Origin of the sequence: Salmonella sp. JXY0409-18, assembly GCF_020268625.1 — a bacterium.
Taxonomy (GTDB): Bacteria; Pseudomonadota; Gammaproteobacteria; order Enterobacterales; family Enterobacteriaceae; genus Salmonella; species Salmonella enterica.
In genome coordinates this window covers 1,786,651-2,012,606 of the sequence record NZ_CP084216.1, presented here as the reverse complement: position 1 = coordinate 2,012,606, position 225,956 = coordinate 1,786,651, and the positions used below count along the sequence as shown (strand labels likewise).

Sequence of the window (225,956 nt, the reverse complement as noted above, 5' to 3'; positions counted from 1 at the left end):
CCGGACACCCGTACGTTACGTTTTCGCCTGTTTGATCTTTCCCTGGGCGGCATGGGCGCGCTACTGGAATCCGCCATCCCCGACGGACTAATCGAAGGCGCACGCTTTTCGCAGGTTGAACTGAACATGGGGCCATGGGGGATTTTTCACGTTGACGCCCAGCTTATCGCCATCAGCGAGCGTAAGGTGATTGATGGGAAAAATGAAACGATCACCACTCCCCGCCTGAGCTTTCGTTTCCTTAACGTTAGCCCGGCGGTGGAGCGGGAGTTGCAGCGGATTATTTTTTCGCTTGAGCGCGACGCCCGAGAAAGAGCGAATAAAGTGCGAGAATAATCTTCACGCTAAACTACATGGCGTCCAGCGCCTGCTGAAGCTTCCAGATATAGCGCGGCGCCTGCGGCGCGGGATGATTATCAACAACATGTTCAAAAAACTCGTCCGCATCCAGATCGTTAATTTTTTCTATCGCCTTCTTCCTGTCGGATGAAAAAGTACGCAATAACGCGCCTGCGCCGTTAGCATAAGAGACGACCAGCGCATATTGCATCACCTGCGGATCTTTGATGCCGGCCAGCGGCCCATTTTCCAGAATGCTCAGATACGCCGCGCCCATTGAGATGTTACGCTCAGGGTTTTTCAGCTCGCTGGTGGTCGGTTCGCCACGCCAGCCCATGCGACGGTAAACGTCGCGCCCGGAGGTCGACGCCTTTAACTGCATCAGGCCAATCGCATTGGACTTACTGACCGCGTTAGGGTTGCCGCCGGATTCAATGGCGATAATCGCGGTGATTAAATGCGGATCAACCCCCCATGCCGCCCCGGCTTTTTCACTGATGGGCATCCACTGCATCGCACGCTTTACAGGCACTTCGGCATTCCACGGCGGATTCCTGTAATCCTGTTTTGAGCTACAGCCAGCGAGTATTACTACCAAAAAAGCAAACCATCTTAATTTCACGTCATCTATCCTTATAGCCGTAACTTATCTGCCGAAGAGGTCATACCGCCCCGGCCAGGTACTTAGGTTGCCTCCCTGGTGCGCATCCAGAAACGTCGCACAACGAGGGACATCGCCTAATATATGCGGCATGATATACATTTGCATTCTATTGTCAGCAAGGAATTACCATGTCTCTGTTTCATTTAATCGCCCCCTCGGGCTACTGTATTAACCAACAGGCCGCGTTACGCGGCGTTCAGCGCCTGACTGACGCGGGCCATCAGGTGGAGAATGACGAGGTGATTCGTCGCCGCTATCAGCGTTTTGCCGGTACGGACGCGGAACGGCTGGCCGATGTTAATTCGCTGGCCTCGCTAACTTCGCCGGATACGATCGTCATGCCGGTTCGCGGCGGCTATGGCGCCAGCCGCTTGCTGGATCGTATCGACTGGCAGGCGCTCGCCTCCCGGCAACAGCGCGATCCCTTACTGATTTGCGGTCATAGCGATTTTACGGCGATTCAGGCTGGACTCCTGGCGCAGGCCAATGTCATCACCTTTAGCGGTCCTATGCTGGCGGCAAATTTTGGCGCCGAAACGCTGAATACGTTCACCGAGCAACATTTCTGGCTGGCGCTACGTAAGGCGCAATTTACCGTAGAGTGGCAAGGCGACGGCCCTCAGTGCGACGTACAAGGCACCTTATGGGGCGGAAATCTGGCGATGTTGATTTCCCTTATCGATACGCCCTGGATGCCGACTATCGATAAAGGAATTTTAGTGCTGGAAGATGTCAATGAGCATCCTTTCCGGGTGGAGCGTATGCTTTTGCAACTGGAGTACGCCGGAATTTTAAACCGTCAGAGCGCCATCGTTCTCGGCAGCTTTAGCGGCGCGGCGCCCAACGAGTATGACGCTGGCTATTCTCTGGAGAGCGTCTACGCGTTTTTACGTTCCCGTCTGTCCGTTCCGCTGATTACCGGTCTCGACTTCGGGCATGAACAGCGTACGGTGACGCTCCCTATCGGGGCAAACGCGACGCTTAAAAATACGCGCCAGGGGACTCAACTCACTTTATCTGGTCATCCTACGCTGCAATTGTAAAAAAAGTCCCCGACAGGCTAAGTAAAACGCTGCCCTGGCCGTTATTATGTTAATGTTAAATAATACGAAGTCGTGTGAGTCAGGAGATATAAAACGTTGGATGCTGCAACAATTATTAGTCTATTTATTTTAGGTTCCATCCTTGTAACCAGCAGTATCCTGTTAAGTTCATTCTCATCGCGACTGGGCATCCCGATTCTGGTCATTTTCCTCGCCATTGGGATGTTAGCGGGTGTGGATGGCATTGGCGGTATTCCTTTCGATAATTATCCTTTCGCTTATATGGTCAGTAACCTGGCGCTGGCGATTATTTTACTCGATGGCGGCATGCGCACCCAGGCCAGCTCTTTCCGGGTAGCGCTGGGCCCCGCGCTGTCGCTGGCGACGCTCGGCGTACTGATCACGTCGGGGTTAACAGGTATGATGGCCGCCTGGCTGTTTCATCTGGATCTTATTGAAGGTCTGCTCATTGGCGCGATAGTCGGTTCCACTGACGCCGCAGCGGTCTTTTCTCTGCTTGGCGGCAAAGGGCTAAACGAACGTGTAGGCTCCACGCTGGAGATCGAATCGGGAAGTAACGACCCGATGGCCGTTTTTCTGACCATTACATTAATTGAGATGATCCAGAAACATGAAACCGGTCTGGACTGGATGTTTGCCGTCCATATTATCCAGCAGTTCGGTCTCGGTATTGTTTTTGGTCTCGGCGGCGGTTACCTGCTACAGCAGATGATCAACCGCATTTCTCTGCCCAGCGGCCTGTATCCGATGTTGGCGCTCAGCGGCGGTATTCTGATTTTTGCTTTGACGACCGCGCTTGAAGGCAGCGGTATTCTCGCGGTCTATCTGTGCGGATTCCTGTTAGGAAACCGCCCGATTCGCAACCGTTACGGCATCCTGCAAAACTTTGACGGACTGGCCTGGCTGGCGCAGATCGCGATGTTCCTGGTCCTGGGGCTGTTGGTGACGCCTTCCGATCTGTGGCCGATTGCCGTCCCTGCGCTCATTCTCTCTATCTGGATGATTTTCTTCGCCCGCCCACTGTCGGTGTTTACCGGCCTGCTGCCATTTCGCGGCTTTAATCTTCGGGAGCGCATTTTCATCAGTTGGGTCGGACTGCGCGGCGCGGTGCCGATTATTCTCGCCGTTTTCCCGATGATGGCCGGGCTTGAAAACGCTCGCCTGTTCTTTAATGTCGCTTTCTTTGTGGTACTGGTGTCACTGCTCCTGCAGGGAACATCGCTGTCATGGGCGGCGAAAAGAGCCAAAGTGGTCGTGCCTCCGGTTGGCTGGCCAGTATCGCGCGTGGGGCTTGACATCCATCCTGATAATCCGTGGGAGCAATTCATCTATCAGTTGAGCGCCGACAAATGGTGCGTCGGCGCGGCGTTGCGCGACCTGCATATGCCGAACGAAACCCGCATTGCCGCGCTATTTCGCAATAATGAACTGTTTCACCCCACGGGCAGTACTCGCCTGCAGGAAGGCGACGTACTCTGCGTGATTGGCCGGGAGCGCGATCTGCCAGCGCTAGGCAAATTGTTTAGCCAGTCGCCGCCGGTTTCGTTAGATCAGCGTTTCTTTGGCGATTTTATCCTCGAAGCGAATGCGAAATTCGCCGACGTGGCGCTTATCTACGGGCTGGAAGAAGGAACGGAATACCGGGATAAACAACAAACCCTCGGTGAAATCATACAGCAACTGCTGGGCGCTGCGCCGGTCGTCGGCGATCAGGTGGAGTTTGGCGGCATGATTTGGACGGTAGCTGAAAAAGAAGATAACGTGGTACGCAAGATTGGGGTACGCGTCGCCGAAGACGAAGCAGAATAAGGTCGTCGGACAACGTCGACCCGCCCCCAAGTGGACCGGTCGACGCCTTAGCCTGAATTAGGTTACGTTGTCACAAACGGCACACGCGGCGCTACGGCGCACAGTAGCTCATAGCCCAGCGTGCCTGCCGCAGAGGCGACATCATCGACCTTAATTTCTTTGCCCCATAATTCAACCGGCGTGCCGATTCCCGCCTGCGGACACGGCGTCAAATCCACCGCCAGCATATCCATTGAAACGGTGCCTACTGTTCTGGTACGGATACCGTCCACCAGCACGGGCGTCCCGGTCGGCGCATGGCGTGGATAGCCATCGGCATAACCCGCCGCGACGATGCCAATGCGTTGTTCCTGAGTCACAGAATACCCTCCGCCATAGCCTACCCTTTCACCCGCGCTCAGCGTCTGCACGCCAATAATTTCGCTACTCAGCGTCATCACGGGTTTTAGCCCGGTATCGGCAATATCCCGCCACTGTCCTGACGGCGACGCGCCGTACAAAATAATGCCTGGCCTGACCCAGTCATAATGCGCCTGGGGATGCCACAGCGTCGCTGCCGAATTTGATAACGAGTATGCACACTGCAGGCCTTCTGTCGCCAGCGCAATACGTCTCATCGCCTCCCCGATACCTTCCGGATGATCGGCCTGAGCAAAATGTGACATCAGGGTCATTTCACCGACATTGCGCATTGTCCGCAATTGCTGCCAGACGGTCTGCGCCCGCTCAGGCTGAAAACCGAGTCGGTTCATGCCGCTGTTGACTTTGACATAGATATCCAGCGGCGCGTTAAGCCGCGCATTTTGCAGCGCTTTCAACTGCCAGTTACTGTGGATGCAGGTGGTCAGCCGATAAGTGTCATACGCCTCCAGGTCTTGCGCATGGAAAAACCCCTCCAGCATCAATATCGCCCCTTTCCACCCGCGCTCACGCAGGGTAATCGCCTCTTCAAGGTTGAGCATAGCGAAACCATCTGTGGCGCCCAGCGCGCTCCAGACGCGTTCAATACCGTGGCCGTAGGCGTTGGCTTTCACTACCGACCAGACGCGCGCCTCTGGGGCCGCCCGGCGCACAATAGCCAAATTTTGTTTCATTACCTGTAAATCAAGGCTGGCCTGTATAGGGCGGGTCATTTCACTTCCTTTATCAGTTATGCGCGCTATGCAAACGTTGCGGGCGGGTGGGCGTAAAATCGGAACGGTATCGCGCCACGCTCAGATCGTCGTAGGGTATCGCTGGCGTACGACCCGACAAGATATCGCTTAACAACTGGCCTGAACCGCAGGCCATCGTCCAGCCTAAGGTGCCGTGTCCAGTATTAAGCCACAGATTTTTATAACGGGTGCGTCCTACTACCGGCGTGCCGTCCGGCGTCATGGGGCGCAGGCCGGTCCAGAATGTGGCCTGCTCAATATGACCGCCGCGCGGAAAGAGATCGCGCACAACCATCTCCAGCGTCTCGCGGCGTGGTTGCAGTAAGTCGGTATTAAAGCCCACGATTTCCGCCATTCCCCCCACGCGAATACGCTTATCAAAACGCGTAATAGCGATTTTGTAGGTTTCATCAAGAATCGTCGATACCGGCGCGCCGTCTGGCTCGACGATTGGGATGGTTAATGAATAGCCTTTCAGCGGATACACCGGGATATCAACAATGCCTTTAAGCATCGCCGTCGAATACGATCCAAACGCCATGACATACGCATCGGCTTTAATGATCTCATCGGCGCATTTCACGCCGTAAATCTGATCATTTTCGTACAGTAATTTTTCCACGGGAGTATTAAAGCGAAAGGTTACGCCCGCCTGCTCCGCCATGCGCGCCAGACGCTGGGTAAAGAGCTGACAGTCCCCGGTTTCATCATTCGGTAAGCGCAGTCCGCCGGTTAATTTATGCGCAACCTCAGCCAGAGCGGGTTCAACTTCCGCCAGTCGGCTGGCTTCCAGGAGCTGATACGGCACCCCGGCATCTTCCAGTACGGCGATATCACGGGTGGCGTTCTCATACTGTTGCGCGGTGCGGAAGAGTTGCAGCGTTCCCCCCTGGCGGCCTTCATATTCGATACCGGTCGCGGCGCGTAGCGTTTTCAGACAGTCGCGACTATATTCCGCCAGACGCACCATGCGGCCTTTATTTTCCATATAATGCCGGGTATCGCAGTTACGCAGCATTTGCCACATCCACTTCAGTTGAAACGGGGTGCCATCCAGACGCACCGCCAGCGGCGCATGGCGCTGGAACATCCATTTTATCGCCTTCAGCGGTACGCCAGGGGCCGCCCAGGGCGCCGCATATCCCGGTGAAATTTGTCCGGCATTCGCCGCGCTGGTTTCTTGCGCCGGGCCGGATTCGCGATCGATGACGGTGACATCATGCCCCGCCTGACTCAAGTACCAGGCGCTGGTCACGCCAACTACGCCACTCCCCAGGATGACAACTCGCATAGCCACTCCGTTAATAGTAAAAGAACAATCTTCTGATTACATCTTGATAACCCAGATGAAAATATTATTCAACATATGACTTTTTTATGGTGACGTGCTTCACATATACCCTAAAGACAAGCGATCCCACTGGTTTGGGATCTCCTGCTACGCGGCATGGCTATACAACATAAAATGATGCCAATACCCGATTTTTTGCCGTTCAATGTGGAGGAAATCGCAAAGAAAAGTTTTCACGATCAAGTCGTTTTTTAACATGGTGTTCTATGCTTGAAAGGAGGCGCTCCATACAGAGAGCGTCGCCAACAATGAGGGTGCGCGAATGGCAACGATTGATTCCATGAACAAGGACACCACACGTTTGAGCGATGGACCCGACTGGACATTTGATCTGCTGGATGTCTATCTGGCAGAGATAGACCGCGTGGCGAAACTCTACCAACTGGATACTTACCCGCACCAAATTGAAGTCATCACTTCCGAACAGATGATGGACGCCTACTCCAGCGTCGGGATGCCGATCAACTATCCGCATTGGTCGTTTGGCAAAAAGTTCATTGAGACGGAACGTCTGTATAAGCATGGTCAACAAGGACTGGCTTATGAAATTGTGATCAACTCTAATCCCTGCATTGCCTACCTGATGGAAGAGAACACCATCACCATGCAAGCGCTGGTCATGGCGCACGCCTGTTACGGACACAACTCCTTTTTTAAAAATAATTATCTCTTCCGGAGCTGGACGGATGCCAGCTCTATCGTCGATTACCTGATTTTCGCCCGAAATTACATTACCCGCTGTGAAGAACGCTACGGAGTGGATGAAGTAGAAAAACTGCTCGACTCCTGCCACGCGCTGATGAATTACGGCGTCGATCGTTATAAGCGCCCGCAGAAAATCTCGTTGCAGGAAGAGAAAGCGCGACAAAAAAGCCGGGAAGAGTATCTACAAAGCCAGGTGAATATGCTGTGGCGCACGCTGCCAAAACGCGAGGAAGAAAAAACTGTCGCCGAAGCACGCCGCTTTCCCGCTGAACCGCAGGAAAACCTGCTCTATTTTATGGAGAAAAACGCCCCGTTGCTCGAGCCGTGGCAGCGCGAAATTCTGCGCATCGTGCGTAAAGTCAGCCAGTATTTTTATCCGCAGAAACAGACGCAGGTCATGAACGAGGGCTGGGCGACCTTCTGGCACTACACCATCCTGAACCATCTCTATGATGAAGGCAAAGTGACGGAACGCTTTATGCTGGAGTTTTTACACAGCCATACCAATGTCGTATTCCAGCCGCCCTATAATAGCCCTTGGTATAGCGGAATTAACCCCTATGCGCTCGGCTTTGCCATGTTCCAGGATATCAAACGTATTTGTCAGTCGCCCACGGATGAAGATAAATACTGGTTTCCGGATATTGCCGGTTCCGACTGGCTGGAAACGCTGCACTTCGCCATGCGCGATTTTAAAGATGAAAGCTTTATCAGTCAGTTCCTGTCGCCAAAAGTGATGCGTGATTTCCGTTTCTTCACGGTACTTGATGATGACAGGCATAATTATCTGGAGATCTCCGCCATTCATAACGAAGAAGGTTATCGGGAGATTCGATCAAAACTGTCGTCACAGTATAACCTGAGCAACCTGGAGCCGAATATTCAGGTCTGGAATGTGGATTTACGTGGCGACAGATCGCTAACGTTGCGTTATATCCCGCATAACCGCGCGCCGCTGGATAAAGGCCGCAAAGAGGTGCTGAAACATGTGCATCGGTTATGGGGCTTTGATGTGATGCTGGAGCAACAAAATGAGGATGGCAGCGTAGAACTGCTGGAGCGTTGTCCGCCGCGCATGAACATGCTGTAATCGAGATGCTGCCCGGTAGTGTTTGCGCTTACCGGGCATCGCGGGATTATCGTCCCTGAATCGCTAAATCGCCGGGCAGATTTTTCTGCATCCGATGCCAAATCTCGCCGCTGTCATGCCCGTAACGCCGCACCGTTTCATACACCTGGTCGTGCGCGCCCTGCTCGCATAACGACGATAATTTATGATAGAAACCCAGTGCCAGACTGCGCGCTTCCGGATTGGCGAAATAGTGGCGACCAATGCGGGTGTATAACCCTTTCATGCCGTTCAGGATCAAGCCGTAAATAGGATTGCCGGAGGCGAATGCCAGACCACGAAAGATGTTATAGTCCAGATCGGCGAATGCATCGGCATGGTCGGCCACTTCGTGGGCTGTGGCCAGCACTTCCTGCGCCTTATCCGGGTGTTGACGCAACGCGGTACGAATAAAGATAGTAGAAATATTGGTACGCACCGACAACAAATTGTCGATCAGTTGCGGAACGCTTTCATGATCAAGGCGGGCCAGCGTTTCAAGGATATTCAGCCCTGACGTTTCCCAAAAATTATTAACCTTTGTCGGTTTGCCATGCTGAATGGTCAGCCAGCCATCTCGCGCCAACCGCTGTAACACCTCGCGTAATGTCGTGCGCGTCACGCCGATCAGTTCGGAGAGTTCTCGTTCTGCCGGTAAGATAGTGCCAGGAGGAAAGCGGTTATTCCAGATACTTTCAATAATATACTCTTCCGCGAAACCCGCCGGGCTCTGCGCCTTAATGACCATAGTGAGATTTCCATTACACAGCAAAACATAGTTGCACTCATCATACCAGACGGGCGTAACACCTGATAGCGGACGCAATGAAGAAAAAGGGGATCAAGGCACCATTTCTGATATCGCCTGCCAATATCGTTAAGGACTTGCTTGCATTCGTCGCGCTCGCTACTCTCTGTGTTTAAACATAAAAACGCTATTTCATTTTTCTAGGTAAGGAAAAATTTCATGGAGATCTCATGGGGTCGCGCCATGTGGCGCAACTTTTTAGGCCAGTCGCCCGACTGGTACAAACTGGCACTACTTGTCTTTTTAATTATTAACCCATTCATTTTCTTAGCTAATCCCTTTATTGCCGGTTGGCTGCTGGTGGCAGAGTTTATCTTCACCCTGGCGATGGCGTTAAAGTGTTACCCCCTGCTGCCCGGCGGGTTACTGGCCATTGAAGCCGTCATCATCGGCATGACCAGCGCCGCCCATGTACGTGAAGAGGTTGCCGCCAACCTGGAAGTCTTGCTGCTGCTGATGTTTATGGTGGCAGGCATCTACTTTATGAAGCAGTTATTGCTGTTTATTTTTACCCGTCTGTTACTCAGTATCCGCTCGAAGATGGTTCTGTCGCTGGCCTTTTGCGTCGCCGCCGCGTTCTTGTCGGCTTTTCTTGACGCGCTTACCGTCGTTGCGGTGGTGATCAGCGTCGCCGTCGGTTTTTACGGGATTTACCATCGTGTGGCCTCATCGCGCGGCGAAGAGAACGATATGCTGGACGATAGCCATATCGATCCGCATTACAAAACGGTGCTGGAGCAATTCCGCGGATTCTTGCGTAGTCTGATGATGCATGCAGGCGTGGGGACGGCGCTGGGCGGCGTCATGACCATGGTCGGGGAGCCGCAAAACCTGATCATCGCTAAAGCGGCTGGCTGGCATTTCGGCGACTTCTTTTTACGGATGTCGCCTGTCACCGTCCCGGTACTGATATGTGGACTGTTAACCTGTATGCTGGTCGAGAAAATGCGCTGGTTTGGCTATGGCGAAACGTTGCCCGAAAAAGTCCGCGACGTCTTGCAGCAATTCGACGATCAAAGCCGTAAGAAGCGCACCCGCCAGGATAAACTTAAACTAATAGTCCAGGCAATTATTGGCGTCTGGCTGGTTACCGCCCTCGCCCTCCATCTCGCGGAGGTGGGGCTGATTGGTCTGTCGGTTATTATTCTGGCCACCGCGTTAACGGGTGTAACCGATGAACACGCCATCGGCAAAGCGTTTACCGAGTCGCTGCCGTTTACTGCGCTGTTAACCGTTTTCTTCTCCATTGTGGCGGTTATTATCGATCAACATCTTTTCGCGCCGATTATTCAGTTTGTCTTGCAAGCCTCTGAACACGCGCAGCTAACGCTGTTCTATCTCTTTAACGGCCTGTTGTCTTCCATCTCGGATAACGTCTTTGTCGGCACCATTTATATCAACGAAGCGAAGGCGGCAATGGAAAACGGCGCTATCAGCTTAAAACAGTTTGAGCTGTTAGCCGTGGCCATCAATACCGGTACTAACCTGCCATCGGTAGCGACGCCAAATGGTCAGGCGGCATTCTTATTCCTGCTGACCTCCGCGCTGGCGCCGTTAATCCGTCTCTCTTATGGCCGTATGGTCTGGATGGCGTTACCGTACACTATCGTACTGACCCTGATAGGGCTACTGTGCGTCGAATTCACTCTTGCGCCGGTCACCGAATGGATGACTCAGGCAGGATGGTTAGCAACGCTTTCGTAACGTTTGGCCGGGCAATACACCGCCCGGCTCCGATTTTTGCCTGATAATTATCCAATTACACATTATTTCATTTCCCGCTAGTGGCGCACGAATTGAATTGGTTTACACTGCGGTCTCTACGCATGTTGCAGGGAAATTATTATGTTGCGATTTTTAAACCAGTGCTCACGGGGTCGGGGCGCATGGTTACTGATGGCGTTTACCGCCCTGGCGCTGGAAATGGTGGCGCTGTGGTTCCAGCACGTCATGTTACTTAAACCTTGCGTGCTATGTATTTACGAACGTTGCGCCCTGTTTGGCGTGATGGGCGCGGGTCTGATCGGCGCTATAGCGCCGAAAACGCCGTTGCGATACGTGGCGATGGTTATCTGGATTTACAGCGCCTGGCGGGGTCTACAACTGGCGTATGAACATACGATGATTCAGTTGCATCCCTCGCCGTTCATGACCTGTGACTTTATGGCGCGCTTTCCAGACTGGTTGCCGTTGGGTAAATGGCTGCCGCAGGTGTTTGTGGCATCCGGTGATTGCGCCGAACGCCAGTGGTCGTTTTTAACGATGGAGATGCCACAATGGCTGTTGGGGATCTTTGCCGCTTACCTTGTGGTGGCGATAGCCGTCGTCATAGCCCAGGCATTTAAGCCTAAAAAACGCGACCTGTTCGGTCGTTGATACACACGCTCCTTCGGGAGCGTTTTTTTTGCCCGAAGCGTTGTTTGCCAGCGATTAAAAGGTATATATTAAATACATCTTTTAATCACCACATCAGGGAGATGTCTTATGTCCCACTTACGCATCCCGGCAAACTGGAAAGTTAAACGCTCTACCCCCTTTTTCACCAAAGAAAATGTTCCGGCGGCACTGCTCTCTCATCACAACACAGCGGCAGGCGTTTTCGGACAACTCTGCGTGATGGAAGGCACCGTGACCTACTATGGCTTTGCGAATGAAACCGCGACAGAACCCGAAGTGAAAGTGGTGATTAATGCCGGGCAATTCGCCACCAGTCCGCCGCAATACTGGCATCGGGTAGAGCTGAGCGATGATGCGCGGTTCAACATTCATTTTTGGGTAGAGGAAGACCATCAGGGCGAGGAAATGTATCAACAGAAAAAAGCCTGACATCGGTAAACCAGTCACCACTGGGCGGCGTCCCGTCCAGTAGCCAGGTAATTGATGGCGCTAATTAAACGCTAGAGTAGTTTAATTTTAACGTGGTATCCCTCAAGCCCTTTCATCGTTTCTCGCGGCGCGAACTCTATTTCGGAAACCTCTTGCCCGGTTTTCTTCCGTAGTTCGGCAACCTTTTTGCTAATGAGTGCCGCGATTTCCTCTTCTGCTTTATGTGTCAACTCTTCGCTGTTCATTGATTTCCTCCTTTGAGCTCGCAAACGGCTAAGCGCAAATAAGACAGTGTCGTCATGGACGCGCTACTATTTTAACGTACAAAAAATTATAGGCTATCTTTCTGAGGATTATCAGGATGTTTCGCTTTAGAAGATGCAAAAAACCGCCTGGCACAGACGGTGCATCAGGCGGTTGGTTAATAGCACAAGACGCTATCTACGAGGATCTTCAACCTCATTCTGGGTATCCGGGTCGAGAGGATCGTCTCCCTCTGGTGTATCCGGAATATTTTCACCAGGAAGCGGCTCATCCTCTGGTAATGGATCGACTAAATCAGGACGTTCAGACATAAAGCCTCCAACGAACCATAGTTATTAAAGATACCCTACAGCACTACTTTTGGTTTTTCTTTGGATTTTTTCCTTCGTCTTCGGGTGTCTTATCAGGCTTCCTGGGCTGATCCTTTGAAACGCGCAACGGTTGGTTATTCATGGGGTAACTCCTCAGGATAGGCAGCGATATACTGCTTTGAAAGTATAGAGTCGCCGCCATACGTGCGCGAGCGCAGCGACAAGGCGCGTCAGGGAAGAATAGAAGGCAGTGATAACGCCAGGTGACGGAATTTGCACGCAATTCCTGATTTCAGGGGCCGCCCGGCGTAAATTAAAGAATTGTAAACAATCAGCCGTTTTGCCGAAGACTTATTCTGCCCACGACGGTTTATTTAAAATATGATCCTGCCAGTCCCGTACTTCGGATTCTTTAACCGCGATATGACGGACAGAAATTCGCTCGCCATGCATAGCGGCTTTCGATCCAGTCAGCAGCGGATGCCACGTCGGCAAGGGCTTACCTTCCGCCAACAAACGGTAGGCGCAGGTCATCGGCAACCATTCAAAGTCTGGCAAGTTTTCGCGAGTGAGTTTGATACAGTCGGGTTCAAATTCAAAACGGCGTTCATAATGACGGCACTGGCACGTTTTGATATTTAATTGCCTGCACGCCACGTTGGTGAAGTAGATTTCATCTGTATCTTCATCCATCAGCTTATGCAGGCAGCATTGACCGCAGCCATCGCACAGCGACTCCCACTCGGCATCGGTCATTTCATCCAGGGTTTTACGTTGCCAGAAAGGTGTATCGCTCATTAAAGTATCCGCCATTGCACTAAAGCTGCACCTTATAACCAGTCTGGCCTGCAGATGCAAGTTTTACCGCCGCTGAAGGCGGCAAGCAGATTTTACAGAACGCGGGTAGACAACGTTTCGCCATTAAAACGAATGTCCAGCTCATCGCCGCTTAATAATGGCCCCACGCCTGCCGGCGTGCCGGTTAGCACCACGTCCCCGGCTTTGAGCGTAAAATAGCGGCTCATATAGGCGATAAGGGGCACAATAGGATGAATCATATCCGCGGTCGACCCTTGCTGGCGAACCTCGCCATTAACGTTAAGTCCGATAACCGTATTTTGCGGATCGCCGCAGAAGGCCGCGACAGGGATGAAGCCTGAAATCGGACATGCGTTATCAAAACCTTTGGCTTTTTCCCAGGGCTGTCCGGCCTTTTTCATTTTCCCTTGAATATCGCGCAGGGTTAAATCAAGCGCCACGCCATAACCAGCTATCGCTTTACGTACATGATCTTCGGTCGCCTGGCGGAGCGTTGCGCCAATCAGCACAGCAAGCTCAACTTCATGATGAACAGCGCCCATATCCGCCGGAATCGCCAGCGGCTGGCGAATATCACACAATGCGGTTTCCGGCTTGATAAAAAGCACGGGTTCTTCCGGCGTCGCGCTGCCCATCTCCTTGATGTGATTTGCGTAATTACTGCCCACGCAGACCACTTTACTTACCGGGTAATCAAGCAAGGCACCTTGCCAGTTACGATGTTGATACATATTTTCCCCTAAGATCATGATGGAATTCAGGCGCGGCGCCGAATACCGTTTAACGGTCAGCGTGCGACGTATTTTGTCCCACCGAAGAAAGATGTTGTTTCAGCAAATCTTCCGGCGGCGGCGGCAATTGTAAATAATAGCCCTGCTCGCTTAACGCCTGTTTTACTTTTTCGAGCTCGGCATTGACTAATTTTTTACGTCCATCAAGCGGCAGCATCATCGCTAACTGCGGCTGACCGAATCCTTTCATCAACGCTTCAGGCACCCGCGAAAAATCGTCTTTTTTTTCGACATACAAATAGGTTTGATCGCGCTTGCTACTTCTATAGATCACACAAAACATACTTTTACTCTGAATTAACGGGATGGTGACTTGCCTCAATATAATACTGACTATAACATGCCTTCTGGACTTCGGAATATCACTCCGTATCGGAGATGATAAATAGCAAATTGAGTAAGGCCAGGATGTCAAACACGCCAATCGAGCTTAAAGGCAGTAGCTTCACCTTATCAGTGGTTCATTTGCATGAAGCGGAACCAGAGGTTATTCGTCAGGCGTTAGAAGACAAAATAGCGCAGGCTCCTGCGTTTTTAAAACACGCCCCTGTCGTTATTAACGTTAGCGGTCTTGAAAGCCCGGTAAACTGGCCGGAACTGCATAAGATCGTGACCTCAACCGGCTTACGCATTATCGGCGTGAGCGGCTGTAAAGACGCCAGCCTGAAAGTAGAAATCGATCGGATGGGTCTTCCTTTACTGACTGAAGGTAAAGAGAAAGCGGTTCGGCCTGCGCCCGTTGAGCCGGCAACGCCCAGCGAACCGCCGCAAAACGCTAATCCCATCACAAAAACGCGATTAATTGATGTTCCGGTTCGTTCCGGTCAGCGCATTTATGCTCCACAATGTGATCTGATTGTTACAAGTCACGTCAGCGCTGGCGCAGAGCTTATCGCTGACGGCAATATCCATGTCTATGGCATGATGAGAGGTCGCGCGCTGGCAGGAGCGAGCGGCGATCGGGAAGCGCAAATTTTTTGTACCCATCTGACGGCAGAACTGGTCTCTATCGCAGGTGTTTACTGGCTGAGTGATAAAATCCCGGCAGAATTTTATGGCAAAGCGGCGCGCCTGCGTTTAGCAGACAACGCTTTGACAGTTCAACCGTTGAATTGATCCCTTTTTAACAAGGAATTTTTATGGCACGCATTATTGTTGTTACTTCGGGTAAAGGGGGCGTTGGCAAGACCACCTCCAGCGCGGCCATCGCTACAGGTTTGGCCCAGAAGGGAAAGAAAACTGTCGTCATTGATTTTGATATCGGACTGCGTAACCTCGATCTGATTATGGGGTGCGAACGTCGTGTCGTTTACGATTTTGTAAACGTCATTCAGGGCGATGCGACACTGAATCAGGCGCTGATCAAAGATAAGCGTACTGAAAATCTCTTCATTCTTCCGGCGTCGCAGACCCGGGATAAAGACGCGCTAACGCGCGAAGGCGTCGCTAAGGTACTGGACTCACTGAAAGCAATGGACTTTGAGTTCATTGTTTGCGACTCGCCGGCGGGTATCGAAACCGGGGCGCTGATGGCGCTCTATTTTGCCGATGAAGCGATCATCACGACCAACCCGGAAGTCTCTTCTGTCCGTGACTCGGACCGTATTCTGGGTATTCTGGCATCGAAATCTCGTCGCGCAGAAAATGGCGAAGAACCGATTAAAGAACATCTCCTGTTGACGCGCTACAATCCAGGCCGCGTCAATAAAGGCGACATGCTCAGCATGGAAGATGTACTGGAGATTCTGCGTATTAAACTCGTCGGTGTGATCCCGGAAGATCAATCCGTACTGCGCGCATCGAACCAGGGCGAACCGGTGATTCTTGACGCCACTGCGGATGCGGGTAAAGCCTATGCAGATACCGTAGATCGTCTGTTGGGAGAAGAACGTCCTTTCCGCTTCATTGAAGAAGAGAAGAAAGGTTTCCTCAAACGCCTGTTCGGAGGATAAATTATGGCATTACTGGATTTTTTTCTCTCGCGGAAAAAGAGTACCGCTAATATTGCAAAAGAGCGGTTGCAAATCATTGTCGCGGAACGTCGCCGTAGCGATGCCGAACCGCATTATTTACCGCAGTTACGTAAAGATATTCTTGAGGTCATTTGTAAATACGTACAAATCGATCCGGAAATGGTTACCGTCCAGCTTGAGCAAAAAGATGGTGATATCTCCATCCTTGAACTTAACGTAACGCTGCCGGAAGCCGAAGAGTCAAAATAAGCTCTTTTATGGGAAAATTCCTGGATTAAAAAAGGCAGAAGAATCTGCCTTTTTTATTTTTTTACATTATTCCGAATACGGACATTTATTTCACTGGCCGTTTTCCCGGCAATTACCGTCGTTAACGCGGATACTCCTGCAACAGAAGAGTTAACTTCTCCGCCATCAGTTCGGCGCGCCAGCCGGAAATCAATTCCGGTTGCCCATTTTGCGGTTTTAATTTCCAGTGCCAGTTAAGCAACTGATTAATCTGCCGACGCGATGCCAGTAGCTCGCCGCTGACGTGATGCGACGCGCTCACCTCCGCCACCAGCGCTTTGATGGCCTTAAACGCTTTGCGATAGCCCGGCATGTCCATCAGATTCAACAGGGGCTCCGGCAATGCCTCTTCCGGTAACGCCTGTGCTTTCGCCACCAGCGATATCAACGTCTTGCCGTGAAAACGAATCTCGCTGCCGGAAAGCCCCAGGCTATCCAGCTCACCGAGACTGCCCGGCATATAACGCGCGACCGCCCACAGGTTTTCTTCACGCACAACAAAGTTCACCGCCATATCGCGCTCACGCGCCTTACGCAGCCGCCAGTCAGCTAAAAGTTGCAGACAGGCTAACTGGCGGGTACGCAGTTGCCAGGCATTAGTGATATCCCGCCATGCCTCTTCCGGCGCCTGAATCTCCTGACGACGCTGCTGCATCAATCGGCATTCATCAAGCGCGGCAGGCAGCCATCCTGCGGCTTCAGTTTCAATCATCAGCTTTTTGGCGATCGGTAACAGATACCAGACATCCGCCGCCGCGTATTCACACTGACGTTCGCTTAAAGGCCGGGCTAGCCAGTCGGTACGAGACTCGCTTTTATCCAGCGCCACGCCCGTATACTCTTCTACCATCGCCGCAAACCCCCACGACAGCGGGCGCCCGCAAAACGCCGCCAGGATTTGCGTATCAATCAGGGGTTCCGGCAGTTCGCCAAACGCATTCAGAAATACTTCCAGATCTTCGCTACCCGCGTGCAGAAATTTGGTGATTCCCGTATCGCGCAACACCGCTTTTAACGGCGACCAGTCGCTGATGCCGAGCGGATCGATCAGGGCGACATTTGCCCCGTCAAATAACTGGATCAATCCTAACTGCGGGTAATAGGTGCGGGTACGGACAAATTCCGTATCTAAAGCAATAGCCGGACATGCGCGGACAGCCTCACACAGGCTCGCCAGCGCATCGTCCGTTTCAATCATTTGGTAATTCAAATCGTGTTCTCTTTGGTTCGCGCCAAAAAAAACGCCGGCTTAACCGGCGTCTCTCGTTAGCTGACTTAACGCTCAGGCTTTATTGTCTACTTTGCCACGGGCTTCGTCACGCAGTTCTCGTCGTAAAATTTTCCCAACGTTAGATTTTGGTAATTCCTCGCGAAACTCGACCTGTTTGGGCACCTTATATCCGGTCAGATGGCGACGGCAGAAGGTGATCAACGCATCGTCAGTCAATGCCGGATCTTTCTTAACCACAAAAAGCTTCACCGCTTCGCCGCTACTACCGGAAGGCACGCCAACCGCCGCGACTTCCTGCACGCCAGAATGCTGCATCACCACATCTTCAATTTCGTTTGGATAAACGTTGAAACCAGAAACCAGAATCATATCTTTCTTACGATCGACAATCCGCAGAAAGCCGTCTTCATCCATAACCGCAATATCGCCCGTATGCAGCCAGCCATCTTTAATGATTTCATCCGTCGCGTCAGGACGCTGCCAGTATCCCAGCATAACCTGCGGGCCTTTCACGCAAAGCTCTCCGGCCTCACCCGGCGCGACTTCGTTGTCATCGTCATCCACCAGTTTGGCTTCTGTTGACGGTACTGGCAGGCCGATACTGCCGCTGTGATAATCAATATCATGCGGGTTGACGCTCACCAGCGGGGCGCACTCGGTCAGCCCGTAGCCTTCCAGCAGGTATTGCCCGGTCAGCTTTACCCAACGTTCCGCAACGACATTTTGTACCGGCATCCCGCCGCCGGCTGACAGATGCAGCGAAGAAAAATCCAGCTGTTGAAACTCTTTATTATTGAGCAGAGCGTTGAATAGCGTATTAACGCCAGTCATCGCCGTAAATGGATATTTCGCCAGCTCCTTGACCAGGCCGGGGATATCACGCGGATTGGTAATCAGCAGGTTTTGCCCACCCAGCTCGATAAAAAGCAGACAGTTCATGGTTAAGGCAAAAATGTGATACAGCGGCAGCGCGGTCACTACCAGCTCTTTCCCCGGGTGCAGCAGCGGCCCATAGGTCGCTTTCACCTGCTCCAGATTCGCCAGCATATTGCGGTGGGTCAACATCGCGCCTTTCGCCACGCCCGTCGTACCGCCGGTATATTGCAGGAAAGCCAGATCTTCAGCGACAACCTCGGGTTTGACATACTGCATACGGTAGCCATGCTGTAGCGCGCTGCGAAACGAGATCGCATCTGGCAAGTGGTATTTTGGCACCAGACGCTTGATGTATTTCACGACAAAGTTGACAACCGTACCTTTGGCGGTAGAAAGCTGGTCGCCCATCCGCGTCAGAATAACGTGCTGTACTGACGTTTTCTCGACCACTTTTTCCAGCGTATGGGCAAAGTTAGAAACAATAATAATTGCCGCCGCGCCGCTATCGTTAAGCTGATGCTCAAGTTCGCGCGGCGTGTAAAGCGGGTTAACGTTCACCACAATCATGCCGGCGCGTAAAATACCAAATAGCGCGACAGGATATTGCAACAGGTTTGGCATCATCAGCGCCACACGGTCGCCTTTTTTGAGTCCCAGCCCTTGTTGTAAATAAGCCGCAAATGCCCGACTACGTTCTTCTAATTTGCGGAAGGTCATTACCTCCCCCATATTGACGAACGCAGGCTGATCGGCATAGCGCGTCGCCGCATGTTCAAACAGTTCAACCAGGGATTGATAACGGTCAGGGTTGATCTCCGCCGGAACATCAGCAGGATAACGGTTAAGCCAAACCTTCTTCAATGCATCACCTCTAAAATGAGTGTTCGTCGTCATCACAACCCCAGTTAATAAACAAGTCGTTAACATTATATTAACTCAGCGTACCAGTTTATTAATTACGCAACTGAAAGGTTGCGAAGCGCGTCACTATTTATTTTTATTATGTCTCTATGAATGCAGAAACAGCGGACCAGCCGCTGTTTCTTTTATTGATAAAACAAAGGGTTACTCTGTTACTATCGTCTGAACCTCTGCGGGTCCAGGGTTATACCATCCCCAACCGCCATAGCCATAAGGCCAGGCGCGTCCGCCATAAAACCACGGATCGATCGGCTGTGGAGGCATGACGACCTGCTGAACAAGATGCCAGCGTTTATAGCCGGTAACCTGCATCAGCATAAATTTATACGGCGTATTGCCGATTTTACCGTCAACCGTGCCGGTTATCGGGCCGACAACGGTAACTAACTGGCCACGGAAGTCCACCGGGTCCAGAAAACCGTTCACATCGGCAAAAATTCTGCCGCGCGAGGCTTCGCCCAGAACAGGACGCGCGCCGCTATCGAGCGGTACGGTCGCGATTTCAAGCCGGGTTTTTCCCTGCTGATTTTGTACCGCCACAACTTTACCGCCGAAACGCGCCTCTTGCCCGATATAGAGCTGTGGCGCATTCATCACCCGCACCAAATCCTGCTGCGGCGTCGGACTCGAACCTTTAATGGCATCCGGGATAGTCACGCAACCACTCAGCATAAGCGCAAAAGCGCACGCCAGCGCCCCTTTTATTAACCGTTTTTGAACCGCCATGATGCGACTCCTTTTTCTCGACCTCTATTCCACCCCACAGCATAAAGTATGGGGGGTAATAGTAGTGAGAGTCATTCTTTGCCGGGAAGTTTCTTCCACGCCACTTCGTTACGCAAATAAACCGGCTCGGCATGTTCCACGGCAACGGTCTCTCCTGCCGCCAGCTTTTGACTGGCGATGGGCAACATATCTTCCGCTGCCGGGAGCGACACCTCCCCATCATGAAGCGTCAGGCCGCACTCCTTCGCCAGATCGGGCCATGCGGACCAACCCGTTCCTACGGTCGCCCACTCGCCGGAAAGCTGTTTCAACCGCTCACCGACCCGTTCCGGTTTCAGCACCGCTTCCGTCTCTTCGCCCTGCCAGACGCCCTGCGCATCACGCTGGTATTCCGCCCAGTACACTTCGCCCATCCGCGCGTCAATCGCGGCGAGTACGCGGGTCGCGCCGGTTTTACGCCACGCGCCCTGCGCCATCGTGGCAAGCGTCGAAACACCGATCATCGGCAGATTTGCCCCTAACGCCAGCCCTTGCGCAATACCAATGCCGATACGCACGCCGGTAAAGCTGCCCGGGCCGCGCCCAAACGCCAGCGCATCTATCTCATTGAGCGAGACGCCGCTGGCGGCCAGAATCTCCTGCACCATGGGCAGGATACGTTGAGTGTGTTCTCGTGGACAAAGCTCAAAGTGAGCATTGATAGTACCGTTGTTCCACAGGGCGACAGAACAGGCCTCTGTGGCGGTATCGATAGCCAGAATTCGCATGAGGTTTCGTGCTTAGATCAATAAAATAGCGCGCATCTTACCATACTCCGTAACAAATTACTCGGCGGATGGAATCGCAAGAAAGCGAACGGCACGGGCGATATCACGCGTGCGCGGCGCAGGAGGCAGGCTGGCGAGAAACGTGGCGCCATAGGGCCGCATCACCAGCCGGTTATCACAAATCACTAACACCCCGCGATCGTCCGCATCGCGAATCAGCCGCCCCACCCCCTGCTTCAGTGTAATCACCGCGTCGGGCAGTTGAACCTCATCAAACGGATCGCCGCCGCGCAAACGACAGTCTTCCATTCGCGCTTTTAACAGCGGGTCGTCCGGGGAGGTAAACGGCAATTTGTCGATAATCACCAACGATAACGTATCGCCGCGCACGTCCACCCCTTCCCAGAAGCTGCTGGTGGCGACGAGCAGCGCGTTGCCGGCGCTAACAAATTGCTGTAACAGTTGGCCTTTACTGGTTTCCCCTTGCAACAACACTGGCAGCGTCATGGTGGCGCGAAACTGCTCCGCCAGATCGCGCATCATGGCGTGTGAGGTGCACAGCATAAAACATCGCCCGTTATTGGCTTCGATAATCGGCCTGAGCATAGCCGCCAACTGTCGCGCCGCGCCGGGCTGGTTGGTTTGCGGTAGGTTACGCGGTACGCAGAGTAACGCCTGGCGCGTATAGTCGAATGGGCTGGGCAGCAGCATGGATTCTGCCTGTTCAATTCCCAGACGGGCGGTAAAGTGGTGAAGATCATCATTTACCGACAACGTGGCCGAGGTAAAAATCCAGCTACCGGGCTTCTGTTCCATCACCTCTTTGAATTTATCCGCCACGGTGAGCGGCGTCAGCGCCAGGGTGAAATGGCGCGAGGTGCACTCATACCAGTAGCTGTATCCCGGCTGATTGATCTCTTTTAAGCGTTTCAGCCGTGAACGGTATAGCGTGGCGCGTTCAAAAGCCGCATCCAGCAGCGCCGAACGGCCCAGCGACAGCTTTGCCACGTCGTAACAAAGCTCCAGCGTATCATCCAGCAGTAAAAATGCCCGTTGGATACGTGAGTCGGCTAACAATTCACGCAAATTTCCCCGGTAGCCGGGCTCCCCCAGTTGCAGACGAAAATCCTGGGCGCTCTGGGCAAGGCGATCGGCGCATTTTTGCAACTGTTGAGTGTCTTTCAGTTCCGTCCGGTAGGCGATGGTGATGTCTTTTGCTAAATCCAGCAACTGACGGCTGGAGAGCGATTGTCCGAAATACTGGCTGGCGATGTCAGGCAGTTGGTGGGCTTCATCGAAGATCATTACTTCAGCCTGAGGGATAAGTTCGCCAAACCCGCTCTCTTTAACCACCATATCCGCAAGAAAAAGGTGGTGGTTTACAATCACCACATCCGCGTCCATCGCCTTTTTACGCGCTTTCACCACAAAGCACTCTTTATAGAGCGGGCAATCGCTGCCAAGGCAGTTGTCGTTGGTACTGGTGACCAGCGGCCAGGCCTGGGAATCTTCCGCCACGCTGACGCAGGTGCTGATATCGCCATCCCGCGTCTGATTTGACCAGGAGCGCAGCAATATCACGTCGCTTAACGTTTGTACCGGTAAATCGCCGCCCGCCAGCGCTTGTTGTTCCAGACGCTCCAGGCAGAGGTAGTTTGAACGTCCTTTCAACAGGGCCGTCTTACCGGTAAACGCCAACGCTTTTGCTACCGTCGGCAGATCGCGGCTGTAGAGTTGATCCTGCAACGCTTTCGACCCGGTCGAAATAATAACTTTTTTCCCGGCGCGCAACGCCGGAGCGAGGTAAGCATAGGTCTTCCCGGTTCCGGTGCCGGCTTCAACAACCAGAGGCTGCGCATTTTCAATCGCTTGTGTTACGGCAACCGCCATTTGTCGCTGTGGTTCGCGCGGTTTAAAACCGGTTATCGCTTTGGCCAGTTGGCCATCTGCTGCAAAATCGTCCGTCACACTGCCCCCTGTTAATTTGCACAGGGGATTATGTCAGGGTAGAAAGGCTTACGCCAGTTACAGAGGTGACGGCGGCGCCACATTGTGGCAGTCTTGAGCCATTCAAATGGAAAGCAAATGAGGAATAAGTAATGTCTATCGTGCGTATTGATGCCGAAGATCGTTGGTCAGACGTGGTGATCTACAATAATACGCTGTGGTATACCGGCGTGCCGGAAAACCTGGACGCCGATGCTTTTGAGCAAACGGCGAATACTCTGGCGCAAATTGATGCGGTGCTGGAAAAACAGGGCTCCAGTAAGTCACGTATTCTGGATGCCACTATTTTCCTGAGCGATAAAGCGGATTTTGCCGCCATGAATAAGGCGTGGGATGCGTGGGTCGTCGCAGGCCATGCGCCGGTACGCTGTACCGTACAGGCCGGGTTGATGAACCCGAAATATAAAGTTGAGATTAAGATTGTCGCGGCGGTATAAGCCGGTTATTCGTCTTCATCCTCAAAACGCGCCACTATCCGTTCGCCGGTATGGTTGGCGCGAAGTTCGCCCGCCACCTGGGCAATCGCTTCTCCGCTGCTCATACCTTGCGACATCAATTCCTGGATACGTTCTACGGCTTTTTGCTGTTGTTCATGACTGAGTGAAGGTAAACCTGCAAACATGATTAACTCCTGCTAAATTATTAGCGCTAATTATTTCACGCTACCCGGCGGTAAGCCAGTAGTGTTGTAACGAGTCAGGAATGATGAAGACGTTATCTCCCACTGTTATCACCTTACCCTGGCGTCCGGACGCCGCTGAACACTATTTTGCGCCCGTAAACCATTTGCCCTGGGCGATGCTGCTGCATTCAGGTGATGCTATTCATCCCTATAACCGCTTTGATATTCTGGTCGCCGATCCTGTCACCACACTGACCACGCGCGCCCAGGAAACCACGGTATGTACTGCGCGCACGACTACCGTCACTCTCGACGATCCGTTACACGTTTTGCAGACTCAACTGGAGGCGCTGCCTTTTCATCCTCAGCCTGACCCTGACTTACCCTTTCAGGGCGGCGCGCTGGGTCTGTTTGGTTATGATTTAGGGCGGCGTTTCGAAATTCTGCCCGATACTGCTGCGCGCGATATCGTTTTACCCGATATGGCGATTGGCCTTTACGACTGGGCGCTGATTGTCGATCACCATAAACAGGTAGTGTCGCTGATAAGCTATCACGATGCAGACGCCCGATATCGCTGGCTCACCAGCCAGCTCGCGCCGACCCGCACGCCCTTCAGGCTTACCTCGGCCTGGCAATCCAATATGACGCGTTGCGAGTATGGCGAAAAGTTTCGTCAGGTGCAGGCCTGGCTGCACAGCGGGGACTGCTATCAGGTCAATCTTTCCCAGCGTTTTCAGGCGAGCTACGAGGGTGATGAATGGCAGGCTTTCGAACGCCTTAACCGCGCCAATCGCGCCCCGTTTAGCGCCTTTCTTCGTTTACATGACGGCGCCATATTGAGCCTTTCTCCCGAGCGTTTTATCCAACTGGAGAATGGTCATATCCAGACGCGCCCGATCAAAGGTACGCTTCCACGGCTTAACGATCCGCAGGCGGATCGTCAGCAGGCGCAGAAACTGGCCAACTCAATAAAAGATCGCGCTGAAAATTTGATGATCGTCGATTTGATGCGTAACGATATTGGCCGGGTCGCCGTACCGGGTTCGGTGAAAGTGCCAGAACTGTTCGTCGTCGAACCATTTCCTGCCGTTCACCATCTGGTTAGCACCATTACCGCCCGTTTACCGGACTCGCTTCATGCTACCGACCTGCTGCGCGCGGCTTTCCCCGGCGGCTCTATTACCGGCGCGCCTAAAGTGCGGGCGATGGAAATTATCGACGAACTGGAGCCGCAGCGACGCAACGCCTGGTGCGGTAGCATCGGTTATCTGAGTTTCTGCGGCAAGATGGATACCAGTATTACTATCCGCACCGTCACGGCAACGCAGGGCCAACTCTATTGCTCAGCCGGCGGCGGTATCGTGGCCGATAGCAACGAAGAAGCGGAATATCAGGAAACTTTTGATAAAGTTAATCGTATCCTGCACCCACTGGAGAACTAATACGTGGATACCAGCCGTCTGACGCTCGATCATTTCTTATCGCGCTTTCAGCTTTTGCGCCCGCAGATGACTCATGAAACGTTGAATCAACGTCAGGCCGCCGTACTGATCCCTGTGGTTCGCCGCCCCCAGCCGGGGCTGCTGTTGACCCAGCGGGCTATTCATTTGCGCAAACACGCCGGACAGGTCGCCTTTCCCGGCGGGGCCGTGGACAGTACCGATGCTTCGCTTATCGCCGCAGCGCTTCGCGAAGCGCAGGAGGAAGTCGCCATCCCGCCGCAAGCCGTGGAAGTGATTGGCGTTTTACCGCCGGTAGACAGCGTGACCGGTTTTCAGGTCACCCCGGTGGTCGGCATTATTCCGCCAAATCTCCCCTGGCGCGCCAGTGAAGACGAAGTGTCTGCGGTGTTTGAAATGCCGCTGGCGCAAGCGTTGCAACTGGGTCGATATCATCCGCTTGATGTTTACCGTCGCGGCAATTCGCACCGCGTATGGCTCTCCTGGTATGAGCATTATTTCGTCTGGGGCATGACCGCAAACATTCTTCGTGAGCTGGCGCTGCAAATCGGAGTGAAGCCCTGACTGTACACAACGCCATTCACGTTGCCTCAAGGCGGTAACAATCGCCTCCCCCAAAGAGGCAGCCTGAAGGGCAACGTGTATATACTTAACTTTACGTGCGCAAGACACGACTTGAGATTACTGTCGCAATATTAGTAAAAACGCGGTTATTCATTAGTTTAATTCATGTGAATAGTTAAGCTGATGCCAGCGTTCCCTCTTACACTATGCGCAGTTATAACATCGTAACCGGAAGCCCCGGTTGCCCTGTCAGGAGTATTATCGTGATTAGCCTATTCGACATGTTTAAGGTAGGGATTGGCCCCTCCTCTTCCCACACTGTTGGCCCGATGAAGGCCGGTAAACAGTTCGTCGATGACCTGGTCGAAAAAGGATTACTGGATAACGTTACCCGCGTCGCTGTCGATGTCTACGGCTCGCTGTCGCTGACGGGGAAAGGTCACCATACCGATATCGCCATTATTATGGGTCTGGCGGGTAATGAACCCGCTACCGTGGATATTGATAGTATCCCCGGTTTTATTCGCGACGTCGAAACGCGCGGGCGTCTGTTACTGGCCCAGGGACGTCACGAAGTCGACTTCCCGAAAGATGACGGAATGCGTTTTCACAACGGCAATTTGCCGCTGCATGAAAACGGGATGCAGATCCACGCCTGGCATAACGACACGGTCATTTATAGCAAGACGTACTATTCCATCGGCGGCGGCTTTATCGTTGATGAAGCGCATTTCGGCCAGGAAGCGACGAATGAGGTTACTGTACCTTATCCGTTTAAATCGGCGAAAGAAATGCTGGAGTATTGCAACAGCACCGGCCTTTCACTCTCCGGCATGGTGATGCAAAACGAACTGGCGCTACATAGCAAGAAAGAGATTGAAGAGTATTTCGGTCACGTCTGGCAGACCATGCAGGCCTGTATTGATCGCGGTATGAATACCGAAGGCGTTCTGCCGGGGCCGCTGCGCGTACCGCGTCGCGCCTCTGCGCTGCGTCGTATGCTGGTTTCCAGCGATAAGCTTTCCAACGATCCGATGAACGTCATTGACTGGGTGAACATGTTTGCTCTGGCGGTGAACGAAGAGAACGCCGCAGGCGGTCGCGTCGTGACGGCGCCAACCAACGGCGCATGCGGCATCGTTCCTGCGGTACTGGCTTACTACGACCATTTTATTGAGTCTGTCAGCCCGGATATTTACACCCGCTACTTCCTGGCGGCAGGCGCTATTGGCGCGCTGTATAAGATGAACGCGTCTATTTCCGGCGCGGAAGTCGGCTGTCAGGGTGAAGTCGGGGTCGCCTGTTCGATGGCGGCGGCAGGCCTTGCTGAACTGTTGGGCGCCAGCCCGGAACAGGTTTGCGTTGCCGCTGAAATCGGCATGGAGCATAACCTGGGGCTGACCTGCGACCCGGTTGCCGGTCAGGTGCAGGTACCGTGTATCGAGCGTAACGCCATTGCTTCAGTTAAAGCGATCAATGCTGCGCGTATGGCTATGCGTCGAACCAGCGCGCCGCGCGTCTCGCTGGATAAAGTCATCGAAACGATGTACGAGACCGGAAAAGACATGAACGCAAAATACCGCGAAACATCGCGCGGCGGGTTGGCCATTAAAGTCCAGTGTGATTAAACGCCGTTTCCCCTCCCTTCGCCCATCTGCTACGGATGGGCGAAATTTTTATCTCTTCCTCGTCGACTCCACGTTTCCCCACTACACTTGCTGTGTCGCGGTTGGCTTTTGTCGCCAACGCTTATTGGGCGGCCCGCATGCAAACAGCACAACGGATCATCAATCATTATCGCCGTAATCGTTTCATTGTTTGCACGATTTGTGCACTGGTCACGCTCATTCTTACGCTGAGCATCCGATTTATTTCGGAGCGGAACTTAAATCACCATCGCACGGTTGCATTCGCGAATCATGCCGTTGATGCGCTGGATAATGTGCTGCATCCTCTCCTGGTCGGACGAAACATACTGCTACCCTTACTTGAGCTTCCGTGCGCGACCGCGCATTTGCCGTTGCGTAAGCAAGCCGCCCGCCTGCAAACCATTCGTTCTATCGGGCTGGTAAAAGAGGGAATTCTCTACTGCTCAAGCATTTTTGGCGCCCGTAACACTCCCATACGCCAGCTTCAGCCCGATCTTCCCGCAGCTGGCGATCTGCTGCTACTTTCCACGGACCAATCGTTACTCAAGAGAAGCCCGATCCTCATTCAGTGGTATCCCGCCTCTGCCGATGGCCAGGATGGCGTGATGGAAATTGTGAATATTGACTTGCTGGCGACTATGCTACTTGAGCCGCAGCAGCCGCAAATTACCAGCGCCAGCCTGACGGTCGGCAAACGGCACCTGTTATATGGTCGGGGCGTGGTCGATACTCTTCCGGAATTAAAAAAAGATGAAGAGCGTTACCAGCTTTCATCGCGGCATTTCCCTTTTACTATCAGCGTCAGCGGGCCGTCGGCAGGCGTACTGGCGTTCAAACATCTCCCGACGCAGTTACCGCTGGCCGTATTGCTTAGCCTGTTGATCGGTTATATCGCCTGGCTGGCAACGGCCAGCAGAATGAGCTTTTCCTGGGAGATTAATCTGGCCCTTGCCGAACGGGAGTTTGAGCTATTTTGTCAGCCGTTGCTTAATGCCCGCACGCAGCAGTGTACCGGCGTTGAGATCCTGTTACGCTGGAATAACCCGCGCCAGGGCTGGATCTCACCGGATGTTTTTATTCCTATCGCCGAGGAGCATAACCTGATAGCGCCGCTGACCCGCTATGTGATTGCGGAAACCATTCGGCAGCGGCACTACTTCCCCATCAACCATCAGTTTCATATCGGCATCAATGTGGCGGCAAGCCATTTCCGACACGGCGTGCTTCTCAAGGATCTTAATCAGTACTGGTTTAGTGCGGAACCTGTTCAGCAACTGGTGCTGGAGCTCACGGAACGCGACGCGTTGCTTGACGTTGATTACCGCCTGATGCGCGAACTGCATCGTAAAGGCGTGAAGTTAGCCATCGATGATTTTGGCACAGGAAACAGCTCGCTCTCCTGGCTGGAAAAACTGCGGCCGGATATTTTGAAAATCGATAAATCCTTCACCGCGGCCATCGGTACCGATGCGGTCAATTCAACGGTGACCGATATTATTATCGCGCTAGGGCAGAGACTGAATATTGAACTGGTGGCGGAAGGGGTCGAAAACCAGACGCAGGCACAGCATTTGCGCCAGCATGGCGTGCAAATGTTACAGGGCTATCTCTATGCGAAGCCGATGCCCATTAGCGAATTTCCACAGTGGCTGGCGGGCAGCGCGCCGCCGCCCGCCCGGCATAACGGACAGATTATGTCCGCGATGCCGCATCTATAGACTTGGTTCCTGCGTGTGACGTTATTCCTCTTCGTCGTGGGCAGGCTGTTCTTTAACAATCCGAACCAGATCGACACGATAGTCGTTGGCCTCGACAATGGTGATCCGCAGGGGCGGAACATCAATGACATCGCCAACACGAGGAATATGGCCATTAGCGGCGATCACTAACCCCGCGACCGTCGCAATATCGCCCTCTTCGTTCACCAGATGGTCAACTTCCAGCGCCTGCTGTAGCGCATGGAGATCGGTGCCGCCCTTCACTATCCAGCCCTCGGCATCGGCAACGATTTCCGGCGTTTCATCGGCATCCGGGAACTCACCGGCAATCGCTTCCAGCACATCCAGCGGCGTAACCAGCCCCTGCACCACGCCGAACTCGTTAGTGACGATAACGAAACTGCCGCGCGCACGACGCAAAACGCCTAACAGATTGATAGGATCAAGCGTTTCCGGCACCACTATCGCCGGGGAAGACGCGGCGATAGCCGCAACGTCCGCGCCCTCTTCCAGCGCCACCAGCAACTCTTTCGCGCGAACGATACCGATAATTTCATCCAGCTCGCCCCGACATACCGGGAACAGGCTATGCGGAGAAGAGAGTAACTGCTGACGGATTTCAGCTACGCTGAGATTCGCATCCACCCAACTAATTTCGCCTCGCGGCGTCATAATGCCGCGCAGGGAGCGCGACGCCAGAGTCAGTACGCCGTTAATCATGTAGCGTTCTTCTTCGGCGAAGGCGCCTTCCGACACCGATATCGCGGCCGGGCTATCCGTCTCATGTTGTGTACTCGCCTGACGTTTACCGCCCATCAGACGCAGGATAGCGTCCGCAGTACGCGCGCGCAGCGGCAACGTGGACTGATGACGAATAAAGTTGCGGCGCGCAATCTGGTTAAACACCTCGATAACGATCGAGAAACCAATTGCCGCGTACAGGTAGCCTTTCGGAATATGGAAACCAAACCCTTCCGCCACCAGGCTCAGGCCGATCATCAGCAGGAAGCTCAGACAGAGCACCACCACCGTCGGATGCTGGTTGACAAAACGGGTCAGCGGTTTTGACGCCAGTAGCATCACCGCCATCGCAATCACCACCGCCGCCATCATAACCGGCAGATGGTTTACCATACCTACCGCCGTAATCACGGCGTCCAGCGAGAAGACCGCATCCAGGATGACAATCTGCGTGACTACCACCCAGAAGCTCGCATAGCCTTTACCGTGTCCGGTGTCATGCTCGCGGTTTTCCAGACGTTCATGCAGCTCGGTGGTCGCTTTAAACAGCAGGAATATACCGCCCAGCAGCATAATTAAATCGCGGCCGGAGAAGGTAAAATCCCAGACGGTAAAGAGTGGCTTTGTTAAGGTCACCAGCCACGAAATAATGGACAGCAGCGCCAGACGCATAATCAGCGCCAGCGAGAGCCCGATAAGACGCGCTTTGTCACGCTGCTTTGGCGGCAATTTATCGGCGAGGATCGCGATAAAGACCAGGTTATCGATACCCAGGACAATTTCCAGGACGACGAGCGTGAGTAAACCCACCCAAATTGAGGGATCCATTAATAATTCCATGACAAGCTCCTGCTTAAGGAATGACTAAACGGCGCCCACAACATCTCAAAGGATGCAGGCGGTAACGCAATAAACAAAGTAAGGCTATGGCAAGATATGCCAGATTGACAGGCGCAAAACGGCCAAAGAGTGAAATGACGTCGGTGACGATCCATACAACGGGCTGCTGCCCTATACCCCATTCTAATTAAACGGAAGCTAAACATAACAGAGACAACTGGTTTTTGGCAAAGATTTACCTTCCTTTGCAAAGAGATGTAACCAGGATATTTTACACTTCGAAATTTCTCATTATCGAAAACAAAATTACGGATCTCCATCACACAAAATATTTTTTTCGATATCTAAAATAATTCACGAAAATCATGCGTTTTTCGTTGTAACCCTCATCTGAATCGATTCGCTTGCGGACGGCGATTCAAAAAATACATCTGTCAAGTTGATGTGTTGACAATAATAAAGGAGGTAGCAAGTGACCATTGCTATTGTTATAGGCACACATGGTTGGGCTGCAGAGCAGTTACTTAAAACAGCCGAAATGCTGTTAGGCGAGCAGGAAAACGTCGGCTGGATCGATTTCGTTCCAGGCGAAAATGCCGAAACGCTGATCGAAAAGTACAACGCTCAGTTGGCTAAACTCGATACCAGTAAAGGCGTGCTATTTCTCGTTGATACATGGGGAGGCAGTCCGTTTAATGCTGCCAGCCGCATTGTCGTCGATAAAGAGCGCTATGAAGTTATTGCCGGCGTCAACATCCCGATGCTGGTCGAAACGTTTATGGCTCGTGACGACGATCCGAGCTTTGACGAGCTGGTCGCACTGGCGGTAGAAACCGGTCGTGAAGGCGTAAAAGCGCTGAAAGCGAAACCGGTAGAAAAAGCCGCGCCAGCGCCAGTCGCCGCCGCGCCAAAAGCGGCCACGCCGGCAAAACCGATGGGCCCGAATGATTATATGGTTATCGGGCTTGCCCGTATTGATGACCGCCTCATTCACGGTCAGGTCGCTACCCGCTGGACCAAAGAGACCAATGTCAGCCGTATTATTGTTGTGAGCGATGAAGTCGCGGCGGATACCGTACGTAAAACGCTGCTGACGCAAGTTGCGCCGCCGGGCGTTACGGCGCATGTGGTTGACGTCGCGAAGATGATTCGCGTCTACAATAACCCGAAATACGCCGGTGAACGCGTGATGCTTCTGTTTACCAATCCTACCGACGTCGAGCGCATCGTTGAGGGCGGCGTGAAAGTCACTTCCGTGAACATTGGCGGTATGGCCTATCGTCAAGGTAAAACGCAGGTGAACAACGCCGTTTCCGTCGATGAAAAGGATATCGAAGCCTTTAAAAAGCTCAACGAGCGCGGCATCGAGCTTGAGGTGCGTAAAGTTTCCACCGATCCGAAACTGAAAATGATGGATTTAATTGCCAAAGTGGCGAAATAACCGCCGGCATTTAATTAGCTTTCACACTTAAGATAGCAATAGGAGAAGTACAATGGAGATTACCACTCTTCAGATTGTGCTGGTGTTCATCGTCGCATGTATCGCAGGTATGGAGTCGGTACTTGATGAATTTCAGTTCCACCGTCCGCTGATCGCCTGTACCTTAATCGGCGCCGTTCTGGGGGACATGAAAACCGGTATTATCATCGGCGGTACTCTGGAAATGATCGCTCTGGGCTGGATGAACATCGGTGCTGCCGTTGCGCCTGATGCCGCACTGGCGTCCATCATCTCTACCGTTCTGGTCATCGCCGGGCATCAAAGCATTGGCGCCGGTATCGCGCTGGCGATTCCGCTGGCGGCGGCAGGCCAGGTACTGACCATTATCGTTCGTACCATCACCGTGGCATTCCAGCACGCGGCGGACAAGGCGGCTGAAAACGGCAACCTGACGGCGCTCTCCTGGCTGCACGTTTCTTCTCTGTTCCTGCAGGCAATGCGTATCGCTATCCCGGCGGTTATCGTTGCCATCTCCGTAGGCACCAGCGAAGTACAGGGAATGCTGAATGCGATTCCTGAAGTCGTCACAGGCGGTCTGAACATCGCTGGCGGCATGATCGTCGTGGTTGGTTATGCGATGGTTATCAACATGATGCGCGCAGGCTACCTGATGCCGTTCTTCTACCTCGGTTTCGTCACCGCGGCTTTCACAAACTTCAACCTGGTCGCACTGGGTGTCATCGGCGCAGTGATGGCTATTCTTTACATCCAGCTGAGCCCGAAATACAACCGTGTAGCAGGCGCGCCTGCAGCGGCTGCTGGCAATAACGATCTCGACAACGAACTGGACTAACAGGTGAGCGAAATGGTTGATATGACTAAAACTACCACCGAGAAAAAACTCACTCCGAGCGATATTCGCGGCGTATTTCTTCGTTCTAACCTGTTCCAGGGGTCATGGAACTTCGAACGTATGCAAGCGCTGGGCTTCTGCTTCTCTATGGTGCCGGCGATTCGTCGCCTGTATCCGGAGAATAATGACGCGCGTAAACAGGCGATTAAACGTCACCTGGAGTTCTTTAACACTCATCCTTACGTTGCGGCGCCGGTACTGGGCGTGACCCTGGCAATGGAAGAAAAGCGTGCGAACGGCGCAGAGATTGACGATGGCGCTATCAACGGTATCAAAGTCGGTCTGATGGGACCGCTGGCAGGCGTCGGCGACCCTATCTTCTGGGGTACCGTCCGTCCGGTATTCGCGGCGCTGGGCGCAGGTATTGCGATGAGCGGCAGCCTGCTTGGTCCGCTGCTGTTTTTCATCCTGTTTAACCTGGTGCGTCTGGCGACCCGTTATTATGGCGTGGCTTATGGCTACCGCAAAGGCGTCGATATCGTTAAAGACATGGGCGGCGGCTTCCTGCAAAAACTGACTGAGGGGGCGTCAATCCTCGGCCTGTTTGTCATGGGGGCATTGGTTAACAAGTGGACGCATGTGAATATCCCGCTGGTGGTCTCCACCATCACCGGTCAGGATGGTCAGACACGCGTTACCACCGTGCAAACCATTCTCGACCAGCTGATGCCGGGGCTGGTTCCGCTACTGTTGACCTTTGCCTGTATGTGGCTGCTGCGTAAGAAAGTTAACCCGCTGTGGATTATCGTGGGCTTCTTCGTCATCGGTATCGCCGGCTACTCCGTAGGACTGCTGGGCCAATAAGGCTGTTGTACACTACCGGGGCCAAACGGCCCCGTTTTTTTATTTCTCTGGAGGATAAATGACTATCACGGACCTGGTGCTGATTCTCTTTATTGCCGCATTATTGGCTTACGCTCTCTACGATCAGTTCATCATGCCCCGTCGCAATGGCCCCACTCTGCTTTCTATAGCCCTGCTTCGCCGTGGTCGCGTAGACAGCGTTATCTTCGTTGGGCTGGTCGCCATCCTTATTTATAACAACGTAACCAGCCACGGAGCGCAGATGACCACATGGTTATTAAGTGCGCTGGCGTTAATGGGGTTTTATATATTCTGGATCCGCACGCCACGGATCATCTTTAAACAACGTGGCTTTTTCTTCGCCAATGTCTGGATAGAATATAACCGTATTAAAGAGATGAATTTATCGGAGGACGGCGTACTGGTGATGCAATTAGAACAACGACGCTTGCTTATCCGTGTACGCAATATCGACGATCTGGAAAAAATATATAAGCTTCTTATTGAAAATCAATAACCTAAGATATAGCCTCAACTATGTTTTTCGAATTTTATTTCGAATCATAATATAGCTAAGGCTATATTTTCTATTGACCAATTGTTATTTAATTTAACGTTTTATTGATGAATAAATCTAAATGAAAATCGTTTTCAATTAGAAGACAAATAATATTTTATCGCTGTTGTTTTATATTCTAAAAATATGTTAATGTTGCGCCGTCAATTGGGGAGTAGCCGATTTCCAGACTCCGGAAATGTACGCGTCAACATACTCGTTGCAAAACGTGGCGCGTACGGACCAGCCGCCGCTGGTCAGGCGAGACCATAGGCGCATCAACTGCTGTGTATTTCGTCACAGAATGGCGACATGCATGTTTGCTGGGGGCAGTGATGTGTTTAATGGATACCCCGGTCAGGACGTTGTCATGCACTTTACTGCTACTGTTCTTCTCGCTTTCGGCATGTCGATGGATGCTTTCGCGGCATCAATTGGCAAAGGCGCCACCCTACATAAACCCAAATTCTCAGAAGCGTTGCGTACCGGCCTTATCTTTGGCGCGGTTGAAACGCTGACCCCGTTAATCGGCTGGGGGCTGGGGATATTGGCGAGTAAATTCGTTCTGGAGTGGAACCACTGGATAGCCTTTGTTCTGCTGATCTTTCTGGGCGGACGCATGATCATCGAAGGTATCCGCGGCGGTAGTGATGAAGACGAAACACCGTTACGCCGCCACAGCTTTTGGCTATTAGTCACGACGGCTATCGCGACCAGCCTCGATGCGATGGCGGTTGGCGTCGGTCTGGCGTTTTTGCAGGTAAACATCATCGCTACCGCATTAGCTATCGGTTGCGCCACGCTTATCATGTCCACCCTCGGAATGATGATCGGTCGCTTTATCGGCCCAATGCTGGGTAAGCGTGCTGAAATTCTCGGCGGGGTCGTACTGATAGGAATTGGCGTCCAGATCCTCTGGACGCATTTTCACGGTTAACGGTTACGCTGCCAGAGATGAAGGTTGAAATCCGTCTGGCAGCTAAGTCCGGTGCTGGCGGCCAGTTGTTCCCACACTTCTGGCCTGGCGCGCCAGGCAAATGGCGTCATTTGCAACAGTGCTACAGCCGCTTCGGCGGTGAGCTGCATGTGATAAGCAAGGCGGGTACTCTGCTGCAATGTGAATCCGTCGAGCTGCTCGGTATACGGCGCATGTAAACGCACCTCATCATAAATGAGCCCTTTTAGTTCCATCAGATGATGCGGCCCCGGCGTGGCGGTAACGACCCAACCACCAGGTTTCACCACACGCGCCAATTCCTGCGCCTTACACGGGGCATAGATTCTGATCACCGCATCCATTGACGCATCGGCAAAGGGCAGTCGATGGCTTGACGCCACACAAAACTTCACCTGCGAATAGCGTTTCGCCGCCGCTTTGATCGCCGTTTTAGCAACGTCCAGTCCAAACGTGGTGACTTCCGGCAACGCCTCGGCAAAAGCGTGAGTGTAATACCCCTCGCCGCAGCCAATATCCAGAATCGCCGTGGCCGACTGATCCAGCCGCTCGCGCAACAGGTTAATCACGGCATCGCGCAGCGGCTGATAATGGCCCGCATCAAGAAACGCTCTCCGCGCCTGCATCATTTCGGCACTGTCGCCCGGATCGCGCGAACGTTTATGCTGTACCGGCAGCAGATTGATGTAGCCCTCTTTCGCCACATCAAACTGATGGCGCTGTGGACATATAACGCTGTTATTAATCTGCGTAAGCGGCTGATGGCAAAGCGGACAGGTAAACGACATGACAACTCCGGACTGGGGCGCTAAAGGGCGCAAGTGTAACGCGAATTGCGCCCCGGGAAAATCCTTTACGAGCCCGGAACCGCAACGTGGCTGCCATGCATCACCAGAAGGTGATCTGAATCGGCTGGCATACCGTCTGGCTCAACATTTTCCAGCCGCAGCACATCGCCCATGATCTGGCTGAATACGGGCGCAGATACCGCGCCGCCATAATAAGCCCCGTTTTGCGGATTATTAATCACCACCACCAGCGCAAATCTGGGGTTACTTGCCGGCGCGACGCCTGCGGTATATGCCACATACTTATCGACGTATTTACCATCATCGCCAATTTTTTTCGCCGTCCCGGTTTTGACCGCAATACGGTAGTCTCTTACTGCGGCTTTTGTTCCGCCGCCGCCAGGCAACGCGACGCTCTCCATCATATGTTCCACCTCGTGCACCAGTTCTTCCGGCATTACCCGCGTGCCGATCACGGGCGGATCAACTTTGGTGATCGATAACGGACGGTAGATACCAAAGCTGCCAATCGTGGCATAAACATGCGCCAGTTGCAGCGGCGTCACCATTAATCCATAGCCAAAAGCGAAGGTAGCGCGATCTAAATCACTCCAGTAACGGCGTTTCGGTAATAACCCGCTGCTCTCTCCGGTGAGACCCAGTCCGGTAGGCACGCCGAAACCAAAGCTTTTATAAGTATCCATTAATTTCTGCACCGGCATCGCCAGAGAAAGGTGAGAAACGCCGGTATCGCTGGATTTTTGCAAAATGCCGGTTAATGTCAGTTCCGGATAGTAACCGACGTCGCGGATACGGTGTCCATCGAGAGTAAAAGGATGGGTATCGATAACGCTGTCCGGCTGCACGATGCCCTGCTGTAACGCAGTCATAATGACCAATGGCTTCACAGTAGAACCGGGTTCGAAAGTGTCGCTAATCGCGCGGTTACGAAAATCGTCCAACTGCGCGCCTTCACGATTGTTCGGGTTGAAATCCGGGTAGCTCGCCATCGAGAGAATTTCACCCGTTGGGATGTTAATCAATACGGCAGCGCCGGATTCCGCTTTGTTCCAGATGACGGCGTTATCCAGCGCATCTTCGGTAACCGTTTGCAGACGTTCATCAATGCTAAGCTGAAGTTCATGAGCAGGAACCGGATTCACTTCCGTAATGTTCTCAATAACGTGACCAAATTTATCTTTACGCACCAGCCGGGAGCCCGGTTTTCCCGTCAGTTGCGCATTAAAGCTCTTTTCAATACCTTCTATTCCCTGCCCGTCGATATTGGTAAAGCCGATCAAATTGGCCGCTACGTGTCCGGCAGGGTAAAAACGGCGCGACTCTTCCCGCAGGTTAATACCCGGTAGATTCAGTTTATCTATCCATTCGGCTTGCTGGGGTGAAACCTGGCGCGCGAGGTAGATAAAACGGCCTGCCGGGTTACTGTTTACCCGTTCCGCAAGCGTACTGAGCGACAGATGCAGGGCGCTGGCCAGCGCCTGCCAGCGCTCATTGTAGCCAACGCCGCCTTTGCTTATGATAGTCTTCGGATCGGCCCAGACAGCATTAACCGGAACGCTCACCGCTAAGGGCCGCCCTTCTCTGTCGGTGATCATGCCGCGTGGAGAGGCCGTGGTCACTTCACGAAGCGAGCGCATATCTTCTTGTTTCACCAGTTTCGACGGCGTAACAATTTGCAGCCATGCCACCCGCCCTAACAACAATGCCATACTGAGCAGAATGGCAGTGCAAAGTAGTGCAAAACGTATGGGCGTAAAATTACGGGTATCGCCGTCGCTTTTCTTTTTCACCTGATCTCCAGCCGAATCATTTTTCAGGTGATTGATTTAACGGGAAACGGACGGAAAAACCAGAAAAAACAATGCTAATAATATCGCGCCTTTGCAACAAATCGCTAACGAGAGCGCGTCCAGACACATTTTGAAGGATATTGAATTAAAAAGCCCCGCTTTTAGCGAGGCTTTATATCTGAGGCTGACGCGACAAACGCATCAAATCAGTGGTGTCGATCAGATAGCTGTTACGTTAACAGCAGCCGGACCTTTCTGGCCGTCCTGAATTTCGAACTCAACGTTCTGGCCTTCAGCCAGAGTTTTGAAACCATTGCCCTGGATAGCGGAGAAGTGTACGAACACATCTTTGCTGCCGTCAGCCGGAGTAATGAAGCCAAAACCTTTGGATTCGTTGAACCACTTAACTTGACCTTTAATCTTTGCCATTTGCAAAATTCCTTAGAGTGTTTTCTTTGCCCGTAGGCATAACATAGATAAAACTGAGACATTACTGCTTGAGGCACTAATATAAGGTTCGGCAGAGAAGCGGTATTCAACGTCAACGTGTTTACTCAGGACTTCTTTACTGAAAATGCCACACATAAACAGAACTGTACCTCGTTTAACCCAAAGCCTGTTATCACATACAACGTTAATTATGGCAAGCCATTTTTAAACGTGTCTCGATCCGTCGCACAAATTACGAGAACCTTCACAAATTGACAGCACGTTTATGCAACAAAGTTGCGAAAGATATATCCTCACGCGCTGACGGACTCCTGACAACGTCACTGCTGAAAAGCCATTTTTCTACCATAGCTCAATAACTTCGCTTCTTCCAGTGCATCAAATCACATTTAAAAGCTGTATTTTTCATATCACTTTTTATGCTGAGTTATGCATAAATTGTCACAATGATAAAAAACACCTTTTAATCAAAATAATAGAAAAGAAAAGCGATTTTCGACACCGCTTTTTGTGATGTTCTGCGTCTTTACAGAATGCCTTAAAATAATGAACAAACAATGACAATCCATAAAGAGAGAGAAACGTTTCGCTTTTAATAGAGAATGAGCGGTATCACAAAAATGCCATATGTCCTTTTGTTATACATATAAAACTATGTTGCATATAAAGCCATACATTATGTAAGGCGTTGATGCCGTAGTATCAGTTGCAAACGGCAACGCGGAGTGATCCGACGGGGAAATGGGGCGTATGGCACTGGCGCCATTTGCGCCCCGGTAAGCATTATCGTTCAGCAACCAGACGAATGATGTCCTCATCCTCTTTTGGTTCGCTTGCCGCTGTTGCGGGTTCCGCTTCTTTTTCTGGTTCGTTTGCTTCGCAAAGGCGGCGTAACAACGCGTTTTGCCGCTTCTGTTGATCCAATAACGCTTCGAGCAGTTCTATCTGCTCGTTGGCACGGGAACTTGCCCGGTTGACAAAGAACCAGAGCGCCAGCCCCACCACCAGAACCACCATTGATACTATTAAAGATGCAAGAGAAAACGCACCAGAGTTTAAAACGTCGTTCATTTCACCACCTCGATGTAGAGACGTCATTCTACCACTGCTACACGGGAAGGAAATCTCTGGTGTAAAACGTTTACCAGGGAATAAATTTATTGATGGCGCAAATACCGCTGAAAAATTGTACATCCTGATCGCACATGATATTAAACACCTGCGCCCACAGCAACAGGCATACTACCACCACGATGCCGAGAACGACCCATCGAAATTTTTTCACTCCACTCTCCGATCTTACATCTTATGTCGCTAAATTATCATGAGTTACTTAAACCAGGAGTAACTGTAGCGGCATTATATGTTTTTAGGAATGATTCACTTGTTTCAATCAATGTACACGCTACTCTTATTCTAACTAAAAAAGAAAAGAGGTAGTAATGCGTTTGATCATTCGCGCAATTGTATTGTTTGCCCTGGTGTGGATAGGCCTGCTGATGAGCGGCTATGGCATCCTGGTGGGAAGTAAAGTGAACGCTGCGGGGCTGGGTTTACAGTGCCATTACCTGACCGCACGCGGCACCAGCACGGCGCAATATCTCCATACCAACAGCGGCATTATTGGCTTTTCCGACTGTCCCATTTTTAGAAAAAGCGCCACCGTGGTGGATAATGGCTAAGCGGCAATAAATAATTTCACAGTGAAACTATCACCAATAATTCCGCTATATTGGCTGTTGTTCATAAGTACTGTTAAATAATATTTTAATAACCGTTAAATAAGCCGACAGACATTATCTTCTTTTACGATTTCATCCCACCCGATGTTATAAAAAAAGCAGCTACATTTTTCGCAGCTGCTTTTTTTTAACGTCATGCTAATAACGTTGCTTAGAAGGGATAATCGTTGTAACCCATTTGCTCAGAAATTTTACGCGCGGCGGCGTGTAACATAGCCACATATTCCTGTAGGCGTTCTTCTGAAAAACGCAGCGTCGGGAACGAAATGCTTAACCCTGCGATGACTACGCCAAAACGGTCAAATACCGGTACGCCGATACAACGTAACCCTTCTTCCTGTTCTTCGTTATCTTCACCGTAGCCTTGCGCACGCACTTCATCCAACAGCGGCAGCAACGCTTCAGTGCTGGTAATCGTGCGTCCAGTGCTTTGCTTATACTCTACGCCGTCGAGAATCTGCTTAACCTCATCACGGTCGCGCCAGGCCAGAAGCACTTTACCGATGGCCGTACTGTACAGCGGATTACGACGCCCAATACGTGAGTACATCCGCAGATTGTACATAGAGTCAATTTTATGGATATAGACAATGCTGTCTTCATCCAGCGCGCCAAGATGGATAGTTTCTTTTGTCAGACGAGACAGTTCGCGCATCTGAACGTCCGCACTGCGGATGAGATCAACATTTTGCAAAGCTCGTGCGCCCAGCTCAAACAGCTTTAGCGTCAGAGAGTATTTTTCAGACTCCCCCTCCTGAGCCACGTAGCCCAGCGTTTTCATGGTTTGCAAAAAGCGATAAACGGTACTTTTCGACATCATGACGCGCTGCGATAGCTCGGTAATCCCTATTTCACGCTCTTCACCCAGCGCCTGCAGAATGCCGAAAACTTTCAGCACAGAAGATACAGAATCAGGCTGCTTATCCAGATCTGCGTTTGCCATTTATCACCTCATTACGAGCGTTTTATAAAATTCAGAACGAGTTTTTATTATAATTTCACGCCAGGTCGCCCGCAATCCATCTTTGCTTACTTCGTTACAAATCTGCGACATAACAACTCAGTATTAATGCTAACATTATTATTCAGCTCATAATTCCCCTTATTACAAAATACTTATGGAAAAAACACGGGCCGATGGCCTGCCCCTCCCGCAGAGATACGGCGCTATCCTGACGATTATTATCGGTATTTCGATGGCGGTTCTGGATGGCGCAATCGCTAATGTCGCGCTGCCAACCATTGCGACTGATTTACATGCCTCCCCTGCCAGCTCTATCTGGATTGTCAATGCATACCAAATCGCCATTGTCGTCTCACTACTTTCCCTGTCTTTTTTAGGCGACATGTTTAGTTATCGCCGGATCTATAAATGTGGTTTAGTGGTATTTCTGCTTTCATCATTGTTTTGCGCGCTTTCAGACTCGCTGCAGATGCTGACGCTGGCGCGCATCGCGCAGGGATTTGGCGGCGCGGCGCTAATGAGCGTAAACACGGCGCTGATTCGTCTTATCTACCCCCAGCGTCATCTGGGACGAGGCATGGGAATTAACTCTTTTATCGTCGCAGTCTCTTCCGCCGCGGGTCCGACGATCGCCGCGGCGATCCTGTCCATCTCATCATGGAAATGGCTGTTTCTGATTAATGTCCCGTTAGGTATCATCGCGTTAATTCTGGCCATCCGCTTTTTACCAGCAAACATCGCCCATGACACTAAGCCACGCTTTGACTTACCGAGCGCGGTAATGAATGCGCTCACATTTGGCCTGCTGATTACCGCATTGAGCGGCTTTGCCCAGGGACAGTCGCTAACGTTGATTGGCGCAGAGCTGCTCGTTCTGGTCGTGGTCGGGTTTTTCTTCGTGCGCCGCCAGCTTTCTTTGCCCGTCCCCTTGTTACCCATCGACTTGTTACGCATTCCGCTTTTTTCACTCTCGATCGGCACGTCAATTTGCTCGTTCTGCGCGCAAATGTTAGCCATGGTCTCGCTACCTTTTTATCTGCAAACCGTGCTGGGCCGTAGCGAAGTAGAAACCGGCCTGTTATTGACGCCCTGGCCACTGGCAACGATGGTGATGGCACCGCTGGCGGGATACCTGATAGAACGTCTTCATGCCGGTTTGCTGGGGGCGCTGGGAATGGTGATAATGGCAGCCGGGTTGTTTGCGCTGGTCATGTTGCCAGCCTCCCCCTCCGATCTGAATATTATCTGGCCGATGATCCTTTGCGGCGCAGGGTTTGGCCTGTTCCAGTCGCCGAATAATCACACCATTATCACTTCCGCGCCGCGTGAGCGCAGCGGTGGCGCCAGCGGGATGCTGGGCACGGCGCGACTGTTAGGCCAAAGTACTGGCGCCGCGCTGGTAGCGCTGATGTTGAACCAGTTTGGCGATAGCGGTACGCATCTTTCGCTGCTCGCAGCGGCGATCCTGGCGACTCTCGCGGCGGTAGTGAGCGGTTTACGTATTACGCAACCACGCGTTCAGGCGTAAAAAAAGCGCGTCATTCGACGCGCTTTTCATACTTGCCAGTGGGCTTATTATTTCAGGTACTCGCCGCTACGCAGCGCTTCAATGCGTTTATCAAGCGGTGGGTGCGTCATAAACAGCTCGCTTAACGATTTCGATTTACCGTTAATACAAAACGCCATCATGCTGGTCGCTTCTTGCGGCTCGTAGCTGGTTTTCAGGCGCTGCAACGCGGCAATCATTTTTTCACGGCCAACCAGCTTCGCCGATCCCGCATCGGCATGAAACTCACGGTAACGGGAGAACCACATGGTGATGATGCTCGCCAGAATACCGAAGACCAGTTCCAGCACCGTCGCAACGGCGAAATAGATTAGCGGATTACCGTTACTTCCTTCGCCTTCATCACGGTTGCCGCCCAGAAAACCAGCGGCAATTTGCGCGATAATGCGCGAAATAAAGATAACGAAGGTGTTAACCACCCCCTGAATCAACGTCATCGTCACCATATCGCCATTGGCAATATGGCTGATTTCATGCGCAATGACGGCTTCCGCTTCGTCAGGGCTCATGTTTTGCAACAAACCGGTGCTCACAGCGACCAATGAGGCGTCACGGCGTGCGCCCGTCGCAAACGCGTTAATGTCCGGCGCATGGTAGATAGCAACCTGCGGCATGGCGATACCGGCCTGGCGCGCTTGCGTTGCTACGGTGTTCATCAACCAGCGTTCTCTTTCATTGCGAGGCTGTTCAATAACTTCCCCTCCTACGGATTTTAACGCCATCCATTTGGACATCAGCAATGAAATAAAAGAACCGCCAAAACCAAACAGCAGCGCCATGATCAGCAAGCCTTGCACGCTGCTCGACTGTATCCCTGTCAGGCTCAGAACCAGCCCGAAAACGACCATCACGGCCAGGTTCGTCAGCAGGAAGAGCGCGATTCGCATCATAATTTTCTTTTAACCTCAATTTAACAAAGCGCACTATGCGATTACCCACATCGTATGGGTCTTATGGCTATTTTCAAGCATCACCAGGCGGTAAGTCACGAGAAAAACACAACTTTACATTTTGTAGCATTATCCTGACGACTTCTGCGCTTGTTAAAAAAAACAGGCACAATTTTTTGTGCCTGTTTAGCGTTACTTATTGGCAGCCGCCTGCTCCGCTGGTTTTTCTTTTTCAAGATGCGCCAGATCCAGAGCAATCTTCACCGTTTCATCAAGGTACGGGTCCGGCTCCTGGTAATCCTTTGGCAGATCGTCCAGTTTCTTCAGCAACGGTTTACCCTCACGTTTAAACCGATCGTTAATACGCGCCAGACGCAGAGCGTCTTCTTCATTGTTCTCTTTCTCACGCTGCGCATAATTCAGAGAGACAATGTTGCGCTTATCCTTCATGGCATTGAAACGTGCGATATCCTTCATGATGTACTGGAACTCAGGATCTTTGGCGATACGCGCGTTGTGTTCTTTCAATAATTCCGGGCCAAACGGGGCCAAATCATCCGATTTCACGTACTTCGCCGCATCAATGCTATCCCACGGCAAGGCGTTATCTTCAAATTTTTCTCCGGTTTCCGTCTCTTCATTGCCAGTCGGCATGATGATATCCGGCGTGACCCCTTTACGCTGCGTACTACCGCCGTTGACACGGTAAAACTTCTGAATGGTGTACTGCACCGAACCCAGCGCAGGCCATTCCGGGCGAAGCATCTGATCGTAAATTCGGTTTAGCGAACGATATTGTTGTACCGTCCCTTTACCGAAGGTCGGCTCACCGACAATCAGCGCGCGCCCATAATCCTGCATCGCGGCAGCAAAGATTTCCGATGCCGAGGCACTGAAACGATCGACCAGCACCACCAGCGGGCCTTTGTAGTAGACCACGCCGTCGGTGTCGCTATCCTCACGCACTTTGCCGCTATTGTCGCGCACCTGAACTATCGGACCAGAAGGGATAAACAGACCGGAAAGCGAAACGGCTTCCGTCAGCGCCCCGCCGCCGTTTGAACGCAGATCGATAACGATGCTGCTAACGTTCTGTTTTTCCAGCTTCTGAAGCTGAACTTTGACATCATCGGTCAAGCCAACATAGAAGCCTGGAATATCCAGTACGCCAACTTTTTCCTTGCCGACGGTTTTCACCGACATTTTAACCGCGCGATCTTCAAGACGAATCCGTTCACGCGTCAGCGTGATAATACGCGTTTTCGTCCCTTTACCAGCCGGCAGTATTTCCAGTCGGACCTTGCTGCCTTTTGGCCCTTTGATCAGCGCCACCACATCGTCAAGACGCCAGCCAATGACGTCGACCATCGGTTTTCCGGCCTGCCCTACGCCAACGATACGATCGCCGACGCTAATTGACTTACTCTTCGCTGCCGGGCCGCCGGCGACCAATGAGTTAATGACAGTATAATCGTCATCCATTTGCAGCACCGCGCCGATACCTTCCAGAGACAGGCTCATTTCGGTATTAAACTGCTCGGTATTGCGGGGAGAAAGATAATTCGTATGCGGGTCGATTTCACGCGCAAAAGCGGTCATCGCCAGCGAGAACACATCTTCACTGTTGGTCTGCGCCAGGCGACGAATAGCGAATTTGTAGCGACGCGTCAGCGTTTCGCGAATTTCTTTGTCGCTCTTGCCGGTGAGTTTCAGACTGAGCTCATCGAATTTCACTTTACCATCCCACAGCGCATTTAGCTCAGCCTCATCTTTCGGCCAGGGCGCTTTACTGCGGTCCAGGTTAAACGTATCGTTTCCGGTGAAATCCATTGGCCGCTCCAGCACTTTTAGCGCGTACTGGTAACGTTCAAACCGGCGCTTTTGCGCCAGGTTATAAAGATCGTAAAAAACATCCAGCTTACCCGTGCGCAGCTCATCGCCCAACACGGTTTTCTTTTTCGCAAACTGCTCGACATCGCTCGCCAACAAAACGTTGTGGCTATAGTCGAGAAGATTCAGATAGCGATCCAAAATCTTTGCCGAAAATGCCTCATCCAGATCGAACTGGCGATAGTGGGAGCGGGTAAAACGCGACGTTACTCGCTCGCTCACCGTCGCATGTTGCGTCTCTTCCTTTAGTACGGGAATTTGATCGGCACGCGTAATATCTTCCACGGCGAAGGACTGGCCTGCTAATGCAAGCAGGCCAGCTAACGCGGTAAGCCTAAAAAAAGTGTTCATGCCAGGCCTGGCCTCCGTTTCAGAACACCAGGTGTTCTGCGCGTACAATCAAAGACATACCCGAATTCAGCTGTACACGGACACCATCTTTGGTGATTTCTAATACGGTGGCATCCATCGCATTATTACCCGCTTTCACCTTGAGGGACTGCCCTACGGTCAATACTGAAATATCAGAAACCGGCGTGTGCTTCTCTTCGCGAGGCGCACGCGGCGCTTTCGTCGTCGGTTTATCAGCGCGAGGTTTACGTTCAGCGCCTTCTTTACGACGCGCTACCGGGCGAGGTTTACGCTCGCGTCGCGGCGCGTCTTCTTTTTCGCCAGCCGCCGCGGCAGCTTCGCGTTTTTTCGCTTGCTGCTCTGCGCGCTGCGCCTGAACACGGGCTTTGGCTTCTTCAAGCTGCTTACGCGCATGTTCGACATGCTGTTCTTCCAGCTCGCCGCACGGATTGCCATCAAGGTCGACGCGCGTTGCGCCCGGCTTAACGCCGTACAGGTAACGCCAGCTTGAAGTATAAAGACGTAAAGCGGAACGAAGTTGCGTTTTGCTGAGGTTCATTTCGCCCCCAACTCGCTCTACCAGATCCTGAAAAATACCAATTTTCAGCGGGCGAGCTTCGCCTTCCGCACTAAAACAGTGAGGAAAACGCTCGGCCAGAAACGCGATAACTTCTTTACTGCTATTCAACTTAGGTTGATTTTCCATGAAATTTCCTGATTACAACGGACGTAGCCAACAAGCAGCAGGCATGAACAGGCGTCATTATAATGACGCCATCAGTAATTGCTACGTTATCCGTTGATTATCCTGCGACGCTCGCAAAGAATTTTTTGTAATCCGTCGTTGCAAGCACGGTTTCAAGCTGTGCGACCAGCGTACGCAGGCCGTGTTCATCTTCTTCGGTAAAACGGCCAAACGCCGTGCTATCTATATCCAGCACACCGATAATCCGTTCACCAACCGTGACAGGCAGCACAATTTCGGCGTTGCTGGCGGCATCACAGGCAATATGGCCGTCAAACGCATGAACATCATCAATACGTTGAACCTTATTCTGCGCTACCGCTGCGCCGCACACGCCGCGACCAACCGGAATCCGCACACAGGCGATTCGCCCCTGAAACGGCCCCAACACCAGCGTATCGCCTTCGAGGAGATAAAATCCTGCCCAGTTCACCTCGGTAAGACGTTCGAACAGTAACGCGCTGGTATTCGCCAGCGTGGCCAGAAAGCTGGTTTCACCTGCCATTAACGACTGAAAATCGCGGTTTAACGCCGCGTATAGTTCTGTTTTGCTCATTATATAATCACTTCGTGGTCTTACTCCTAAACACAGGCTATTAAAATAAGCATTAAATGCGTTCTTGCTCAAGATTATTCCTGTCATGAGTTAAGATTACATTATTCTAACACTTTGATTCACGATACATGGCTCTGAACACCTCACACGTCACGCCAACAAAAAAGCTAACGATCAGGTCAATTAGCGAAGCGCTGCCGCGCAGCCACTATCAGCGCTGCCCTGAATGCGACATGCTGTTCAGCTTGCCGGAGATGAGCGCTCATCAAAGCGCTTATTGTCCTCGTTGCCAGGCCAAAATTCGCGATGGGCGCGACTGGTCGCTGACGCGGCTGACCGCGATGGCGGTAACCATGCTGCTATTGATGCCGTTTGCCTGGAGCGAACCGCTACTCCATATCTACCTGTTGGGCGTACGCATTGATGCCAATGTGATGCACGGCATCTGGCAAATGACGCAACAGGGCGATCCGTTAACCGCCGCAATGGTGCTCTTTTGCGTGGTGGGCGCGCCGCTTATTCTGGTTTTTTCAATTGCTTATCTGTGGTTTGGCAGCCTCCTCGGCATGAATCTGCGTCCAGTCCTGCTGATGCTGGAAAAACTGAAAGAGTGGGTGATGCTGGACATCTATCTGGTCGGTATTGGCGTTGCCTCTATCAAAGTGCAGGACTATGCCTTTCTGCAGCCGGGCATCGGGCTTTTAGCATTCGTCTCGTTGGTGGTTCTTAGCATTCTGACTATGATTCATCTGAATGTGGAGCAACTATGGGAACGATTTTATCCGCAGCGCCCTGCTCAACGTGCGGACGAAAGATTGCGCGTCTGTCTTGGCTGCCACTTTAGTGGCTATCCGGATGCGAAAGGACGATGCCCGCGTTGTCATATTCCGCTACGGTTACGCAGAAAACAGAGCATACAGAAGTGTTGGGCGGCCTTGCTGGCGTCTATTGTCTTTTTGCTGCCGGCAAACCTGCTGCCTATCTCGGTAATCTACATTAATGGCGGGCGTCAGGAAGATACTATCCTGTCTGGCATTATGTCGCTTGCCAGCAGCAATATCGCCGTCGCCGCCGTCGTTTTTATCGCCAGTATTTTGGTGCCGTTTACCAAAGTCATCGTGATGTTTACGCTACTGTTGAGTATCCATTTTAAATGCGAACAGGGACTACGGACGCGAATTCTGTTGCTGCGTCTGGTGACATGGATAGGCCGCTGGTCGATGCTGGATCTTTTCGTTATCTCGTTAACCATGTCTCTGATTAATCGCGATCAGATTCTGGCTTTTACTATGGGACCGGCTGCGTTTTATTTCGGCGCAGCGGTAATTTTGACTATTCTTGCAGTGGAATGGCTGGATAGCCGCTTACTTTGGGATGCACATGAGTCAGGAAACGCCCGCTTCGAAGACTGAAGCGCAAATTAAAACCAAACGCCGTATTTCACCTTTCTGGCTGCTACCGCTTATCGCGCTAATGATCGCAGGGTGGCTAGTATGGGATAGCTACCAGGATCGCGGTAATAGCGTGACTATCGATTTTATGTCGGCGGACGGTATCGTACCAGGCCGGACTCCCGTTCGCTATCAGGGAGTAGAAGTCGGCACCGTGGAAGATGTCAGCCTGAGCAAAGATCTGCGCAAAATTGAAGTTCGCGTCAGTATCAAATCAGATATGGAAGATGCGTTGCGCGAAGAGACGCAATTCTGGCTGGTGACGCCCAAAGCCTCGCTGGCGGGCGTTTCCGGCCTGGATGCGTTGGTCGGCGGGAATTACATCGGTATGATGCCAGGTAAAGGCAAGCCCAGAGATCATTTCGTCGCCCTGGATACACAGCCTAAATACCGGCTTAGCAACGGCGATCTGATGATTCATCTCAATGCGCCGGATCTCGGTTCGCTTAATAGCGGTTCACTGGTCTATTTCCGTAAAATCCCTGTCGGACGGGTGTATGACTATTCGATTAACCCTAACAAACAAGGCGTGACGATTGACGTTCTAATTGAGCGACGGTTTACCGATCTGGTGAAAAAAGGCAGCCGTTTCTGGAATGTCTCCGGCATTGACGCCGATCTAAGCCTGAGCGGCGCGAAGGTGAAACTGGAGAGCCTCGCGGCCCTGGTCAATGGCGCGATTGCGTTTGACTCGCCGGACAATTCCAAACCCGCCGCCCAGGATGACACGTTCGGCTTATATAAAGATTTAGCCCACAGCCAACGAGGGGTAATCGTTAAACTTGAGCTGCCCAGCGGAGACGGTCTGAAGGCGGAATCTACGCCGCTCATGTACCAGGGACTGGAGGTGGGTGAGCTTTCTAAACTGACGCTCAACCCTGGCGGTAAAGTCACTGGAGAGATGACCGTCGATCCCAGCGTTGTTCCGCTGATGCGGGAAAATACGCGCATTGAGTTACGCAATCCCAAACTGTCGCTAAGTGACGCGAATATCAGTTCGTTGTTAACCGGAAAAACCTTCGAGCTGGTGCCGGGCGACGGAGAACCGCGCAGTGAATTTGTGGTGGTGCCGGGTGAAAAAGCCCTGCTGCATGAGGCGAATGCCTTAACCCTGACGCTGACGGCCCCGGAGAGTTACGGCATCGAACCGGGCCAGCCGTTAATTTTACATGGCGTAAAAATTGGCCAGGTCATTGAGCGCAACTTATCCAGTAAAGGCGTGTCATTCATCGTCGCGATTGAACCGCAGCACCGGGATTTGGTACAGGGCGACAGTAAATTCGTGGTCAACAGCCGGGTGGATGTCAAAGTCGGCCTTGACGGCGTAGAGTTCCTCGGCGCCAGCGCCAGCGAGTGGATTGACGGCGGAATTCGTATTTTACCCGGTACGAGCGGGAAGATGAAATCCACCTACCCGCTCTATGCTAACCTGGAAAAAGCGCTGGAAAATAGCCTCAGTGACTTACCGACTACCACCTTAACGCTGACGGCCGAAACGTTGCCGGATGTCCAGGCAGGTTCCGTCGTGCTGTATCGAAAATTTGAGGTAGGCGAAGTCATCACCGTTCGCCCACGCGCCAATACCTTTGACATCGACTTGCATATTAAGCCGGAATATCGCCACCTGTTAACCAGCAATAGCGTGTTCTGGGCGGAAGGCGGCGCGAAGGTGCAACTTAACGGCAGCGGCCTAACGGTACAGGCCTCGCCACTCTCCCGCGCGCTGAAAGGGGCCATTAGTTTTGATAACCTGAGCGGCGCCAGCGCCAGCCGGCACAAAGGCGATAAACGCATTCTTTATGCTTCAGAAACCTCCGCTCGCGCGGTAGGCGGACAAATTACGCTGCACGCGTTCGACGCCGGAAAACTGGCGGAAGGGATGCCAATTCGTTACCTCGGTATTGATATCGGCCAGATCCAGACGCTGGAATTGATCACCGCACGTAATGAAGTGCAGGCAAAAGCCGTACTTTATCCGGAGTACGTACAGACATTTGCCCGCGCCGGGACACGTTTTTCCGTTATTACGCCACAAATTTCCGCGGCGGGCGTCGAGCATCTGGATACGATTCTCCAGCCCTATATTAACGTTGAGCCAGGACGCGGCGCGGCGCGGCGCGACTTTGAACTGCAGGAAGCCACGATTACCGACTCACGCTATCTGGATGGGTTAAGCATCGTCGTAGAGGCGCCAGAAGCAGGCTCGCTTAATATTGGCACCCCCGTCCTGTTCCGCGGTATCGAAGTGGGAACCGTCACCGGAATGTCCCTGGGGTCGCTCTCCGATCGCGTGATGATCACCTTGCGCATCAGTAAGCGTTACCAATATCTGGTGCGTAATAACTCCGTATTCTGGCTCGCCTCCGGCTATAGTCTCGACTTTGGTCTGACCGGCGGCGTGGTGAAAACGGGGACATTTAATCAGTTCATCCGTGGCGGTATCGCCTTCGCTACTCCACCAGGTACGCCGCTGGCGCCAAAAGCGCAAGCCGGTAAGCATTTCCTGTTACAAGAGAGCGAACCGAAAGAGTGGCGTGAATGGGGCACCGCTCTGCCACGTTAAACACCAGGCTCCGGCGTACTCGCGCCGGAGCGTTTTATGCTACACTGCGCGCCTGTTTTTTTGCCGGCGATACACCTGTGGCTCAACACGCTGTCTATTTTCCTGACGCTTTTCTGACGCAAATGCGTGAAGCAATGCCTTCCACGCTCTCTTTTGATGAATTTATTTCGGCCTGCCAACGCCCGTTGCGCCGTAGTATACGCATCAATACGCTTAAAATATCCGTGGCTGATTTCCTTGCCCTAATCGCGCCCTACGGCTGGTCGCTCACGCCAATTCCGTGGTGTCATGAAGGATTCTGGATCGAGCGCGATGATGAAGAGGCATTGCCGCTTGGCAGTACCGCTGAGCATTTAAGCGGCCTGTTTTACATTCAGGAGGCCAGTTCGATGCTGCCGGTCGCGGCCCTGTTCGCCGATGATAATCATCCGCAGCGGGTCATGGATATGGCAGCGGCGCCTGGCTCCAAAACCACGCAGATCGCTGCCCGCATGGGGAACCGCGGCGCCATTCTGGCCAACGAATTTTCGGCCAGCCGCGTCAAAGTTCTGCACGCTAATATCAGCCGATGTGGAATCGCCAATACCGCACTGACGCATTTCGATGGCCGCGTATTTGGCGCTGCGTTACCGGAGATGTTTGACGCTATCCTGCTGGATGCGCCCTGCTCTGGCGAAGGCGTAGTACGTAAAGATCCTGATGCGCTAAAAAACTGGTCGCCAGAAAGCAATCTGGATATCGCGGCGACACAGCGGGAACTGCTCGACAGCGCTTTTCATGCTTTACGACCCGGCGGCACGCTGGTCTACTCCACCTGCACGTTAAATCGCCAGGAAAACGAAGCGGTCTGCCTCTGGCTGAAAGAGACCTACGCCGACGCCGTTGAATTTTTGCCGCTGGGTGATCTGTTTCCTGACGCTGACCGCGCCCTCACCCCGGAAGGCTTCCTGCACGTCTTCCCGCAAATTTACGACTGCGAAGGATTCTTTGTCGCACGTCTGCGTAAAATGTCATCCCTTCCAGCCATGCCCGCGCCGGGGTATAAAGTGGGGGCATTTCCTTTTACCCCCCTCAAAGGCCGCGAAGCATTACACGTTACCCAGGCGGCCAACGCCGTCGGACTGCTGTGGGATGAAAATCTCCATCTTTGGCAGCGTGATAAAGAGGTCTGGCTGTTCCCGGCAGAGATTGAATCACTGATCGGAAAAGTCCGTTTTTCCCGGCTCGGTATTAAGCTGGCTGAAAGTCATAATAAAGGCTATCGCTGGCAGCATGAGGCGACGATAGCCCTTGCCTGCCCGACTCATGCTCACGCGTTCGAGCTTTCTGCGCAAGAGGCGGAGGAGTGGTATCGCGGTCGGGATATTTATCCGCAAACACCCCCTGCCGCTGATGATGTCCTGGTGACATTCCAGCATCAGCCGCTTGGTCTGGCAAAACGTATCGGCGCCAGAATAAAGAACAGTTACCCGCGTGAACTGGTACGTGATGGCAAACTCTTTACTGGTAATAGCTAAAAGCGCACAAAAAAACCGCACTTTTTGACTGGCGCTTTTGCGTACGTTGACTACGCTGAAAAATGGACGGCTAAACTGGTCGTACCACAATTAGCGTATTAACGGAGAGCACGATGATGAAAACCAGTGTGCGCATTGGCGCTTTTGAAATCGACGATGCCGAATTACATGGCGAATCGCCGGGGGAGCGAACGTTAACAATCCCCTGTAAATCCGATCCGGATTTATGTATGCAACTGGACGCCTGGGATGCCGAAACCAGCGTTCCCGCCATTCTCAACGGGGAACATTCCGTTTTGTTCCGTAATCATTACGATCCTAAATCTGATGCCTGGGTCATGCGTCTTGCCTGACTCAAAAAGAACCCGTCGCCAGGCGGGTTATTTATTCTTCCTTTTCTCATTTCCCCCCTGCGCTAACCTCTCCTACACTATCGTGTAAAGTAGTTAACATTGAGGATGTAATGTTCGCGCTGGTACTTTTTGTATGTTACCTGGATGGAGGATGCGAGGATATTGTCGTGGACATCTACGATACCGAGCAGCAATGTCTTTATTCGATGGACGATCAACGGATTCGCCATGGCGGCTGTTTTCCGGTAGAGGATTTTATCGACGGCTTCTGGCGACCTGCGCAGCAATATAGCGATTTTTAACCCTGGTCGCTGATACCGCTATTGTATCCGCGCTAACGTCAATTGCCCGCCAAATACCGCGCCTGTATCAATATAGTGTACGTTGGCAAAATCCATGCGCCGGCGCAACGGCGTATGGCCAAACCAAAAATGATCGGCTCCGCTAATCCCGCCACGCTTATTTATGAGCCGTTCGCGGCTCCAGAGAACCTGATGTAAGTCGACCTTTTTTTGCCATTGATAGGTTGACGCTGGATAATCTGCATGAGCGATCACATGCGTGCTATGGCGGCAGCGAACTTCCAGTATCCAGGGCAGCCGCTGACAAAGGATAAAAAGCGCTTCAGCTTGCGCAGCGTGTTCAGCCGTCAGGCGGGTAAACCAGTCGCCACCATTCATCAACCACAGCGTCGACTGCGATGAGGCCCGCGCATCCAGCGCCATTTGTTCATGATTGCCGCGAACCGCCATCATCCAGGACTCACGCAGTAAAGCCAGGCAACCCAGGCTGTCCGGGCCTCTATCAATGAGATCGCCCACAGAAACTAACAAGTCTTGTTGCGGATCAAATCGACACTCACGTAACTTTTTCATTAACATTGAAAAACAGCCGTGGATATCGCCGACCACCCAGACATGCCGCCAATTCTTTGCCTCTATTCGCTGATAAATCTCTTCAGGCCGCATCATGTTTTTCCTGTCGTTCATTACCCAGGACAGATATAAAAAGATAGCGTGTGCAGATTTTTTTTGCTTAGTAAACGTGCTCTGTTGTAAATAGCGAATTTCATCAGTAGCGAGTAAATGCTTTGTTATCATCGCAATAAAATATAACTGGCTGCGCCAGGGGAGTGTTATCCCCTGGCGCAGCGAGCTACTCACTATCGCCTGTTCACGTTCAATATTCTTCCTCCTTAAAAACATATCGGAAACATAAACCACATATCGACACCACAGGCTTCAGCACACTCTTCAGCTGAGTGAGTTGCAAGGCAAACCAGCGCCAATGCAGGTGTCGTTACCGTGGCGACCATCGCCCCCACAAACAGGAGCAGCATAATTTTTTTTAAAGGCGGCATAACCTCTCCTGACAGTTAACAGACCATTAATCCTTATCGAGACATCATCCGTGCGCGGGTATCATAGACTTAACAACACGCAGCGTTACAAAAAAAGCTGTCTGGTTATACTGGTATTTAGAGTAATAACAATTATTTTAAGTTTTAAGGGTATCCATTTGATTTTTATATTAAAATAAATATGACGACGTTTTGTTAAAAGCGTCGCCATAAAAATGAATATATAGTTTCAGAAAATCTGCTATTAATTCATACGGTTAATAGCGGTATTGTGTTTGCTATCTTCAGGAGGCATTCTGAAGATACTTATTCGCAATATTTTCTATAGTTAACTGAAATTGTTGTGGCGTTGGCATCGTCCCCTTATTAAACAGCGGCGTAACTTCTTTCATAACGATTTTCTCAGCATGCGCTTTAAAAGACACCTGCTGATTATGATTTATAAACATATGCGGATATTTAATGCTCGCTGCAGCAATGAGGGGGACGACAAAAGGATTCGCCCCTGCCCCACCTGGAGTAAATACGCCGTTTTTCATCTCTCCAGGTAGCCCCGCATTCTGCGCAGCCTCTCCTATCTCTTTCAGAAATGGGGTAATACTGATCCCTTTACTGATGAGTAATTTACAACATTGATCTTTATTATTACTGTACACGGCTGCTAATATGGCTTCGCATGTCTGACGAGCATAGGCCGGATCTTTACTCGCATTACCTTTGATATCCAGGCTATTGAGCTTTTGCAGCATAAAATCTTTAACAGTTTTACTGGTTAATACTGCCCTCCCCTCAGAGGCGCTCCCACGATGAAAATGGGTAGTCGGTATGTCTGTTTGCAGATGCAGGCTAAAGCGATCTGACAAACTCGTCGACAGGCTGATAAAGCTATTTCTAACGGCAGTAATACTTTTTGCAAAAATGTCCTTCTCCGTTGTTTTTTCTTTTACTGGTTCAACGTCACTTCTATGGATTCTGTAGTGCTGGGTGGATAGTGTTATGTTAGTCACGGTAGTTCTCCTTTTAGATAACTATGCATAGCTACACTTTATTTATATTTCTTGCTTTCAAAAAATAGCCACCTTCTCCACAACCATTTTTACTCATTGATCTTTATAAATTTTATTTTCCTGATGGATTTTGTTCTTCTGTCACTTAGCCTGTTTTTTTTCGGCGCAAGGTGATCGACTTTTATCGAGGAACATTTTTATCGGGACAATCCTGAACAGGCAAAACATCACTTCAATTCAACTGCTGCGTCACACAAAACATTCATGAATATTATTATTTATGCTGATGTTGTTACGATTTTGCCCCCATTCACAGGCTGGCGACCAATTATCCTGCCAGCGAGTTAGCCGCTTTTTCAAAACCTATAAAGTCGCCATGCCAAACCTCTCCGCCACTGTAACCCTTATCTAAATATCAATTAATTAACTGATTTTTATATATTATGACTTTTCATGGCGTTCAGAAAAACTACAAATGAAATGGATTGACTCATCTATTAGTGGTCAAAAAAACGCGCTACGAGAAATAATCAGTAACAATTGCAACACTATTCCAATCATAACGTAAACTATATGATACCAGACGATTATTATTGCTTTTAGGTAACATCTTTGTATGGCTGCTTTTAAGCAACAATACTCTAACACAACATATAACATTATAACTTACAATAGGTTAACAAATGGAATTACAGCTTATGCTTAACCACTTTTTCGAGCGCGTCAGAAAGGATGCAAATTTCAACGCATTTCTAATCGATCTGGAATATAATAATATCGCTTATTACATCTATTTTGTTGCTACCGGTAATGTGAAAATTATCACTCATGCAGGCCACTTCATTTCTATTAAAAGCAATAGAAAGCTGATTAAAGTCAATTCGACACCAAATACGCAATTAATAAAATTGACTTCAGCCAAACACTTTTCGGGGGAACATTCCTATGAAAAATACTGTGCCGATCTGGCAACAGCAGGCGTTTTTAAATGGATTGTTGAATTAAACCAAAAAACTCGACAATACTGGTCGAAAGACAACCAATTATTATATATAGAAAATGTGGTCATGCCGCTTTAACAAGCCAGGGTAATAATAGCGTCAGTCGTGACATTCGGCGTGTTACGACTGCGGATTATCCATTTGAGACCATAATGAGAGTCTGACTACGAGAGTTACCCTGTGCAGTCCGACCGGCGCAGCAACGTTTGACACGATTCCCGACAACAGCATCTCCTGGTGCAGGAGAAATGATTTTCAAAGCGATATCGACTAAAAGCTCAAAATATTTGCCTGCTATTTATATTCTATCTAATTAATACCCTCCAGGAAGTGTGGCATAATTGCAGAATCTGTCAGGATTCCGGGAGCATACCGGAGCGTAATCGAAAAACCATCTGGAGATGTATGAGCACGGATGAAATCAGTTATCAAATTCTTTACCGGTACTATCTGGAAAAGCTATACAGTACCCTTACCAGAAGAGTAGATAACGTGCTGTCATTTGCCCTCGTTTTTCTCGGGGTCGGCGTCACCATAAACGTCGGGAGTCCCTTTATTCTGGGGCCAGGCATTGTGGGTATCACCATACTAAAAAGAGTACTCCGCTTCGGCACGCGATCAGCACAGGCCGATCGGCAGTCCCGCGCCTGGCTGAAACTTTTTAATACTCAGCACCGCTTTCCTTCAGATAAGACACTGTTCCTTGCCTTCACATCGCTTGAGCAAGACACGAGCATAGTATGGTCCATGCTTATTGGTCCTGCCATCGTCATGACTGAGACCGCCCTCGGAAAAACGCCCATTGAGCCATTGACGGTGGGTGAAAAACTCTGTGCATTTTTGAGCGGCGCGACGAAATCCCAGCCAGCAGATCGCAATTGAACTGTCTTCTAAACGCCTGTGCCATACCACAGAGATTTAGTATAAAATTAATTAATGGAGTACTAACGCTGTCAGCAGGTTTCTCTGAGTGAAAGATTCGTATTATACGCACAGCCCAGTTTACAGTTTATATAACAGCGCAATATGTTTTTGTATCCGGACCATGCCGCCTACAAGCGACTGTCTGAGTACCTCTAGCCGTGCCATGGGGTATTAGCTCAAATGTGAGCTGACATATCTATGGCACAGCGCCAAACCTAATCTGACTGTCCGCCCTGTGCCAGAAGCGGACGCTGATCATGGTGTGTTAAGGCCAACAATACGATATATTTTAAAGTCACCTGATTGCAGCTTTCATAAAACTATGGGTATTCAAATGCAGCAAAGCTATAAACCAGGCTTAATTAAATAATGCCTTTGCGAACCTACTTTAGGAAAGTCCGGTAGCGACATTTGAAGTATATAACCCTGTTTTTCATAAAAAGGGAGAGCCTGGAAGCTAAAGGTATCTACAAGTCCATGAACACAGCCTTTCCGCAAACCTTCTTTTTCGGCCATCTCCATAAGTTTGCTCCCCAGACCGTTGCTCCTTGCAGATTCACTTACCCAAAGATAGTCGATGCAGAGCCACGGACCTTTTCTGTCAGCAATTAATCCGCCTACCATTTCGCCGCTTTCGTTTCTGCAGTAGACCCCAAGCTGCCCATTTTTACTAAAATCGACGAACTGAGCATTGTAGCGTCTTAATCCGGTTAATAGTTCTTCTTTATCAAATTCAGTAACTTGATGTGTAATTTGAATGTCCATACATATCCAATTGAACAAGTTTGCATTTGGAATATAACGTTATAAGTAAGTTAATTAAATGTATCAATAGAAAGTTTATTTTTACTTCTGGGGGCAGGTCACGTCCGCTACTCGCTTCAAGCAGACTGTCAGTTGGAGTCTGAGCTGGTACAATTAATGTGCCACTGGTTAGAAATCAGTAATACGATTTTATCAGGCTGATGCTCTGGCCTGTCAGGATTTGAGGTATCCACCCGGTTTACCAGCACCCTGTATTTGGCACCGGTGGAACCCACTTCCCGATCCAGGATATCCAGTACCCACCACCGAACCTTTTCCCCAAAAGACATGAACAACCTCAAGCGCCTTGTCTGGATGATAACCACGGTATGAAGTTTGATAACGCGTGGAATCAGGGCGTTTGGTACGCTCTCCGTTCAGCAACTGGACGCCCTTCTCCCCAGCCTTTCAGCGTTGAATATTTGCCAGCGCTGGGTGAAGAGTGTAGGCGAATTATGAAAATCACTTCTGCCGTTTATACTTCGAAAAAGACGTTATCAAAAAGGTGGTTCGCAAGCGCGGAGTTATTAAATCTTTACTTAACGAAATACGGTTTAAGTTGCTTGAATTGCAGCAGAAAGAAAACGACGGCTTGCTGATGCTGGACAAATTAAACAAGCATGGCATCAATGGACTGATACGCCGTCAATAGAAGAAAGGGAGCATGGACGATCCCGTCACATCACCAATCACAACGGAAGAGCACAAAACAGCATTTCACAGCGTAAAGGATAAAACACGATGCCATTTTCAATCAAAAACATATGTTCAGGTCCACAAGGACACTATCCAGAAATCTCCAGACCTATACAGGACAAGCCAGTACCGAGGAATTGCACACTGACCTCAACAACATGCAAAATACAGGACTATACAGTATTCAGCAGATGTTCCTGCAGTTTTGAAATGCGCCCACCCGGTGCAGAAGAAAGAACCCCACGACTAAAATTCTCAGCAACGGAGCTCTCATGGCTATCTAAAACAATAGAAACAGAGATGCGCAACACAAAAGAATGAGCCTGTCAGTAATTCTGTGTAACTGCCCAGTTATTAAAGGTGATCGCTCAGGTGGTCACCTAACTTGAGAATAAAACGACTCACTACCAGTTCTGGATCGGCATACTCCATTTTTTCGACGCATCCTTGATCGCCAGATAAATAACCTTTCGTACCGAGTCATCCGTTGGGAACACCTTGCGTTTCTTAATCGCGGCACGGATCACGCTGTTCAGGGATTCGATTGCGTTTGTCTTGTAGATGGCCTTGCGGATATCCGGCGGATAACTGAAGAGCGTATTGAGGTTTTCCCGGTGCGCACGCCAGCTTTTGCTGATTTGCGGATATTTATCGTCCCGGACTTTCGCGAACGTATCTAGCGCCATCAGAGCCGCCTCTTCGGTCGGGCCTGAGGCCGCTGTTACATATTAATTAAGTGATTTTAACGATTAGAATACGTTATTTTTGATTCTAATAGATTCAATTAGCTATCACTTTCCCTTCCCGTCTTTTGCGTTAAGATGGTCCAGTGCTTCCATCAACTTCGCACTACCGGCGCGCGGCGCGTTATGTAAAATCACAGATTATCCTGCGATCGTGAAAATTCCCCCTGTCGCCGTCGGCGTATTAGCCGCCGGGGGGAGTAGCCAGGTACCTTTCCACGTCAGCCTCGAATGTGAGTCCGGCGCCGTATCCAGCCCCCGTCCAACCATTAGTGCCGCCAATGTCGCAATGGGGTTTGTCGTTAATCAACCCACCGCCGTGGCGGTGGCTCGTCGCCTGGGGATAACCGCATCCGCAGGCGGTCTGTCGTGGCTACTGGACGCCCATTATGGCGACCCCGGCGTAGCTTCCGGAGTGGGAATTCGCATCTATAACGATGCCGGTACGCCGATTAATCTGTTGCCCGATCGTATCAGGACGGGCATCGGCAACGCCCGAGGCTGGTATGGCTATAAAGATTTAACCACACGGGTATCATCCGGTTCAGTAGAAACCTACAGCGGTGATTTTACTGCCTCACTTGAGGCGATCGGCGGACAAACAGTAACAGCAGGAAGCGTTAATGCGCAATTACAGGCATCGCGTCGTAGTGTGTCTGGCATCTATATTACGTTATAAACTGTTTTGCTCTGGTAACCCATTATGTTCTGCGGCTACGTAATGGTTTTTACAAGCTCTGGTGATGAATCTGACTCAGAACAAATTCTTCCAGGTAGCCGTACGGCCAGGAGAAGTAATTTAGAAGCGGATCACAATTTTGTTAATTGATTAGATTTTATCCCAAATGGCGCCAGTATTAAGGTCGCCATATAAAAACATTCTATTACAACGAGTTATCTCCTCCTGCCTCCGCCCCGGCGCAAAGCTATAGTTTTTTCTATCTCCTTGTGAAACAAACAATTATTCTTGCTATGGCGCTGATTAACAATCGTTCGCGGGCAACGTACATTCAGCGAGTTTCAGAGCTTCCTGACGGAATTCAGCCGGTGCTGTTTCCGGGGCTTCTTACTGGTTGATACAGATCCTACCTCTTACTTGAGAATTTACTCATTTAGCCGTATGTCCATTATGGGTGGATAAGATCATTTATCATCGTAAGGGTTGAAAGCGATAAGTTAAACCTGTCCTGGCTCAACAAGGGACCCGACTAATGATGAGCTCTTCATCTTCAAGGCGTTTTATGCCTTCCAGCAAGAATAGACATTAAATCGACAACTGCTGCCAGGTCTTACAGGCGCAGTGGACAATCGTGTGGTAACAGCCTGAGTCATTTATTATTTTTCTCATTCAGCATAACTGCGTCTTCTGATAGAGAAATTTTTATCTAAACATATAAAAAACACAGTGAAGAAAACGCTACTTTTTTCTAGCTAAAAAGCTAAATTAATTTTTTTACGGAGAGGATCTTATGCGCAAGGTGTCGATATCTATATTATTCATGCTAGTTTCACTGACCTGGGGGACTACATGGTTGGCCATGCGAATTGCCGTTGAAACTATCCCTCCAGTGTTTGCAACCGGAATGAGGTTTATGTTTGCAGCACCTTTTTTAATCATCATTGCATGGTTAAGAAAAAAAACACTGTTGTTTCCTCCCGGACAACGATTATTCCAGTTTGTGATATGCATCTTTTATTTTTGCATTCCTTTCTCACTAATGATTTATGGTGAAACCTATGTCAACTCTGGGCTTGCCGCCATTATCTTTGCGAATATGCCTGTGGCCGTTTTGATAGCATCGGTTTTGTTTCTAAATGAAAAAGCGAAACTAATGCAGATCGCGGGATTAACTATCGCAATCACTGCATTGACGGGGATACTTCTTGAAGAAACGAATACAAGTACAGAGAGTCACTGGCAGGGTATCACTGCACTTATTTCTGCTGTGTTAATCCATGCCATAATATATACACAATGTAAGAAAAGAAGTTGTACTGTCTCTGTTATCACATTTAATGCACTCCCGTGCCTTTTAGCTGGGTTGATACTTTCTGCGACAGGATGGTTTTTTGAAAGACCACAAGTATCAACCTTCTCAGTACACTCAATATTAGCTACCCTGTATCTCGGGGCTTTTGCTGGAGTTTTTGGTATCCTGTGCTACTTTGCGCTTCAGCAAAAGGCTAATGCCTTCCAGGCTTCGCTTGTATTTCTTATCTTTCCGCTGATTGCGGTAAGTCTGGAAGACTATATTTATGGATATGCTATTTCAACACACTCAATGCTGCTTATTATACCATTAGCTATCGGGATATTTCTTACTCTTGTCGCCAGAAATATCCCTGTAACCAGCCGATGCCGGGATAATTCATCACAGAAATAATCGATTTATAATAACGCAAATAATTCCTGATGCCTTACTGAGCTCCAGCTAATGCGGGGTGGATAAGCTGGAATACAGACCCGGTAATACACAGCGATTATATTAACAAGCAATGTAATAAAGGAGTTTTTTATGTTCATGTTTCTGCCATTCTTGCTTGCACTGAGCGTGGCAATGGGAGCCATAAACAGAAAGGATAAAGTCAGCTACATTCTGTGGGCCGTTTTACTCATCGTCACTATTTTATCATTCATCCATCATATGACCAATTCGCTGACTTTGTCATTTTAAGGAGTGTGTATGAAAACGCATCATCATCCAACAACATTTGTTCATCTGATTAATCAGATGGGACTCCTTGGGATATGCGTTGCTCTGGTTGTAGCCTTTTATTATCAACTCGTTAGGCATGAGCTGCCTTGTCCAATTTGCTTATTACAGCGGGCTGGCCTCATCATCGCCGGTTTTGGCTTTTTATTTAACCTCTGCTTTGGTCTACGAGGTATACATTACGGGATGGTAATTATTGGCAGTATCCTGACCGGAGTTATGGCATCCCGGCAAATATGTTTGCATATCATGCCCGGTGACACAGGATATGGTTCTGCATTTTTTGGATTACACTTTTATACCTGGACTCTGATTACGTCAATTCTGATTATTATTGCTGTTGCGGTAATTCTGGCAATCAGTAGCATGAATGTTGCATTTCGTTCATTGAATATTAATCCGGACCTGTTCAGTATTGTCGGTTGGGTATTTCTGTTACTGATTACTGCCAACCTTATTTCAACTGTACTGGAATGTGGCGGAGGGGAATGTGCTGCTAACCCGGTCACATATAAGCTACTGTCGAAACAGGATATTGCCTTTCTGAAAACAGGCCTCCTGACGAGGACAGTTCTCCGGTTATGACGCACTTTTAAAATGACTGATTGGTAAATATATAGCAAGCACCTGTCTTGTAGAAATTGGAATGGTTATGGGCTAACACGGAAGTTACAGTAACATTGAAATGTTGCAATAACAGGAATCAAACTTACAACCTTCGCATTACGAATTAGTAGAATCACATTTAACTAACTCTTTCAAATACACATTTCCGCATTCACATTGCTCAACTCAATGGCACATGATGTTAGAAATAGAATGATGCTTCACCATGTTTGACACAAAAATGGCACACCCTATAAAGCATCCACAGCACATATTTGGGTGGCACGCACCGTGGAAATACTGCATTACCCTAACACAGGGAATTTTCTGTACAGCGTCGACAGCCCCGCATCATAAATAATCGCTACCTGCTGTCGCGGTACTCCTGCCCTAATAAGGCCCCCTGCCTGCGCCCATTGCTCCGGCGTCAGTTTTGGCCTACGGCCACCAATGTAGTGGCACTGTAGTGGCACACTGGGTACTGAAGCAATGGCCACAACTGGCGCTTGATGCTATCAGCCAGATAACCTTCCAGATGGATAACAAACATAGCAGCTATCCTGTCTGTATCGGAATTGTAAAACCAGACGTTGACCATCTTCATCAAGGTTAAAGGAACAAAGAGCTCTTTAAAGTAACTCTTTGTTCCATTACGATAGTTTAAATATGATGTTCTGAATGGGCCTTCACTACATGAACAGGAAAGGCTCAGGATAACCACTTCTCAGACATTAAAAGCAAATGAGAAAACCAAGGGGGCCTAAACCTGCCGCCAGGGAACAAACCTTTGCACAGTCTGCAGTGCTACCACCGTCCCCTATGCACCCCAGGGCGAACGCTGGCTGGGCAGCAGACGACAACAGCAGAAGAGTTGTTATGAATAAAACTTTACGTGATTTAATAAGAGAAAACATATTATTACCCTCATAGTAAGCAGTATTAAATAAGCCGGTATATATCTGATGTTCAATCAGTCCCTCATATAGGGTTAGCACCATAGCGAGTCGTTTTCACAAAAAACACAGACTGTTGAAACTTTATTTATCACTTTGACATTTGCAATACATGACACATGATTAGCTTCAGCCGCCATTATAGGGAAAGCTCCATTTCCATACTCATTTACTCACTTCTCCCTGCGGAAAAAGAAATGCAGTATAGCCAGCGTGGTGCTTTTGCTGAAACCAGGCGCGAGCAACACGGCAATGATGATCGGCGTCAGAATGAGTTCGGAATCGGCATTGGCAAACAAGGCGCACAGTCGTTAATACCCACCAGCAGTTCCGCCAAGACTGCGACAATGTCGTAAGAGAGGCCTTCAGCCAGGCAAAACAGCGCTACGGTGCGCCCCGGCTTGCTGAGGAAGTGAACCTGGGGCCTGAGGTACAATGTAAAAACGATAGCGTCCAGCCTGCGCCATCAGGGTCTGCGGCGATCTCAGTCCGGAACAATTTGAAAACCAGAACCTCGCTTAAGGCTGTGTCCACAATACGCGGACAGGATCAAAACTGTTAGTGTGGCTGGCTTACAAGAATGAAGTGAAGTTGATTGATATAACAAACACTCCTGATAATGTTAACTGGCCTGTTCCTCCGGGGGAGCGAGCCAGCCATGATTTGAAAAGCACATGAAATCACTTTCACATGAATTAATTTACATTGGAAATAAAATATAATAGTGCTTATCATTTTTATTTAAGTTAAATATTTTATAAATGGTTTTTATTTACTCACCTGATGGTAATGAATAACGTTTAACATCTATAGTAAAGGATGCTGTAACCGTAAGGATAGTGTGCCACAATTTAACAGGTAACATATTATGAAACACGTTAAGAGCGTATTTTTAGCAATGGTTTTAATATTACCATCTTCACTATATTCTGCTCTTACAATAGCGGCAGACTCTCAAGATCATAAAAAAGAAGAAACAATTAAGCCAATACCTCAAAAGTGGTGTAATCTTTGGCCTACTGGCATGCCCTTCCCTGAAGATTGGTTTAAAATGTGTAGAGGTTATTGAGTATAAATTTAATATACTAACCAGTAACCATATCAGTTATGACAGACAGGCCTTCTTCATATTTGCTATAAATAAGGCCTGAGTTTTCCTGACAAATTATAAACTACTGGCTGGTTTCTCCGGCCAGACAGGCTTTAAAGTATCAACACGGTTTACCTGTACCCGGTACTTTCTCCATGCCAGAAGAGAAGCTTTTTCTTTATCGGTTGCTCCGTCCAGATCCACTGCATCCTGTAACGGCGCGATTTTTTCAGACGCTATTTGCAGGCGTCTGTTTTTCGTTCCTTCAGCTTCACGAAGTCTGGCTGCGGCCTCCGCAGCTTCATCATTCACCCAGACCTGAGCCTTACTATCCCATTTTTTGTATCCACCACCTGGTGAAACTGATGTGACGTTTTCAGGTAGCGGACCAAGATCGGAGATATAAACCTGATTGCCGGTTGTTTTTGTCCCTAAGTCGGTATCCTGCGCCCGCGCGGTGTGCGAGTGCGATTTGTTGCCGTCCATCTCCTGAGAAAGTACAGCTCGCCCACTGGTGGGTTTACCTTTGATTGTCCAGCCTCGCATGTCAGGGATAATGCCGGACGGATACGCTATAGCCAGTAACGGGTAAGCAGATTTATCAAACAATTGCCCCTGCATCAGAGCGTAACCTGCCGGAGTAGCATCAGACGTCCATGCTATCGCCACACCTACTGGATACGAATCCGGTGGCGGATTTAGTGAGGTGTAGAACATCGCCCATTCTGACCACTCAGCGTCGGCGGTATCTCGATGGCTGCGAATATATGCAGACGCAGGAGCACCATTAACCCCACGCCATCCGATTAATATTTCTCCATCACCGATTCCGGTCAGACACAAAATATTCCCGTATTGCGTTGGATAACCGTTATTGTAAACCTCGCCCATTATCAGGCCGCTATCACTGCCTCTTGTCGTACCAGTCAGTGCCGGAAGCGCGCCGCGTGATGCCAGTCTGTTCGCTGCAACAGCCGTACCTGATGCAGGGAGCGCTCCGATATTTTGTACAAACAGCGGCTTTTCCGGAATATCGCCACCATTCTGTGATTTTTGTAACGCATCGGCGGCGTGATTTATCGTTTCCCGTAAACCAACATATTCGATAAGACCATCAGCGCTTTTTCCTGACAGCGCCGTCAGGGTTTCGTCCAGCGGCTGCTTGCCCGCCAGTTTATTCAGTACCGTGATGGCAAAGTTCGGATCGTTTCCCAACGCGTCAGCCAGTTCCTGCAGGGTGTCCAGCGCTTCCGGCGCAGAACCAACCAACTGCGCCACTTTCGCAGCCACAAACGCTGCCGTGGCAATTTCAATACCTGCAGCTGTGGTTTCCGGCATTGGTGCCGTTGGCGTACCGGTCAGTGCTGGACTGTCCAGCGGGGCTTTGGTCTGTACCTCACCCATACCCCACCATGTTTTCCATCGCGGACTGGAACCAGTCGCCGCAGTGTGGACAGGGCCAGTACCACCGACGGCGATCGCCCCGGTTATAAAGAGAAAGAATGCCTGTCGTGGGTGGGGCCTCGTGCGGCGAAGAACGCCGCCATTTCACATCGGTGATTTCCCGACCAGGCGAACTCTCTGCCAGTGTCATCCCCGCAGACATAAAGGTGGTGGTACGTTTGGATGCCAGGGAAAAACCATCTCCCTCGCCATCAATATCTTCAGGGAAACGGTCATAGTCGGTCAGCGCCACCCGCTTGTAATCCGACGAAGAAAAAACGGTTATGGACGGCCAGCCAATTTGCAGGAATGAACCATCACGAAACATTTTATCGTGGACGTTGTTGTCATTTCGGGAAGGACTGAGACGCTAACGTGTCATCCCAAGGAACCGCCGTATTGGCACCGCGGGGAACAAACATAAATTGTTTTATTCCTTCCGCTACCGGCATTCTGCGTGGAGGCCTGAGATATTCAGCAACCTCCCGGCGTACTGCCGCTGCGGAGCCATATTTATTCCCCGTCATCGTCTGCGGTCTCCTGTATTGCCTTAACTAATAGTATTCTGACCTCATCCACCACATCCTGGGCCTCGTTTAGCTGATCCGCAGACCATCCCTTATCCCTTTCCAGTTTATCCGGCCAGACTTCAAGTACCTGCGTAATGGCCTTGACTATCGCCGCCATTTGTTGACGGACTTCCGGCAACGGGACGACCTGCTTCATCTCTTTTTCCAGCCAGAAACGCCCCTTTTCGGAGTCAAACCAGTTCTTACGCTCTTTTGGAGTCATTTTATTCGGGTCCTGATGTTCAGCAGCCTGGGAAACGGGCGTTTCCATCAGTACGCGGATCACATCCGTCAGGAGATACAGCTTGTTTTTTTCATTGCTTCCCAGTGCCAGGGGAACGCCCGAGAGGCGACTGACAACCGTCTGTCGATGTAACCCTGTAATAGCGGCAAGCTGACTGATATTGCATTTGAGGTTCTTCAGTTCGCCGTCCATTTTTACCTCTGGGGCTGTTTCTTAGCGCGCCTTCCCCCGGAAAAACAAAATATGATGAACAAAAAACATACAAATCATCACCTTTTAAAAAAATGACATTAAAACAGAGAGTTACAACATGATGATGCATGAAAAATCAAAAATGCGCCAAATCCCGCGCCGCTGCCGCCCCGTGGCAGGCCGCCCCGCCGGGAGTATCTTTTTAAAATGCGAACAATTATCAACAACTACCACTTAATGATTATTTATTTCATTTTGAGATATTGATTATCATTTTCAATAACAACACACAGAGAACATAAATGAAAAACATCATCACTATTATCGTAGCCATTATCATCGTTTTTTATGCAGGTATGTGGTCGCAGAAATTCCTGATGGAAGATGAGTGCCTTGATTCAGGTGGTTCATACAATGAAAATGGAATTTGCAATATTGCAGGCAGTCATCAGGATGTTCCCCCTAAGTAAGCAGAATGCTTTTTAAATTCGTTACCCACCTCTACAGATAAAGAGGCGAATGGTCACTAAAAGTAAAATCCATTGCAGAAGAATTTCCGGAAAGTTGTTATTCCAGCACCCCGACAGGTTATTCAGACAGATTTCAGCTATATCAAAACTGAGTGAGTACTTATCAGTTTCATCTGGTGAAAAACCTGTTCTTATTCATCTGGTTCCATCTGATGATATGTAGTCACTTTTTTACAGCAATATTACAGGGGGAGTTTCAATGCCTCCTGTAATTATTTGACTCTCTCACCGAATCATATACTCGTTCACACGTCATTCCTGCCCGGTAGCGCTCGTCAGCGATTCCAGCATAATGTTTAGCTTCTTCTGCAATATCTCCGAGCATGTTGGCAAGCATTCTGGCGTCGGCGTTGGTTGTTTTGCTTCTGACGGCAGCGGCAAGATTTGCGGTGTGCTTTGCGGCGTCCAGGCGGGTGGCAAGTTTTTTTGCTTCGGTACGCAGCTGGCTAACAGTGGCAGACAGGCCAGCAGCAGTGGCAGCAGATTTAGCGGCTTGCGCTTGTGCATCTTTCACAGCCTCATCACGGGCAATAACGCGGCCCTGTTCAATAATACGGGCGGCGGTCTGGGCGTTGACTTCCTGAGAGGATTCAGCGCTGTCGCGATCTGCCCATTTTTTTGCCAGCCCCTGTCACTCCAGACATTACCGACGATAAACGCACCAGCCATCAGCAAAATAAACACCAGCTGCAACCAGTATCTTTTCAGAAGAGCAGATAACAGATTCATACCAGCACCGATTTTGCTTTCTCAAAGCGCTCCCGCTGATCACCGATGCCGTTCTGCCCTCCGTTGATGATCTGCGTAACACGTACCAGGTCGCCGGAATATTTCAGACACCCTTTAGTCACAAAAAACCACGCTGCGGATCGGGCGGCATGACGTTCCAGCTCAAGCTGTCCCGGATTCGCCACCAGATCCAGTTTCAGGGCAACGCCACATCTGGTGTAATTCTCCAGCCCAGTAATCCTGATCTTCGCCGGACGTGGTGCGAAAGCTTTGTTGCCGTTCATGGCGTTCGCGATCCGGACTGGTACGAATATGTGCCTGATAACACCCCAACAACCCATGAAGAAAATGCAGCAAGGCTTCGTCAGGCGGGCAAATGTCTGCGGGATATTGAGGCAGGGAGATTTCAGTGTGATGAAGAAAAACCGCAACCGACAGGCGAACTGGCAGATGAACCAGCAACGCCTGAAGCAGTGGAACAGGACACAACTGAACATCATCCGGATCCACAGCCGCTGGAGAATGAGCCACCTGTAAGCCAGACAGAAGCAGGCTACCAGAAAATACGGGCAGAACTGCACGAAGCACGTAAAAACATTCCACCCAAAAACCCGGTTGATGTTGGTAAACAACTGGCAGCCGTGCGCGGTGAATATGCCGAAGACATCAGCGACCCGAACGATCCGAAGTGGGTTCCTAACAATTACAGCGCCTCAAATCAGGGTGAAAAAGAAGAAGTGGTGCCGGAGGAAAAACAACCAGCAGCAGAGCCGGAGGCTGTCACCAGAAACGCGGACGGGACTTTCGATGTATCAGCGCTATTCCCGCCCCCCTCAAACCAGACCGAAAAAACGGAAGCCAGAACAGAAAGAGATGGAGAAACGCCGAAAGAGAGCAACCAGCAGGAAACGGCTGGCGATACAGGGCAGGAAATAACAACGGACGGTGGATCAGGTACTGGCGGTGATGAAGCTGGCGAAGCGGCAGATCCCGTAGAAAACGGAAATTTCACTGTCCCTGATGATATACAGCCAGGTATTTACTATGACATCCCTAACGAGGCGTATCACGCTGGCCCCGGCGTCAGTAAATCACAGCTTGACGATATCGCAGACACACCAGCAATTTATCTGTGGCGTAAAAATGCCCCCGTGGACACGGAGAAAACAAAGACTCTCGATACAGGAACGGCTTTTCACTGCCGGATACTGGAACCAGAGGAGTTCAGTAAACGCTTCATCATCGCTCCGGAATTTAACCGCCGTACCAGCGCAGGAAAAGAAGAAGAGAAAACCTTTCTGGAAGAGTGCGCCCGGACAGGAAGAACCGTGCTTACGGCAGAAGAAGGCCGGAAAATCGAACTTATGTACCAGAGTGTGATGGCGTTACCGCTGGGGCAGTGGCTGGTTGAAAGCGCCGGATATGCTGAATCATCAGTCTACTGGGAAGATCCGGAAACAGGAATTTTGTGTCGGTGCCGTCCGGACAAAATCATCCCTGAATTTCACTGGATCATGGATGTGAAAACCACTGCTGATATCCAGCGGTTCAGGACAGCTTATTACGATTATCGCTACCACGTACAGGACGCTTTCTATAGCGACAGTTATCGGGCGCAGTTCGGTGAGATACCCACCTTCGTCTTCCTTGTTGCCAGTACAACCGCCGAATGTGGGCGTTACCCGGTTGAGATTTTCATGATGGGTGAAGACGCAAAACTGGCAGGTCAGCGGGAATATCGTCGCAATCTGCAAACCCTGGCCGAATGCCTTAATAACGATGAATGGCCTGCTATTAAAACTTTATCACTGCCCCGCTGGGCGAAGGAGAATGCAAATGCCTAAACAGCCACCTATTGCAAAAGCCGACCTGCAAAAAACACAGGGAACACGCACCCCGACGGCAGTGAAAAATAACAACGATGTGATCAGCTTTATCAACCAGCCCTCCATGAAAGAACAACTGGCGGCGGCCCTGCCCCGCCACATGACAGCGGAACGCATGATCCGGATAGCCACAACGGAAATCCGAAAAGTTCCGGCGCTGGGTGACTGTGACACCATGAGTTTTGTCAGCGCCATCGTTCAGTGTTCCCAGCTTGGGCTGGAGCCCGGCGGCGCGCTCGGTCATGCCTATCTGCTGCCGTTCGGAAACAAAAACGAAAAGTCAGGCAAAAAAAACGTTCAGTTAATTATTGGATACCGGGGAATGATCGACCTTGCCCGCCGTTCCGGACAGATTGCAAGTCTTTCCGCGCGCGTCGTCCGCGAAGGTGACGATTTCAGCTTCGAGTTTGGTCTGGAAGAAAAGCTGGTACACCGTCCGGGTGAGAACGAAGATGCACCAGTTACTCATGTCTATGCCGTTGCCCGCCTTAAAGATGGTGGCACACAGTTTGAGGTAATGACCCGTAAACAGATAGAGCTGGTACGGGCACAGAGCAAAGCCGGTAACAACGGCCCGTGGGTTACTCACTGGGAGGAAATGGCAAAAAAAACCGCCATACGCCGCCTGTTCAAATACCTGCCTGTATCCATTGAGATCCAGCGCGCGGTATCAATGGACGAAAAGGAAACGCTGACTATCGATCCGGCTGATGCATCTGTCATCACAGGTGAGTACAGCGTCGTCGAAAGCGCTGGCGTGGAAGAGAACGTGACCGCATAACGGAGACTGGCGGTCGCTGACCGCCTGAAGTGAAGGTGCTTTATTAATGTACAAATATAGAATAACCGCCATCGTCAAAAAGCCAGGTAATTCCCCGACAAACTGGGTTCGTTTTTCTGACAAAAAAATGAATAAAGCCGAGTGTGAAAAAATGCTGGCCGGCAGAACTGAAGCCGGGAAATCACGCGAAGAGAAAGTCACGCTGGAAGAGTTTAAATGTATTAAGGAATAAAGATCGCCTGCTGAATAATTAATTAACCGTAAAAATGCTTTTAAACACCGCTCACGCGGCGGGATTCGTACAGACTGAATGAGGGAGGTAATTGCAGCATGAAGAAGCCTGTCTGTATGTTCTGCGGCGCCCCGGCCACCCTGCTTTGTGACGGGATCATCGGCTGGGATGCCGATGAGGATGAACACGGGCACATGACAAAATGTCGAGCCATGTTCACCTGCGATGCGCCCGTGTGCCGGAACTGCGCTACATGGCATGGCAACATATTTTTCGATGGGAAGATCCGGATGATGGATACACGCGACCTTTGCCCCCTGTGCCAGAAGTTACACGAAGCCGGCGAATTCATACGCGTTGCAGACTACCGGAAAAACTCCGCCCTGCCGCAACCCTGCCTGACTGAAGAGCAGGCTGACAGGATACGCGCCGCGCATTGGGCAGGATTTACAGGACGGCGCGCCGGAGATGTAAAAGTTTTACCGGGCGGCGGTCAGCAGTCCTTTAAATTTTACCCTGATCATTGATGTTCAACCCTGACCGACCGCCACACCGTATAGTTGGCGGCGGTCATGAAGTAAAGAGACATGACTATGAGCTTTGTGAGACTTGAAACCTGGGGTGAATTAAATTATCCCGATGATCCACCACCTCTCACAACACTAAGACGATGGGCGCGAAACGGAAATATTTACCCGACTCCAGTATTACATGGCAGGACGTATCGGGTTGATCCGGACGCGTTTTATATCAAGCCGAATAAAGTGGGACTTGTGCTTGAACAGCACCACCCAAACGGGCGCACCGGAAAACCGAGTGCATTGCTGGAGAAGTTGATCAGTGAGTCGAAAAAAGTACGATGCTAACCTTCCGAGGAACCTCACCTACCGTAAGGCCAGTAAATCTTTTTTCTGGCGTAACCCGGTAACTGACAAGGAATTTCCGCTCGGTCAGATCGCCCGCAGGGACGCTATCACACAGGCCATAGAGGCAAACAACTTCATAGCGCAAAACCACACACCAGTGGCGCTTATTGAAAAGCTAAAAGGAACTGACTCATTCACTGTGTCCGCATGGATTGATCGCTATGAGGTTTTATTACAGCGCCGGAGTCTGTCGGTTAATACCTACAAGATTCGCGGTAATCAATTAGCGACCGTACGCGAAAAAATGGGGGAAATAATACTGGCAGAAGTAACAACCAGGCACATTGCCAAGTTTCTTGAGTCGTGGATAACCGAGGGAAAAAACACTATGGCGGGAGCAATGAGATCAGTTCTATCTGACATGTTCAGAGAGGCTATTGTCGAAGGGCATATTGTGAAAAACCCGGTGGAAGCAACCCGGATACCAGAGATTAAGGTGGCCAGGGAACGCCTGCAACTGGAAACGTATAACGCCACACGAGCGGCAGCAGAGCATATGCCTGCATGGTTCCCTCTCGCGATGGATTTAGCGCTCGTTACTGGTCAACGTAGGGAGGATATCGTAAATATGAAATTTAGTGATGTTTTTGACAACCGCTTATACGTAACTCAGATTAAAACCGGAATGAAAATAGCCATTCCCCTCTCCCTGACACTTCGGGCGACGGGGTTACGTCTGGGAACGGTAATCGATCGCTGCCGACTGGTAAGCCGCACTGATTTCATGATCAGTGCCGGAATCAGGAAAAATAGCCCGACCGGGAATATTCACCCGGATGGGCTGACAAAGACATTTGTAAAAGCAAGAAAAGCCTCCGGCGTTAACTTCAGCAATAATCCACCGACATTTCACGAGATCCGAAGTCTGGCCGGGCGGCTGTACAAAAACGAGCACGGCGAGGTGTTCGCCCAAAAACTCCTGGGCCACACATCAGCGAACACCACGAAACTCTATCTCGATGAGCGTGATGATAAAGCTTATATGATGCTCTAATACTCCAATTTTCGTTGTGAAATAAATGTTAAATTTAATTTGATTGTGATATAACCAAAAAGACCGGAATACAGAAATTCGGAAAAATTTCGGAAAATTTCGGATCATTGATCATAAGTAACTGTTTTATAAGAAAAATAAAAAGAGACCGAATACGATTCCTGTATTCGGTCCAGGGAAATGGCTCTTGGGAGAGAGCCGTGCGCTAAAAGTTGGCATTAATGCAGGCTAAATCGCCTTGCCCTTTAAGAATAGATGACGACGCCAGGTTTTCCAGTTTGTGACGAAGGTGATTGAAAAAACCTGGCGTTTTGTCTGTCATCAGAGATAAAAAAACCGTAAGCCTTTTCGTGAAGGTTTACGGTTTTTTTATTAAAAATCAATCAGTTATTGGATGAATCACAAAGCTTTTGCGCACGTTCGATAAACGGTGCCAGACTCATTTTCTCACCGGGCTTCGCCGGGTTATCGATTTGAATGACGGCGATAGGCTGAGCGCGCGTTTTACCCTCCGCTACTTGCTGTTCGGCAATGGCATTCAAGGGATACTGCACCAGAGTACTGGGGTTGATCACATAGAGCGCCTGGCCAAGCCGACAGGTCAACATGACCTCTTCCCGATTAAACGCCCACTTGTCTTTTCCTACTTCAAAACGACTTACGGTAATCACCTGCGGCGCCGCCAACACTACGCCCGAAGTGGCCAGCAGAAGCGCCGGAAGGAGTATTTTTTTCATTCGTTATGCCAGTCCATCAGAAAGGTTCGAGGGTTGCAAACAGGCTGACGATCGCCAGAACTATGCCTCCAACTCCCCATTCAATTTGCGTCATCCTGACAAACCATAGGTCAGTCCGGGGATTTTCCTGTCGCATACGTGGTACGAGAACATACCGATTCGTCAGCGCAATTGCTACCATAAGCACCACCAGCGCACATTTTAACAAAAGCAACTGTCCATAGGTGGTCTGCCAGATAGCGGTAAATCCCGTGATAAATAGCGTGTTGCCAATGCCTGTGAGCAATACGCCCGCCACAAAAAAGTGACCATAACGAGAAAAACGCATCATGGCGCTAATGGCATGTTGACGCCAGCGTCCCTGAGCCATGCGCATACAATAAGCCACTGGCAACAGCCCGCCAAACCAGGCTGCGGCACAGAGTAAATGCAGAGCATGGTTAATCTGCTGTAATGTTCCCGCTACACCATCGCGCATCGTCGCATGTCCAACGCCTGCCAGCAGGATAAACTGAGCAACGGTTAGAATAAGAAGCCGTCGTTGCATTTTTACCGGCGCAATGACTACCACCACCAGCGTGACCAGCGCGAGGATAATTTGCCATATCCAGACCGCGCCAAAGCGGGTTTGCAGTACCGCGCCCCACACCGAGACGGAAAAAACATCGGGCCAGCCGCCGCCCATCAGTCCGCCCTGAATCGCCAGCATGAAAGCCGCGCTGATAACGCTCCAGGCGGCGGCATGTCGTTGCAGATGTAAAAATCGACGCGTCATCAAACGACGAATTGATGCAGGTGCCAGCCAGGCGCCGTAAAGCGCGCAGCCGTAGACCAGCATCAAACTAGCAAAATGAATAAATCGGAGAGTTATCCAGACGAATGTCAGCATCATTTATTTCACGCTGAAGGTGTATTTCCCTTTTGTTTTATGTCCATCCACCGACACAACGTGCCAGTCTACCGTGTAAGCGCCAGATTTTAACGGCTGCTCAAGCGGGATAATCAACTGCGTTTTATCCTGTTCATTTCGCTTTGCCGGGCGCGTTTTGATGAGCTCTTGCTGAGGGCCAGTAATGGTTGCGCCGCTGAACCCTGGCTCAATCCCTTCAGAAAAATTCAGAGTCAGCGCCTGTGGCGAGGCCGTAACGGCAGCATTCGCCGCTGGATACTGATGCGTCAGGTGCGCATGTGCCCAGGCCGCTGGCGTCGCAAATGTCGATGCCAGCAGCAGTAAAGCTAAACGTCGCGATGGTGCAGAAGAAGCCATATTCACTATTCCTTTTTGTTATACCTACGTTACAAAGAATAACCTTCAACAATCAATGAGTCGAGGATCATCATTTCCATCTTGCCATTACCGCGGACTCTTAGTACCTTCTGGCGGCAACAAAAAAGGAGACGCGTATGAAAACGAATCTGGCTCAGCTTGAACAAGCGGAAATGGATAAAGTCAATGTGGACCTGGCGGCAGCCGGGGTGGCATTTAAAGAGCGCTACAATATGCCAGTTGTCGCGGAGGCGGTCGAACGTGAGCAGCCAGAGCATCTACGCGCCTGGTTTCGCGAGCGGCTGATTGCCCATCGTCTGGCTTCCGTATCACTATCCCGACTCCCTTACGAACCCAAAGTTAAATAAAAATTATATAACGTTACACTTCCTTACATGCAGACGACTACATTATAAGGCGATTCTTAACCTATGCTTTTTAGAATGGCTGTAGAGACTATGAAAAGGAAGTCATTATGTCCTCCTGGAAAATTGCTGCTGCGCAGTATGCGCCCCTGAACGCCTCGCCGGCGGAGCATGTCGCCCATCATCTGGAATATATTGAGCTTGCGGCTCGTCAACAGTGCGAACTGCTGGTCTTTCCGTCGCTGTCGCTATTAGGCTGCGACGAAAGAAATAAATCGTTGCCCGCCCCGCCTGACGAGGCGCTTTTACAGCCGCTCACTCATGCGGCCGATACCCACCATATGACTATCATTGTGGGTATGCCTGTTGAGCATAACTGCCGCTTCGTAAAAGGCATCGCTATTTTTGCCCCATGGCTAACGTCGCCGCTCATGTTTCACAAAAGTCATGGCGCCTGTATTGCCAGGCAGCGAAGCGCTATCAACGTGGTGGATGAGCAGCCAGAAGGTGGTGATATAGATCCCTCATTTACGTTATTCACAACCAGTCAATGTCTTAACGAACCTGAACTCCATGCTTCTACCTCACGCTTACAACGTTTTTCGCATAAATATGCGCTGGCCGTACTGATGGCCAATGCCTGTGGCAGTAGCGCGCTGTGGGATGAAAGCGGGCAACTTATTGTTCGTGCCGATTGCGGTTCGCTATTACTGACGGGCCTGCGCACAACGGAGGGTTGGCAAGGCGATATCATTCCATTACGCTAAGGTCTTTCGGTGAGGAATGAATCATGTTGCGGATTATAGACACGGAAACCTGCGGGCTGCAGGGCGGGATCGTAGAGATAGCCTCTGTTGATGTCATTGATGGCAACATTGTCAATCCCATGAGTCACCTGATACGCCCCGATCGCCCTATTACGCCGCAGGCGATGGCGATACACCGTATTACCGAAGCCATGGTCGCCGATAAGCCGTGGATTGAAGATGTCATACCGCTTTATTACGGTAGTGAGTGGTATGTCGCTCACAATGCCAGTTTCGACAGACGCGTATTACCTGAATTGCCGGGTGAGTGGATCTGTACCATGAAGTTGTCGCGACGCCTGTGGCCGGGAATAAAATACAGCAATATGGCGCTCTATAAATCGCGCAAACTAAGCGTACAAACGCCGCCGGGGCTGCATCATCACCGGGCGCTTTATGATTGCTATATCACCGCCGCCTTGCTGATTGATATTATGCGAACCACCGGCTGGACCGCGGAAGAAATGGTCAATATCACGGGCCGTCCTGCGCTGTTAACCACTTTCCCGTTCGGTAAATACCGCGGTAAGGCGGTATCTGAAGTCGCAAAACGCGATCCGGGCTATTTACGCTGGCTTTTTAATAACCTTGATAATATGAGCCCGGAACTTCGCCTGACGCTTAAACACTACCTGGAAGATGTTCAGGCTGACGAGCAACGCAGCAATGGAACACCACAATAACCCGAGACGCTCACAAGCCGTTGCGGGCGCGCGCGTCTATGCGCTATGTAAGGTTCCCTGCGCCAGGCCGATTAAAAAGGCGAACTCCAGCGCGACGCCTTCGTAGGATTTAAACCGCCCCGACTTACCACCGTGCCCGGAGTCCATATCCGTACATAACAGCAGCAGACGTTGGTCCGTTTTTAGCTCGCGTAATTTTGCCACCCACTTCGCCGGTTCCCAGTATTGCACCTGGGAATCGTGCAATCCTGTCGTCACCAGCAGGTGCGGATAGTCCTGCGCTTTGACATTGTCATAAGGACTATAGCTTTTCATATAGTCATAATACTCAATATCCTGCGGGTTCCCCCACTCTTCAAACTCTCCTGTCGTTAGTGGGATCGACTCATCCAGCATCGTGGTTAATACATCAACAAAGGGTACCTGGGCAATAACGCCGTGGAAAAGCTCGGGGCGTTCGTTGATAGCGACGCCCATTAACATTCCGCCCGCGCTCCCGCCCATCCCGTAACACAGCGACGGCGAACCGTAACCCAGTTTTAATAAGGCATCGCAGGCATCAAGATAATCATTAAAAGTATTCCGCTTTTTGAGGAACTTGCCATCTTCATACCACTGCTGCCCCAGCTCACCGCCGCCGCGAACGTGTACGATTGCGTAAACAAAGCCACGATCCAGCAAGCTCAGTCGGCTGCTGCTGAAGTCGGCGTCAATACTGGAACCGTAAGATCCGTAGCCGTAAACCAGAAGCGGATTTTGCCCTTTACGAAAATACTTCTGATGATAAACCAGCGATACCGGCACTTCGACGCCGTCGCGCGCGGTGATCCACAGGTGTTCGCTCTGATAACAGCCAGAATCAAACCCAGGCACTTCCGTCTGTTTAAGTACCCGTCGTTCTCCGGTATCCATATCCAGTTCAAACAAGGTATCTGGCGTCGTCATTGAAGAATAGCCGTAACGCAGCCGGGAGGTCTCAGGTTCGGGATTATAGGCAAGCCACGTCACGTAAGCCGGATCGTCAAAGGCAATGCCTATCACTTCACGGGTTTTACGGTTAATTTGCCGCAGGCTGGTAAGCCCCCGTTGACGCTCTTCGACCACTAACCAGTCGGTAAACAGGGTAAACCCTTCCAGCATAATATGCTCGCGCGGAGGGATCAGCTCTTCCCAGGCGTTTTCATTGCGCACGCGGGTACGGTACAACCCAAAGTTTTTACCGTTCCGGTTAGAACGCAGGTAAAACTTATGTTGATAGTGATCGAGACTATATTCGTGGTCTTTGCGGCGCGGTAAGAATGAAAACGGCTCGGCATCGGCCAGTTCCGCGTCAAGTAACAGCACTTCGCTAGTGGTGGCGCTGGCAAGATGAATCACCACATAATGCTGCGAAGTGGTTTTATGCAGGCTGACATAAAAGGTATCGTCTTTCTCTTCATATACCAGTTCATCTTGCGATGACGGAGTGCCAATCGTGTGCCGCCAAACCTGATAGGGCAGCAGCGTCTTCTTATGCTTACGCACATAGTAAAGGGTCAGGGAATCATTGGCCCAGACAAATTCAGGCGCAACGTTATCCAGCAGTTCCGGATACCAGTTACCGCTTTCGAGGTTACGAAAACGCAACCCATACTGACGACGGGATAAATAATCTTCTGCCAGCGCCATAATGGTATTATCCGGCGTAATGGCAAGTCCACCGAGCGTATAAAATTCGCTGTGCGCGGCCCGCTGGTTCGCATCGAGCAAGGTTTCCCACACATCCCACTCTTCGCTTAACGCCGATTGTCGTTGATAGATGGCATATTCGCAGCCGGGTTCATAGATATAACGGTAGCGATAGCCGTTTTTCACATACGGAGCGGAAACTTCTCTGGGCGGGATACGATCGATAATTTCTTTTAGAATGCGGTCCTGTAACGCCTGCTGAGAGGACATGACCTTCCGGCCATACTCATTTTCCTGATGCAGGTAATCAAGGACTTCCGGCTGCGAGCGAGTGTCATCTCGCAGCCAGTAATAATTATCAATGCGCGTATCGCCATGTACGGTCATGGCATAGGGAATTCGATTGGCTTTTGGCAACATGTCGTTTTTTCTTTTGCGTTAATATTTGTTATATATCACGCGGCAAACACAGCGGCGTAGCATGGTAGTCCCGGTCGCTCACCTCGGTAAGCGCCTGAGATGTCACTGCTTCGCCGCTATCCTGCAACATGAATGACGTAAACTATCCATCCTATAAGGGTGGCAAAAGACACGCATGATGCAAGCGAAACATGTTACTTAATGGCAGGTTATCAGCCTGGTAGCGCCTGTTTTTGCTGCTGCAAGTCCTGCTCGATACCGTCCCGAACCTCCTGAGGAATTTTTAGTGCGTCTCCTAACGCATTCAGATAGCTACGTTCCATAAAGTGGTCAATATCAATGGCGGCGCAGCTCAGGAAGTAGATTTCCAGAGCTTCTTCTTCATTGCGAATGCCCTGTGCCAGACGTTGTGGATCAAGCGGCTGCTCAATAGCTTTCTCGATAAACACACGCCCTTGCTCTTCCACGCCTGATTCTCGCAGTTGGTGCTCAATCGCCGCGCGTTCTTTGGCATCAATATGCCCGTCGCTTTTTGCAGCAAAAACCAGTGCCAGGATCAGTCGCTCAGTGCGAACATCCAGCGGCGTACTTTGGCTGCCGAATTGCGGCTCCCCCTGATGCGCAGCGCGTACTTTATCTTTGTACTTATTCCACAATACGGAACCCGCTACCGCGCCGCCGCCCACCAGCAAAGCGCCAGTACCGTATTTAGTTAATAATTTGCGCGAAGACTTATTGGCGACCAACAGTCCAGCCAGACCGCCCAGCGCGCCGGGAACCAGCAGTTTATTTAACCCCTGTTCACCGGAAGGCGATGCGGAAGCGCCTTTTTGCCCAAGAAGTGATTGTAATTGGTTCAACCAGTTAGCCATAGTACCCCTCAAATACAGACCAATAATGGTCAAGCGTACCTGAGGGGATGTCAGGAATTGTCTGTTCCAGCAAAAGAAGCGCAAATTACGCTGCTAGCGGGGCTTATATTCCGCCTTGCCGGCTTTGCAATCAACGATGACCTGATAATGAATATCGGCGCTTTTACCGCGAACGGTTAGCGGAACTGTCCATTTATCATTTTGACCCACAACGTCCTGCACATTAACCCACGCGACCGGGTCAGCCTGCCCGACCTTTTTTTGGTCGTCTGCCCACCGCACGATACGATTTTGCTGGTAGTCGCGCTTCACGCTTGCCGCAATCCCCGCGGCATCCAGCCCTTCGCACTGCGGAAACTTAACCGATTTACTCTCGGTGGATGCCGCAAATGCCGATACGCTGGCGGATAACAACAGCAGGCTCAACAACGCTCCTCTTTTATTCATACTTTTCTCCTTAGCACAATGATTCAGGAAAAGCATGGTACAAAACGCCGGGAGCGCAAGTACGGGTTCAGGCGGCTTGCTTTTTCGTTTTACTCGCGGCGTCCTTTTCAACCGCCTGCGGAGAAGGCAACTTACCGGTTTTGAGGATAGTGCTTAACACCTCTTTATGTTCCGCCAGCCACAGCGACAACGCCTCGCGCTGTCCATCTTCCAGCACGACTGGCGACTGCTCAAGCCAGGTATCAAGAAGATCGGCAGTATCGAGCATTTTGTCCCAGGCGTCGGCTTCCTTTTTACTGGTAAATGACATCTTCTCCTCACCCTCGCGAATGACTACGTATTTAACTTCAACCGCCATTTTGCAGCCCCTTATTTACCTGTGTTTATATACAGTATATTGCAAGGCAGCAAGAAAAGCAATCTATTCGAAAAGACATACGCAAACGTTTTCGTATATACTGCGCGCAGGTAAATAAGGGGACAGAAATATGACGCTATTAGGCACTGCGCTGCGTCCGGCAGCAACGCGGGTGATGTTATTAGGGGCAGGTGAATTGGGAAAAGAGGTGGCGATTGAATGCCAACGCCTGGGGATCGAGGTTATCGCCGTCGATCGCTATCCTGATGCGCCTGCCATGCATGTGGCTCACCGTTCACACGTCATTAATATGCTGGACAGCGAGGCGCTACGTCATGTGATAACAGAGGAAAAACCGCATTATATCGTGCCGGAAATAGAAGCGATCGCCACGGATACGCTGCGCGAGCTGGAGGGCGAAGGACTGAATGTCGTGCCTTGCGCCCGTGCAACGCAGCTCACGATGAACCGCGAAGGGATCCGTCGCCTGGCCGCAGAAGAATTAGGTCTGCCGACATCGACGTATCGCTTTGCCGACAGTGAGGCCAGTTTTCATGATGCGGTAGCCGCAGTGGGTTTTCCTTGCATCGTCAAACCGGTCATGAGCTCTTCCGGCAAAGGCCAGAGCTTTATCCGCTCGGCCGAACAGCTCGCGCAGGCATGGGAGTATGCTCAACAAGGCGGACGCGCTGGCGCGGGTCGCGTGATTGTGGAAGGCGTGGTTAAATTTGATTTTGAAATTACGCTGCTCACCGTTAGCGCCGTCGATGGCGTGCATTTCTGCGCGCCGGTCGGTCATCGTCAGCAAGATGGCGACTATCGCGAATCCTGGCAGCCACAGCAAATGAGCGAACTGGCGCTGAAGCGGGCGCAAGAGATTGCCCGCCATGTGGTACTGGCGTTAGGCGGTCATGGACTGTTCGGCGTTGAACTCTTCGTCTGTGGCGATGAAGTCATTTTCAGCGAAGTCTCCCCTCGCCCGCACGATACCGGAATGGTCACGTTGATTTCTCAGGATCTTTCTGAGTTTGCGCTGCATGTGCGCGCCTTTCTGGGAATGCCCGTAGGCGCTATTCGCCAGTATGGTCCCGCTGCCTCGGCCGTGATTCTGCCGCAGCTTACCAGTCAAAATGTGACGTTTGATAATGTTCACGCGGCGGTAGGGGCCGGAGTGCAGGTACGGCTGTTTGGTAAGCCTGAGATCGACGGCACCCGTCGTCTTGGTGTAGCGTTAGCGACAGGTGAAAACGTTGAAGAAGCGGTGATAAGAGCGAAAAAGGCCGCCAGCCGCGTGACGGTAAAAGGCTAATGCGCCATCGCCTGATGGCGACGTTAGCGCATTTTTATCAAACCTGCCTGATCGCCACTCGTAAGCCCGATAAGCAAGCGCCATCGGGCATTTAACGGCTTACTGCTTCGCGCCTTCTACCGCTTCGCGCGCCAGTTTGGTGATGCGATCGTAATCCCCCGCTTCCAGCGCGTCGGCCGGCACCAGCCAGGAACCGCCGATGCACAATACGCTTTTCAGCGCCAGATAGTCACGATAGTTTGCCGGAGAGATGCCGCCAGTTGGGCAGAAACGCACCTGAGAGAACGGACCGGCAATCGCCTGCAACGCTTTAGTGCCGCCATTCGCTTCCGCCGGGAAGAATTTGAACTCTTTCAGACCATAGTCCATGCCCAACATCAGTTCAGAAACGGTGCTAATACCGGGAATCAATGGGATAGTGCCTGCCGTCGCGGCTTTCAGCAGTGGCTCAGTCAGTCCCGGGCTAATCGCAAACTGCGCGCCCGCTTCCGTCACCTCCGCCAACTGCTGCGGATTGAGAACGGTTCCGGCGCCGACAATCGCTTCCGGCACGTCTTTAGCGATAGCGCGAATAGCATCCATCGCGCAGGCCGTACGTAAAGTCACTTCCAGAACGCGAACGCCCCCGGCCACCAGCGCTTTAGCCATCGGCACCGCGTGCTCCAGTTTATTGACTACAATGACCGGGACAACCGGGCCGGTGGTCAGGATTGCTTCTGCACTTGTTTTCCAGTTTTTCATCGGAATTCTTCTCTCGCCTGATTACTAGTGTGTCATCTTAAAAAGTGATACAGGTTGCGCCCTGCTCCGCACCCGACAGCTTTTCGCGCAGCGCGCCAAACAACTCACGCCCCGTTCCGACGCGCGACGCGCTCAGGTCCGGAATATGAGGCTGACGAGCGGCAAGTTCCGCCTCGTCGACCAGCAGAGTTAACTCACCTGTCTGCCCATTCACGCGAATGATGTCGCCATCGCGCACTTTTGCCAGTAAGCCGCCATCGTAGGCTTCCGGCGTTACGTGGATAGCTGAAGGCACTTTACCCGAAGCGCCTGAAAGTCGTCCATCAGTAACTAACGCGATTTTGAAACGGCGGTCCAATAATACACCAAGTGGCGGCATGAGTTTATGTAATTCTGGCATTCCATTCGCTTTTGGTCCCTGATGACGCACGACAACGACACAATCCCGGTCAAGCAGGCCCGCGTCAAACGCAGGCAGCACATCATGCTGACTTTCAAATACCATGGCAGGCGCTTCAATGATCTGGTTTTCAACCGGTACCGCAGACGTCTTCATTACTGCGCGCCCCAGATTACCGCTTAGCACCTTAGTACCGCCGTGAGGAGAGAACGGCTTATCAAAAGAGGCAATGACATCGTTATCCAGTGACCTTTCCGCGCCTTCACGCCAGTCCAGCTCGCCGTTGTTGAGCCAGGGCTCCAGCGTATAGCGTTTCAGGCCGAAGCCTGCGACAGTGTTAACGTCTTCGTGCAACAATCCGGCATTGAGCAGCTCACGCATCAATACCGGTACGCCGCCCGCCGCCTGGAAGTGGTTAATGTCCGCCGGACCGTTCGGGTACAGACGCGCCATCAACGGAACCACTTCCGACAAATCCGAGAAGTCATCCCAGTTGATCAGAATGCCCGCCGCGCGCGCCATTGCAACCAGATGCATGGTGTGGTTGGTGGAGCCGCCGGTAGCCAGCAGCGCGACAATGCCGTTCACCACAACTTTTTCGTCGATCATTTTACCGAGCGGCATCCACGTATTGCCGTTGCCGGTAAGACGTGTTACCTGACGTGCGGCAGCGGCAGTCAATGCCTCGCGCAGCGGCGCATCCGGATGCACAAACGAGGAACCCGGCAACTGCATTCCCATAAACTCCACCACCATCTGGTTGGTGTTGGCGGTGCCGTAAAATGTACAGGTGCCCGGCGCATGGTAAGAGGCGGCCTCTGACTCCAGCAGCGCCATTCTGTCTACTTTTCCTTCCGCATATAGCTGACGAATACGGACTTTTTCTTTATTCGGCAGGCCGCTCGCCATCGGGCCTGACGGAACAAAAATCGCGGGTAAATGACCAAAAGAGAGCGCGGCCATCGCCAGCCCCGGAACGATTTTGTCGCATACGCCGAGGAATAACGCGCCGTCAAACATATTGTGAGAGAGGCCTACTGCTGCCGACATCGCTATCACTTCGCGGCTGAGTAATGACAACTCCATGCCATCCTGCCCTTGCGTAACGCCATCGCACATTGCCGGTACGCCGCCTGCGACCTGACCTACCGCATTCACGGAATGCAGGGCCTGACGAATAATTTCCGGATAATGTTCATACGGTTGATGCGCAGAGAGCATGTCATTGTAGGAGGTAATGATGGCGATATTATTGCGCAACATACTTTTCAGCGAGGCTTTGTCCTCTGGCTGACAGGCGGCGAAGCCATGCGCCAGGTTGCCGCAGGCCAGTTGAGATCGGTGGACCGTGGCGGTTTTCGCCTGCTCAATGCGGGCAAGATAGGCTTTTCGGGTCTGCTGCGAGCGTTCGACAATGCGCTGTGTTACGCGTAACAAATTAGGATTCATAGAGGCTCCTGAAATTTATCTGTCCGGCTACCGGGTTTACCATGCGTTTCATCAATGTGGAAAGACAGTGAAATACATGATGTCCGGGGATAATGGGGCAAAATCGTTTCAGGCAGTGTAATAAAAAAAGCCTCGCAGGTGAATCCACACGAGGCTTAAAAGTGCAAAAATGATTCTACAATCTGTGTTAGATCATGTTACCGGTAAAATACCACCTAAGAGTGAGTGGCAAATTTACTCAAACTCATTCCACGAACGACCGTCACGGGTAATCATCGCCACGGACGCTACCGGTCCCCAGGTGCCCGCCTGATACGGCTTCGGCGCGTCGTTGTCCATCGCCCATGCTTCGGTAATGGAGTCCACCCACTTCCAGGCTTCTTCCACTTCGTCACGGCGGACAAATAGCGCCTGAATGCCACGCATCGTTTCCAGCAGCAGGCGCTCATATGCATCCGCCAGGTGCGTCTGATTAAAGGTCTCGGAGTAGCTCAGATCAAGCTTCGTGATCTGCAGATTATGCTTATGATCCAGCCCCGGTACTTTGTTAAGCACCTGAATATCTACGCCTTCATCCGGCTGCAGGCGAATCGTCAATTTGTTCTGCGGCAGGTCTTGCCAGGACTCTTTAAAGAGGTTCAGTTCAGGCGTCTTGAAATAAACCACGACTTCAGAGCACTTGGTTGGCAGACGCTTGCCGGTGCGCAGATAGAATGGCACGCCCGCCCAACGCCAGTTATCGATGTCGACGCGGATCGCGACGAAAGTTTCGGTGTTGCTGCTTTTATTCGCGCCCTCTTCTTCCAGATAGCCCGGCACCTTTTGACCCTGCGCAAAGCCAGCGGTGTATTGACCACGAACCGTTTTTTCACGCACGTTGGAGCGATCAATACGGCGCAGCGATTTCAACACTTTGACTTTTTCATCGCGAATACTGTCGGCGCTCAGGTCAGACGGCGGTGACATGGCAATCATGCAGAGAATTTGCAGCAAGTGGTTCTGGATCATATCGCGCATCTGACCGGCCTGGTCAAAATATCCCCAGCGCCCTTCAATCCCCACCTCTTCCGCTACGGTAATCTCAACGTGATCGATAGTGCGGTTATCCCAGTTATTAACGAATAACGAGTTGGCAAAACGCAGCGCCAGCAGGTTGAGAACCGTTTCTTTGCCCAGATAGTGGTCGATACGATACACCTGGCACTCTTCAAAGTATTCGCCGACCCGATCGTTAATCTCACGCGAGGTCGCCAGCGAAGTACCCAACGGTTTCTCCATCACGACGCGCGCTGGTTTGGCGTTGAGTTTAGCCTCCCCTAACCCTTTGCAAATAGCGCCAAACGTGCTGGGCGGCATCGCAAAATAGTTAATGGTGGTGCGGTTTTTTTGATCCAGCATATCGCCCAGGCGACTAAACGCAGGCGTATCGTTCACGTCAAGATTACAAAAATCCAGACGGCCGCTCAGCGTATCCCACAAGCCTTCATCAATTTTTTCCTTCATGAAGGTTTCCAGCGCCTCACGCACGACGTGGGTATAAGCTTCTTTATCCCAGTCCGCACGCCCCACCCCAATGATCCGGGTATCCGGATGGATCTGGCCGGCTTTCTCAAGCTGATACAGGGAAGGCAGCAGTTTCCGGCGCGCCAGGTCGCCTTTCGCGCCGAAAATGACCAGGTCACATGCCTGGGCTGTTTGCGTTACCGCCATGTCATTCTCCTCAGTTAATCTCCTGGTACTTTAGCCAGGATATCGTTGTAATTTTATTACACAGCACTGTACTGCTTTTACGAGATTACGGAAACCGTAAACGCCTTTTCATAGGTGAACCGGCGTTTGATTGGCAATATAATCGGCAAAACGCCTAATAAAATTGTCGCTTTTCCACACAAGCTGGAACTTAAAATCCGACGTCGGTCATGTAATGAAAAAAAACGACACCTTTTTTAGCCATTTTGCCCCCTTTGACAGCCGCCAGGAGTAATATCTAACAAAACGCGCTCGGTTTCGCGCATCATTGAAATCGCTAATACCCATGAGCCTTGCTAATCATGAATATGCTGGAAAAAGTCCAGTCTCAACTGGAACATTTAAGCAAATCTGAACGAAAAGTCGCCGATGTTATTCTGGCCGCCCCAGGCAGATCGATTCACTTAAGCATTGCCATGCTGGCCCAGGAAGCTAACGTTAGCGAGCCAACGGTGAACCGTTTCTGTCGCAGCATGAATACCCGCGGCTTTCCTGATTTTAAACTGCATCTGGCGCAAAGTCTGGCAAATGGCACCCCCTATGTTAATCGCAATGTGGATGAAGATGACAGCGTTGAGGCCTATACAGGAAAAATCTTCGAGTCCGCCATGGCCAGTCTCGACCATGTTCGTCAGTCGCTGGATAAATCGGCCGTCAACCGCGCCGTCGATTTACTGACCCAGGCAAAAAAAATCGCCTTTTTTGGCCTTGGTTCCTCCGCCGCGGTCGCGCATGACGCCATGAATAAGTTTTTTCGCTTCAATGTGCCGGTGATTTACTCCGACGATATCGTGCTGCAACGGATGAGCTGTATGAATTGTAACGATGATGACGTCGTCGTGCTCATTTCGCATACTGGCAGAACCAAGAGCCTGGTGGAACTGGCGCAGTTGGCGCGGGAAAACGATGCGATGGTGATCGCCCTGACCTCCGCTGGAACGCCGCTGGCGCGCGAAGCCACGCTGGCCATTACCCTCGACGTACCGGAAGATACAGACATTTATATGCCCATGGTCTCTCGACTTGCTCAGCTGACCGTGATAGATGTGCTGGCAACGGGATTTACTTTGCGTCGCGGGGCAAAATTCAGAGATAACTTGAAGCGTGTCAAGGAAGCGCTCAAGGAATCGCGTTTTGATAAAGAATTACTCATCAGGAGTGATGACCGCTAAAAGCAATAACAATGTTCTACCCTTTTCGTCATCCGGGGACGTTCATTTTATACCGTTAAGGTTTCAGAACGACCGGATCAATGTTCACGCAACACCAAGTTGTTTTAGTCAACGGAGTATTACATGTCCAGAAGGCTTCGCAGAACCAAAATCGTTACCACGTTAGGCCCGGCAACTGACCGCGATAACAACCTTGAGAAGGTTATCGCCGCGGGCGCAAACGTAGTACGTATGAACTTCTCTCACGGCTCGCCGGAAGATCATAAAATGCGTGCTGATAAAGTCCGTGAGATTGCCGCCAAACTGGGGCGTCATGTGGCTATTTTAGGCGACCTGCAAGGGCCAAAAATTCGCGTTTCCACTTTTAAAGAAGGCAAAGTGTTCCTCAACATCGGGGACAAATTTCTGTTAGACGCTAACCTGGGTAAAGGCGAAGGCGATAAAGAAAAAGTCGGCATTGATTACAAAGGGTTGCCGGCAGACGTCGTTCCTGGCGATATCCTGCTGCTTGACGATGGTCGAGTGCAGTTGAAAGTGCTTGAAGTCCAGGGCATGAAAGTCTTTACCGAGGTCACCGTCGGCGGCCCGCTGTCTAACAATAAAGGCATTAACAAGCTCGGCGGCGGGCTTTCTGCTGAAGCGCTGACCGAAAAAGACAAAGCCGATATTCAAACCGCTGCGCTGATAGGCGTTGACTATCTGGCTGTCTCCTTCCCGCGCTGCGGCGAAGATCTGAACTATGCACGCCGCCTGGCGCGCGACGCCGGCTGCGACGCGAAAATTGTGGCTAAGGTCGAACGCGCCGAAGCGGTATGCGATCAAAACGCCATGGACGATATCATTCTGGCCTCTGACGTTGTGATGGTCGCACGTGGCGACCTGGGCGTTGAAATCGGCGATCCGGAGCTGGTTGGTATCCAGAAGGCGCTGATTCGCCGTGCGCGTCAGCTAAACCGCGCAGTCATCACCGCAACGCAGATGATGGAGTCGATGATCACCAACCCGATGCCGACCCGTGCGGAAGTGATGGACGTGGCGAACGCCGTCCTGGATGGCACGGATGCGGTTATGCTGTCTGCCGAAACCGCAGCCGGTCAGTATCCTTCTGAAACCGTTGCCGCAATGGCGCGCGTCTGCCTGGGCGCAGAAAAAATCCCCAGCATCAATGTGTCTAAACACCGTCTCGACGTGCAGTTTGACAACGTTGAAGAAGCCATTGCCATGTCTGCGATGTATGCGGCAAACCATCTGAAAGGCGTTACCGCGATCATCACCATGACGGAATCCGGTCGTACCGCGCTAATGACTTCCCGTATCAGCTCCGGCCTGCCGATTTTCGCCATGTCGCGCCATGAACGCACGCTGAACCTGACCGCGCTCTACCGCGGAGTAACGCCGGTGCATTTTGATAGCGCGGCTGATGGCGTTGTCGCGGCGCATGAAGCTGTTAATCTGCTGCGCGATAAAGGGTATCTGGTTTCCGGCGACCTGGTGATCGTGACTCAGGGCGATGTCATGAGCACCGTCGGTTCAACCAATACCACGCGTATTTTGACCGTTGAGTAAAACTCCCCCACGCCTGTTCATCAGGTAGTACAGGGTTTGTCAGCATAAAGCCTCTCTTACGAGAGGCTTTATTTATTTGATGGGATAAAGATCTTTACGCTTATACGGCTGAATCTCGCCTGGCTTGCGGGTTTTGAGCAGCTTCAGGATCCAGGTGTACTGTTCCGGATGCGGGCCGACAAAAATTTCGACCTCTTCGTTCATCCGTCTGGCGATAGTGTGGTCGTCAGCCGTGAGCAGATCGTCCATGGGCGGGCGAATCTGGATAGTCAGGCGATGCGTTTTACCATTATACACCGGGAAAAGCGGTATCACGCGTGCGCGGCACACTTTCATCAGCCGACCAATCGCAGGCAGCGTTGCTTTGTATGTCGCAAAGAAATCAACGAATTCACTATGCTCCGGGCCGTGATCCTGGTCCGGCAGGTAGTAACCCCAGTAGCCCTGACGAACAGACTGAATAAAGGGTTTAATCCCGTCATTTCGCGCATGCAAACGTCCGCCAAAACGCCGACGCACTGTGTTCCAGATATAGTCAAAAACCGGATTACCCTGATTATGAAACATCGCCGCCATTTTTTGCCCCTGAGAGGCCATCAGCATGGCCGGAATGTCGACGCCCCAGCCATGCGGTACGAGAAAAATGACTTTTTCGTCGTTACGACGCATCTCCTCAATGATTTCCAGACCTTCCCAGTCAACACGCTGTTGGATTTTTTTCGGACCGCGCATCGCCAACTCAGCCATCATCGCCATTGCCTGCGGCGCGGTGGCGAACATCTCATCGACAATCGCTTCGCGCTCAGCTTCGCTACGCTGCGGAAAGCACAACGACAGATTAATTAGCGCCCGGCGACGAGAACTCTTCCCCAGCCGTCCGGCAAAACGCCCCAGCGTCGCCAGCAAAGGGTCGCGGAATGATGCCGGTGTTAATGCGATCCCCGCCATTGCTGCCGCGCCCAACCAGGCGCCCCAATACTGCGGATAGCGAAAGGATTTTTCGAATTCAGGGATATACTCACTATTATTTTTTTTGGTTTCCATGCTTTTCCAGGGTCTGCTGACGCGAAAAGGAATTGTGAATAGTGTAGCGACGTCTGCGTCTCACACAAAACAAAAAAGCCGGCACACATCGCGTACCGGCTCTGTCAGCGCATTTGTTAATCGAAGCGCAGTTGCGGCAGAACCTCTTTCACCTGTGCCAGGTATTCACGACGATCTGACCCCGTCAGACCTTCCGTGCGCGGCAATTTTGCTGTCAGAGGGTTAACGGCTTGCTGGTTGATCCATACCTCATAATGCAGATGCGGCCCTGTGGAGCGCCCGGTGTTACCAGAAAGCGCAATACGATCGCCACGTTTCACTTTTTGCCCCGGTTTCACCAGCAGCTTACGCAAGTGCATATAACGTGTGGTGTAGGTGCGTCCATGACGAATCGCAATGTAGTAACCGGCAGCGCCGCTACGTTTAGCGACCACGACCTCGCCATCCCCCACCGACAGCACCGGCGTACCCTGCGGCATCGCAAAGTCAACGCCACGATGCGGCGCAACGCGTCCGGTAACCGGGTTCAGACGGCGCGGATTGAAGTTGGAGGAGATGCGGAACTGTTTGGCGGTCGGGAAGCGTAAAAAGCCTTTCGCCAGGCCAACCCCGTTACGGTCATAGAATTTACCGTCAGCGGCGCGAATGGCGTAGTAATCTTTACCATCGGAACGCATCCGCACGCCCAACAACTGACTCTGTTCACGCTTGCCATCCAGCATCTCGCGCGACATCAGAACCGAAAATTCATCGCCCTTTTTCAGCTTGCGAAAATCCATCTGCCACTGCATGGCTTTTATCACTGCGCTGATTTCGCTGCTGGTTAAACCGGCCTCTTTCGCGCTGGCGACAAAGCTACCCCCTACCGTGCCTTTCAGCAGACTGTTGACCCAGTCCCCCTGCTGCATTTCACTGCTCATTTTAAAACCGTTGGCAGTGCGATCGTAGGTACGCGTTTCACGGCGGGAGACTTCCCATGTCAGACGCTGTAAATCGCCATCGGCGGTCAGTGTCCAGGAAAGCTGTTGGCCAATTTTCAGATTGCGCAGCTCCTTATCAGAAGCGGCAAGTCGGCTAATATCGCTCATATCGATGCCGTACTGATTCAGAATGCTGCTTAACGTATCGCCTGTGGAGACGACGTATTCATGGACGCCGACTTCGCCTGCGGTTTTATCGTCCAGCTCATCCTGAGGAATAGCTTCATCTTCCTGCGCGGCCTGATCGATGGGTTCGCTGGCCTCCGGTAAGAGGGAACGAGTCTCGCTTTTCTCCAGTTCAATAGTTTTAACGATTGGTGCGGATTCTGGGTGGTAAACATAGGGCCGCCATACGGCGACGGCCAGTGTCAGAACGGTAAGTGACCCCAGCATAACGCGGTGGGGTCGGGGCAGATTATTAAATGCCAGGGCGACAGAGCGGGCTATCTGTTGCACGTATTCACTTCCTCGTTAATCTCCTTTCAGGCAGCTCGCATACTGGTTGGCTAATTGGCTTAAAAACGCTGAATAGCTTGTTTTACCCAGTTTAATGTTCGTCCCGAGGGGGTCCAGTGTTCCCATTCGAACGGATGTCCCTCTCGCCACGGCTTCCACGACCGCTGGCCTGAATTGTGGCTCAGCAAAAACGCAGGTTGCTTTTTGCTCAACCAACTGTGTTCTTATTTCATGTAAACGCTGCGCGCCAGGTTGTATCTCAGGGTTCACGGTAAAGTGACCGAGCGGGGTGAGTCCGTAGTGTTTTTCGTAGTAACCGTAGGCGTCATGAAAAACGAAATACCCTTTCCCCTTGAGCGGCGCGAGCTCGTTACCGACCTGTTTATCGGTTGCGGCTAATTGTGCCTCAAAATCCTTCAGGTTGGCGTCGAGTTTGGCTCGACTTTGCGGCATAAGTTCCACTAATTTTTCATGGATTGCAACCGCTGTAGCCCGCGCTATCTCTGGGGAGAGCCAAAGATGCATGTTATATTCGCCGTGATGGTGATGTACGTCACCTTTTTCCTCATCGGCGCCCGTATGCGCATGTTCATCCTCATCATCATCCGCGCCCTTCATGAGTAACGGTTTTACATCGGCAAGTTGCGCAATGGTAACCTGCTTATTATCAGGGATATTCCTGACCGACTTCTCCATAAAGGCTTCCATTTCCGGGCCAACCCAGACGACTAAGTCCGCGCCCTGTAAGCGTTTTACGTCTGATGGACGCAATGAATAATCATGCTCGGATGCCCCATCCGGAAGTAATACTTGCGTATCCGTAACGCCATCAGCAATGGCGGAAGCGATAAACCCAAGTGGTTTAAGCGAAGCGACAACGGCGGCGTCGGCAGCCTGGGTTGCACTCCCCCAAAGCGCGGCGGATAATGCTGCGAAAAGAAGCGTATTTTTCTGTAACATAATGCGACTAATCATCGTAATGAATGTGTGAAATGTGATACTATAACATTCTATCACTTCTGCAAGCCTAAAATTAACATGACAAGTTTAGTTTCACTGGAAAACGTCTCGGTCTCATTTGGTCAACGCCGCGTCCTCTCTGACGTGTCGCTTGAATTGAGCCCCGGAAAAATTTTAACGCTTCTCGGCCCTAACGGCGCGGGGAAGTCAACGCTTGTACGCGTGGTTTTAGGACTGGTAGCCCCTGATGATGGGGTGATCAAGCGCAACGGGCAACTCCGTATCGGCTATGTCCCGCAAAAGCTCTATCTCGATACCACGCTTCCGCTGACGGTAAACCGGTTTTTACGTTTACGTCCCGGCACGCAAAAAACGGATATTCTCCCGGCGCTTAAACGCGTTCAGGCCGGACATTTGATTGACGCGCCCATGCAAAAACTCTCCGGCGGTGAGACACAGCGCGTACTGCTGGCGCGTGCTCTGCTTAACAGGCCGCAGTTGCTGGTACTTGATGAGCCGACGCAAGGCGTGGATGTCAACGGCCAGGTCGCGTTATACGACCTTATCGATCAGCTGCGTCGCGAACTCGATTGCGCCGTGCTGATGGTGTCACATGATCTACATCTGGTCATGGCAAAGACGGATGAAGTGTTATGCCTGAACCATCATATTTGCTGTTCCGGCGCGCCGGAAGTGGTGTCTATGCATCCGGAGTTTATCTCTATGTTTGGCCCGCGAGGCGCGGAGCAATTAGGGATTTATCGCCATCATCATAATCATCGCCACGATTTACAGGGTCGTATTGTACTGCGCCGGGGAAATGGTCACTCATGATTGAATTATTACTGCCCGGCTGGCTGGCCGGGATGATGCTGGCCTGCGCCGCTGGTCCTTTGGGCTCATTTGTGGTCTGGCGTCGGATGTCCTATTTTGGCGATACGCTGGCTCACGCGTCGCTTCTGGGCGTGGCGTTTGGCCTGTTGCTGGACGTTAATCCCTTCTATGCGGTAATCGCCGTTACGCTGCTGCTGGCCGCCGGTCTGGTATGGCTGGAGAAACGCCCTCACCTCGCGATTGATACCTTACTGGGCATTATGGCGCACAGCGCCTTATCTTTAGGACTGGTCGTGGTCAGCCTGATGTCCAACGTCCGCGTTGATTTAATGGCTTATCTGTTTGGCGATTTGCTGGCCGTCACGCCGGAAGATCTTATCTCGATCGCTATTGGGGTCGTTATTGTGCTGGCCATTCTCTTCTGGCAGTGGCGCAACTTGCTGTCAATGACTATCAGTCCGGATCTTGCCTTTGTCGATGGCGTGAAGTTACAGCGCGTGAAGCTGCTATTGATGCTGGTAACGGCGTTAACTATCGGCGTAGCGATGAAGTTTGTCGGAGCGCTGATCATTACGTCGCTACTGATTATCCCCGCCGCAACCGCGCGTCGCTTTGCCCGTACGCCAGAGCAGATGGCGGGCGTCGCCGTTGGTGTAGGTATGATAGCGGTTACAGGTGGACTGACCTTCTCAGCCTTTTATGATACCCCGGCAGGGCCATCCGTAGTGCTGTGTGCCGCGCTGCTGTTTATCTTCAGTATGATGAAAAAGCAGGCAAGCTAAGCGTGTGTTGCCCGGTGGCGCTGCGCTTACCGGGCCTACAAAATCGCCCAGGTCTGATGAGCGCAGCGACTTCAGGCGCTAAGGCATCTCTGGCGGCGTGATCCCGAAATGGTTCCAGGCGCGCACCGTTGCCATACGCCCACGCGGCGTGCGCTGCAAAAAGCCTTGCTGAATCAGATACGGCTCCAGCACATCCTCAATGGTTTCACGCTCTTCGCCAATCGCCGCTGCCAGGTTATCCAGTCCCACCGGACCACCGAAGAATTTATCAATAACCGCCAGCAGCAGCTTGCGATCCATATAATCAAACCCTTCCGCATCGACGTTCAGCATATCCAGCGCCTGCGCGGCAATTTCCGCTGAAATAGCCCCGTCATGCTTCACCTCGGCGAAATCACGCACACGTCTGAGCAGACGGTTGGCTATACGCGGCGTACCGCGCGCCCGACGCGCCACTTCCAGCGCGCCGTCATCGCTCATCTCAAGCCCCATGTGCCTTGCGCTGCGCCCGACGATGTGCTGCAGATCGGGCACCTGGTAGAACTCCAGGCGCTGCACAATACCAAAACGGTCGCGTAGCGGGGACGTTAACGACCCGGCGCGCGTCGTCGCGCCAATGAGCGTAAACGGCGGCAGATCGATTTTAATTGAACGTGCAGCAGGCCCTTCGCCAATCATAATATCCAACTGGTAATCTTCCATCGCCGGATAGAGTACTTCTTCCACCACCGGTGAAAGCCGGTGAATCTCATCAATAAACAGCACATCATGCGGTTCAAGATTGGTGAGCATAGCCGCCAGATCGCCTGCTTTTTCCAGCACCGGGCCGGACGTGGTGCGGAGATTGACGCCCATTTCATTGGCAACGATATTCGCCAGAGTCGTTTTACCTAACCCTGGCGGGCCGAAAATCAGCAAGTGATCTAATGCGTCGCCACGCCGTTTTGCCGCCTGAATAAAAATCTCCATCTGGGAGCGCACCTGCGGTTGGCCGACATATTCCGCCAATAACTTCGGGCGAATGGCGCGATCGGCGACGTCTTCTGCGATCGTGGCGCCTGCTGAAATCAGGCGATCTGCTTCTATCATCCTTTACCTCATAACGCGGCGCGTAACGCGTCGCGAATCAGTGTTTCACTGCTTGCATCCGGACGGGCGATCTTGCTTACCATCCGACTGGCTTCTTGCGGTTTATAACCCAGCGCCACCAGCGCAGCAACTGCTTCTTGTTCTGCATCTTCCGAGCCTGGGCTGGCCGGCGATGTCAATACCAGATCGACCGCTGGCGTAAAGAGATCGCCATGTAGCCCTTTAAAGCGGTCTTTCATTTCGACAATCAGCCTTTCGGCGGTTTTCTTGCCGATACCCGGCAGCTTCACCAGTGCGCCAAGCTCTTCGCGCTCAACCGCATTCACAAACTGCTGCGCCGACATGCCGGAGAGAATCGCCAGCGCCAGCTTAGGCCCGACGCCATTCGTTTTAATTAGCTCTTTAAACAGCGTGCGCTCTTGCTTATTGTTGAATCCGTACAACAACTGCGCATCTTCACGCACCACAAAGTGGGTGAAGACGATTGCCTCCTGCCCGGCCTCCGGCAGCTCGTAAAAGCAGGTCATAGGCATATGTACTTCATAGCCTACGCCCCCTGTCTCCAGCAGCACGATCGGGGGTTGTTTTTCGAGAATAATGCCTCTGAGTCTGCCTATCACATGACGCTCCTGCGTAAAGGGCTGAAAAGATAATGCACTATCATAAAAAAAGACTGGATGTTTATCCAGATGAAAAACACGTATCCCGATATTTCTCTACTCCGACAACCCGCGATAGCTAACGACGGGTACGCTCCCCGCTGCGTACAAAATAAGTCGTACACTCATTGACAATTTTTTGCGTCCTACGCGAATAACTTTTTGCCAACATGCCGTGGCACACGTTCGGTAGTCTTCAATAATGAGTATCCTGATAACACTAATACTGTATCCAGTACGAATGCCAACAGCGGAACATCGGGCCTCCCAAAAACAGACCCGAGAATAGATGTAATAATATTAACCACTAGCGCTGAATTTAATCGCATGTTGTTTTATCATCGCGCATAACAGATTTTAATTCACCATGACACAATAAATATTGTGCAAACTCATTTTTCATGCCATCGAAATTCACGGCTGGCGTCCCTTCTGAATAATTATAATAAATATTCACATACTCTTCGCTACTAAAAAGTGCCTGTCGTTTTGCTGCTAACCCACGACCTTTTGCTGCAATATACTGGAAGCAGTGGCCGCTGGCGCCACAGCTCCGCCCACCATCAACAATATATATATCGGCAGCGTTAAACAACTGTTCCAGCCAGCACTGGCGAATCGTTCCGGCCGCACAAACCAAAAATAATGATGCGCTAATCATCCACCCGGATTTTTTTACCGATGTCATAGCCAGGAAAGCCATAAAGCACGCTGCCTGCAGGCACAAAACCAGTTCTTTATTCCCGGCAACCAAATGCCACTGGTTAAATACTAAGGTAATGAAAACTGAACTCAATGTTGCCAACAGTCGGGTTCTGAACCGCCTGGCAGGGAGAAGTAAAAATAATAATGAAATCGTCCCTGGCTTTAATAAAAAAACAACGGTATTAGCCTCTGCCATATCAATACTCAAACAATAACAAAAACTAATAAACAGATGAAAGATAATAGCAACAAAAATATAAGAAAAATAAAACATCCAACCTATTCTCATTGGTCTATCATCAACCACGTCATACTCCCTGTCAATATGAGAGATCAGATGATGAGAAATTTACCACCTTAATTCCCCTCAGATATATTTGCGACATTAATTCCAATAAATGAAATATTCACCATGCATATTTCGATGACACTAAGGCTTGTCATTTATCTGGTATAATGCTAACTACCCTGTAGAATAAATAAAAGGAATTTATTTCAAATAATGGAATGCAGAGATGAAAAAACATTATTCTGTCCAATATGAAACCGGGGATATCGTCTTTACCTGTATAGGTGCCGCGCTTTTCGGCCAGATATCCACCGCTTCACAGTGCTGGAGCAACCATGTTGGGATTATTATTGGTCATAATGGTGATGACTATCTGGTGGCGGAAAGTCGCGTCCCCCTCTCAACCGTCACCACGCTGTCACTGTTTATACAACGTTCAGCCGGACAACGTTACGCGGTTCGTCGCCTGTGCGGCGGCCTGACGGTCGAGCAGAAACTCGCCATCATGGAGCAGGTTCCCGCCCGGCTGAATAAGTTTTATCACACGGGGTTTAAATACGAGTCATCGCGCCAGTTCTGCTCGAAATTTGTGTTTGATATCTATAAAGAAGCATTGTGTATTCCGGTAGGCGATATTGAGACATTCGAAGAATTACTTCACAGCAATCCTGATGCGAAACTCGCCTTCTGGAAGTTCTGGTTTTTAGGTTCAATCCCGTGGGATCGTAAGACGGTGACGCCCGCCAGCCTGTGGCAACATCCCAATTTAGAATTAATTAGCGCCTGTGGAATTGAAACCCCTCAACGCGAGGCTGAGGGAGAATGATTTAGCGCAACCTTCCCCGCGCCAGATTGAGTCGGCTCTCGCTCATTTGCATCGCGTTCTGGCTAACGTGGCAATGCGTAATGGCGATAGCCAGCGCATCTGCGGCGTCTGCCTGCGGGTTAGCGGGAAGCTTCAGCAACGTACGAACCATATGCTGAACCTGGCTTTTCTCCGCGCTACCAATACCGACGACGGTTTGCTTCACCTGACGCGCCGCGTATTCAAACACGGGCAGTTCCTGATTGACCGCGGCGACAATCGCGACGCCGCGCGCCTGTCCCAGCTTGAGGGCTGAGTCGGCATTTTTCGCCATAAACACCTGTTCGATAGCAAAATAGTCCGGCTGGAACTGCGTGATGATTTCCGTCACGCCTGCGTATATAAGCTTCAAACGAGACGGCAAATCATCGACTTTGGTGCGAATACATCCGCTGCCCAGATAGGTCAGTTGTCTGCCTACCTGGCGGATAACGCCATAACCGGTAATGCGCGAGCCGGGGTCAATACCGAGAATAATCGACACGCTATACCCCCTGCCCGCCGGCGTTTAACAGCACCATTACAGGGTCGCCGCCACCTCATCAGAGATCTCACCGTTATGGTAGACTTCCTGAACATCGTCACAGTCTTCCAGCATATCGATCAGACGTAGCAGTTTCGGCGCGGTTTCCGCATCCATATCCGCTTTAGTTGACGGGATCATGGACACTTCGGCGCTGTCTGCTTTCAGACCCGCCGCTTCCAGCGCGTCACGCACTTTGCCCATCTCTTCCCAGGCAGTGTAAACATCAATCGCGCCATCATCATAGGTCACAACATCTTCCGCGCCGGCTTCCAGAGCGGCTTCCATGATGGTGTCTTCATCGCCTTTCTCAAAGGAGATGACCCCTTTCTTACTGAACAGGTACGCCACTGAGCCATCGGTACCCAGATTACCGCCGCACTTGCTGAAAGCATGACGCACTTCCGCTACGGTACGGTTACGGTTGTCGCTCAGACACTCAATCATAATGGCCGTGCCGCCAGGACCATAACCTTCATAGATGATGGTTTCCATGTTCGAGTCTTCATCACCACCCACACCGCGAGCGATGGCACGGTTCAGAGTGTCGCGGGTCATGTTGTTGGCCAGCGCTTTATCTACAGCCGCGCGCAGACGCGGGTTGGCATCCGGATCGCCGCCGCCCAATTTAGCTGCCGTTACCAGTTCACGAATAATTTTAGTGAAGATTTTACCGCGCTTGGCATCCTGCGCAGCTTTACGATGTCTGGTGTTGGCCCATTTACTATGACCTGCCATAAATATTTCCTCAAAAAAAGCGCGCCTTTTCAGGCGACGTTAATGACAAACTCTTCAATCGCTTGCCGGTTACTCCAGGACTTGGTAAGCGCCGCCGCGTCAGGCGCATCAAGCCACTGGTACGTCAGATGTTCAGTGAATATCACCTGCCGCTCATGCGGTAACGCAAGGCAGAACCAGAATTCTGTATTGTGCATGACGCCCGGCGCATAGCGATGACGTAAATGTGAAAAAATTTCAAACTCCACCGTACGTTGGCAGTCGATTAAGGTCAGTTGCTCTGCCGCAACATCAATCGTGACCTCCTCTTTGACTTCACGTACGGCGGCCTGCAACGCGGTCTCCCCTTCTTCTATGCTGCCAGTCACTGACTGCCAAAAATCCGGGTCATCGCGTCGCTGCAACATTAGCACCCGTTTCGTATCCTGCGCGAAAATAACCACCAGGACCGAAACGGGGCGCTTGTACACTTTATCCTTCACGCGACCTCGTTGTTGGCTGTTGGGTGACGCCGCGCATTGATGAGACTCCCCCTTGCGGGCCGCCGCGATATCACGCGAATGATGTCGTGTACATTGTTCATATCAGTTATTCTCGGCTTTCTTCACAACCTGAATCCCTAACTCCGTCAACGCTGCCTGGTTGGCGAAACTCGGCGCTTCGGTCATCAGACACGCGGCGGCGGTCGTTTTCGGGAAGGCGATAACATCACGAATATTGTCGGTGCCGGTCAACAGCATGGTCAGACGGTCCAGACCAAACGCCAGGCCCGCATGCGGCGGCGTACCGTATTTCAACGCATCCAACAGGAAGCCGAACTTTTCGCGCTGCTCCTGCTCATTGATACCGAGAATACCAAATACGGTTTGCTGCATTTCACCGTTGTGAATACGCACCGAACCGCCGCCCACTTCATAGCCGTTAATCACCATATCGTAAGCGTTAGCGACGGCTTCTTCCGGCGCAGTTTTCAGTTCAGACGCCGTCATGTCACGCGGGGCGGTGAACGGATGGTGCATCGCGGTCAGACCGCCTTCGCCGTCGTCTTCGAACATCGGGAAGTCAATCACCCACAGCGGCGCCCATTTGTCTTCGTCGGTCAGGCTCAGGTCTTTGCCCAGTTTCAGACGCAGCGCGCCCAGCGCATCGGCAACCACTTTTTTGTTATCTGCGCCGAAGAAGATCATGTCGCCGTCCTGCGCGCCGGTACGTTCAAGGATAGCCTCGACGATGTCGGCGGTCAGGAACTTGGCCACCGGACTGTTAATCCCGTCCAGACCTTTCGCGCGCTCGTTAACTTTGATATATGCCAGTCCTTTCGCGCCGTAGATCTTAACAAAGTTACCGTAATCGTCGATCTGCTTACGGCTAAGCTGTGCGCCGCCAGGCACACGCAGCGCTGCCACGCGGCCTTTCGGATCGTTAGCCGGGCCCGCGAAGACCGCGAACTCTACCGATTTCAGCAGGTCAGCGACATCTACCAGCTCCATCGGGTTACGCAGGTCTGGCTTGTCGGAACCGTAACGACGTTCCGCTTCGGCAAACGTCATTACCGGGAAATCCCCCAGATCCACGCCTTTCACTTCCAGCCACAAATGGCGCACCAGCGCTTCCATCACTTCGCGCACCTGTGGCGCGGTCATGAAGGAGGTCTCGACGTCGATCTGAGTAAACTCCGGCTGACGGTCAGCACGTAAGTCTTCATCACGGAAGCATTTGACTATCTGATAGTAACGGTCGAAACCGGACATCATCAGGAGCTGTTTGAACAGCTGCGGCGACTGCGGCAGCGCGTAGAATTTACCTTTGTGCACGCGCGAAGGCACCAGATAGTCGCGCGCGCCTTCCGGCGTGGCTTTGGTCAGCATCGGCGTTTCAATATCAAGGAAACCGTGATCGTCCATAAAACGACGCACCAGGCTGGTAATTTTGGCGCGAGTTTTCAGGCGCTGCGCCATTTCCGGACGACGCAAATCCAGATAGCGGTACTTGAGACGCGCCTCTTCGGTATTAACGTGGTTAGCGTCAAGCGGCAGTGAGTCTGCGCGGTTGATGATAGTGAGAGAGGACGCCAGCACTTCAATTTCGCCGGTCGCCATATCCGCATTGACGTTTTTCGCGTCACGCGCACGCACGGTGCCCGTAACCTGAATGCAGAACTCATTACGCAGTTCAGAGGCCAGCTTTAACGCGTCCGCACGATCCGGATCGAAGAACACCTGCACAATACCTTCGCGGTCGCGCATATCGATAAAGATCAGGCTGCCAAGATCACGACGACGGTTGACCCAACCACACAGAGTCACCTGCTGCCCCACGTGGGACAGACGTAGCTGTCCGCAATATTCTGTACGCATGAGATATCCCTTAACTTAGCCGCAGGCGGATTGTTGCCTGCCATGCAGGCGACGAAGTCGCAGCTTTAGCTGTATGTCACAACTGGATGAAAAAAGGCGGCTATTATACTGGAAATTCTGCCGCACGATAAGAGTCAATCCAGCATGGGAGCGATAACTTGCCCGTTTCATGCGGTATCGACACTTGGTTCATACTGACTGTACCCGGGTTTTTCACGCGGGTATTGCGTATGCTCACAAAAATTAACAATATTTGTCGCCGCTTTCCTCTTTAATCGCGCTTAAGGTGTAGTGAAATCCGCTATTTTTAGGAGAGTGATTATCATGCTGAAACTCAACGCGACCACAACCGCCCTGGTGGTTATTGATTTACAGGAAGGAATTCTTCCGTTTGCCGGCGGCCCGTATACGGCAAATGAGGTGGTCGCCCGCGCCGCGCGGCTGGCGGAAAAGTGTCGCGCCAACGGCTCACCCGTGGTTATGGTACGCGTCGGATGGTCTGATGATTATGCCGAAGCGTTAAAACAGCCGGTGGATGCCGCAACGCCTGCGCACGCATTGCCGGAAAACTGGTGGACCTGGCCTACGGCATTGGGTAAAAAGGACAGCGATCTGGAAGTGACTAAACGCCAGTGGGGCGCGTTTTACGGCACCGACCTGGAATTACAGCTTCGCCGCCGGGGTATCGACACCATCATATTGTGCGGGATCTCAACCAATATCGGCGTCGAATCCACAGCGCGTAACGCCTGGGAGTTGGGGTTTAACCTTATTATTGCCGAAGATGCCTGTAGCGCCGCCAGCAGTGAGCAGCATCAGAGCAGTATGACGCATATTTTCCCGCGCATTGGCCGGGTACGCAGCGTAGAGGATATTTTAAACGCCTTATGATCTACATTGGCTTGCCGCAATGGTCGCACCCGAAATGGGCGCGGCTCGGCATCACCAGTCTGGAAGAGTATGCCCGCCACTTTAATTGCGTGGAGGGCAACACCACGCTTTACGCGCTGCCGAAAGCGGAAATTGTCGATCGCTGGTATGCGCAAACTACGGACGATTTCCGTTTTTGCTTTAAATTTCCCGCGACCATTTCTCACCAGGCCGCTCTGCGCCATTGCGACGATCTGGTACAGGCGTTTTTTACCCGCCTGGCGCCGCTGGAAACACGTATTGGCCAATACTGGCTGCAGTTGCCCGCCGCTTTTGGACCGCGCGATCTCCCCGCCTTATGGCAGTTTCTTGATGCGCTCCCCGCCACGTTTACCTATGGCGTAGAAGTTCGTCATCCGTGTTTTTTTGACAAAGGAGAGGATGAACAGCGGCTCAATCGCGGGTTACACGCGCGCGGCGTAAACCGCGTGATCCTGGATAGTCGTCCGGTACATGCCGCCCATCCCCACAGCGAGGCCGTCCGCGACGCGCAGCGAAAAAAACCCAAAGTCCCGGTACATGCGGTCGTGACGGCCAGCCATCCGATGGTGCGTTTTATCGGTAGCGACAATATGGCGCAAAACCGTGAATTTTTCGCCGCCTGGTTGCAGAAACTCCCGCAGTGGCGGCAGACCACCACGCCTTTTCTGTTTTTACATACTCCGGATATCGCGCAGGCGCCGGAACTGGTGAATACGCTTTGGCATGATTTACGCAGCGTCTTACCGGAAATCGGCACTGCTCCGTCCATTCCACAGCAATCTTCTCTTTTCTGAAAATGCCCCCTATCATAGACAGTGCCATCAGCCATTTTAAAAGGGAGTTTGTATGGTAAGCGCGCTGTATGCCGTTTTGGGTGCGTTATTATTAATGAAGTTCTCTTTTAATGTCGTTCGCTTGCGAATGCAGTACCGTGTCGCCTATGGCGACGGCGGTTTTAGCGAATTGCAAAGCGCCATCCGTATTCATGGCAACGCGGTGGAATATATTCCTGTCGCGCTGGTGCTGCTGCTGTTTATGGAAATGAACGGCGCCGAAACGTGGATGGTGCATATCTGCGGCATCATTTTAATCGCCGGTCGGCTGATGCATTATTACGGTTTTCACCACCGTCTGTTCCGCTGGCGGCGGGCGGGGATGAGCGCTACCTGGTGCGCATTGTTGCTGATGGTGCTGGCAAACCTGTGGTATATGCCCTGGGAGTTGGTTTTCTCCCTGTATTAGCGCACAATATGCGCCTTTATTTTTCCCGGATGTATACGTTATGTCTCACCGCGACACGCTTTTTTCTGCGCCTATCGCCCGTCTCGGCGACTGGACTTTTGATGAACGAGTAGCCGAAGTTTTCCCCGACATGATTCAGCGTTCGGTACCAGGCTACTCCAACATCATCTCCATGATTGGCATGTTGGCTGAACGCTTTGTGCAGCCGAACACGCAGGTCTACGATCTGGGCTGCTCGCTGGGTGCCGCGACGCTGTCTGTTCGGCGTAATATCCGCCATGAGCATTGTCGCATTATCGCCGTCGATAACTCCCCGGCCATGATTGAACGCTGCCGCCGTCATATTGATGCGTATAAAGCGCCTACGCCGGTTGAAGTCGTTGAAGGCGATATCCGCGATATCACTATTGAAAACGCCTCGATGGTGGTGCTGAATTTTACCCTGCAATTCCTTGAACCTGCCGAACGCCAGGCATTGCTGGATAAGATTTACCTGGGGTTGAATCCCGGCGGCGCGCTGGTACTGTCGGAAAAATTTAGCTTTGAAGACGCGAAAGTGGGCGAGCTGTTATTCAACATGCACCACGATTTTAAACGCGCTAATGGGTACAGCGAACTGGAGATCAGCCAGAAGCGCAGTATGCTGGAAAACGTGATGCTCACCGACTCGGTGGAAACACATAAAGCGCGCCTGCGTAAGGCGGGTTTCGAACACAGCGAACTGTGGTTCCAGTGCTTTAATTTCGGGTCGCTTGTCGCGTTAAAAGCCGGAGTTGCCGCATGATCGAGTTTGGTAACTTTTATCAGCTCATTGCTAAAAATCACCTCTCCCACTGGCTGGAAACATTGCCCGCGCAGATTGCCGCCTGGCAACGCGAGCAGCAGCATGGCTTGTTTAAACAGTGGTCGAACGCGGTAGAATTTTTACCGGAAATTACGCCCTGGCGGCTGGATTTACTGCACAGCGTCACGGCGGAAAGCGAAACGCCGCTCAGCGAAGGTCAGCTAAAGCGTATTGATACATTGCTGCGTAATCTGATGCCGTGGCGTAAAGGCCCGTTCTCGCTTTATGGCGTAGATATTGATACCGAATGGCGCTCCGACTGGAAGTGGGATCGCGTACTGCCGCATCTGTCAGATTTAACTGGCCGGACGATCCTTGATGTCGGCTGCGGCAGCGGCTATCACCTGTGGCGGATGATTGGCGCAGGCGCACATCTGGCGGTCGGCATCGATCCTACGCAGCTTTTCCTCTGCCAGTTTGAGGCGGTGCGTAAACTGTTGGGTAACGATCAGCGCGCGCATCTGCTGCCGTTGGGCATTGAACAACTCCCGGCGCTGAAAGCATTTGATACCGTCTTCTCGATGGGGGTGCTTTATCACCGTCGCTCGCCGCTGGAGCATCTGTGGCAGTTAAAAGATCAGTTGGTCAACGAGGGTGAACTGGTACTGGAAACGCTGGTCGTCGACGGCGACGAAAATACCGTTTTGGTGCCCGGGGATCGCTACGCGCAGATGCGTAATGTCTATTTTATTCCTTCCGCGCCGGCATTAAAAAAATGGCTGGAAAAATGCGGCTTTATTGATGTGCGTATCGCTGACGTTTGCGTCACTACCACCGAAGAGCAGCGCCGTACCGAGTGGATGGTTACCGAGTCGCTGGCCGATTTCCTTAACCCGAACGATCGCAGCAAGACGGTGGAAGGCTATCCCGCCCCGCAGCGCGCGGTGCTGATTGCGCGTAAACCGTGATGGATTGCCGAATGACCGTTACGTATAGCACCGTTTCTCCAAAATAGTTCAAGTTGCAGCAAGGCGGCAACGCAGCAAATCCCCGGGAACGTAGGTAGCTACGTGACCGGGGTGCGCGAGGCGGCCAACGCTGCTGCGGCTTGAAATATGAAGGAGAAAAAAAGGCCCCTGTTGAATTGGCAGGGGCCTGGTACGAGCAAGCATCATATTGGGCGACATGATGCAACGGTAAAAATCATTTGGCCTGATGGCGAACAATGATTCCTTTCATTTCAGCGACCGCCGCACCCTCTACCCTATAGCGAGAATACTCGTCCGCCTGTATATCGGCAGACATCGATAACCCCTGATTGCGATAGCGCATCGGCGAAGGCAGTAAGACTCCGGCGGAACTGTGTACTTCCCGTACTCCGGCATCGAGGAAATTCTGCAGGTTATTTGCACGAACCCCCGCACCAGCCATAATGATTGGAGCATCCCCCTGGGCAATAAGTTCCATAATTATTGATAAACCTTGCGCCGCATCGGCTTTTTGCCCGGAAGTCAGTACTCTTGATACGCCTGCGTCAGCCAGATTCTTTAGCGCATTGAAGGGATTAGCGCACATATCGAAGGCGCGGTGGAATGTCACTGCCAGCGGTCCGGCCGCCGCCATTATTTTTTCCATTCGCGACATATCGACATCCCCATCAACGGTCAACACGCCAGTAACCAGCCCAGGAAACCCCAACTCTCTGACGAGGCGGATATCTTCCAGCATGGCGGCAAATTCGCCGTCAGTGTAGTAAAAATCCCCGCCACGAGGACGAATAATCGGATGTACGGGAATCGTAATATGCTCGCGCACGCTGCGTAAGACGCCCAGCGAAGGCGTAAGCCCGCCTTCTTTCGGCGCGGCGCACAGTTCGATACGATCCGCGCCGTTTCGCTGCGCGGTGAGCGCGCATTCCATGCTGTAACAACAGATCTCAAGTAACGCCATATTCACTCCGCTCGGCAGGTTAATGGGCCGCCTGTTCGCTGGCGACAATCGCTTCAATCGACCATGGATGAAATTTTACCGTGATGCGGCCATCGGTCACGGCCAGCGTAGGGTTTGGCAAACGTTCATGCTCGCCCTGTGGCGAACTGGTTTTAACCACGATCCCCGGCTGACTAAGCCCCTCATCCGACAACAACGCCAGCGCCCGCGCGTTCAAGGTCTCCGGCTCGCCGGGCAGCACGATTTCAATATGCTCCCACCCTTCGTGTGGATAGCGTTTTTCTCCCGGCCACGGTAATTCAATAACAGAAAACCGCCAGTGTTCCACACATACCGGTTCATGCAGTTTAAACAGACAAATCGGCCTGCCGTTGATGATATTTTCCGACAGTAGCTCGCCGCATTGTTCAAAACCGCGACGCCAACGCTCCGCCGTCGTATTCTGGTGACAGCGCAATGAAATGTGATCGGCCTCAAGGGCGCTAATCTGCAGACCAAGGCGAGTGGAAAGTTCTCTGAACGCCAGAGTGAATCGCGGTAAATCTGCGGAAATATCATGCAGTTCATCAATGTGTTGCCAGTTCGCCATATCAGGACGCTCTTCTTGCTGTGAAAACCGCTAATTTACGCTGTTGCGCCCCGGCAACCAACCTTTGATTTGGTTGGGCGTTTATTGAATGCTTATGCAGATTATTGTTGCGTATATTTCAGGCGACGCGCCGCGCGCGCAATGCTGACGCCAACGGGCATTTGCAGTATACTCCCGCCCTAATTCTTAAACTGGCGCGGGCAATACAGTCCGCTTCATAAACGTAAGGTATTCCGGTGAATATTCAGGCTCTTCTCTCAGAAAAAGTTAGTCAGGCCATGATTGCTGCAGGCGCGCCTGCAGATTGCGAGCCCCAGGTTCGTCAGTCAGCCAAAGTTCAGTTCGGCGACTATCAGGCCAACGGCATGATGGCAGTTGCGAAAAAACTGGGTATGGCCCCCCGACAACTTGCAGAGCAGGTGCTGACTCATCTGGATCTCAGCGGCATCGCCAGCAAGGTTGAAATCGCCGGCCCTGGCTTTATCAATATTTTCCTCGAACCGGCTTTTCTCGCTGAACAGGTGCAACAGGCGCTGGCCTCCGAACGTCTGGGCGTTTCTCAGCCGACTCGTCAGACGATTGTCGTCGACTACTCCGCGCCCAACGTCGCGAAAGAGATGCACGTCGGTCATCTACGCTCCACGATTATCGGCGATGCGGCAGTACGCACGCTGGAGTTTCTGGGCCATCATGTTATTCGCGCTAACCACGTCGGCGACTGGGGCACCCAGTTCGGTATGCTTATCGCCTGGCTGGAAAAACAGCAGCAGGAAAACGCGGGCGACATGGCGCTGGCGGATCTCGAAGGATTCTACCGCGATGCGAAAAAGCATTATGACGAAGATGAAGCGTTTGCCGAGCGCGCGCGTAACTACGTCGTCAAATTGCAGAGCGGTGATACCTATTTCCGTGAGATGTGGCGTAAGCTGGTTGATATCACGATGACGCAAAACCAGATCACCTATGATCGTCTGAACGTCACTCTGACGCGTGACGATGTGATGGGCGAAAGTCTGTATAATCCGATGCTGCCGGGCATCGTCGCCGATCTGAAAGCCAAAGGCCTGGCGGTTGAAAGCGAAGGCGCAACGGTGGTTTTCCTTGATGAGTTTAAAAACAAGGAAGGCGACCCGATGGGCGTCATTATTCAGAAGAAAGATGGCGGTTATCTGTATACCACTACCGATATCGCCTGCGCCAAATACCGTTACGAAACGCTGCACGCCGACCGCGTGCTCTACTACATTGACTCCCGTCAGCACCAGCACCTGATGCAAGCCTGGACCATTGTGCGCAAAGCCGGTTATGTGCCGGATTCCGTTCCGCTGGAACACCACATGTTCGGCATGATGTTGGGTAAAGACGGTAAACCGTTTAAAACTCGCGCGGGCGGTACGGTGAAACTGGCGGACCTGCTGGATGAGGCGCTGGAGCGCGCGCGTCGTCTGGTGGCGGAGAAGAACCCGGATATGCCGGCTGACGAGCTGGAAAAACTGGCTAACGCCGTCGGTATTGGCGCGGTGAAATACGCCGATCTGTCAAAAAACCGCACCACTGACTATATCTTCGACTGGGATAATATGTTGGCTTTCGAAGGCAATACCGCTCCTTATATGCAGTATGCCTATACGCGTGTGCTGTCTGTTTTCCGTAAAGCGGACATCGACGAGCAGGCGCTGGCGAGCGCGCCGGTTATCATTAGCGAAGATCGCGAAGCGCAGCTCGCTGCCCGTCTGCTGCAGTTTGAAGAAACCCTGACGGTGGTCGCGCGTGAAGGTACGCCGCACGTCATGTGCGCGTATCTGTATGACGTCGCCGGGCTGTTCTCCGGCTTCTACGAGCACTGCCCTATTCTCAGCGCCGAGAATGACGCGGTTCGCAATAGCCGCCTAAAACTGGCGCAACTGACGGCGAAAACGCTGAAACTGGGTCTGGATACGTTGGGTATCGAAACCGTAGAACGCATGTAAACGCGCCGTCGTTAACATCATCAGGCCTGACTCCGGGTAACGGACTCAGGCCTTTTTATTGCCACAGCGGTATATCTGTAACAAATCACAAGGAATGACACATTTCTATAGAGAGATGGAACATCTTTTACCTGTGCTGGCGCTGACCGCCCCGTATCATTAGGCGGCGGATTGTTCAGGTACAGGTAATGACTTTTAAAGACTTTGATGCGGAAGAGAAACTCTTCCTGAGACGTGTGATTGTGGCGTTTGGTGTAGTGGTTGTCTGCTTTGGTATCCTGATCTTCAACCTCTATAACTTGCAAATCCGCCAGCACCACTACTACACCACCCGTTCGAATGAGAACGATATCAAGATGCTACCCGTTGCGCCCACGCGCGGCATCATTTACGATCGCAACGGCATTCCGCTGGTGCGTAACGTAACCTGGTATGATATCGCGGTTACGCCCTATAAAATTGCCGATATGGATGCGCTGCTAAAACAGCTCACCCCTATTGTTGATCTCTCCCCCGATGATATTGCCGACTTTCGCCATGCGCTAAAATCCAGTAGCCGCTATCGTCCGGTGGTGCTCAAAAACGCGCTAACGGATGTTGAAATCGCACGCTTTGCGGTCAATCAGTTTCATTTCAACGGCGTCACGATCAATAGCTATCAGGATCGGCAGTATCCTTACGGCGCGGAGCTGGCGCATGTTCTCGGTTACGTGTCAAAGATAAACGATAACGACCTTAAAGCGCTGGATAAAAAAGGGCTGGCAGAGAATTACGCGGCGGACCATAACATCGGTAAACAGGGGATTGAGCGTTACTACGAAAACGATCTTCATGGCAAAACCGGTTATCAGGAGGTCGAGGTGGATAATCACGGGCGTATTGTCCGCCTGCTGAAAGACGTTCCTCCCATCGCGGGTAAGAATATTCACCTGACGCTGGATCTCCATTTACAAGAGTACATTGAAAGTTTGCTGGCCGGGCAGCGTGCTGCCGTACTGGTTGAAGATCCGCACGATGGTTCAGTGCTGGCGATGGTATCTATGCCCAGCTACGACCCGAACCCCTTTGTAAAAGGCATTAGCTATCAGGATTACGGCAAACTGCTGCACGATAAAAATCTGCCGCTGATCAACCGCGTGACGCAAGGGCTTTATCCCCCGGCGTCAACGGTTAAACCCTATATGGCGATGTCCGCGCTGTTATGCGGGATTATTACGCCGCAAACCACCTTCTTTGGCGCGCCAACCTGGACGCTTCCCGGCACGCAGCGGCATTACCGGGACTGGAAAAAAACCGGACACGGTATGCTGGATGTCACTAAAGCGATTGAGGAATCTGCGGATACCTTTTTCTATCAGGTTGCTTATATGATGGGTATTGACCGTATCGACACGATGTTGTCTCAGTTCGGCTATGGCAAACCGACGGGGATCGACCTTAATGAAGAGTATGACGGGCTGCTTCCCAGCCGCGCATGGAAACAGCGGGTCCATAAAAAAGCCTGGTATCAGGGCGATACCATCTCTGTCGGCATCGGCCAGGGCTACTGGATTGCCACCCCCATCCAGATGGTAAAAGCGATGGTGGCGCTCATCAACAACGGTAAGGTGATTGCCCCTCACCTGTTACTCAATGAAGAGAGCGGCAAAACGGTGGTTCCGTATCGCCCTTCAGGAACACCGGCACAGATAGCCGATCCGGCGTCGCCATACTGGGGACTGGTGCGTCAGGCGATGTACGGCATGGCGAATGCACCCAACGGAACGGGCTATAAGTTCTTTCACACCGCGCCCTACGGCATTGCGGCCAAAAGCGGCACGTCGCAGGTGTTTAGCCTGAAAGAAAATCAGACCTACAATGCGAAAATGATCCCCATTCGCCTGCGCGATCATGTGTTTTATACCGCTTTTGCACCGTATAAAAACCCTAAGGTCGCTATTGCCTTGATTCTGGAAAACGGCGGAAGCGACGGCGTTACCGCCGCGCCCATCATGCGAAAAATCCTTGACCACCTGTTTGATCCACAGGCTGATACCACACAGTCGGGTCAGGCGCCATAGTCAAATAAGCAAAGCGCCATCAGACAAGGATACGACCGGAATATCCGCATACATCAGAAATAGTTACGCAGATATTCCGTCAAACACAGCATAGCCATCGCCTGCCCGTAAGGCATAGAGGTCAACGGAATATGACGGTAAAAATCGAGATCGTGGCCCATGCCAGTGCCAAATGACGTTTGCAGCAGTTCACCTTCCGGCGAGATATGTTTCACTATCCCCCGAATAGCTTTTTCCGCCACCTGCGCATAGTGCCGCCCGACATAGCGTTTGCGCACCGCTTTAAGAATACCGTAGGCAAAACCCGCCGTCGCCGACGCCTCAAGATAAGAGTGCGGATCGTCAAGCAGCGTATGCCACAAACCGCTTTCATCCTGACATTTCGCCAGCGCGGCGATCTGCGCATTCAGTACCTGGACCAGGTAACGGCGCACGGCATTATTTTCCGGCAAGTCCAGCAGTTCAAGAAAATCCGGGATCACAATGGTCAGCCAACTGTTGCCGCGCGCCCAGCGAGCGTTAGCGAAGTTATGATGACCGTCATAGCTCCAGCCGTGGAACCACAGCCCCGTCTCTTTATCCATCAAATTCTGCACGTGTAGCAGGAACTGATAGGTTGCCTCTTCCACATATTCCGGCCGGTTCAGCAGCTTACCGATTTTCGCCAGCGGCAGCACCGTCATCATTAGCGTGTCGTCCCACATCTGCTGATGATTTTCCTCCGCCAGCGTGATGTGCTGCATTCCACCGTGATCGGTTCGGGGCATTTCATTCATCGCCCATTCGGCCCACGTTTCCAGCCACGGTAAATACGCTGGATTACGCGTCTCTTCATAGCGATACGCCAGCGTTAAAAATGGCGCCATCGTATTAACGTTTTTCGTCGTCGCGCCTTCCGCAAAACGATCGGCAAACCAGTCATCAATGATCTTACGCATCGTCTGGTCGCCGGTCTGTTGGTAATAGTGATACATTCCGTACAGGCCCACGCCGTGCGTCCACTCCCATCCGGCCCAGCCTTTAGTATCGATCACGCGTCCGTCGTCCAGTCGCAATAAAAATTCGCCTGTCTCATCTTTAATATTGACCAGGTTATGCGTCACCTTTTGCACCAGGGCTTTTAGTTCATCTCTGGCGATAAAATGCTCAGGCTGACGCAATAGCGGACTGTGTTTGACTGGATAAACCATCATTTGCTTAACCTCTGTGTAATGTCGAATTCAGTGCTGCGTGCAGTTTTACCGCCGACGCAGTCGATTCGCTACAGTAAAAGCTAAGCTGGGCGGAAACCTTTTTGTTTCTGCCATTGCCAGAGCGTAAATGGCAAAAACGCAAAGAGTTCGGCAACCTACCTCACCATTTTATAAAACGGTGTTTCTATTTATTCAAAAAGAGAGTCAGGTCTGTTACCTGGTAAAGAAAGGGGCGGTTAGCGGTAGTTCACAATCACCTGATTGCTCCGCACTTTTAACGCCGGGATAAGTCGGCCGCCGCCGGGGACTTCCCAGACAAAGCGGAGCGGCTCGACTGCGGGAACATGAGCAAAACCGTGGGTCGTGCCACTCTGACCATCAAGTTCTACGCAACGGGACTGGGAACATAAACGTACCCGTAAGCCCGCGGGGGTCGGGCCATTCAGTTCATAACGCCAGGCGACCAACGTCATCACACCGGAAACCGGCTGACGCGCCGACAATGGCGAAGACGATGCGGAAACGCCCCGGTAATTTAAGGTTACGCCCATACCGCTATCCTGCCACGCGCCTTCGCCTGCGGCCTGAACCGTCAGGGGAAAGAGCAACAACGCCAGCCATTTACGCATTATTTTCCTCCAATGGTCGCCGTCATGCGGATATGACGGTTATCGGAAAGCTCAAGGTTCGACAACACCACCAGCTGCGGTAAACTGCGCCGCAAAAAGCGGGACAATAATGGACGTAGCGCATGGTTAACCAGTAATACCGGCGGCGCGCCAAGCATCTCCTGGCGAGAAAGCGCCTCTTGCGTCTGCGCCAGCAGGCGATCCGCCAACCCCGGCTCAAGTCCACCGCCGCCCTGCAATGCCTGAAGCAGCAAACGCTCCAGCGCGGTATCCAGGCCAATCACCTGCACTTCTTCATTACCGGGGAACCACTGTTGCGTAATCGCTCGTCCTAATGCCACGCGTACCACGGCGGTTAATTCATGCGGATCGCTTTGTAACGGCGCATGTTCCGCCAGCGTTTCCAGAATGGTGCGCATATCGCGAATCGGGACTTTTTCCGCCAGTAAGTTTTGCAGGACTTTATGTAAAGTCGTGAGGGTCACGACGCCGGGGACCAGATCTTCCGTGAGTTTAGGCATCTCCTGAGAGACACGATCCAACAGTTGCTGCGCTTCCTGGCGGCCAAACAGTTCGGCGGAGAATTGGCCAATCAAGTGGTTAAGGTGCGTCGCCACAACGGTACTGGCTTCAACAACGGTAAAGCCCTGAATTTGCGCCTGCTCTTTCAGGGCGCTTTCAATCCAGATGGCATCAAGGCCAAAAGCTGGATCGACGGTTTTCTCACCCGGTAGCGTTCCCGCCGCCGTGCCGGGGTTAATAGCCAGCCAGCGTCCCGGATAGGCGTCCCCGCTGCCAATCTCTACCCCTTTCATCAAAATACGGTAGCGCGCAGGCTGTAAATCCATATTGTCGCGAATATGGACAACCGGCGGCAGGAACCCCATATCCTGAGCGAATTTTTTACGAATACTGCGAATACGTCCGAGCAATTCGCCATCCTGTTGAAAATCCACCATCGGGATCAGGCGGTAGCCCACTTCCATCCCCAGTGAATCCTCAAGCTGTACGTCATTCCAGGTGGCTTCGACCACCGAGTTATTTTCCGGCATTTTTACCGGCTGCGGCTCCTCCGGCGCTTTTTCTTCACGCCCGCGCAGCCACCATGCCAGGCCGAGCAAAGCGGCGGTAAAGAGTAAAAATACCAGGTTAGGCATTCCTGGCACCATGCCAAGCAGCCCCAGCACCGCCGCCGCCAGCAGCATCACCCTTGGATTACTGAACAGTTGGCCAACCATCTGCTCGCCTACATCCTGATCGGTACTGACGCGGGTCACAATGACGCCCGCCGCCGTGGAGATAACCAGCGCCGGGATCTGGGCGACCAGGCCGTCGCCAATGGTCAGCAGGGTGTAGCTTTCCGCCGCGCTGCCTATGCTCATTCCGTGCTGCAATACGCCGACCAGCAGCCCGCCTACCACGTTAATGACCATGATGAGAATACCGGCGATGGCGTCGCCGCGCACAAATTTACTTGCCCCGTCCATCGAGCCGTAGAAATCGGCTTCCTGAGTGACTTCCGAACGCCGTTTTTTGGCCTCGTCTTCACCAATCAGACCGGCATTAAGATCGGCGTCAATCGCCATTTGCTTGCCGGGCATACCGTCCAGCACAAAGCGCGCGCCGACTTCGGCAATACGTCCGGCGCCTTTGGTGATGACCATGAAGTTGATAATGACGAGGATGATAAAAACCACAATCCCGATCGCGAAGTTACCGCCGACCAGGAAATGACCAAACGCCTCCACCACCTTTCCCGCCGCCGCCGCGCCGGTATGCCCTTCCATCAAAATAATGCGCGTTGAGGCTACGTTAAGCGCCAGACGCAGTAGCGTGGTAAACAGCAGAATGGTCGGAAACGCGGCAAAATCCAGAGTACGCTGGGTAAACATCGCCACCAGCAGCACCATAATCGATAGCGCAATATTAAAGGTAAACAATAAGTCGAGGATAAAAGCAGGTAGCGGCAGCACCATCATCGACAAAATCAGCAGAATGAGGATCGGCCCGGCAAGAATTTGCCATTGCGTCGATTTCAGGTTGCTGGGCAGGCGCAGCATCGCGACCAGATTAGCCATCAGTATTCTTCTCGTTCATAAAATCCAGCGCTTCTGGCACCGGAAGGTTCTCAGGTTGTGGAGGACGTTGCCCGCCCGCAAGCCGCCAGCGTTTAAGCTGCCAGACCCAGGCCAACACTTCCGCAACGGCAGCATATAACTGCCCGGGAATTTGCTGACCGATTTCGGCGTGGCGATATAATGCCCGCGCCAGCGGCGGCGCTTCTAAAGTGGGAACCCGATGTTCAGCGCCGATCTCGCGAATGCGCAGCGCTATTAATCCAGCCCCCTTCGCGACCACTTTCGGCGCGCTCATTTTGTTTTCGTCATACTGCAGCGCCACGGAATAGTGCGTCGGGTTAGTGACAATGACGTCCGCTTTCGGCACATCTTCCATCATGCGGCGCTGCGCGGCGGCGCGTTGCATCTGGCGAATTTTGCCCTTAACATGCGGATCGCCTTCGCTCTCTTTAAATTCGTCGCGAATGTCCTGTCGCGACATGCGTAATTTTTTCAGGTGGCTAAAGATCTGGAAAAACACGTCAAATCCCACCATCGGAATCACGCCCAGTACCACCAGTAACGCGCAGAGTCCAACCAGATCCAGCGCATTCCCCATTGCGACGATCGGCGACTCCGCCATCAGACGCATCATTTGCGGCCAGTTATGCCAGAGATAAAAGCCGGTAACGCAGCCGACCAGCGTGGATTTCAACACCGCTTTTAGCAGTTCCGCGCCGGTCTGCGCCGAAAACATGCGCTTAATTCCCGGCAGCGGGTTTAATTTAGAAAATTTTGGCTGTAGCGACTTACCGCTAAAAATCAGGCCGCCAAGCATAACCGGCGAGATAAGCGCCACCAGCACCACGCCCGCGATGAGCGGTAGCAGTGCCATCATCGCCGCTTTAATCAGCAAAATTATCTGCCCCAGGATCAGGTTAGGATCGTTTACCATACGGTGATCGAAGTGCAGGCCTGCTGAGAGCATTCCCGCCAGCTGCCGCGCTAACGACTCGCCGCCGAACCAAATAATACAAACGCCCACCAGCAATATCAGCAGTGAGGTCAGTTCTCTGGAACGGGGGATCTGCCCTTCTTCCCGCGCTTTTTCAAGTCGGTGGGGTGTGGGGGCTTCTGTTTTGTCGTCGTCGCTCTCTTCTGCCACGCAGCAAACCCTGGATAGATTGATAAGCGAGAATGATGCCAGAACCGCTTTACGCCAATGGGCAGAGTAAGCGGTAAAAAAGGCGGGGTTTATGGCGTTAATAGAGATAGCCGGATACGATAAGAAAGTCTCGTATCCGACCTGGTTGACGGATTCGGACCCGATAAGCGCAGCGCCATCAGGTCAAAAAAACTTAAAAGCCAAGACTGTCCAGCAGGTCGTCCACCTGATCCTGACTGGCGACGACGCCAGCTTTCGAGGTATCTACCTGCGGGCCGTTAAGTAAGCTTTCGTTCTCGCGTTTTGGTCGCGCGCTCTGTTCCGGGATGTTTTCCAGCAGCACCATTAACAACTGGCGTTCAATCTCCTGAATCACGTCCATCATGCGTTTGATCACCTGACCCGTCAGATCCTGGAAATCCTGCGCCATCATGATGTCCAGCAGTTGCGCGTTAGTAAAGCTGGTATGACCCGGGACATCCCTGAGAAACTGGCGCGTATCCGTCACCAGTTCACGGGCGTCGGAAAGCTCGATCGGATTGTCAAACCACTCGTCCCAACGTTGGGTTAGCGCTTTCGCCTCTTTTTCCATCGCATCCTGATGCGGCTGCGAGGCTTCGACACTGTTTAGCGCGCGTTCCGCCGCCTGCGCCGTCATCTGGACGACGTAATCCAGACGGTCGCGCGCATCAGGGATCGCCTCCGCCGCTTCGGCAATCGCCTGGTCCAGTCCCAGTTCACGCAGGCTGTCGCGCAGCATTCGGGTCAGACTACCGATGCGCGCAATGATGTCTCCTGCTGAGCCTTCATCAGCAGGCTTGATAGATGGTTGCATCATCATCGCATCCTCACATGCCCAGTTTCTCAAAGATTTTGTTGAGCTTCTCTTCCAGAGTCGCTGCGGTGAACGGTTTTACGACATAACCGCTGGCGCCAGCCTGTGCGGCGGCGATAATATTCTCTTTCTTGGCTTCCGCCGTGACCATCAACACGGGTAACGCCGACATGGCGCTATCGGCGCGAATGGTTTTCAGCAGCTCCAGGCCATCCATATTCGGCATGTTCCAGTCGGAGATAATAAAACCAAAGCCGCCCGCCTGGAGCTTGTTCAGCGCATCGACGCCGTCTTCGGCCTCTTCCACATTGTTAAATCCAAGCTCTTTTAAGAGGTTGCGCACGATACGACGCATAGTCGAAAAGTCATCCACAACCAAAAATTTAAGCTCTTTATCCGCCATAAAATACTACTCCTGGTTCAAATACGTATCGCCTGTCCGGCACTGATTTTCGCCAGCATCTGCTGGCTTACCTGGCTAAGATCGACCACTTCGCTTACGCCACCCATATTGATGGCCTCGCGCGGCATGCCGAACACCACACAACTTGCTTCGTTTTGCGCAATGGTCCAGGCGCCAGCCTGGTACATCGCTAACATTCCAGCGGCGCCATCGTTGCCCATCCCCGTAAGAATGACGCCTACGGCGTTGCGCCCCGCGTGTTTCGCCACCGAATGAAACAGCACATCCACGGAAGGCCGATGCCGGTTTACCGGCGGGCCATCATGAATTTTGATTTGATAATTCGCCCCGCTACGCGCCAGCTCCATATGCTTGTCGCCGGGCGCAATGTAGGCATGACCTGGCAATACGCGTTCGCCGTCCTCCGCCTCCTTCACGCTGATTTGACAGAGTTTATTCAGACGCTCGGCAAACGAGCGGGTAAAGCCAGGCGGCATATGCTGCGTAATAATCACTGCCGGACTGGAAAGCGGCAGCGGTTGCAGCACATGTCGGATAGCTTCAGTACCGCCCGTTGAAGCACCGATAGCAATCAGTTTCTCCGAACTGAGGAGCGGACCGGCTTTTAAGGTTGCCGGGGCCGCCATCGGTTTATGTGCGGCGATGCGGGCCCGCGCGGCGGTACGCACTTTTTCGGCGATCATCTCGCTATACGACAGCATACCTTCACGAATGCCAAGCTGCGGTTTAGTGACAAAATCGATGGCCCCCAACTCCAGCGCCCGTAGCGTCACTTCGGAACCTTTACCGGTCAGCGAAGAGACCATCACCACCGGCATCGGTCGCAGGCGCATCAGTTTTTCCAGAAAATCGAGGCCGTCCATACGCGGCATCTCAACGTCCAGGGTCAATACGTCCGGATTAAATTTTTTGATGAGATCCCTGGCGACCAACGGGTCCGGCGCAGTCGCCACCATCTCCATGTCGCTATGGCTATTAATAATTTCAGTCATGATTTGGCGCATTAGCGCAGAATCATCAACTGACAATACCCTGATTTTACTCATGCTTTATCCTTACTTAGCGCATACACCGTCTGTCCGCGCAGGCTAAACTCGCGCACGAGGTTGCTAAAGTTTTCTGAGTGACCGGCAAACAACAGTCCGTCAGGTTTAAGGAGTGGAACAAAACGGCGCAGAATGTCCTCCTGAGTCGTTTTATCAAAATAGATCATGACGTTACGGCAAAAAATCGCGTCAAAGGGACCGGGTACGTTGTACTGCTTTTCCAACAAATTAACGGAGGAAAATTCAACATAATTGGCCAGTTCCTGACGCACGCGCACCAGTCCTTCATGCGGCCCCGTACCGCGCATGAAGTAACGTTGTAGCTGCTGCGGCGATAACGTTTTCAGTTCGCTGAGGCGATAAATACCGCTTCTCGCTTTTTCCAGCACTTCAGTATCAATATCGCTGGCGAATACTTTCCAGCGACCGGGGGCCATCCCCAACGCATCCGCCAGCGTAATGGCGATACTGTAAGGTTCTTCTCCTGTCGATGCCGCCGCACTCCAGACGCGGTACTCGCCGTGGCGGCGACGCGCATGTTCCGCAAGGATGGGAAAATGGTGCGCCTCGCGAAAAAAAGCGGTCAGGTTGGTAGTCAGAGCGTTGATAAAAGCCTGCCACTCAGCGCTGTTTTGATTAGCCTCCAGCATACTGAGATAACGGCCAAAATCATCCAGTCCCAGGGCACGCAGCCGACGGACCAGGCGGTTATAAACCATATCCCGCTTATGGTCGGCCAGCACGATCCCTGCGCGCTGGTAGATTAATTGACATATCCGACGAAAATGCGCGTCGGACAGCGCGAGGCGCTGTGTCATCTGTAACAATACTGACGTTTGCCCGGGGGGCAGAGATGATGTCATAGCGCCTTCTTAATCACATTCAAAGTACAACGGGCGCGCCCTGCGGCAGCGCCATGCTTCCCGTATTACACATTTTTTGCTTTTATCTATGCGAACCAGACGAAAGGGATCGGCGGGTTCGCAAATTAATCGATAACCGACAGCACACAGCGCACGTCGATCAGAAGGTTTCCCAGTTCGCATCATCCCCGGCGGCTAAGGGCCGCGGCGTATTGCCGGACTGAGCGTCCACTGATAAACGCATCTCAGGTTTATTTACCGCCAGCGGTCGCGATGCCAGGCGGAAAGCCGATACCGCCTGGGTCAGACGGCTGGCCTGCTCTTCCAGCGCGGCGGCGGCCGCTGCGGATTCCTGAACCAGCGAGGCGTTCTGTTGCGTTACGCGATCCATTTCGGAAACGGCCAAAGCGACCTGATCGATACCCCGGCTTTGCTCATCCGAGGCGGAGGCGATTTCGCCCATGATATCCGTGACGCGTGTAACGGCATTGACGATGTCAGTCATGGTTTCCCCGGCGCTTTCCACCAGCACTGAACCGGTATCGACACGCGAGACGGAATCTTCAATCAACGCTTTTATTTCTTTCGCCGCCTGGGCGCTGCGGCTGGCCAGATTACGCACCTCGCCTGCCACGACCGCAAAACCGCGCCCCTGCTCTCCCGCGCGCGCCGCTTCTACCGCCGCGTTCAGCGCCAGAATGTTAGTTTGGAAGGCAATACCGTCGATAACGCTGATAATGTCAGCGATTTTTTTCGAACTGTCGGCAATTTCGTGCATAGTGTTTACTACGCCGTCGACCACTTTGCCGCCATGACGCGCGGTCTCGGAGGCGCTTTGCGCCAGTTGCGAAGCCTGACGGGCGTTATCGGCGTTTTGCTTCACGGTGGCCGTCAGTTGTTCCATGCTGGCCGCCGTCTCCTCCAGAGCGGAGGCTTGCTGTTCGGTACGGGAAGAGAGGTCGGTATTACCGGCGGCAATTTCACTGGTGCCGGAATAAATCGCATCCGAACCTTCACGAACCTGCGTCACGGTGTCAATCAGCGAGCGTTGCATATGTTCAACCGTTCCCGCCAGTTCGCCAATTTCATTACGTCCTGAGACGGTGAGCGTTTTCGTCAGATCGCCGCTGGCAATTTCACGGATATGAGTAATCACTCGCGCTAATGGGTTAAGCAGGGCATGACGAATGCCGAACCAAACCACCATCAAAATCAGCACCAGCACGACCGCAAGAACCCCCAGTTGCCATTGCGCAAAACGGTAGTCATGAGCGCTTTGATCAAATGTCTGGCGGTACAGGTTTTCGCTCACCCGGGCGTAATTGCCCAGCGCCTCGCCCAACGCGTTTTGCATTCCCTGGGTTGGCTGGGCGAAGTAGGCATCCATATTGCCATTGTCCAGAAACTGAATAAGTTCGGTTAATGCGGCCTGATAGCGCTGATATTTTTCATCGACGTTCGCGCTGGCCTCCGCCATCGCTGGCAATGGCGTCATGTTTTTGAAATTGGCGTAGTGCGCCGCCGCCTGTGCGAGGGTCGTTTTTGCATTCTGGAGTAAATCCGTTTTGGCGCTGCTCTGCTGGTTAGAAGCGTCCATCATCATGCGTGCGGCGGAGCGGCTCAGGTTAATGCGCGTTTGCAGCATTAAGTCCCATGTCGACGTGAGTTCGCTTTGTTGCTGGCGTAATTCGTTAGAAATAACAAAACCTTGCTGGTTATGCTGTAATGAAGAAAACAGCAAACCACCGGAAACAAGCTGTAGCAGTGCGAAAACCCCCAGCACCATCATCAGCATTGTGACAACGCGGATACGGTTAAACATAAGGCACCTTCCTGATAACGAGTTATCAACGTTATCGGCACCTGCGGTGATAACTTTACTTTTGCAAAAAGGAAATACGCTGTTCCGGAAGACGACATTGACAATAACAGTGTCGCAGCGGCGATGCCGACGCAAAATGCAGGGGCTGGGCGCGGGCGATGAAGAGGCACTCTCACCGCTGGCGGAAGCATAACGGTGAATATTGCCGGATGGCGCGACGCCATCCGGCAACGTTATTACGCGACGTGTGATGCTGCGATATCCAGCAGCGCCATCTCTTCGCTGTTAAGCAGTTTTTCGATATTCACCAGAATCAGCATACGCTCGCCGAGCGCGCCCAATCCCGTCAAATATTCTGTTGACAAGGTCACGGCAAATTCTGGCGCCGGACGGATTTGTTCCGCCGTTAACGACAGTACGTCAGACACACCGTCTACCACTATCCCGACGACGCGTTGCCCCAGATTCAGTACGATCACTACCGTATTGTCATCATACTCAACGTCGCCTTCACAGAATTTCACGCGCAGATCGACAATGGGTACAATCACGCCGCGCAGGTTAGTCACCCCTTTTATAAAGGCCGGTGTATTGGCGATACGCGTCACCTGGTCATAGCCACGGATCTCCTGCACTTTCAGGATATCGATGCCGTACTCTTCATTTCCCAGTGTAAACACCAGGAATTCCTGACCTGACGGCTCGCCGGCCAGTTTGCTTACATTACTCATACCGGTCATATTATTCCCTTCTCACTCAATCAGGCGGCTGTGATCGCCATACGTTGTTCGCGGTTTAAACCCTGCAATGCGGAAACATCAACAATCAGCGCGACGCTGCCGTCGCCCAGGATCGTCGCGGCGGAAATCCCCGGTACCTTGCGATAATTGCTTTCCAGATTTTTGACCACCACCTGGTGCTGACCGATGAGCTGATCGACCAGCAGCGCGTAACGGCGTCCCGCGCTTTGCAGGATCACAACAATGCCCTGCGTGGCTTCGGTTTTCGCCCCGTCCACGTCAAACACTTTCCACAATTCGACCAGCGGCAAATACTCGCCGCGAACTTCCAGAACCCGTTCGCCGCCCGCCAGCGGATGAAGATCCTCTTCACGCGGTTGCAGCGACTCCATCACCGCATTCAACGGCAGGATAAAAACTTCCCCCGCCACGCGAACCGACATCCCATCGAGGATGGCCAGCGTCAGCGGCAGCAGAATACGAATCGTGGTGCCGGAGCCTTGTTTTGACTGGATCTCAACGTGACCGCCCATCTCCTGAATGTTACGTTTCACCACATCCATGCCAACGCCGCGACCGGAGACATCCGTGACCTGTTCCGCAGTTGAGAATCCCGGCGCGAAGATCAACATGCCTACTTCATCGTCGGTCATGTTTTCATTCACCGCCATCCCCTGCGACATGGCCTTCGCCAGGATACGCTCACGGTTAAGCCCCGCGCCGTCATCGGTCACTTCAATACAAATATTCCCGCCCTGATGTTCTGCGGAAAGAATCAGATTGCCGACAACATTTTTCCCCGCCTCAAGGCGTTTTTCCGGCATTTCAATCCCGTGGTCGAGACTGTTGCGCACCAGGTGCGTCAGCGGGTCGATAATGCGTTCGATCAGGCTTTTATCAAGTTCAGTGGAGCTCCCCACCAGCGTCAGCTCTACCTGCTTGCCCAGTTTACCCGCTAAATCGCGTACCAGACGCGGGAAACGGCTGAAGACGTACTCCATAGGCATCATGCGAATCGACATCACCGACTCTTGTAAGTCGCGGGCGTTACGTTGTAACTGACCCATACTGGTAATGAGATCGCCGTGGTTTACCGGGTCCAGCTCATTAGAACGCTGGGCCAACATTGACTGGGTAATCACTAACTCGCCGACCAGGTTTATGAGCTGATCTACTTTCTCTACCGCCACGCGAATGCTGGTGGACTCGCGTTCACGCGCAGGTTTTTCACGCCCCGCATGATGTTCATGCGCCGCGCTTTTGGCGGCTGGCGCAACGACTGCCGGAGGCGCTACCGGCGTTACCTCGGTTTTCTCTTGCGCTTTTTCCACGGGCGCGGCGACTACTTTTTCAAAAGCGATCTGATCGGCCTCGATGACAAAACAGAGCACCGCGACAATGTCATCTTCCGCGACGCTGCCATCCAGAGTTGCCGACAGTGAATCCGCTCCCTTAACGACATCCGTCAGAGTAGCCAGATTGCCCAACTCTTCTTCAAGCAGATCGACCTCATTGGCTTTCAACCGTGAAAGTACAATGCGCAGTTTACTCTCGTCACGAGGCGATTCAGTTTCGGCTACGCTCTCTTCCTGGATCGCCGCGCTTAGTGCCGCGGTTTCTACGACCGCCGGCGTGGTTTCGCCTTTCGCCTCCAGCGCCAACTGGCGTAGCGCATTGCAGATATATTCGAAGCTTGCGGCATCCGGCTCTTCGGAGTTTTTATAGGCGTCGAGCTGTTCCTGCATAATATCTTTCGTTTCCAAAAACAGGTTGATAATGTCGGTATTGAGCTGCATTTCACCGCGTCGGGCTTCATCCAGCAGGTTTTCCATTAAATGTGTGGTTTCCTGCAGAATAGTGAAGCCGAATGTGCCCGCGCCGCCTTTAATGGAGTGCGCCGCGCGAAAAATGGCGTTCAGTTGTTCAGCGTCCGGGGATTCCGGCACCAAATCCAGCAGATGCTGCTCCATATCAGCCAACAGCTCGTCAGCTTCATCAAAAAATGTCTGATAAAAATCGCTAATATCCATGCTCACGCTATCACCTCGGTTCCGCTTTTGGCGATGTGGGTACGCTTGCCGGCGGGGCTGCCGCAGGCTGTTGTAATACACTTACCGGCTCATTCTGGCTTTCAGCGTTTTCATGCAAAATGGCCTGTTCCGCCTGTTTGTTTAACACCAGCAGACTTATACGGCGGTTGATGGCGTCATCAGGACCGCGATCGCTCAGCCGCATCGTGGCGGCCATGCCAACCACCCGTAATACTTTTCCGTTATCCAGCCCGCCAGCGACCAGTTCGCGACGCGAGGCATTGGCGCGATCGGCGGATAACTCCCAGTTGCTATAGCCTTTTTCGCCGTTCGCGTAGGGAAAGTCATCGGTATGGCCGGCCAGGCTAATGCGATTAGGTATACCGTTTAACACTGGCGCAATCGCACGCAGGATATCGCGCATATACGGCTCAACTTCGGCGCTGCCGGTTTTAAACATCGGGCGGTTCTGGCTGTCGATAATCTGGATGCGCAACCCCTCCTGAACTAAATCAATTTTCAGATGCGGACGTAACGCGCGCAGTTTGGGATCGGATTCGATCAGCTGATCCAGATCGCCGCGCAGTTTGTTTAACCGACTCTGCTCCATCCGTTTTTTCAGCTCGTCGATATTCGGCTGCTTTTCCACTTCACCCTGCTGTTGGGTGTAATCATCGCCGCCGCCTGGTATCGGGCTCTCGCTATTGGCAATCCGGTTCCCCCCCGTTACCGCGGTGGCCAACGGCGTACGAAAATATTCGGCAATCTGAATTAATTCTTTAGGGCTGGAGATGGAAATCAGCCACATCACCAGAAAAAAAGCCATCATCGCCGTCATAAAATCGGCGTAGGCAATTTTCCAGGAACCGTGCGCCCCGCCGCCGTGCGGTTTGTGCCTGCGGCGTTTTACGACGACAATGGGATGAGCCTGATTTTTCATGCTTCCTCAGTCGTCTGCTGCTGGTTTGGGTTTCTCACTGCGCGAACGTGTTCTTCCAACTCAATAAATGATGGACGCTCACTGGAATAAAGCGTTTTACGACCAAATTCCACGGCAATCGGCGGCGCATAGCCGTTCAGATTAGACAGCAGTGTAATTTTTACGCACTGCATCATCTTGGTGGTTTCGGCGCTCTTCTGGCGCAAAACGGTCGCTAACGGTGAAATGAATCCATAAGCCAGTAAAATACCGAGGAACGTACCTACCATGGCATGGGCAATCAGCGCCCCCAACTCCGCTGCCGGGCGATCGGCTGAAGCCAGAGCGTGAACCACCCCCATTACCGCCGCGACGATACCAAAGGCAGGCAGCGAATCCCCCACCATCGCCAGACTGTTGGCCGGGACTTCCGCCTCGCTTTCATGGGTTTCAATCTCTTCATCCATCAACGCTTCAATTTCGAACGTATTCATGTTGCCGCTGATGATCAGGCGCAGATAATCGACAATAAAATCAAGCATTACCGCATCGGCCAGAATACGCGGATAACTGGCGAAGATTTCACTCTCTTTCGGATTTTCAATATCGCGTTCAAGGGAGAACATCCCCTGCTGGCGTGATTTGGCCATCAGGCGATAGAGCAACGCCAGCAAATCCATGTACATAGATTTCGTGTATTTCGAACGACGAAATAACAACGGGATCGCTTTCATCGTGCCTTTGATGGCCTTCCCGTTGTTGCCGACAATGAACGCCCCTATCCCCGCGCCGCCAATGATGACCAGTTCAGCAGGTTGATAGAGTGCCCCAAGGTGTCCGCCGGTCATGACATAACCGCCGAAAACTGTACCGATAACCACCAGGTAACCTAATAAGATAAGCACGACATCATCCTTCCGCTGTTGACTATGACAGGATGCGCAGTCGGGCGATTAACGCGAAGGCAAGGCAAAAAAAAGCAGCGGTAATGACTTACCGCTGCTGGAGTGTTTGTCCACACCGTTTCGGTTAAACAGCCTGTTCGATCTGTTCATCCAGCAGTTGTGGAATAATATCGGCAGCATCTCGGGAAAGTTTACGTCTTTTTACTGCGCGGGATGGCGGCTGGCATAAACTACACGCAAAGCTGCCCACGGGCTGATGCGCATGGGTAATAAAGTTCCCACCGCAGCAGTTACAGCTCGACAATTCAAGCAACCCACTTTCAACAAAACGCACCAGCGTCCATGCGCGAGTCAGCGCCAACAACGGCCCTTCAGGCGGTTGCGGACACTGCTCAAGATAAAGCCGATAAGCTTTAATCACCGCATCCACACCGCTGCATAAGCCGGTCTTCAGTAAAAATTGCCAGGCGTTGCAGAACATGGAGGCATGAATATTTTGCTCCCAGGTCATAAACCAGTCTGTCGAAAATGGCAGCATCCCTTTAGGCGGCGGGCTACCGCGTAATTCTTTGTACAGCCTGATGAGGCGACCACGGCTGAGCTGTGTTTCGCTTTCCAGCATTTGTAGACGAGCGCCAAGATTAATCAACTCCATCGCCAACTGGATATCGCGAGCTTCCTGAACAATGCTTTTTTCACTCATTATCATGCCCTTTTCTTACGCGCCGTATCGTCCACTTCATTGAGCAGACGCGTTGAAAGCATGATACCTGTGTGAATCTGCTGTAAATCATCGACGCGCGAATCCTGAGTCAAACGGGTGATCGTCTGATGATCGTCAAACCGGAAATGACAAACTAACTGGTTCGTCTCCGCCAGTTTGACCATCTGCGGCAAGGTCAACGCGCCCAGTGTGTTTGCCATCTCTTCGTTGATACCGAGGCGGAACATCGCAGATGCTTTGTCCTGGACGATCAAACGCTGTGCAAGGAGTAAATATGACAAATTGATGTCATAAATGTGTTTTAGCAACTCGGATGTATGCATTGTTCCCATCCAGAATAACCAACTTTATTTTTGTGCGACGTAGCCGCACCCCGTGATGTCGCCGGGAAGGCCCGGTAAAAGAAGCAAAAAGGTCAAATGCATAGCAGCGCTCAGACATTGTGGACATTGTGACGTATAACGCAGCTTCCCACTGAGATTCGCCTTACACGTTTACATCAATTTTTACAAATGCCTAAGATTTTTCCTAATTCGACGCAACTCTACTCGTCAGCTTCGTGACATACAACGGAGCGGGACGGCGATTTTAGAAAATATGTGATGTAGATCACATAATTTAACAGAATACTTACTATAAAACCATCAGCATGGCTTTTACTTTGTTTAATTAATAACCTAATGTTCACTTTTTCTATTCCACACTGCTGAATAGGGGGACGTCAACACCAAATTCTTTTTTGTTTCTCTCTGTTAAAATAACGCCAGGATAATAGATAACAGGCTATTATTTCTATTTTAGAAACGATTCTATTTTACCTTTAGTAAACAGTGGCTTAAATATTAAACGTTATTAATTAATCTCGTCACAGCATACGCCCTCCTCTGTTAAAAATAAGCTCATTTGATTTAACTTTTAGCTTTCCTTGTTCACCCGTTTAAATAAAGCATCCTGGTGGTGTGTAAAAAGTGTCTTATGCCACGATTCTTTACATAAGAATAATTAATGATTAATTATGATGTCCTTCACATTAATGTGGCATTAGCGCATTGCAGAAATGCGCTAAACAGAGTAAAGCTAAAGCACAATCTCATATTCTTGCAATCAAGGAGCGAGTTATGAGCTACACCCATATTCTTGTCGCCGTTGCCGTCACCCCGGAAAGTCACCAGCTACTGGCTAAAGCGGTCTCTATCGCCCGCCCTGTTCAGGCGAAAGTAAGCCTGATTACTCTCGCTTCCGATCCCGAACTGTATAACCAGTTCGCCGCGCCCATGATGGAGGATTTACGCGCGGTTATGCATGAGGAAACTGAGAATTTTCTTAAGATGCTGGGGGAAAAGGCGGATTATCCGATTGAACAAACTTTCATCGCATCAGGTGAGTTAAGCCAGCATATTTTGGCTGTGTGCCGCAAACACCATGTTGATCTGGTCATTTGCGGCAACCATAACCACAGTTTCTTTTCGCGCGCGTCCTGCTCGGCAAAAAGTGTCGTCAGCGCCAGCCAGGTAGATGTGTTGCTGGTGCCGTTAGCGGGCGACTAGTCGCCGCTCGCAATATTTCAGGCCAGCTTAGGGAACGTCGCCACGTTGTTCTGCTGCTGACGCTCAGGGCTACGCGGCGTGACCTCCTTTAGGTCATGAATAAAACGCTCCTGCCAGCGGTTAATGTCATTTTTAACGATCACGTCCAGCATTTCCGCATGGCGCGAAATACGCTCGGCAAGGGGCATCGTTAACGCACGATTGAGCGCCGCCGCCACGTCATCCCGATCGTAAGGATTGACGATTAACGCCGACGTCAGTTCATTCGCCGCGCCGGCAAACTGTGACAGTACCAGTACGCCAGGATTAGCGGGGTCCTGCGCGGCGACAAACTCTTTCGCCACCAGGTTCATCCCGTCACGCAACGGGGTGACGAGCCCGACGTCTGAATAACGGAATATCTTCATTAACAGTTTACGGTCAAAATGCTGATTCAGATAATAGAGCGGCGTCCAGCCCAATTGTCCATATTTCCCATTAATCCGGCCTGCTTCCGTCTCAAGCTGGTGGCGAATATCCTGATATGCCTGTACTTCGCCGCGTGACGTAGGCGCAATTTGGGTATAACGAATTTTTCCCCGATGCTGCGGGTAGTTTTCCAGTAGCGCTTCATACGCCAGAAAGCGTTCCGGCAGCCCTTTCGAATAATCCAGCCGCTCAACGGAAAAAATATTCTTCACATTTTTCAGTTCCGCCTTGAGCTGCGCCAGTTTAGGCGGCAACGGCCCGGCTGCCTGCAGAGCAATCTCATCGGGCTCAATACCGATAGGATACACTTCTGTCTGGAAGTCTTTACCCCACGCCATATGCTGCTTGCCGCTGCGAGTCGTGACTCGCGTTTGACTCGAAAGGCTATCCAGAAAAGCCAGGCGATCATTTTCGGTCTGGAACCCGAGCAGATCAAAGTCACACAACTGCTCCAGCAGTTCATCATGCGGCGGTAAAGCGTTAAAAATCTCCGGGGTCGGGAATGGAATATGCAGGAAAAAACCAATTCGGTTGTTCACGCCGCGTTTACGCAGCTCGCTGGCGAACGGTAACAGGTGGTAGTCATGCACCCAAATGATGTCGTTCTCTTTAATGAGGGGCAATAACTTATCCGCTAATAACGCATTCACCCGCATATAGCCTTCCCATGCAGGACGCTGAAACTGTACCAGGTCCAGACGATAATGGAACGCAGGCCAGAGAACCGCATTGGAAAATTGACAGTAATAATCTTCGTAATCTTGTTCACTCAGGTTAAACGATGCCCAGGTAATATTACCTTTTGTCACCTTTTTTAATGGCTCATCCTCGTTACCTGTCTCGCCACTCCAGCCGAACCACAACCCGCCAGCCGCTTTTAGCGCGCCAAGCACGCCAACGGCGAGGCCGCCGGCGCCGCCTTTATTATCCGGGGGGGCAATTCGATTAGATACTACGACTAAACGACTCATAGCCATCTCTCCTGTTATTCATTACTTGTTGTTCTTGTTGTGGATAATTGATTTGCTCCAGCCAGCGCCAGACATCGGGTACGCTTTCCAGCCGCCATGCCGCCTGGGTTGCCCCGACGCCCACTTTTACGGAAATTCCGCCAGCGTGATTCACCACGCCAAAGCCAGTCTCATCGGTCAAATCGTCGCCCACAAAAACGGGAATCCGTCCCGCAAAGGGCGCCTCCTGCATAAAGGCGGCAATCGCTTCGCCTTTATTGGTTCCCTTAGGTTTGATTTCCACAACACATTTACCAGGCTGCAACGCCAGTTGCGGCCAGTGCTGCGTAACGTGTTGCGCAAGCGCCAATAGCGCCGCTTCATGTTCCGGAGCCTGACGGTAGTGCAGCGCAAACGCCATCCCCTTCGTCTCCAGCTCCGTTCCGGGCAGCGCTACAAGCGTCGAACGTAATAACGCCTCCACCTCACGGACTACCGCTTCAGGAAGGCGCACGATATGGGTTTTACCATTGATGTCACGACGCTCTGCACCGTGAACGCCAGCGAGCGGAAAGCGAAAAGGCTTCGCCAAAGCATCCAGCTCAGTCATTGAACGCCCTGAAATCAATGCCAGTGCCCCTGCGTTGTGCGCCGCGAGACGGTCTAACAACTGAAGGATTTTATGCGGTACCACTACCTGATCGGGATGAGGCTTTATCTCTGCCAATGTGCCATCAAGGTCAAAAAAATACGCATAGTTCGCAGTGAGTTCGGGGGATACGGTTAACGGTTCTGCCACCCTTGTCTCCTCCTTATCATCATATTGAGACTCACAAACGGTCTCATTAGTCATGTAAGTATAGACAGTGTGACGCTGCTCGCCATTTAGAAAGACCATCGCCAGCCGGGGTAGCGGCTGGCGATGACGTGAAGCTATACTGTTTAGTTGAGTGTTAATTCATCAAATCGTACGCTTCGCTTTTTGCTTATAATGGTCGAAGATAACTGCTGCCAGAAGGATTCAGCCGCGAACCACGTATTGTGCAAAAGGTAAAATGTTGAACAGGTTCATCGCGTTCTCCACCGTTCCTGATATCAGTACGCTCGCCACCACATATGAGACTTTTCCGAGGCCGCCTTTCAGGAATCTCCCCTAAGACACACGCAGAAATAACGATTAACTCATAACCCAGGGAAGTCATTGACCAGCTTTAGCGTTTTTTATGTAGGGTAAAGTCAAACGATTCTTGTTAGAGAAGACGTAAAACGGTGCGCTATCTTTCATTCATTAGATAAATGCTGATGGCAGGAATAGTTTTAGCGAAAAATGACATAACCCAGAGCGAATTCATCAGCCAAAAGGCAGAAAAGCCAGCACATTAATCCATAACATCAGCCAGCTAATCCTTACGGCCCTGGGTGAATAACGATTACCAGGAATAATAGATATGTTCAGCCTGTTCGCGAACCGGCACATCGTCTCCCAGCAGTCTGGCGGAAAGGGTTAGCGCGAAATCAAAGACATGCCCCAAGCCTTTGCCGCTAATTAAATTACCATCTTCAACAACGGGCGCATCCACATAGACACCTTCCGGAACCGCTTTCCACAGGTCGCCGGAACAGACATAACGACGCCCCTTCAGCAATCCGTGAGCACCCAGCACCCTTGCCGCCGCGGAACAGATAGGACAAATTAATTTGCCTGCCGCATCATGACGCGCAACGAAAGCGATCACCGCCGGATTAGCCGCCAGATTAGCGCTCCCCTGCGGACCGCCCGGCAGCACTACCGCATCGAAAAGCGCCTGCTGGCGCCACTCAGCGTGCTGTCCGCAACCATAGGAATATCATGGTAACTCACCACCGCCCGTGATTCAGCACACGCCAGCGTTTCGACGTCGATATGCAAACGTCGCAGAATATCAAGAGTAACAATGGCCTCTGCTTCTTCAAATCCTGGTGCCAACAGCACCGCGACCTTTTTCATTGACTGCTCCTTGTTAACGAGTCACCCATCAAAACTGCGCTCAACCGAATAACGTGCTCGTATGATTAATGACATTAAAAATGATCTACCGCAAAATCGGCTAGTTTATAAAAACAGGCATATTTGCTCTCAACCGTTTATGCGTGTGATATCCAGACTGGCTAATGTTTATTTTATTGAAATTACCATACTTGAAAGGCTCACCCCATGATCTAAAACAATGTTTCATAAATTATGAATCTATATAATATCATTTAACTTTCAAACAGTTGCAACTACTCCACACCAAAAATCATTACACCTAAAAAAATCACACCGCTGAAAATGTAAAAAAAGATAAACAATTGCATTTAAGGATTTTCTTATTTTTATTGACGCGCTATTCTCATTACCGATCGATAAACAGGAAATGAGATCGCATAAGGGACTGGCGGAACGGAGTTCTTCTGCTAAGAGTATTTATTGTGCATAGATGATAGATGTAAGAAAGTGACAACGGCCCGTTGCATTCTCGTCTGTCATGCACATCAACACTTTCTGGAAATAAGGATATTGTTATGGCAGCTGTAGGAATGGTTCAAAAGCTCAACACGCCAATGAACCTTGAGTTTTACGCATCAAATCTTTACCTCCATCTAAGCGAATGGTGTTCTGAACACAGTTTAACAGGCACCGCCACCTTTCTTCGTACCCAGGCGCAAGGCAACGTGACGCAAATGATGCGCATGTTTAATTTTATGAAAAACGCCGGTGCCACCCCTATCGTTAAAGCCATTGATGTTCCGGGTGAAGAGCTCTGCTCTCTGGAAGAATTGTTCCAGAAAACCCTGGAGGATTATCAGCAACGCGCCAGCACGCTGTCGCGTCTGGCAGATGAAGCGAAAGCGCTGAATGATGCCTCAACGCTCGATTTTCTCCATACCCTGGAAAAAGAGCAGCAGCAGGATGGCGTACTTTTACAAACTATTCTCGAAGAAGTTCGCAGCGCTAAACGAGCAGGGTTATGCCTGGCGCAAACCGATCAGCATCTCCTTAACGTCGTGACCTATCAGCATCACTGATAGCGGCTCCCCGAGCGACAATATTGAGACGTTATTAGCCGGATAGCAACGCGAAGCAGCTTATCCGGCCTACACCGTTTCTGGTCTGTTTGCCAGAGGTGGCGCCTGTCGCTACTGGCGTATTATCGGCACATCATGCCAGCCGACAGGCACGAAACGTCTCTGGCTTGTCCGGGCATTACCCCAGCATCTCACGTACAAACGCTTCTATTTCTTTATTCTGTCCGTTTTCAAACAAACATTGCTGGAAACGCGGCCCTGAAACCGCCGTTTTAACCAGTTCAGGACCGATAGCCCGCAGTGTATCCAGATAATTCTCTTTGACGACCGCGGCCTTAACCTGGTTCAAAATGCCCGCATTGCGTACCTGCGGCGCTTTGCGCTCAGGCGGATACCCCTCGCCTTTACGCCCGGTAAACGCTTTTTCAAAGATGAAACGCACGTTCAGCTCAGCGCCCCAGCCAAAGCCTTTCGCAAATGGCAGGGACAACGCATTGCCGTTGTTGATCTGCGCAAACAGAAAAGCATCTGCCGGATCGATGCAATAGCCACAAATGACACCAGGATGAATATTTAACGACATCAGCGCGCCCTGCCCGGTGCCACAGCCAGTAACCACAAAATCAACCGCGTTTGCATTAAGCAGAATACTCGCCATGATGCCTAAATGAATGTACGTCAGGTGATGGTCATTTTCGTCGCACATGCCGACGTTAAAAACGGGAAATCCCTTTTCATTGGCGACGGCGCTAAGTTCGTTATAAATGATGGCATTTTTGCTGGCCTGGCTATTTTCCATCATCAGTGCAATTTTCATCCTGTTCCTCCTGAATGCAGACGGTCTTGCCTGCGTAAATCATGACGTTTTGCCCACACTACACATTTGAAGACGCTCACACATTTTCTGTTCCCGCTGTAAATCTCCTGCCGTTACCTTTAATCAAGGCGAATCCGTAAGTTATTCCAGCCATTGACGGTGCAAGACACGAGGTAGCATGGTCTGATACCGAATTGTCGGAGCGATTTTATGAAGCCTCTTATTTTTACTCTTTCACTGCTAGCCCTGACGGGATGCACCATTACTCGACAAGCGCAGGTCAGCGAAGCCAGCCCGATAAGCGGCATCGTGCGCCTGACGTATAACCAGCCGCTATTTTTTACTTCACGGACAGATGACTATGTATCTCACGGGACCGCAACACGCGAATGCCAGCAGATGGGCTATGCCGATGCCGTTTCGTTTGGTCAGCCGGTAGGAACCTGTAGCATTTATGCGGGCTCGTTGTGTCTGAACACCCGATTTACCCTCTCCTGGCAGTGCCGGGGCGTTGCCGTCCCGCAAATCATGCCGCTTTATTATTAAGGCGGCTGGCTTAACGCCGACACCATCTACAATGGAGGAGAGTGCAAGGTCGCTATTGCCAGCATGAAGGTGCTGGCTTTCCTTTATTTTTATACACTATACACTGGCGTTAATGCGTTTTATTCCCATTCGTATTTTTAATAATTAAATTTAATATTTTACCTTTTGCAAATAATAAAATAACAAATTATAGTGGCGCCACATTACTGTATATCTTTTGCTATTTGTGGAGCGGAACCATGCTGAAAACAGAAATGATCGACAAACTGAATGAGCAAATGAATCTGGAGTTGTACTCCTCCCTGCTCTATCAACAAATGAGCGCGTGGTGCAGCTATCACAGTTTTGAAGGCGCGGCCGCATTTCTTCGTCGCCATGCGCAAGAAGAGATGACGCATATGCAGCGCCTGTTTGACTACCTTACCGATACCGGAAGCCTGCCGCGCATTAATACCGTTTCTTCGCCCTTCGCTGAGTACACCTCACTGGATGAGCTGTTCCGCGCGACCTATGAGCATGAGCAGCTTATTACGCAAAAAATTAATGAACTGGCTCATGCCGCAATGACCAGCCAGGATTATCCGACATTTAATTTCTTGCAGTGGTATGTGGCCGAGCAGCATGAAGAAGAAAAATTGTTCAAATCTATTATTGATAAATTAACGCTGGCGGGAAAAAGCGGCGAAGGGCTTTATTTTATTGATAAAGAACTCTCCACACTGGATACGCAAAATTAATCCAGCACGTCCTTACACGGTGAGACGAGCTCTCACCGTGGCGTATTAATGGCGGCAGATTTTACTCTCATGCGTTGAAAAACCGCCCTCCACAGCAATAAACTTTCCTTTCGCCGCCAGAAACGCGACCAGTTCCGCCGCCGTCATATCTGACGCTGAACAGGTGTGAAATCGTGCCCGCTCGCCAAAGCGCGCTTTTATTGCCGCCTCCAGCGAGGTATGCGTGTACTGCTCGCCAGACTCAATCATCATATTGAGTACTTCGTGACCGTGAATGGAATCCATAACCCCTCCTGAATAAAACTCGTAGCCTAATGTGTCCGTGTGCGAGCGACTTTGCGCTAGCGCAGGTTTGCGGCGGTTGTCCGCGTCTCTTCCCATATTCGCTTTTATGCCCGGAACTGTAAATTTTACAGTACACCCATTGTAACGACCATTTGACGAAAATAGCGTAATGCCTTACCCTGCGCCGCGGATATCACCGTTCTTTGTTACCGGGGTAGTAGAAAGCGTGAAAAACAGAACTCTGGGCAGTATTTTTATCGTGGCAGGCACCACTATCGGCGCCGGGATGCTGGCAATGCCGCTGGCAGCGGCTGGCGTTGGTTTCAGCGTCACGCTGGGATTGTTGATTGGCCTGTGGGCGCTGATGTGTTATACCGCGCTACTATTACTGGAGGTATATCAACACGTTCCGGCAGATACCGGGCTGGGCTCGTTGGCAAAACGCTATCTTGGACGTTACGGACAGTGGCTTACGGGATTCAGTATGATGTTCTTACTGTATGCGCTCACCGCCGCCTACATTTCCGGAGCCGGAGAATTACTGGCATCCAGTATTAATAACTGGCTTGGCGCCACGCTCTCGCCCGCTGCCGGGGTGCTGCTGTTCACCTTTGTTGCCGGTGGGGTGGTGTGTGTGGGCACCTCGCTGGTCGACCTTTTTAACCGCTTCCTGTTTAGCGCAAAGATCATTTTTCTGGTCATCATGCTTGCGTTGCTCACGCCACATATTCATAAAGTAAATCTTCTTACGCTTCCTTTACAGCAGGGGCTGGCGTTATCCGCCATACCGGTCATTTTCACCTCGTTTGGTTTTCACGGAAGCGTACCGAGTATTGTGAGTTATATGAACGGCAACATTCGCCGGCTGCGTTGGGTCTTTATGACGGGTAGTGCCATTCCGTTAGTGGCCTATATTTTTTGGCAGCTCGCCACGCTGGGAAGTATCGACTCGCCGACATTCAGAGGGCTACTGGCCAGCCATGCCGGGTTAAATGGCCTGCTGCAGGCACTCAGAGAAGTGGTCGCTTCGCCACATGTCGAACTGGCGGTCCACCTGTTCGCCGATCTGGCGCTGGCGACCTCTTTTCTGGGCGTAGCGCTAGGATTATTTGATTACCTGGCCGATCTATTCCAGCGCCGCAGTACGGTGTCCGGACGTCTGCAAACCGGGCTGATTACCTTTCTGCCGCCGCTGGCGTTTGCGCTTTTCTACCCACGTGGATTTGTGATGGCATTAGGCTATGCCGGCGTAGCGCTGGCAGTGCTGGCACTGCTCATCCCTGCCATGCTGGTCTGGCAATGCCGTAAACAGAGCCCTCAGGCGGGATATCGTGTGGCAGGCGGCACGCCAGCGCTGGTGCTGGTGTTTATCTGCGGCATTGTCGTGATTGGCGTCCAGTTTTCGATCGCACTGGGGTTCCTGCCCGATCCAGGTTAATGCCAGGCAAAGATTACCGGGCCCGGACGCCGTCCAGGCTCGATAATCATCACGCTATGGCCGTTTACGAGCCATTAATGCAGGCAGCACTGCTTAAATTTTTTGCCACTCCCGCATGGACAAGGATCGTTACGCCCCACTTTCACCTCTGCTTTTATCGGCATCTGTAGCGGCGTCGTGTGCGGATGCGCCATCCACCAGGCATGAAGCTCAAGCGCCGCGATACGGATAGCGTCAACGCTTTTATCGAACGCTTCCGGGCTCATTTTATCCAACAGCGCAAAGTTTTCTTCAGTGCCGTGTAAGGCAATCGCTTCCAGCGCCGGTTTTAGCGTATCCGGCAAGTCAGACCAGTCGGACAGCGACACTCCGCGCATGTAACCAAAGCACCATTCTTCAACAATCGTTAATTCATGGCCATCAACTTCTCGCAGGCCAAACAGCGGCTCGAACTGTTCTGGATAGTCTTCAAGCCGGGCGGCTGTGTCCGCCATGTGCTGGAACACCAGATCCATAAATCGCGTCATTTCTTTTTCAGATGTCCAGCGCGGTACGTACGCGGGTCCCCCCCATATCGCGACCAGCCACTGTTCCGGCTCGATGGGACGCGGAGAACTTAGTACCGCAGTAATCAGACCGTCCAGCTCCGCGACATCCAAAATGGCCTGATCGGTATTGTATTTCGTCAGCACATCATCCAGCCATTCCAGCTCGTTCTCGTTTAATGGTTCCATTTTCATAACGCTTTTCCTCAGTGATGACTTCCGCCTGTAGGCCTCTTACATTGCAGCGGATAAAAATAATTTTTTTGCAGGCAGTTTGGATGGCAACCATCAGGGGCCAGATTAACACGAAATGAGGAGGATTCCGGAAGTTAACGCACAAAAGGAGGATCAGGGCGCAGATTTTCCGCCAGGAAACGCTCGCCCCACACAAAAGCGAGAGATGGGTTTCTCGCTATATTATACTCATGCTAACTTATACCACCGCCGCGGACAGATAAAACCGCCCTCTCAAATAGAGCTTATTTTCAGTAAAAAAGTGTTTAATGAGTTCGTCTACCGCTTCTCTGTCAGCAGAAAAGGTTATTTCCATAAACAGCGTATCGTACCCTATTTTGATATTTTTTTTCTTACAGTAAACACGGATCTCATCCTGCACACTCAGCAACGGCAGGCTAAATGTGTATAGCGGTTGCGGTTCTTTTTTCGCCGCTTTCTCAAAAACTTTAGTGACCAGATCCCCAAGATCGCGCTCTGACCGGGCACCGTTATTAAAATGCAATAAATTACGTCTTTTTACCACCCAGCCTCCAGCCAGATACCGCCAACAATAACTCTCACTTCAATGTGTGAGGCACATAATCACATCCAGAATCAGCTCCAGATAGTATTTCAAATAAACAGCCCGCACTATAGCGCATACTTTTTTCAGACACAGTTTACAGGGATACTCTCTTTATATCCACGCGCACGGTTGCCTTAATCATGTCTTCCGCGATAACACAGTTTGTCAACCTATTCTATATAACCAAGCTTAAACAGAACCTTACCAGCCAGCGATATCAGCTCAGGATTTTCAGGATAAAAACGCAGTAACGGCAAAAATACCGCCTCACCGATAATGCTCCGGCTATTAGCATGGTTTGGGCGCAATCCCCAGATATTCTGATAAGTCATCGGCACGACCTGCCCATTCATGGTTGTGTTACCGATATACAGCATAATATGCCCTGGAATATAGACCAACGTAGTAAACGGTTTTCCGTATCTGGTGAGATAATCGATCCGCATTTGGGGATTTTTATGACTAAGATCGACCACCCGTCCAGCAGACTCTACCTGCGCGGATGAATGTCTGGGCAGGTATATGCCAAACGGCATTAACAGGCTGCGGACTTCGGCTGAACAATCATTATAAAAGTTAAAATTTCCCCAACCGTAGGGGGCGCCGTGCATTGCTTTCATTAGCACGGCGATATTTTCCGGCGTCATTTTCCACGGCATAGCCGTAAACTCGTTACCGCTTAGCCAGACCCAATGGATAAACGCACGACCATTGCTATCGCGAACTGGCGCCGCAATCAGGAACTGGCCCGCCCGTTGATGTCGGAACGGTAAAATAGTGCCCGGTCGCCCGGTGAAATAATAGACGCCTGCGGCATGGACAGAAACCGGCGCGTTGATAAATGCCCCCAGTTGCTTATGAGCAAGCAAAACCCACTGTGTTATAAATTTCTGATCCGCACTGGCAATATCTTCACTATGAACCCAGCCAGTTACCGCTGGTGAAACGACATATTGCCAGCGTTGGTCTTTGCTCTTCGTCAGCGTATAGACCGGCGTACCGGGACGCAGCGAAGACATTTGTAAATTATCAAACGGGTACCCCTCGCCCGCCTGACGGGGATCGTTAAAGAGCGGGTCGTCCGTTGGCAGCGCTCTGACTAAACTTTCCCTGACCATAATGCCTCGCCGGGAGGCATGATAGATATTGTCAATCTGCGTATCCGTATTCCCTCTAACCCCCTCTTTCCAGCGAGAGGTATAAAGTCTGAAGTTTTCCCCCCAATAAGCACTGCCGTCGCTAAGAAACTGCTTAATACTGGCATCCCGCGCCTGTGCTGCGTTTTTTTTCAGCAATGCGGTAATATAAAAACCATTCCACGGCGAGTGCGCTTCACTGTCCATTCCGAAATAATGAGATTTTAGTGCGTTAAAGTAGCGTTGTTGGGTAGCACTATCAATAACCGGAATAGTGTAATCAGCCGAGTCCGGAGGTATCCATTTATCAACCGACTGTGAATAATCCGCTAACGGAAAGCGTGTTTTTGTCGGGTCAATATAGCTCCCTGTGAGAATTTCATCTTTGGCTGTTGATCGATAGGTCGTCTGGTGGCAAGCGGTGAGGTACAATGGTATCAATAAAACGGCCCAGGTTTTCTTTTGCATCATCATCTCCGTAAAGCGGGGAAAGCATAATATAGAGACTGACCAAAACCTCCATTCACGAAAACCCGAAATTATCTGTAGTTGACCTGTTATTAAGACAATATTGCAAAACGTGATTAAAGCATGAAGCGGATCACATTACCTTGTGATGAATATTAGTTCGCTATCTACCTTTAATTAAATTGTGCAGAAAATACCCCTGAACAGTTATATACTCGTTTAATTTGCATAAATACTCCACTGACCCGCCCCTGTTTTTTTCAGACAATACATACTGTAGCGCGTCAGTTCTACTTTTTTTATATACTCTGCAAAGTCGTTTTCATCGACGTAGCCAATAAAATTACGCGCATCACATGTCGAAGAGGAAAACTCACCGGGAAGAGAGTAGGTTACGATTGCACTCTCAGGCTCATACAAAATAAAAAAAAGTAGCAAAGCGCAACCTACAATCCCAATATTAATGAAGCTAATAAATAATTTTGCATTATCGGTATATTTCACTGGCAGACCTACTCACTTTATAAAGCAGGCATAAAACATATCAGCATTTTTTATAGAGATTAATGGATTTTATCGGCTGATTTACCCGACGTTTAGTATTTACCAGGCATAAGTTCTTGCGGGTCGGTAGCACATAACTGTTGTACTGGCAGAAATGCCGCTACCGGTGTTTTTTTACCGTGTATCGCGCTGGAAAGTTCACGCTCGCGGTCGGCATACAAATTGAAGACACAAAAAAACCACCCGTAGGTGGTTTCACGACACTGCTTATTGCTTTGATTATTCTTGTCTTTCCCATGGTACCCGGAGCGGGACTTGAACCCGCACAGCGCGAACGCCGAGGGATTTTAAATCCCTTGTGTCTACCGATTCCACCATCCGGGCTCGGGAAAAATTGGAGGCGCGTTCCGGAGTCGAACCGGACTAGACGGATTTGCAATCCGCTACATAACCGCTTTGTTAACGCGCCAAATTTTTTTGCTTTTCAGCCAGCATCCGCTTTACGCCAATGCTTTTAAACTGGAGCGGGAAACGAGACTCGAACTCGCGACCCCGACCTTGGCAAGGTCGTGCTCTACCAACTGAGCTATTCCCGCAGTATCAAGCAACTTTGTTAATCACTTGATTTTGTTATCGTCTGGCAATCAGTGCTGCCGTTCGATGCGTTGCATTCTACTTACCTGACGCACTGAGTCAACGATATTTTTCGTCACTCACGATCGTTTGCTGAAATTTGCGGCGAAACGATCACTGATCAAGCAAATCTCCGCGTGCAGCGCTCAAATATTGCAACATGGACCACAATGTTAGCACCGCTGCAACAAAGAAAAGCGCGATCCCGGCATACTCTACCCAGATATTCGGACGCCACAAGAGCCACGCCAGCGCCACCATCTGCGCGGTAGTTTTGACTTTACCGATCCAGGAGACCGCTACACTACTGCGTTTGCCCAGCTCAGCCATCCATTCACGCAGAGCAGAGATAATAATTTCGCGGGCTATCATCGTCGCCGCAGGTAACGTCACCCACCAGCTATGATAATGCTCGGTGACCAGCACCATGGCGATCGCCACCAGCACCTTGTCGGCGACGGGGTCGAGGAAAGCGCCGAAACGCGTACTCTGGTTCCAGCGTCGCGCCAGAAAGCCGTCAAACCAGTCGGTAATAGCGGCAATACAGAAAATCAGCGCGCTGACCATCGGCGCCCAGGCGAACGGCAAATAAAACACCACGACAAAGAATGGAATCAGGATGACGCGAAACAGCGTGAGCAACGTAGGGATATTAAATTGCATAGTGACGGGTAACTATCTGTTGTCAGTGAAATTACCCCTATGTTGCTACAGTGGCCTCAATGTTTCAACGACCAGAAGATCTTTTCTGCCAGACCTTGCGAAATACCCGGCACTTTTGCAATTTCTTCTACGCTGGCGTTACGTAGTCCTTGCAAACCGCCCATATATTTCAGCAGCATCTGGCGACGTTTAGGCCCAACGCCTTCAATAGTTTCCAGCGTACTGGTATTTTTAACCTTTGCGCGTTTTTTACGGTGTCCGCCGATCGCGTGATCGTGCGACTCATCGCGAATATGCTGAATAACATGCAGCGCCGGCGAGTCCGGCGGCAGGCTAAACCCCTCTCCTTCCGGTTCAAAAAAGAGTGTTTCCAGACCGGCCTTTCTGTCTGCGCCTTTGGCGACGCCGAGCAACAAAGGGCGATGCTTATCCCAGGGGACATCCAGCTCAGCGAAAACGGCTTTCGCCTGGGCGAGCTGCCCTTTTCCGCCGTCGATCAGAATAACGTCCGGAATCTTACTTTCTTCTATGGCCTTGCCATAACGCCGACGTAGCACCTGATTCATCGCCGCGTAGTCATCACCCGGCGTGATGCCCGCGATATTATAACGACGATACTCGGCGCGTAACGGCCCGTTAGCGTCAAATACCACACAGGATGCGACCGTTTGCTCCCCCATGGTATGGCTGATGTCAAAACACTCCATCCGCTTGATAGCAGGAAGTTTTAATACCGCCGCCAGCGCAGTCAAACGCTGCGTGATGGTGGACTGCTGCGAAAGTTTTGTAATTAAGGCCGTTGCCGCGTTGGTCCGCGCCAGCTTGAGATAACGGGCGCGATCGCCGCGCGGTTTTGTCTGGACATGAATACGCCGTCCGGCAAGCTCCGACAACGAGTCGGCGAGCAGCGTTTTATCGCTAAGATTAAAATCGAGCAGTATCTCGCCCGGTAGCGTGCGCATCTGGCTACCCTGCAGGTAAAACTGCCCGACAAAGGTTTCCACCACTTCGCCCAGTTCCGTACCGCCAGGCACTTTTGGAAAATAGCTGCGGCTGCCCAGCACCTTACCCTGGCGAATAAACAGCACATGCACACAGGCCATACCCGCATCGAAAGCCACGCCGATAACGTCGAGATCGTCGCCCGCATTGGAGACAAACTGTCTCTCCGTGACCCGGCGTACCGCCTGGATCTGATCGCGAATACGCGCCGCCTCTTCAAATGCCAAATCCTGGCTGGCCTTTTCCATCCGGGCAATCAGCTGTGTTAAGACCTGGTCGTCCTTGCCGGACAAAAACAACCGGACATACTCCACCTGTTGCGTGTACTCCTCCTCGCTGACCAGTCCTGCAACGCAGGGGCCTAAGCAGCGGCCAATCTGGTATTGCAGGCAAGGACGCGAGCGGTTGCGATACACGCTGTTTTCGCACTGGCGGATAGGGAAAATTTTCTGTAACAGCGCCAGCGTTTCCCGCACGGCATAGCCGTTAGGAAATGGGCCGAAGTACTCGCCTTTCGCATGTTTAGCGCCACGGTGCATCGCCAGACGCGGATGGGTATCGCCGCTCAGAAAAATAAAAGGATAGGATTTATCATCACGCAACAACACGTTGTAACGCGGTTGATACAACTTGATGTAATTATGCTCAAGCAGCAGCGCTTCCGTTTCGGTATGCGTTACCGTGACATCAATGTGTTGAATTTGCGCAACTAGCGCTTCGGTTTTACGCGAAGCCAGGTTGCTGCGAAAGTAGCTGGAAAGACGCTTTTTCAGGTCTTTTGCTTTACCAACATAGATAACCGTACCGCCGGCGTCATACATACGATAGACACCGGGTTGGCTGGTAACGGTTTTCAAAAACGCCTTTGCGTCAAATATTTCACTCACTGGCTTGTTAACGTCTCCGCATTACACAGGCCATGGCGGATTGCCAGGTGAGTCAGCTCAACATCACCATGAATGTTTAATTTACTGAACATACGATAGCGATAGCTGTTCACCGTTTTAGGACTGAGATTCAGCTGTTCTGAAATCTCATTGACCTTCTGACCCTTGGTGATCATCAGCATAATCTGCAACTCGCGTTCAGACAAACTGGCGAACGGCGTTTCCGTTTTTGCAGGCTCGATCTGACTGAGCGCCATCTGCTGAGCGATATCGGAGGCGATATAACGTTGTCCGGAATACACCGAACGAATAGCGCTCACCACCTCCTGAGGCGCAGCGCCTTTGCTGAGATAGCCAGCTGCGCCAGCCTGCATCACTTTGGCGGGCAACGGGTTCTCCGTATGGACGGTCAGCATGATCACTTTGATATCCGCTGTCGATCGGGCAATTTTACGCGTTGCCTCAAGGCCGCCAATACCGGGCATGTTCATATCCATCAGCACGACGTCAACGGCGTTAGTACGGCACCATTTTACCGCATCCTCTCCGCAGCACGCTTCACCGACAACTTTAATGCCCTTTATATCTTCAAGAATGCGTCGTATCCCTGCGCGCACCAGTTCGTGGTCATCAACAAGAAGAACGTTGATCAAAGGAATATCTCCAGAATAGGGATAACGCTACTGATAGTTAATCGTCCTTATATTAGCTGGTTTTATCTCAACTTTGAAACGTAAAAAAACACCGGGTATTCGATTTTGCTCTCGTTTTTGGAAATTATGTTGTACGTCATGTGGCAACTGCCAACGTTGTAGCCCCTTCTGGCGGCGCTGTCCCGCGCTGCTATTTCATAATGGTGACAAAAATTTCACGTTCCGCTGTCTAAACACTAATTAGAGAATCAACTTTGTAACAATAATTAACGAGTGAAATACGCGTAATAAACAAAGAATGAAGAAAATATATGCATCACGCGGCAACGTTTATTTTGTGGGTAAACCTTCCCCTTTTTGATCAAAAAACAACCACTGCTATTTTTAGCGTAGCTTATGGTATACTCCGCCGCCTTAACATCTGCTATCGCACATTTTCACTGAAACATAACGAGGAAAATAAATGAGTACGCCTGATTTTTCCACCGCTGAGAATAATCAAGAACTGGCTACTGAAGTCAACTGCCTGAAAGCCATGTTAACGCTGATGCTGCAGGCGATGGGCCAGGCCGATGCAGGGCGCGTGATTCTTAAAATGGAAAAACAGATCGCGCAGATGGATGATGAAGCACAAGCGGCGGTATTTTCCAGTACGGTTAAGCAAATTAAACAAGCTTACCGCCAGTAGTAAAAAACCGGCTGTTAGCATCGCTTTCAGCCGGTTTCGCGTCTGGCGCGAAGCATCGTCAGCACGTCATATCAGACCTGTCGCCGCAGCGTAGCAGGCAATCTGTGTTTTATTTGGCGCATTGAATTTCTTCTGCATGTTTTTCTGATGGAAGTTAACGGTATTTTCAGAAATCGACAGAATAATGGCGATCTCCGATGAGGTCTTCCCTTCCGCCGTCCACTTCAGAATCTCTTTCTCACGTTTACTGAAACGCATCTCAGGCGCCATCACCATGTCGTCTTCAAATCTTGTCAGCGCCGAAAGACTCTCCCGCGCCAGCAGTTGCAACCTCAGCTCCACTTCATCGTAGGTAAACGAGGAGCAGCGTAAACTGCTTCGGGAGAAAGATAAAAAGCCCAGCGCCCGGTTCGGCAACATCACACACTGGGTTACGCCTCTGCGTAATCCGAAACGCTGGGCGGCATCCCACATCGCCTGCGCTTCATGAAATAGCATGTCATCCCAATGTAAATGACCCTGCCTGAAATTTTCCGGCTTTAATACCGGATCGATCGCAAAATAGTTTTCGGACTGATAATGCGTTACCCACGCCGGAGGATAAGTGGTACGAAGCGATATTTTAGGCCGGGTAAAGGGAACGGGATGACGAACACACAGGGCATAATAATCAAATTCCAGCCGCTGTGTCTGATATTGCAATTCAGTATAAACATCCTCTGCTGCCGCCATCTCCTGAAAGCGTAACAACATTGCGCGTCGCCAGGTGAAGAAATCATTTTCCTGCATATTTTATGGTCACGCCTTTGATATTGATAATCATTATTATGAATGACTTAAATTAACACATAAATAGTGTTTATATATAAGAAATATCGGACGAATCGTAGAATACTTGAGCGGCATTACAGTTTTTTGGCTTCCGCCTGAGAGCGAGGTTAATAATCTGGCAGAATGACTTCATAATTATTCATTGCGCTCGCCCGAGGCGCGGCTAATTCGGGCGAGCGTTGAAAAGGTATTATTTCACTAAAAATTTCTCAAGGAACTGGCGGGTACGCGGATGCTGAGGATCGGCGAACAAGGTTTTCGCCGGCCCCTGCTCAACGATTTGCCCCTGATCCATAAATATTGCCCGGTCAGCCACGTCACGCGCAAAGCCCATTTCGTGAGTGACGATCACCATCGTGCGCTTTTCCTGCGCCAGCTGGCGAATTGTATTAAGCACCTCGCCGACTAATTCAGGATCAAGCGCCGACGTGGGCTCATCAAACAGAATCACTTCCGGGCGCATCGCCAGCGCACGCGCAATCGCCACGCGCTGCTGTTGCCCGCCCGACAGGCAGCGCGGATAACGGGTCTCTTTACCAGCCAACCCGACTTTGGCTAACAGTTCCCGCGCCAGCGCCGTCGCCTCGGCTTTCGGCTCTCCCTTTACAATCACCGGACCTTCAATGATATTTTCCAGCACGGTACGATGCGGGAACAGGTTAAAACTCTGAAAGACAAAGCCGACATGCTGACGTAGCTGGCGAATCAACCCTTTTTGCTGGCTGAATGGGCGGGCGGTATCGATGATAATATCGCCCACTTTAATGGTGCCCGCTTCCGGTTGTTCCAGCAGGTTAATGCAGCGTAATAACGTTGTTTTCCCTGAGCCGCTCGGGCCGATAATGGCGACGACTTCTCCGGGCTTCACCTCAAGGTCGATACCGTGCAGCACCGTTTGACCATGAAATTTTTTGACCAGGTTGGTGACTTCGATCGCACTCATTTTGGCTCTCTCTCCTGGCGGTTAAGCTGGTTTTCAAAATAGTTTTGCAGTGCCGATAAGACGGTCGCCATTACCCAGTAGATTAACGACGCGGCCAGATACATGGTAAACACCTCCAGCGTTCGCGAGGTAATTAACTGCGCCTGGCGGAACAACTCCGGCACCTGAATCGTCGCGGCGAGCGACGTATCTTTCACCAGGCTGATAAAGCTGTTGCTCAACGGCGGAAGCGCGACACGAGCCGCCTGCGGCAAAATAGCGCGACGTAGCGTTTGCCACGGCGTCATGCCAATGCTCGCCGCCGCTTCCCATTGTCCCTTGTCGATAGCCGAGATCGCCGCGCGCAGCGTCTCGGACGTGTAAGCCGCGGTATTGAGCGATAAACCAATCATCGCCGCCGGGATAGGGTCCAGCTCAATCCCAAATTGCGGCAGGCCGTAATAGATCATAAATAACTGGGCGATAAGCGGCGTACCGCGAAAAATCGAGATATAAAAGCGCGCCAGCCAGCGAACCGGCCATAGCGGAGACATCCGCATCAGCGCCAGCACAAATCCCAGCAGCAGACCAAAAAACATACCGCCAATACTCAGTTGCAGGGTAAAGACGGCGCCTTTAAGCAAATACGGCAGCGATTCAATAACCAGTTGGATACTTTCTTGCATTCGCGTTGATTACCTGGAGGTTATACATGAGGATGGTAGGCAAACAGCGCAGGCGCCCCACCGGTGTGAATAAAGAGAATCGGCCCGTCATCGTTAAAGCGTTTCTGGCTGATGCCGTCTATCAGACCCGCCATCGCTTTACCGGTATATACCGGATCCAGCAGCACTCCCTCCAGGCTCGCCAGCAGTTTCACCGCCTCCATCCCCGCGTCATTTGGCACGCCGTAACCCGGGGCAAAATAGTCATCCCATAAATGAATATCCGCCGTCGCCGTCAGCGCCAGCTGACCGGCAATAGCCTGCTGCAAGGCAATTACTTTGGGTTTCTGCTCGGCGACAGCACGTGAAACGGTCACGCCAATTAGTTCGACATCCGGCATCAGATGTTCCAGCCCGACAGCTAACCCGGCGTGCGTTCCGGCGCTGCCGGAGGCCACCACCACCGAAGAGAGCCCGACGACCTCTTCACACTGCTGGGCGATTTCCAGGGCGCTCTCTACGTATCCCATTGCGCCCAGCGCGCTGGAGCCGCCGACCGGAATCACATAGGGCCTGAACCCTTGCGCTTCAATGCGCGTCGCCAGCGTTTGCAGCTGCGCATCCGGATCGGTCAGCGCATCGCACATCTCAATTTGCGTATTAAATAAATCCAGTAACAGGCGATTACCATTCGTCAGGTAATTTTCCGCAGTGGTACCGATTGGATTTTCCAGCAAGGCGACGCAATGCAGCCCCAATTTGGCCGCGACCGCCGCCGTCTGACGGACATGGTTCGACTGAATCGCCCCTGCGGTTATCAGCGTATCCGCCCCTTCTCGCAGCGCGTCGGCCACCAGAAACTCCAGCTTGCGCAGTTTATTGCCGCCCATTGCAATGGGCGTAACGTCATCGCGCTTAATGTAAATCTCACGGCCAAGATAATCAGACAATCGCGGCAGGTATTCGAGCGGGGTCGGCGCGCCGATAAGCTCCAGGCGAGGGAAGCGCGTTAAGTGATGTAGTGGCATTGAGCCTCCAGTAACGTTGTGGTGTGTTCTTTTTATTATGCACGTTGATCTAACGGAAATAAAAAAGGCGCCGATTCACGCGCCTCCGTTTGCTAACATAGTATGAGGTTGATATTGCCCGGCGGCGCACTGCCTGCCGGGCAACGTAGAACATTATTGGGTCACGTCAGCGCCAAACCATTTTTCAGAGAGCGCTTTTAAGGTGCCATCTTTTTGCATTTCCGCAATGGCGTTATCTACCGCCTTCAGCAAGTCTTCGTTGCCTTTACGTAACGCAACGCCGGACTCCTGACGCGAAAACGCATCACCGGTGACGGCCAGCGTACCTTTGGTTTTTTTCACCAGATCCAGCGCCGCCAGACGATCGACTAAAATCGCGTCAATACGGCCTACGCGCAGATCCTGGTATTTTGTAGGATCATCGTCATAAGTACGGATATCCACACCCTGAACATGTTGACGTAGCCACTCTTCATAGTTAGTCCCCAGCCCAACGCCAACTTTTTTGCCCTGCAGATCGGCCGCCGTTTTGATCGTGCCTTCATTGCCTTTTTTCACCAGCGCCTGAACGCCGGAGATAGTGTAAGGCGTAGAGAAATCATATTTTTTCTTGCGGACGTCTGAAATCGTGACCTGGTTTATCACTACATCAATGCGTTTAGCGTCCAGCGACGCCAGTATTCCGTCCCATTTGGTCGGCTTCAGCGACGCTTTAACGCCCAGATGTTTTGCCAACGCCTCGGCGAAATCGACTTCAAAACCGGTTAATTTGCCGTCTTCGCCCTGAAAGCTAAACGGCGGATAGGTACCTTCCAGCCCTACCAGCAGCGTGCCGCGTTCTTTAACTTTGTTCAGCAAACCCTCATCGGCAAAGCTCTTCGCGCTCATTCCCGCCACCAGCGCTACAGCCATTACTCCCATCAGTGCCTGACGTCCCAGCAGTGCTAATTTCATAGTAACCCCGAATATTGCCGTTAATGACCATAGACTGTGTCCCGCCATGGCGCATCGTCACGTCTCGCGAACCTTTGGGGGACTCAGCCTAATGTAGAAGGTTTGCCACGTTTCACCAACACGACTCTGCTACATCTTATGCTTTTTTAATATATATCAGAACTGGCGGTAAAGGGGGATTTCTGTCTGGGCGCAATCTGCTGATGCGCTTTATATTGCTGGTATTTACGCAGTGCGATACGGTAATTATTGGTGCTGGTTTCCGGCAACCATGGCGCCAGGCTTTCATCGAGAAAACCGTCCTGCAGCAGATCGTGGGAAATGTTTTGCTCGCTGAGGTAATTGCCAAGACGTCGTAAACGCACGACATATTCCCGCACCGTGCCATGGCTCATCTCGGTTTGTTCAAACAAATACTGCTTGAAACCGATAATATCGAAAAAATCACTCTGCTTTTTGCAGTGCAAATCGCCGCAAAAGCGACACAGCGCCACCCACTCCTTCTGCTCCCGCTGCCAGGCAGCGTCGTCAAGTAGCATATCCAGCTGTGAAATAGCGATTTTATTAACGATCTTGCCACGGCGAACCAGCGTAATGCGGTCGAGCAGTTTGTGACAATGCGCGCAATGCGTCTGGCTGTGTTTAAAGTCTTTAAGATAGCGGCTCAAGGGCCGCCTTTTAGGTTGCTGCACCGTCATGAGAACTCCTGGTAGTCTATACGTTGTGCGGCACTTTTCGGGTGCGACCATGCGCGACCTATAACTTACCCAGTTTGGTGCGTAATCGTTTGATGGCCTGACTATGCAACTGGCTGACCCGCGATTCGCCGACTTCCAGTACCGCGCCAATCTCTTTGAGATTGAGCTCTTCCTGGTAATACAGCGTTAACACCAGTTGCTCGCGTTCCGGCAGCGATTCAATCGCATCCATTACCCGCTGTCGCAGGTCGCCCTCCAGCAGTTGATGTAACGGGTTTTCCTGTTGATGTTCTTCAGTCACCAGTTCGATGCTATCGCCATGCTCTTCCCGCCACTCATCGTAAGAGAAAAGTTGGCTGTTGTTGGTATCGAGCAACATCTGACGATACTCCGCAACAGGGATGCCAAGACGTTCCGCCACTTCGGTTTCCGTCGCATTACGCCCCAGTTCCTGCTCCAGTTGTCCCATCGCCTGCGCCACTTCGCGGGCATTACGCCGGACGCTACGCGGCACCCAATCGCGGCTGCGTAATTCATCCAGCATCGCCCCACGAATACGCTGCACTGCGTAAGTGGTAAATGCCGTTCCTTGCAAAGCGTCATATCGGTCGACCGCATTTAATAACCCGATGCCGCCCGCTTGTAGCAGATCGTCCAGTTCCACGCTCGCCGGCAATCGCACCTGCAGGCGCAATGCTTCGTGACGCACCAGCGGTACATAACGCTGCCACAGCGAGTGTTTATCCATTACACCTTCAGCGGTATACAGTGAATTCACGATAAACAGCCCTGCGTTAAATGAGTTATCGGCATGATTATCCGTTTCTACAGAGGGTTCTATCGAAGGAATAAGGCTATAAAAGAAGGGTTATTTCACTTATGTAACCTGTAGCGCCTTTTTAGCGGCTCAAAGAGCAGAATAAAATCAGCCAGATAGGATAAACGGGATGCGCAAAAGCCCACCCCGAACAAAACTATGTCAGAAGATGAATCATCGACAGATCGTCGCCAGTACGCACCTTTTCTATATGGCGATGAAAATTCGCCGCCACCTCGCTGTTATGCTGGCTGCGGGAGTGAAAACTATACACAATATTGGTAACGTCATCCCACTCAAGCCGCCCGCGCTCATACACGCTGGCTGCCGTTAATAGCTTAATAAACGCATATTCCGCCACGATAATATACAGCGCGCGTAACGGGTCGACATTCGGCTGGTTGGGGAAATTATTTTCCCAAATTTTATAGAGAATTAAATTTCTGAAAGCCCAGTTCTTCTGCTGCTCATCCGCCTGTAAACAGCGCGCTAATGAGGACTCAATATCGCTAACCTTCTGCTCCATTGAAACGCCCTCTTCCGCCGTCAGCACCCGCAGAAGACACTGGATATAGTGATCGAGGATAACACTGCCACGACTAAGCGGGAGCGAGCGGAAATAGTCCTGCATCTGCAATACCAGCGAGGTTTTTACCTTGCTGTCCGGCGCGATATTCATTAACTCCTGCGCCAGCACGCCGGTCTGCAACTGTTCAAGTAACGCGGCATACACCTGTTCCAGTTCGCCCAGCGCGGCATCATCTATTTTGGCAAATTTCTGCGTATACATGACAAATTTAATCAACGCATAGAGCGCGGCTTCCGTACTGCTGTTGGCATGGTTGATCAGACTCAGGCAAAACAGATTGAGTAACTTTTGCTGCGCTGGGAATAACGGCGCAGTATTGAATGTCTGCTGAATGATAGTTTTTTCGCCGAGCGCCATCGCGTCAGGATCGTTTAAAATGCGGGACGTCACCTCCGGGCAGGCAAGACTCAGGGAGTTACGTACCTCATTTTTATAGGTATGGTGCGCCCGCGGGAAAGAGGAACAGGTATGACTTAATGCCTTTGCGCCTAACGTTTTTTGTACCCGGCACAGACGGTCCTCATCCAGATAGGGACAATTCCCCAGCGCCGAAGGCAGCTTAATTTCGCCCCAGTGGCTGTTGTTCTTTTTCAGCAGAATAATATTATCTTGCGCGATGGTACGAATCGTCGCGTCTTTACTGGCGAGATACTTTTTAACCGTCGTCTTATCCAGCGTGATTTTCCAGCCCTTACAACAGTGGTCGCGGCAGGCCGAGCCAGAACAGGAAAAGCGGGTGACAAAGGCAGGTTCAGTGACGGTGATTTCTTTCATTACACAGGCTCCGGAATTAAAAAAGGCAGCTTTCGCTGCCTTGATTGTGTACCACGTGTCGGTGAATCAATCGCCGGATTAACGCAGTAAAGAGAGGACGTTTTGCGGAACCTGGTTCGCCTGCGCCAGAACGGAAGTACCAGCCTGCTGCAGAATCTGCGCGCGAGACATGTTGGAGACTTCGGTCGCGTAGTCGGAATCTTCGATACGGCTACGGGCAGAAGACAGGTTATTTACGGTATTGCCCAGGTTGGTGATAGCGGAGTTGAAACGGTTCTGTACCGCACCCAGGTCAGAACGAAGTGTATCAACCTGTGCCAAGGCAGCATCAATTTTCTGCAGTGGGTTTTCAGTCTTATCTGTATTAACCTCTTTAAGCTCACCGCCTGTTCTGAAGTTATGTTTGTCAAGGTCGCTTGCTAAGTAAGTTTTACCATCGGTAGCAGTAACAACTTCAGATTTACCATTTGCGCCACCAAATTTCACAGCTCCAGTTTGAGCAACGCCAGCACCATCTGTATAAGTGGTTGTTTTAGCAGTAATTGTACCTGTTTTCTCATCATATGTAGCGGCATAGAAATCGTCGCCCATTTTCACTGCATAGCCACCATCAATAACCTTACCGTTTTTATCCTCAAACGATAGTTTTACAAGGCTAGTATTGTCCTTATCGGCACCAGTAACCCCTGCAGCAGCAAGTTGAGCCGCAACTGTGGTCGTATCAACACCCTCTTTTGTTACTTCAGCAATTTGGTTGTGGGTTATAGTGGCCGTTCCCCGAATAGCTGTAGCTTCCGCAGTTGCTAACGGAGTTTTATCAGTCGTATCAATATTAACTTTCTTTGTAGTTTCATCATAAGTGGCTTTATAAACACCAGCAGAAGCACCGCCTTTAACATCTAAATAGTATTGACCATCTTTAAATTTGATATCAGCCCCAGTAACCCCCGTTGCACCACCGCCAATTGCAGTTTCGATATCAGTATTGCTCTGGGCTGTAACAGTATCTGTACCATTTTTATAGGTAGTTTTATCAACGGTTACAGCAGTTTCTTTCGGGGTGTAGGCATCTTGGACATTAAGCTTATCAAGTCCCAGTGTTTTAGAGCTAATTTCTTTTAAATCAATATCAATAGTTTCACCGTCGTTGGCACCAACCTGGATGGTCAGGGTGTTGTCCTGCGCCAGGACTTTCACGCCGTTGAACTGAGTCTGACCGGATACACGGTCGATTTCGTTCAGACGCTGGGTGATTTCAGCCTGGATAGAGTCAAGGTCAGACTGGGAGTTAGTACCGTTAGCAGACTGAACCGCCAGTTCACGCACACGCTGCAGGTTGTTGTTGATTTCGTTCAGCGCTCCTTCAGTGGTCTGCGCAATAGAAATACCGTCGTTAGCGTTACGGGAAGCCTGAGTCAGACCTTTGATGTTCGCGGTAAAACGGTTAGCAATCGCCTGACCTGCCGCATCGTCTTTCGCGCTGTTGATACGCAGACCGGAAGACAGACGCTCGATAGCGGTGCCCAGAGCGGACTGGGATTTGTTCAGGTTATTCTGGGTCAACAGCGACAGGCTGTTTGTATTAATGACTTGTGCCATGATCTTTTCCTTATCAATTACAACTTGATGTTATTGGGCTGTTGCCCACGGTTTCTCACCGTAACCCTTGTATCGGCACCTGAATTTCGAACTTTAGAAAATTTTTCACTTCCCCCGATCTTTTTCTTAGGCGGCGAAATAGCCGCTTTATGCATCATTATTCCGCGCATTATTTTTGCAAAATTATCATTAAACTTTGCCTCCAGATTGCCGATAACGCGCTTAACTACTGTTTGCAATCAAAAAGGAAGAAGGCATGGCTTCAATTTCATCATTAGGTGTGGGATCAAACTTACCGTTAGACCAGTTGTTGACAGACCTGACAAAGAACGAAAAAGGACGCTTAACGCCAATTACCAAACAGCAGAGCGCGAATTCGGCAAAGCTAACCGCCTATGGCACATTGAAAAGCGCATTAGAAAAATTCCAGACGGCAAATACCGCGTTAAATAAAGCGGATTTATTTAAGTCTACCGTGGCGTCCAGCACGACGGAGGATCTCAAAGTCAGTACTACCGCTGGCGCTGCCGCAGGGACTTATAAGATTAGCGTAACCCAGCTTGCCGCCGCACAGTCGCTGGCGACAAAAACCACCTTCGCAACCACCAAAGAGCAGTTGGGCGATACGTCGGTCACGTCCCGAACGATTAAAATTGAACAGCCGGGACGTAAAGAGCCGCTGGAAATTAAGCTGGATAAAGGCGACACCTCCATGGAGGCGATCCGTGACGCCATCAATGACGCCGACAGCGGTATCGCCGCCAGTATCGTTAAGGTCAAAGAGAACGAATTCCAGTTGGTGCTTACCGCCAATAGCGGTACTGACAATACGATGAAGATCACGGTGGAAGGCGATACAAAACTTAACGATCTACTCGCTTATGACAGCACCACCAATACCGGCAATATGCAAGAGCTGGTGAAAGCAGAAAACGCGAAGCTGAACGTAAACGGCATCGACATTGAGCGTCAGAGCAATACCGTAACCGACGCCCCTCAGGGGCTTACGCTCACCCTGACGAAGAAAGTGACCGACGCGACCGTGACGGTAACGAAAGATGATACCAAGGCGAAAGAGGCGATTAAATCCTGGGTGGATGCCTATAACTCGCTGGTGGATACCTTTAGCTCGTTAACCAAATATACCGCCGTTGAGCCGGGCGAAGAAGCCAGCGATAAAAACGGCGCGCTGTTAGGCGATAGTGTGGTTCGTACTATCCAGACCGGGATTCGGGCACAATTTGCCAATAGCGGCAGTAATTCTGCGTTCAAAACAATGGCGGAAATTGGCATCACCCAGGATGGGACTTCCGGCAAACTGAAGATTGATGATGATAAGCTGACCAAAGTACTGAAAGATAACACAGCCGCAGCGCGTGAGCTGTTGGTAGGCGATGGTAAAGAAACGGGGATCACCACCAAAATTGCCACCGAAGTGAAAAGTTATCTGGCGGATGACGGCATTATTGATAATGCGCAGGACAACGTTAACGCCACGCTGAAAAGCCTGACAAAACAGTACCTGTCCGTTAGCAACAGCATCGATGAAACCGTTGCCCGTTACAAGGCCCAGTTTACCCAACTGGATACCATGATGAGTAAACTGAATAACACCAGTAGTTATTTGACCCAGCAATTTACAGCTATGAACAAGTCCTGATAACAGAGGTCACCATGTACACCGCGAGCGGTATCAAAGCTTATGCGCAAGTCAGCGTGGAAAGCGCCGTGATGAGCGCCAGCCCGCATCAGTTGATTGAAATGTTGTTTGATGGCGCGAATAGCGCTCTGGTGCGCGCTCGCCTGTTTTTAGAACAAGGCGATGTTGTCGCGAAAGGTGAAGCGTTAAGCAAAGCCATTAATATTATCGATAACGGGCTGAAAGCCGGCCTCGATCAGGAAAAAGGCGGTGAGATTGCGACGAATCTTTCCGAGCTATACGACTATATGATTCGCCGTTTACTGCAGGCTAATTTGCGTAACGACGCTCAGGCCATCGAAGAAGTGGAAGGGTTACTCAGCAATATTGCAGAAGCCTGGAAACAGATTTCACCGAAAGCATCTTTCCAGGAGTCTCGTTAATGACCTCAACCGTGGAGTTTATCAACCGTTGGCAGCGTATTGCGCTGCTCAGTCAATCGCTGCTTGAACTTGCGCAGCGAGGTGAATGGGATCTCTTATTGCAACAAGAGGTCTCCTATCTGCAAAGTATTGAAACGGTGATGGAAAAGCAAACTCCACCGGGCATTACGCGAAGTATTCAGGATATGGTCGCCGGATACATCAAACAAACGCTGGATAATGAGCAGCTCCTGAAAGGGCTGCTGCAACAGCGACTGGATGAACTCAGTAGTTTGATCGGACAATCCACCCGCCAAAAATCACTCAACAACGCTTATGGGCGTCTTTCCGGTATGTTACTCGTGCCAGATGCGCCTGGCGCCTCATAATATTTTCCCGTCTCGTATGAAAATTCTTCCATACTCCAGAGGTCGGCTAAACGACTTCTGGAGCACGGAAGATGAAAAACCCCACGTTATTGCAGTACTTCCACTGGTATTATCCCGACGGCGGTAAACTCTGGCCTGAGCTGGCGGAACGTGCTGATGGGCTGAATGATATCGGTATCAATATGGTCTGGCTACCGCCCGCCTGTAAAGGCGCCTCCGGCGGCTATTCCGTAGGCTATGATAGCTACGACCTGTTTGACCTCGGCGAATTTGACCAAAAAGGAACTATCGCGACAAAGTACGGCGATAAACGCCAGTTACTGACGGCGATAGACGCGCTCAAAAAAAATAATATTGCGGTGCTGCTCGACGTCGTCGTGAATCACAAAATGGGGGGCAGACGAAAAAGAACGTATTCGCGTTCAGCGCGTGAATCAGGATGACCGCACGCAAATCGATGACAACATCATTGAATGCGAAGGCTGGACGCGCTACACCTTCCCTGCCCGCGCGGGCCAGTATTCCAACTTTATTTGGGACTATCACTGTTTCAGCGGCATTGATCACATCGAGAATCCCGACGAAGACGGCATTTTTAAGATCGTCAATGACTATACCGGCGATGGCTGGAACGATCAGGTTGATGATGAGATGGGTAATTTCGACTATCTGATGGGTGAAAATATCGATTTTCGCAATCACGCGGTTACGGAAGAGATTAAATATTGGGCTCGTTGGGTCATGGAACAAACCCACTGTGACGGCTTTCGCCTGGACGCGGTAAAACATATACCCGCCTGGTTTTATAAAGAATGGATTGAGCATGTACAGGCGGTTGCACCAAAACCGCTGTTTATTGTCGCAGAATACTGGTCGCATGAAGTAGATAAACTGCAAACGTACATCGATCAGGTCGACGGGAAAACCATGCTGTTCGACGCGCCGTTGCAGATGAAATTTCACGAGGCCTCGCGCCAGGGCGCGGAGTATGACATGCGCCACATTTTCACCGGCACGCTGGTAGAAGCCGACCCTTTTCATGCGGTGACGCTGGTCGCTAACCACGATACACAACCGTTACAGGCGCTGGAAGCGCCTGTAGAACCCTGGTTCAAACCATTGGCCTATGCGCTGATCCTGCTGCGTGAAAACGGCGTGCCGTCGGTGTTTTATCCCGATTTATACGGCGCCAGCTATGAGGATAGCGGCGAAAATGGCGAGACCTGTCGGGTCGACATGCCGGTGATTAACCAACTGGATCGGCTGATCCTCGCTCGTCAGCGTTTTGCGCACGGTATACAAACTCTCTTTTTCGATCATCCTAACTGTATCGCCTTTAGTCGCAGCGGTACTGAAGAGAATCCAGGCTGTGTGGTCATACTTTCCAATGGCGACGACGGTGAAAAAACCCTCCTGCTCGGCGACAATTACGCTAACAAGACCTGGCGTGATTTTCTGGGAAACCGCAGTGAGCATGTTGTAACTAATGATCAAGGCGAAGCGACGTTCTTCTGCAACGCAGGCAGCGTCAGCGTGTGGGTCATTGAGGACGTGTGATGAGCGTTCCCGGCGGCAGAGCGCTGCCGGGAAGCGAAATTACGGCAGCGGCGTCGGCAGCGGCGTTTTTTCTAACGCGGCGGCACACTCCGGCGTCGGACGAGCGACCCGTTGCAGCGTCATGCCATCATATTCCAGGGTATTCCCGTCGCGCTCAATTTCATAGAGCTCACGCTTAACCGTAACATTGGTTAAGTCATCGGAGAGCATGGTCAGCTTGCCCGGCAGAGCAATAACGCGCTGCCACTGGCGGCAGTCCAGCGTATCGCCTTCTTTAGTCACTACCAGGCTGGCGATAGCTTCAGGGCTCACCAGCTTACGTTGTGGGCCTTTTGACTGCCAGTACCCTTCCAGACCGGCCGGCGCGGGCGTTTTCACCACATCATTATAGTTTTCCACCTCGGCGCATCCGGCCAGAACCAGCAATGCGCCAACGATCGCTACTTTTTTCATCATTCATCCTGCATCAGAAGAAAGAGGAATTGTGGCATTAAAGCCCTGACGCCGCCAGCCTTTCCAGGCGCTGACCGCAATTTGATCCAGTCGGTATTACCGCTTATTAGGTGTAGGCAAATTCTGTGATCGGTGTAGTATGCGCACTTCTTGTTTCACACCTTCTGAGTTCAGAGGCTAAACACATGTCATGGCAACACTTCAAGCAAACCTGGTTAATTAAATTCTGGGCGCCGGCCCCTGCGGTGATCGCAGCCGGTATTCTCTCTACCTACTATTTTGGCATCACCGGCACGTTCTGGGCCGTGACGGGCGAATTTACCCGCTGGGGCGGGCAAATTTTGCAGCTTTTTGGCGTTCATGCCGAACAGTGGGGCTACTACAAGCTGATTCATCTGGAAGGTACGCCGCTGACGCGTATCGACGGCATGATGATCCTCGGCATGTTCGGCGGCTGTTTCGCCGCGGCGCTGTGGGCCAACAACGTAAAACTGCGTATGCCGCGCAGCCGAATCCGTATCGTACAGGCGGTGGTCGGAGGCATGATCGCTGGCTTCGGCGCGCGTCTGGCGATGGGGTGTAACCTGGCCGCCTTTTTTACCGGGATCCCGCAGTTCTCCCTACACGCGTGGTTCTTTGCGCTGGCGACCGCTATCGGCTCCTGGTTCGGCGCCCGCTTTACGTTGCTGCCGATATTTCGCATACCGGTGAAAATGCAGAAGGTCTCCGCGGCTTCACCACTGACGCAGAAACCGGATCAGGCAAGACGGCGTTTCAGGCTCGGTATGCTGGTCTTTATCGGCATGATTGGCTGGGCGTTATTAACGGCAATGCATCAGCCGAAACTGGGGCTGGCGATGCTGTTCGGCGTCGGGTTTGGGCTACTGATCGAGCGCGCGCAAATCTGCTTTACCTCGGCCTTTCGCGATCTGTGGATCTCCGGACGCGCCCATATGGCGAAAGCGATTATTTTCGGCATGGCGGTCAGCGCCATTGGTATTTTCAGCTACGTGCAGTTGGGCGTTGCACCTAAAATTATGTGGGCTGGCCCGAATGCGGTCATTGGCGGACTGCTGTTCGGTTTTGGCATCGTGCTGGCGGGCGGCTGCGAAACCGGCTGGATGTACCGCGCCGTAGAAGGCCAGGTGCATTACTGGTGGGTGGGCCTCGGCAATGTCATCGGTTCGACCATCCTGGCTTACTACTGGGATGATTTCGCGCCCGCGCTGGCGACCAGTTGGGATAAAGTTAACCTGCTGAATACCTTTGGTCCGCTGGGCGGTCTGCTGGTCACCTACCTGTTATTATTTGCCGCGCTGATGTTAATTATCGGCTGGGAAAAACGTTTTTTCCGCCGTGCGGGGCTGACGCCTGCTAAGGAATCTGTATGAAAAATATCGTCCCTGATTACCGTCTGGATATGGTTGGCGAACCTTGTCCGTACCCGGCGGTCGCCACTCTGGAAGCGATGCCGCAGCTAAAAAAAGGGGAGATCCTGGAGGTGGTGAGCGACTGTCCGCAGTCCATTAATAATATTCCACTGGATGCGCGCAATCACGGCTATACGGTGCTGGATATCCAGCAGGATGGCCCGACAATTCGTTATCTGATTCAAAAATAAACGCATACTCCCGCTGTACGTTACGGCGGGAGACCTTTTTACGGCATAACCGGCAAAAATCTACAACGCATAAAAGAAATCAGACAAGGTCGTCTTGTGCGCCGTGGCATAAATCTATTATATAACGTATACCGTTTTAATTTTGTCTGAGCCGATGAAAAATCCAGGGTTATTTTAAGCAAAACATAAAACAATTATTATTTTCCCTCTACGTCATAAAAGACTATCAGGTATTTATATTTTTACTCACTGACATTATCAGGTGATGATTTATTTATGCACAGCAGAAGCCAAAAAAATGATAAAATTTATTTTCATCTCCATTATTGGAGTCGTCTGTCTTGCCGCTGCCCGTTACTCACCCGTCACAGTGGTCAATGCACATCCGAGCGCCATTGCCCGCTGTCTCGCTGATAATCTGTCCCCGTATGGGTATATACTGGATCTCCATGAAACAGATATTCCAGGCATTAATAAAGAATTTACCGTGTATTATCGCAACGGCGCATATATTGCAGGAACATTCTGGATTGCAAACTCAATGACAATAGCGTCAGAACGAATAGTAGGAATGAATGGCGTCAGTAAACAGGCGTACCCTATTTTTAATAAGTCCCTGCAACAATGTGCAACCCGCTTATCAATAAAATGAGCGCGCCTCGCAAAAACAAGCCCACATAATCACGCACTGGTTGCATGGGCGTCGCGTCCCCCGCCGCTGACGTAGGTAAGCGCCCGGGAGTTCGCTGCGGATGTGTTGTCAGCTCTGGCTTAAACCTGCATGGACATGACTTCCTGATACGCGGCGACCAGCTTGTTGCGCACCTGAATCCCCATTTGCATGGAGACGGACGCTTTTTGCATATCGGCCATTACATCATTAAGCGCAATGCCCGGCTCACCCAGAGTGAATTTTTCTGCCTGAACGCGCGCCGCCGTTTGTCTGTCGCTAATACGATCCAGCGCAGCATGTAGCTGGCCGGCAAAACTCACCGTCGACTGCGAGTGCGTGTCTTGCCCGCGCGCGGCCATCGCCGTCGCCTGTAACTGGCTAATAACCCCTTCAATCCCCTGTATTGCTGCCATGCTATTCCCCTGGATGATTTTTTACGCAGCAGAGATTACCAGTTTGTCAATAAGATAAAGGCGTTAAATAACGATAAAAAACCTCGGTTTTTAGCGCATAGAAAAATTCGAAACCACAAATAATGAGACCGTCAATTTTTCGAGTTTGCTGACCCGGGAGTGAGTCTTGTTCCACTTTGCAAAAAACGCCGTCCACGATCAGTCACGAGGTGCGAGATGAGTGCGACTGCATCGACTGCAACCCAACCTAAACCTCTCGAGTGGCTTAATCGCCTACGCGCGAATCCCCGAATTCCGTTAATTGTAGCGGGTTCCGCTGCCGTGGCGATCGTCGTTGCGATGGTGCTGTGGGCCAAAACGCCCGATTACCGCACGCTATTTAGCAACCTTTCCGATCAGGACGGCGGCGCGATCGTCGCGCAGTTGACCCAGATGAATATCCCCTATCGCTTTGCCAATGGCAGCGGCGCGATTGAAGTGCCCGCCGACAAAGTGCATGAACTGCGTCTGCGTCTGGCGCAGCAGGGGCTGCCTAAAGGCGGCGCGGTAGGCTTTGAACTGCTTGATCAGGAAAAATTCGGTATCAGTCAGTTCAGCGAGCAGGTGAATTATCAGCGCGCGCTGGAAGGTGAACTGGCCCGGACGATCGAGACGCTGGGTCCGGTAAAAAGCGCCCGTGTTCACCTGGCGATGCCAAAGCCGTCGCTATTTGTGCGGGAACAAAAATCCCCTTCCGCCTCCGTCACCGTCACACTGGAACCGGGACGGGCGCTGGATGAAGGACAAATTAGCGCCGTGGTACATCTGGTTTCCAGCGCTGTCGCCGGTTTGCCGCCAGGAAACGTCACTCTGGTCGATCAATCCGGTCATCTGCTCACGCAATCCAATACCAGCGGTCGCGACCTTAATGACGCGCAATTAAAATTTGCTAATGATGTGGAAAGCCGCATCCAACGCCGTATCGAAGCCATTCTGTCGCCTATCGTCGGGAACGGTAATGTTCACGCTCAGGTAACCGCCCAGTTGGATTTTGCCAATAAAGAACAGACGGAAGAGCACTACAGCCCGAACGGCGATGCGTCGAAGGCCACCCTGCGTTCACGTCAGTTGAATATTAGCGAACAGGTAGGCGCGGGCTATCCCGGCGGCGTGCCTGGCGCGCTGTCGAACCAACCAGCGCCGCCTAACGAGGCGCCGATCGCCACGCCGCCGACCAATCAACAAAACGCGCAGAATACGCCACAAACCAGCACCAGTACTAACAGTAACAGCGCTGGCCCGCGCAATACACAGCGTAATGAAACCAGTAACTACGAAGTGGACCGCACCATTCGTCACACCAAAATGAATGTGGGCGATATTGAGCGTCTCTCCGTGGCCGTCGTGGTGAATTACAAAACGCTGGCGGACGGCAAACCGCTGCCATTGACCGCCGATCAGATGAAACAGATCGAGGATTTAACCCGTGAAGCGATGGGTTTTTCTGATAAACGCGGCGATACGCTAAACGTGGTGAATTCACCGTTTAGCGCAGTGGATAACACCGGCGGCGAACTGCCCTTCTGGCAACAGCAGTCCTTTATCGATCAGTTGCTCGCGGCAGGTCGCTGGTTGCTGGTACTGGTGGTGGCCTGGATTCTGTGGCGCAAAGCGGTACGTCCGCAGTTGACGCGCCGTGTTGAAGAAGCGAAAGCGGCGCAGGAACAGGCGCAGGTTCGTCAGGAAACCGAAGAAGCCGTGGAAGTACGCCTTAGCAAAGACGAGCAGCTCCAGCAACGCCGGGCTAACCAGCGTCTGGGCGCTGAGGTGATGAGCCAGCGTATTCGCGAAATGTCAGACAACGATCCGCGCGTGGTGGCGCTGGTCATTCGCCAGTGGATGAGTAACGATCATGAGTAATCTTAGCGGTACCGATAAAAGCGTCATTTTGTTGATGACCATTGGCGAAGACCGGGCGGCAGAGGTGTTTAAACACCTCTCCACCCGCGAAGTGCAGGCGCTAAGTACGGCGATGGCTAACGTGCGTCAGATCTCCAACAAACAACTGACGGACGTACTATCAGAGTTTGAGCAAGAAGCGGAGCAGTTCGCCGCGCTGAATATTAACGCCAACGAATACCTGCGCTCCGTACTGGTTAAAGCGCTGGGCGAAGAACGCGCCTCCAGCCTGCTGGAAGATATTCTGGAAACGCGCGATACCACCAGCGGTATCGAAACGCTCAACTTTATGGAACCGCAGAGCGCCGCCGACCTGATTCGCGACGAACACCCGCAGATTATCGCCACCATTCTGGTCCACCTCAAACGCAGTCAGGCCGCCGATATTCTGGCGCTGTTTGACGAGCGTCTGCGTCATGATGTGATGCTGCGTATCGCGACATTTGGCGGCGTACAGCCGGCGGCGCTGGCGGAGTTGACCGAAGTGCTGAATGGCCTGCTCGACGGTCAGAACCTGAAACGCAGCAAAATGGGCGGCGTAAGAACCGCGGCGGAAATTATCAACCTGATGAAAACGCAGCAGGAAGAAGCGGTTATTACCGCTGTGCGCGAATTCGACGGCGAACTGGCGCAGAAAATCATCGACGAGATGTTCCTGTTCGAAAATCTGGTGGATGTGGACGATCGCAGTATCCAGCGTCTGCTGCAGGAAGTGGATTCCGAATCGCTGCTGATCGCTCTGAAAGGCGCCGAACCGCCATTACGCGAGAAGTTCCTGCGCAATATGTCCCAGCGCGCCGCCGATATCCTGCGCGACGACCTTGCCAACCGTGGCCCGGTTCGTCTGTCTCAGGTGGAAAACGAGCAGAAAGCAATTCTGCTTATTGTGCGTCGTCTGGCGGAAACCGGCGAAATGGTGATTGGCAGCGGCGAGGATACCTATGTCTAATGAATTGCCGTGGCAAGTCTGGACCCCCGACGATCTCGCCCCGCCGCCGGAGACGTTTGTGCCGGTTGAGGCTGATAACGTGACCTTGACAGACGATACGCCGGAGCCCGAACTCACTGCCGAACAGCAGCTGGAGCAGGAGCTGGCGCAGCTAAAAATACAGGCCCATGAACAAGGTTATAATGCCGGGCTGGCGGAGGGACGGCAAAAAGGACACGCGCAGGGATATCAGGAAGGGTTAGCGCAGGGGCTGGAGCAAGGACAAGCCCAGGCGCAGACGCAGCAGGCGCCGATTCATGCCCGTATGCAGCAGTTAGTGAGCGAGTTTCAGAACACGCTTGACGCGCTCGATAGCGTTATCGCCTCACGGCTGATGCAAATGGCCCTGGAGGCCGCACGTCAGGTCATCGGCCAAACGCCGGCGGTGGACAATTCGGCGCTGATTAAACAGATCCAACAACTGTTGCAGCAAGAGCCGCTCTTTAGCGGCAAGCCGCAGTTGCGCGTGCATCCGGACGACTTACAGCGGGTGGAAGAGATGCTGGGCGCCACGCTCAGTCTTCACGGATGGCGGTTGCGCGGCGATCCAACGTTGCATCACGGCGGATGTAAAGTCTCCGCCGATGAGGGCGATCTGGACGCCAGCGTCGCTACTCGCTGGCAAGAGTTGTGTCGCCTGGCGGCGCCGGGAGTGCTCTGATGACCACGCGTCTGACCCGCTGGCTTACCGCGCTCGACAACTTTGAAGCAAAAATGGCGTTATTGCCGGCGGTGCGTCGTTATGGACGTTTAACCCGCGCCACTGGCCTGGTACTGGAGGCCACCGGTCTCCAGCTTCCGCTGGGCGCCACCTGCATTATTGAGCGCCAGGACGGCCCTGAAACCAAAGAGGTGGAATCGGAAGTCGTCGGTTTTAACGGCCAGCGTCTGTTTTTAATGCCGCTGGAAGAGGTCGAAGGCATTCTGCCCGGTGCCCGCGTTTACGCCCGTAACGGGCATGGCGACGGTCTGCAAAGCGGCAAACAGCTACCGCTCGGCCCGGCCTTGCTTGGTCGGGTGCTGGATGGCGGCGGTAAACCGCTCGACGGACTGCCTGCGCCGGATACGCTGGAAACTGGCGCGTTAATCACGCCGCCGTTTAACCCGCTACAGCGAACGCCAATCGAACATGTGTTGGATACCGGCGTACGCGCTATCAACGCGTTGTTAACCGTAGGGCGCGGTCAGCGTATGGGACTCTTTGCCGGTTCCGGCGTCGGTAAGTCGGTTCTGCTTGGCATGATGGCGCGCTACACGCGGGCGGACGTGATTGTCGTGGGACTTATCGGCGAACGTGGCCGCGAAGTTAAAGATTTTATCGAAAATATTCTCGGCCCCGACGGTCGCGCGCGTTCGGTGGTGATTGCCGCCCCGGCGGATGTCTCGCCGCTGCTGCGAATGCAGGGCGCCGCCTATGCCACCCGCATCGCCGAAGACTTTCGCGATCGCGGACAGCATGTGTTGCTGATTATGGATTCGCTGACGCGCTATGCGATGGCACAGCGTGAAATTGCGCTGGCAATCGGCGAACCACCAGCCACCAAAGGTTATCCGCCCTCGGTGTTCGCAAAGCTGCCGGCGCTGGTCGAGCGTGCCGGTAATGGTATCCATGGCGGCGGCTCTATCACCGCGTTTTATACCGTGTTGACCGAGGGGGACGACCAACAAGATCCCATTGCCGACTCGGCACGCGCAATCCTCGACGGGCACATTGTCTTGTCCCGCCGTCTGGCGGAGGCCGGGCACTATCCGGCCATTGATATCGAGGCGTCAATCAGCCGGGCGATGACCGCGCTCATTACCGAGCAGCACTATGCGCGGGTACGGCTATTTAAACAGTTGCTTTCCAGTTTCCAGCGTAACCGCGATCTGGTCAGCGTCGGCGCTTATGCCAAAGGTAGCGATCCGATGCTCGATAAAGCCATTACCTTATGGCCGCAACTGGAAGCGTTTTTACAGCAAGGCATTTTTGAACGGGCCGACTGGGAGGACTCTCTGCAGGCGCTCGATTTAATTTTCCCGACGGTGTGATAAAGCAGGAGGGCGACGATCATGGCACAACATGGCGCTCTGGAAACACTCAAAGATCTGGCCGAAAAAGAGGTAGATGACGCGGCGCGTTTACTGGGCGAAATGCGTCGCGGCTGCCAACAGGCGGAAGAACAGCTCAAAATGCTGATCGATTATCAGAATGAGTATCGCAGTAATTTGAACACCGATATGGGCAACGGCATCGCCAGTAATCGCTGGATCAACTATCAGCAGTTTATTCAGACACTGGAAAAGGCGATAGAGCAGCATCGCCTCCAGCTTACGCAGTGGACGCAAAAAGTCGACCTGGCGCTGAAGAGCTGGCGTGAGAAAAAGCAGCGACTTCAGGCCTGGCAAACCTTACAGGACCGACAAACCGCGGCAGCGCTGTTAGCTGAAAACCGCATGGATCAGAAAAAGATGGATGAATTTGCTCAGCGTGCAGCAATGAGGAAACCCGAATGATCACCCTGCCCCAACTGATCACCACCGATACCGACATGACCGCGGGTCTGACGTCAGGAAAAACCACCGGTTCAGCCGAGGACTTTCTGGCGCTCCTGGCGGGCGCGTTAGGCGCAGACGGCGCACAGGGCAAAGACGCCCGCATCACGCTGGCCGATTTACAGGCGGCAGGCGGCAAATTATCGAAAGAGTTACTGACCCAACATGGCGAGCCGGGCCAGGCGGTGAAGCTTGCCGACCTGCTGGCGCAAAAAGCGAATGCGACGGATGAAACGCTTACCGATCTGACACAAGCGCAGCATCTACTGTCTACGCTAACGCCATCGTTGAAAACCAGCGCTCTGGCCGCATTGAGTAAAACGGCGCAGCATGATGAGAAAACGCCCGCGCTGAGCGATGAGGATCTTGCCAGTCTGAGCGCCTTATTCGCCATGCTGCCCGGACAATCTGTCGCGACGCCTGTCGCCGGAGAGACGCCGGCTGAAAATCACATCGCCTTGCCGTCACTGTTGCGCGGCGACATGCCATCGGCGCCGCAGGAAGAGACACATACGCTCTCTTTTAGCGAGCATGAAAAAGGGAAAACCGAGGCGTCGCTTGCGCGCGCCAGCGACGATCGCGCCACGGGTCCAGCACTGACGCCGCTGGTGGTCGCTGCCGCCGCAACCAGCGCGAAAGTGGAGGTGGATAGCCCGTCCGCGCCAGTAACGCATGGCGCGGCAATGCCGACGCTCAGCAGCGCCACGGCGCAACCGCAACCGCTACCTGTCGCCTCAGCCCCGGTACTCAGCGCGCCGTTAGGCAGCCATGAATGGCAGCAAACGTTCAGTCAGCAGGTCATGTTATTTACGCGTCAGGGACAGCAAAGCGCGCAGCTTCGATTGCATCCGGAAGAGTTAGGTCAGGTGCATATTTCGCTCAAGCTGGATGACAATCAGGCGCAGCTCCAGATGGTATCGCCGCACAGCCATGTCCGCGCCGCGCTGGAAGCCGCCCTGCCCATGTTGCGCACTCAGTTGGCGGAAAGCGGCATTCAGTTGGGACAAAGCAGTATCAGTAGCGAAAGCTTTGCCGGACAGCAGCAGTCTTCGTCGCAACAGCAGTCTGCCCGCGCCCAACACACGGACGCGTTTGGCGCTGAAGATGACATAGCGTTAGCGGCGCCGGCCTCACTTCAGGCCGCCGCGCGCGGCAATGGCGCAGTGGATATCTTCGCCTAACGCCAGAGGTAGCATGATTATCCGCGTCTTTTCCACGCTTTGTCGTGGACAGGACACGGGATAATCAGCCAATAAGCAGTACCGAAACAGGAAGCCCGTATCAGATGACTGACTCCGCGATTAACAAAAAGAGCAAACGCTCGATTTGGATACCTTTGCTGGTGTTGATTACCCTCGCCGCCTGCGCGACCGCCGGTTATAGCTACTGGCGTATGCAGCAGCAACCGACCACGAACGCTAAAGCAGAACCGGCTCCGCCGCCTGCGCCGGTATTTTTTGCGCTGGATACGTTTACCGTCAATCTGGGCGATGCGGATCGCGTGTTGTATATCGGCGTGACCCTGCGTCTGAAAGACGAAGCGACGCGCGCGCGATTAAATGAATATCTGCCGGAAGTGCGCAGCCGTCTGCTGTTGTTGTTTTCCCGCCAGAATGCCGCCGAGCTCTCAACAGAAGCTGGCAAACAAAAACTGATTGCCGCCATTAAAGAGACGCTGGCCGCGCCGCTCGTTGCCGGACAACCAAAACAGGTCGTCACTGACGTGCTTTATACAGCTTTTATTCTGCGGTAACGATATGGGCGATAGTATTCTTTCTCAGGCTGAAATCGATGCGCTGTTGAACGGCGACAGCGACACCAAAGACGAACCCACTCCCGGTATCGCAAGCGATAGCGATATTCGCCCTTACGATCCCAATACCCAGCGTCGCGTCGTGCGTGAACGCTTGCAGGCGCTGGAGATTATTAACGAGCGTTTCGCACGCCAGTTCCGGATGGGATTATTTAACCTGCTGCGCCGCAGCCCGGATATTACCGTGGGCGCCATACGTATTCAGCCGTATCACGAATTTGCGCGTAACCTGCCGGTACCGACCAACCTGAACCTGATCCACCTGAAGCCGCTACGCGGTACCGGGCTGGTGGTGTTCTCGCCGAGTCTGGTGTTTATTGCCGTCGATAACCTGTTCGGCGGCGACGGCCGTTTTCCGACCAAAGTCGAGGGCCGCGAGTTTACCCATACGGAACAGCGTGTCATCAACCGTATGCTGAAACTGGCGCTGGAAGGCTATAGCGACGCATGGAAAGCCATTAATCCGCTGGAAGTGGAGTATGTACGTTCCGAAATGCAGGTGAAATTTACCAATATCACCACCTCGCCGAACGATATCGTCGTCAATACGCCGTTTCATGTGGAGATCGGCAATCTGACCGGTGAATTTAACATCTGTCTGCCATTTAGCATGATCGAGCCGCTGCGTGAGCTGCTGGTGAATCCGCCGCTGGAAAACTCGCGCCATGAAGATCAGAACTGGCGTGATAACCTGGTGCGCCAGGTTCAGCACTCTGAACTGGAGCTGGTAGCCAATTTTGCCGATATTCCGTTACGTCTTTCCCAGATTTTGAAGCTGAAACCCGGCGATGTACTGCCGATTGAAAAACCCGACCGCATTATTGCTCATGTGGACGGCGTTCCGGTACTCACCAGCCAATATGGCACTGTAAACGGACAGTATGCGCTACGCGTAGAACATTTGATCAACCCAATTTTGAATTCGCTGAATGAGGAACAGCCCAAATGAGTGACATGAATAATCCGTCCGATGAGAATACTGGCGCATTGGATGATCTGTGGGCTGACGCGTTAAACGAGCAAAAAGCGACCACCAATAAAAGCGCCGCCGACGCGGTTTTCCAACAGCTTGGCGGCGGCGATGTCAGCGGTGCTATGCAGGATATCGATCTGATTATGGATATCCCGGTCAAACTGACCGTAGAGCTGGGCCGCACGCGAATGACCATTAAAGAACTGCTGCGACTGACGCAGGGGTCGGTCGTCGCGCTGGACGGGCTGGCGGGCGAGCCGCTGGATATCCTGATTAATGGCTACCTGATTGCCCAGGGTGAAGTGGTCGTCGTGGCGGATAAATACGGCGTACGTATCACCGATATTATTACACCATCCGAGCGTATGCGTCGTTTGAGTCGTTAATGATGAAGACAGAGGCCACGGTTTCTCAGCCCACCGCGCCAGCCGGATCGCCGCTCATGCAGGTGAGCGGCGCATTAATTGGCATTATTGCGCTCATTCTGGCGGCGGCCTGGGTGATTAAGCGTATGGGATTCGCACCAAAAGGAAATAGCGTCCGGGGACTCAAGGTGTCAGCCAGCGCCTCGCTTGGCCCGCGCGAACGCGTGGTGATTGTCGAGGTCGAAAATGCGCGCCTGGTACTGGGCGTGACCGCCTCTCAGATCAACCTGCTGCACACCCTGCCGCCCGCGGAGAATGACACGGAAGCGCCCGTTGCCCCACCGGCGGATTTCCAGAACATGATGAAGAGCTTACTCAAGCGTTCCGGGAGATCCTGATGCGCCGTTTGTTATTCCTTTCTCTGGCGGGTCTGTGGCTTTTTAGTCCCGCCGCCGCTGCGCAACTGCCGGGGCTTATCAGCCAACCATTAGCGGGCGGAGGCCAAAGCTGGTCATTATCCGTCCAGACGCTGGTTTTCATCACCTCGCTGACGTTTCTGCCGGCGATTTTACTGATGATGACGAGCTTCACGCGTATCATCATTGTTTTTGGCCTGTTGCGTAACGCGCTGGGCACGCCCTCGGCACCGCCAAATCAGGTGTTACTCGGACTGGCGTTGTTTTTGACCTTTTTTATTATGTCGCCCGTCATTGACAAGATTTACGTGGATGCTTACCAGCCGTTTAGCGAGCAGAAAATTTCTATGCAGGAAGCGCTGGATAAAGGCGCGCAACCGTTACGCGCGTTCATGCTGCGCCAAACCCGCGAAGCCGATCTGGCGCTGTTTGCCCGTCTGGCCAATAGCGGTCCGTTACAGGGACCGGAAGCAGTACCGATGCGTATCCTCCTGCCCGCTTATGTCACCAGCGAATTAAAGACGGCGTTTCAGATCGGTTTTACGATTTTCATCCCTTTTTTGATTATCGACCTGGTGATCGCCAGCGTATTGATGGCGTTAGGGATGATGATGGTGCCGCCAGCGACAATCGCCCTGCCGTTTAAGCTGATGCTGTTTGTGCTGGTCGATGGTTGGCAATTGCTTGTGGGGTCGCTGGCCCAAAGCTTTTACAGTTAGAGGCGCAAAATGACTCCTGAATCCGTCATGATGATGGGCACCGAGGCGATGAAAGTCGCTCTCGCCCTGGCTGCGCCGCTGTTACTCGTCGCGCTGATTACCGGCCTCATTATCAGCATCTTGCAGGCCGCGACTCAGATTAATGAAATGACGCTGTCGTTTATCCCTAAAATCGTCGCGGTATTCATCGCAATTATCGTTGCCGGCCCGTGGATGCTCAACCTGCTGCTGGACTACGTACGCACTCTGTTCAGCAATTTACCTTATATCATCGGATAAACAGAACGATGATACAGGTTACAAGCGAGCAATGGCTATACTGGCTGCATCTCTATTTCTGGCCTTTGCTGCGCGTACTGGCGCTGATTTCAACGGCGCCAATTCTCAGCGAGCGCGCTATTCCCAAGCGGGTAAAACTGGGGTTGGGAATAATGATTACCCTTGTTATCGCGCCGTCGCTACCGGCAAACGATACGCCGCTTTTTTCTATTGCCGCCTTATGGCTGGCGATGCAACAAATTCTGATCGGTATTGCGCTGGGATTTACCATGCAATTCGCCTTTGCGGCGGTGCGTACCGCAGGTGAGTTTATCGGTCTGCAAATGGGGCTTTCCTTTGCCACCTTCGTCGACCCGGGCAGCCACCTGAATATGCCGGTTCTGGCGCGTATTATGGATATGCTCGCCATGCTACTGTTTCTCACCTTTAATGGCCATTTGTGGCTTATTTCGCTGCTGGTCGATACCTTCCATACTCTGCCCATCGGTAGTAACCCGGTGAACAGTAATGCATTTATGGCGCTCGCCAGGGCCGGAGGACTCATTTTCTTAAACGGACTGATGCTGGCATTGCCGGTCATTACCCTCCTGCTTACGCTCAACCTGGCGCTGGGGCTATTAAACCGCATGGCGCCGCAGCTCTCGATATTTGTTATCGGTTTCCCGCTTACCCTCACCGTCGGCATTATGCTGATGGCCGCGCTAATGCCATTAATTGCGCCGTTTTGCGAACATTTATTCAGCGAAATTTTCAATTTGCTTGCTGATATTGTTAGCGAGATGCCGATAAATAATAACCCATAATTTTTATCCTGTTTTACTAAGGTTTATCCGAAAATAAATTTTAAAAAACATTCACCAGGATATATCCGCTGCCCCTTATTTGTTTTTACTTCACTCACATAACGCAACATTCACTTTACTTTAAGATGATTCCTGGCAAATTATATGTAACTTTACGGGATAGTAAGTTCGCCTGAAAAACCGCGTAAGCGTTGTCTAAGGTGACTATTCGTGTTCCGTCTGATTATGGTGAGTTATTCAGGTAAGGGGAATTATCGTTACGCATTGAGTGAGGGTATGCCATGTCAACGATTATTATGGATTTATGCAGTTACACCCGGCTAGGGTTAAGCGGGTATCTGGTCAGCAGAGGGGTGAAAAGAAGGGAAATCAACGACATCGAAACCGTTGACGAACTCGCTATCGCTTGTGGCGCGCATCAGCCTTCGGTGGTGTTTATTAATGAGGACTGTTTCATCCATACGCCTTCAGACAGTCAACAAATAAAGCAAATCATTAATCAACATCCTGACACTTTATTTATTGTTTTTATGGCAATTGCTAATGTGCATTTTGATGAATATTTATTAGTAAGAAAAAACTTATTGATTAGCTCAAAATCGATTAAACCTGACTCGCTGGATACCATTCTTGGCGATATTCTGAAAAAAGAGTCGGGTATTTCAGGAACCATAAATTTACCAACATTATCGTTAAGTCGAACTGAATCCAGCATGTTGCGAATGTGGATGGAAGGTCAGGGAACCATTCAGATTTCTGACAGAATGAATATTAAAGCAAAAACAGTATCCTCCCATAAGGGGAATATAAAAAGAAAGATAAAAACGCATAATAAACAAGTTATCTATCATGTAGTACGGCTGACAGATAACGTCACTAACGGCATTTTTGTTAACATGCGCTGAGACATCCGGACTGGCAATGTACCTCCAGTCCGGCTCAATTAGTCCTGCTCCGCCTTCTCGACAAAAATACCATCCTGGTGACCTGACTCATTGAAGAACCAGATGCCGAGCGGGTAATCCTCCAGCGAAACCAGGTACATTGTGCCTTCACTAAATTCTTCCACTGCCAGTACCACGCCCGGTCGGCGGGGACCGCCGTCCGTTTTAACGGTTACCCGATCATTCACCTTCATCATTTTCCTCCTGTCGCTTTGTGCCAGTGTAGAACAATTTTCTGCGTCTGACAGCGCCTTGCCGGCGTGTTTGCTGGTTTTCTCAACGGTCTATACTTAGGCTGTCAGGAACCCGTGAGGTAGTGAAGATGAAAACGGCAAAAGAGTACAGTGATACGGCCAAGCGCGAAGTGAGCGTCGATGTAGATGCGCTACTGGCGGCCATCAATGAAATCAGCGAAAGCGAGGTTCACCGTAGCCAGGAAGATCCTGAGCGGGTGAGCGTAGACGGACGGGAATATCATACATGGCATGAATTAGCTGAAGCATTCGAGCTGGATATTCATGATTTTAGTGTAACAGAAGTAAACCGTTAAAAATGGCCGAAAAAAATCCCGGCCCTACGGGTCGGGATCAAACTTGCTTATGCAAGAAGCACTTGAAAATTCGTTACACCAGGAAATCTGATGTGAGATTTACCTTATCTGCAATTTTTTTGCATGACAAGTAAATATTTTTTACATGAATGATTAAGCACGCTAATAGTTCGGTAGCAAAAGTGTGACAACGCATGTGCTGCCTGGAAGCGACGGGATCGGTTCCAGTTAGCGTTCGACTTCTTTCGGGTGTGCTTTAGGACTTTTCCTGGAAATAAGCCCGCCGTTGCAACGGAAAATGAGGAAAAAATGCTCTCAATCCATGACCCCTTGCTGATTTTTACCGATCTGGACGGCACATTGCTGAACAGCCACACTTTTGAGTGGCAGCCCGCGGCCCCCTGGCTTACTCGCCTGCATGAAAGCGGCGTGCCCGTGATCCTCTGTAGCAGTAAAACCGCGGCTGAAATGCTCCAGCTCCAGACGACGTTAAATCTACAGGGACTGCCGCTGATTGCGGAAAACGGCGCGGTGATCCAACTGGACGTTCATTGGGAAGACCATCCCAACTATCCCCGTCTGATAGCCGGTATTTCTCACAACGAAATCCGCCTCGTCCTGCATAAGTTGCGTGAAAAGGAACAGTTTAAGTTCACCACGTTTGATGACGTTGACGATCAGGTGATAAGCGAATGGACGGGCCTAAACCGGGCACAGTCTGCCCTAACCCGTCTGCATGAAGCGTCGGTGTCGCTGATCTGGCGCGATAGCGATGAACGCATGGCGCAGTTTGTCGCCCGTTTAAATGACCTGGGACTGCAATTTGTCCATGGCGCCCGTTTCTGGCATGTGCTGGACGCCTCCGCCGGTAAAGATCAGGCTGCCAACTGGCTGATTGAAGCATATCGTCGGCAGTGGCGCACGCGCCCTCTGACGTTGGGGCTAGGAGACGGCCCCAATGATGCGCCCTTACTGGATGTGATGGATTATGCGGTTGTCGTTAAAGGGCTAAACCGGGAGGGCGTACATTTGCGTAACGACGATCCTCAGCGCGTCTACCGTAGCCAGAACGAAGGGCCGGATGGCTGGCGCGAAGGAATGGACTATTTCTTTTCCCGCTCCTGAGTCGCGTCGCTGGCGCAAATACGGTTACGTCCGGACTGTTTGGCGTAATAAAGCCGTTTGTCGGCCAGCGACTGCAACTGCTCAAAATCATAGTCGCCGTATTCCTCCGCGCTACTGATCCCCATTGACGCGCTGATACGAAGCGTCGTGCTTTTCGTCACCAGAATTTCTTTGTCATTAATGCGCTGGCGTATGCGTTCGGCAATCTGCAGCGCCTGCGCTTTCGTCGCGCCGGGCAGCACGATACAAAACTCTTCGCCCCCTACCCGTCCGGCGATGTCGTGCGCTCGAATGGTGCTGCCAATGAGCCCAGCGGCATGGGACAACACGCGATCGCCTGCCTGATGACCAAAGCGATCGTTAACGCTTTTAAAATAATCTAAATCCAGCTGTATCACAGAAAATGGCTGGCGGGCTTCCCGGTAGCGCTTTGCCAGCCTGGACGCTTTTTCAAACAGCGCGCCACGGTTATATAGCCGGGTCAGCGGATCGTGCCATGCCTGCCATTGCAGCGAATTTTGCAGAACAAACATGTTTTTGACCATATGTCGAATAACGCCCCAGGAGATCAACAGCATCGCCGTAAAAAGCACCCATAACAACGTCAGCGCGATACTAATACTGCCAAAATTCCCTTGTATGCCTTCACGTAATGTATGCACGCGCAGCAGGACGCCATCAAAATGATCCAGCCGCTCCCAGCTTACATAATGCGTTCCTAAACGCAGCCCGCCCAGGGTATCTTTTTCTATTTCACGCGCCAGTAAGGCGCGCTCACGGTCATTTAACGTATTCGCGGTTTGTTGTTCCGGCGCGGAGTCCGTCAACAAACGGAGATGGTTATCGTATAGCTGATATTCCCCTTCAATATCCTTTTCGGCCGCATCGCGCAGGAACCGCTGTAATGACGCGACGGGAATATCCATTGCCAGTACGCCATACCAGTAATTATCGTGATCCAGCGGTAGACTGGCTGTCACTTTTTTCTGCTCGTCAGCAACATAGGGCTGTGCGGAGGTAAACCACCGCACGCCGCGCTGTGGGTTACGCCGTTGGCTTTGCTCGATAAACCAGGGCTGGGTCACGTACTGATAGTAACGGGAGACAATATCGCTACCGTACGCCGTAGGGAGAGTTGAGAGGTAAAACCCTGAGCGAGAAACATACATCGTCTCCAGCGTCAGCATGGCGGATGAGCGCGCCAGACGCGCCAGATACCCTAACTCCAGCGTGGCGGTTAATTCATTTGCCAGGTCACGACTCTCCCGCGAAAGAAGCGTCGTCCGGGCGACAAATTGATCGGAAACGCCATATAACGGCAATGTCCGCCGCTTATCCAGCTCCAGTTGCCAGAAATGTCTGACGCGTCGTTGCTCAAACTGCGTCACCGCGCTTTGCAATGCGGAAAAAGCCAGCGGCGCCACCAGCGCTTCATGCATACCGTTGCGTAAAAAGATCAACCTGTCCATGTTGAATTGCAGTTGGCGGTCAAGGACATTCGCGACGCTCCCCAGATGATTGCGCTGACTGGCGACATACGCGTCTTTCAGTATCATCACTTCCCGCCAGGTAAGTAGCGTCGAGAACAGCATTACGATCAGAAAACAGGTGTTGACGACATGACCGGGACCAAAACGCCGCGCCAGCTTTTTAAACCAGCCTTGATTATCTAACAGTGTTTCGTGCGGCACCCTGGTAACTCCTGGTTATTGATACAACGCCCCCTGATGGCTTACGGTAGCCAGACCTCATCAAGGGATACCACTCAATCCTGGCATAACCAGGTAGCAGCATGTCGCAGCGCGACGACTCTTTTTCTCCACAGCAAAACGCCCGGCATTAACCGGGCGTTTTGTCATCGGGCTTCGTCCCGCACGCGCCTTTCCTTGCCTGGCACGAGCTCATTCTCATGGAATGCCTCCCGCTTTACGCCAAAACCATCATACCAGCGACACTCTACCATTCCGCTGGAATAACCGGTGACGATCATCCGGGGCCCACCCTCTTTCACGGTAACTTCCTCACTGACAGAAAAGACCATACCTGCCTCCTGTATCAGATGAAACGTTTTCACCTTAGACGAGGATGGGCAATTTTGCATAATTCATTGTAGAAAATCAGTGCGAAACACCGCGAATTTTCGCCACACCTTTCACCAGCGCCACCACAATGGCGCCGATAATAAAGCCGAGCATCAGATTCAGCCCCGCAGGGATCGTATGCGCCATGAAAGCCCCCTGCTGCTGCGCAAAATGTTCAATGGCATGGTGTAGCGGCGCAATACCGTGTACGACAATCCCGCCGCCGACCAGAAACATCGCCAGCGTACCGACAATGGATAATGCTTTCATTAACCAGGGCGCGATAATCAGTAATCCTTTACCGACGCCCTGCGCCAGCACGCTACGCTTTTCCGCCAGCCAGTACCCCATATCATCCAGTTTGACAATAATACCCACCAGGCCATACACGCCAATAGTCACAACCAAAGCAATCCCCGCCAGCACCAACACCTGATTAAGCAGCGGCGCCTGCGCGACAATCCCCAGGGTAATGGCCACAATTTCAGCGGACAGAATGAAATCGGTACGGATCGCCCCTTTTACTTTATCTTTTTCAAAGGCCAAAGGATCTTGTGCAGCCAGCGCCTCAAGACGTTTTTGCCGCTCCGCCGGGTCTTCTTTGTGTTTTCGCGCCTCAAAGGTATGCAGGACTTTTTCTACCCCTTCAAAGCAGAGAAACGCGCCGCCTAACATTAATAAAGGCGTAATGGCCCACGGGATAAATGCGCTTATCAGCAGCGCCAACGGCACCAGAATAACCTTGTTGATTAATGATCCTTTCGCCACGCTCCATACCACTGGCAGCTCGCGATTAGCACGAACGCCGGTCACCTGCTGTGCATTGAGCGACAGGTCGTCCCCCAGTACGCCCGCGGTTTTTTTCGCGGCCAATTTGCCCATTATCGAAATATCGTCCAGCAGCGTGGCGATATCGTCGAGTAATGTCAGTAAGCTACTTCCTGCCAAAATGATTTCCTCGGTCTTTTCTTCTAAGACGTTAAGTATGTAGCAAAACGCGCAATGCCGAAACCGGCGGCGCGGGTCAACGCCTTTTTATTCCAAAAGGACAATTATAATGCTCGCCAGCATAATAATTTTGACGTTTACTATATTCACCCTTTTTATTTCACCGTGAGTGATTATGCGTTTCCGGCAGTTATTACCTCTTTTTGGCGCGCTTTTTGCCTTGTACATCATTTGGGGGTCTACCTATTTTGTTATCCGCATAGGCGTTGAAAGCTGGCCGCCGCTGATGATGGCAGGCGTACGTTTTCTCTCGGCGGGGATGTTGCTCATGGCGTTTTTGCTGCTGCGCGGCGAAAAACTTCCGCCGCTGCGCCAGACCATCAACGCCGCGCTGATTGGTCTACTGCTGCTGGCGGTGGGTAACGGTCTGGTGACGGTGGCGGAGCATCAAAACGTGCCATCAGGCATTGCTGCCGTCGTGGTCGCCACTGTCCCGCTATTTACGCTGTGCTTTAGCTACTTTTTTGGTATTAAAACGCGCAAATTAGAATGGGTGGGGATTGCCATTGGACTTGCCGGGATTATTCTGCTGAACAGCGGCGGCAATTTAAGCGGCAATCCGTGGGGCGCGATTTTGATCCTGATAGGTTCGATGAGCTGGGCATTTGGTTCCGTTTACGGCTCGCGCATCGCCCTCCCTGTGGGCATGATGGCGGGCGCGATTGAAATGTTGGCGGCGGGCGTGGTATTGCTTTGCGCGGCGTTTCTTTCCGGCGAAAAGCTCGCCACGCTGCCTGGCTTATCGGGGTTTATGGCCGTCGGCTACCTGGCGTTGTTCGGTTCTATTATCGCCATTAATGCCTATATGTACCTGATTCGCAACGTCAGTCCGGCGCTGGCGACCAGCTACGCCTACGTGAATCCGGTTGTCGCCGTGTTACTTGGCACCGGCCTGGGCGGTGAGAGGTTATCGCCCGTTGAATGGGCTGCGCTGGGTGTGATTGTGTTTGCCGTAGTGCTGGTGACTCTGGGTAAGTACCTGTTTCCCGCCAGGGCGGTGGTCACGCCGTGTAAAACGGAAGATTCACGCCAGTAGATGAATCCCCTGGGTGTCAATCTGCGCGCTGGCGCCGCCGCCGCAGATCCACTCTTCCAGGCGCTCCGCCAACGCCGCGTCGCTCAATTTCGCTCGCCCGCGCAAGGCGCACTCCCAGACGATCAGCACCCGCCAGCCAAGCGCCTGTAAACGCTGAATATCGCGCTCATCGCGCTCAACGTTCTTACCGATTTTTTCCAGCCAGAAAGCCGTTCGCGTGGCCGGTACTTTGAACAGATAACAGTGGTGATGATGCCAAAAGCAGCCGTGAGTAAAAATCACACAATCATAGTCATTCACCACAAAGTCCGGCTTGCCCGGTAATGTCGCGTCCTGAGTATGAAACGTAATCCCCTGCGCGCTTAGCAGGCCGGCAAGACGTTTTTCAATAGCCGTATCGCGGGTCGCTATCGCGCGCATATTTTTACTGCGCGTGGCTTTATCGTGAACGTCCGCCATCTACCGTCTCTCTCTGACGCAGCGCCACCGCCTGGTGAATTTTGGGTTCCAGCAGCTTTGCTACCGCGGCAAATACCGGCACCACCACGGAATTGCCAAACTGGCGATAGGCCTGCGTATCCGAGACTGGTATCCTGAACTGGTACGTTTGCGGCGCCTCAAATCCCATTAAACGCGCGCACTCTCTCGGCGTGAGTCGGCGGGGACGATGTTGTTGGTTGCCAGCATCGTCGAAATTCACTTCGCCTTTCGCCATATCCCAACCACGATCGATCAGAATTTCGGCGCCATCTTTGTAGTAGCGAGCAGATAACGTGCGCGCCACACTTTCCGGATTGTCAGGATAAACCATGCCATAGCCAAAACCGTTTCCCCGCGCCTGGTGCTTTTTCGCGTAGCGATATAAATATTTCCACAGCACCGGCGTCAGGATATATTTGGCTTCGACGACGGGCTCCAGCAGTTCTGCCAGCGTCGGACGGCGCGGTGGATAACAGCGGGCGATATTGCGTAACGTAAAATCGGTTTTCAGGTTTAAATCGCGGCGGAATCCCACCAACACAATACGTTCCCGATGCTGAGGAAGAAAGTGCTGCCCGTCGATAATTTTCGGATCGTCCGGGCCATTGTCAGCGGCATCCGCCACGTCATATCCCAGTTCATCGAGCGTTTGCATAATAATGCGGAAGGTGTTGCCCTGGTCGTGACTTTTAAGGTTTTTCACATTTTCCAGCACAAACAGCGCGGGGCGGCGAGCGTCGATAATTCTTACGACATCAAAAAATAACGTCCCCTGAGTCTCGCAGGCAAAGCCGTGGGCGCGGCCCAGCGCATTTTTCTTGGAAACGCCCGCCAGAGAAAATGGCTGACAGGGAAAGCCCGCCAGCAGGACATCATGTTGCGGAATATGCTGGCGAATGTGTTCCGCCGCCTCATCATCGCTGACCCCTTCCCGGTGGCTCAACGTGATATCGCGGATATCTTCATTAAAGCGATGTTGCAGCGGATCGCAAAAATAGTTCGCTTTATATGTCCGTACCGCGTGCTTATTCCATTCGCTGGTAAACACGCACTGTCCGCCTATCGCTTCAAATCCGCGGCGAATGCCGCCGATGCCCGCGAAGAGATCGATAAAACGAAAGGCGTAATGTGGATGATGCGCTGGCGGCGTCGGCAACCCTGTTTTAAGACAGGTGAGTTCATTGTCGCTCAAACGATGCCATGCCGCGTTCATCATTACGCGCTTTAAGATGGCCGGGCTCCAGTGCTGTTCGCCCAGGCCGTTAAGGTGCGCCACCAGCGTTTTAACATCGTAGATTTCCAGCAATTGACTCAGCATCGCCTGGATCTCGCTTCCGGCGTCGTCGGCGATGAGGTTCCGGGCGTGTGTTACTGAAATATTTTCCTGCATACATTTAACCGGCCAAAAATAATTGCCGACAGACTAACATAAAATGACGCGGTTTACGTTTCAGCGGCAGGGGTTACTGATGCGTAGCAAACATCTGGATGACCGCCTCATCCCGTGTTTCATAGTCGCCTTTCAGCTCAGCGCTCAGTTTCGCCATGTACGACACCAGAAAATCCGCATTACGCTGCGCCAGGTACTTGCCCCGTTCGGTCTGCATCGTCAGCGGCAGTTTCAGCAGTTTGGTTTGAAAATGGTCGAGCGCGAATTGCTTATCGTTAAGAGGCCGTCTGTCGGCAAAGGGATCGTCGGCATCAAACAGCGCTACGCCCAGCGCGCCGGAGACCGCAAAGACCCGCGCCAGACCAATGGCACCCAATGCCTCCAGCCTGTCTGCATCCTGCACGATTTTTGCCTCTGGCGTGGTGGGCGCAATTTTTGCGCTGAAACTATGCGCTTCGATAGCATGACAAATGCCCGCCAGTTTTTCTGCCGGAAAGTCAGGAAAATCCCGCAGAAAAATACGCCGGGTTTCTGCCGCCGCCAGAATGGAAGAACGATGCCGCTGCGGATGATTTTTCGCCAGGCTGACGATGTCATGGAAATAACATGCCGATAGCACCACCAGCCAGTCGACAGGACTGTTTTCCCCCAGCGTTTGCGCGGTTGCCCAAACACGACGAAAATGGAAGATGTCATGGGCGGCATCCTGTTCCTGATGGTGGTGACGTAGCCAGTCTTCAAACTGCGATTGCCAGTATCCTGAGTCCATACGCCCTCTCTTTATAGCAGACCATTTTTATTACATGCCTGAGCACAGGGTTCGCTATCCTGACATATCCGCCACCACTTTACATCCCTGCTTACTTGCGCGTTTCTGGCTTAGTGTCGGCGGGATAAGCCCTGTTTTTGCGAGGCCGGGTATACCAGGCAATACTCCCCAGAATAAGCCAGACGACGCCCAGCGAAAGCGCGTTAAGCCATTTTTCCGTTGCGCTGCCAGGAGTGCTGATTGGGCCGAGAACCGGCTCGGTTTGTATGGCGGACATCAGCCACACGCAACGCGCCATCGCCCAGATGAAGTAGCCGCAAAAGGTATAAAAAACCCATAACGCTAATTTGCCACCCATGCTACGGGTGGCGTTGTCCTCCCTGGTACTCAAACTTTACTCCGCTTTTGTGATGTAAGTCATATGACATTAATTACATTATAATGTGACATTAGTCACATTTCGACCATAAAATACCTTATCCACCTGTTCTGGTTATTCATTCCACAAATAGTTTATTCTCAGATAATGTTACGTCAGGCGCTGAACCTGCTGTTAAATAAGGGAATGGTGATTGAATCGCACTCTGATGCAGAATAACCCATAACCAGAACAACTTATTTTTACGCACCGCGATAGCGTTTTATTTTATTAGCATTAAGTGTCAGAATGATTCGGTTATTAGCCTTTTATCATTTATTTTATCATTACCCACATTACCGGCATTTATGCCGGTTTTTTTTATGCTTTTTCATAATCAAATCATGAAATACATATAAAAAACAAATTATATTCACGCCAAAAAACATCAAATAAAAACACATAACCCATTGATAAAAAATGATAATTATAGAATATATATTCTTAGTTACTTATATAGTCTGTATTATAAAAAACCAAACAGAAACAAATTGAAATATTTTAAATACCTTTGTTACATGTTATTTTTTAAATTCCATGAACTTCATAGAATAGTATCAATTTGTAGTTTTGTTGAAGTGGCTACATATTCATATAAATTATTATCATAAGGGAATACATAATGAACAGAAAAGTTCTGGCACTGCTTGTCCCGGCGTTATTAGTGGCAGGCGCAGCAAATGCGGCTGAAATTTATAATAAAAATGGCAACAAACTCGACCTGTACGGCAAAGTTGATGGTCTGCGTTACTTCTCTGACAATGCAGGCGACGATGGCGACCAGTCCTACGCCCGTATTGGCTTTAAAGGCGAAACGCAAATCAACGATATGCTGACCGGCTATGGTCAGTGGGAATACAACATTAAGGTAAACACCACCGAAGGCGAAGGTGCAAACTCCTGGACTCGTCTGGGCTTTGCCGGTCTGAAATTCGGCGAGTACGGCTCTTTCGATTATGGCCGTAACTATGGTGTTATCTACGACATTGAAGCCTGGACCGATGCGCTGCCGGAATTCGGCGGTGATACTTATACCCAGACCGATGTCTATATGCTGGGCAGAACCAACGGCGTTGCTACCTACCGTAATACCGACTTCTTCGGTCTGGTGGAAGGCCTGAACTTCGCGTTGCAGTACCAGGGTAATAATGAAGATCCTGGCGCAGGCGAAGGAACAACCAACGGCAGCGATGCAGATAGTGGTACTCGCAAACTGGCCCGTGAAAACGGCGACGGTTTCGGTATGTCTACCTCCTACGACTTTGACTTCGGGTTAAGCCTGGGGGCGGCCTACTCTTCCTCTGACCGTACGGACAATCAGGTTGCTAGTGGGCGTGGTGATGGCCATCATTACTATGGCAATAGCTATTCCGGCGGTGAAACTGCCGAAGCCTGGACCGTAGGTGCCAAATATGACGCCTACAATGTTTACCTGGCGGCCATGTACGCTGAAACCCGCAACATGACCTATTATGGCGGTGGCGATGGCGGTGGCGGCGGTATCGCTAACAAAACCCAGAACTTTGAAGTGGTTGCGCAGTATCAGTTCGATTTCGGTCTGCGTCCGTCCATCGCCTACTTGCAGTCTAAGGGCAAAGATTTAGGCGGCCAGGATATGGATAGCCGTGGTAACTATCGTTACACCGACAAAGATCTGGTTAAATATGTTGACGTTGGTATGACTTACTACTTCAACAAAAATATGTCCACCTACGTTGATTATAAAATCAACCTGCTGGACGAAGATGATGACTTCTACGCAAACAACGGTATTGCAACCGATGATATCGTAGGTGTTGGTCTGGTCTACCAGTTCTAAGACGCTTTATGTTATTCAAGCCCGTGCTTAGCGCGGGCTTGTTATTATAGGGCAAGAATTAAATAACGGATAACGGCGCAAAGACAGGTGACCTGGTTTCATCGGATAGATGAGGACAATTTCGCTCTTTTCAGGCGCTGTCTGCAAGAGAAATAACACTTTTGGGGAAAGGAAAATGCCACTATAGATGATGGATGCCAGCGTCTATAGATGATAATCATCCGGGCATAAAAAAAGCTCCTGTACGGAGCTGATATGAATTATTTTCTAAAATCTGGCGGAACCTGTCCTGAGCGAATGTATAATCCAACATTATCAAAAGTGATCATGGTTGACTTACAAAAAATACATTTCGCGCCAAATGGGTTTTGCTCAGTAACATCGAATGTCGATGTTCTGTATTGTGAACCATGGCAACATGGACACCGGAAGTGAATTTTATTAGTAATATCAGATACCTTAAAGCGCCACAACGTTGACCGCTGATGGACCTTTTGGTCCCTGCTCTACTGAAAACTCCACTTCCTGATTTTCATTCAGAGTGCGGAATTCATTACTTTGAATGGCGGAAAAATGCACAAACACATCTTTGCTGCCATCTTTAGGCGTAATGAAACCAAAGCCCTTTTCAGGGTTAAACCATTTTACTAAACCAGTGATTTTCGTCGTCATAATATTGTTACCTTTTGAATGAGCCCTTGGGCAAAATGGCCTGAAGAAAATTATCAGAGAGAAAAAAACCTAAAGGAGATCTCAAGAGGAACAAATGATGAGAAATATTACAATCACTACTTCAGATAAGTTTGTATCAAACCGCACAACCATTAACGCATGGTTAACTGCACATAGCAAGCTTTAGTTTTGTTAAAAAAATATTAATTGTTTTTTAGCATTATCACGCTGATTGCCATACTCTTTTTATCCATGCCCGTCGCTACGGCTGAAACCTGGCGTAAATAAGTTACGTCTCCCAACGCCTACCTGGCAATAAACGCGCCACATTTTCTGATGTCGTAAACCAGAATACATGCGCATCATCGTGAGAGGTTCCTGTGATCTTGTGCGACCAAAACCGGTTAGAGAACGGGGATGATTTGGCAACTATCTCATGCATTGATCGCACAAGTTACTTAACACGCAGTAGATCAGAGTATCTTGTGGTGTACCGAGGCGAAAGCATTTCTCGCTTCATAGCCCACTGTTGCGACATCCCCTGCCCGGCGAAGTACAGCGTCCCCTTCCCGGCTTTTGCGTTAAGATGGTCCAGTACTTCCATCAACTTCGCACTACCGGCGCGCGGCGCGTTATCGTCGAAAAGGTTGAGTTGCGCTACGCCCTGACTGAAGAAGTCACCCAGCATCACCCCCGCTTTCTGGTAGCGATGGCCGTCGCGCCATATTTTATCCAGGCACTTCACAGCCGCATTGATAATGTCGCGTGAATCCTGCGTGGGGGTGAGAAGCGTCACCGCGGCGCTGTTACCGTAGTAGGGCTTGTTCAGGGCAAAGGGTGATGTTTTGACGAATGTTGAAATGAAACGGCAGTACTGGTGCTCGCCGCGGAGTTTTTCTGCCGCGCGCGCAGCGTAGCTGTAAACAGCCTGGCGCATTTCCTCATAGTCTGTGACCCGCTCGCCGAAAGAGCGGCTACAAACGATTTCCTGCTTTGCCGGCGCAAACTCTTCAAGCTCCAGACATGGCTCTCCGCGAAGCTCTCTCACGGTACGCTCCAGCACGACATTGAAGTGTTTCCTGATGATCCAGGTACTTTGTTCAGAGAGATCGAGAGCAGTCTTGATGCCCAGGGCATTGAGCTTCTTACTGATGCGCCTGCCGACACCCCAGACATCCTCTACGGGTATCAGGGCCAGTAGCCGACGCTGGCGATCGATGTTCGATAGGTCAACCACCCCGCCGGTCTGGCGCTGCCACTTTTTCGCAGCATGGTTAGCCAGCTTGGCAAGGGTTTTCGTCTGGGCAATGCCTACACCGACAGTCAGGTGCGTGCGCTTCAGGACCGTCGCTCTTATCTCGCGCCCGAAATCTGTCAGATCCCGGCAGTTTCGTACTCCCGTCAGATCACAAAAAGCCTCATCAATGCTGTAAATTTCTACCCGCGGCGCCATCTCCTCGAGTGTGGTCATTACCCGGTTCGACATATCAGCGTAAAGCTCGTAATTACTGCTGAAGCAAACAACACCGGATCGCCGGAAGCGTTCTTTCTGTTTGAAGAATGGCTCACCTGGTGCGATACCAAGCTGTTTCGCCTCGGCGCTACACGCGATAACGCAGCCATCATTGTTTGATAACACCACCACCGGTCGGCCACATAAATCAGGACGAAAGACCGTTTCGCAGGAGGCGTAAAAGCTATTAACATCGCAGAGCGCGAACATAATCAACTGACCGCTTTAATGATAAAGGTCACCACCCCGAATATGTCGAGCGTGTCTTCACTGCCGACAGGTATAGGTCGATAGGCGCCGTTCATGGGGATTAGCTGCACTGTCGGGCGCAACTGCAACCGTTTTACGGTGAACTCTCCTTCAATTGCCGCAATTACAATGTCACCGTGGTCAGCGTTCCGTGAGCTATCCACCACCAGCAGGTCGCCGTCGCTGATGCCTGCTTCAATCATTGAATCACCCGTGGCTTTGACAAAATATGTTGAGCTGGGATGAGAAACGAGCAACTCATTAAGATCGATACGCTGCTCAATGTAGTCCGCTGCGGGGCTGGGGAATCCACACGGCACTAAGTAACTGAAAAATGGGAGAGGAATAATTTCGCGCAACTCTGTAGGTCTGAAAAATTCCATAATCCATACCTCGAATACTGTTTTTATATACAGTAGTATTATTTAAACATGCGCGCAAGATACCGGAGTCGCTACGGCTGTTTAAATCTTCGTCGCTTCGTTTGTAAGTTTCTCTCTCAGTTCAAATTATGGGTTTTGTAAATTTTCCGGTTGTATTGTCATGTGTGCATATTTAAGCCAGTCTGGAGGCCACATTTTCTGTACAGCGTCGACAGCCCCGCAGCGTAAGTTATCGCCACGCGCCAGCGCGTTTCCCTGACAGCAATTAATCTTTCGCCCTGCGCCCATGTCTACAGGAGAACATTTCGGGCAACAGGCCGGGTGCGACGATTACCGAGGACGGCGGCGTTAAATCGCCGCTAGTGACATCAATATTAATCCAGATGGGGTACGGCGAAAGAGCGGGGGCAGAAAACCAGGAGTTGACTTATGATCGAAAAGTAAAAATAACACTATCCCTGGCCCCCTCTTCTGGCAGAAAAAGCATAAGATGGCGATACGTTTTTCACGTAATATTCTAACAGAATATTCTAAGTGTATTCTAAGTGTGAGACTGATCGCTGAAAGAAGATGAGCTAAGTGTTTGAATTGTGGCGGAGAGAGGGGGATTTGAACCCCCGGTAGAGTTGCCCCTACTCCGGTTTTCGAGACCGGTCCGTTCAGCCGCTCCGGCATCTCTCCGTATGTTGCAATGATGCCAGGTAATTTGGCATTTTAACAGACCCTATTCGGGTAATTTTGTTCAAGTGACGAGTTTACGAGCAAAACGATGATTAAGTGGCCCTGGAAAGCACAAGAAATAACCCAGAACGAAGACTGGCCGTGGAATGATGCGCTGGCTATACCTCTTCTGGTAAACCTCACCGCGCAAGAACAGGCTCGGCTTATTGCGCTAGCCGAACGTTTTTTGCAGCAGAAAAGACTGGTAGCGCTACAGGGATTTGAGCTCGACTCGTTAAAAAGTGCACGTATTGCGTTAATTTTTTGCTTACCGATCCTGGAGCTCGGTATTGAGTGGCTTGATGGTTTTCATGAAGTGCTCATTTATCCCGCGCCCTTTGTGGTAGATGATGAATGGGAAGATGACATAGGTCTGGTGCACAGCCAGCGTGTCGTACAGTCGGGACAAAGCTGGCAACAAGGGCCCATCATTCTGAACTGGCTGGATATCCAGGACTCGTTCGATGCTTCAGGTTTCAACCTCATTATTCATGAAGTCGCGCACAAACTGGATATGCGTAATGGCGATCGCGCCAGCGGCATCCCTTTCATCCCGTTGCGCGATGTGGCTGGCTGGGAACACGATCTCCACGCGGCAATGAATAATATTCAGGATGAAATCGATCTTGTTGGCGAAAGCGCTGCCAGTATAGATGCCTATGCCGCCACCGACCCTGCAGAATGTTTTGCCGTGTTGTCAGAGTATTTTTTCAGCGCGCCAGAACTGTTTGCTCCACGTTTCCCGGCGCTATGGCAGCGTTTTTGCCAGTTCTATCGCCAGGATCCTTCTCAGCGCTTACGGGTAAACGCTGCCGAAGGCGACTACGGCGAGGAATCCGAACATTAATTCCTCACTTTGTGGGTTAATTAACCAATTGAATTGGCGCGTTAATTTTACTGTTGACACGTTATAGCGGGCCCAGTATTATGCGCCTCGTTGAAACAATTCCTCTGTAGTTCAGTCGGTAGAACGGCGGACTGTTAATCCGTATGTCACTGGTTCGAGTCCAGTCAGAGGAGCCAAATTTAGGGAAGCAGACGTTCACTGACGTCTGCTTTCTGCATTTATATCAACTGATTATCCCCTTTTTCAGGTTCACCCTCGTTCACTAAAAATCATTCGAAGCCATACCCTTTTGCTGGTAAAGCTGGTTCGATTTACGTTTTACCAGCACGCGGAGGGAACCGTCATGTCACTTACTGATACTAAAGTAAAAAATGCCAGACCATCGGAAAAGGCTGTCAAGCTCACTGACGGGTTTGGCCTCTATCGGTTCGAAATACTGGCAGTTGGGCTAACGCTATTATGGCAATCAGGAGGTGTTTTCCATTGGGGTTTACCCTGCTGTATCGCTTGCCGATGCCAGATAATGCCGTGACGAGGCTAAAAGGTAGCTGGCTCAGGGGATTGACCCGAACGCAAAAAAACAGGCTGATGAAAAAATCCTTCAGGAAAATTTGACTTGTGTAATTACAGACAAAGTTGCGCCATGCCGGAGCAAAGCAGGGATTAGATCAAAACTTCAACGCTTTGTTGTTTTTGTCAGCAAACAAACGCGTAATCTTATTTCCCCCTTTGACAAGCCGATCGCACATCGTTACTATGCGCCCCGTTCACACGATTCCTCTGTAGTTCAGTCGGTAGAACGGCGGACTGTTAATCCGTATGTCACTGGTTCGAGTCCAGTCAGAGGAGCCAACTTCCTGTTTTCAGGCGTACTTATAAGTCACTATTCAGTTAGGTTTCAATAAGTTAGCGTGAAAATCTTTCCCGATGTGTGTCTGGTTTTTCCTGCGTATCCGGCGAAATTGGTGGTCTGATTTGGGGCCATTTCAGTTCGATAATGGCGTGACCACCCTATATTCCTGTCCGACACGAAAATCCGCAGTATCAAGCCTTTTGATAACCCCTTTAAACTGACCGATTCACACGATCTGTATCTACTTGTCAATCCGGGCTTGTGGCTCAGGCGCTCAAGGAGCGTGAAGTGTGGCGCAATGTTTTCGCCTTCCGGCGCGTTTCCTGACGTAGAGGCGATTATCGGTGACAGGTCTCCGGCGATGGTGATGAAGCTCGCGGCACAATAAGGCCTTAGCGGGATGCGGAATCGCCTCCCGCTAAGGCTTCATTCAGCCACTTTCCATATCATATAAATACGCCTCTTCCGCTCCTGTCCAACAGCAGGCGACAGCTCATTTCGTTAGCGAAACGGTGGCTCATTAAACGTGCGTAATTTACGTGAGTGCAAACGATCACCTTCTGCGCGTAGCAAATCAATAGCACGAATACCAATTTGCAAATGTTCTGAAATAGCCCCCTCATAAAACCGGTTTGCCTGCCCGGGCAGTTTAATTTCACCGTGTAAAGGTTTGTCAGAAACACAAAGCAACGTGCCGTAAGGCACACGAAAGCGATAGCCCTGGGCTGCAATCGTCGCGCTCTCCATATCAATCGCAACCGCGCGGCTAAGGTTGAATCGCAGCGCCGATGCGGAATAACGAAGCTCCCAGTTACGGTCATCCGTGGTGACGACCGTTCCCGTGCGCAGTCGCTGTTTCACCTCTTCGCCGGGCATTCCGCTAACCGCTTTGGTAGCGTCGTACAGCGCACGCTGTACTTCCGCAATGCTTGGAATAGGAATATCAGGCGGCAGAACAGCATCCAGCACATGATCATCGCGTAAGTAGGCATGGGCCAGCACATAATCGCCAATCGCCTGACTTTCTCGTAACCCTCCACAGTGCCCAATCATAAGCCAGACGTCAGGCCGCAACACGGCCAAATGGTCGCAAATCGTTTTAGCATTTGAAGGGCCGACACCAATATTTACCAGCGTAATCCCCTGCCCATCTGCCGTTACCAGGTGCCAAGCGGGCATCTGATGCTTCTTCCAGGCCAGATCGGAAATAGCCTCTTCCGGCGCTTCCGTTTCTGCCGTGATCCAAATTCCGCCGGCACAGGAAAGCGCGATATAGGGGCTGTCAGGATCAAGAATTTGGCTGCATCCCCAGCGCACAAACTCATCGACATAGCGGGTGTAGTTGGTAAACAAAACGAAGGGCTGAAAATGTTCAACCGGCGTACCGGTATAGTGCCGTAACCGGGCCAACGAGAAGTCAACACGACGCGCGTCGAAGTGCGATAACGGATAGAATTCGCCGGGGTGGAACAGACCGTCTGCCGTCTCATCGCCAATCTGCGCCAGTTCTGTGGTAGGAAAATGGCGCGTTAGCCCGGCGCTCATAGAGCGATCCAGCGTCAGAGCTGAGCCGTCAATCACGTAAGGATACGGGATCTCATGGTGCGAGGCCTCCACCGCAATATGCGCGCCATAATCATGATAAACGAGGTTAAGCTGTTCCAGAAGATAAGCGCGAAATAGCGCAGGCCGCGTAACGGTAGTGGTATAACAGCCGGGATGAGTAAAGCGTCCAAAAGCGCGTGTTTTAGGCGGGTTCGGTGTCGCGCCATCCCAGCTTACAGACAGCGAAGGATAAACAAACAGTCCGTTAAGCCTGGCATGGGGATCGGGCAGCGTGCCGTTATCAACATAGTCAGCGATGGCTTCACGGAGCGCGTTAACCGACTGCTCGTACAGCTCCTCCAGGCGATCCAGCGCCTGCTCGGGCGTCAGGTTTGTGCCTTTATTTTCCATATTATTCTCCTTAGCGTTCACAGGTGAGGCACGTCATTCGATAGTATGACAGCAAAGGAAGAAACTAAAAGGGTTAGCGTAAGGGCGGCGGCAGTAAACATGAACCCTTTAAAAAGAAAAGAGAACTATCTTAGCGCCACCATCATCGCTCAAAAAGAAGGGTACTGGTACAGCCATTTGTTAAGTTCATTACAATTAGTCATATAACCATTTCCCGGCTTTTGCTGACTCGATCAGCATGCTGATAGTGAAATCTGGGACGGGTACAGGCTCCGTTTTCTTGAACGGATGCCATGAAAAAGGGTGATTAGGAAAATAGGTTTCTATTCTGAAGTTACCTCGCTCGACATTGAGTTTCTCGAAGAATTTATTCATGAGATCTTCGGCTTCAAGTTCATCAATGCTCAGATCAGTATCAAGGTCAATCTCTGGTGTTAATTCCACTTGCTTAATGTTGAACAGATATGTGCCAACATAAGGCCGTACAAGCTCGTAAACTTGCTGTTCAATATTGTCTACCATAACTTATCATTGCCCCGAGCAATGGTATTGTAGTCGCGTATAGTGCGATATGTTATTTGTGACACATCTGCGGCAAGGATAATTTCCCCGATCAAAGGAATGGAACGTCCAACAAACGGCGCAATGTTACGAACCATAACACGTCTGGCTGTCCACGGGGTGTAACCGCCCTAACCATGTCGGAAGGGATATTCCAAAGGGAAATTTTGACTTTTTAAACACTGCACGTGCAGTCCTGGACGCGTATGATGTGCCTTTAGTCGCTCCAGCGGGTTTCGCCCTTGTCCAGAGATTATTGCGACCTGATACCAGAGCAACAACGGCCCCGAAATCTGCAACACCAATCCCAAACTGGCTTGCGGTATTCTCACAAAAAATCATAAACAGAAGTTCGGCAGCATTCAGATTGGATTTTCCTGCATAGAAGTATGTTCCATTTAGTTCTTCTACTGTATCCATTAGAAACTCTATAGCTGCTATTTTGGTTTACTTATTGTACAGCCTTGTTTCGAATGAAAGAAATCAATCTTTTGGGAAAGAACGGATCAAGATCACGGAAAATATCTGAAATCAGATGAAAGAGACAGTCGCGATTCCCACCAGGGGCATCACCTGGCAAGCTTGTGTGATCGCTCCGTTTGAACCGAACACATCTATATGTCAGCATACTGATACGGGTTTGATCTTGCGGATAGCGGTATCGGTTAATGCCATCGGCGGGGGCTCCATTTTTCCAACGAACCGTGAAGCCTCCGATTAAGCCCTCAAGAAACTATGGATGTCAAAAAACCCGGCAAACCTTCTCAGGTCAACCGGGTAAAGATAATTTCTTGTTTTTTAAACGTCTCCGGACTCACCAGGATGTCCCGAAACTAAAATCTGGCTCCTCTGACTGGACTCGAACCAGTGACATACGGATTAACAGTCCGCCGTTCTACCGACTGAACTACAGAGGAATCGTGTGAACGGGGCGAATATTAACGAGGTGCCCCTGGCTTGTCAAAGCCTGTTTTCACAAAAAAAGTTCGTTTGCTGTTTTATTCCACACTTCGGTTAAAATTCACCGTTTCCTGATGATTTTCACAGCAAAAAGCGCTTACTCCCTCTTTACGCGCGGGTATCTCCACAGCCAGCGCCCGCTTACCAGACGCCAGTAAAACAGCGCGCCGCGCACGGCCCAGTCAAGAAACATCCCCAGCCAAACCCCTACAACCCCCATACCCAGCACAATACCAAGCGTATACCCTGCCACAACGCGACAGCCCCACATCCCCAGCATCGATACCCACATCGCAAATCGCACATCGCGCGCGCCTTTAAAACCCGACGGCAACACCCACGCGGCCGCCCAAATTGGCATAAAGGCGGCATTAAGCCAGAGCAGAACTTTTACTACCTCTTTTACGTCCTGCTCCTGGGTATAAAATGAGGCAAACAGACCCGCGAACGGCGCTGTCCCCCAGGCGATTGCCGTAAGTACGATAGTCGACATCCAGAATACATGGCGCAGTTGACGCTCTGCCTGACCAATTTGTCCGGTACCAAGACGCTTACCGGTGATAATAGTCGACGCCGAACCAAGGGCGTTACCCGGCAGGTTGATAAGCGCCGCCACGGAAAAGGCAATAAAGTTACCCGCAATAACGTTAGTGCCCATTCCGGCGACAAACATTTGTGTCAGTAGCTTGCCACCGTTGAACAGCACTGATTCAATGCTCGCCGGAATACCGATACCCATCACTTCCCAGATAATGCCGAAATTCAGCGGCTTCAGATAGCTTTTCAGCGGAATGCGCAGCGCCGGATTAAAACCAATCATCAGCACCCAAATAATCGCTACCGCGCCGATATAGCGCGAAATGGTTAATCCCAGCCCCGCGCCGGCAAAACCCAGCCCTTGCCAGGAGAAAGCCCCGTAAATCAGGATGCTGCTGATGATAATATTGAGAATGTTCATCCCGCCGTTAATCATCAACGGGATTTTCGTATTCCCTGCCCCACGCAGCGCGCCGCTACCGATTAGCGCAATTGCCGCAGCCGGATAACTCAGCACCGTCAGTTCAAGGTACGTTAACGCCAGCCCCTTTACTTCTGGCGTCGCCTCGCCTGCGACAATATTAATAATTTCACTGCCGAAATAATGAATGACCACTGCCAGCACAACGGCAAATAGCGTCATAATCACCAGCGACTGGCGCGCCGCCGCCCTTGCCCGTCGCCTGTCGCGCTTGCCGAGGCTAAAGGCGACCACCACCGTAGTACCAAGATCGATAGCCGCAAAAAAAGCCATAATTACCATATTAAAACTGTCGGCAAGCCCCACGCCCGCCATTGCTTCCTTGCCCAGCCAACTGACGAGAAAAGTACTGAGCACGCCCATTAGCAAAACACAGGTATTTTCCAGAAAAATGGGGATAGCAAGTGGGGTGATTTCACGCCAGAACAACACTTTGTAGCTCTTGCGTTTGGCATACCAGGGCGTACGGACGACAACCTGGCGTAAGGCAGTGGAGACGTTCAAAATGGACCTTAAAGAAGAGAGTTGAAACCACATTTCAATAATGAGCGAGAAATCGTAAGGCTGCAAAGCTTTTTGCAGAAAAAATGTCTGCAAATGCAACAAAGTGATGAGATAACCCGCAATCGAATCTGTAAGGGGTTAAATGGGGTTTGACAAAAATTTTTCCGCCGCTAATATACGACCCCACACGATTCCTCTGTAGTTCAGTCGGTAGAACGGCGGACTGTTAATCCGTATGTCACTGGTTCGAGTCCAGTCAGAGGAGCCAAATTCCTGTTTTCAGGCGTGCTTATAAATTCCTATTTAATTAGATTTCAATAAGTTAGCGTGAAAATCTTTCCCGATGCGTATCTGGTTTTCCCTGCGCATCCGGCGAAATTGGTGGTCTGATTTGGGGTCATTTCAGTTCGATAATGGAGTGACCACCATATGTCCCTGTCCGACGCGAAAATCCGTAGTATCAAGCCATCTGATAAACCCTTTAAACTGACTGATTCACACGGTCTGTATCTGCTTATCAATCCGGGCGGTTCCCGCCTCTGGTATCTCAAAATCGAAAAGAATCCCGCATTGCGTTAGGCCCGTACCCTCAGGCTTCCCTTTCCGATGCCCGACAACGGCGCGAAGGTATCCGTAAACTTCTGGCCCGGAAAATTAACCCCGCTCAGCAACGAACCGACGCACGGATTACCAGCTCCCCGGATAAATGTTTTAAAGCCGTGGCGTTGGCCTGGCATAAGAGCAATAAAAAATAGTCGGCGGATTATGCCGCCCGTCTGCTCGCCAGCATGAACAACCACATTTTTCTGGCTATCGGCCATCTGCCCACCACTCTACTGAAAACTCAGCATTTCACTGCGTTACTGAGAATTATCGATGATAAAGGCTTTCTGGAAGTCGCGTCCCGTACCCGGCAGCAACTTTGTAACATCATGCGTTACGCCGTGCAGCAGGGGCTGACTGAAAACAATCCAGCTCTGAATCTGGAAGGCGTCACCACTCCTCCGGTTAAAAATCACTATCCCGCTCTGCCGCTGGAGCCGTTATCTGAACTGCTCCTGTGCATTGATGGTTATCAGCAGGGCCGGGAATTAACCCAGCTGGCAGTGAAGCTGACTCTGCATCTGTTTATCCGCTCCAGCGAGCTGCGTTTTGCCCGCTGAGGTGAGCTTGATTTCAGAAACAAAATCTGGACCATCCCCGCCACCCGTGAGGCGATCGACAAAGTACGTTACGCCGGGCGTGGCGCAAAAATGCGTACTCCGCATATTATGCCGCTGTCCCGGCAGGCGCTTGCCATTCTGAAGCAGATAAAGGAAATCTCCGGCCATCTGGATCTGGTGTTTCCCGGCGACCATAACCCGCATAAACCAATGAGTGAAAACACCATCAACCAGGCATTGCGTCTGATGGGTTATGACACAAAAACTGATATCTGCGGGTATGGTTTGCGGGCTATGGCCTGTAGCGCACTGGTGGAATCTGAGCGATGGTCGCGCGACGCAGTGGAGAGGCAGATGAGCCACCAGGAGCGTAGCAGCGTCAGGGCGGCCTATATTCACAAAGCGGAACACCTCGATGCACGTAAGGCGATGATGCAATGGTGGTCGGATTACCTGGACGCTAATCGTGAAGGCTGTGTTGCACCCTATATCTATACCCGACAACAAAAGCGGGAGTCATAATATAGTGGCGATTACGGTGTAATCGTTAACTTACTGAAAACAAAGTCACCTGTGCTCAACACTCAGGTGGCTTTTTTGCAGACTGCCTCCGGAAGTACACTTATTGACAGTCAAAACCTCAGATTATTACAGCGGTAATAATCTGAGGTTTTAACGATGAATCAACATCACTGAACTGCGCCAGTTCTGACCTTTTGGCTCTTAGCCTTTTAGATTCCTGGCCTTTTTCCTGACGTATGCCAGTCTGCATCCTACGGCAAAAATAGCCTTCGCCAATTATTCTCGTATAAATTAGTCAGTAGATGCCTAAAATTATTCTGGTAGAATATTTTCAGGTGTTTATCTATCAATACGGTTTTTTTGCACCAGATTACACCCAATATTAGAGAGGAATGAGATCTGCCTAAAATCTGGTCTTCTCTATAACTTTAAATAAATACATGTGATTTATTTAATCACAGAAAATATAAACTATATAAAATATAAATCATATAAATATATAAGCGACGATCTAAGGAAACGATCGAATTAAACGATTGCGTATTGCATCACCCAAGTCATTAGACACTATTTTTTAACAAATTCAAATGGTTATATAAATTTTAACGAAGATATAGGAAAGCCGATAAATAAAGATTACTATAAAATCCATATTAATAAGAAGCAGTAATTTTTCCTGCCGATTCGAACGGAGGATACAATGGATCTTAACCAGCTTAAAACATTTGTTACCGTTGCGGAAACCGCCAGCCTGACTCGCGCAGCAGGACTTCTCTACCTAAGTCAACCAGCGGTAAGCGCCCATATAAAGCAACTTGAAACCGAGTTCAATGTAAAGCTATTCAAACGCACCCCCAGAGGCATGGAGCTGACCTCTACAGGTCTCATCATGAGAGATGAAGCACGTCTTGCACTTGATGCCGCAAACAAATTTGTAAATAAAGCCCGTACACTTCATAATATAGAGAACTGTGCCTTAGGCACTATTTCAGTTCCAGTAATCCTTAATCTACCATTAGTACTATCACAACTACGGCTGCGGCACCAGAATGTCAGTTTGACGATCCAGCAGAATATTTCGGGGTATATTATTGAAGACATTAAGAACGGTAAGCTCGATGCTGGCTTTGTCATTGGGGAAGTTAATGACTCTCAGTTAGGGATTATTCCTGTTTCTTCTGTAACGCTCTGCCTTGTAGGTCCATGGGCCTGGAAATCCCAGCTTGAAAAAGCAGGTTGGGAGCAACTACAGGAGTTACCCTGGATTGCTACCCCAGAAAAATGCTCCTTTACTGCTATAACAAAGTCTTTCTTTGAACGACATGATGTCACTGTAAAGGCATCCATTATAGTTGATCAGGAAAAAACGCTAGCTGAATTGGTAGTAATGGGAGCAGGGATAACTCTGATGAGAGAAGATATCGCTCTAGCTCTTCAGGATAATGAGGAGATTTATATCTGGCCGGGAGAAAAGACAGTGAGCCAGCTTTGTTTCCTTTGGGATCGTGAAAAAGAGAAATCTTCTGTCTTATCTGCACTAATTGCAACGGTGAAAGATATCTGGCAAGTGCCAGCTTGATTATCATAACTTCAATTCATATTGAAGATAACATTGCAACATCAGGCCAGGGTAAGAGAAAGTAGTCTGACTCTCAGGAATATGAATTATATTATAAGAACTAAAAAGGCGGCCGAAGCTGCCTTTTTAGAACCGTTGGTTATCTTAGCTTATCTGGAAATATGGGTGATTAAGTCCAGAACCTTATTTGAGTAACCAGTTTCATTATCATACCAGGAAACCAGTTTTACGAAGTTGTCGTTCAAAGCAATACTTGCTTTTGCATCGAACACGGAAGTACAAACTTCACCATTGAAGTCTGTAGAAACAACGTCATCTTCAGTGTAACCCAGAATGCCTTTCATTGAGCCTTCAGAAGCAGCCTTGATTACTTTCTTAATATCTTCATAAGAAGCCGCTTTTTCCAGGCGAACAGTCAGATCAACAACAGAAACGTTAGGAGTCGGAATGCGGAACGCCATGCCCGTCAATTTTCCGTTCAGTTCCGGTAGAACTTTACCTACGGCTTTAGCTGCACCAGTAGAGGAAGGGATGATGTTCTGAGCCGCACCGCGACCACCACGCCAGTCTTTATGAGACGGGCCGTCAACGGTTTTCTGGGTCGCCGTGGTTGCGTGGACGGTGGTCATTAACCCCTCAATGATTCCAAAGTTGTCGTTGATGACTTTGGCCAGTGGAGCCAAACAGTTAGTTGTACATGATGTATTCGAAACAATATCCTGCCCTCTATACTTGTCAAAGTTTACTCCCTTCACAAACATTGGAGTATTGTCTTTTGACGGACCAGTCAGAACAACTTTCCTTGCACCAGAAGTGATATGCTTGCGAGCAGTTTCATCGGTCAGGAAAATACCGGTTGCTTCAGCAACAACATCAACACCGATCTCACCCCATTTCAGGTTATTCGGATCGCGTTCAGTGGTAACACGGATTATTTTACCGTTAACAATTAACTGACCATTATCTACTTCAATAGTGCCATCAAAGCGACCATGAGTGGAGTCATACTTCAGCATATACGCCATATAGTTAACATCTAACAGATCGTTAATTGCCACAATTTCTATATCAGAGCGTTTTTGCGCTTCACGAAAAACCGTGCGACCGATACGCCCAAAACCATTAATACCTACTTTAATAGCCATAATTCATCCATTACTTATCAGTAAATAAAATGTCATCTGTAGACTTATAATTGCACCAGCTCTTCAAAAAAAGGTGCAATATCTCTATTAGTGACTAGTCGATGCCTTCAGGGTATTAGCCTGGGTTGCCAACATCGCGAGTTTACGTTGGTTCAGGTTGTTGAGTACAAGAGCCATAGCTGTGATTACGGCCCCGATAATTTGCATGTTTGTTGGCACAACGCCATTTAGAGCTGAAACAATAAAAGCGGTAATGGGAACAACATCCATAAAGAGCACACCATTTGTTGGAGTAATTATGCGATTACCAACATTCCAGCACAGCACGGCCACCAGACCAGCCACCAGAGCCATATAAAATAGATGAGGAACAATAGTTATTATCGACGCTGCACTCGGTACAGAAATTGCACCCGATCCAACCAGAAACAAATCAATTAATACAACACTAATCATCCCCAACAGCGTGGTCATAGTTGTATAACGTAACGGGCTCCAGCCCGGAAAATAGCTTCCACCAATGGTATACAGTACCCAACACAATGCTCCAGCGATAAGTAGCAGATTTGCAGCAAGGCTAATAGGTGAATTAAGGACGGCAAAGACATCACCATTGGTAATAACCAGGACGACACCACTAAAAGACAGCAGGATAAAAGACATAGTACTGGCGTGAGGGCGTACTTTCTTCAGAGCCCAGATAGTCAGAAGCCCTAACATCGGCATAGTAGCCATCATAATGGATGCAGTAAGTGCCCCCCCGGGCCCCGCAAGCGACTGGCCCAGAAAGACCAGAAAACCAAAACCAGCAAAACCCAGCGTACCAAACAACCAAGCCAACCCCCAGCGCTCTCCTTTTAACCGGAATGAATTTTGGCCTTCACGAAATAGCAATAACAATGCAAAGGCAATACCCGCAATCCCATAGCGAAAAGTAGTAAAATTAAACGGATCAATATAAGTTAGAGCATGTGTCATTACCGGGAACATCCCCCCCCATGACACTGTAGCTAATAAGCAACAGAGTAACCCTTTCAGATATGAATTCATATTTTTCACCTTACATTAAAAAGATAGTTATCATGGATGTTGTATCTTACATTTTCACAACACTTCAAAAATAGCCATTCGTTAATATTGATATCTATATAAGAAATTATGATATCGGATACTTATGCTGCTGTCAGAGTTTGGACTATCTCGCTGAAACGGACTTTCCCACTCGGGCTATAAGGTATTTTATCAACCATATGTGCGGTGAAATCAGTCACCCCGATATGATTAATTTTATTTTTTATTTCATCCATAATAAAAGAAACATCATCTTCATTTATATGTTTAGCGCTAAATATGCACCTGATATGATCTTTATTTTGTTGTCTTATTGGTATGAGTGCCACATCTGTAATACAGGGGAGTGCACGTAAATGTTCCTCAATATGATAAATGTCTTGCTCACACTTTATTTCACTATTACGATTCATCAAGAATAGTCGTCCATTATCGTCAAGATATCCGTAGTCAGCCATCAAAAAATAGCGTTCACTGTCTATTTCAATGAAAGGCCTACTGCCATCACCGTATTCATCCATAAGCATATAACTGGCTACAGCTATTCTTCCCCTATTGCCTGCTTTCAGTGGTACATTATCCTCATCCAATATTCTGATTTTATTACCGTCAAAGGCTCTCCCCACGCTACCTGGACACTCAAACATATCTGAAGACTCAGAAAGAACGTTCACCCCAGTTTCGGTACACCCGTAATACTCGTTAAAAATATGTCCCAAGTGGGTATATGCAGCTATTTTGCTTTTTACTGGAAAATAGCTTCCACCAACCAAAACCCAACGCAAGTAATGATGTAAAACTGTTTCACTGGCGAGTTTAGTGAGACGGGAAACCAGATTAGGTGTCATCACTGTAGCCTTTACGGAGTTGAGAGAAAGTGCCTGAATAAGAGCAGATTCATCATCCTGATCCACCAAATGTAAAGAAGCCCCAAGCCCCATAAACATCCTTGCCCAGCCATTTCCTGCTGCATGATAAAGGGGTAAGATAAGCAGGAAACCATCGTGGTGCGTGAAGTTGAATCGCTGAGTAAACCAGTCGAAACGCCGGGCATCAAAAGAGTTGTAGCGTAATACGATTTTAGGTGCTGAACTGGTTCCTGAAGTTAGTGAAACTGAGCGAAATGGTGCAGGAATATGTGTCGCAAGTAGACTTTCCAATTCAGGGTGATGAAATTCACCTATACTGCCAATAACTGGATCAGTTGGAGCATCGACTGCCAGCATGGTTATAGTACGGACATGCAACTTATTGAGTTCATCCGGAGAGTAAAGGCTAAAAGAGACTAACATTAGTCCCGGATTAATTTTAATTAGCAACCCTCTCAAGGTCTCAATAGGTAATGAGTAGTCAAGACCGTTTGCAGGAATTCCTAAAGTAGCAAAAGCAGCCAACCAACAAATTAGATCGACACTATTTTTTGATAAATAGCAAACAGACCGTAACTGCTCAGGGTTAAATGCCCGACGGAGAAAGACAATGCGAGACTCAGTACGGCGAATAATATCATACCACGTATATTGTCGTTCTTTATCAATAATGCAAATATCATTACCTCGAGTAATGGCTATTTCATTCAGTCTGCGAAGAGTAATCATTTTAGATATTCCTTAGATAGTATAAATTATATAATCAGGCAGCAATAATTAGGCAGCCATTCCGTTTACATTCATTTATTTTATTTCTAACGTCTTTGCTAATAACATCCCCAGGAAAAACAAGAGGAACACCTGGTGGGTAAGATATAATGAATTTATTGGCAACTGCGTTCTCTTCTTTATTGTTCTTATTATCTTTGCTAATTTTTGTTAGCGAAGAAAGAAGACAGCGGATTGCTTCCCTATTAATACCAATATGAAAATTCAAAAGAATGAAATTATTGATGAATCTCTTTAGAGATATATCATGTTCGCTGAGCAATGTTTTTATTTCTTGACCTGTCCCTAACGCGCTGACATCGATCATAATTTTGGTTGGGTCATACTGAATATGCCAATGTGTATTGAATACCTCCCTGCAAATCGATTTTTCACCCAGACCAGCAATATCAGATACCCCCATAATAAATTCATGAACTAACTCGCGAGTATGTGTAGCAAGTATTTCCCCCTTTACTGACATCATTGCTTGCGCAGCATCCAAAGAAGCCAGTATTGGGTAACTAGGAGAAGTTGTATGGATTCTATATTTAGCTGTTTCTATCTTCTCTGCCAGTTCTTTTTTTCCACGACAATGAATTATTGAGGCCTGACGAAGGCAAAAGAGAGATTTATGGGCTGAGTGTGTACAAATCACTTCGAGGTCAGGATATAACTCGAGCAATGAGTCTATATTCATTGCTGTTAGCTGTCTCGTATCTTCACTAAAATAATTCAGACTCCCCCATGCCTCATCAATAAAAAATTTTCGAGCCTGCACACCAGCTGACAAAAGATGGGCCAATACCTGTGGAATATCATAAATGATGCCCTCATAGGACTGTGCTGTCAGAATCACAATATCACACCCTTTACCTTCATTCTGTAATGATAAGAGTGTATTTTCTAAGTGTGCATATGACCATGCACTTATTTCCTGATCCATTGTCTGCAAATCAGGACAAAGGTAACGAACTTCAGCACCAATTGCTTGTGCATGAAAATGAATTGATTGGTGACAATTTTTATCAATCAAAATGCGTTGACCCTTTTCAAAAAGAGCAGTGATCGCTATTTGGTTAGATGTACTTGTTCCACTGGTGATGTAAAATGATGCGTCAGCATTATAAAGCTTTGCTGTCAATTTTTGTGATTCAGCAATAATCCCATGAGGGAAAAAGAAATTATCGAAGAGTTCACCAGTTGCTGACCCCTCCAGACATTCAGAAAGAAATTCTCTGGTATCGCCAACAATATCACTCTGACCATGACTCGAAATAGGCAAAGCGTGGAATGAATACATTTTCCTATGGCAAAGTCTTTTCAGCCCTGCCAGAACAGGTGTATTCTCTTTCATTTTAACAATTTTGGCATTCATTAAAGTTTCCTCATAGAATATTATATGCAACTTCAATATGCCATCAGCTTTCCCGGATGAATATTTGTATTTTTTGATTCAGCTATCAGCATAAATGATATCCATTGATACAACCCGCTAAGACCATATATATAGTCGGCAGGGTTTATCCCAAAAAGCTCTCATATATGTGCATTAATACCAGCATAACCGCACAAAGTCGCTACACTCGGGACCAGAGCAACATGCTGGTAGAGGCTCTCTTGTGGCAGCTTATGGACGATAAAGTATGCGATAGATATCTGGCGTTAACGCTGGAACTGTTACGCAGTAACAAGAATAGATGACAGATGCCATGTGCCCCTGCAAAGATTTGGATTGGTTAAATCGATGAATAGCTCTGAATCAACAGGAAATGGGGCAAAAAATTTCTACGTAGAAATTCTCTACGCCAGAAAAGGACGGATACCCGCATTATCAATAGTCATTCCCTTTCCATCCATAAACCTGTGCCACATAACGCCCGCGTCCGTCGTCATATTGCTGTCTGCGCCAACGCCTCTTTCTCGCTGAATCCCTGCGCCAGATAATGGTTTATTGCATCCTGTGCCCACGCATAGCGTAACGAATGGGGGAATACACGCCCCTTAAATCGATACATGACGCCTGCCTGTGCCAATATTTCATCGCACTTCTGAGATCCGGTTTATCGAGCAGCCTGTCATGATGGTTTTCTGTGACAGATGTTAGCGTGAAGATCTCTCCCGATGCGCATCTGGTTTTCCCTGCGCATCCGGCGAAACTTAGGGTCACTTCAGTTCGATAATGGAGTGACCATCCTGTGTCTTTAACCAACGCAACAAAGCCGCAGTATCAAGCCTGCTGATAACCCCTTTAAACTGACCGCTTCTCACGGTCTGTTTCTGCTTGTCAGTCCGGGCGGTTCCCGCCTCTGGTATCTCAAATATCATTTCGACCGAAAAGAATACTCGGCGCGGTGGATAAGAGGGCCTTGCAAACGCATATGAAAAATCTCCGGCGATGCCGGAGAAAAGATTTATGACTTTGAGCTTAATCGGGGGCCTCACGGTTCGCTGAGAAATGGAGCCCCTGCCATGACACTCACTACTAATACAGATACTCCAGCCCATGAAAACCAGCAATGTGGCAGGATATTTAAAGGCCAGACCTGCCTGCGCTAATGTTGACCGGCATTCCGGAACGGCGCTCCAGCACCTCATTAACCCGCGAAGTATCAACGTCATCCCCTTTGATAAACGTGCGCAGCACTGGCGTAACGGGCAATGGAACTTTTTTGTCTGACTCAAATTCAGCACGGTTACGAGAAAGCGGTTCGTGTACCTCCAGCCAACGACTGCCATCCGGCTCTACCGAAAATTTAACGGGCCTGTCGATAATCTGAACGCGGGTTCCTACAGGAACATGGTCGAATAAATATTTAATATCGTCATTGCGTAAACGGATACAGCCCTGACTGACGCGAAGGCCAATGCCAAAGTTAGCATTAGTGCCATGGATGGCATATAACCTGCCGATATATATTGCGTATAGCCCCATAGGGTTATCCGGCCCCGCAGGCACCATCGCGGGCAGCGTTTTTCCCTCTTTAGCATATTCCCGACGCGTATTAGCCGTTGGCACCCAAACCGGGCCATCTTGTTTGCGTTCAACCGCAGTTACCCAGTTGCGCGGCGTTTCACGGCCAGCCTGACCAATACCAATAGGTAGCACCTCAACCGTATTCGTGCCTGCGGGATAATAATAAAGGCGCATCTCGGCGACGTTTACCACAATACCTTCACGAACGGTGTCAGGCAGAATCAACTGCTGCGGCACCACCAGTGTGGAACCAGACTGAGGTAAAAACACATCCACGCCGGGATTCGCTTCAAGCATATTACTCAGCCCCTGACCGTAGCGGGCGGCAAATGACTCTAAGGGCTGAGTATTGTTCTGCGGTACGGTGATTGTGACAGGCTGTCCTACCAGACGACTGCCTTCGGGCGGCAACGGATAGCTTATAGCCAGCGAGAAATGGCTTACCAACAAGACGAAAAACGGAAAAAAAGGTGTGATACGACGCATTATATCCCTTCCTTTGTCGCGGCAGGTGTGCGTTAAGTATAGCTTTTTTCTCACATGGCTGGTGTTGTGCGCCCGGGTTATGTTGCGTTTGCGTTCCCCTCCGGCAGGACAATATTACTGGCCGCCAACTCCCCCATGTTGTGGAACATGGCGCACGCGGCTTCCACGATCGGCATCGCCAGCGCCGCGCCGCTTCCTTCACCTAACCGCATCGCCATATGCAAATAGGGTTCCATAGACAAATGCGCGAGCGCGATGCGGGCACCCTTTTCCGCCGAAAAGTGCGACGGGATCAGATAAGGTCTCACCGCAGGCGCAATCTGACAGGCCGCCAGCGCTGCCGAGTAGGAAAGAAAGCCATCCAGCAATACGGGTAAGCCACACCTTGCCGCACCAAGCATCACGCCGGTCATCCCGACCAGATCGAAACCACCCACCTTCGACAACACATCAATGCCATCGCGCGGATTGGGCTGATTAATCGCAATCGCCCGCCGCACGACGTCCACTTTATTATCGATGCGGGAAGGCGGAAGATTCGCGCCAATCCCCACCACCTCTTTTGCATCACTTCCTGTAAAAACGCTGACCATCGCGGCGGCTGGCGTGGTGTTCGCCATTCCCAGCTCCCCTACGCCAAATAAGGTCACGCCGCGTTGCGCCAGGTCGCAGGTGTAGCGGGAAACCTCCAGCAAAAGCGCCTCAGCCTGCGAGCGACTCATCGCCGGGCCAACGGCAATATTTCCGCAGCCGCGCGCGACGCGCATATCAACTACGCCAGGAATAGGTTCAGCATCAATACCAACATCAATGACATGCACCTTCGCACCGGCCTGAGCGGCAAGCACGCATACGCCGGTTGTTCCCCGCGTCATATTCGCCGCCTGAATCGCCGTCACGATTTTGGGCGAAACCGCTACGCCTTCATCCCAGACGCCATGGTCGGCGCACATCACCAGCATCGCCTTTTCACCTACCTGCGGCGTACCGTTAAGCCCCGGCATTCCCGCGAGCTGAACGGCTAAGGCTTCCAGTCTGCCCAGGCTGCCCGGCGGTTTGAGCAGGCCGTCAATATGTTGCTGCGCACGCGCCATCGCCTCGGCGTCCGGCGCAGGAATGTCACGGAGTAAAGCGTGTAGTGTCTGCATAAGATGTCTCGTCCGTAATAATCGGCTCATAACAGAGCCAGCAGAAAGATCAGTTCGCCAAGTTCGATCGCCGCGCCCAGCGTATCGCCGGTTTGACCGCCAAGCGTACGTTTAAGCAACTGGCCAAGGATGAAAATCGCCGCGAGTGTGACCACCATTGCGGCCAGTCCTTGCATACCAGGCAGTAATACCGTGGCGACGATTACCGCCAATCCCAGAGTAATGCAGGTTTGCCGTCCGCTGACTTTACCGATAAATACATTGCCGAGCCCCTCGTCACGGGCGTAGCGATGATGGTACATCAATAAAACGGCGCTGCCACGCCCAGCCGCACAGGCCGCCGCCAGCGCCGCCAACATTGGCGTTCCACGTAACGCCAGTTCGCTGACCACCAGAATTTTTGCCAGTAGCACAAAAATAAGCGCCAGCCCGCCATGGGTTCCCAGACGACTATCGCGCATAATCTCCAGCATTCGCTCACGGCGGCGCGCGGAAAAAATGCCATCGCAGGTATCGGCCAGCCCATCCAGGTGAAAACCACCGGTCAGCAGCGCCAGCGCCAGAATACAGAACAACGCCGCTAGCGGAATACCGCACCAGGATTGCAGGAGGATGAAAATCAGGCCGCTTACGCCCCCCAGAATCAACCCGATAAAGGGAAACATCACGATCCCACGCGAATACTGCTCGAAATCCAGTCCCTGCGACCAGCGTGATGGCACGGGCAAGCGGCTAATAAAAGCGAGCATGGCCCAAAACAGCTTACTCATTTAATTTTGACTCCAATACCTGAGACCACCAGCCAGACCTCATCCGCCGCTGCCGCCAGTCGTTGGTTGACCCGACCGGCAATATCACGAAAATGGCGCGCCAAACGATTTTCCGGGACGATCCCCATTCCCACCTCATTTGTCACCAGTACCACTTTCGCCGGGCAGCGCTGGCAGGCTGCAATTAAAATCTGAATTTCATCGTCAATGGCGCGCTCCATCGCCGCGTAATCCCACTGTTCGGGATCGTTTTCTCCTCCCAGCGCAAACAGCAGATTCGTCACCATGGTGGTAATACATTCCAGTAAAATCGCGTCGTCAGGGGCAAGATCCGCGGTAATCAACGTATCAAGATGCCGCCAGCATTCTGCGGTCCGCCAGTGTGCCGGCCTGCCATCTTTATGATGCTGAATTCTCGCCGCCATCTCGTCATCAAGAATGTGCGAGGTGGCGATATACAGTACCTGCGGCGCATCGCCAATTAAGGTTTCAGCATGACGGCTTTTACCACTACGCGCCCCGCCCGTCACCAGAATCATCATACCGGCTCCTGATATTGTTGCATGATGGTATAAATTTTATCAATATCAATATGTTGCCGCATCGCTTCCGCCAGCAGATCAAATTGCCGCGCTTTATGCTCCGCATAACAAAAAGTCGTTTCCCACGGCGCAAGCCCTTTTCGTGCCCGTAACCCATTGACCACCGCACGGGTAAACGCATCGCTGTCAAACAGGCCGTGAAGGTAAGTGCCAAACGCCAGTCCGTCGGCGGTGACCGCACCATCCGCCACAGAGCATCCATTTTTCTGTAACGTCATGGCCGTACAGCATCCTTCCTGCAGCACCGTTTCCCCCATGTGAATTTCATAACCGCGTACCGGTAGCCCCGCTGCGGCAGCCAGCCAGCCGGGCAGCTCGTCTGACATTGTCGCGTTAACCTGCGTCGTGGTTTTATCCTGTGCAAAGCGAGTGATCGTATTAAGCAGCCCCAGGCCCGGCTGCGTACCCAGCCCCGACTCCACCTCATCCACAATGGTGTCGCCCAGCATCTGGTAGCCGCCGCAAATTCCCATCACCGGCACGCCCTGCCGATGTGTCTGCAATACCGCATCCGCCATCCCGCTTTCGCGCAGCCAGGCGAGGTCGCTCAGCGTATTCTTACTGCCCGGCAGGATCACCAGATCAACGTCAGTCAATGCTTCCGGGCGGCGAATATAGCGTATGCGCACATCCGGCTGCGCCGCCAGAGCGTTAAAATCCGTAAAGTTAGAAATATGTGGCAGTTGCACAATGGCAATAGTGATATCACGGGGGGCGTTACCGCGATATTTATCGTTTTGCAGCGCGACGCCATCCTCATCTTCCAGATCCACATCCAGCCACGGCATCACGCCCAGGACCGGGACGCCGGTAAGCGATTCGATTTGTTCGATACCGGAATAGAGTAGTGCCACGTCGCCGCGGAATTTGTTGATAATGACGCCCTTTACTCTGTCACGCTCCTGTTTATGCAACAGCGCCAGCGTGCCATAAATAGCGGCGAATACGCCGCCCCGGTCGATATCCGCCACCAGAATAACCGGACACTGGGCCATTTCCGCCATTCCCATATTGACGATATCACGATCGCGCAGATTGATTTCCGCCGGGCTTCCAGCGCCTTCCAGCACAATAACGTCATATTCCTGCGCCAGGCTGTTATAGACCGCAAGGATTTGCTCACGCAAACGCGGTTTATAGTCATGGTAACTAACCGCATCCATATTGGTCGCCACTTTCCCCATCAGCACGACCTGCGCCTGGCGATCGCTGGTCGGTTTGAGCAGCACCGGATTCATACGCACATCTGGCGTGATCCCCGCGGCTTCCGCCTGAAAAATCTGCGCCCGCCCCATCTCTTTGCCATCCGGCGTAATACCAGAATTAAGCGCCATATTTTGCGATTTAAACGGCGCGGTACGCAGACCATCCTGATAAAAAATGCGGCATAAACCCGCCGCCAGCACACTTTTGCCGACGTCGGATGCCGTCCCCTGCAACATAACTGCCTGTGTCATGACGCCTCCCTGAATGCGCACTTTTGCATTCGATGAAAAAACTCCGTTTCTGTTTTACACAGCGGCAGTCCCAGTTGAGTATGAAGTTTGACCAGCCAGGGCTGGGTTAGCCCCGCTTGTTCCATCGCTTCCGTACACGCGAAAACCTCGCCAGGCGCGCCATGCGTCAGGACCTGGCCCTGACGTAACACGTATACGGCATCGCTAATTTCATAAATAAGATCGATATCATGGCTGGAGATAATGACATGATTGCCCTGCGCCACAATCCGCCTGATGATAGCAAGCATCTGAGTGCGCCCTGCGGGATCGAGACCAGCAGTGGGTTCATCCAGCAATAGATAGCGCGCCTGTAGCACCAGCGCTCCGGCGATAGCCACACGTTTTTTTTGCCCATGACTCAAACACTGAATGGGCTGATGGCGAAAATGTTGGGCGTCAACCAGCGTTAGCGCCTCGTCGACGCGGCGCGTGATTTCCGCTTCCGGCATCCCCAAATTACGTAAACTAAACGCAATATCGCTATCGATATCAGTATAAAAAATCTGCTGTTCAGGGTCCTGAAAAACCGTCGCAACTTGCTGGCGCAGCGCCAGTAGTCCGCGCTTGCTGTAATCCAGCGGTTTTCCCTGCCACAACACGGCCCCTTTTTGCGGACGCAACAGGCCGCTCAGGTTCATAAAAAGCGTAGACTTCCCACAGCCGTTCGCACCCACCAAACCGGTAACAGGCGAAAGCGAAAAATCCAGATTTAACCCTTTAAGTACCGGCTCATCCTGATAACGAAACCACAGGTCTGAAGTGGCAAGCATAATAGTCCTTACAGGTGAAAATCACCCTGATACAGTTTGATATCCAGCGTGGTGGTCATTTGCTGATAACGCATTAACACCCGCGTAAACAGGAGTCCAGTCAGCATTGCCAGAGATCGATAGCCGTTCGGCAGGCTGCAATAACCAAAACGCAGCGTTTGCGCGCGACGAATTGCCGCCGCCTCATCCAGAAGAATAAAGAGAAAGCGCCACGTTAACAGGATTTGCTCGGTAAGCAGGCGTGGAATATGCGCGCGCTTAAGCAAGCTAATTAACTGCGGAAACGGTAGGTTCATCACCAGCCACAACGTCGCGGACAGCGCCGTCAGGCTACGCCAGAACGTTTCATTCGCCGTAACCACGCCCGCACGGATAATCCCGATCCAGTATGGCCCGACAGATATGCCAGCCAGCAGCATTTGCGGCTCGCGGCTGATGCTGAAGATAATCGTTATCACGCCGACCAACAAAAATCCAAAAGGTATCGCCATCCATCGACACCAGCGCCAGAGGGATATGCGCAATAGCCAACAGCTCAATCCGGCAATGATCAGCAGCTCAATGCCCTGCCCTACAGGCGGCAGAACAAACGCCAGTATCATCATCGCCAGCCACAGCAAAAACTTGCGCTGCGGCGCAACGTGTGCCCAGCGGCTTTGATAGCTGAGTCGATCAAGCCCGGTCATCACGGCGTTGCTTACCTTTGCAATACCCCAGGATATAAAAAATCACCGCCGCGCCAAGAGAGCCCTGAAGGGTAAACAGCAGGCTTTCAATTTCACCGCTGGCGGGTTCATATAACGGCTGAAACCAGGGTTTATACTGCGGCGCAATAGCCTGAATCTGGCTTTCCGCTTCGCCGTCTGAACCGCCATATTCACCGCCATGGTTAATAAAAAACGGCAGAATCACCAGCGCCACCACCATCGCTAACAACATCAACGTTTTTTTCATTTTAATGTCCTTGTATGGTAATCACTTGCCGTTTAGTTAACTGGTCATAAATCATGACGGTTAATAAACCTTCGGCAATGGCGACAGGAATCTGTGTGAGGCAGAAAATCCCCATAAACTTCACAACAGACCCTGTCGCTCCGGCATGGGGATCGGGAAACGCAACGCCAAGCTGGACTGAAGTCACAAAATAGGTCGCCAAATCCGCCAGCATCGCGCACAGAAAAACGGCGACATCGCGGCGCAGTCCGGCACGGCAGGCCATTTTCCACACCAGATAACCGACAACCGGGCCAATCACCGCCATCGACATTCCATTTGCGCCAAGCGTCGTCAGGCCGCCGTGCGCCAGCAATAGCGCCTGAAACAACAGCACAACCGCGCCGAGAATCGCCACTACCCCGGGCCCGAACAAAATAACCGCCAGACCAACGCCGGTCGGATGTGAACAACTCCCCGTTACCGACGGAATTTTGAGCGCGGACAGGACAAAAATAAACGCGCCGCACAGCGCCAGCAGTACCTTCTGATGATTATCCTCCTGCACAATACGCCGTAAGCGCACCAGCCCATACCACAAGCAGGGTAAAAACAGTAGCCACCAGGCCAGCGCCCACACTGGCGGTAAAAAGCCCTCCATGATATGCATCGCAAACGCCTGTTGCGGGACAACCATCAGCAATAGCGCTGCAGCCAGTCCACTGAAAGACAACTGTCTAAGCTGCTGTTCAAGTTTCATTCTGCATACTCCCACTGTTTATTGACCAGAATGGTCGAAAAATAGGGCAACGCTTGATCATCGTTGACCTCGTGGAGATGGCGCCAGCACTGCTCGCCGGGCAGTGTGGCCTCGGACATCATTAAGGCGCATTCCAGCAGGCCAGCCTGCGCCAGCAACGCTTTAATACGGGCGAATCGGCCATACACTTTCATCAACACCAGGCTATCATGCTGTTGTAGCGCCTGGGCTATTTCCGCTTCCGGCGCGGTACAAGAAATAACCGCCAGCGATTGCCGTTCTATGGCGAGCGGCATTTTCGCGCGGGCGGCTATCGCGGCGAAGGACGTGACGCCGGGGACAATCTCCAGCCACTCCGGGCAGCCGATTCGCTGGAGTAAAAAAATCCAGGTACTGAATAGCATCGCATCGCCCAGGGTAATAAAACCGACCTGTTTACCCGCTTCCACCTCTGCGGTAAGCGCGGCGGCAACCTCGTTCCAGACCGCTTCTTTCTCGGTGCCGTCAGCGCTCATAGGGAAATGGCAACAACGTACTTCCGTCTGCTCGCCGAGATAGTCGCGCACAATCGACAGCGCCAGACTATCGCCCCCCTTACGACCGGCGGGCGCATACAGAATGTCCAGCGAGCCAAGAATCCGCGCTGCGCGGACGGTTATCAGGTCGGGCGCGCCTGGCCCGGTACTTAATGCGTATAATTTACCGTTCATGCCGCCTCCTCTACCGCCAGGTTCAGCGCCTGGTGCAAATGCGCGACAAACATCGCCCGGATAGCCGGGTTTTCTCCCAGCCCGCTCAGCCACGGCGTCGCCGGAATGCCCGCCGCGTTAAAGCGCATTTTCCATGAGTCGCCGTCGTCTGAAGCCATATCATTAATGGCGTGATCGCCCGCCACCAGCATTAATGGCATCAAATGTACGCCGGTGACGCCTTCGTCACGCAGGCTGTCGATCAGGATGTCGACCTCCGGGTAGCTTTCTACGGCGCCGACGCGCGCCGGAAAGCGCTGCACGGTCATCATATGATCGAGGCAGGCATAAGCTGCGAATGCGTGATGGCTGGCGCCGTGGCCCATAAAAACGACTTTCTCCGTTTGTCTGAGCGATGGCATCTGTTGTCGCAACGCCTGCATTAGCTGCACATAATCGTTATGGCTGCTCAGCAGCGGCACGCCCAGCGTCAGGCGAGTGAATAACGGACGCAAGATTTGTACTTCACGGACAATTTTTTCATATTCGTCGCCGTTAATAATGTGCAACGACTGAATCGCCACGTCCTGATATCCCTGTGCGGCAAGCTTTTGCAAAGCCTGTAATGGCGTATCGATGTCGATACCGTCACGCTGGCGAAGCTTGCGAATGATCATTCCGGAAGTGAAGGCGCGAAACAGGTCGCGATCGGGACAGGACGCCGCCAGATCACGTTCGCACGCCACAATGTTTTTTTCACAGGTGTCGTGATAGCTGGTGCCAAAACTGACCACCAGAAGCGCTTTTTTCATTTTTACTCCTTAGCTGCGGCCAGCCAGCGCGATAAACGCTGCGCAAAGGCGGCCTGGCTTTCCAGTAACTCATCACCCGTCACAAGCGGCGTCGGGCGCGCAATAACGATGCAGGGAATGCCCGCATCCAGACAGGGCTGAACTTTTTCCTGATATCCCCCCTCCGCGCCGGACGCTTTGGTAATGACCACGTCGGCCCGGCACTGGTGGTAAAACGCGGCGTTAAAATCAGCGCTGAACGGCCCACACAGTGCGAAAATTTCTCCAACGCCGAACCCCAGTTCGCTGCAGCGTTGAATCACCTCCGCCACGGGCAGTACGCGCGCCAGCAACGTTTTTTCCGCCAGTCCGGCACGCCAGACGGCCAGATCTTTACTGCCGGTCGTCAGTAACACGCGCGGACCAAAACGCCTCGCTATCTCGCAGGCATCGGCAATACTGCGCGCCGTATAGAGAAGCGGATGCGTCAGATTGCTAAGCTGCTCCGGACGCTGATAACGACTTAACAACACGCCTGCCGTTTCACAGGCGCGAAGGAGGTTATGGCTGACCATTTCTGCATAAGGATGCGACGCATCTATTACCCAGCGAGTACGGTTTTCTTTTAGCCAGGCGACCATCTGCCCGTACTCCAGACGACCACAGCGCACCTGTCCTTTAATGTCGCCAGCCAGCGCTTTTCCGGCTGGCGTCGCCACGGATAAGGTGTATGCGACGTTCGCCGCATCCAGTTGTCGGCATAACGCGCGCGCATCGCTGGTGCCGCCCACCACCAGCACATCTCCCTCATTCACAGCGTGTAACCTCGCGGCGTTATCATCAGCCCATCCTGAACATAGGTCGTTTTATTACCAACGATGACCAGACTGGTCATATCTACCGGTTCAAAATCCATATCGCCGAGCGTAGTCAGCCATTTTTCCTCTTTCTTACGTCCGGCGGATTTCACCACGCCAACCGGCGTTTGCGCGCTTTTACTGGCGGCAAGCAGGTCAAACGCGCGCGTCAGATGCCCTTCGCGCCCGCGGCTGCGCGGGTTGTAAAAACAGATAACAAAGTCTGCCTCTCCGGCGGCAACGATGCGCTTTTCAATTACCGGCCACGGGGTCAGCAGGTCGCTGAGGCTGATATGGCAGAAGTCATGCATCAGCGGCGCGCCCAGTAAAGAGGCGGCGGCGATGCTCGCGGTCATGCCAGGAATGAGCCGCACCTCGACGTCCAGTTTTTGCTTGCCGACCAGTTCCAGCACCAGGCCCGCCATGCCGTAAATTCCCGCATCCCCGCTGCTGATGAGCGCGACGTTATGCCCGGCCTGCGCCAGTTCAATAGCCGCCTGGCAGCGTTCAATTTCCTTACACATGCCGGTCTTGATCACCTGTTTATCGCCGGTAAATGCTTTAACCAGATGGGTATAGGTTTTGTAGCCCACGACGATTTCCGCCGCCTGAAGCGCCTCAATCGCCTCCATCGTCATCATTGCCTGCGAACCGGGGCCAATACCAATTACGCTCAACATCAGTGTGCAACTCCTAAAGTAATAGTGACGCCCTGTTCTCGCAGGGTCTCGCCTAACAATTGTCCCTGGCTTAATAACCACGCAGCCGGGCCGGATACGCTGCCAACGCCCACCGTTTTTCTGACGAAGCCAGAACCGGGAAAATGGTGTTCGAATTCGCGCAACGCTTCGGCGGTAAAGGTTTTAAAAGGCACGCGGCAGCAGGAGGCGAGCTGAATAAGCCCCGGCTCCCCTTTTTTGAGCGTGACGCTGCCAATCGCTTTTAACGCCAGCGGATCGAGTTTCTGCGCTTCAAGCTGGCGCGCCAGTAATGTCGCTAACAGGGGAAATGGCGTATTGCGGCGACAGCCAATTCCCGCCACCACACGCTGGGGCACCAGTTTCCAGTGCAGTACGGGAAGCTCAGGGAGGTCATTACGCAAAGAGACGCAGATAAGCGCATCCAGCTCAGGCAACCGCTGCAAATCATCAACAGGGATAAAACCGCGAATATCGCACTGGCCGATCTCTTCCGTTAGTTCGGCATCCCACCATAACCCCACACGTTGATGACTGACCAACATCTGGTTAACGGTTTTTACCGCCGTGCGAAGATCGGTCATGCGGGCGTTAAGCTGGAAAGCTAAAGTGTCCAACGCGGACATCTCATTGACATCCGTTGCCGTGGTAATCACCGGATCGGCGCCTAACATTCCTGCCAGGTAGCGCGTCAAGGCATTGGCCCCGCCCGCATGACCGGAAAGCAGGCTAATGACATGCTGACCACGTTCATCAATGACGACCACCGCCGGATCGCTGAACTTGTCGTTCACTAACGGCGCCAGGACACGAACGGCAATGCCGGTCGCGCCGATAAAAATAAGCGCGGTATAAGTGGTAAAAGCCTGCCGCGCGGTATTAGCGAATCCGCCATCGAAGGGAATAAATCCCTCTTCCCGCAGTTTTTCACTGGTAAAGCAGGTTAACGGCAGCATCGCGGCGAGTCTCTTTGCCAGCGCCACGCCGCCGGGCGTCAGGCAAAACAACGCAATGGATTCAGGCTTTACGGTATTCATGGCTAAAGTCCGCTGCATAAAGTCTTGAGTAGTGATACTCCTTACCCAGAAAATTCCCGACCAGGATTAGCGCCGTCTTACGGATGCCAGCATCACGTACTTTGTCGCTAATATCCGCTAATGTGCCGCGAACGGTCTGGCTTTCCGGCCAGGTAGCCTTATAGATCACTGCGACAGGCGTAGTTGCCGGATAACCGCCGGCAATGAGACGTTCTGCCACCCGGTGAATACGCTGAACGGAGAGATAAATCGCCATCGACGTCTGGTGACTGGCGAACGCCTCCAGTTGTTCGCGCGCCGGTACTGGCGTACGCCCTTCCAGACGGGTAATAATGAGACTCTGCGATACCTCCGGTACGGTATATTCCACACCCAGCTCCGCCGCAGCGCCGAGAAACGCGCTAACGCCAGGCACTACCTGCCAGTCGATACCACGGCGGGTTAACTCTTCGCCTTGCTCACGCACGGAGCCGTACAGCGAGACATCGCCCGTTTGCAACCGCACCACCGTTTTTCCCGCTTTCACGCCCGCGGCCATCAGCTCGATAATCTGCTCAAGATGCAGTTCGGCGCTGTCGTAGCGTTCTGCCTGCGCGGGGCAGTAATCCAGCAGTTCGGTATTGATCAGCGAACCGGCATAGATAACTACCTGCGCCTGTTGCAGCAGGCGGTAGCCTTTAAGCGTGATCAGCTCGCGATCGCCCGGCCCGGCGCCGACGAACCATACACAGCGTGGATCAAATGTCTCTGACATGGTTTTCTTCCTTCTGACAGGCGATAACAAAAACAGGATTGTTCGGTTTGAAATAGTGTCCCGCCCCCAGCGGCGTTAACGATGAAAGCTGAAGCTGTACACAGTCCATTCGACATGCGCCGATGCGCGCAAGATGCGCCAACGCGCTATAAAGGTTTTCCTGCAAGATAAAGGTCATCACCAGACGGCCACCGGGATGCAGATGGCCCATCGCCCAGTCAATCAGCGCCGTCAGATGCCCGCCGCTGCCGCCCATAAACACCGCATCGGCTTTCCCGGTTATGGTCATTGGCGCTTCGCCGGGGAGAATATCGATATTGCCGCAGGCAAAGCGCTGACGATTCTCATCAAGCAGCCGTAGCGCGGCAGGATTACGCTCGATAGCCGTCACCTGCAACGAAGGAAATTGCAGCGCCGCTTCAATTGAGACGCTTCCCGTTCCCGCCCCGACGTCAATCAGGTGACTGGCGCGGTGGAGCTCAAGTTTCGACAGCGCCAGCGCCCGTACCGCCTCTTTGGTCATTGGCACGTTCTCGCCGCGCAGAAAAAGCTCATCTTTCATCCAGGATCACCACTGCATTCATTTCATAGTCGGCGTTGACCGCACTGACGGGTAGCCAGTGGATCCGCTCATTTTCCATCGCCAGATTTTCACCAATCACCATTAAGCGATGCCCTTTGCCCCGCGCGACCAGTTCCCGCGCGATTTCTCGCGGCCCGCAGCGGGCATCCGTGACCATCGCCACTTTGCGATGGTTCGCTAACTGATCGAAGCTGACGCAACGACCGTGGCTACTGGTCAACCACATGTCATTCATATCAATTCCAGCCTGTGCGCACAGATACTGTACGGCGCTGATGCCAGGGATAATGCGAACCTGTTCGATACCAAAATGCGCCACCAGGCGTGTACCGATGCCATAAAACAGCGGATCGCCGGAGGCCAGCACCACGATCCCTTTATCCCAACGGGCGGCAATCCAGGACAACAACGCGCCAATATCCGCGCCCAGCGTAAATCGTTCGCCGCCAAACGCCGGAAACTGCGCCAAATGGCGTTTACCGCCTGCCAGCGCATCGGCGTGGTCTATCGCTTCCAGCGCCGCAGGCGTCATCAAATGCCGTCCAGCGGGCCCCATACCCACGACCGTTAGCATTGCAGCTCCTTAGCAATCTCGTCGACGGGACGATTACTGCCGAGAATATGGTTATCAAAAGAAAACAGGATGGCGTCGCAGACAGGCGGCGTTTTGGTAAAACGCAGCATCTGCATGACTCGCAAACAAATACGCCTGGCAAGATGGTTATAGATATGCCCGAAGCCATATGCTTCAATGTGCTCCATTGCCGCTTCAGTGGTATCGCAATCGCTGACCAGGGTGAGTAACTCCAGCGGCGCGCCCAGTAAAGCTAAATGCGCGACCAGCGTTTCCATGCGCGCATCGGCAATATGGCTATGGGTATGAAAGATCCCGGCGGCGATTTTGATCAATTTTCCAGGATGCCCCACCAGCACTATCTGGCAAAATCCCAGCCGTACCGCCTCTTCAATCATGTAGCCGACAAAATTGCTCATGGTGACGACCGCCTGTGTGTCGACGCCCATTTGTTCGCGAACAAACCGTTCGCCGTGGTTGCCCGGCACGAGTATCACCCGCGTTAATCCTGACGCCCGTTTGATCTCCAGTTCCAGCGATAGCGAGCGTTTCCAGCTTTCTTCCGACATCGGCGTCACAATGCCGGTAGTGCCAATAATGGAAATGCCGCCAAGAATGCCAAGCCGCGAGTTATACGTTTTTTGCGCCCGCGCTTCACCTTCCGGGGCAAAAATCTCCACATCGGCCCCACGCGCCGGGCCTATCGCTTCGCGCACCGCAGATTCAATGGTATGACGCGGCGTACGATTGATGGCGGCGCTCCCGAGGGGTAGTCCAATCCCTTTACGCGTTACCGTACCAATACCTTCGCCGCCAGTGAGCGTAATCTCACCGCTGTCGTTGAGCGTAACGCGGGCAAAAATCAGCATTCCGTGCGTGGCATCCACATCATCGCCGCCATCTTTACGAATTGCGGCTATCGCCTGTCGGCCTTCAATGTGCGGCGACTCCACGTTCAGGCATAGCGTGACGCCCGACGGCGTGACGATGGAGACCTGATGAATCAGATGTTGACGCAATACCATCAGCGCGGCGACTTTTGCCGCCGCCGTCGCGCAAGAACCGGTGGTATATCCTTTACGTAACGCTTTACCGTGGCGCCAGACCGGCGCGTCAAAAGAAAGCTCGCTCATCAGGCCTCCCGGAGGTGATAGAGCAGCGCATTGACGATAGCGGCAGCCACGTTACTGCCGCCTTTACGCCCTAACGCGGCAACCGCGGGAAAATGGCTATGGGTGAGCGCCTCTTTGGACTCCGCCGCGCCGACAAAGCCTACCGGTACGCCCACCACGCCGCTCACCGTCACGTTATGTTCAAGCAAACGGAACAGGGCCGTCGGCGCATTACCGAAAACAAAGAGCTTGTTTTTCTCCTCCTCGGCGATAGCGATATCGACGGCAGCCATTGAACGGGTAATCCCCTGCGTTTTTGCGGCGCGCACCACGCGCGGATCGCTGATATAACAGCGACACTCGCTACCAAACGTCGCCAGTAATCTTTTATTAATGCCGGACAGCGCCATCGTGGTATCGGTATAAATAATGCATGGTTGACGTAGCGCATCACAAAGCTGCTCCAGCGCATCGGCAGAGAACCACAAAATGTCCAGCCAGTCGAAATCGGCGGTGGTATGAATAACCCGCTTGATAATGGCCTCATGGAGCGGACTGGCGAAACGGTAATCAGGACGCGTTTCGCGAATAATGTCGCTAATAATGGTGAAACTGTTGGCCTCAATGGTTTGGGGCTGCTGGATATAATGCATACTGTCGTCCTCAGGCCACACCAGATAACCCGCACCGCGCCGCAATAAACAGCGCCAGCGCCAGGGTTGAAGCGACCCACATCAATCGAATCGTTCGAGAAATATCGTCCACGGAAATATCGCGCTGCGCGTCGCCGATCCAGGGCTTGTCCACACGCTCGCCAAAGTAGTTATTTGGGCCGCCGAGCTGGATTCCTAAGGCGCCGGCCACACACGCTTCCGACCAGGCGCAATTTGGGCTACTGTGGTTATAACGGTCACGCCAGCCAATACGCAGCGCCCGCCAACCACTCAGGCGACACAGTCCTGCCGCAATGCCCAGCAACAGCCAGCTCAGGCGGGCGGGAAGATAGTTCGCTACGTCGTCCATACGGGCGCTGACCATACCAATCGCCCGGTATTTTTCATGTTTGTAGCCCACCATTGAATCCAGGGTATTGACGGCTTTGTAGGCCATCGCCAGCGGCGCGCCGCCGAGAAAGAGGAAAAAGAGCGGCGCGATAATGCCGTCAACGGTGTTTTCTGCAACCGTTTCCACCACGGCGCGATTGATCTGCGCTGGCTGAAGTTGCGACGTATCGCGCCCGACGATCCAGGAGAGTTTTATTCGGCTTTCCGCAAGGTCGTTCTCCCGCAACGGTCGCTCAACCTCCTGCGCGGCGCGGGCCAGAGAGCGTCCGGCCAGCGTGGTAAAGATCATCCAGACTTCGACGCTCCAGCCAAACCAGGGGTGAATCCGCTGCGCCAGCGCCAGTACGCCCCATGCCACGCCCCAGGTCGCCCCGACAACCACAACCCACATTACGCCGCCGCCAATCCGCAGCGCTTTATCGCCGGGACAATAGCGACGCACAATACGCTGCACAAACGTGATTAAACGGCCTATCCAGCGTACCGGATGGGGCCAGTGTTGAGGGTCGCCGATGATAAAATCCAGCACCCAGGCGATACACCAGGCAAGGATCGTCATAATATGCGCCTCGCCGCCGCCAGCCAGTGCTGCAACATTTCCGGACGCTGGGCGAAATGGACGTGCAGATAGCTGGCAAACGTGTTGCCTGTCTGCCAGCCGCCGGTCCATTCCTGTAACACGCGACCATCGCGAACCTTACGACAAGCCATAACGGCGGGTGTTTCGGGGATAAAATCTGAGTAGTGAAATTCATGGCCGCGCACTATCTCGCCAGGCACCGCCAATAGCGTTGGCTGCATAGCCTGCGCCTCACAATAACCAAAGCGGGTAAGTCGCTTACCCATTTTGCTGTGACCGGGGATAATATTCGCCATCTGATGAATTTCCCCGCCACTATCCTCCAGAGTGCTCCCCAGATACATCAGACCGCCACACTCCGCGTAAATCGCCACGCCGCGCTGATGCGCCGCCTGCAAATGTTTTAACATCGCCGTATTTGCCGCCAGATCCGCGGCGTATAATTCAGGATATCCACCGCCCAGCCAGATCATCTGGCAATCAGGCAATGCGCGGTCATGCAGTGGGCTAAAACGCACAATGTTAACGCCGGCACGCTCCAGCAAATCGATGTTATCGGGGTAATAAAAGTTAAAGGCCTCATCATCAGCCAGAGCAAGCGTCAGCCCTGCCCCCGCTGTTTTACCAAGGCGTTCAGGCCACATTCCCGCCGGAAGCGCTGATAACACGCTCAGCGAGAGTAGCGCATCCACATCCACTGTTTGTTCCAGCGTGGCGGCAAAATCATGCCATGATTGCTGATTGACGAGGGATTCTCTGGCAGTAATCAACCCCAGGTGGCGTTCAGGTAATGCGACGCCGTCGCAAGGAGGAACATACCCCAGTACCGGCAGTGAGCAATAATGTTCAATGGCATTTTTGAGGAGCTGATAGTGGGCGTCGCTAGTGACGCGATTCACAATCACGCCCGCGAGGTTGAGGGTCGGGTCGAAGTGCTGAAATCCCATCACGATAGCCGCAAGCGACGTTGAAACAGCCTTGCCGTCCACCAGTAGGATGACCGGGCAACCAAGCTGTTTGGCCATTGCGGCTGTACTGCAATAATTGGGGTCGACGCCATAGCCGTCATACAGCCCCATGACCCCTTCAATGACGGCGATATCCGCCTGCCGCATTTGTTCGCAAAATAAGGCGTTGAGAACAGGAGGAGGAAGCATGAAACTGTCAAGATTACGGGACGCCACGCCACAGATAGCGGTATGCCAGCCGGTATCAAGGTAATCTGGCCCAACTTTAAACGGCTGTACGCGCAGCGCGCGTTTTTGCAGCAGCCTCAACAAACCAAGCGTCACCGTGGTTTTGCCGCAACCGCTTCCTGTGCCTGCAAGAATAAATGCGTGATGCCTTGCCGCCATTACCCTGATCCTGTTCAGGGTGGTAGGGGTATACAGGTACGCGCATGTTCAGTCTTTCGACTGTACGCGTCTTCGCAACCCACTTCCCACCGAAGTTGTTGGTTATCACCGACAGGCAGGTCTTCTGGCTTAGCGTCCTCCTCGCCCGTCCTTCCCAATCTTGCGATCAGTGGTCTTTACGGGGTCGTCAGCATCACAGCAGCGGGGGCTGCGGGGGATTTTCACCCCCTTCCCTACCACAAATGTGGCAAACCTGTTGGTTTACGTTATGGCTGTACGGCACACCCATAACGGCAATTAATAATGTGCTACGTTTTACATTTCTGTGAGCAATAACCTGAGCGGTTGCTCATCTGACGTTAATCTACTCATCCTTACCGGTATATTGACGATAAAACGTATCGACAAAGCGTAATAAAACTTATCTTTCCTGACACTGTACTTCATCACAAAAATAAAAACTGGTGCAGTTTATGCCCTAAATTTTATTATTTTGTTGCGCTATGACAATTTATTGTTACACCAGATAAATTTTCTTTCTGAAATGATTAAGATACAAAACACTATCAAAAATCGGCAATAGCAAAATATTGCTATTCATAACGATGGAGGATGAGAATTCTCATTTATCTGCTGGCGATAAGCCTGCGGCGTAACCTGATAGGTCTGGCGGAAGACTTTACAAAAATAGCTGGTTTGCGAAAAGCCTAAATTACGCGCAATACTGGCAATACTCCAGTCACTATGGCAAAGCAATTCTCTGGCGCTAACCATTCTCTGGCGGTTCACCCACGCATTAAATCCGATTCCCTGATATTTCTTGAATAGCTTACTGAAGTAATAGGGGCTGAGATAGACATGTGAGGCGACATCCTCAAGACGAAGATCGTCGGACAAATGCGCATCAATATAGCGAAGCGCTTTTTTCATTTTACTGTCATGCGGAGTGGGACCACGAGCGGCTTTATTTGCCGCCGATTGCTGCGGATTGTCTTTGATAACCACGAAATTGAGCTGTTTTTTCAGGCAATTCTCAACAATCAGTTTAAGGAGATCGGCGGAAGCGATAACTCGTGAATAGTCCATCTCTGGCACATTCCGAAATTCATTCAAGAGCTCAGGGTCAGCCTGCCAGCGATCGTCAACATTAAGAATGTTTACCAGCTCCACGTCATTACTTAAACGAACCTGCCCGCATAAAACAAAGCCAACTAAATGCCCTGCGATTACCAGCGGAATAGAAAAATCCGTTAGACCGGCATGACAACGATAAATACAGGGTTGATCGGTCTTCGATGCCTCCAGTCCCCCGCAGCGATCGCTCATACGACAACGTGTACTATGCTGGGGATGCTGCCGCATCAACTGACAAAACGGCGTGAAATTGAATAGCTCAGATATTTCATCACCATGAATATTGACAACCACAACCGCCAGACCGGTGGCTTGTGCAAAATCCTGTGCGATTTTATTAATGAGTTCTGAGTTCAGAGCGCTCGCAGAAATCATGATAAAACCCCTCAGTTAATTTATTGTTATAAACAAAACACATTATTTACATTCACTTTTTATTAGCATTATCCTGGCCCTGATAAAAAGTACAATGACAATATCAAAAGTCTCCCATTGCTGGGAGACGTTTTGATCAGTTCGTGAAAGCAGATCACGAAATTATCTCACCTGTTTTTACGATACATCATTGCTGTGAATCCGGTTCGCATTTTCTTACAGTTCACAGCGGTTACAAGGTAAATTCTTACCAATAAAATAGCGATATATGGCTGCTCCGGCACAGGCGCCGATAACAGGCGCGACAATCGGCACGATAAAATAAGGGATCTCTCGCCCACCGCTCATCGCCATGTTCCCCCACCCCGCTAACCATGTGAACAGTTTGGGACCGAAATCACGCGCCGGATTCATTGCAAAACCGGTAAGAGGTCCAGTAGACGCGCCGATAACGGCAACCAGTATCCCAATAAGCAAAGGTGCAAGCGGCCCTTTAGGAATGCCATTGCCATCATCCGTCAATGCCATGATCATGCCCATCAGAATCGAGGTAATGACCACTTCCACCAACGCAGCCTGCCATACATTTAGCGCTGCGGCCGGATAGGTACTGAAAATGCTGGCTAATTGCAAACTTTCGACGCTACCGCGCACCATATGATGCGCAGTCTCAAATTCAGTAAAAAGACTACTATAAAGCACATACGCCAGCAGAGCGCCGCCAAAAGCGCCGGCAAACTGGGCAATAATATAAGGCAATACTTTCTGTTTGGGGAAGCAGGCAAACAGCCACAGCGCAATCGTCACCGCAGGGTTAAGATGTCCGCCGGAGATCCCGGCCGTAAGGTAAACGGCCAGTGAAATTCCAAGCCCCCAAATAATGCAAATCTCCCATAATCCGAGGCTGGCGCCTGCGACTTTGAGCGCGCTCAAACAACCGATACCAAAAAACAAAAAGAGTCCGGTGCCTAAAAATTCCGCACCACATTGCGCCTTTAGAGAATCATTCATGTGACACCTTCTGAGCAAAGTTCGTGTCCTGGCCAGCGCAAGTTTCGGCTGGCGGTAGAGTACAGCTAACCTCACTATAAAAAGTGCCACCTGTAAATTGTTGGCAACCTGCGGGCCTGCCTTCCGGAAAAATCGTGTTGCGATAGCAAAATTTTGCTTTTCCGATATTTTTATCAGCCCATCACACGGGAAATTTGAGCTATAAAATACGCCTGTTGAAATAATAAAATATTGCACAAGCCAACTTATCAATTTCGAATAAACATCACATTTTGCGTCTTTCGCCATATCAAATAAAAATACTCTCGTCACTAACAAAAATGTAAAAATGAAATAATAAAAACAAAATAATCATATAGACAATAATAAATTAAATGTAATTTATCAATAAGTTATAAAAGCAAAAGACAATTTAGTCATATTGTTTTCCCATTATTTTCTGATGCTCAACAGCAAGTCAGCCATTCTTTTTCCTCGCATCTTCTTATAGTCCCCACTATCGGAACACTCCATGCGAGGTCTTTATGCAACAAGAAGCACTAGGAATGGTAGAAACCAAAGGCTTAACCGCAGCCATAGAGGCCGCTGATGCAATGGTTAAGTCAGCCAATGTGATGTTAGTGGGCTATGAAAAGATTGGCTCCGGGCTGGTAACCGTCATCGTGCGCGGCGATGTTGGCGCGGTCAAAGCGGCCACCGATGCAGGTGCCGCAGCCGCACGCAACGTGGGTGAAGTGAAAGCCGTACACGTCATCCCACGCCCTCACACCGATGTAGAAAAAATCTTACCGAAGGGAATTAGCCAATGAGCAGCAATGAGCTGGTGGAACAGATCATGGCGCAGGTGATTGCCCGTGTGGCAACGCCGGAACAACAGGCCATCCCTGGTCAACCCCAACCTATACGAGAGACGGCTATGGCAGAAAAAAGCTGCAGTTTAACGGAATTTGTCGGGACCGCCATTGGCGATACCCTTGGCCTGGTTATCGCTAACGTCGATACCGCCCTGCTGGATGCGATGAAGCTTGAGAAGCGCTATCGCTCCATCGGCATTCTCGGCGCCCGCACCGGCGCAGGCCCGCACATTATGGCGGCGGACGAAGCGGTGAAAGCCACCAATACCGAAGTAGTCAGCATTGAGCTGCCGCGCGATACCAAAGGCGGCGCGGGCCACGGTTCGCTGATTATTTTAGGCGGCAACGACGTTTCCGACGTCAAGCGCGGTATCGAAGTCGCGCTGAAAGAGCTGGACCGCACCTTCGGTGATGTTTACGGCAACGAAGCCGGACATATTGAGCTGCAGTACACCGCTCGCGCCAGCTACGCGCTGGAAAAAGCGTTCGGCGCGCCGATTGGCCGCGCTTGCGGCATTATCGTCGGCGCTCCGGCTTCCGTAGGCGTACTGATGGCCGATACCGCGCTGAAGTCAGCCAATGTTGAAGTCGTGGCGTACAGCTCTCCGGCGCACGGCACCAGCTTTAGTAACGAAGCTATTCTGGTGATTTCCGGCGACTCCGGCGCGGTCCGCCAGGCGGTGACCTCCGCCCGCGAAATCGGCAAAACCGTCCTTGCGACCCTCGGTTCTGAACCGAAAAACGATCGCCCGTCCTACATCTGATACCCACGAGGCTGATTCATGAGATCGAAAAGATTTGAAGCACTGGCGAAACGCCCTGTGAATCAGGACGGCTTCGTTAAGGAGTGGATCGAAGAAGGCTTTATCGCGATGGAAAGCCCGAACGATCCAAAACCGTCGATTAAAATCGTTAACGGCGCGGTGACCGAGCTGGACGGAAAACCGGTTAGCGAATTCGACCTGATCGACCACTTTATCGCTCGCTACGGCATCAACCTGAACCGCGCCGAAGAAGTGATGGCGATGGATTCGGTCAAGCTTGCCAATATGCTGTGCGATCCGAACGTCAAGCGCAGCGAAATCGTTCCGCTGACCACCGCCATGACCCCGGCGAAAATTGTTGAAGTGGTTTCGCATATGAACGTGGTTGAGATGATGATGGCGATGCAGAAAATGCGCGCCCGCCGCACTCCATCTCAGCAGGCGCACGTCACCAACGTCAAGGATAACCCGGTGCAAATTGCCGCCGATGCCGCCGAAGGCGCATGGCGCGGGTTTGACGAACAAGAAACCACGGTTGCGGTAGCACGCTACGCGCCGTTCAACGCCATCGCGCTGTTGGTCGGTTCTCAGGTTGGTCGTCCGGGCGTACTGACGCAGTGCTCCCTGGAAGAAGCCACCGAGCTTAAGCTCGGCATGCTGGGCCACACCTGCTACGCCGAAACCATCTCCGTTTACGGCACCGAGCCGGTCTTCACCGACGGTGACGATACACCATGGTCGAAGGGCTTCTTAGCCTCTTCCTACGCCTCTCGCGGCCTGAAAATGCGCTTCACCTCCGGCTCCGGATCCGAAGTGCAGATGGGCTACGCCGAAGGCAAATCCATGCTGTATCTGGAAGCGCGCTGCATCTATATCACCAAAGCGGCTGGCGTTCAGGGTCTGCAAAACGGCTCCGTAAGCTGCATCGGCGTACCGTCTGCCGTGCCGTCAGGCATTCGTGCCGTGCTGGCGGAAAACCTGATCTGCTCGTCGCTGGATCTGGAATGCGCCTCCAGTAACGACCAGACCTTCACCCACTCCGATATGCGTCGTACCGCGCGCCTGCTGATGCAGTTCCTGCCGGGTACCGACTTTATCTCCTCTGGTTATTCCGCGGTGCCGAACTACGACAACATGTTCGCCGGTTCCAACGAAGATGCGGAAGACTTTGACGACTACAACGTTATCCAGCGTGACCTGAAAGTGGACGGCGGTCTGCGCCCGGTTCGCGAAGAGGACGTTATCGCCATCCGTAACAAAGCCGCCCGCGCGCTGCAGGCCGTGTTTGCCGGAATGGGACTACCGCCGATTACCGATGAAGAAGTTGAAGCCGCGACCTATGCCCACGGTTCGAAAGATATGCCGGAGCGTAACATCGTCGAAGACATCAAGTTCGCCCAGGAAATCATCAATAAAAACCGCAACGGTCTGGAAGTCGTTAAAGCGCTGGCGCAGGGCGGGTTTACCGACGTGGCCCAGGACATGCTCAACATCCAGAAAGCCAAGCTAACCGGCGACTATTTGCACACCTCCGCCATTATCGTCGGCGACGGACAAGTGCTCTCTGCGGTTAATGACGTCAATGACTATGCCGGTCCGGCAACAGGTTATCGCCTGCAGGGAGAACGCTGGGAAGAGATTAAAAACATCCCTGGCGCTCTTGATCCCAACGAGATTGATTAAGGGGTGAGAAATGGAAATTAATGAAAAATTGCTGCGCCAGATAATTGAAGACGTGCTCCGCGATATGAAGGGCAGCGATAAACCCGTCTCGTTTAATGCGCCTGCGGCATCCACAGCACCACAGACCGCTGCGCCTGCGGGCGACGGCTTTCTG

The 225,956-nt window shown here is 51.5% G+C and carries 232 protein-coding genes, 8 tRNA genes, 18 pseudogenes and 2 riboswitches (2 of these 260 only partly in view); of the genes and pseudogenes, 106 read left to right on the top strand and 152 right to left on the bottom strand.

Annotated features, from left to right (window positions below; translation table 11 throughout):
- On the top strand, window positions 1-336 hold the final stretch of the coding sequence (ycgR, locus tag LDB27_RS09650; protein WP_000017413.1) for a flagellar brake protein YcgR. 399 nt of this gene lie to the left of the window's left edge; the window shows 336 of its 735 coding nt (coding positions 400-735); its start codon lies off the left edge, out of view; it ends in the stop codon at window positions 334-336.
- A gap of 13 nt (window positions 337-349) precedes the next feature.
- Here the strand turns inward: ycgR and emtA are convergent, their stop codons facing one another.
- Window positions 350-961, bottom strand: coding sequence for a membrane-bound lytic murein transglycosylase EmtA (gene emtA, locus LDB27_RS09645; protein ID WP_000776974.1), 612 nt, complete (start codon window positions 959-961; stop codon window positions 350-352).
- A 170-nt stretch (window positions 962-1,131) separates the two neighbouring features.
- Here emtA and ldcA point away from each other — a divergent pair, with 170 nt between their 5' ends.
- Together ldcA and LDB27_RS09635 are read left to right on the top strand one after the other, a co-directional pair.
- Window positions 1,132-2,046 (top strand): muramoyltetrapeptide carboxypeptidase, encoded by a 915-nt coding sequence (gene ldcA, locus LDB27_RS09640; protein WP_000051611.1) that lies wholly within the window; start codon window positions 1,132-1,134, stop codon window positions 2,044-2,046.
- 96 nt (window positions 2,047-2,142) lie between these two features.
- Window positions 2,143-3,876 carry a potassium/proton antiporter gene (locus tag LDB27_RS09635; RefSeq protein WP_000338376.1) on the top strand — a complete coding sequence of 578 codons (1,734 nt, stop codon included), beginning with the start codon at window positions 2,143-2,145 and terminating at the stop codon, window positions 3,874-3,876.
- Window positions 3,877-3,938: 62 nt separating this feature from the next.
- On the opposite strand, the gene dadX is transcribed toward LDB27_RS09635, so the two are convergent.
- Entirely contained in the window at window positions 3,939-5,009 is a 1,071-nt protein-coding gene (gene dadX, locus LDB27_RS09630; protein ID WP_000197893.1) for a catabolic alanine racemase DadX, read from the bottom strand.
- Window positions 5,010-5,022: 13 nt separating this feature from the next.
- Window positions 5,023-6,321, bottom strand: coding sequence for a D-amino acid dehydrogenase (locus LDB27_RS09625; protein ID WP_001266935.1), 1,299 nt, complete (start codon window positions 6,319-6,321; stop codon window positions 5,023-5,025).
- A 322-nt stretch (window positions 6,322-6,643) separates the two neighbouring features.
- Between LDB27_RS09625 and LDB27_RS09620 the strand changes: the two genes are divergently transcribed.
- Window positions 6,644-8,176: a SpoVR family protein gene (locus tag LDB27_RS09620; protein ID WP_000190831.1), complete on the top strand. Its 1,533-nt coding sequence runs from the start codon at window positions 6,644-6,646 to the stop codon at window positions 8,174-8,176.
- Window positions 8,177-8,222: 46 nt separating this feature from the next.
- On the opposite strand, the gene fadR is transcribed toward LDB27_RS09620, so the two are convergent.
- Entirely contained in the window at window positions 8,223-8,942 is a 720-nt protein-coding gene (fadR, locus tag LDB27_RS09615; RefSeq protein WP_000234826.1) for a fatty acid metabolism transcriptional regulator FadR, read from the bottom strand.
- Between the two features lie 219 nt (window positions 8,943-9,161).
- Here fadR and nhaB point away from each other — a divergent pair, with 219 nt between their 5' ends.
- The 3 genes from nhaB to LDB27_RS09600 all read left to right on the top strand — a co-directional run bounded on the left by nhaB (window position 9,162) and on the right by LDB27_RS09600 (window position 11,828).
- Window positions 9,162-10,706 carry a Na(+)/H(+) antiporter NhaB gene (gene nhaB / locus LDB27_RS09610; protein WP_000406427.1) on the top strand — a complete coding sequence of 515 codons (1,545 nt, stop codon included), beginning with the start codon at window positions 9,162-9,164 and terminating at the stop codon, window positions 10,704-10,706.
- A 141-nt stretch (window positions 10,707-10,847) separates the two neighbouring features.
- Window positions 10,848-11,378 carry a disulfide bond formation protein DsbB gene (dsbB, locus tag LDB27_RS09605; protein ID WP_000943471.1) on the top strand — a complete coding sequence of 177 codons (531 nt, stop codon included), beginning with the start codon at window positions 10,848-10,850 and terminating at the stop codon, window positions 11,376-11,378.
- A gap of 108 nt (window positions 11,379-11,486) precedes the next feature.
- Window positions 11,487-11,828: a DUF1971 domain-containing protein gene (locus LDB27_RS09600; protein ID WP_000018967.1), complete on the top strand. Its 342-nt coding sequence runs from the start codon at window positions 11,487-11,489 to the stop codon at window positions 11,826-11,828.
- 71 nt (window positions 11,829-11,899) lie between these two features.
- Here LDB27_RS09600 and LDB27_RS09595 read toward each other — a convergent pair whose 3' ends face one another.
- The 5 genes from LDB27_RS09595 to LDB27_RS09575 form a co-directional block, all read right to left on the bottom strand.
- Entirely contained in the window at window positions 11,900-12,073 is a 174-nt protein-coding gene (locus tag LDB27_RS09595) for a GnsA/GnsB family addiction module toxin (protein ID WP_001083582.1), read from the bottom strand.
- Window positions 12,074-12,265: 192 nt separating this feature from the next.
- The gene (locus LDB27_RS09590) at window positions 12,266-12,403 is read right to left on the bottom strand and encodes a hypothetical protein (RefSeq protein ID WP_001519337.1); all 138 of its coding nucleotides are present in this window, start codon (window positions 12,401-12,403) and stop codon (window positions 12,266-12,268) included.
- 351 nt (window positions 12,404-12,754) lie between these two features.
- A complete protein-coding gene (locus LDB27_RS09585; protein ID WP_001285703.1) occupies window positions 12,755-13,201 on the bottom strand; it encodes a YcgN family cysteine cluster protein in 447 nt (148 codons plus the stop codon).
- Between the two features lie 92 nt (window positions 13,202-13,293).
- Complete coding sequence (locus tag LDB27_RS09580) at window positions 13,294-13,953, bottom strand: fumarylacetoacetate hydrolase family protein (RefSeq protein ID WP_001519895.1); 660 nt, start codon at window positions 13,951-13,953, stop codon at window positions 13,294-13,296.
- Window positions 13,954-14,002: 49 nt separating this feature from the next.
- Window positions 14,003-14,296, bottom strand: a complete 294-nt coding sequence (locus LDB27_RS09575; protein WP_001537109.1) for a YcgL domain-containing protein — start codon at window positions 14,294-14,296, stop codon at window positions 14,003-14,005.
- Between the two features lie 125 nt (window positions 14,297-14,421).
- On the opposite strand from LDB27_RS09575, the gene minC reads away from it, so the two are divergent.
- The 3 genes from minC to minE are packed head-to-tail and all read left to right on the top strand — an operon-like array spanning window position 14,422 to window position 16,235.
- Entirely contained in the window at window positions 14,422-15,129 is a 708-nt protein-coding gene (gene minC / locus LDB27_RS09570) for a septum site-determining protein MinC (RefSeq protein WP_000072527.1), read from the top strand.
- Window positions 15,130-15,152: 23 nt separating this feature from the next.
- A complete protein-coding gene (minD, locus tag LDB27_RS09565; protein ID WP_000101047.1) occupies window positions 15,153-15,965 on the top strand; it encodes a septum site-determining protein MinD in 813 nt (270 codons plus the stop codon).
- Between the two features lie 3 nt (window positions 15,966-15,968).
- Entirely contained in the window at window positions 15,969-16,235 is a 267-nt protein-coding gene (gene minE / locus LDB27_RS09560; protein WP_001185666.1) for a cell division topological specificity factor MinE, read from the top strand.
- Window positions 16,236-16,356: 121 nt separating this feature from the next.
- Here minE and rnd read toward each other — a convergent pair whose 3' ends face one another.
- The 5 genes from rnd to LDB27_RS09535 form a co-directional block, all read right to left on the bottom strand.
- Window positions 16,357-17,484 carry a ribonuclease D gene (gene rnd, locus LDB27_RS09555; RefSeq protein ID WP_001109124.1) on the bottom strand — a complete coding sequence of 376 codons (1,128 nt, stop codon included), beginning with the start codon at window positions 17,482-17,484 and terminating at the stop codon, window positions 16,357-16,359.
- 72 nt (window positions 17,485-17,556) lie between these two features.
- Window positions 17,557-19,242 carry a long-chain-fatty-acid--CoA ligase FadD gene (gene fadD / locus LDB27_RS09550; RefSeq protein ID WP_000758418.1) on the bottom strand — a complete coding sequence of 562 codons (1,686 nt, stop codon included), beginning with the start codon at window positions 19,240-19,242 and terminating at the stop codon, window positions 17,557-17,559.
- A 204-nt stretch (window positions 19,243-19,446) separates the two neighbouring features.
- Complete coding sequence (locus tag LDB27_RS09545) at window positions 19,447-20,028, bottom strand: Slp family lipoprotein (protein WP_000290595.1); 582 nt, start codon at window positions 20,026-20,028, stop codon at window positions 19,447-19,449.
- Between the two features lie 71 nt (window positions 20,029-20,099).
- Window positions 20,100-20,795 (bottom strand): tRNA (adenosine(37)-N6)-threonylcarbamoyltransferase complex dimerization subunit type 1 TsaB, encoded by a 696-nt coding sequence (gene tsaB / locus LDB27_RS09540; RefSeq protein WP_001221017.1) that lies wholly within the window; start codon window positions 20,793-20,795, stop codon window positions 20,100-20,102.
- A gap of 57 nt (window positions 20,796-20,852) precedes the next feature.
- Entirely contained in the window at window positions 20,853-22,763 is a 1,911-nt protein-coding gene (locus LDB27_RS09535; RefSeq protein WP_000128807.1) for an ATP-dependent DNA helicase, read from the bottom strand.
- Window positions 22,764-22,894: 131 nt separating this feature from the next.
- On the opposite strand from LDB27_RS09535, the gene LDB27_RS09530 reads away from it, so the two are divergent.
- A complete protein-coding gene (locus LDB27_RS09530) occupies window positions 22,895-23,239 on the top strand; it encodes a RidA family protein (RefSeq protein WP_000029550.1) in 345 nt (114 codons plus the stop codon).
- A 5-nt stretch (window positions 23,240-23,244) separates the two neighbouring features.
- Here the strand turns inward: LDB27_RS09530 and LDB27_RS09525 are convergent, their stop codons facing one another.
- Window positions 23,245-23,424 (bottom strand): YoaH family protein, encoded by a 180-nt coding sequence (locus LDB27_RS09525; RefSeq protein WP_000457328.1) that lies wholly within the window; start codon window positions 23,422-23,424, stop codon window positions 23,245-23,247.
- Window positions 23,425-23,504: 80 nt separating this feature from the next.
- On the opposite strand from LDB27_RS09525, the gene pabB reads away from it, so the two are divergent.
- The 4 genes from pabB to LDB27_RS09505 all read left to right on the top strand — a co-directional run bounded on the left by pabB (window position 23,505) and on the right by LDB27_RS09505 (window position 28,818).
- The gene (gene pabB / locus LDB27_RS09520; RefSeq protein ID WP_000978466.1) at window positions 23,505-24,869 is read left to right on the top strand and encodes an aminodeoxychorismate synthase component 1; all 1,365 of its coding nucleotides are present in this window, start codon (window positions 23,505-23,507) and stop codon (window positions 24,867-24,869) included.
- Window positions 24,870-24,872: 3 nt separating this feature from the next.
- The gene (locus LDB27_RS09515; protein WP_000381544.1) at window positions 24,873-25,451 is read left to right on the top strand and encodes a CoA pyrophosphatase; all 579 of its coding nucleotides are present in this window, start codon (window positions 24,873-24,875) and stop codon (window positions 25,449-25,451) included.
- 263 nt (window positions 25,452-25,714) lie between these two features.
- The gene (gene sdaA / locus LDB27_RS09510; protein WP_001530748.1) at window positions 25,715-27,079 is read left to right on the top strand and encodes an L-serine ammonia-lyase; all 1,365 of its coding nucleotides are present in this window, start codon (window positions 25,715-25,717) and stop codon (window positions 27,077-27,079) included.
- Window positions 27,080-27,216: 137 nt separating this feature from the next.
- The gene (locus LDB27_RS09505) at window positions 27,217-28,818 is read left to right on the top strand and encodes an EAL domain-containing protein (RefSeq protein ID WP_225519942.1); all 1,602 of its coding nucleotides are present in this window, start codon (window positions 27,217-27,219) and stop codon (window positions 28,816-28,818) included.
- A gap of 21 nt (window positions 28,819-28,839) precedes the next feature.
- Here the strand turns inward: LDB27_RS09505 and yoaE are convergent, their stop codons facing one another.
- Together yoaE and LDB27_RS23940 are read right to left on the bottom strand one after the other, a co-directional pair.
- Complete coding sequence (yoaE, locus tag LDB27_RS09500) at window positions 28,840-30,399, bottom strand: CNNM family cation transport protein YoaE (RefSeq protein ID WP_000421815.1); 1,560 nt, start codon at window positions 30,397-30,399, stop codon at window positions 28,840-28,842.
- Window positions 30,387-30,554 carry a protein YoaL gene (locus tag LDB27_RS23940; RefSeq protein WP_370739650.1) on the bottom strand — a complete coding sequence of 56 codons (168 nt, stop codon included), beginning with the start codon at window positions 30,552-30,554 and terminating at the stop codon, window positions 30,387-30,389. The genes yoaE and LDB27_RS23940 overlap by 13 nt, the downstream gene beginning before the upstream one ends.
- A 317-nt stretch (window positions 30,555-30,871) precedes the next feature.
- Here LDB27_RS23940 and manX point away from each other — a divergent pair, with 317 nt between their 5' ends.
- The 5 genes from manX (at window position 30,872) to mntP (ending at window position 35,050) form a co-directional block, all read left to right on the top strand.
- Window positions 30,872-31,840: a PTS mannose transporter subunit IIAB gene (manX, locus tag LDB27_RS09495; RefSeq protein ID WP_000150523.1), complete on the top strand. Its 969-nt coding sequence runs from the start codon at window positions 30,872-30,874 to the stop codon at window positions 31,838-31,840.
- Between the two features lie 52 nt (window positions 31,841-31,892).
- Window positions 31,893-32,693: a PTS mannose transporter subunit IIC gene (manY, locus tag LDB27_RS09490; RefSeq protein WP_000406918.1), complete on the top strand. Its 801-nt coding sequence runs from the start codon at window positions 31,893-31,895 to the stop codon at window positions 32,691-32,693.
- Between the two features lie 12 nt (window positions 32,694-32,705).
- On the top strand, window positions 32,706-33,557 hold the full coding sequence (locus tag LDB27_RS09485; RefSeq protein ID WP_001518647.1) for a PTS mannose transporter subunit IID: 852 nt from the start codon (window positions 32,706-32,708) through the stop codon (window positions 33,555-33,557).
- 58 nt (window positions 33,558-33,615) lie between these two features.
- Window positions 33,616-34,074 carry a DUF986 family protein gene (locus LDB27_RS09480; protein ID WP_000156280.1) on the top strand — a complete coding sequence of 153 codons (459 nt, stop codon included), beginning with the start codon at window positions 33,616-33,618 and terminating at the stop codon, window positions 34,072-34,074.
- Window positions 34,075-34,270: 196 nt separating this feature from the next.
- A riboswitch (yybP-ykoY riboswitch) is annotated at window positions 34,271-34,372 on the top strand.
- Between the two features lie 111 nt (window positions 34,373-34,483).
- Entirely contained in the window at window positions 34,484-35,050 is a 567-nt protein-coding gene (mntP, locus tag LDB27_RS09475; RefSeq protein ID WP_001518359.1) for a manganese efflux pump MntP, read from the top strand.
- Here the strand turns inward: mntP and rlmA are convergent.
- The 6 genes from rlmA to mgrB form a co-directional block, all read right to left on the bottom strand.
- Window positions 35,047-35,856, bottom strand: coding sequence for a 23S rRNA (guanine(745)-N(1))-methyltransferase (rlmA, locus tag LDB27_RS09470; RefSeq protein WP_000010916.1), 810 nt, complete (start codon window positions 35,854-35,856; stop codon window positions 35,047-35,049). The genes mntP and rlmA overlap by 4 nt on opposite strands.
- A 65-nt stretch (window positions 35,857-35,921) precedes the next feature.
- The gene (gene ftsI, locus LDB27_RS09465; RefSeq protein WP_000730322.1) at window positions 35,922-37,667 is read right to left on the bottom strand and encodes a peptidoglycan glycosyltransferase FtsI; all 1,746 of its coding nucleotides are present in this window, start codon (window positions 37,665-37,667) and stop codon (window positions 35,922-35,924) included.
- Window positions 37,668-37,886: 219 nt separating this feature from the next.
- A complete protein-coding gene (cspE, locus tag LDB27_RS09460; protein WP_001062678.1) occupies window positions 37,887-38,096 on the bottom strand; it encodes a transcription antiterminator/RNA stability regulator CspE in 210 nt (69 codons plus the stop codon).
- 12 nt (window positions 38,097-38,108) lie between these two features.
- Complete coding sequence (locus LDB27_RS09455) at window positions 38,109-38,252, bottom strand: DUF2627 domain-containing protein (protein WP_001537930.1); 144 nt, start codon at window positions 38,250-38,252, stop codon at window positions 38,109-38,111.
- Between the two features lie 648 nt (window positions 38,253-38,900).
- Window positions 38,901-39,188 (bottom strand): YebO family protein, encoded by a 288-nt coding sequence (locus tag LDB27_RS09450; protein ID WP_001000660.1) that lies wholly within the window; start codon window positions 39,186-39,188, stop codon window positions 38,901-38,903.
- Window positions 39,189-39,258: 70 nt separating this feature from the next.
- Window positions 39,259-39,402, bottom strand: coding sequence for a PhoP/PhoQ regulator MgrB (gene mgrB / locus LDB27_RS09445; protein WP_000714547.1), 144 nt, complete (start codon window positions 39,400-39,402; stop codon window positions 39,259-39,261).
- A 157-nt stretch (window positions 39,403-39,559) separates the two neighbouring features.
- On the opposite strand from mgrB, the gene yobH reads away from it, so the two are divergent.
- Window positions 39,560-39,799, top strand: a complete 240-nt coding sequence (gene yobH / locus LDB27_RS09440) for an invasion protein YobH (protein WP_001236778.1) — start codon at window positions 39,560-39,562, stop codon at window positions 39,797-39,799.
- A gap of 211 nt (window positions 39,800-40,010) precedes the next feature.
- Here the strand turns inward: yobH and kdgR are convergent, their stop codons facing one another.
- Window positions 40,011-40,802 (bottom strand): DNA-binding transcriptional regulator KdgR, encoded by a 792-nt coding sequence (kdgR, locus tag LDB27_RS09435; RefSeq protein WP_225519941.1) that lies wholly within the window; start codon window positions 40,800-40,802, stop codon window positions 40,011-40,013.
- Between the two features lie 175 nt (window positions 40,803-40,977).
- Between kdgR and LDB27_RS09430 the strand changes: the two genes are divergently transcribed.
- Complete coding sequence (locus LDB27_RS09430) at window positions 40,978-42,351, top strand: MFS transporter (RefSeq protein WP_000416144.1); 1,374 nt, start codon at window positions 40,978-40,980, stop codon at window positions 42,349-42,351.
- A 47-nt stretch (window positions 42,352-42,398) separates the two neighbouring features.
- On the opposite strand, the gene htpX is transcribed toward LDB27_RS09430, so the two are convergent.
- The 4 genes from htpX to LDB27_RS09410 form a co-directional block, all read right to left on the bottom strand.
- Complete coding sequence (gene htpX, locus LDB27_RS09425) at window positions 42,399-43,280, bottom strand: protease HtpX (protein ID WP_000984498.1); 882 nt, start codon at window positions 43,278-43,280, stop codon at window positions 42,399-42,401.
- Window positions 43,281-43,472: 192 nt separating this feature from the next.
- Entirely contained in the window at window positions 43,473-45,521 is a 2,049-nt protein-coding gene (prc, locus tag LDB27_RS09420; protein ID WP_225519940.1) for a carboxy terminal-processing peptidase, read from the bottom strand.
- Window positions 45,522-45,540: 19 nt separating this feature from the next.
- Window positions 45,541-46,227 (bottom strand): RNA chaperone ProQ, encoded by a 687-nt coding sequence (gene proQ, locus LDB27_RS09415; protein ID WP_000431401.1) that lies wholly within the window; start codon window positions 46,225-46,227, stop codon window positions 45,541-45,543.
- A 97-nt stretch (window positions 46,228-46,324) separates the two neighbouring features.
- Complete coding sequence (locus LDB27_RS09410; RefSeq protein WP_001518229.1) at window positions 46,325-46,822, bottom strand: GAF domain-containing protein; 498 nt, start codon at window positions 46,820-46,822, stop codon at window positions 46,325-46,327.
- Window positions 46,823-46,950: 128 nt separating this feature from the next.
- Here LDB27_RS09410 and yebS point away from each other — a divergent pair, with 128 nt between their 5' ends.
- The 5 genes from yebS (at window position 46,951) to LDB27_RS09385 (ending at window position 53,008) form a co-directional block, all read left to right on the top strand.
- Complete coding sequence (gene yebS, locus LDB27_RS09405) at window positions 46,951-48,234, top strand: membrane integrity lipid transport subunit YebS (protein ID WP_001207293.1); 1,284 nt, start codon at window positions 46,951-46,953, stop codon at window positions 48,232-48,234.
- A complete protein-coding gene (locus LDB27_RS09400; protein WP_001530909.1) occupies window positions 48,203-50,836 on the top strand; it encodes a PqiB family protein in 2,634 nt (877 codons plus the stop codon). The genes yebS and LDB27_RS09400 overlap by 32 nt, the downstream gene beginning before the upstream one ends.
- A gap of 77 nt (window positions 50,837-50,913) precedes the next feature.
- Window positions 50,914-52,353, top strand: coding sequence for a 16S rRNA (cytosine(1407)-C(5))-methyltransferase RsmF (rsmF, locus tag LDB27_RS09395; protein WP_001530936.1), 1,440 nt, complete (start codon window positions 50,914-50,916; stop codon window positions 52,351-52,353).
- Between the two features lie 116 nt (window positions 52,354-52,469).
- Window positions 52,470-52,706, top strand: a complete 237-nt coding sequence (locus LDB27_RS09390) for a YebV family protein (RefSeq protein WP_024131167.1) — start codon at window positions 52,470-52,472, stop codon at window positions 52,704-52,706.
- Between the two features lie 110 nt (window positions 52,707-52,816).
- Window positions 52,817-53,008: a YebW family protein gene (locus LDB27_RS09385; protein ID WP_000457838.1), complete on the top strand. Its 192-nt coding sequence runs from the start codon at window positions 52,817-52,819 to the stop codon at window positions 53,006-53,008.
- An 18-nt stretch (window positions 53,009-53,026) separates the two neighbouring features.
- On the opposite strand, the gene pphA is transcribed toward LDB27_RS09385, so the two are convergent.
- The 3 genes from pphA to sopE2 all read right to left on the bottom strand — a co-directional run bounded on the left by pphA (window position 53,027) and on the right by sopE2 (window position 55,073).
- On the bottom strand, window positions 53,027-53,677 hold the full coding sequence (pphA, locus tag LDB27_RS09380; RefSeq protein ID WP_000986166.1) for a protein-serine/threonine phosphatase: 651 nt from the start codon (window positions 53,675-53,677) through the stop codon (window positions 53,027-53,029).
- A gap of 224 nt (window positions 53,678-53,901) precedes the next feature.
- The gene (locus tag LDB27_RS09375) at window positions 53,902-54,066 is read right to left on the bottom strand and encodes a hypothetical protein (RefSeq protein WP_001134850.1); all 165 of its coding nucleotides are present in this window, start codon (window positions 54,064-54,066) and stop codon (window positions 53,902-53,904) included.
- 284 nt (window positions 54,067-54,350) lie between these two features.
- A complete protein-coding gene (gene sopE2 / locus LDB27_RS09370) occupies window positions 54,351-55,073 on the bottom strand; it encodes an SPI-1 type III secretion system guanine nucleotide exchange factor SopE2 (RefSeq protein ID WP_000182069.1) in 723 nt (240 codons plus the stop codon).
- A 683-nt stretch (window positions 55,074-55,756) separates the two neighbouring features.
- Between sopE2 and LDB27_RS09365 the strand changes: the two genes are divergently transcribed.
- Both LDB27_RS09365 and LDB27_RS09360 read left to right on the top strand, forming a co-directional pair.
- Window positions 55,757-56,152 (top strand): DUF1398 domain-containing protein, encoded by a 396-nt coding sequence (locus LDB27_RS09365; RefSeq protein ID WP_000422883.1) that lies wholly within the window; start codon window positions 55,757-55,759, stop codon window positions 56,150-56,152.
- 327 nt (window positions 56,153-56,479) lie between these two features.
- Window positions 56,480-56,956, top strand: a complete 477-nt coding sequence (locus LDB27_RS09360) for a hypothetical protein (protein ID WP_225519939.1) — start codon at window positions 56,480-56,482, stop codon at window positions 56,954-56,956.
- 387 nt (window positions 56,957-57,343) lie between these two features.
- Here LDB27_RS09360 and LDB27_RS09355 read toward each other — a convergent pair whose 3' ends face one another.
- Both LDB27_RS09355 and LDB27_RS09350 read right to left on the bottom strand, forming a co-directional pair.
- Window positions 57,344-57,763 (bottom strand): GNAT family N-acetyltransferase, encoded by a 420-nt coding sequence (locus tag LDB27_RS09355; RefSeq protein WP_000354406.1) that lies wholly within the window; start codon window positions 57,761-57,763, stop codon window positions 57,344-57,346.
- A gap of 128 nt (window positions 57,764-57,891) precedes the next feature.
- On the bottom strand, window positions 57,892-58,092 hold the full coding sequence (locus LDB27_RS09350) for a hypothetical protein (protein ID WP_000007801.1): 201 nt from the start codon (window positions 58,090-58,092) through the stop codon (window positions 57,892-57,894).
- A 39-nt stretch (window positions 58,093-58,131) separates the two neighbouring features.
- On the opposite strand from LDB27_RS09350, the gene LDB27_RS09345 reads away from it, so the two are divergent.
- Both LDB27_RS09345 and LDB27_RS09340 read left to right on the top strand, forming a co-directional pair.
- A complete protein-coding gene (locus tag LDB27_RS09345; protein ID WP_077906414.1) occupies window positions 58,132-58,401 on the top strand; it encodes a hypothetical protein in 270 nt (89 codons plus the stop codon).
- A gap of 165 nt (window positions 58,402-58,566) precedes the next feature.
- Entirely contained in the window at window positions 58,567-58,707 is a 141-nt protein-coding gene (locus LDB27_RS09340; RefSeq protein WP_001604859.1) for a hypothetical protein, read from the top strand.
- A 145-nt stretch (window positions 58,708-58,852) separates the two neighbouring features.
- Here LDB27_RS09340 and LDB27_RS09335 read toward each other — a convergent pair.
- Together LDB27_RS09335 and LDB27_RS23935 are read right to left on the bottom strand one after the other, a co-directional pair.
- A pseudogene (locus tag LDB27_RS09335) lies at window positions 58,853-59,205 on the bottom strand (transposase); the annotation flags it as partial.
- A gap of 90 nt (window positions 59,206-59,295) precedes the next feature.
- Window positions 59,296-59,367: pseudogene (locus LDB27_RS23935) on the bottom strand (DNA polymerase V); the annotation flags it as partial.
- On the opposite strand from LDB27_RS23935, the pseudogene LDB27_RS09330 reads away from it, so the two are divergent.
- The 4 genes and pseudogenes from LDB27_RS09330 to LDB27_RS09315 all read left to right on the top strand — a co-directional run.
- Window positions 59,354-59,920 (top strand): annotated as a pseudogene (locus LDB27_RS09330) (fimbrial protein); the annotation flags it as partial. The pseudogenes LDB27_RS23935 and LDB27_RS09330 sit on opposite strands and share 14 nt — an antisense overlap.
- A 790-nt stretch (window positions 59,921-60,710) precedes the next feature.
- Entirely contained in the window at window positions 60,711-61,625 is a 915-nt protein-coding gene (locus tag LDB27_RS09325) for a DMT family transporter (RefSeq protein ID WP_046380654.1), read from the top strand.
- 132 nt (window positions 61,626-61,757) lie between these two features.
- On the top strand, window positions 61,758-61,916 hold the full coding sequence (locus tag LDB27_RS09320) for a DUF5993 family protein (protein ID WP_000480735.1): 159 nt from the start codon (window positions 61,758-61,760) through the stop codon (window positions 61,914-61,916).
- A 9-nt stretch (window positions 61,917-61,925) separates the two neighbouring features.
- Window positions 61,926-62,540 carry a disulfide bond formation protein B gene (locus LDB27_RS09315; RefSeq protein ID WP_000848064.1) on the top strand — a complete coding sequence of 205 codons (615 nt, stop codon included), beginning with the start codon at window positions 61,926-61,928 and terminating at the stop codon, window positions 62,538-62,540.
- Window positions 62,541-62,866: 326 nt separating this feature from the next.
- On the opposite strand, the pseudogene LDB27_RS23930 reads toward LDB27_RS09315, so the two are convergent.
- Both LDB27_RS23930 and LDB27_RS09305 read right to left on the bottom strand, forming a co-directional pair.
- Window positions 62,867-63,013: pseudogene (locus tag LDB27_RS23930) on the bottom strand (helix-turn-helix domain-containing protein); the annotation flags it as partial.
- Between the two features lie 674 nt (window positions 63,014-63,687).
- Complete coding sequence (locus LDB27_RS09305) at window positions 63,688-63,813, bottom strand: hypothetical protein (RefSeq protein ID WP_000457876.1); 126 nt, start codon at window positions 63,811-63,813, stop codon at window positions 63,688-63,690.
- On the opposite strand from LDB27_RS09305, the pseudogene LDB27_RS09300 reads away from it, so the two are divergent.
- Window positions 63,804-64,005 (top strand): annotated as a pseudogene (locus LDB27_RS09300) (IS3 family transposase); the annotation flags it as partial. The gene LDB27_RS09305 and the pseudogene LDB27_RS09300 sit on opposite strands and share 10 nt — an antisense overlap.
- A 377-nt stretch (window positions 64,006-64,382) precedes the next feature.
- The gene (locus LDB27_RS09295) at window positions 64,383-64,583 is read left to right on the top strand and encodes a PagK family vesicle-borne virulence factor (protein WP_031615635.1); all 201 of its coding nucleotides are present in this window, start codon (window positions 64,383-64,385) and stop codon (window positions 64,581-64,583) included.
- 96 nt (window positions 64,584-64,679) lie between these two features.
- On the opposite strand, the gene LDB27_RS09290 is transcribed toward LDB27_RS09295, so the two are convergent.
- The 3 genes and pseudogenes from LDB27_RS09290 to LDB27_RS09280 form a co-directional block, all read right to left on the bottom strand.
- Window positions 64,680-65,966: a tail fiber assembly protein gene (locus LDB27_RS09290; RefSeq protein WP_223173010.1), complete on the bottom strand. Its 1,287-nt coding sequence runs from the start codon at window positions 65,964-65,966 to the stop codon at window positions 64,680-64,682.
- Between the two features lie 40 nt (window positions 65,967-66,006).
- Window positions 66,007-66,574 (bottom strand): annotated as a pseudogene (locus LDB27_RS09285) (phage terminase large subunit family protein); the annotation flags it as partial.
- Complete coding sequence (locus tag LDB27_RS09280; RefSeq protein ID WP_000348547.1) at window positions 66,561-67,052, bottom strand: DUF1441 family protein; 492 nt, start codon at window positions 67,050-67,052, stop codon at window positions 66,561-66,563. The gene LDB27_RS09280 and the pseudogene LDB27_RS09285, both read right to left, overlap by 14 nt.
- A 302-nt stretch (window positions 67,053-67,354) precedes the next feature.
- Between LDB27_RS09280 and LDB27_RS09275 the strand changes: the two genes are divergently transcribed.
- A complete protein-coding gene (locus LDB27_RS09275) occupies window positions 67,355-67,522 on the top strand; it encodes a lytic enzyme (RefSeq protein ID WP_000789530.1) in 168 nt (55 codons plus the stop codon).
- A 256-nt stretch (window positions 67,523-67,778) separates the two neighbouring features.
- Here the strand turns inward: LDB27_RS09275 and LDB27_RS09270 are convergent.
- Window positions 67,779-68,311: pseudogene (locus LDB27_RS09270) on the bottom strand (DUF2514 domain-containing protein).
- Window positions 68,308-68,556, bottom strand: a pseudogene (locus LDB27_RS09265) (glycoside hydrolase family 19 protein); the annotation flags it as partial. The pseudogenes LDB27_RS09270 and LDB27_RS09265, both read right to left, overlap by 4 nt.
- 381 nt (window positions 68,557-68,937) lie before the next feature.
- Here LDB27_RS09265 and LDB27_RS09260 point away from each other — a divergent pair.
- From LDB27_RS09260 to LDB27_RS09235, 6 genes and pseudogenes are all read left to right on the top strand, one after another.
- Window positions 68,938-70,155 (top strand): annotated as a pseudogene (locus tag LDB27_RS09260) (PD-(D/E)XK nuclease-like domain-containing protein); the annotation flags it as partial.
- Entirely contained in the window at window positions 70,148-70,978 is an 831-nt protein-coding gene (gene recT, locus LDB27_RS09255) for a recombination protein RecT (protein ID WP_079813120.1), read from the top strand. The pseudogene LDB27_RS09260 and the gene recT, both read left to right, overlap by 8 nt.
- 46 nt (window positions 70,979-71,024) lie before the next feature.
- Window positions 71,025-71,210 carry a DUF1187 family protein gene (locus LDB27_RS09250; protein ID WP_000280163.1) on the top strand — a complete coding sequence of 62 codons (186 nt, stop codon included), beginning with the start codon at window positions 71,025-71,027 and terminating at the stop codon, window positions 71,208-71,210.
- 98 nt (window positions 71,211-71,308) lie between these two features.
- Window positions 71,309-71,737 (top strand): hypothetical protein, encoded by a 429-nt coding sequence (locus LDB27_RS09245; protein WP_057519946.1) that lies wholly within the window; start codon window positions 71,309-71,311, stop codon window positions 71,735-71,737.
- Between the two features lie 60 nt (window positions 71,738-71,797).
- Window positions 71,798-72,076, top strand: a complete 279-nt coding sequence (locus LDB27_RS09240) for an excisionase (protein WP_001575998.1) — start codon at window positions 71,798-71,800, stop codon at window positions 72,074-72,076.
- Window positions 72,051-73,130: a tyrosine-type recombinase/integrase gene (locus LDB27_RS09235; RefSeq protein ID WP_022742740.1), complete on the top strand. Its 1,080-nt coding sequence runs from the start codon at window positions 72,051-72,053 to the stop codon at window positions 73,128-73,130. Before LDB27_RS09240 ends, LDB27_RS09235 begins: the two co-directional genes overlap by 26 nt.
- A 383-nt stretch (window positions 73,131-73,513) precedes the next feature.
- On the opposite strand, the gene LDB27_RS09230 is transcribed toward LDB27_RS09235, so the two are convergent.
- Genes LDB27_RS09230 through yobA form a run of 3 tightly spaced genes read right to left on the bottom strand, consistent with a single transcriptional unit; the run spans window position 73,514 to window position 75,134 of the window.
- Window positions 73,514-73,867, bottom strand: coding sequence for a YebY family protein (locus LDB27_RS09230; RefSeq protein WP_225519938.1), 354 nt, complete (start codon window positions 73,865-73,867; stop codon window positions 73,514-73,516).
- A gap of 16 nt (window positions 73,868-73,883) precedes the next feature.
- Complete coding sequence (copD, locus tag LDB27_RS09225; protein WP_000979695.1) at window positions 73,884-74,759, bottom strand: copper homeostasis membrane protein CopD; 876 nt, start codon at window positions 74,757-74,759, stop codon at window positions 73,884-73,886.
- A complete protein-coding gene (gene yobA, locus LDB27_RS09220) occupies window positions 74,760-75,134 on the bottom strand; it encodes a CopC domain-containing protein YobA (protein WP_000168393.1) in 375 nt (124 codons plus the stop codon).
- Between the two features lie 137 nt (window positions 75,135-75,271).
- Here yobA and LDB27_RS09215 point away from each other — a divergent pair, with 137 nt between their 5' ends.
- The 3 genes from LDB27_RS09215 to exoX all read left to right on the top strand — a co-directional run bounded on the left by LDB27_RS09215 (window position 75,272) and on the right by exoX (window position 76,988).
- The gene (locus LDB27_RS09215) at window positions 75,272-75,502 is read left to right on the top strand and encodes a DNA polymerase III subunit theta (RefSeq protein WP_000856224.1); all 231 of its coding nucleotides are present in this window, start codon (window positions 75,272-75,274) and stop codon (window positions 75,500-75,502) included.
- A gap of 107 nt (window positions 75,503-75,609) precedes the next feature.
- Entirely contained in the window at window positions 75,610-76,266 is a 657-nt protein-coding gene (locus tag LDB27_RS09210) for a carbon-nitrogen hydrolase family protein (RefSeq protein ID WP_000100257.1), read from the top strand.
- A gap of 23 nt (window positions 76,267-76,289) precedes the next feature.
- Complete coding sequence (gene exoX, locus LDB27_RS09205; protein ID WP_000944280.1) at window positions 76,290-76,988, top strand: exodeoxyribonuclease X; 699 nt, start codon at window positions 76,290-76,292, stop codon at window positions 76,986-76,988.
- Window positions 76,989-77,024: 36 nt separating this feature from the next.
- Here the strand turns inward: exoX and ptrB are convergent, their stop codons facing one another.
- The 4 genes from ptrB to yebG form a co-directional block, all read right to left on the bottom strand.
- Window positions 77,025-79,076 (bottom strand): oligopeptidase B, encoded by a 2,052-nt coding sequence (gene ptrB / locus LDB27_RS09200; RefSeq protein WP_000936990.1) that lies wholly within the window; start codon window positions 79,074-79,076, stop codon window positions 77,025-77,027.
- Between the two features lie 212 nt (window positions 79,077-79,288).
- Window positions 79,289-79,948, bottom strand: a complete 660-nt coding sequence (locus LDB27_RS09195) for a tellurite resistance TerB family protein (RefSeq protein ID WP_000024706.1) — start codon at window positions 79,946-79,948, stop codon at window positions 79,289-79,291.
- A 93-nt stretch (window positions 79,949-80,041) separates the two neighbouring features.
- Window positions 80,042-80,395 (bottom strand): protein YebF, encoded by a 354-nt coding sequence (gene yebF / locus LDB27_RS09190; protein ID WP_001042123.1) that lies wholly within the window; start codon window positions 80,393-80,395, stop codon window positions 80,042-80,044.
- A 67-nt stretch (window positions 80,396-80,462) separates the two neighbouring features.
- Window positions 80,463-80,753, bottom strand: coding sequence for a DNA damage-inducible protein YebG (yebG, locus tag LDB27_RS09185; protein WP_000257723.1), 291 nt, complete (start codon window positions 80,751-80,753; stop codon window positions 80,463-80,465).
- Window positions 80,754-80,883: 130 nt separating this feature from the next.
- On the opposite strand from yebG, the gene purT reads away from it, so the two are divergent.
- On the top strand, window positions 80,884-82,062 hold the full coding sequence (gene purT, locus LDB27_RS09180) for a formate-dependent phosphoribosylglycinamide formyltransferase (protein ID WP_000173436.1): 1,179 nt from the start codon (window positions 80,884-80,886) through the stop codon (window positions 82,060-82,062).
- Between the two features lie 99 nt (window positions 82,063-82,161).
- Here purT and kdgA read toward each other — a convergent pair whose 3' ends face one another.
- From kdgA to zwf, 3 genes are all read right to left on the bottom strand, one after another.
- Complete coding sequence (kdgA, locus tag LDB27_RS09175; RefSeq protein WP_000800494.1) at window positions 82,162-82,803, bottom strand: bifunctional 4-hydroxy-2-oxoglutarate aldolase/2-dehydro-3-deoxy-phosphogluconate aldolase; 642 nt, start codon at window positions 82,801-82,803, stop codon at window positions 82,162-82,164.
- A gap of 37 nt (window positions 82,804-82,840) precedes the next feature.
- Window positions 82,841-84,652 carry a phosphogluconate dehydratase gene (gene edd / locus LDB27_RS09170; RefSeq protein WP_001069118.1) on the bottom strand — a complete coding sequence of 604 codons (1,812 nt, stop codon included), beginning with the start codon at window positions 84,650-84,652 and terminating at the stop codon, window positions 82,841-82,843.
- 234 nt (window positions 84,653-84,886) lie between these two features.
- Window positions 84,887-86,362 (bottom strand): glucose-6-phosphate dehydrogenase, encoded by a 1,476-nt coding sequence (gene zwf, locus LDB27_RS09165; protein ID WP_000301711.1) that lies wholly within the window; start codon window positions 86,360-86,362, stop codon window positions 84,887-84,889.
- A gap of 341 nt (window positions 86,363-86,703) precedes the next feature.
- Here zwf and LDB27_RS09160 point away from each other — a divergent pair, with 341 nt between their 5' ends.
- On the top strand, window positions 86,704-87,573 hold the full coding sequence (locus LDB27_RS09160; RefSeq protein ID WP_001056719.1) for a MurR/RpiR family transcriptional regulator: 870 nt from the start codon (window positions 86,704-86,706) through the stop codon (window positions 87,571-87,573).
- A gap of 123 nt (window positions 87,574-87,696) precedes the next feature.
- Window positions 87,697-89,139 (top strand): pyruvate kinase, encoded by a 1,443-nt coding sequence (pyk, locus tag LDB27_RS09155; protein WP_000091156.1) that lies wholly within the window; start codon window positions 87,697-87,699, stop codon window positions 89,137-89,139.
- A gap of 72 nt (window positions 89,140-89,211) precedes the next feature.
- Here pyk and lpxM read toward each other — a convergent pair whose 3' ends face one another.
- From lpxM to znuA, 3 genes are all read right to left on the bottom strand, one after another.
- On the bottom strand, window positions 89,212-90,183 hold the full coding sequence (gene lpxM, locus LDB27_RS09150; protein ID WP_000448401.1) for a lauroyl-Kdo(2)-lipid IV(A) myristoyltransferase: 972 nt from the start codon (window positions 90,181-90,183) through the stop codon (window positions 89,212-89,214).
- Window positions 90,184-90,299: 116 nt separating this feature from the next.
- Entirely contained in the window at window positions 90,300-91,619 is a 1,320-nt protein-coding gene (gene mepM, locus LDB27_RS09145; RefSeq protein WP_001184030.1) for a murein DD-endopeptidase MepM, read from the bottom strand.
- Between the two features lie 15 nt (window positions 91,620-91,634).
- Entirely contained in the window at window positions 91,635-92,579 is a 945-nt protein-coding gene (znuA, locus tag LDB27_RS09140; RefSeq protein ID WP_000939597.1) for a zinc ABC transporter substrate-binding protein ZnuA, read from the bottom strand.
- A 78-nt stretch (window positions 92,580-92,657) separates the two neighbouring features.
- Here znuA and znuC point away from each other — a divergent pair, with 78 nt between their 5' ends.
- The gene (gene znuC / locus LDB27_RS09135; RefSeq protein ID WP_000203013.1) at window positions 92,658-93,413 is read left to right on the top strand and encodes a zinc ABC transporter ATP-binding protein ZnuC; all 756 of its coding nucleotides are present in this window, start codon (window positions 92,658-92,660) and stop codon (window positions 93,411-93,413) included.
- Window positions 93,410-94,195, top strand: a complete 786-nt coding sequence (gene znuB / locus LDB27_RS09130; RefSeq protein ID WP_000571508.1) for a zinc ABC transporter permease subunit ZnuB — start codon at window positions 93,410-93,412, stop codon at window positions 94,193-94,195. Before znuC ends, znuB begins: the two co-directional genes overlap by 4 nt.
- A gap of 78 nt (window positions 94,196-94,273) precedes the next feature.
- Here the strand turns inward: znuB and ruvB are convergent, their stop codons facing one another.
- The 3 genes from ruvB to LDB27_RS09115 form a co-directional block, all read right to left on the bottom strand.
- Window positions 94,274-95,284 (bottom strand): Holliday junction branch migration DNA helicase RuvB, encoded by a 1,011-nt coding sequence (gene ruvB / locus LDB27_RS09125; RefSeq protein ID WP_000568508.1) that lies wholly within the window; start codon window positions 95,282-95,284, stop codon window positions 94,274-94,276.
- An 8-nt stretch (window positions 95,285-95,292) separates the two neighbouring features.
- Window positions 95,293-95,904 carry a Holliday junction branch migration protein RuvA gene (gene ruvA, locus LDB27_RS09120; RefSeq protein ID WP_000580333.1) on the bottom strand — a complete coding sequence of 204 codons (612 nt, stop codon included), beginning with the start codon at window positions 95,902-95,904 and terminating at the stop codon, window positions 95,293-95,295.
- Between the two features lie 358 nt (window positions 95,905-96,262).
- A complete protein-coding gene (locus tag LDB27_RS09115) occupies window positions 96,263-96,955 on the bottom strand; it encodes a hypothetical protein (RefSeq protein ID WP_023230996.1) in 693 nt (230 codons plus the stop codon).
- Between the two features lie 208 nt (window positions 96,956-97,163).
- Between LDB27_RS09115 and LDB27_RS09110 the strand changes: the two genes are divergently transcribed.
- On the top strand, window positions 97,164-97,763 hold the full coding sequence (locus LDB27_RS09110; protein ID WP_000716750.1) for a YebB family permuted papain-like enzyme: 600 nt from the start codon (window positions 97,164-97,166) through the stop codon (window positions 97,761-97,763).
- Between the two features lies 1 nt (window position 97,764).
- Here the strand turns inward: LDB27_RS09110 and ruvC are convergent, their stop codons facing one another.
- The 4 genes from ruvC to aspS all read right to left on the bottom strand — a co-directional run bounded on the left by ruvC (window position 97,765) and on the right by aspS (window position 101,420).
- Window positions 97,765-98,286 carry a crossover junction endodeoxyribonuclease RuvC gene (gene ruvC / locus LDB27_RS09105; RefSeq protein WP_000022509.1) on the bottom strand — a complete coding sequence of 174 codons (522 nt, stop codon included), beginning with the start codon at window positions 98,284-98,286 and terminating at the stop codon, window positions 97,765-97,767.
- 36 nt (window positions 98,287-98,322) lie between these two features.
- Window positions 98,323-99,063: a YebC/PmpR family DNA-binding transcriptional regulator gene (locus LDB27_RS09100; protein ID WP_000907242.1), complete on the bottom strand. Its 741-nt coding sequence runs from the start codon at window positions 99,061-99,063 to the stop codon at window positions 98,323-98,325.
- A gap of 29 nt (window positions 99,064-99,092) precedes the next feature.
- Window positions 99,093-99,545: a dihydroneopterin triphosphate diphosphatase gene (gene nudB / locus LDB27_RS09095; protein ID WP_000653693.1), complete on the bottom strand. Its 453-nt coding sequence runs from the start codon at window positions 99,543-99,545 to the stop codon at window positions 99,093-99,095.
- A gap of 102 nt (window positions 99,546-99,647) precedes the next feature.
- Window positions 99,648-101,420: an aspartate--tRNA ligase gene (gene aspS / locus LDB27_RS09090; protein WP_001258633.1), complete on the bottom strand. Its 1,773-nt coding sequence runs from the start codon at window positions 101,418-101,420 to the stop codon at window positions 99,648-99,650.
- 324 nt (window positions 101,421-101,744) lie between these two features.
- Here aspS and LDB27_RS09085 point away from each other — a divergent pair, with 324 nt between their 5' ends.
- From LDB27_RS09085 to cmoB, 5 genes are read left to right on the top strand one after another with little or no spacing between them, the layout of a single operon-like run.
- Complete coding sequence (locus LDB27_RS09085) at window positions 101,745-102,311, top strand: hydrolase (RefSeq protein WP_000916144.1); 567 nt, start codon at window positions 101,745-101,747, stop codon at window positions 102,309-102,311.
- A complete protein-coding gene (locus LDB27_RS09080; RefSeq protein WP_000639226.1) occupies window positions 102,308-103,126 on the top strand; it encodes a DUF72 domain-containing protein in 819 nt (272 codons plus the stop codon). Before LDB27_RS09085 ends, LDB27_RS09080 begins: the two co-directional genes overlap by 4 nt.
- 52 nt (window positions 103,127-103,178) lie before the next feature.
- Window positions 103,179-103,574, top strand: a complete 396-nt coding sequence (locus LDB27_RS09075) for an MAPEG family protein (RefSeq protein WP_000252975.1) — start codon at window positions 103,179-103,181, stop codon at window positions 103,572-103,574.
- A 40-nt stretch (window positions 103,575-103,614) separates the two neighbouring features.
- Window positions 103,615-104,358, top strand: coding sequence for a carboxy-S-adenosyl-L-methionine synthase CmoA (gene cmoA / locus LDB27_RS09070; protein WP_000019607.1), 744 nt, complete (start codon window positions 103,615-103,617; stop codon window positions 104,356-104,358).
- Window positions 104,355-105,326, top strand: a complete 972-nt coding sequence (cmoB, locus tag LDB27_RS09065) for a tRNA 5-methoxyuridine(34)/uridine 5-oxyacetic acid(34) synthase CmoB (protein WP_000569027.1) — start codon at window positions 104,355-104,357, stop codon at window positions 105,324-105,326. The genes cmoA and cmoB overlap by 4 nt, the downstream gene beginning before the upstream one ends.
- A 235-nt stretch (window positions 105,327-105,561) precedes the next feature.
- On the opposite strand, the gene cutC is transcribed toward cmoB, so the two are convergent.
- Together cutC and LDB27_RS09055 are read right to left on the bottom strand one after the other, a co-directional pair.
- On the bottom strand, window positions 105,562-106,308 hold the full coding sequence (cutC, locus tag LDB27_RS09060) for a copper homeostasis protein CutC (RefSeq protein ID WP_001185781.1): 747 nt from the start codon (window positions 106,306-106,308) through the stop codon (window positions 105,562-105,564).
- 19 nt (window positions 106,309-106,327) lie between these two features.
- Window positions 106,328-106,897, bottom strand: coding sequence for a VOC family protein (locus LDB27_RS09055; protein ID WP_000024794.1), 570 nt, complete (start codon window positions 106,895-106,897; stop codon window positions 106,328-106,330).
- Between the two features lie 236 nt (window positions 106,898-107,133).
- Here LDB27_RS09055 and argS point away from each other — a divergent pair, with 236 nt between their 5' ends.
- Together argS and mrdA are read left to right on the top strand one after the other, a co-directional pair.
- Window positions 107,134-108,867 (top strand): arginine--tRNA ligase, encoded by a 1,734-nt coding sequence (gene argS, locus LDB27_RS09050; protein WP_001025365.1) that lies wholly within the window; start codon window positions 107,134-107,136, stop codon window positions 108,865-108,867.
- A 188-nt stretch (window positions 108,868-109,055) separates the two neighbouring features.
- The gene (mrdA, locus tag LDB27_RS09045) at window positions 109,056-110,927 is read left to right on the top strand and encodes a penicillin-binding protein 2 (RefSeq protein ID WP_000142857.1); all 1,872 of its coding nucleotides are present in this window, start codon (window positions 109,056-109,058) and stop codon (window positions 110,925-110,927) included.
- Between the two features lie 53 nt (window positions 110,928-110,980).
- Here mrdA and LDB27_RS09040 read toward each other — a convergent pair whose 3' ends face one another.
- The 15 genes from LDB27_RS09040 to flhD form a co-directional block, all read right to left on the bottom strand.
- On the bottom strand, window positions 110,981-112,120 hold the full coding sequence (locus LDB27_RS09040) for a glycoside hydrolase family 105 protein (RefSeq protein ID WP_000989909.1): 1,140 nt from the start codon (window positions 112,118-112,120) through the stop codon (window positions 110,981-110,983).
- Between the two features lie 236 nt (window positions 112,121-112,356).
- The gene (flhE, locus tag LDB27_RS09035) at window positions 112,357-112,749 is read right to left on the bottom strand and encodes a flagellar protein FlhE (RefSeq protein WP_001233619.1); all 393 of its coding nucleotides are present in this window, start codon (window positions 112,747-112,749) and stop codon (window positions 112,357-112,359) included.
- Window positions 112,749-114,827 (bottom strand): flagellar biosynthesis protein FlhA, encoded by a 2,079-nt coding sequence (flhA, locus tag LDB27_RS09030; protein WP_000002386.1) that lies wholly within the window; start codon window positions 114,825-114,827, stop codon window positions 112,749-112,751. The genes flhE and flhA overlap by 1 nt, the downstream gene beginning before the upstream one ends.
- Window positions 114,820-115,971, bottom strand: a complete 1,152-nt coding sequence (flhB, locus tag LDB27_RS09025; protein WP_000797084.1) for a flagellar biosynthesis protein FlhB — start codon at window positions 115,969-115,971, stop codon at window positions 114,820-114,822. Before flhB ends, flhA begins: the two co-directional genes overlap by 8 nt.
- Window positions 115,972-116,164: 193 nt before the next feature.
- Window positions 116,165-116,809, bottom strand: coding sequence for a protein phosphatase CheZ (gene cheZ / locus LDB27_RS09020; RefSeq protein ID WP_000983586.1), 645 nt, complete (start codon window positions 116,807-116,809; stop codon window positions 116,165-116,167).
- Window positions 116,810-116,819: 10 nt separating this feature from the next.
- Window positions 116,820-117,209 (bottom strand): chemotaxis response regulator CheY, encoded by a 390-nt coding sequence (cheY, locus tag LDB27_RS09015; protein WP_000763861.1) that lies wholly within the window; start codon window positions 117,207-117,209, stop codon window positions 116,820-116,822.
- A 17-nt stretch (window positions 117,210-117,226) separates the two neighbouring features.
- Complete coding sequence (gene cheB / locus LDB27_RS09010; protein WP_000036404.1) at window positions 117,227-118,276, bottom strand: protein-glutamate methylesterase/protein glutamine deamidase; 1,050 nt, start codon at window positions 118,274-118,276, stop codon at window positions 117,227-117,229.
- A complete protein-coding gene (cheR, locus tag LDB27_RS09005) occupies window positions 118,273-119,139 on the bottom strand; it encodes a protein-glutamate O-methyltransferase CheR (protein WP_000204355.1) in 867 nt (288 codons plus the stop codon). The genes cheB and cheR overlap by 4 nt, the downstream gene beginning before the upstream one ends.
- A gap of 160 nt (window positions 119,140-119,299) precedes the next feature.
- Window positions 119,300-120,961 (bottom strand): methyl-accepting chemotaxis protein II, encoded by a 1,662-nt coding sequence (gene tar / locus LDB27_RS09000; RefSeq protein WP_000483279.1) that lies wholly within the window; start codon window positions 120,959-120,961, stop codon window positions 119,300-119,302.
- Window positions 120,962-121,197: 236 nt separating this feature from the next.
- Window positions 121,198-121,701, bottom strand: a complete 504-nt coding sequence (gene cheW / locus LDB27_RS08995; RefSeq protein WP_000147295.1) for a chemotaxis protein CheW — start codon at window positions 121,699-121,701, stop codon at window positions 121,198-121,200.
- A gap of 20 nt (window positions 121,702-121,721) precedes the next feature.
- Entirely contained in the window at window positions 121,722-123,737 is a 2,016-nt protein-coding gene (cheA, locus tag LDB27_RS08990; protein WP_000061305.1) for a chemotaxis protein CheA, read from the bottom strand.
- Between the two features lie 4 nt (window positions 123,738-123,741).
- Window positions 123,742-124,671, bottom strand: coding sequence for a flagellar motor protein MotB (gene motB, locus LDB27_RS08985; RefSeq protein ID WP_000795653.1), 930 nt, complete (start codon window positions 124,669-124,671; stop codon window positions 123,742-123,744).
- On the bottom strand, window positions 124,668-125,555 hold the full coding sequence (gene motA / locus LDB27_RS08980) for a flagellar motor stator protein MotA (protein WP_000906312.1): 888 nt from the start codon (window positions 125,553-125,555) through the stop codon (window positions 124,668-124,670). Before motA ends, motB begins: the two co-directional genes overlap by 4 nt.
- Window positions 125,556-125,679: 124 nt before the next feature.
- A complete protein-coding gene (gene flhC, locus LDB27_RS08975; protein WP_000605987.1) occupies window positions 125,680-126,264 on the bottom strand; it encodes a flagellar transcriptional regulator FlhC in 585 nt (194 codons plus the stop codon).
- A complete protein-coding gene (flhD, locus tag LDB27_RS08970; protein WP_001518146.1) occupies window positions 126,261-126,602 on the bottom strand; it encodes a flagellar transcriptional regulator FlhD in 342 nt (113 codons plus the stop codon). The genes flhC and flhD overlap by 4 nt, the downstream gene beginning before the upstream one ends.
- Before the next feature lie 682 nt (window positions 126,603-127,284).
- Here flhD and LDB27_RS08965 point away from each other — a divergent pair.
- Window positions 127,285-127,401, top strand: a complete 117-nt coding sequence (locus LDB27_RS08965; RefSeq protein WP_001604673.1) for a hypothetical protein — start codon at window positions 127,285-127,287, stop codon at window positions 127,399-127,401.
- Complete coding sequence (gene uspC, locus LDB27_RS08960) at window positions 127,398-127,826, top strand: universal stress protein UspC (protein ID WP_000122606.1); 429 nt, start codon at window positions 127,398-127,400, stop codon at window positions 127,824-127,826. The genes LDB27_RS08965 and uspC overlap by 4 nt, the downstream gene beginning before the upstream one ends.
- Before the next feature lie 17 nt (window positions 127,827-127,843).
- On the opposite strand, the gene otsA is transcribed toward uspC, so the two are convergent.
- The 4 genes and pseudogenes from otsA to LDB27_RS08940 form a co-directional block, all read right to left on the bottom strand.
- Window positions 127,844-129,265 (bottom strand): alpha,alpha-trehalose-phosphate synthase, encoded by a 1,422-nt coding sequence (gene otsA, locus LDB27_RS08955; RefSeq protein ID WP_000089046.1) that lies wholly within the window; start codon window positions 129,263-129,265, stop codon window positions 127,844-127,846.
- On the bottom strand, window positions 129,240-130,043 hold the full coding sequence (gene otsB / locus LDB27_RS08950) for a trehalose-phosphatase (protein WP_000840115.1): 804 nt from the start codon (window positions 130,041-130,043) through the stop codon (window positions 129,240-129,242). The genes otsA and otsB overlap by 26 nt, the downstream gene beginning before the upstream one ends.
- Before the next feature lie 222 nt (window positions 130,044-130,265).
- Window positions 130,266-130,446 (bottom strand): annotated as a pseudogene (gene araH, locus LDB27_RS08945) (L-arabinose ABC transporter permease AraH); the annotation flags it as partial.
- Between the two features lie 228 nt (window positions 130,447-130,674).
- Window positions 130,675-131,231 (bottom strand): annotated as a pseudogene (locus tag LDB27_RS08940) (DJ-1/PfpI family protein).
- A gap of 557 nt (window positions 131,232-131,788) precedes the next feature.
- Between LDB27_RS08940 and LDB27_RS08935 the strand changes: the two are divergent.
- Window positions 131,789-132,292, top strand: coding sequence for a non-heme ferritin-like protein (locus tag LDB27_RS08935; protein WP_000741707.1), 504 nt, complete (start codon window positions 131,789-131,791; stop codon window positions 132,290-132,292).
- A 178-nt stretch (window positions 132,293-132,470) separates the two neighbouring features.
- Here the strand turns inward: LDB27_RS08935 and LDB27_RS08930 are convergent, their stop codons facing one another.
- Window positions 132,471-133,109, bottom strand: coding sequence for an RpiB/LacA/LacB family sugar-phosphate isomerase (locus tag LDB27_RS08930; RefSeq protein WP_000684807.1), 639 nt, complete (start codon window positions 133,107-133,109; stop codon window positions 132,471-132,473).
- A 210-nt stretch (window positions 133,110-133,319) separates the two neighbouring features.
- On the opposite strand from LDB27_RS08930, the gene LDB27_RS08925 reads away from it, so the two are divergent.
- Together LDB27_RS08925 and ftnA are read left to right on the top strand one after the other, a co-directional pair.
- The gene (locus LDB27_RS08925) at window positions 133,320-133,655 is read left to right on the top strand and encodes a YecR-like lipofamily protein (protein WP_000803229.1); all 336 of its coding nucleotides are present in this window, start codon (window positions 133,320-133,322) and stop codon (window positions 133,653-133,655) included.
- A 239-nt stretch (window positions 133,656-133,894) separates the two neighbouring features.
- On the top strand, window positions 133,895-134,392 hold the full coding sequence (gene ftnA, locus LDB27_RS08920) for a non-heme ferritin (RefSeq protein WP_000920619.1): 498 nt from the start codon (window positions 133,895-133,897) through the stop codon (window positions 134,390-134,392).
- Between the two features lie 45 nt (window positions 134,393-134,437).
- Here the strand turns inward: ftnA and LDB27_RS08915 are convergent, their stop codons facing one another.
- A complete protein-coding gene (locus LDB27_RS08915) occupies window positions 134,438-134,677 on the bottom strand; it encodes a YecH family metal-binding protein (protein ID WP_000377239.1) in 240 nt (79 codons plus the stop codon).
- Window positions 134,678-134,903: 226 nt separating this feature from the next.
- Between LDB27_RS08915 and tyrP the strand changes: the two genes are divergently transcribed.
- Entirely contained in the window at window positions 134,904-136,115 is a 1,212-nt protein-coding gene (gene tyrP, locus LDB27_RS08910; protein ID WP_024132296.1) for a tyrosine transporter TyrP, read from the top strand.
- A 74-nt stretch (window positions 136,116-136,189) separates the two neighbouring features.
- Here tyrP and LDB27_RS08905 read toward each other — a convergent pair whose 3' ends face one another.
- The 10 genes and pseudogenes from LDB27_RS08905 to uvrY form a co-directional block, all read right to left on the bottom strand.
- Complete coding sequence (locus tag LDB27_RS08905) at window positions 136,190-136,855, bottom strand: YecA family protein (protein ID WP_000781521.1); 666 nt, start codon at window positions 136,853-136,855, stop codon at window positions 136,190-136,192.
- Between the two features lie 238 nt (window positions 136,856-137,093).
- Entirely contained in the window at window positions 137,094-137,420 is a 327-nt protein-coding gene (locus LDB27_RS08900; RefSeq protein WP_000240837.1) for a glucose-6-phosphate dehydrogenase, read from the bottom strand.
- Window positions 137,421-137,632: 212 nt separating this feature from the next.
- Window positions 137,633-139,072 (bottom strand): SH3 domain-containing C40 family peptidase, encoded by a 1,440-nt coding sequence (locus LDB27_RS08895; protein WP_077906422.1) that lies wholly within the window; start codon window positions 139,070-139,072, stop codon window positions 137,633-137,635.
- A 213-nt stretch (window positions 139,073-139,285) separates the two neighbouring features.
- A pseudogene (locus tag LDB27_RS08890) lies at window positions 139,286-139,617 on the bottom strand (hypothetical protein).
- A gap of 250 nt (window positions 139,618-139,867) precedes the next feature.
- Window positions 139,868-139,954, bottom strand: a tRNA-Leu gene (locus tag LDB27_RS08885).
- A gap of 11 nt (window positions 139,955-139,965) precedes the next feature.
- Window positions 139,966-140,039 (bottom strand) — tRNA-Cys (locus tag LDB27_RS08880).
- A 51-nt stretch (window positions 140,040-140,090) separates the two neighbouring features.
- Window positions 140,091-140,166: transfer RNA gene (locus LDB27_RS08875), tRNA-Gly, on the bottom strand.
- A gap of 151 nt (window positions 140,167-140,317) precedes the next feature.
- Window positions 140,318-140,866, bottom strand: coding sequence for a CDP-diacylglycerol--glycerol-3-phosphate 3-phosphatidyltransferase (gene pgsA / locus LDB27_RS08870; RefSeq protein ID WP_001160192.1), 549 nt, complete (start codon window positions 140,864-140,866; stop codon window positions 140,318-140,320).
- Window positions 140,867-140,922: 56 nt separating this feature from the next.
- Window positions 140,923-142,755, bottom strand: a complete 1,833-nt coding sequence (gene uvrC / locus LDB27_RS08865; RefSeq protein WP_001289475.1) for an excinuclease ABC subunit UvrC — start codon at window positions 142,753-142,755, stop codon at window positions 140,923-140,925.
- Window positions 142,752-143,408, bottom strand: a complete 657-nt coding sequence (gene uvrY / locus LDB27_RS08860) for a UvrY/SirA/GacA family response regulator transcription factor (RefSeq protein WP_000611323.1) — start codon at window positions 143,406-143,408, stop codon at window positions 142,752-142,754. Before uvrY ends, uvrC begins: the two co-directional genes overlap by 4 nt.
- Before the next feature lie 311 nt (window positions 143,409-143,719).
- On the opposite strand from uvrY, the gene LDB27_RS08855 reads away from it, so the two are divergent.
- Window positions 143,720-143,875, top strand: coding sequence for a hypothetical protein (locus LDB27_RS08855; RefSeq protein WP_000546183.1), 156 nt, complete (start codon window positions 143,720-143,722; stop codon window positions 143,873-143,875).
- On the top strand, window positions 143,872-144,096 hold the full coding sequence (locus LDB27_RS08850; protein ID WP_000106483.1) for a DUF2594 family protein: 225 nt from the start codon (window positions 143,872-143,874) through the stop codon (window positions 144,094-144,096). The genes LDB27_RS08855 and LDB27_RS08850 overlap by 4 nt, the downstream gene beginning before the upstream one ends.
- Window positions 144,097-144,162: 66 nt before the next feature.
- On the opposite strand, the gene sdiA is transcribed toward LDB27_RS08850, so the two are convergent.
- The 9 genes from sdiA to LDB27_RS08805 all read right to left on the bottom strand — a co-directional run bounded on the left by sdiA (window position 144,163) and on the right by LDB27_RS08805 (window position 152,973).
- Window positions 144,163-144,885, bottom strand: coding sequence for a transcriptional regulator SdiA (gene sdiA, locus LDB27_RS08845; protein WP_001157165.1), 723 nt, complete (start codon window positions 144,883-144,885; stop codon window positions 144,163-144,165).
- Between the two features lie 232 nt (window positions 144,886-145,117).
- On the bottom strand, window positions 145,118-145,870 hold the full coding sequence (gene tcyN / locus LDB27_RS08840) for an L-cystine ABC transporter ATP-binding protein TcyN (protein ID WP_225519937.1): 753 nt from the start codon (window positions 145,868-145,870) through the stop codon (window positions 145,118-145,120).
- Window positions 145,867-146,535, bottom strand: coding sequence for a cystine ABC transporter permease (tcyL, locus tag LDB27_RS08835; RefSeq protein WP_001158238.1), 669 nt, complete (start codon window positions 146,533-146,535; stop codon window positions 145,867-145,869). Before tcyL ends, tcyN begins: the two co-directional genes overlap by 4 nt.
- A gap of 20 nt (window positions 146,536-146,555) precedes the next feature.
- Window positions 146,556-147,542: a D-cysteine desulfhydrase gene (gene dcyD / locus LDB27_RS08830; protein WP_001128187.1), complete on the bottom strand. Its 987-nt coding sequence runs from the start codon at window positions 147,540-147,542 to the stop codon at window positions 146,556-146,558.
- Between the two features lie 153 nt (window positions 147,543-147,695).
- Window positions 147,696-148,496, bottom strand: a complete 801-nt coding sequence (gene tcyJ / locus LDB27_RS08825) for a cystine ABC transporter substrate-binding protein (protein WP_000761631.1) — start codon at window positions 148,494-148,496, stop codon at window positions 147,696-147,698.
- Between the two features lie 146 nt (window positions 148,497-148,642).
- Window positions 148,643-149,194, bottom strand: a complete 552-nt coding sequence (gene fliZ / locus LDB27_RS08820) for a flagella biosynthesis regulatory protein FliZ (RefSeq protein WP_000218080.1) — start codon at window positions 149,192-149,194, stop codon at window positions 148,643-148,645.
- A 58-nt stretch (window positions 149,195-149,252) separates the two neighbouring features.
- Window positions 149,253-149,972 (bottom strand): RNA polymerase sigma factor FliA, encoded by a 720-nt coding sequence (locus LDB27_RS08815; RefSeq protein WP_001087453.1) that lies wholly within the window; start codon window positions 149,970-149,972, stop codon window positions 149,253-149,255.
- Window positions 149,973-150,168: 196 nt separating this feature from the next.
- On the bottom strand, window positions 150,169-151,374 hold the full coding sequence (gene fliB, locus LDB27_RS08810) for a flagellin lysine-N-methylase (RefSeq protein WP_000659227.1): 1,206 nt from the start codon (window positions 151,372-151,374) through the stop codon (window positions 150,169-150,171).
- 78 nt (window positions 151,375-151,452) lie between these two features.
- Window positions 151,453-152,973 carry a FliC/FljB family flagellin gene (locus tag LDB27_RS08805; RefSeq protein ID WP_000079785.1) on the bottom strand — a complete coding sequence of 507 codons (1,521 nt, stop codon included), beginning with the start codon at window positions 152,971-152,973 and terminating at the stop codon, window positions 151,453-151,455.
- A gap of 256 nt (window positions 152,974-153,229) precedes the next feature.
- On the opposite strand from LDB27_RS08805, the gene fliD reads away from it, so the two are divergent.
- The 4 genes and pseudogenes from fliD (at window position 153,230) to amyA (ending at window position 156,980) form a co-directional block, all read left to right on the top strand.
- The gene (gene fliD / locus LDB27_RS08800) at window positions 153,230-154,633 is read left to right on the top strand and encodes a flagellar filament capping protein FliD (RefSeq protein WP_000146808.1); all 1,404 of its coding nucleotides are present in this window, start codon (window positions 153,230-153,232) and stop codon (window positions 154,631-154,633) included.
- Window positions 154,634-154,647: 14 nt separating this feature from the next.
- Window positions 154,648-155,055: a flagellar export chaperone FliS gene (gene fliS, locus LDB27_RS08795; protein WP_000287764.1), complete on the top strand. Its 408-nt coding sequence runs from the start codon at window positions 154,648-154,650 to the stop codon at window positions 155,053-155,055.
- Entirely contained in the window at window positions 155,055-155,423 is a 369-nt protein-coding gene (gene fliT / locus LDB27_RS08790; RefSeq protein WP_000204899.1) for a flagella biosynthesis regulatory protein FliT, read from the top strand. Before fliS ends, fliT begins: the two co-directional genes overlap by 1 nt.
- A gap of 71 nt (window positions 155,424-155,494) precedes the next feature.
- Window positions 155,495-156,980: pseudogene (amyA, locus tag LDB27_RS08785) on the top strand (alpha-amylase).
- Window positions 156,981-157,019: 39 nt separating this feature from the next.
- On the opposite strand, the gene yedD reads toward amyA, so the two are convergent.
- On the bottom strand, window positions 157,020-157,433 hold the full coding sequence (gene yedD / locus LDB27_RS08780) for a lipoprotein YedD (protein WP_000754694.1): 414 nt from the start codon (window positions 157,431-157,433) through the stop codon (window positions 157,020-157,022).
- Between the two features lie 185 nt (window positions 157,434-157,618).
- On the opposite strand from yedD, the gene yedE reads away from it, so the two are divergent.
- The 3 genes from yedE (at window position 157,619) to LDB27_RS08765 (ending at window position 159,706) form a co-directional block, all read left to right on the top strand.
- Window positions 157,619-158,824, top strand: coding sequence for a selenium metabolism membrane protein YedE/FdhT (gene yedE / locus LDB27_RS08775; protein WP_001531105.1), 1,206 nt, complete (start codon window positions 157,619-157,621; stop codon window positions 158,822-158,824).
- Window positions 158,821-159,054, top strand: a complete 234-nt coding sequence (gene yedF / locus LDB27_RS08770) for a sulfurtransferase-like selenium metabolism protein YedF (RefSeq protein ID WP_000790504.1) — start codon at window positions 158,821-158,823, stop codon at window positions 159,052-159,054. The genes yedE and yedF overlap by 4 nt, the downstream gene beginning before the upstream one ends.
- A 265-nt stretch (window positions 159,055-159,319) precedes the next feature.
- Window positions 159,320-159,706 (top strand): hypothetical protein, encoded by a 387-nt coding sequence (locus tag LDB27_RS08765; RefSeq protein WP_000639595.1) that lies wholly within the window; start codon window positions 159,320-159,322, stop codon window positions 159,704-159,706.
- Between the two features lie 119 nt (window positions 159,707-159,825).
- Here LDB27_RS08765 and fliE read toward each other — a convergent pair whose 3' ends face one another.
- Window positions 159,826-160,140 (bottom strand): flagellar hook-basal body complex protein FliE, encoded by a 315-nt coding sequence (fliE, locus tag LDB27_RS08760; RefSeq protein WP_000719037.1) that lies wholly within the window; start codon window positions 160,138-160,140, stop codon window positions 159,826-159,828.
- A gap of 216 nt (window positions 160,141-160,356) precedes the next feature.
- On the opposite strand from fliE, the gene fliF reads away from it, so the two are divergent.
- The 14 genes from fliF to rcsA all read left to right on the top strand — a co-directional run bounded on the left by fliF (window position 160,357) and on the right by rcsA (window position 171,874).
- A complete protein-coding gene (gene fliF / locus LDB27_RS08755; RefSeq protein ID WP_001276832.1) occupies window positions 160,357-162,039 on the top strand; it encodes a flagellar basal-body MS-ring/collar protein FliF in 1,683 nt (560 codons plus the stop codon).
- Entirely contained in the window at window positions 162,032-163,027 is a 996-nt protein-coding gene (fliG, locus tag LDB27_RS08750) for a flagellar motor switch protein FliG (RefSeq protein WP_000067735.1), read from the top strand. The genes fliF and fliG overlap by 8 nt, the downstream gene beginning before the upstream one ends.
- The gene (fliH, locus tag LDB27_RS08745; RefSeq protein ID WP_000064158.1) at window positions 163,020-163,727 is read left to right on the top strand and encodes a flagellar assembly protein FliH; all 708 of its coding nucleotides are present in this window, start codon (window positions 163,020-163,022) and stop codon (window positions 163,725-163,727) included. The genes fliG and fliH overlap by 8 nt, the downstream gene beginning before the upstream one ends.
- Window positions 163,727-165,097, top strand: a complete 1,371-nt coding sequence (fliI, locus tag LDB27_RS08740) for a flagellar protein export ATPase FliI (protein ID WP_000213257.1) — start codon at window positions 163,727-163,729, stop codon at window positions 165,095-165,097. Before fliH ends, fliI begins: the two co-directional genes overlap by 1 nt.
- 21 nt (window positions 165,098-165,118) lie before the next feature.
- Window positions 165,119-165,562 carry a flagellar export protein FliJ gene (gene fliJ / locus LDB27_RS08735; protein WP_000046981.1) on the top strand — a complete coding sequence of 148 codons (444 nt, stop codon included), beginning with the start codon at window positions 165,119-165,121 and terminating at the stop codon, window positions 165,560-165,562.
- Window positions 165,559-166,782, top strand: a complete 1,224-nt coding sequence (fliK, locus tag LDB27_RS08730; RefSeq protein ID WP_000631679.1) for a flagellar hook length control protein FliK — start codon at window positions 165,559-165,561, stop codon at window positions 166,780-166,782. The genes fliJ and fliK overlap by 4 nt, the downstream gene beginning before the upstream one ends.
- Before the next feature lie 104 nt (window positions 166,783-166,886).
- Window positions 166,887-167,354, top strand: a complete 468-nt coding sequence (gene fliL / locus LDB27_RS08725) for a flagellar basal body-associated protein FliL (RefSeq protein WP_000132169.1) — start codon at window positions 166,887-166,889, stop codon at window positions 167,352-167,354.
- A gap of 4 nt (window positions 167,355-167,358) precedes the next feature.
- Complete coding sequence (gene fliM / locus LDB27_RS08720) at window positions 167,359-168,363, top strand: flagellar motor switch protein FliM (RefSeq protein WP_000502811.1); 1,005 nt, start codon at window positions 167,359-167,361, stop codon at window positions 168,361-168,363.
- Entirely contained in the window at window positions 168,360-168,773 is a 414-nt protein-coding gene (gene fliN / locus LDB27_RS08715) for a flagellar motor switch protein FliN (RefSeq protein WP_001282111.1), read from the top strand. Before fliM ends, fliN begins: the two co-directional genes overlap by 4 nt.
- Window positions 168,773-169,150 (top strand): flagellar biosynthetic protein FliO, encoded by a 378-nt coding sequence (gene fliO / locus LDB27_RS08710; protein ID WP_000978276.1) that lies wholly within the window; start codon window positions 168,773-168,775, stop codon window positions 169,148-169,150. The genes fliN and fliO overlap by 1 nt, the downstream gene beginning before the upstream one ends.
- Window positions 169,150-169,887, top strand: coding sequence for a flagellar type III secretion system pore protein FliP (gene fliP / locus LDB27_RS08705; protein ID WP_001253411.1), 738 nt, complete (start codon window positions 169,150-169,152; stop codon window positions 169,885-169,887). The genes fliO and fliP overlap by 1 nt, the downstream gene beginning before the upstream one ends.
- Window positions 169,888-169,896: 9 nt before the next feature.
- Window positions 169,897-170,166, top strand: coding sequence for a flagellar biosynthesis protein FliQ (fliQ, locus tag LDB27_RS08700; protein WP_000187355.1), 270 nt, complete (start codon window positions 169,897-169,899; stop codon window positions 170,164-170,166).
- Window positions 170,167-170,174: 8 nt separating this feature from the next.
- Window positions 170,175-170,969, top strand: coding sequence for a flagellar biosynthetic protein FliR (fliR, locus tag LDB27_RS08695; protein WP_000616953.1), 795 nt, complete (start codon window positions 170,175-170,177; stop codon window positions 170,967-170,969).
- Between the two features lie 281 nt (window positions 170,970-171,250).
- On the top strand, window positions 171,251-171,874 hold the full coding sequence (gene rcsA, locus LDB27_RS08690) for a transcriptional regulator RcsA (protein WP_000103978.1): 624 nt from the start codon (window positions 171,251-171,253) through the stop codon (window positions 171,872-171,874).
- Window positions 171,875-171,912: 38 nt separating this feature from the next.
- Here rcsA and dsrB read toward each other — a convergent pair whose 3' ends face one another.
- Entirely contained in the window at window positions 171,913-172,107 is a 195-nt protein-coding gene (gene dsrB, locus LDB27_RS08685; protein WP_000867218.1) for a protein DsrB, read from the bottom strand.
- 128 nt (window positions 172,108-172,235) lie between these two features.
- On the opposite strand from dsrB, the gene yodD reads away from it, so the two are divergent.
- Both yodD and LDB27_RS08675 read left to right on the top strand, forming a co-directional pair.
- Window positions 172,236-172,463: a YodD family peroxide/acid resistance protein gene (gene yodD, locus LDB27_RS08680; RefSeq protein WP_000844798.1), complete on the top strand. Its 228-nt coding sequence runs from the start codon at window positions 172,236-172,238 to the stop codon at window positions 172,461-172,463.
- Window positions 172,464-172,772: 309 nt separating this feature from the next.
- Complete coding sequence (locus tag LDB27_RS08675) at window positions 172,773-173,588, top strand: mannosyl-3-phosphoglycerate phosphatase-related protein (RefSeq protein ID WP_000948797.1); 816 nt, start codon at window positions 172,773-172,775, stop codon at window positions 173,586-173,588.
- Here LDB27_RS08675 and dgcQ read toward each other — a convergent pair.
- The 3 genes from dgcQ to LDB27_RS08660 all read right to left on the bottom strand — a co-directional run bounded on the left by dgcQ (window position 173,567) and on the right by LDB27_RS08660 (window position 176,623).
- Window positions 173,567-175,279: a cellulose biosynthesis regulator diguanylate cyclase DgcQ gene (gene dgcQ, locus LDB27_RS08670; protein ID WP_001119828.1), complete on the bottom strand. Its 1,713-nt coding sequence runs from the start codon at window positions 175,277-175,279 to the stop codon at window positions 173,567-173,569. The genes LDB27_RS08675 and dgcQ overlap by 22 nt on opposite strands.
- Window positions 175,280-175,443: 164 nt before the next feature.
- Window positions 175,444-175,629, bottom strand: coding sequence for a YodC family protein (locus LDB27_RS08665; protein WP_000232161.1), 186 nt, complete (start codon window positions 175,627-175,629; stop codon window positions 175,444-175,446).
- A 76-nt stretch (window positions 175,630-175,705) separates the two neighbouring features.
- On the bottom strand, window positions 175,706-176,623 hold the full coding sequence (locus LDB27_RS08660; RefSeq protein WP_086011187.1) for a DUF808 domain-containing protein: 918 nt from the start codon (window positions 176,621-176,623) through the stop codon (window positions 175,706-175,708).
- Window positions 176,624-176,792: 169 nt separating this feature from the next.
- On the opposite strand from LDB27_RS08660, the gene yedA reads away from it, so the two are divergent.
- Window positions 176,793-177,713 carry a drug/metabolite exporter YedA gene (yedA, locus tag LDB27_RS08655; RefSeq protein ID WP_001212263.1) on the top strand — a complete coding sequence of 307 codons (921 nt, stop codon included), beginning with the start codon at window positions 176,793-176,795 and terminating at the stop codon, window positions 177,711-177,713.
- Here the strand turns inward: yedA and LDB27_RS08650 are convergent.
- From LDB27_RS08650 to drpB, 4 genes are all read right to left on the bottom strand, one after another.
- Entirely contained in the window at window positions 177,702-178,172 is a 471-nt protein-coding gene (locus tag LDB27_RS08650; protein ID WP_000785978.1) for a very short patch repair endonuclease, read from the bottom strand. The two genes, yedA and LDB27_RS08650, sit on opposite strands and share 12 nt — an antisense overlap.
- Complete coding sequence (locus LDB27_RS08645) at window positions 178,153-179,583, bottom strand: DNA cytosine methyltransferase (RefSeq protein WP_001157312.1); 1,431 nt, start codon at window positions 179,581-179,583, stop codon at window positions 178,153-178,155. Before LDB27_RS08645 ends, LDB27_RS08650 begins: the two co-directional genes overlap by 20 nt.
- 73 nt (window positions 179,584-179,656) lie before the next feature.
- Complete coding sequence (locus LDB27_RS08640; protein WP_000377042.1) at window positions 179,657-180,352, bottom strand: phosphohydrolase; 696 nt, start codon at window positions 180,350-180,352, stop codon at window positions 179,657-179,659.
- 91 nt (window positions 180,353-180,443) lie between these two features.
- A complete protein-coding gene (gene drpB, locus LDB27_RS08635; RefSeq protein WP_000107430.1) occupies window positions 180,444-180,743 on the bottom strand; it encodes a cell division protein DrpB in 300 nt (99 codons plus the stop codon).
- Between the two features lie 649 nt (window positions 180,744-181,392).
- Here drpB and ompS1 point away from each other — a divergent pair.
- Window positions 181,393-182,589 carry a porin OmpS1 gene (gene ompS1, locus LDB27_RS08630; RefSeq protein WP_023231006.1) on the top strand — a complete coding sequence of 399 codons (1,197 nt, stop codon included), beginning with the start codon at window positions 181,393-181,395 and terminating at the stop codon, window positions 182,587-182,589.
- A gap of 260 nt (window positions 182,590-182,849) precedes the next feature.
- On the opposite strand, the gene LDB27_RS08625 is transcribed toward ompS1, so the two are convergent.
- The 5 genes from LDB27_RS08625 to LDB27_RS08600 all read right to left on the bottom strand — a co-directional run bounded on the left by LDB27_RS08625 (window position 182,850) and on the right by LDB27_RS08600 (window position 186,087).
- Entirely contained in the window at window positions 182,850-183,038 is a 189-nt protein-coding gene (locus tag LDB27_RS08625) for a hypothetical protein (protein WP_024131109.1), read from the bottom strand.
- Window positions 183,039-183,048: 10 nt separating this feature from the next.
- Complete coding sequence (locus LDB27_RS08620) at window positions 183,049-183,261, bottom strand: cold shock domain-containing protein (protein ID WP_000208509.1); 213 nt, start codon at window positions 183,259-183,261, stop codon at window positions 183,049-183,051.
- 454 nt (window positions 183,262-183,715) lie between these two features.
- Window positions 183,716-184,984 (bottom strand): Y-family DNA polymerase, encoded by a 1,269-nt coding sequence (locus LDB27_RS08615; protein WP_000457657.1) that lies wholly within the window; start codon window positions 184,982-184,984, stop codon window positions 183,716-183,718.
- A 2-nt stretch (window positions 184,985-184,986) separates the two neighbouring features.
- Complete coding sequence (locus LDB27_RS08610) at window positions 184,987-185,406, bottom strand: translesion error-prone DNA polymerase V autoproteolytic subunit (protein WP_000394197.1); 420 nt, start codon at window positions 185,404-185,406, stop codon at window positions 184,987-184,989.
- Between the two features lie 591 nt (window positions 185,407-185,997).
- A tRNA-Ser gene (locus LDB27_RS08600) sits at window positions 185,998-186,087 on the bottom strand.
- Between the two features lie 88 nt (window positions 186,088-186,175).
- Here LDB27_RS08600 and mtfA point away from each other — a divergent pair.
- The 4 genes and pseudogenes from mtfA (at window position 186,176) to LDB27_RS08580 (ending at window position 187,825) form a co-directional block, all read left to right on the top strand.
- Window positions 186,176-186,973 (top strand): DgsA anti-repressor MtfA, encoded by a 798-nt coding sequence (mtfA, locus tag LDB27_RS08595; RefSeq protein WP_000598926.1) that lies wholly within the window; start codon window positions 186,176-186,178, stop codon window positions 186,971-186,973.
- A 100-nt stretch (window positions 186,974-187,073) separates the two neighbouring features.
- Window positions 187,074-187,149: transfer RNA gene (locus LDB27_RS08590), tRNA-Asn, on the top strand.
- Between the two features lie 167 nt (window positions 187,150-187,316).
- Window positions 187,317-187,581 (top strand): annotated as a pseudogene (locus tag LDB27_RS08585) (Arm DNA-binding domain-containing protein); the annotation flags it as partial.
- A 168-nt stretch (window positions 187,582-187,749) separates the two neighbouring features.
- Window positions 187,750-187,825, top strand: a tRNA-Asn gene (locus tag LDB27_RS08580).
- Window positions 187,826-188,327: 502 nt separating this feature from the next.
- Here the strand turns inward: LDB27_RS08580 and LDB27_RS08570 are convergent.
- Window positions 188,328-189,782 carry an AMP nucleosidase gene (locus tag LDB27_RS08570; RefSeq protein ID WP_000428191.1) on the bottom strand — a complete coding sequence of 485 codons (1,455 nt, stop codon included), beginning with the start codon at window positions 189,780-189,782 and terminating at the stop codon, window positions 188,328-188,330.
- 45 nt (window positions 189,783-189,827) lie between these two features.
- On the opposite strand from LDB27_RS08570, the gene LDB27_RS08565 reads away from it, so the two are divergent.
- Window positions 189,828-189,989, top strand: coding sequence for a hypothetical protein (locus LDB27_RS08565; RefSeq protein ID WP_001531298.1), 162 nt, complete (start codon window positions 189,828-189,830; stop codon window positions 189,987-189,989).
- Here LDB27_RS08565 and LDB27_RS08560 read toward each other — a convergent pair.
- The 4 genes and pseudogenes from LDB27_RS08560 to LDB27_RS08545 all read right to left on the bottom strand — a co-directional run bounded on the left by LDB27_RS08560 (window position 189,978) and on the right by LDB27_RS08545 (window position 192,858).
- Entirely contained in the window at window positions 189,978-190,304 is a 327-nt protein-coding gene (locus LDB27_RS08560; protein WP_000228161.1) for a DUF1493 family protein, read from the bottom strand. The two genes, LDB27_RS08565 and LDB27_RS08560, sit on opposite strands and share 12 nt — an antisense overlap.
- Window positions 190,298-190,763 (bottom strand): annotated as a pseudogene (locus tag LDB27_RS08555) (STM2901 family protein). The gene LDB27_RS08560 and the pseudogene LDB27_RS08555 overlap by 7 nt, the downstream one beginning before the upstream one ends.
- 421 nt (window positions 190,764-191,184) lie before the next feature.
- Window positions 191,185-191,260, bottom strand: a tRNA-Asn gene (locus LDB27_RS08550).
- A 140-nt stretch (window positions 191,261-191,400) separates the two neighbouring features.
- Window positions 191,401-192,858 (bottom strand): EmmdR/YeeO family multidrug/toxin efflux MATE transporter, encoded by a 1,458-nt coding sequence (locus tag LDB27_RS08545; RefSeq protein WP_001542574.1) that lies wholly within the window; start codon window positions 192,856-192,858, stop codon window positions 191,401-191,403.
- Between the two features lie 159 nt (window positions 192,859-193,017).
- On the opposite strand from LDB27_RS08545, the gene LDB27_RS08540 reads away from it, so the two are divergent.
- The 3 genes and pseudogenes from LDB27_RS08540 to LDB27_RS08530 all read left to right on the top strand — a co-directional run bounded on the left by LDB27_RS08540 (window position 193,018) and on the right by LDB27_RS08530 (window position 196,089).
- Window positions 193,018-193,093, top strand: a tRNA-Asn gene (locus tag LDB27_RS08540).
- A gap of 161 nt (window positions 193,094-193,254) precedes the next feature.
- Window positions 193,255-194,510, top strand: a pseudogene (locus tag LDB27_RS08535) (tyrosine-type recombinase/integrase).
- A gap of 700 nt (window positions 194,511-195,210) precedes the next feature.
- A complete protein-coding gene (locus tag LDB27_RS08530; RefSeq protein WP_000365362.1) occupies window positions 195,211-196,089 on the top strand; it encodes a LysR family transcriptional regulator in 879 nt (292 codons plus the stop codon).
- Between the two features lie 149 nt (window positions 196,090-196,238).
- Here LDB27_RS08530 and gapA read toward each other — a convergent pair whose 3' ends face one another.
- The 5 genes and pseudogenes from gapA to LDB27_RS08505 form a co-directional block, all read right to left on the bottom strand.
- Window positions 196,239-197,234 carry a glyceraldehyde-3-phosphate dehydrogenase gene (gapA, locus tag LDB27_RS08525; protein WP_000985846.1) on the bottom strand — a complete coding sequence of 332 codons (996 nt, stop codon included), beginning with the start codon at window positions 197,232-197,234 and terminating at the stop codon, window positions 196,239-196,241.
- 87 nt (window positions 197,235-197,321) lie between these two features.
- Entirely contained in the window at window positions 197,322-198,284 is a 963-nt protein-coding gene (locus LDB27_RS08520; protein ID WP_001530996.1) for a DMT family transporter, read from the bottom strand.
- Window positions 198,285-198,406: 122 nt separating this feature from the next.
- Window positions 198,407-199,903: a class I adenylate-forming enzyme family protein gene (locus LDB27_RS08515; RefSeq protein WP_000631806.1), complete on the bottom strand. Its 1,497-nt coding sequence runs from the start codon at window positions 199,901-199,903 to the stop codon at window positions 198,407-198,409.
- A gap of 34 nt (window positions 199,904-199,937) precedes the next feature.
- Window positions 199,938-201,320 (bottom strand): aminotransferase class I/II-fold pyridoxal phosphate-dependent enzyme, encoded by a 1,383-nt coding sequence (locus tag LDB27_RS08510; protein ID WP_000992185.1) that lies wholly within the window; start codon window positions 201,318-201,320, stop codon window positions 199,938-199,940.
- A 456-nt stretch (window positions 201,321-201,776) separates the two neighbouring features.
- Window positions 201,777-202,040, bottom strand: a pseudogene (locus LDB27_RS08505) (integrase domain-containing protein); the annotation flags it as partial.
- Between the two features lie 131 nt (window positions 202,041-202,171).
- On the opposite strand from LDB27_RS08505, the pseudogene LDB27_RS23925 reads away from it, so the two are divergent.
- Window positions 202,172-202,285 (top strand): annotated as a pseudogene (locus tag LDB27_RS23925) (Arm DNA-binding domain-containing protein); the annotation flags it as partial.
- Window positions 202,286-202,475: 190 nt separating this feature from the next.
- Here the strand turns inward: LDB27_RS23925 and ldtA are convergent.
- The 23 genes from ldtA to pduF all read right to left on the bottom strand — a co-directional run bounded on the left by ldtA (window position 202,476) and on the right by pduF (window position 222,501).
- Window positions 202,476-203,405 (bottom strand): L,D-transpeptidase, encoded by a 930-nt coding sequence (ldtA, locus tag LDB27_RS08500; protein WP_001252827.1) that lies wholly within the window; start codon window positions 203,403-203,405, stop codon window positions 202,476-202,478.
- Between the two features lie 77 nt (window positions 203,406-203,482).
- Window positions 203,483-204,553 (bottom strand): nicotinate-nucleotide--dimethylbenzimidazole phosphoribosyltransferase, encoded by a 1,071-nt coding sequence (cobT, locus tag LDB27_RS08495; RefSeq protein WP_001193968.1) that lies wholly within the window; start codon window positions 204,551-204,553, stop codon window positions 203,483-203,485.
- 26 nt (window positions 204,554-204,579) lie between these two features.
- Entirely contained in the window at window positions 204,580-205,323 is a 744-nt protein-coding gene (gene cobS / locus LDB27_RS08490; RefSeq protein WP_000040001.1) for an adenosylcobinamide-GDP ribazoletransferase, read from the bottom strand.
- Window positions 205,320-205,865 carry a bifunctional adenosylcobinamide kinase/adenosylcobinamide-phosphate guanylyltransferase gene (gene cobU / locus LDB27_RS08485; RefSeq protein WP_000973189.1) on the bottom strand — a complete coding sequence of 182 codons (546 nt, stop codon included), beginning with the start codon at window positions 205,863-205,865 and terminating at the stop codon, window positions 205,320-205,322. The genes cobS and cobU overlap by 4 nt, the downstream gene beginning before the upstream one ends.
- Window positions 205,862-207,382, bottom strand: coding sequence for a cobyric acid synthase (locus LDB27_RS08480; protein ID WP_000189661.1), 1,521 nt, complete (start codon window positions 207,380-207,382; stop codon window positions 205,862-205,864). The genes cobU and LDB27_RS08480 overlap by 4 nt, the downstream gene beginning before the upstream one ends.
- Entirely contained in the window at window positions 207,379-208,194 is an 816-nt protein-coding gene (locus LDB27_RS08475) for an energy-coupling factor ABC transporter ATP-binding protein (protein ID WP_025715131.1), read from the bottom strand. The genes LDB27_RS08480 and LDB27_RS08475 overlap by 4 nt, the downstream gene beginning before the upstream one ends.
- A gap of 8 nt (window positions 208,195-208,202) precedes the next feature.
- A complete protein-coding gene (locus tag LDB27_RS08470; protein WP_023231075.1) occupies window positions 208,203-208,880 on the bottom strand; it encodes an energy-coupling factor ABC transporter transmembrane protein in 678 nt (225 codons plus the stop codon).
- Window positions 208,867-209,148 (bottom strand): energy-coupling factor ABC transporter substrate-binding protein, encoded by a 282-nt coding sequence (locus tag LDB27_RS08465; protein WP_000753212.1) that lies wholly within the window; start codon window positions 209,146-209,148, stop codon window positions 208,867-208,869. Before LDB27_RS08465 ends, LDB27_RS08470 begins: the two co-directional genes overlap by 14 nt.
- A 1-nt stretch (window position 209,149) precedes the next feature.
- Window positions 209,150-209,887 carry a cobalt ECF transporter S component CbiM gene (gene cbiM, locus LDB27_RS08460; RefSeq protein ID WP_001728371.1) on the bottom strand — a complete coding sequence of 246 codons (738 nt, stop codon included), beginning with the start codon at window positions 209,885-209,887 and terminating at the stop codon, window positions 209,150-209,152.
- Window positions 209,884-210,597 carry a cobalt-factor II C(20)-methyltransferase gene (locus LDB27_RS08455; RefSeq protein WP_023231076.1) on the bottom strand — a complete coding sequence of 238 codons (714 nt, stop codon included), beginning with the start codon at window positions 210,595-210,597 and terminating at the stop codon, window positions 209,884-209,886. Before LDB27_RS08455 ends, cbiM begins: the two co-directional genes overlap by 4 nt.
- Window positions 210,594-211,388 carry a sirohydrochlorin cobaltochelatase gene (gene cbiK, locus LDB27_RS08450; protein ID WP_023257662.1) on the bottom strand — a complete coding sequence of 265 codons (795 nt, stop codon included), beginning with the start codon at window positions 211,386-211,388 and terminating at the stop codon, window positions 210,594-210,596. Before cbiK ends, LDB27_RS08455 begins: the two co-directional genes overlap by 4 nt.
- A gap of 2 nt (window positions 211,389-211,390) precedes the next feature.
- Window positions 211,391-212,182: a cobalt-precorrin-6A reductase gene (locus LDB27_RS08445; RefSeq protein ID WP_001001975.1), complete on the bottom strand. Its 792-nt coding sequence runs from the start codon at window positions 212,180-212,182 to the stop codon at window positions 211,391-211,393.
- Window positions 212,179-212,904, bottom strand: a complete 726-nt coding sequence (locus LDB27_RS08440; RefSeq protein ID WP_000953640.1) for a precorrin-3B C(17)-methyltransferase — start codon at window positions 212,902-212,904, stop codon at window positions 212,179-212,181. Before LDB27_RS08440 ends, LDB27_RS08445 begins: the two co-directional genes overlap by 4 nt.
- Window positions 212,904-213,959 (bottom strand): cobalt-precorrin 5A hydrolase, encoded by a 1,056-nt coding sequence (gene cbiG / locus LDB27_RS08435; RefSeq protein WP_001098922.1) that lies wholly within the window; start codon window positions 213,957-213,959, stop codon window positions 212,904-212,906. The genes LDB27_RS08440 and cbiG overlap by 1 nt, the downstream gene beginning before the upstream one ends.
- Complete coding sequence (locus LDB27_RS08430) at window positions 213,940-214,713, bottom strand: cobalt-precorrin-4 methyltransferase (protein ID WP_000004870.1); 774 nt, start codon at window positions 214,711-214,713, stop codon at window positions 213,940-213,942. Before LDB27_RS08430 ends, cbiG begins: the two co-directional genes overlap by 20 nt.
- Window positions 214,697-215,275 (bottom strand): decarboxylating cobalt-precorrin-6B (C(15))-methyltransferase, encoded by a 579-nt coding sequence (locus LDB27_RS08425; RefSeq protein WP_000650993.1) that lies wholly within the window; start codon window positions 215,273-215,275, stop codon window positions 214,697-214,699. The genes LDB27_RS08430 and LDB27_RS08425 overlap by 17 nt, the downstream gene beginning before the upstream one ends.
- A complete protein-coding gene (locus LDB27_RS08420) occupies window positions 215,265-215,870 on the bottom strand; it encodes a cobalt-precorrin-7 (C(5))-methyltransferase (RefSeq protein WP_000958838.1) in 606 nt (201 codons plus the stop codon). Before LDB27_RS08420 ends, LDB27_RS08425 begins: the two co-directional genes overlap by 11 nt.
- Entirely contained in the window at window positions 215,864-217,003 is a 1,140-nt protein-coding gene (gene cbiD, locus LDB27_RS08415; protein ID WP_001292922.1) for a cobalt-precorrin-5B (C(1))-methyltransferase CbiD, read from the bottom strand. Before cbiD ends, LDB27_RS08420 begins: the two co-directional genes overlap by 7 nt.
- Complete coding sequence (locus tag LDB27_RS08410) at window positions 217,003-217,635, bottom strand: cobalt-precorrin-8 methylmutase (protein ID WP_000558994.1); 633 nt, start codon at window positions 217,633-217,635, stop codon at window positions 217,003-217,005. Before LDB27_RS08410 ends, cbiD begins: the two co-directional genes overlap by 1 nt.
- A 10-nt stretch (window positions 217,636-217,645) precedes the next feature.
- Window positions 217,646-218,605, bottom strand: a complete 960-nt coding sequence (cbiB, locus tag LDB27_RS08405; protein ID WP_000153654.1) for an adenosylcobinamide-phosphate synthase CbiB — start codon at window positions 218,603-218,605, stop codon at window positions 217,646-217,648.
- Window positions 218,602-219,981, bottom strand: a complete 1,380-nt coding sequence (locus LDB27_RS08400; RefSeq protein ID WP_023231078.1) for a cobyrinate a,c-diamide synthase — start codon at window positions 219,979-219,981, stop codon at window positions 218,602-218,604. The genes cbiB and LDB27_RS08400 overlap by 4 nt, the downstream gene beginning before the upstream one ends.
- Window positions 219,982-220,077: 96 nt before the next feature.
- A riboswitch (cobalamin riboswitch) is annotated at window positions 220,078-220,253 on the bottom strand.
- 325 nt (window positions 220,254-220,578) lie between these two features.
- Window positions 220,579-221,490, bottom strand: coding sequence for a transcriptional regulator PocR (gene pocR / locus LDB27_RS08395; RefSeq protein WP_023231079.1), 912 nt, complete (start codon window positions 221,488-221,490; stop codon window positions 220,579-220,581).
- Window positions 221,491-221,706: 216 nt separating this feature from the next.
- On the bottom strand, window positions 221,707-222,501 hold the full coding sequence (gene pduF, locus LDB27_RS08390; RefSeq protein WP_001000023.1) for a propanediol diffusion facilitator PduF: 795 nt from the start codon (window positions 222,499-222,501) through the stop codon (window positions 221,707-221,709).
- A 524-nt stretch (window positions 222,502-223,025) separates the two neighbouring features.
- Here pduF and pduA point away from each other — a divergent pair.
- The 4 genes in view from pduA to pduD are tightly spaced (at most 18 nt apart) and all read left to right on the top strand, a layout consistent with a single transcriptional unit that may run on beyond the window.
- Window positions 223,026-223,310: a propanediol utilization microcompartment protein PduA gene (gene pduA, locus LDB27_RS08385; RefSeq protein ID WP_001183618.1), complete on the top strand. Its 285-nt coding sequence runs from the start codon at window positions 223,026-223,028 to the stop codon at window positions 223,308-223,310.
- Window positions 223,307-224,119, top strand: a complete 813-nt coding sequence (gene pduB / locus LDB27_RS08380; protein ID WP_000097497.1) for a propanediol utilization microcompartment protein PduB — start codon at window positions 223,307-223,309, stop codon at window positions 224,117-224,119. The genes pduA and pduB overlap by 4 nt, the downstream gene beginning before the upstream one ends.
- 18 nt (window positions 224,120-224,137) lie before the next feature.
- Entirely contained in the window at window positions 224,138-225,802 is a 1,665-nt protein-coding gene (pduC, locus tag LDB27_RS08375; protein WP_001256896.1) for a propanediol dehydratase large subunit PduC, read from the top strand.
- A gap of 10 nt (window positions 225,803-225,812) precedes the next feature.
- Window positions 225,813-225,956, top strand: the start of a protein-coding gene (gene pduD / locus LDB27_RS08370) for a propanediol dehydratase medium subunit PduD (RefSeq protein ID WP_023231080.1). Its footprint extends 531 nt past the window's final position; the window shows 144 of its 675 coding nt (coding positions 1-144); the start codon lies at window positions 225,813-225,815; its stop codon lies beyond the right edge, outside the window.

What these genes read in the sequence shown, in the direction of transcription:
- fliS (WP_000287764.1), top strand. Translation starts at nt 154,648, where the DNA reads ATGTACACCGCGAGCGGTATCAAAGCTTATGCGCAAGTCAGCGTGGAA.
- dadX (WP_000197893.1), bottom strand. Translation starts at nt 5,009, where the DNA reads ATGACCCGCCCTATACAGGCCAGCCTTGATTTACAGGTAATGAAACAA.
- LDB27_RS23940 (WP_370739650.1), bottom strand. Translation starts at nt 30,554, where the DNA reads ATGGATCGTCACCGACGTCATTTCACTCTTTGGCCGTTTTGCGCCTGT.
- fliE (WP_000719037.1), bottom strand. Translation starts at nt 160,140, where the DNA reads ATGGCAGCAATACAGGGGATTGAAGGGGTTATTAGCCAGTTACAGGCG.
- LDB27_RS08665 (WP_000232161.1), bottom strand. Translation starts at nt 175,629, where the DNA reads ATGGTCTTTTCTGTCAGTGAGGAAGTTACCGTGAAAGAGGGTGGGCCC.
- pyk (WP_000091156.1), top strand. Translation starts at nt 87,697, where the DNA reads ATGTCCAGAAGGCTTCGCAGAACCAAAATCGTTACCACGTTAGGCCCG.
- cbiM (WP_001728371.1), bottom strand. Translation starts at nt 209,887, where the DNA reads ATGAAACTTGAACAGCAGCTTAGACAGTTGTCTTTCAGTGGACTGGCT.
- flhA (WP_000002386.1), bottom strand. Translation starts at nt 114,827, where the DNA reads ATGGCTAATCTGGTCGCGATGCTGCGCCTGCCCAGCAACCTGAAATCG.
- yedE (WP_001531105.1), top strand. Translation starts at nt 157,619, where the DNA reads ATGTCATGGCAACACTTCAAGCAAACCTGGTTAATTAAATTCTGGGCG.
- LDB27_RS09360 (WP_225519939.1), top strand. Translation starts at nt 56,480, where the DNA reads ATGAGCACGGATGAAATCAGTTATCAAATTCTTTACCGGTACTATCTG.
- yobA (WP_000168393.1), bottom strand. Translation starts at nt 75,134, where the DNA reads ATGGCTTCTTCTGCACCATCGCGACGTTTAGCTTTACTGCTGCTGGCA.
- lpxM (WP_000448401.1), bottom strand. Translation starts at nt 90,183, where the DNA reads ATGGAAACCAAAAAAAATAATAGTGAGTATATCCCTGAATTCGAAAAA.
- gapA (WP_000985846.1), bottom strand. Translation starts at nt 197,234, where the DNA reads ATGGCTATTAAAGTAGGTATTAATGGTTTTGGGCGTATCGGTCGCACG.
- LDB27_RS09075 (WP_000252975.1), top strand. Translation starts at nt 103,179, where the DNA reads ATGGTAAGCGCGCTGTATGCCGTTTTGGGTGCGTTATTATTAATGAAG.
- LDB27_RS08530 (WP_000365362.1), top strand. Translation starts at nt 195,211, where the DNA reads ATGGATCTTAACCAGCTTAAAACATTTGTTACCGTTGCGGAAACCGCC.
- yebG (WP_000257723.1), bottom strand. Translation starts at nt 80,753, where the DNA reads ATGGCGGTTGAAGTTAAATACGTAGTCATTCGCGAGGGTGAGGAGAAG.
- LDB27_RS08855 (WP_000546183.1), top strand. Translation starts at nt 143,720, where the DNA reads ATGCATCACGCGGCAACGTTTATTTTGTGGGTAAACCTTCCCCTTTTT.
- LDB27_RS09480 (WP_000156280.1), top strand. Translation starts at nt 33,616, where the DNA reads ATGACTATCACGGACCTGGTGCTGATTCTCTTTATTGCCGCATTATTG.
- LDB27_RS09400 (WP_001530909.1), top strand. Translation starts at nt 48,203, where the DNA reads ATGAGTCAGGAAACGCCCGCTTCGAAGACTGAAGCGCAAATTAAAACC.
- minE (WP_001185666.1), top strand. Translation starts at nt 15,969, where the DNA reads ATGGCATTACTGGATTTTTTTCTCTCGCGGAAAAAGAGTACCGCTAAT.
- LDB27_RS08510 (WP_000992185.1), bottom strand. Translation starts at nt 201,320, where the DNA reads ATGAATGCCAAAATTGTTAAAATGAAAGAGAATACACCTGTTCTGGCA.
- flhD (WP_001518146.1), bottom strand. Translation starts at nt 126,602, where the DNA reads ATGCATACATCCGAGTTGCTAAAACACATTTATGACATCAATTTGTCA.
- mntP (WP_001518359.1), top strand. Translation starts at nt 34,484, where the DNA reads ATGCACTTTACTGCTACTGTTCTTCTCGCTTTCGGCATGTCGATGGAT.
- mtfA (WP_000598926.1), top strand. Translation starts at nt 186,176, where the DNA reads ATGATTAAGTGGCCCTGGAAAGCACAAGAAATAACCCAGAACGAAGAC.
- LDB27_RS09110 (WP_000716750.1), top strand. Translation starts at nt 97,164, where the DNA reads ATGAAAAAACATTATTCTGTCCAATATGAAACCGGGGATATCGTCTTT.
- LDB27_RS08915 (WP_000377239.1), bottom strand. Translation starts at nt 134,677, where the DNA reads ATGGATTCCATTCACGGTCACGAAGTACTCAATATGATGATTGAGTCT.
- LDB27_RS08650 (WP_000785978.1), bottom strand. Translation starts at nt 178,172, where the DNA reads ATGGCGGACGTTCACGATAAAGCCACGCGCAGTAAAAATATGCGCGCG.
- proQ (WP_000431401.1), bottom strand. Translation starts at nt 46,227, where the DNA reads ATGGAAAATCAACCTAAGTTGAATAGCAGTAAAGAAGTTATCGCGTTT.
- ftnA (WP_000920619.1), top strand. Translation starts at nt 133,895, where the DNA reads ATGCTGAAAACAGAAATGATCGACAAACTGAATGAGCAAATGAATCTG.
- fliO (WP_000978276.1), top strand. Translation starts at nt 168,773, where the DNA reads ATGATGAAGACAGAGGCCACGGTTTCTCAGCCCACCGCGCCAGCCGGA.
- fliZ (WP_000218080.1), bottom strand. Translation starts at nt 149,194, where the DNA reads ATGACGGTGCAGCAACCTAAAAGGCGGCCCTTGAGCCGCTATCTTAAA.
- yoaE (WP_000421815.1), bottom strand. Translation starts at nt 30,399, where the DNA reads ATGGAATTATTAATGGATCCCTCAATTTGGGTGGGTTTACTCACGCTC.
- fliH (WP_000064158.1), top strand. Translation starts at nt 163,020, where the DNA reads ATGTCTAATGAATTGCCGTGGCAAGTCTGGACCCCCGACGATCTCGCC.
- cbiD (WP_001292922.1), bottom strand. Translation starts at nt 217,003, where the DNA reads ATGAGCGAGCTTTCTTTTGACGCGCCGGTCTGGCGCCACGGTAAAGCG.
- yedF (WP_000790504.1), top strand. Translation starts at nt 158,821, where the DNA reads ATGAAAAATATCGTCCCTGATTACCGTCTGGATATGGTTGGCGAACCT.
- LDB27_RS09625 (WP_001266935.1), bottom strand. Translation starts at nt 6,321, where the DNA reads ATGCGAGTTGTCATCCTGGGGAGTGGCGTAGTTGGCGTGACCAGCGCC.
- LDB27_RS09485 (WP_001518647.1), top strand. Translation starts at nt 32,706, where the DNA reads ATGGTTGATATGACTAAAACTACCACCGAGAAAAAACTCACTCCGAGC.
- kdgR (WP_225519941.1), bottom strand. Translation starts at nt 40,802, where the DNA reads ATGGCAAACGCAGATCTGGATAAGCAGCCTGATTCTGTATCTTCTGTG.
- LDB27_RS08520 (WP_001530996.1), bottom strand. Translation starts at nt 198,284, where the DNA reads ATGAATTCATATCTGAAAGGGTTACTCTGTTGCTTATTAGCTACAGTG.
- LDB27_RS08675 (WP_000948797.1), top strand. Translation starts at nt 172,773, where the DNA reads ATGCTCTCAATCCATGACCCCTTGCTGATTTTTACCGATCTGGACGGC.
- kdgA (WP_000800494.1), bottom strand. Translation starts at nt 82,803, where the DNA reads ATGAAAAACTGGAAAACAAGTGCAGAAGCAATCCTGACCACCGGCCCG.
- mrdA (WP_000142857.1), top strand. Translation starts at nt 109,056, where the DNA reads ATGACTTTTAAAGACTTTGATGCGGAAGAGAAACTCTTCCTGAGACGT.
- LDB27_RS09350 (WP_000007801.1), bottom strand. Translation starts at nt 58,092, where the DNA reads ATGTCTTTTGGGGAAAAGGTTCGGTGGTGGGTACTGGATATCCTGGAT.
- edd (WP_001069118.1), bottom strand. Translation starts at nt 84,652, where the DNA reads ATGAATCCTAATTTGTTACGCGTAACACAGCGCATTGTCGAACGCTCG.
- cmoB (WP_000569027.1), top strand. Translation starts at nt 104,355, where the DNA reads ATGATCGAGTTTGGTAACTTTTATCAGCTCATTGCTAAAAATCACCTC.
- LDB27_RS09100 (WP_000907242.1), bottom strand. Translation starts at nt 99,063, where the DNA reads ATGGCAGGTCATAGTAAATGGGCCAACACCAGACATCGTAAAGCTGCG.
- fliM (WP_000502811.1), top strand. Translation starts at nt 167,359, where the DNA reads ATGGGCGATAGTATTCTTTCTCAGGCTGAAATCGATGCGCTGTTGAAC.
- LDB27_RS09280 (WP_000348547.1), bottom strand. Translation starts at nt 67,052, where the DNA reads ATGGACGGCGAACTGAAGAACCTCAAATGCAATATCAGTCAGCTTGCC.
- yebF (WP_001042123.1), bottom strand. Translation starts at nt 80,395, where the DNA reads ATGAATAAAAGAGGAGCGTTGTTGAGCCTGCTGTTGTTATCCGCCAGC.
- ldcA (WP_000051611.1), top strand. Translation starts at nt 1,132, where the DNA reads ATGTCTCTGTTTCATTTAATCGCCCCCTCGGGCTACTGTATTAACCAA.
- cobU (WP_000973189.1), bottom strand. Translation starts at nt 205,865, where the DNA reads ATGATGATTCTGGTGACGGGCGGGGCGCGTAGTGGTAAAAGCCGTCAT.
- tar (WP_000483279.1), bottom strand. Translation starts at nt 120,961, where the DNA reads ATGTTTAACCGTATCCGCGTTGTCACAATGCTGATGATGGTGCTGGGG.
- pduC (WP_001256896.1), top strand. Translation starts at nt 224,138, where the DNA reads ATGAGATCGAAAAGATTTGAAGCACTGGCGAAACGCCCTGTGAATCAG.
- LDB27_RS08455 (WP_023231076.1), bottom strand. Translation starts at nt 210,597, where the DNA reads ATGAACGGTAAATTATACGCATTAAGTACCGGGCCAGGCGCGCCCGAC.
- LDB27_RS08475 (WP_025715131.1), bottom strand. Translation starts at nt 208,194, where the DNA reads ATGCTTGCCACTTCAGACCTGTGGTTTCGTTATCAGGATGAGCCGGTA.
- dsrB (WP_000867218.1), bottom strand. Translation starts at nt 172,107, where the DNA reads ATGAAGGTGAATGATCGGGTAACCGTTAAAACGGACGGCGGTCCCCGC.
- yedA (WP_001212263.1), top strand. Translation starts at nt 176,793, where the DNA reads ATGCGTTTCCGGCAGTTATTACCTCTTTTTGGCGCGCTTTTTGCCTTG.
- LDB27_RS08640 (WP_000377042.1), bottom strand. Translation starts at nt 180,352, where the DNA reads ATGGACTCAGGATACTGGCAATCGCAGTTTGAAGACTGGCTACGTCAC.
- ldtA (WP_001252827.1), bottom strand. Translation starts at nt 203,405, where the DNA reads ATGCGTCGTATCACACCTTTTTTTCCGTTTTTCGTCTTGTTGGTAAGC.
- LDB27_RS08645 (WP_001157312.1), bottom strand. Translation starts at nt 179,583, where the DNA reads ATGCAGGAAAATATTTCAGTAACACACGCCCGGAACCTCATCGCCGAC.
- LDB27_RS09230 (WP_225519938.1), bottom strand. Translation starts at nt 73,867, where the DNA reads ATGAAAAAAATACTCCTTCCGGCGCTTCTGCTGGCCACTTCGGGCGTA.
- LDB27_RS08935 (WP_000741707.1), top strand. Translation starts at nt 131,789, where the DNA reads ATGGCAGCTGTAGGAATGGTTCAAAAGCTCAACACGCCAATGAACCTT.
- fadR (WP_000234826.1), bottom strand. Translation starts at nt 8,942, where the DNA reads ATGGTCATTAAGGCGCAGAGCCCGGCGGGTTTCGCGGAAGAGTATATT.
- fliB (WP_000659227.1), bottom strand. Translation starts at nt 151,374, where the DNA reads ATGAAAGAAATCACCGTCACTGAACCTGCCTTTGTCACCCGCTTTTCC.
- dcyD (WP_001128187.1), bottom strand. Translation starts at nt 147,542, where the DNA reads ATGCCACTACATCACTTAACGCGCTTCCCTCGCCTGGAGCTTATCGGC.
- LDB27_RS09390 (WP_024131167.1), top strand. Translation starts at nt 52,470, where the DNA reads ATGAAAACCAGTGTGCGCATTGGCGCTTTTGAAATCGACGATGCCGAA.
- pabB (WP_000978466.1), top strand. Translation starts at nt 23,505, where the DNA reads ATGATGAAGACGTTATCTCCCACTGTTATCACCTTACCCTGGCGTCCG.
- LDB27_RS08570 (WP_000428191.1), bottom strand. Translation starts at nt 189,782, where the DNA reads ATGGAAAATAAAGGCACAAACCTGACGCCCGAGCAGGCGCTGGATCGC.
- znuC (WP_000203013.1), top strand. Translation starts at nt 92,658, where the DNA reads ATGACAAGTTTAGTTTCACTGGAAAACGTCTCGGTCTCATTTGGTCAA.
- LDB27_RS08905 (WP_000781521.1), bottom strand. Translation starts at nt 136,855, where the DNA reads ATGAAAATGGAACCATTAAACGAGAACGAGCTGGAATGGCTGGATGAT.
- LDB27_RS09160 (WP_001056719.1), top strand. Translation starts at nt 86,704, where the DNA reads ATGAATATGCTGGAAAAAGTCCAGTCTCAACTGGAACATTTAAGCAAA.
- fliI (WP_000213257.1), top strand. Translation starts at nt 163,727, where the DNA reads ATGACCACGCGTCTGACCCGCTGGCTTACCGCGCTCGACAACTTTGAA.
- pphA (WP_000986166.1), bottom strand. Translation starts at nt 53,677, where the DNA reads ATGATGCGGCCTGAAGAGATTTATCAGCGAATAGAGGCAAAGAATTGG.
- yedD (WP_000754694.1), bottom strand. Translation starts at nt 157,433, where the DNA reads ATGAAAAAAGTAGCGATCGTTGGCGCATTGCTGGTTCTGGCCGGATGC.
- pduF (WP_001000023.1), bottom strand. Translation starts at nt 222,501, where the DNA reads ATGAATGATTCTCTAAAGGCGCAATGTGGTGCGGAATTTTTAGGCACC.
- LDB27_RS09600 (WP_000018967.1), top strand. Translation starts at nt 11,487, where the DNA reads ATGTCCCACTTACGCATCCCGGCAAACTGGAAAGTTAAACGCTCTACC.
- LDB27_RS09410 (WP_001518229.1), bottom strand. Translation starts at nt 46,822, where the DNA reads ATGAGCAAAACAGAACTATACGCGGCGTTAAACCGCGATTTTCAGTCG.
- LDB27_RS09210 (WP_000100257.1), top strand. Translation starts at nt 75,610, where the DNA reads ATGTCCTCCTGGAAAATTGCTGCTGCGCAGTATGCGCCCCTGAACGCC.
- fliF (WP_001276832.1), top strand. Translation starts at nt 160,357, where the DNA reads ATGAGTGCGACTGCATCGACTGCAACCCAACCTAAACCTCTCGAGTGG.
- LDB27_RS09525 (WP_000457328.1), bottom strand. Translation starts at nt 23,424, where the DNA reads ATGTTTGCAGGTTTACCTTCACTCAGTCATGAACAACAGCAAAAAGCC.
- fliJ (WP_000046981.1), top strand. Translation starts at nt 165,119, where the DNA reads ATGGCACAACATGGCGCTCTGGAAACACTCAAAGATCTGGCCGAAAAA.
- cobS (WP_000040001.1), bottom strand. Translation starts at nt 205,323, where the DNA reads ATGAGTAAGCTGTTTTGGGCCATGCTCGCTTTTATTAGCCGCTTGCCC.
- fliP (WP_001253411.1), top strand. Translation starts at nt 169,150, where the DNA reads ATGCGCCGTTTGTTATTCCTTTCTCTGGCGGGTCTGTGGCTTTTTAGT.
- cutC (WP_001185781.1), bottom strand. Translation starts at nt 106,308, where the DNA reads ATGGCGTTACTTGAGATCTGTTGTTACAGCATGGAATGCGCGCTCACC.
- LDB27_RS08620 (WP_000208509.1), bottom strand. Translation starts at nt 183,261, where the DNA reads ATGACGACGAAAATCACTGGTTTAGTAAAATGGTTTAACCCTGAAAAG.
- manY (WP_000406918.1), top strand. Translation starts at nt 31,893, where the DNA reads ATGGAGATTACCACTCTTCAGATTGTGCTGGTGTTCATCGTCGCATGT.
- fliD (WP_000146808.1), top strand. Translation starts at nt 153,230, where the DNA reads ATGGCTTCAATTTCATCATTAGGTGTGGGATCAAACTTACCGTTAGAC.
- uspC (WP_000122606.1), top strand. Translation starts at nt 127,398, where the DNA reads ATGAGCTACACCCATATTCTTGTCGCCGTTGCCGTCACCCCGGAAAGT.
- LDB27_RS09295 (WP_031615635.1), top strand. Translation starts at nt 64,383, where the DNA reads ATGAAACACGTTAAGAGCGTATTTTTAGCAATGGTTTTAATATTACCA.
- LDB27_RS09385 (WP_000457838.1), top strand. Translation starts at nt 52,817, where the DNA reads ATGTTCGCGCTGGTACTTTTTGTATGTTACCTGGATGGAGGATGCGAG.
- LDB27_RS09355 (WP_000354406.1), bottom strand. Translation starts at nt 57,763, where the DNA reads ATGGACATTCAAATTACACATCAAGTTACTGAATTTGATAAAGAAGAA.
- minD (WP_000101047.1), top strand. Translation starts at nt 15,153, where the DNA reads ATGGCACGCATTATTGTTGTTACTTCGGGTAAAGGGGGCGTTGGCAAG.
- yebS (WP_001207293.1), top strand. Translation starts at nt 46,951, where the DNA reads ATGGCTCTGAACACCTCACACGTCACGCCAACAAAAAAGCTAACGATC.
- tcyN (WP_225519937.1), bottom strand. Translation starts at nt 145,870, where the DNA reads ATGAGTGCGATCGAAGTCACCAACCTGGTCAAAAAATTTCATGGTCAA.
- LDB27_RS08420 (WP_000958838.1), bottom strand. Translation starts at nt 215,870, where the DNA reads ATGCTAACGGTCGTGGGTATGGGGCCCGCTGGACGGCATTTGATGACG.
- pduB (WP_000097497.1), top strand. Translation starts at nt 223,307, where the DNA reads ATGAGCAGCAATGAGCTGGTGGAACAGATCATGGCGCAGGTGATTGCC.
- fliK (WP_000631679.1), top strand. Translation starts at nt 165,559, where the DNA reads ATGATCACCCTGCCCCAACTGATCACCACCGATACCGACATGACCGCG.
- htpX (WP_000984498.1), bottom strand. Translation starts at nt 43,280, where the DNA reads ATGATGCGAATCGCGCTCTTCCTGCTGACGAACCTGGCCGTGATGGTC.
- cobT (WP_001193968.1), bottom strand. Translation starts at nt 204,553, where the DNA reads ATGCAGACACTACACGCTTTACTCCGTGACATTCCTGCGCCGGACGCC.
- recT (WP_079813120.1), top strand. Translation starts at nt 70,148, where the DNA reads ATGCCTAAACAGCCACCTATTGCAAAAGCCGACCTGCAAAAAACACAG.
- cheZ (WP_000983586.1), bottom strand. Translation starts at nt 116,809, where the DNA reads ATGATGCAACCATCTATCAAGCCTGCTGATGAAGGCTCAGCAGGAGAC.
- fliG (WP_000067735.1), top strand. Translation starts at nt 162,032, where the DNA reads ATGAGTAATCTTAGCGGTACCGATAAAAGCGTCATTTTGTTGATGACC.
- LDB27_RS09250 (WP_000280163.1), top strand. Translation starts at nt 71,025, where the DNA reads ATGTACAAATATAGAATAACCGCCATCGTCAAAAAGCCAGGTAATTCC.
- LDB27_RS08470 (WP_023231075.1), bottom strand. Translation starts at nt 208,880, where the DNA reads ATGACCGGGCTTGATCGACTCAGCTATCAAAGCCGCTGGGCACACGTT.
- LDB27_RS09545 (WP_000290595.1), bottom strand. Translation starts at nt 20,028, where the DNA reads ATGGCGGTTCAAAAACGGTTAATAAAAGGGGCGCTGGCGTGCGCTTTT.
- aspS (WP_001258633.1), bottom strand. Translation starts at nt 101,420, where the DNA reads ATGCGTACAGAATATTGCGGACAGCTACGTCTGTCCCACGTGGGGCAG.
- LDB27_RS08615 (WP_000457657.1), bottom strand. Translation starts at nt 184,984, where the DNA reads ATGTTCGCGCTCTGCGATGTTAATAGCTTTTACGCCTCCTGCGAAACG.
- sdiA (WP_001157165.1), bottom strand. Translation starts at nt 144,885, where the DNA reads ATGCAGGAAAATGATTTCTTCACCTGGCGACGCGCAATGTTGTTACGC.
- prc (WP_225519940.1), bottom strand. Translation starts at nt 45,521, where the DNA reads ATGAACACTTTTTTTAGGCTTACCGCGTTAGCTGGCCTGCTTGCATTA.
- LDB27_RS08480 (WP_000189661.1), bottom strand. Translation starts at nt 207,382, where the DNA reads ATGACACAGGCAGTTATGTTGCAGGGGACGGCATCCGACGTCGGCAAA.
- LDB27_RS09450 (WP_001000660.1), bottom strand. Translation starts at nt 39,188, where the DNA reads ATGAACGACGTTTTAAACTCTGGTGCGTTTTCTCTTGCATCTTTAATA.
- LDB27_RS09530 (WP_000029550.1), top strand. Translation starts at nt 22,895, where the DNA reads ATGTCTATCGTGCGTATTGATGCCGAAGATCGTTGGTCAGACGTGGTG.
- LDB27_RS08895 (WP_077906422.1), bottom strand. Translation starts at nt 139,072, where the DNA reads ATGATGATGCAAAAGAAAACCTGGGCCGTTTTATTGATACCATTGTAC.
- cheR (WP_000204355.1), bottom strand. Translation starts at nt 119,139, where the DNA reads ATGACATCATCTCTGCCCCCCGGGCAAACGTCAGTATTGTTACAGATG.
- LDB27_RS08545 (WP_001542574.1), bottom strand. Translation starts at nt 192,858, where the DNA reads ATGTGGTTTCAACTCTCTTCTTTAAGGTCCATTTTGAACGTCTCCACT.
- LDB27_RS09575 (WP_001537109.1), bottom strand. Translation starts at nt 14,296, where the DNA reads ATGTTTTGTGTGATCTATAGAAGTAGCAAGCGCGATCAAACCTATTTG.
- flhE (WP_001233619.1), bottom strand. Translation starts at nt 112,749, where the DNA reads ATGCGTAAATGGCTGGCGTTGTTGCTCTTTCCCCTGACGGTTCAGGCC.
- LDB27_RS09595 (WP_001083582.1), bottom strand. Translation starts at nt 12,073, where the DNA reads ATGAACAGCGAAGAGTTGACACATAAAGCAGAAGAGGAAATCGCGGCA.
- purT (WP_000173436.1), top strand. Translation starts at nt 80,884, where the DNA reads ATGACGCTATTAGGCACTGCGCTGCGTCCGGCAGCAACGCGGGTGATG.
- tsaB (WP_001221017.1), bottom strand. Translation starts at nt 20,795, where the DNA reads ATGCGAATTCTGGCTATCGATACCGCCACAGAGGCCTGTTCTGTCGCC.
- fliL (WP_000132169.1), top strand. Translation starts at nt 166,887, where the DNA reads ATGACTGACTCCGCGATTAACAAAAAGAGCAAACGCTCGATTTGGATA.
- znuA (WP_000939597.1), bottom strand. Translation starts at nt 92,579, where the DNA reads ATGTTACAGAAAAATACGCTTCTTTTCGCAGCATTATCCGCCGCGCTT.
- ruvB (WP_000568508.1), bottom strand. Translation starts at nt 95,284, where the DNA reads ATGATAGAAGCAGATCGCCTGATTTCAGCAGGCGCCACGATCGCAGAA.
- LDB27_RS08765 (WP_000639595.1), top strand. Translation starts at nt 159,320, where the DNA reads ATGATTTATTTATGCACAGCAGAAGCCAAAAAAATGATAAAATTTATT.
- LDB27_RS09085 (WP_000916144.1), top strand. Translation starts at nt 101,745, where the DNA reads ATGCTGAAACTCAACGCGACCACAACCGCCCTGGTGGTTATTGATTTA.
- LDB27_RS09585 (WP_001285703.1), bottom strand. Translation starts at nt 13,201, where the DNA reads ATGAGCGATACACCTTTCTGGCAACGTAAAACCCTGGATGAAATGACC.
- cbiK (WP_023257662.1), bottom strand. Translation starts at nt 211,388, where the DNA reads ATGAAAAAAGCGCTTCTGGTGGTCAGTTTTGGCACCAGCTATCACGAC.
- cheW (WP_000147295.1), bottom strand. Translation starts at nt 121,701, where the DNA reads ATGACCGGTATGAGTAATGTAAGCAAACTGGCCGGCGAGCCGTCAGGT.
- pgsA (WP_001160192.1), bottom strand. Translation starts at nt 140,866, where the DNA reads ATGCAATTTAATATCCCTACGTTGCTCACGCTGTTTCGCGTCATCCTG.
- LDB27_RS09430 (WP_000416144.1), top strand. Translation starts at nt 40,978, where the DNA reads ATGGAAAAAACACGGGCCGATGGCCTGCCCCTCCCGCAGAGATACGGC.
- flhC (WP_000605987.1), bottom strand. Translation starts at nt 126,264, where the DNA reads ATGATAATGAGTGAAAAAAGCATTGTTCAGGAAGCTCGCGATATCCAG.
- LDB27_RS09080 (WP_000639226.1), top strand. Translation starts at nt 102,308, where the DNA reads ATGATCTACATTGGCTTGCCGCAATGGTCGCACCCGAAATGGGCGCGG.
- LDB27_RS08565 (WP_001531298.1), top strand. Translation starts at nt 189,828, where the DNA reads ATGACAGCAAAGGAAGAAACTAAAAGGGTTAGCGTAAGGGCGGCGGCA.
- LDB27_RS08560 (WP_000228161.1), bottom strand. Translation starts at nt 190,304, where the DNA reads ATGGTAGACAATATTGAACAGCAAGTTTACGAGCTTGTACGGCCTTAT.
- dsbB (WP_000943471.1), top strand. Translation starts at nt 10,848, where the DNA reads ATGTTGCGATTTTTAAACCAGTGCTCACGGGGTCGGGGCGCATGGTTA.
- yobH (WP_001236778.1), top strand. Translation starts at nt 39,560, where the DNA reads ATGCGTTTGATCATTCGCGCAATTGTATTGTTTGCCCTGGTGTGGATA.
- LDB27_RS09345 (WP_077906414.1), top strand. Translation starts at nt 58,132, where the DNA reads ATGAAGTTTGATAACGCGTGGAATCAGGGCGTTTGGTACGCTCTCCGT.
- LDB27_RS09055 (WP_000024794.1), bottom strand. Translation starts at nt 106,897, where the DNA reads ATGGCGAACTGGCAACACATTGATGAACTGCATGATATTTCCGCAGAT.
- rcsA (WP_000103978.1), top strand. Translation starts at nt 171,251, where the DNA reads ATGTCAACGATTATTATGGATTTATGCAGTTACACCCGGCTAGGGTTA.
- LDB27_RS08410 (WP_000558994.1), bottom strand. Translation starts at nt 217,635, where the DNA reads ATGCATTATATCCAGCAGCCCCAAACCATTGAGGCCAACAGTTTCACC.
- ompS1 (WP_023231006.1), top strand. Translation starts at nt 181,393, where the DNA reads ATGAACAGAAAAGTTCTGGCACTGCTTGTCCCGGCGTTATTAGTGGCA.
- LDB27_RS08930 (WP_000684807.1), bottom strand. Translation starts at nt 133,109, where the DNA reads ATGAAAATTGCACTGATGATGGAAAATAGCCAGGCCAGCAAAAATGCC.
- yodD (WP_000844798.1), top strand. Translation starts at nt 172,236, where the DNA reads ATGAAAACGGCAAAAGAGTACAGTGATACGGCCAAGCGCGAAGTGAGC.
- motB (WP_000795653.1), bottom strand. Translation starts at nt 124,671, where the DNA reads ATGAAAAATCAGGCTCATCCCATTGTCGTCGTAAAACGCCGCAGGCAC.
- LDB27_RS08400 (WP_023231078.1), bottom strand. Translation starts at nt 219,981, where the DNA reads ATGGCGGCAAGGCATCACGCATTTATTCTTGCAGGCACAGGAAGCGGT.
- ptrB (WP_000936990.1), bottom strand. Translation starts at nt 79,076, where the DNA reads ATGTTGCCAAAAGCCAATCGAATTCCCTATGCCATGACCGTACATGGC.
- LDB27_RS09620 (WP_000190831.1), top strand. Translation starts at nt 6,644, where the DNA reads ATGGCAACGATTGATTCCATGAACAAGGACACCACACGTTTGAGCGAT.
- pduA (WP_001183618.1), top strand. Translation starts at nt 223,026, where the DNA reads ATGCAACAAGAAGCACTAGGAATGGTAGAAACCAAAGGCTTAACCGCA.
- cheB (WP_000036404.1), bottom strand. Translation starts at nt 118,276, where the DNA reads ATGAGTAAAATCAGGGTATTGTCAGTTGATGATTCTGCGCTAATGCGC.
- otsA (WP_000089046.1), bottom strand. Translation starts at nt 129,265, where the DNA reads ATGAGTCGTTTAGTCGTAGTATCTAATCGAATTGCCCCCCCGGATAAT.
- LDB27_RS08925 (WP_000803229.1), top strand. Translation starts at nt 133,320, where the DNA reads ATGAAGCCTCTTATTTTTACTCTTTCACTGCTAGCCCTGACGGGATGC.
- tcyJ (WP_000761631.1), bottom strand. Translation starts at nt 148,496, where the DNA reads ATGAAATTAGCACTGCTGGGACGTCAGGCACTGATGGGAGTAATGGCT.
- LDB27_RS09320 (WP_000480735.1), top strand. Translation starts at nt 61,758, where the DNA reads ATGTTCATGTTTCTGCCATTCTTGCTTGCACTGAGCGTGGCAATGGGA.
- LDB27_RS09315 (WP_000848064.1), top strand. Translation starts at nt 61,926, where the DNA reads ATGAAAACGCATCATCATCCAACAACATTTGTTCATCTGATTAATCAG.
- znuB (WP_000571508.1), top strand. Translation starts at nt 93,410, where the DNA reads ATGATTGAATTATTACTGCCCGGCTGGCTGGCCGGGATGATGCTGGCC.
- rlmA (WP_000010916.1), bottom strand. Translation starts at nt 35,856, where the DNA reads ATGTCGTTTACCTGTCCGCTTTGCCATCAGCCGCTTACGCAGATTAAT.
- cbiG (WP_001098922.1), bottom strand. Translation starts at nt 213,959, where the DNA reads ATGAATACCGTAAAGCCTGAATCCATTGCGTTGTTTTGCCTGACGCCC.
- pocR (WP_023231079.1), bottom strand. Translation starts at nt 221,490, where the DNA reads ATGATTTCTGCGAGCGCTCTGAACTCAGAACTCATTAATAAAATCGCA.
- LDB27_RS09215 (WP_000856224.1), top strand. Translation starts at nt 75,272, where the DNA reads ATGAAAACGAATCTGGCTCAGCTTGAACAAGCGGAAATGGATAAAGTC.
- LDB27_RS09275 (WP_000789530.1), top strand. Translation starts at nt 67,355, where the DNA reads ATGAAAAACATCATCACTATTATCGTAGCCATTATCATCGTTTTTTAT.
- fliN (WP_001282111.1), top strand. Translation starts at nt 168,360, where the DNA reads ATGAGTGACATGAATAATCCGTCCGATGAGAATACTGGCGCATTGGAT.
- LDB27_RS09195 (WP_000024706.1), bottom strand. Translation starts at nt 79,948, where the DNA reads ATGGCTAACTGGTTGAACCAATTACAATCACTTCTTGGGCAAAAAGGC.
- LDB27_RS08440 (WP_000953640.1), bottom strand. Translation starts at nt 212,904, where the DNA reads ATGTTGAGCGTAATTGGTATTGGCCCCGGTTCGCAGGCAATGATGACG.
- LDB27_RS08425 (WP_000650993.1), bottom strand. Translation starts at nt 215,275, where the DNA reads ATGAAAGATGAGCTTTTTCTGCGCGGCGAGAACGTGCCAATGACCAAA.
- fliR (WP_000616953.1), top strand. Translation starts at nt 170,175, where the DNA reads ATGATACAGGTTACAAGCGAGCAATGGCTATACTGGCTGCATCTCTAT.
- nhaB (WP_000406427.1), top strand. Translation starts at nt 9,162, where the DNA reads ATGGAGATCTCATGGGGTCGCGCCATGTGGCGCAACTTTTTAGGCCAG.
- LDB27_RS08965 (WP_001604673.1), top strand. Translation starts at nt 127,285, where the DNA reads ATGATTAATTATGATGTCCTTCACATTAATGTGGCATTAGCGCATTGC.
- LDB27_RS09040 (WP_000989909.1), bottom strand. Translation starts at nt 112,120, where the DNA reads ATGATGGTTTATCCAGTCAAACACAGTCCGCTATTGCGTCAGCCTGAG.
- LDB27_RS09325 (WP_046380654.1), top strand. Translation starts at nt 60,711, where the DNA reads ATGCGCAAGGTGTCGATATCTATATTATTCATGCTAGTTTCACTGACC.
- LDB27_RS08465 (WP_000753212.1), bottom strand. Translation starts at nt 209,148, where the DNA reads ATGAAAAAAACGTTGATGTTGTTAGCGATGGTGGTGGCGCTGGTGATT.
- LDB27_RS09455 (WP_001537930.1), bottom strand. Translation starts at nt 38,252, where the DNA reads ATGTGTGGCATTTTCAGTAAAGAAGTCCTGAGTAAACACGTTGACGTT.
- fliT (WP_000204899.1), top strand. Translation starts at nt 155,055, where the DNA reads ATGACCTCAACCGTGGAGTTTATCAACCGTTGGCAGCGTATTGCGCTG.
- LDB27_RS08805 (WP_000079785.1), bottom strand. Translation starts at nt 152,973, where the DNA reads ATGGCACAAGTCATTAATACAAACAGCCTGTCGCTGTTGACCCAGAAT.
- copD (WP_000979695.1), bottom strand. Translation starts at nt 74,759, where the DNA reads ATGATGCTGACATTCGTCTGGATAACTCTCCGATTTATTCATTTTGCT.
- minC (WP_000072527.1), top strand. Translation starts at nt 14,422, where the DNA reads ATGTCAAACACGCCAATCGAGCTTAAAGGCAGTAGCTTCACCTTATCA.
- cmoA (WP_000019607.1), top strand. Translation starts at nt 103,615, where the DNA reads ATGTCTCACCGCGACACGCTTTTTTCTGCGCCTATCGCCCGTCTCGGC.
- cspE (WP_001062678.1), bottom strand. Translation starts at nt 38,096, where the DNA reads ATGGCAAAGATTAAAGGTCAAGTTAAGTGGTTCAACGAATCCAAAGGT.
- LDB27_RS09240 (WP_001575998.1), top strand. Translation starts at nt 71,798, where the DNA reads ATGACTATGAGCTTTGTGAGACTTGAAACCTGGGGTGAATTAAATTAT.
- LDB27_RS09340 (WP_001604859.1), top strand. Translation starts at nt 58,567, where the DNA reads ATGTTCAGGTCCACAAGGACACTATCCAGAAATCTCCAGACCTATACA.
- LDB27_RS09590 (WP_001519337.1), bottom strand. Translation starts at nt 12,403, where the DNA reads ATGTCTGAACGTCCTGATTTAGTCGATCCATTACCAGAGGATGAGCCG.
- tcyL (WP_001158238.1), bottom strand. Translation starts at nt 146,535, where the DNA reads ATGCAAGAAAGTATCCAACTGGTTATTGAATCGCTGCCGTATTTGCTT.
- LDB27_RS09365 (WP_000422883.1), top strand. Translation starts at nt 55,757, where the DNA reads ATGGAATTACAGCTTATGCTTAACCACTTTTTCGAGCGCGTCAGAAAG.
- cbiB (WP_000153654.1), bottom strand. Translation starts at nt 218,605, where the DNA reads ATGACGATCCTTGCCTGGTGTATCGCCTGGGTGCTGGATTTTATCATC.
- LDB27_RS08850 (WP_000106483.1), top strand. Translation starts at nt 143,872, where the DNA reads ATGAGTACGCCTGATTTTTCCACCGCTGAGAATAATCAAGAACTGGCT.
- LDB27_RS09580 (WP_001519895.1), bottom strand. Translation starts at nt 13,953, where the DNA reads ATGTATCAACATCGTAACTGGCAAGGTGCCTTGCTTGATTACCCGGTA.
- exoX (WP_000944280.1), top strand. Translation starts at nt 76,290, where the DNA reads ATGTTGCGGATTATAGACACGGAAACCTGCGGGCTGCAGGGCGGGATC.
- fliQ (WP_000187355.1), top strand. Translation starts at nt 169,897, where the DNA reads ATGACTCCTGAATCCGTCATGATGATGGGCACCGAGGCGATGAAAGTC.
- LDB27_RS09375 (WP_001134850.1), bottom strand. Translation starts at nt 54,066, where the DNA reads ATGCCGCCTTTAAAAAAAATTATGCTGCTCCTGTTTGTGGGGGCGATG.
- LDB27_RS09505 (WP_225519942.1), top strand. Translation starts at nt 27,217, where the DNA reads ATGCAAACAGCACAACGGATCATCAATCATTATCGCCGTAATCGTTTC.
- LDB27_RS08430 (WP_000004870.1), bottom strand. Translation starts at nt 214,713, where the DNA reads ATGTCAGAGACATTTGATCCACGCTGTGTATGGTTCGTCGGCGCCGGG.
- cheY (WP_000763861.1), bottom strand. Translation starts at nt 117,209, where the DNA reads ATGGCGGATAAAGAGCTTAAATTTTTGGTTGTGGATGACTTTTCGACT.
- LDB27_RS08610 (WP_000394197.1), bottom strand. Translation starts at nt 185,406, where the DNA reads ATGGAATTTTTCAGACCTACAGAGTTGCGCGAAATTATTCCTCTCCCA.
- LDB27_RS08515 (WP_000631806.1), bottom strand. Translation starts at nt 199,903, where the DNA reads ATGATTACTCTTCGCAGACTGAATGAAATAGCCATTACTCGAGGTAAT.
- LDB27_RS09245 (WP_057519946.1), top strand. Translation starts at nt 71,309, where the DNA reads ATGAAGAAGCCTGTCTGTATGTTCTGCGGCGCCCCGGCCACCCTGCTT.
- zwf (WP_000301711.1), bottom strand. Translation starts at nt 86,362, where the DNA reads ATGGCGGTAACGCAAACAGCCCAGGCATGTGACCTGGTCATTTTCGGC.